The 224,964-nt window shown below is 69.0% G+C and carries 201 protein-coding genes, 7 tRNA genes, 1 other RNA gene and 2 pseudogenes (2 of these 211 only partly in view); 99 read left to right on the top strand and 112 right to left on the bottom strand.

All coding sequences use genetic code 11. The features are described from left to right. The 4 genes from BM070_RS01930 to BM070_RS01915 all read left to right on the top strand — a co-directional run. Positions 1–1,277 carry the 3' portion of a RelA/SpoT family protein gene (locus BM070_RS01930; protein ID WP_092937035.1) on the top strand. The gene continues 982 nt to the left of window position 1, outside the view, so only the last 1,277 of its 2,259 coding nucleotides appear in the window; its start codon lies beyond the left edge, outside the window; its stop codon occupies positions 1,275–1,277. Positions 1,278–1,345: 68 nt separating this feature from the next. Beyond that, positions 1,346–1,422 (top strand) — tRNA-Val (locus BM070_RS01925). Positions 1,423–1,760: 338 nt separating this feature from the next. Further along, positions 1,761–2,069, top strand: coding sequence for a hypothetical protein (locus BM070_RS01920; protein ID WP_092937033.1), 309 nt, complete (start codon positions 1,761–1,763; stop codon positions 2,067–2,069). 396 nt (positions 2,070–2,465) lie between these two features. Continuing rightward, entirely contained in the window at positions 2,466–2,735 is a 270-nt protein-coding gene (locus BM070_RS01915) for a hypothetical protein (RefSeq protein WP_092937031.1), read from the top strand. A 72-nt stretch (positions 2,736–2,807) separates the two neighbouring features. On the opposite strand, the gene BM070_RS01910 is transcribed toward BM070_RS01915, so the two are convergent. Next, positions 2,808–3,866 carry a patatin-like phospholipase family protein gene (locus tag BM070_RS01910; RefSeq protein ID WP_092937029.1) on the bottom strand — a complete coding sequence of 353 codons (1,059 nt, stop codon included), beginning with the start codon at positions 3,864–3,866 and terminating at the stop codon, positions 2,808–2,810. Between the two features lie 149 nt (positions 3,867–4,015). After that, a complete protein-coding gene (locus BM070_RS01905) occupies positions 4,016–5,110 on the bottom strand; it encodes a tartrate dehydrogenase (protein ID WP_092937027.1) in 1,095 nt (364 codons plus the stop codon). A gap of 124 nt (positions 5,111–5,234) precedes the next feature. Between BM070_RS01905 and BM070_RS01900 the strand changes: the two genes are divergently transcribed. Continuing rightward, positions 5,235–6,179, top strand: a complete 945-nt coding sequence (locus tag BM070_RS01900) for a LysR substrate-binding domain-containing protein (RefSeq protein ID WP_245785066.1) — start codon at positions 5,235–5,237, stop codon at positions 6,177–6,179. A 90-nt stretch (positions 6,180–6,269) separates the two neighbouring features. Here BM070_RS01900 and BM070_RS01895 read toward each other — a convergent pair whose 3' ends face one another. Together BM070_RS01895 and rpsU are read right to left on the bottom strand one after the other, a co-directional pair. Further along, entirely contained in the window at positions 6,270–6,716 is a 447-nt protein-coding gene (locus BM070_RS01895; protein WP_092937023.1) for a GatB/YqeY domain-containing protein, read from the bottom strand. A 188-nt stretch (positions 6,717–6,904) separates the two neighbouring features. After that, positions 6,905–7,117 carry a 30S ribosomal protein S21 gene (rpsU, locus tag BM070_RS01890; protein WP_007833691.1) on the bottom strand — a complete coding sequence of 71 codons (213 nt, stop codon included), beginning with the start codon at positions 7,115–7,117 and terminating at the stop codon, positions 6,905–6,907. 346 nt (positions 7,118–7,463) lie between these two features. Here rpsU and BM070_RS01885 point away from each other — a divergent pair, with 346 nt between their 5' ends. Then, the gene (locus BM070_RS01885) at positions 7,464–10,691 is read left to right on the top strand and encodes an EAL domain-containing protein (RefSeq protein ID WP_092937021.1); all 3,228 of its coding nucleotides are present in this window, start codon (positions 7,464–7,466) and stop codon (positions 10,689–10,691) included. Between the two features lie 58 nt (positions 10,692–10,749). Here the strand turns inward: BM070_RS01885 and BM070_RS01880 are convergent, their stop codons facing one another. Continuing rightward, complete coding sequence (locus BM070_RS01880) at positions 10,750–12,009, bottom strand: BaiN/RdsA family NAD(P)/FAD-dependent oxidoreductase (protein WP_092937019.1); 1,260 nt, start codon at positions 12,007–12,009, stop codon at positions 10,750–10,752. Positions 12,010–12,113: 104 nt separating this feature from the next. Here BM070_RS01880 and BM070_RS01875 point away from each other — a divergent pair, with 104 nt between their 5' ends. Beyond that, a complete protein-coding gene (locus tag BM070_RS01875) occupies positions 12,114–12,617 on the top strand; it encodes an acyl-CoA thioesterase (protein ID WP_092937017.1) in 504 nt (167 codons plus the stop codon). 38 nt (positions 12,618–12,655) lie between these two features. On the opposite strand, the gene BM070_RS01870 is transcribed toward BM070_RS01875, so the two are convergent. The 6 genes and pseudogenes from BM070_RS01870 to BM070_RS01845 form a co-directional block, all read right to left on the bottom strand. Then, complete coding sequence (locus BM070_RS01870) at positions 12,656–13,363, bottom strand: type IV pili methyl-accepting chemotaxis transducer N-terminal domain-containing protein (protein ID WP_092937015.1); 708 nt, start codon at positions 13,361–13,363, stop codon at positions 12,656–12,658. A gap of 81 nt (positions 13,364–13,444) precedes the next feature. After that, positions 13,445–14,293, bottom strand: a complete 849-nt coding sequence (cobA, locus tag BM070_RS01865) for a uroporphyrinogen-III C-methyltransferase (protein ID WP_092937013.1) — start codon at positions 14,291–14,293, stop codon at positions 13,445–13,447. Further along, entirely contained in the window at positions 14,290–15,213 is a 924-nt protein-coding gene (gene ybiB, locus BM070_RS01860) for a DNA-binding protein YbiB (RefSeq protein WP_092937011.1), read from the bottom strand. The genes cobA and ybiB overlap by 4 nt, the downstream gene beginning before the upstream one ends. A gap of 158 nt (positions 15,214–15,371) precedes the next feature. After that, positions 15,372–18,233 (bottom strand): nitrate reductase, encoded by a 2,862-nt coding sequence (locus tag BM070_RS01855; RefSeq protein WP_092937009.1) that lies wholly within the window; start codon positions 18,231–18,233, stop codon positions 15,372–15,374. Positions 18,234–18,366: 133 nt separating this feature from the next. Next, positions 18,367–19,611, bottom strand: a pseudogene (locus tag BM070_RS01850) (NAD(P)/FAD-dependent oxidoreductase); the annotation flags it as partial. 416 nt (positions 19,612–20,027) lie between these two features. Beyond that, a complete protein-coding gene (locus tag BM070_RS01845) occupies positions 20,028–20,405 on the bottom strand; it encodes an Hsp20/alpha crystallin family protein (protein ID WP_092937005.1) in 378 nt (125 codons plus the stop codon). A gap of 246 nt (positions 20,406–20,651) precedes the next feature. On the opposite strand from BM070_RS01845, the gene BM070_RS01840 reads away from it, so the two are divergent. From BM070_RS01840 to BM070_RS01830, 3 genes are all read left to right on the top strand, one after another. Beyond that, positions 20,652–21,602 carry a DUF2242 domain-containing protein gene (locus BM070_RS01840; protein ID WP_245785065.1) on the top strand — a complete coding sequence of 317 codons (951 nt, stop codon included), beginning with the start codon at positions 20,652–20,654 and terminating at the stop codon, positions 21,600–21,602. Positions 21,603–21,708: 106 nt separating this feature from the next. Then, positions 21,709–22,992, top strand: coding sequence for a branched-chain amino acid ABC transporter substrate-binding protein (locus BM070_RS01835; protein WP_092937001.1), 1,284 nt, complete (start codon positions 21,709–21,711; stop codon positions 22,990–22,992). A gap of 198 nt (positions 22,993–23,190) precedes the next feature. Continuing rightward, positions 23,191–25,308, top strand: coding sequence for an esterase-like activity of phytase family protein (locus BM070_RS01830; RefSeq protein ID WP_092936999.1), 2,118 nt, complete (start codon positions 23,191–23,193; stop codon positions 25,306–25,308). 92 nt (positions 25,309–25,400) lie between these two features. Here BM070_RS01830 and mltB read toward each other — a convergent pair whose 3' ends face one another. The 4 genes from mltB to BM070_RS01810 all read right to left on the bottom strand — a co-directional run bounded on the left by mltB (position 25,401) and on the right by BM070_RS01810 (position 30,647). Beyond that, positions 25,401–26,528 (bottom strand): lytic murein transglycosylase B, encoded by a 1,128-nt coding sequence (gene mltB, locus BM070_RS01825; protein WP_092936997.1) that lies wholly within the window; start codon positions 26,526–26,528, stop codon positions 25,401–25,403. A gap of 28 nt (positions 26,529–26,556) precedes the next feature. Beyond that, complete coding sequence (locus BM070_RS01820; RefSeq protein WP_092936995.1) at positions 26,557–28,605, bottom strand: transglutaminase TgpA family protein; 2,049 nt, start codon at positions 28,603–28,605, stop codon at positions 26,557–26,559. A gap of 97 nt (positions 28,606–28,702) precedes the next feature. Further along, on the bottom strand, positions 28,703–29,716 hold the full coding sequence (locus tag BM070_RS01815) for a DUF58 domain-containing protein (protein WP_434803156.1): 1,014 nt from the start codon (positions 29,714–29,716) through the stop codon (positions 28,703–28,705). 10 nt (positions 29,717–29,726) lie between these two features. Next, the gene (locus tag BM070_RS01810; protein WP_092936991.1) at positions 29,727–30,647 is read right to left on the bottom strand and encodes an AAA family ATPase; all 921 of its coding nucleotides are present in this window, start codon (positions 30,645–30,647) and stop codon (positions 29,727–29,729) included. A gap of 36 nt (positions 30,648–30,683) precedes the next feature. Here BM070_RS01810 and BM070_RS01805 point away from each other — a divergent pair, with 36 nt between their 5' ends. The 7 genes from BM070_RS01805 to BM070_RS01775 all read left to right on the top strand — a co-directional run bounded on the left by BM070_RS01805 (position 30,684) and on the right by BM070_RS01775 (position 38,616). Next, positions 30,684–31,643 carry a histone deacetylase family protein gene (locus BM070_RS01805; RefSeq protein ID WP_092936989.1) on the top strand — a complete coding sequence of 320 codons (960 nt, stop codon included), beginning with the start codon at positions 30,684–30,686 and terminating at the stop codon, positions 31,641–31,643. 59 nt (positions 31,644–31,702) lie between these two features. Continuing rightward, on the top strand, positions 31,703–32,509 hold the full coding sequence (locus BM070_RS01800) for an enoyl-CoA hydratase (RefSeq protein ID WP_092936987.1): 807 nt from the start codon (positions 31,703–31,705) through the stop codon (positions 32,507–32,509). Further along, complete coding sequence (locus BM070_RS01795) at positions 32,491–33,783, top strand: mechanosensitive ion channel family protein (protein WP_092936985.1); 1,293 nt, start codon at positions 32,491–32,493, stop codon at positions 33,781–33,783. Before BM070_RS01800 ends, BM070_RS01795 begins: the two co-directional genes overlap by 19 nt. Positions 33,784–33,945: 162 nt before the next feature. Continuing rightward, complete coding sequence (locus tag BM070_RS01790; protein ID WP_092936983.1) at positions 33,946–34,695, top strand: electron transfer flavoprotein subunit beta/FixA family protein; 750 nt, start codon at positions 33,946–33,948, stop codon at positions 34,693–34,695. Positions 34,696–34,723: 28 nt separating this feature from the next. Continuing rightward, the gene (locus tag BM070_RS01785; protein WP_092936981.1) at positions 34,724–35,656 is read left to right on the top strand and encodes an electron transfer flavoprotein subunit alpha/FixB family protein; all 933 of its coding nucleotides are present in this window, start codon (positions 34,724–34,726) and stop codon (positions 35,654–35,656) included. A gap of 74 nt (positions 35,657–35,730) precedes the next feature. Further along, positions 35,731–37,521, top strand: a complete 1,791-nt coding sequence (locus BM070_RS01780) for an acyl-CoA dehydrogenase (RefSeq protein WP_092936979.1) — start codon at positions 35,731–35,733, stop codon at positions 37,519–37,521. A gap of 138 nt (positions 37,522–37,659) precedes the next feature. Next, positions 37,660–38,616, top strand: coding sequence for an NAD(P)H-dependent flavin oxidoreductase (locus BM070_RS01775; protein ID WP_092936977.1), 957 nt, complete (start codon positions 37,660–37,662; stop codon positions 38,614–38,616). Positions 38,617–38,718: 102 nt separating this feature from the next. On the opposite strand, the gene rnk is transcribed toward BM070_RS01775, so the two are convergent. Next, positions 38,719–39,138: a nucleoside diphosphate kinase regulator gene (gene rnk, locus BM070_RS01770; protein ID WP_092936975.1), complete on the bottom strand. Its 420-nt coding sequence runs from the start codon at positions 39,136–39,138 to the stop codon at positions 38,719–38,721. A 206-nt stretch (positions 39,139–39,344) separates the two neighbouring features. On the opposite strand from rnk, the gene BM070_RS01765 reads away from it, so the two are divergent. Together BM070_RS01765 and BM070_RS01760 are read left to right on the top strand one after the other, a co-directional pair. Beyond that, a complete protein-coding gene (locus tag BM070_RS01765) occupies positions 39,345–40,460 on the top strand; it encodes a PA0069 family radical SAM protein (RefSeq protein WP_092936973.1) in 1,116 nt (371 codons plus the stop codon). 464 nt (positions 40,461–40,924) lie between these two features. Beyond that, positions 40,925–42,136 (top strand): amidohydrolase, encoded by a 1,212-nt coding sequence (locus BM070_RS01760; RefSeq protein WP_092936971.1) that lies wholly within the window; start codon positions 40,925–40,927, stop codon positions 42,134–42,136. Between the two features lie 146 nt (positions 42,137–42,282). Here BM070_RS01760 and BM070_RS01755 read toward each other — a convergent pair whose 3' ends face one another. The 5 genes from BM070_RS01755 to BM070_RS01735 all read right to left on the bottom strand — a co-directional run bounded on the left by BM070_RS01755 (position 42,283) and on the right by BM070_RS01735 (position 47,269). Continuing rightward, positions 42,283–42,927, bottom strand: coding sequence for a hypothetical protein (locus tag BM070_RS01755; protein WP_092936969.1), 645 nt, complete (start codon positions 42,925–42,927; stop codon positions 42,283–42,285). Between the two features lie 254 nt (positions 42,928–43,181). Beyond that, positions 43,182–43,676: an Lrp/AsnC family transcriptional regulator gene (locus BM070_RS01750; RefSeq protein WP_092937303.1), complete on the bottom strand. Its 495-nt coding sequence runs from the start codon at positions 43,674–43,676 to the stop codon at positions 43,182–43,184. 68 nt (positions 43,677–43,744) lie between these two features. Beyond that, positions 43,745–45,145, bottom strand: a complete 1,401-nt coding sequence (locus tag BM070_RS01745) for an aspartate aminotransferase family protein (protein ID WP_092937301.1) — start codon at positions 45,143–45,145, stop codon at positions 43,745–43,747. 239 nt (positions 45,146–45,384) lie between these two features. Then, positions 45,385–46,320: a 2-hydroxyacid dehydrogenase gene (locus BM070_RS01740; RefSeq protein WP_092936967.1), complete on the bottom strand. Its 936-nt coding sequence runs from the start codon at positions 46,318–46,320 to the stop codon at positions 45,385–45,387. Positions 46,321–46,366: 46 nt separating this feature from the next. Beyond that, entirely contained in the window at positions 46,367–47,269 is a 903-nt protein-coding gene (locus tag BM070_RS01735) for a GNAT family N-acetyltransferase (RefSeq protein WP_092936965.1), read from the bottom strand. Between the two features lie 37 nt (positions 47,270–47,306). On the opposite strand from BM070_RS01735, the gene BM070_RS23985 reads away from it, so the two are divergent. The 9 genes from BM070_RS23985 (at position 47,307) to BM070_RS01695 (ending at position 57,871) form a co-directional block, all read left to right on the top strand. Beyond that, on the top strand, positions 47,307–47,840 hold the full coding sequence (locus BM070_RS23985; RefSeq protein ID WP_139222754.1) for a hypothetical protein: 534 nt from the start codon (positions 47,307–47,309) through the stop codon (positions 47,838–47,840). 56 nt (positions 47,841–47,896) lie between these two features. After that, on the top strand, positions 47,897–48,562 hold the full coding sequence (locus BM070_RS01730; RefSeq protein ID WP_092936963.1) for a haloacid dehalogenase type II: 666 nt from the start codon (positions 47,897–47,899) through the stop codon (positions 48,560–48,562). Between the two features lie 61 nt (positions 48,563–48,623). Next, complete coding sequence (locus BM070_RS01725) at positions 48,624–49,913, top strand: NAD(P)/FAD-dependent oxidoreductase (RefSeq protein WP_092936961.1); 1,290 nt, start codon at positions 48,624–48,626, stop codon at positions 49,911–49,913. Between the two features lie 88 nt (positions 49,914–50,001). Then, on the top strand, positions 50,002–51,615 hold the full coding sequence (locus BM070_RS01720) for an ABC transporter substrate-binding protein (protein WP_092936959.1): 1,614 nt from the start codon (positions 50,002–50,004) through the stop codon (positions 51,613–51,615). Between the two features lie 58 nt (positions 51,616–51,673). Then, positions 51,674–52,630 (top strand): ABC transporter permease, encoded by a 957-nt coding sequence (locus BM070_RS01715; protein ID WP_092936957.1) that lies wholly within the window; start codon positions 51,674–51,676, stop codon positions 52,628–52,630. Positions 52,631–52,646: 16 nt separating this feature from the next. Continuing rightward, entirely contained in the window at positions 52,647–53,549 is a 903-nt protein-coding gene (locus BM070_RS01710; protein ID WP_092936955.1) for an ABC transporter permease, read from the top strand. A gap of 2 nt (positions 53,550–53,551) precedes the next feature. Beyond that, positions 53,552–55,180 (top strand): ABC transporter ATP-binding protein, encoded by a 1,629-nt coding sequence (locus BM070_RS01705; RefSeq protein ID WP_092936953.1) that lies wholly within the window; start codon positions 53,552–53,554, stop codon positions 55,178–55,180. 26 nt (positions 55,181–55,206) lie between these two features. Then, positions 55,207–56,295 (top strand): tartrate dehydrogenase, encoded by a 1,089-nt coding sequence (locus BM070_RS01700; RefSeq protein ID WP_092936951.1) that lies wholly within the window; start codon positions 55,207–55,209, stop codon positions 56,293–56,295. A gap of 103 nt (positions 56,296–56,398) precedes the next feature. Then, the gene (locus tag BM070_RS01695; RefSeq protein ID WP_092936949.1) at positions 56,399–57,871 is read left to right on the top strand and encodes an NAD-dependent succinate-semialdehyde dehydrogenase; all 1,473 of its coding nucleotides are present in this window, start codon (positions 56,399–56,401) and stop codon (positions 57,869–57,871) included. A 201-nt stretch (positions 57,872–58,072) separates the two neighbouring features. Here BM070_RS01695 and BM070_RS01690 read toward each other — a convergent pair whose 3' ends face one another. Beyond that, on the bottom strand, positions 58,073–58,555 hold the full coding sequence (locus BM070_RS01690; RefSeq protein WP_092936947.1) for a DUF2938 domain-containing protein: 483 nt from the start codon (positions 58,553–58,555) through the stop codon (positions 58,073–58,075). 82 nt (positions 58,556–58,637) lie between these two features. On the opposite strand from BM070_RS01690, the gene BM070_RS01685 reads away from it, so the two are divergent. Further along, positions 58,638–59,081, top strand: coding sequence for a helix-turn-helix domain-containing protein (locus BM070_RS01685; RefSeq protein WP_092936945.1), 444 nt, complete (start codon positions 58,638–58,640; stop codon positions 59,079–59,081). Between the two features lie 71 nt (positions 59,082–59,152). Here the strand turns inward: BM070_RS01685 and BM070_RS01680 are convergent, their stop codons facing one another. The 8 genes from BM070_RS01680 to BM070_RS01645 form a co-directional block, all read right to left on the bottom strand. Continuing rightward, positions 59,153–60,886 (bottom strand): phosphoethanolamine transferase, encoded by a 1,734-nt coding sequence (locus tag BM070_RS01680; RefSeq protein ID WP_092936943.1) that lies wholly within the window; start codon positions 60,884–60,886, stop codon positions 59,153–59,155. A gap of 262 nt (positions 60,887–61,148) precedes the next feature. Further along, positions 61,149–62,516 (bottom strand): response regulator c-di-GMP phosphodiesterase, NosR family, encoded by a 1,368-nt coding sequence (gene nosR / locus BM070_RS01675; protein ID WP_092937299.1) that lies wholly within the window; start codon positions 62,514–62,516, stop codon positions 61,149–61,151. A gap of 81 nt (positions 62,517–62,597) precedes the next feature. Continuing rightward, complete coding sequence (locus BM070_RS01670) at positions 62,598–63,560, bottom strand: ATP-binding protein (protein WP_217648923.1); 963 nt, start codon at positions 63,558–63,560, stop codon at positions 62,598–62,600. Further along, complete coding sequence (locus BM070_RS24995; RefSeq protein WP_092936939.1) at positions 63,557–64,435, bottom strand: HDOD domain-containing protein; 879 nt, start codon at positions 64,433–64,435, stop codon at positions 63,557–63,559. Before BM070_RS24995 ends, BM070_RS01670 begins: the two co-directional genes overlap by 4 nt. Beyond that, complete coding sequence (locus tag BM070_RS01660) at positions 64,432–64,662, bottom strand: hypothetical protein (protein WP_092936937.1); 231 nt, start codon at positions 64,660–64,662, stop codon at positions 64,432–64,434. The genes BM070_RS24995 and BM070_RS01660 overlap by 4 nt, the downstream gene beginning before the upstream one ends. A 58-nt stretch (positions 64,663–64,720) precedes the next feature. Next, complete coding sequence (locus BM070_RS01655; RefSeq protein WP_175518388.1) at positions 64,721–67,747, bottom strand: EAL domain-containing protein; 3,027 nt, start codon at positions 67,745–67,747, stop codon at positions 64,721–64,723. Between the two features lie 361 nt (positions 67,748–68,108). Beyond that, complete coding sequence (fghA, locus tag BM070_RS01650) at positions 68,109–68,987, bottom strand: S-formylglutathione hydrolase (RefSeq protein WP_092936933.1); 879 nt, start codon at positions 68,985–68,987, stop codon at positions 68,109–68,111. 28 nt (positions 68,988–69,015) lie between these two features. Beyond that, positions 69,016–70,125, bottom strand: a complete 1,110-nt coding sequence (locus BM070_RS01645) for an S-(hydroxymethyl)glutathione dehydrogenase/class III alcohol dehydrogenase (RefSeq protein ID WP_092936931.1) — start codon at positions 70,123–70,125, stop codon at positions 69,016–69,018. 211 nt (positions 70,126–70,336) lie between these two features. On the opposite strand from BM070_RS01645, the gene BM070_RS01640 reads away from it, so the two are divergent. Then, positions 70,337–71,347: a GlxA family transcriptional regulator gene (locus BM070_RS01640; RefSeq protein ID WP_092936929.1), complete on the top strand. Its 1,011-nt coding sequence runs from the start codon at positions 70,337–70,339 to the stop codon at positions 71,345–71,347. A gap of 147 nt (positions 71,348–71,494) precedes the next feature. Here BM070_RS01640 and BM070_RS01635 read toward each other — a convergent pair whose 3' ends face one another. From BM070_RS01635 to BM070_RS01605, 7 genes are all read right to left on the bottom strand, one after another. Next, on the bottom strand, positions 71,495–72,805 hold the full coding sequence (locus BM070_RS01635; RefSeq protein ID WP_092936927.1) for a citrate synthase: 1,311 nt from the start codon (positions 72,803–72,805) through the stop codon (positions 71,495–71,497). Between the two features lie 18 nt (positions 72,806–72,823). Then, a complete protein-coding gene (locus BM070_RS01630; RefSeq protein WP_092936925.1) occupies positions 72,824–73,120 on the bottom strand; it encodes an FAD assembly factor SdhE in 297 nt (98 codons plus the stop codon). Positions 73,121–73,130: 10 nt separating this feature from the next. After that, positions 73,131–73,832, bottom strand: a complete 702-nt coding sequence (locus tag BM070_RS01625; RefSeq protein WP_092936923.1) for a succinate dehydrogenase iron-sulfur subunit — start codon at positions 73,830–73,832, stop codon at positions 73,131–73,133. A gap of 29 nt (positions 73,833–73,861) precedes the next feature. Continuing rightward, on the bottom strand, positions 73,862–75,667 hold the full coding sequence (gene sdhA, locus BM070_RS01620; RefSeq protein WP_092936921.1) for a succinate dehydrogenase flavoprotein subunit: 1,806 nt from the start codon (positions 75,665–75,667) through the stop codon (positions 73,862–73,864). Positions 75,668–75,699: 32 nt separating this feature from the next. Next, positions 75,700–76,065, bottom strand: coding sequence for a succinate dehydrogenase, hydrophobic membrane anchor protein (sdhD, locus tag BM070_RS01615; protein WP_092936920.1), 366 nt, complete (start codon positions 76,063–76,065; stop codon positions 75,700–75,702). Positions 76,066–76,119: 54 nt separating this feature from the next. Then, the gene (sdhC, locus tag BM070_RS01610; RefSeq protein WP_092936918.1) at positions 76,120–76,554 is read right to left on the bottom strand and encodes a succinate dehydrogenase, cytochrome b556 subunit; all 435 of its coding nucleotides are present in this window, start codon (positions 76,552–76,554) and stop codon (positions 76,120–76,122) included. 165 nt (positions 76,555–76,719) lie between these two features. Further along, entirely contained in the window at positions 76,720–77,511 is a 792-nt protein-coding gene (locus tag BM070_RS01605; protein WP_092936916.1) for a GntR family transcriptional regulator, read from the bottom strand. A gap of 214 nt (positions 77,512–77,725) precedes the next feature. Here BM070_RS01605 and BM070_RS01600 point away from each other — a divergent pair, with 214 nt between their 5' ends. The 8 genes from BM070_RS01600 to BM070_RS01565 all read left to right on the top strand — a co-directional run bounded on the left by BM070_RS01600 (position 77,726) and on the right by BM070_RS01565 (position 86,746). Further along, entirely contained in the window at positions 77,726–78,712 is a 987-nt protein-coding gene (locus BM070_RS01600) for a malate dehydrogenase (protein ID WP_092936914.1), read from the top strand. A 25-nt stretch (positions 78,713–78,737) separates the two neighbouring features. Beyond that, complete coding sequence (gene tam / locus BM070_RS01595; RefSeq protein ID WP_092936912.1) at positions 78,738–79,520, top strand: trans-aconitate 2-methyltransferase; 783 nt, start codon at positions 78,738–78,740, stop codon at positions 79,518–79,520. Further along, on the top strand, positions 79,517–80,551 hold the full coding sequence (locus tag BM070_RS01590; RefSeq protein ID WP_092936910.1) for an HpcH/HpaI aldolase/citrate lyase family protein: 1,035 nt from the start codon (positions 79,517–79,519) through the stop codon (positions 80,549–80,551). The genes tam and BM070_RS01590 overlap by 4 nt, the downstream gene beginning before the upstream one ends. Positions 80,552–80,617: 66 nt before the next feature. Continuing rightward, on the top strand, positions 80,618–81,283 hold the full coding sequence (locus BM070_RS01585; RefSeq protein ID WP_092936908.1) for a hypothetical protein: 666 nt from the start codon (positions 80,618–80,620) through the stop codon (positions 81,281–81,283). Positions 81,284–81,370: 87 nt separating this feature from the next. Continuing rightward, positions 81,371–83,962: a bifunctional aconitate hydratase 2/2-methylisocitrate dehydratase gene (acnB, locus tag BM070_RS01580; RefSeq protein ID WP_092936906.1), complete on the top strand. Its 2,592-nt coding sequence runs from the start codon at positions 81,371–81,373 to the stop codon at positions 83,960–83,962. 207 nt (positions 83,963–84,169) lie between these two features. Beyond that, positions 84,170–85,159, top strand: a complete 990-nt coding sequence (locus BM070_RS01575; RefSeq protein ID WP_092936904.1) for a putative transporter — start codon at positions 84,170–84,172, stop codon at positions 85,157–85,159. Positions 85,160–85,307: 148 nt separating this feature from the next. Beyond that, positions 85,308–86,417: a hypothetical protein gene (locus BM070_RS01570; protein WP_139222753.1), complete on the top strand. Its 1,110-nt coding sequence runs from the start codon at positions 85,308–85,310 to the stop codon at positions 86,415–86,417. 29 nt (positions 86,418–86,446) lie between these two features. Next, a complete protein-coding gene (locus tag BM070_RS01565; RefSeq protein WP_092936900.1) occupies positions 86,447–86,746 on the top strand; it encodes a PAAR domain-containing protein in 300 nt (99 codons plus the stop codon). Positions 86,747–87,177: 431 nt separating this feature from the next. On the opposite strand, the gene BM070_RS01555 is transcribed toward BM070_RS01565, so the two are convergent. From BM070_RS01555 to cyoA, 7 genes are all read right to left on the bottom strand, one after another. Then, positions 87,178–87,723, bottom strand: a complete 546-nt coding sequence (locus BM070_RS01555) for a response regulator transcription factor (RefSeq protein WP_092936898.1) — start codon at positions 87,721–87,723, stop codon at positions 87,178–87,180. Beyond that, positions 87,710–89,074 (bottom strand): ATP-binding protein, encoded by a 1,365-nt coding sequence (locus tag BM070_RS01550; RefSeq protein WP_092936896.1) that lies wholly within the window; start codon positions 89,072–89,074, stop codon positions 87,710–87,712. The genes BM070_RS01555 and BM070_RS01550 overlap by 14 nt, the downstream gene beginning before the upstream one ends. Next, a complete protein-coding gene (locus BM070_RS01545; protein ID WP_092936894.1) occupies positions 89,055–89,825 on the bottom strand; it encodes an SURF1 family protein in 771 nt (256 codons plus the stop codon). Before BM070_RS01545 ends, BM070_RS01550 begins: the two co-directional genes overlap by 20 nt. A gap of 62 nt (positions 89,826–89,887) precedes the next feature. After that, positions 89,888–90,322, bottom strand: coding sequence for a cytochrome o ubiquinol oxidase subunit IV (gene cyoD, locus BM070_RS01540; RefSeq protein ID WP_092936892.1), 435 nt, complete (start codon positions 90,320–90,322; stop codon positions 89,888–89,890). 2 nt (positions 90,323–90,324) lie between these two features. Further along, on the bottom strand, positions 90,325–90,957 hold the full coding sequence (cyoC, locus tag BM070_RS01535) for a cytochrome o ubiquinol oxidase subunit III (RefSeq protein WP_092936890.1): 633 nt from the start codon (positions 90,955–90,957) through the stop codon (positions 90,325–90,327). Beyond that, positions 90,950–92,953, bottom strand: a complete 2,004-nt coding sequence (gene cyoB, locus BM070_RS01530; RefSeq protein ID WP_092936888.1) for a cytochrome o ubiquinol oxidase subunit I — start codon at positions 92,951–92,953, stop codon at positions 90,950–90,952. Before cyoB ends, cyoC begins: the two co-directional genes overlap by 8 nt. Before the next feature lie 54 nt (positions 92,954–93,007). Then, positions 93,008–94,078 carry a ubiquinol oxidase subunit II gene (gene cyoA / locus BM070_RS01525; RefSeq protein WP_092936886.1) on the bottom strand — a complete coding sequence of 357 codons (1,071 nt, stop codon included), beginning with the start codon at positions 94,076–94,078 and terminating at the stop codon, positions 93,008–93,010. A 281-nt stretch (positions 94,079–94,359) separates the two neighbouring features. Between cyoA and BM070_RS01520 the strand changes: the two genes are divergently transcribed. Beyond that, entirely contained in the window at positions 94,360–95,697 is a 1,338-nt protein-coding gene (locus BM070_RS01520; protein WP_092936884.1) for an MFS transporter, read from the top strand. Positions 95,698–95,820: 123 nt separating this feature from the next. Here BM070_RS01520 and acpA read toward each other — a convergent pair whose 3' ends face one another. Further along, on the bottom strand, positions 95,821–97,464 hold the full coding sequence (acpA, locus tag BM070_RS01515; RefSeq protein ID WP_092936882.1) for an acid phosphatase: 1,644 nt from the start codon (positions 97,462–97,464) through the stop codon (positions 95,821–95,823). A gap of 156 nt (positions 97,465–97,620) precedes the next feature. Between acpA and BM070_RS01510 the strand changes: the two genes are divergently transcribed. Continuing rightward, positions 97,621–99,048 carry a cytochrome-c peroxidase gene (locus BM070_RS01510; RefSeq protein ID WP_092936880.1) on the top strand — a complete coding sequence of 476 codons (1,428 nt, stop codon included), beginning with the start codon at positions 97,621–97,623 and terminating at the stop codon, positions 99,046–99,048. Between the two features lie 160 nt (positions 99,049–99,208). On the opposite strand, the gene tolA is transcribed toward BM070_RS01510, so the two are convergent. The 10 genes from tolA to BM070_RS01460 form a co-directional block, all read right to left on the bottom strand. Further along, on the bottom strand, positions 99,209–100,261 hold the full coding sequence (gene tolA, locus BM070_RS01505) for a cell envelope integrity protein TolA (protein WP_092936878.1): 1,053 nt from the start codon (positions 100,259–100,261) through the stop codon (positions 99,209–99,211). A gap of 94 nt (positions 100,262–100,355) precedes the next feature. Further along, positions 100,356–100,781: a biopolymer transporter ExbD gene (locus tag BM070_RS01500; RefSeq protein WP_092936876.1), complete on the bottom strand. Its 426-nt coding sequence runs from the start codon at positions 100,779–100,781 to the stop codon at positions 100,356–100,358. Between the two features lie 16 nt (positions 100,782–100,797). Continuing rightward, positions 100,798–101,499 carry a protein TolQ gene (gene tolQ / locus BM070_RS01495; RefSeq protein WP_092936874.1) on the bottom strand — a complete coding sequence of 234 codons (702 nt, stop codon included), beginning with the start codon at positions 101,497–101,499 and terminating at the stop codon, positions 100,798–100,800. Continuing rightward, positions 101,496–101,918 carry a tol-pal system-associated acyl-CoA thioesterase gene (ybgC, locus tag BM070_RS01490; RefSeq protein ID WP_092936872.1) on the bottom strand — a complete coding sequence of 141 codons (423 nt, stop codon included), beginning with the start codon at positions 101,916–101,918 and terminating at the stop codon, positions 101,496–101,498. The genes tolQ and ybgC overlap by 4 nt, the downstream gene beginning before the upstream one ends. 35 nt (positions 101,919–101,953) lie before the next feature. Next, positions 101,954–103,138: a pyridoxal phosphate-dependent aminotransferase gene (locus BM070_RS01485; protein ID WP_092936870.1), complete on the bottom strand. Its 1,185-nt coding sequence runs from the start codon at positions 103,136–103,138 to the stop codon at positions 101,954–101,956. 85 nt (positions 103,139–103,223) lie between these two features. Further along, positions 103,224–103,760 (bottom strand): transcription antitermination factor NusB, encoded by a 537-nt coding sequence (gene nusB / locus BM070_RS01480; protein WP_092936868.1) that lies wholly within the window; start codon positions 103,758–103,760, stop codon positions 103,224–103,226. After that, entirely contained in the window at positions 103,757–104,221 is a 465-nt protein-coding gene (ribH, locus tag BM070_RS01475) for a 6,7-dimethyl-8-ribityllumazine synthase (protein ID WP_092936866.1), read from the bottom strand. The genes nusB and ribH overlap by 4 nt, the downstream gene beginning before the upstream one ends. 5 nt (positions 104,222–104,226) lie before the next feature. Next, a complete protein-coding gene (ribBA, locus tag BM070_RS01470) occupies positions 104,227–105,348 on the bottom strand; it encodes a bifunctional 3,4-dihydroxy-2-butanone-4-phosphate synthase/GTP cyclohydrolase II (protein WP_092936864.1) in 1,122 nt (373 codons plus the stop codon). Positions 105,349–105,548: 200 nt separating this feature from the next. Then, positions 105,549–105,836 (bottom strand): 2Fe-2S iron-sulfur cluster-binding protein, encoded by a 288-nt coding sequence (locus BM070_RS01465; protein ID WP_092936862.1) that lies wholly within the window; start codon positions 105,834–105,836, stop codon positions 105,549–105,551. A 1,286-nt stretch (positions 105,837–107,122) separates the two neighbouring features. Then, a complete protein-coding gene (locus tag BM070_RS01460; RefSeq protein ID WP_175518387.1) occupies positions 107,123–108,178 on the bottom strand; it encodes a GGDEF domain-containing protein in 1,056 nt (351 codons plus the stop codon). A 325-nt stretch (positions 108,179–108,503) separates the two neighbouring features. On the opposite strand from BM070_RS01460, the gene gshA reads away from it, so the two are divergent. Continuing rightward, positions 108,504–110,039 (top strand): glutamate--cysteine ligase, encoded by a 1,536-nt coding sequence (gene gshA, locus BM070_RS01455; protein WP_092936858.1) that lies wholly within the window; start codon positions 108,504–108,506, stop codon positions 110,037–110,039. Between the two features lie 151 nt (positions 110,040–110,190). Next, complete coding sequence (locus BM070_RS01450) at positions 110,191–112,407, top strand: FUSC family protein (RefSeq protein ID WP_092937297.1); 2,217 nt, start codon at positions 110,191–110,193, stop codon at positions 112,405–112,407. Positions 112,408–112,571: 164 nt separating this feature from the next. Here the strand turns inward: BM070_RS01450 and BM070_RS01445 are convergent, their stop codons facing one another. The 3 genes from BM070_RS01445 to BM070_RS01435 form a co-directional block, all read right to left on the bottom strand. Continuing rightward, entirely contained in the window at positions 112,572–113,849 is a 1,278-nt protein-coding gene (locus BM070_RS01445) for a GAF domain-containing sensor histidine kinase (RefSeq protein ID WP_092936856.1), read from the bottom strand. Between the two features lie 72 nt (positions 113,850–113,921). Next, positions 113,922–114,251 carry an oxidoreductase-like domain-containing protein gene (locus tag BM070_RS25355; RefSeq protein ID WP_092937296.1) on the bottom strand — a complete coding sequence of 110 codons (330 nt, stop codon included), beginning with the start codon at positions 114,249–114,251 and terminating at the stop codon, positions 113,922–113,924. A gap of 20 nt (positions 114,252–114,271) precedes the next feature. Continuing rightward, positions 114,272–114,517 carry a hypothetical protein gene (locus BM070_RS01435; RefSeq protein WP_092936854.1) on the bottom strand — a complete coding sequence of 82 codons (246 nt, stop codon included), beginning with the start codon at positions 114,515–114,517 and terminating at the stop codon, positions 114,272–114,274. Positions 114,518–114,605: 88 nt separating this feature from the next. On the opposite strand from BM070_RS01435, the gene ylqF reads away from it, so the two are divergent. Beyond that, the gene (ylqF, locus tag BM070_RS01430) at positions 114,606–115,526 is read left to right on the top strand and encodes a ribosome biogenesis GTPase YlqF (protein WP_092936852.1); all 921 of its coding nucleotides are present in this window, start codon (positions 114,606–114,608) and stop codon (positions 115,524–115,526) included. A gap of 86 nt (positions 115,527–115,612) precedes the next feature. Here the strand turns inward: ylqF and BM070_RS01425 are convergent, their stop codons facing one another. From BM070_RS01425 to BM070_RS01410, 4 genes are all read right to left on the bottom strand, one after another. Continuing rightward, positions 115,613–117,568 (bottom strand): hypothetical protein, encoded by a 1,956-nt coding sequence (locus BM070_RS01425; protein WP_139222752.1) that lies wholly within the window; start codon positions 117,566–117,568, stop codon positions 115,613–115,615. Positions 117,569–117,739: 171 nt separating this feature from the next. Continuing rightward, positions 117,740–118,249 carry a hypothetical protein gene (locus BM070_RS25315; RefSeq protein WP_353615599.1) on the bottom strand — a complete coding sequence of 170 codons (510 nt, stop codon included), beginning with the start codon at positions 118,247–118,249 and terminating at the stop codon, positions 117,740–117,742. A gap of 153 nt (positions 118,250–118,402) precedes the next feature. Further along, the gene (locus tag BM070_RS01415) at positions 118,403–119,647 is read right to left on the bottom strand and encodes an MFS transporter (RefSeq protein ID WP_092936848.1); all 1,245 of its coding nucleotides are present in this window, start codon (positions 119,645–119,647) and stop codon (positions 118,403–118,405) included. 50 nt (positions 119,648–119,697) lie between these two features. Continuing rightward, a complete protein-coding gene (locus BM070_RS01410; protein ID WP_092936846.1) occupies positions 119,698–120,153 on the bottom strand; it encodes a RidA family protein in 456 nt (151 codons plus the stop codon). A 143-nt stretch (positions 120,154–120,296) separates the two neighbouring features. Between BM070_RS01410 and soxR the strand changes: the two are divergent. After that, a pseudogene (soxR, locus tag BM070_RS01405) lies at positions 120,297–120,755 on the top strand (redox-sensitive transcriptional activator SoxR); the annotation flags it as partial. 214 nt (positions 120,756–120,969) lie between these two features. Here the strand turns inward: soxR and BM070_RS01400 are convergent. Beyond that, positions 120,970–121,836: a pseudouridine synthase gene (locus tag BM070_RS01400; RefSeq protein WP_434803155.1), complete on the bottom strand. Its 867-nt coding sequence runs from the start codon at positions 121,834–121,836 to the stop codon at positions 120,970–120,972. Between the two features lie 145 nt (positions 121,837–121,981). Here BM070_RS01400 and BM070_RS01395 point away from each other — a divergent pair, with 145 nt between their 5' ends. The 3 genes from BM070_RS01395 to BM070_RS01385 all read left to right on the top strand — a co-directional run bounded on the left by BM070_RS01395 (position 121,982) and on the right by BM070_RS01385 (position 125,823). After that, on the top strand, positions 121,982–122,818 hold the full coding sequence (locus BM070_RS01395; RefSeq protein ID WP_092936840.1) for a GNAT family N-acetyltransferase: 837 nt from the start codon (positions 121,982–121,984) through the stop codon (positions 122,816–122,818). A 324-nt stretch (positions 122,819–123,142) separates the two neighbouring features. Next, entirely contained in the window at positions 123,143–125,362 is a 2,220-nt protein-coding gene (ppk1, locus tag BM070_RS01390) for a polyphosphate kinase 1 (protein WP_092936838.1), read from the top strand. Next, on the top strand, positions 125,359–125,823 hold the full coding sequence (locus BM070_RS01385; protein WP_175518397.1) for a SixA phosphatase family protein: 465 nt from the start codon (positions 125,359–125,361) through the stop codon (positions 125,821–125,823). Before ppk1 ends, BM070_RS01385 begins: the two co-directional genes overlap by 4 nt. A gap of 102 nt (positions 125,824–125,925) precedes the next feature. Here the strand turns inward: BM070_RS01385 and BM070_RS01380 are convergent, their stop codons facing one another. Next, positions 125,926–126,486 (bottom strand): hypothetical protein, encoded by a 561-nt coding sequence (locus tag BM070_RS01380; protein WP_092936834.1) that lies wholly within the window; start codon positions 126,484–126,486, stop codon positions 125,926–125,928. 64 nt (positions 126,487–126,550) lie between these two features. After that, positions 126,551–128,032 carry a Ppx/GppA phosphatase family protein gene (locus BM070_RS01375; protein WP_092936832.1) on the bottom strand — a complete coding sequence of 494 codons (1,482 nt, stop codon included), beginning with the start codon at positions 128,030–128,032 and terminating at the stop codon, positions 126,551–126,553. A gap of 382 nt (positions 128,033–128,414) precedes the next feature. On the opposite strand from BM070_RS01375, the gene pstS reads away from it, so the two are divergent. The 7 genes from pstS to phoR all read left to right on the top strand — a co-directional run bounded on the left by pstS (position 128,415) and on the right by phoR (position 135,273). Next, positions 128,415–129,455 carry a phosphate ABC transporter substrate-binding protein PstS gene (pstS, locus tag BM070_RS01370; protein WP_092936830.1) on the top strand — a complete coding sequence of 347 codons (1,041 nt, stop codon included), beginning with the start codon at positions 128,415–128,417 and terminating at the stop codon, positions 129,453–129,455. Positions 129,456–129,576: 121 nt separating this feature from the next. Then, the gene (gene pstC, locus BM070_RS01365) at positions 129,577–130,548 is read left to right on the top strand and encodes a phosphate ABC transporter permease PstC (protein WP_175518386.1); all 972 of its coding nucleotides are present in this window, start codon (positions 129,577–129,579) and stop codon (positions 130,546–130,548) included. A gap of 2 nt (positions 130,549–130,550) precedes the next feature. Then, positions 130,551–131,435, top strand: a complete 885-nt coding sequence (pstA, locus tag BM070_RS01360; RefSeq protein ID WP_092937294.1) for a phosphate ABC transporter permease PstA — start codon at positions 130,551–130,553, stop codon at positions 131,433–131,435. A 27-nt stretch (positions 131,436–131,462) separates the two neighbouring features. Beyond that, positions 131,463–132,245 carry a phosphate ABC transporter ATP-binding protein PstB gene (gene pstB / locus BM070_RS01355; RefSeq protein WP_092936826.1) on the top strand — a complete coding sequence of 261 codons (783 nt, stop codon included), beginning with the start codon at positions 131,463–131,465 and terminating at the stop codon, positions 132,243–132,245. Between the two features lie 82 nt (positions 132,246–132,327). Next, positions 132,328–133,029, top strand: coding sequence for a phosphate signaling complex protein PhoU (gene phoU, locus BM070_RS01350; protein WP_092937292.1), 702 nt, complete (start codon positions 132,328–132,330; stop codon positions 133,027–133,029). A gap of 16 nt (positions 133,030–133,045) precedes the next feature. Then, positions 133,046–133,753: a phosphate regulon transcriptional regulator PhoB gene (gene phoB / locus BM070_RS01345; RefSeq protein ID WP_092936824.1), complete on the top strand. Its 708-nt coding sequence runs from the start codon at positions 133,046–133,048 to the stop codon at positions 133,751–133,753. Positions 133,754–133,902: 149 nt separating this feature from the next. After that, entirely contained in the window at positions 133,903–135,273 is a 1,371-nt protein-coding gene (gene phoR / locus BM070_RS01340; RefSeq protein ID WP_092936822.1) for a phosphate regulon sensor histidine kinase PhoR, read from the top strand. Positions 135,274–135,435: 162 nt separating this feature from the next. On the opposite strand, the gene BM070_RS01335 is transcribed toward phoR, so the two are convergent. The 5 genes from BM070_RS01335 to trxA form a co-directional block, all read right to left on the bottom strand. Beyond that, a complete protein-coding gene (locus BM070_RS01335; protein ID WP_092936820.1) occupies positions 135,436–136,785 on the bottom strand; it encodes an MATE family efflux transporter in 1,350 nt (449 codons plus the stop codon). Positions 136,786–136,799: 14 nt separating this feature from the next. Continuing rightward, positions 136,800–138,497, bottom strand: coding sequence for a hypothetical protein (locus BM070_RS01330; protein ID WP_092936818.1), 1,698 nt, complete (start codon positions 138,495–138,497; stop codon positions 136,800–136,802). Positions 138,498–138,704: 207 nt separating this feature from the next. Then, complete coding sequence (locus tag BM070_RS01325) at positions 138,705–138,965, bottom strand: type B 50S ribosomal protein L31 (RefSeq protein ID WP_092936816.1); 261 nt, start codon at positions 138,963–138,965, stop codon at positions 138,705–138,707. Positions 138,966–139,085: 120 nt separating this feature from the next. After that, positions 139,086–140,348 carry a transcription termination factor Rho gene (gene rho / locus BM070_RS01320; RefSeq protein ID WP_092936814.1) on the bottom strand — a complete coding sequence of 421 codons (1,263 nt, stop codon included), beginning with the start codon at positions 140,346–140,348 and terminating at the stop codon, positions 139,086–139,088. Between the two features lie 265 nt (positions 140,349–140,613). After that, complete coding sequence (gene trxA / locus BM070_RS01315; protein ID WP_092936812.1) at positions 140,614–140,946, bottom strand: thioredoxin TrxA; 333 nt, start codon at positions 140,944–140,946, stop codon at positions 140,614–140,616. 109 nt (positions 140,947–141,055) lie between these two features. Between trxA and BM070_RS01310 the strand changes: the two genes are divergently transcribed. From BM070_RS01310 to BM070_RS01295, 4 genes are all read left to right on the top strand, one after another. Next, on the top strand, positions 141,056–143,617 hold the full coding sequence (locus tag BM070_RS01310; RefSeq protein WP_092936810.1) for a PD-(D/E)XK nuclease family protein: 2,562 nt from the start codon (positions 141,056–141,058) through the stop codon (positions 143,615–143,617). Next, the gene (locus BM070_RS01305; RefSeq protein WP_092936808.1) at positions 143,614–147,057 is read left to right on the top strand and encodes a UvrD-helicase domain-containing protein; all 3,444 of its coding nucleotides are present in this window, start codon (positions 143,614–143,616) and stop codon (positions 147,055–147,057) included. Before BM070_RS01310 ends, BM070_RS01305 begins: the two co-directional genes overlap by 4 nt. 89 nt (positions 147,058–147,146) lie before the next feature. Then, positions 147,147–148,580, top strand: coding sequence for a TIGR03862 family flavoprotein (locus BM070_RS01300; protein ID WP_092936806.1), 1,434 nt, complete (start codon positions 147,147–147,149; stop codon positions 148,578–148,580). A gap of 112 nt (positions 148,581–148,692) precedes the next feature. After that, the gene (locus tag BM070_RS01295; protein ID WP_092936804.1) at positions 148,693–149,604 is read left to right on the top strand and encodes a GGDEF domain-containing protein; all 912 of its coding nucleotides are present in this window, start codon (positions 148,693–148,695) and stop codon (positions 149,602–149,604) included. A gap of 148 nt (positions 149,605–149,752) precedes the next feature. Here BM070_RS01295 and ffs read toward each other — a convergent pair. Together ffs and BM070_RS01285 are read right to left on the bottom strand one after the other, a co-directional pair. Further along, positions 149,753–149,849, bottom strand: an RNA gene (gene ffs, locus BM070_RS01290) — signal recognition particle sRNA small type. An 84-nt stretch (positions 149,850–149,933) separates the two neighbouring features. After that, positions 149,934–151,508, bottom strand: a complete 1,575-nt coding sequence (locus tag BM070_RS01285; RefSeq protein WP_245785064.1) for a methyl-accepting chemotaxis protein — start codon at positions 151,506–151,508, stop codon at positions 149,934–149,936. A gap of 120 nt (positions 151,509–151,628) precedes the next feature. Here BM070_RS01285 and dnaX point away from each other — a divergent pair, with 120 nt between their 5' ends. The 6 genes from dnaX to BM070_RS01255 all read left to right on the top strand — a co-directional run bounded on the left by dnaX (position 151,629) and on the right by BM070_RS01255 (position 157,091). After that, positions 151,629–153,656, top strand: a complete 2,028-nt coding sequence (gene dnaX / locus BM070_RS01280) for a DNA polymerase III subunit gamma/tau (protein WP_092936802.1) — start codon at positions 151,629–151,631, stop codon at positions 153,654–153,656. A gap of 152 nt (positions 153,657–153,808) precedes the next feature. Further along, positions 153,809–154,141, top strand: a complete 333-nt coding sequence (locus BM070_RS01275) for a YbaB/EbfC family nucleoid-associated protein (protein WP_092936800.1) — start codon at positions 153,809–153,811, stop codon at positions 154,139–154,141. Positions 154,142–154,369: 228 nt separating this feature from the next. Beyond that, positions 154,370–154,960: a recombination mediator RecR gene (gene recR / locus BM070_RS01270; RefSeq protein WP_092936798.1), complete on the top strand. Its 591-nt coding sequence runs from the start codon at positions 154,370–154,372 to the stop codon at positions 154,958–154,960. 97 nt (positions 154,961–155,057) lie between these two features. Further along, complete coding sequence (locus tag BM070_RS01265; RefSeq protein WP_092936796.1) at positions 155,058–155,465, top strand: MAPEG family protein; 408 nt, start codon at positions 155,058–155,060, stop codon at positions 155,463–155,465. A 206-nt stretch (positions 155,466–155,671) separates the two neighbouring features. Then, on the top strand, positions 155,672–156,784 hold the full coding sequence (locus BM070_RS01260) for an ABC transporter substrate-binding protein (RefSeq protein ID WP_092936794.1): 1,113 nt from the start codon (positions 155,672–155,674) through the stop codon (positions 156,782–156,784). A 154-nt stretch (positions 156,785–156,938) separates the two neighbouring features. Further along, positions 156,939–157,091, top strand: coding sequence for a DUF3096 domain-containing protein (locus tag BM070_RS01255; protein WP_092936792.1), 153 nt, complete (start codon positions 156,939–156,941; stop codon positions 157,089–157,091). Positions 157,092–157,124: 33 nt separating this feature from the next. Here BM070_RS01255 and BM070_RS01250 read toward each other — a convergent pair whose 3' ends face one another. Both BM070_RS01250 and gloB read right to left on the bottom strand, forming a co-directional pair. Further along, the gene (locus tag BM070_RS01250; RefSeq protein WP_092936790.1) at positions 157,125–158,702 is read right to left on the bottom strand and encodes a transglycosylase SLT domain-containing protein; all 1,578 of its coding nucleotides are present in this window, start codon (positions 158,700–158,702) and stop codon (positions 157,125–157,127) included. Further along, positions 158,699–159,511, bottom strand: a complete 813-nt coding sequence (gene gloB, locus BM070_RS01245) for a hydroxyacylglutathione hydrolase (protein ID WP_092936788.1) — start codon at positions 159,509–159,511, stop codon at positions 158,699–158,701. Before gloB ends, BM070_RS01250 begins: the two co-directional genes overlap by 4 nt. On the opposite strand from gloB, the gene BM070_RS01240 reads away from it, so the two are divergent. Both BM070_RS01240 and rnhA read left to right on the top strand, forming a co-directional pair. After that, positions 159,510–160,292, top strand: a complete 783-nt coding sequence (locus BM070_RS01240; protein WP_092936786.1) for a class I SAM-dependent methyltransferase — start codon at positions 159,510–159,512, stop codon at positions 160,290–160,292. The two genes, gloB and BM070_RS01240, sit on opposite strands and share 2 nt — an antisense overlap. Positions 160,293–160,390: 98 nt before the next feature. Then, the gene (rnhA, locus tag BM070_RS01235) at positions 160,391–160,837 is read left to right on the top strand and encodes a ribonuclease HI (RefSeq protein ID WP_092936784.1); all 447 of its coding nucleotides are present in this window, start codon (positions 160,391–160,393) and stop codon (positions 160,835–160,837) included. A gap of 29 nt (positions 160,838–160,866) precedes the next feature. Here rnhA and BM070_RS01230 read toward each other — a convergent pair whose 3' ends face one another. The 5 genes from BM070_RS01230 to BM070_RS01210 form a co-directional block, all read right to left on the bottom strand. After that, positions 160,867–161,199: a thioredoxin family protein gene (locus tag BM070_RS01230; protein ID WP_092936782.1), complete on the bottom strand. Its 333-nt coding sequence runs from the start codon at positions 161,197–161,199 to the stop codon at positions 160,867–160,869. Positions 161,200–161,270: 71 nt separating this feature from the next. Continuing rightward, entirely contained in the window at positions 161,271–162,560 is a 1,290-nt protein-coding gene (gene moeA / locus BM070_RS01225) for a molybdopterin molybdotransferase MoeA (RefSeq protein WP_092936780.1), read from the bottom strand. A gap of 32 nt (positions 162,561–162,592) precedes the next feature. Continuing rightward, on the bottom strand, positions 162,593–163,222 hold the full coding sequence (gene mobA / locus BM070_RS01220; RefSeq protein WP_092936778.1) for a molybdenum cofactor guanylyltransferase MobA: 630 nt from the start codon (positions 163,220–163,222) through the stop codon (positions 162,593–162,595). 100 nt (positions 163,223–163,322) lie between these two features. Continuing rightward, entirely contained in the window at positions 163,323–164,471 is a 1,149-nt protein-coding gene (gene moaA / locus BM070_RS01215; RefSeq protein WP_092936776.1) for a GTP 3',8-cyclase MoaA, read from the bottom strand. A 111-nt stretch (positions 164,472–164,582) separates the two neighbouring features. After that, positions 164,583–165,353, bottom strand: coding sequence for an SDR family oxidoreductase (locus BM070_RS01210; protein WP_092936774.1), 771 nt, complete (start codon positions 165,351–165,353; stop codon positions 164,583–164,585). A 302-nt stretch (positions 165,354–165,655) separates the two neighbouring features. Between BM070_RS01210 and BM070_RS01205 the strand changes: the two genes are divergently transcribed. Together BM070_RS01205 and BM070_RS01200 are read left to right on the top strand one after the other, a co-directional pair. Further along, a complete protein-coding gene (locus BM070_RS01205; RefSeq protein WP_092936772.1) occupies positions 165,656–166,291 on the top strand; it encodes a superoxide dismutase in 636 nt (211 codons plus the stop codon). 66 nt (positions 166,292–166,357) lie between these two features. Continuing rightward, a complete protein-coding gene (locus tag BM070_RS01200) occupies positions 166,358–167,266 on the top strand; it encodes a ZIP family metal transporter (RefSeq protein WP_092936770.1) in 909 nt (302 codons plus the stop codon). Between the two features lie 126 nt (positions 167,267–167,392). Here the strand turns inward: BM070_RS01200 and BM070_RS01195 are convergent, their stop codons facing one another. Beyond that, positions 167,393–168,826, bottom strand: coding sequence for an aldehyde dehydrogenase family protein (locus BM070_RS01195; protein ID WP_092937288.1), 1,434 nt, complete (start codon positions 168,824–168,826; stop codon positions 167,393–167,395). Positions 168,827–168,873: 47 nt separating this feature from the next. On the opposite strand from BM070_RS01195, the gene BM070_RS01190 reads away from it, so the two are divergent. From BM070_RS01190 to BM070_RS01180, 3 genes are all read left to right on the top strand, one after another. Continuing rightward, on the top strand, positions 168,874–170,313 hold the full coding sequence (locus BM070_RS01190) for a hypothetical protein (protein WP_092936768.1): 1,440 nt from the start codon (positions 168,874–168,876) through the stop codon (positions 170,311–170,313). A gap of 137 nt (positions 170,314–170,450) precedes the next feature. Beyond that, positions 170,451–170,987 (top strand): inorganic diphosphatase, encoded by a 537-nt coding sequence (ppa, locus tag BM070_RS01185; RefSeq protein WP_092936766.1) that lies wholly within the window; start codon positions 170,451–170,453, stop codon positions 170,985–170,987. 171 nt (positions 170,988–171,158) lie between these two features. After that, the gene (locus BM070_RS01180) at positions 171,159–171,668 is read left to right on the top strand and encodes a chemotaxis protein CheW (RefSeq protein WP_092936764.1); all 510 of its coding nucleotides are present in this window, start codon (positions 171,159–171,161) and stop codon (positions 171,666–171,668) included. 149 nt (positions 171,669–171,817) lie between these two features. On the opposite strand, the gene BM070_RS01175 is transcribed toward BM070_RS01180, so the two are convergent. From BM070_RS01175 to BM070_RS01165, 3 genes are all read right to left on the bottom strand, one after another. Further along, entirely contained in the window at positions 171,818–173,089 is a 1,272-nt protein-coding gene (locus BM070_RS01175) for a GNAT family N-acetyltransferase (protein WP_245785063.1), read from the bottom strand. Positions 173,090–173,207: 118 nt separating this feature from the next. Beyond that, positions 173,208–174,230 (bottom strand): Bug family tripartite tricarboxylate transporter substrate binding protein, encoded by a 1,023-nt coding sequence (locus tag BM070_RS01170; RefSeq protein ID WP_092936762.1) that lies wholly within the window; start codon positions 174,228–174,230, stop codon positions 173,208–173,210. Between the two features lie 91 nt (positions 174,231–174,321). Next, positions 174,322–175,518 (bottom strand): CaiB/BaiF CoA transferase family protein, encoded by a 1,197-nt coding sequence (locus BM070_RS01165; protein ID WP_092936760.1) that lies wholly within the window; start codon positions 175,516–175,518, stop codon positions 174,322–174,324. Between the two features lie 123 nt (positions 175,519–175,641). On the opposite strand from BM070_RS01165, the gene BM070_RS01160 reads away from it, so the two are divergent. The 4 genes from BM070_RS01160 to BM070_RS01145 all read left to right on the top strand — a co-directional run bounded on the left by BM070_RS01160 (position 175,642) and on the right by BM070_RS01145 (position 179,308). Next, positions 175,642–176,592, top strand: coding sequence for a LysR family transcriptional regulator (locus BM070_RS01160; protein ID WP_092936758.1), 951 nt, complete (start codon positions 175,642–175,644; stop codon positions 176,590–176,592). After that, complete coding sequence (locus BM070_RS01155) at positions 176,589–177,164, top strand: flavin reductase family protein (protein ID WP_092936756.1); 576 nt, start codon at positions 176,589–176,591, stop codon at positions 177,162–177,164. Before BM070_RS01160 ends, BM070_RS01155 begins: the two co-directional genes overlap by 4 nt. 61 nt (positions 177,165–177,225) lie before the next feature. Beyond that, positions 177,226–178,878 (top strand): NAD+ synthase, encoded by a 1,653-nt coding sequence (locus BM070_RS01150; RefSeq protein WP_092936754.1) that lies wholly within the window; start codon positions 177,226–177,228, stop codon positions 178,876–178,878. 91 nt (positions 178,879–178,969) lie between these two features. Beyond that, entirely contained in the window at positions 178,970–179,308 is a 339-nt protein-coding gene (locus BM070_RS01145) for a P-II family nitrogen regulator (RefSeq protein ID WP_092936752.1), read from the top strand. A 70-nt stretch (positions 179,309–179,378) separates the two neighbouring features. On the opposite strand, the gene BM070_RS01140 is transcribed toward BM070_RS01145, so the two are convergent. The 6 genes from BM070_RS01140 to BM070_RS01115 form a co-directional block, all read right to left on the bottom strand. Further along, complete coding sequence (locus BM070_RS01140; protein ID WP_092936750.1) at positions 179,379–179,981, bottom strand: LOG family protein; 603 nt, start codon at positions 179,979–179,981, stop codon at positions 179,379–179,381. Next, complete coding sequence (locus tag BM070_RS01135; RefSeq protein ID WP_092936748.1) at positions 179,974–180,375, bottom strand: diacylglycerol kinase; 402 nt, start codon at positions 180,373–180,375, stop codon at positions 179,974–179,976. The genes BM070_RS01140 and BM070_RS01135 overlap by 8 nt, the downstream gene beginning before the upstream one ends. A gap of 122 nt (positions 180,376–180,497) precedes the next feature. Continuing rightward, positions 180,498–181,067, bottom strand: coding sequence for an RDD family protein (locus BM070_RS01130; RefSeq protein WP_092936746.1), 570 nt, complete (start codon positions 181,065–181,067; stop codon positions 180,498–180,500). Positions 181,068–181,139: 72 nt separating this feature from the next. After that, positions 181,140–182,024 carry a DUF3106 domain-containing protein gene (locus tag BM070_RS01125; protein ID WP_092936744.1) on the bottom strand — a complete coding sequence of 295 codons (885 nt, stop codon included), beginning with the start codon at positions 182,022–182,024 and terminating at the stop codon, positions 181,140–181,142. A gap of 19 nt (positions 182,025–182,043) precedes the next feature. Next, a complete protein-coding gene (locus tag BM070_RS01120; protein WP_092936742.1) occupies positions 182,044–182,499 on the bottom strand; it encodes a DUF3619 family protein in 456 nt (151 codons plus the stop codon). Continuing rightward, entirely contained in the window at positions 182,496–183,065 is a 570-nt protein-coding gene (locus BM070_RS01115; protein WP_092936740.1) for an RNA polymerase sigma factor, read from the bottom strand. The genes BM070_RS01120 and BM070_RS01115 overlap by 4 nt, the downstream gene beginning before the upstream one ends. Positions 183,066–183,355: 290 nt before the next feature. Here BM070_RS01115 and BM070_RS01110 point away from each other — a divergent pair, with 290 nt between their 5' ends. From BM070_RS01110 to pbpG, 6 genes are all read left to right on the top strand, one after another. Further along, positions 183,356–185,137: an acetolactate synthase 3 catalytic subunit gene (locus BM070_RS01110; RefSeq protein ID WP_092936738.1), complete on the top strand. Its 1,782-nt coding sequence runs from the start codon at positions 183,356–183,358 to the stop codon at positions 185,135–185,137. A gap of 150 nt (positions 185,138–185,287) precedes the next feature. Beyond that, positions 185,288–185,779, top strand: a complete 492-nt coding sequence (ilvN, locus tag BM070_RS01105; protein WP_011805034.1) for an acetolactate synthase small subunit — start codon at positions 185,288–185,290, stop codon at positions 185,777–185,779. Positions 185,780–185,843: 64 nt separating this feature from the next. After that, positions 185,844–186,860 carry a ketol-acid reductoisomerase gene (ilvC, locus tag BM070_RS01100; protein WP_092936736.1) on the top strand — a complete coding sequence of 339 codons (1,017 nt, stop codon included), beginning with the start codon at positions 185,844–185,846 and terminating at the stop codon, positions 186,858–186,860. Between the two features lie 208 nt (positions 186,861–187,068). Continuing rightward, positions 187,069–187,905 carry a CDP-diacylglycerol--serine O-phosphatidyltransferase gene (pssA, locus tag BM070_RS01095; RefSeq protein WP_092936734.1) on the top strand — a complete coding sequence of 279 codons (837 nt, stop codon included), beginning with the start codon at positions 187,069–187,071 and terminating at the stop codon, positions 187,903–187,905. Between the two features lie 174 nt (positions 187,906–188,079). Beyond that, positions 188,080–189,618 (top strand): 2-isopropylmalate synthase, encoded by a 1,539-nt coding sequence (locus BM070_RS01090; protein ID WP_092936733.1) that lies wholly within the window; start codon positions 188,080–188,082, stop codon positions 189,616–189,618. 117 nt (positions 189,619–189,735) lie between these two features. Next, positions 189,736–190,839 carry a D-alanyl-D-alanine endopeptidase gene (gene pbpG, locus BM070_RS01085; RefSeq protein WP_092936731.1) on the top strand — a complete coding sequence of 368 codons (1,104 nt, stop codon included), beginning with the start codon at positions 189,736–189,738 and terminating at the stop codon, positions 190,837–190,839. Positions 190,840–190,969: 130 nt separating this feature from the next. Here pbpG and BM070_RS01080 read toward each other — a convergent pair whose 3' ends face one another. From BM070_RS01080 to BM070_RS01055, 6 genes are all read right to left on the bottom strand, one after another. Continuing rightward, positions 190,970–191,782, bottom strand: coding sequence for an IclR family transcriptional regulator (locus BM070_RS01080; protein ID WP_092936729.1), 813 nt, complete (start codon positions 191,780–191,782; stop codon positions 190,970–190,972). Positions 191,783–191,901: 119 nt separating this feature from the next. Continuing rightward, positions 191,902–192,654, bottom strand: coding sequence for an arginyltransferase (locus BM070_RS01075; protein WP_092936727.1), 753 nt, complete (start codon positions 192,652–192,654; stop codon positions 191,902–191,904). After that, positions 192,651–193,403: a leucyl/phenylalanyl-tRNA--protein transferase gene (aat, locus tag BM070_RS01070; RefSeq protein WP_092936725.1), complete on the bottom strand. Its 753-nt coding sequence runs from the start codon at positions 193,401–193,403 to the stop codon at positions 192,651–192,653. Before aat ends, BM070_RS01075 begins: the two co-directional genes overlap by 4 nt. A 55-nt stretch (positions 193,404–193,458) precedes the next feature. Then, positions 193,459–194,487, bottom strand: coding sequence for an HD-GYP domain-containing protein (locus tag BM070_RS01065; RefSeq protein WP_092936723.1), 1,029 nt, complete (start codon positions 194,485–194,487; stop codon positions 193,459–193,461). Positions 194,488–194,494: 7 nt separating this feature from the next. Next, on the bottom strand, positions 194,495–195,166 hold the full coding sequence (locus tag BM070_RS01060; protein ID WP_092936721.1) for a retropepsin-like aspartic protease family protein: 672 nt from the start codon (positions 195,164–195,166) through the stop codon (positions 194,495–194,497). 21 nt (positions 195,167–195,187) lie between these two features. After that, entirely contained in the window at positions 195,188–195,673 is a 486-nt protein-coding gene (locus BM070_RS01055) for a YajQ family cyclic di-GMP-binding protein (protein ID WP_092936719.1), read from the bottom strand. 65 nt (positions 195,674–195,738) lie between these two features. Here BM070_RS01055 and murB point away from each other — a divergent pair, with 65 nt between their 5' ends. Next, positions 195,739–196,812, top strand: coding sequence for a UDP-N-acetylmuramate dehydrogenase (gene murB, locus BM070_RS01050; protein ID WP_092936717.1), 1,074 nt, complete (start codon positions 195,739–195,741; stop codon positions 196,810–196,812). Positions 196,813–196,964: 152 nt separating this feature from the next. Here murB and argG read toward each other — a convergent pair whose 3' ends face one another. The 4 genes from argG to BM070_RS01030 form a co-directional block, all read right to left on the bottom strand. Continuing rightward, a complete protein-coding gene (gene argG / locus BM070_RS01045; RefSeq protein WP_092936715.1) occupies positions 196,965–198,308 on the bottom strand; it encodes an argininosuccinate synthase in 1,344 nt (447 codons plus the stop codon). A 33-nt stretch (positions 198,309–198,341) separates the two neighbouring features. Then, the gene (ppnP, locus tag BM070_RS01040) at positions 198,342–198,659 is read right to left on the bottom strand and encodes a pyrimidine/purine nucleoside phosphorylase (protein WP_092936713.1); all 318 of its coding nucleotides are present in this window, start codon (positions 198,657–198,659) and stop codon (positions 198,342–198,344) included. Between the two features lie 141 nt (positions 198,660–198,800). Further along, positions 198,801–199,421, bottom strand: coding sequence for a glycine zipper 2TM domain-containing protein (locus tag BM070_RS01035; protein ID WP_092937284.1), 621 nt, complete (start codon positions 199,419–199,421; stop codon positions 198,801–198,803). Between the two features lie 154 nt (positions 199,422–199,575). Beyond that, the gene (locus tag BM070_RS01030) at positions 199,576–199,962 is read right to left on the bottom strand and encodes an ArsC family reductase (protein WP_092937282.1); all 387 of its coding nucleotides are present in this window, start codon (positions 199,960–199,962) and stop codon (positions 199,576–199,578) included. Positions 199,963–200,009: 47 nt separating this feature from the next. On the opposite strand from BM070_RS01030, the gene folC reads away from it, so the two are divergent. The 12 genes from folC to BM070_RS00970 all read left to right on the top strand — a co-directional run bounded on the left by folC (position 200,010) and on the right by BM070_RS00970 (position 207,856). Further along, positions 200,010–201,332, top strand: a complete 1,323-nt coding sequence (folC, locus tag BM070_RS01025; RefSeq protein WP_092936711.1) for a bifunctional tetrahydrofolate synthase/dihydrofolate synthase — start codon at positions 200,010–200,012, stop codon at positions 201,330–201,332. Between the two features lie 14 nt (positions 201,333–201,346). Next, positions 201,347–202,276: an SPOR domain-containing protein gene (locus tag BM070_RS01020; RefSeq protein ID WP_092936709.1), complete on the top strand. Its 930-nt coding sequence runs from the start codon at positions 201,347–201,349 to the stop codon at positions 202,274–202,276. A 4-nt stretch (positions 202,277–202,280) separates the two neighbouring features. Continuing rightward, positions 202,281–202,802 (top strand): CvpA family protein, encoded by a 522-nt coding sequence (locus BM070_RS01015; protein ID WP_092936707.1) that lies wholly within the window; start codon positions 202,281–202,283, stop codon positions 202,800–202,802. 76 nt (positions 202,803–202,878) lie between these two features. Continuing rightward, the gene (purF, locus tag BM070_RS01010; protein WP_092936705.1) at positions 202,879–204,387 is read left to right on the top strand and encodes an amidophosphoribosyltransferase; all 1,509 of its coding nucleotides are present in this window, start codon (positions 202,879–202,881) and stop codon (positions 204,385–204,387) included. An 88-nt stretch (positions 204,388–204,475) separates the two neighbouring features. After that, on the top strand, positions 204,476–205,696 hold the full coding sequence (locus BM070_RS01005) for an O-succinylhomoserine sulfhydrylase (RefSeq protein WP_092936703.1): 1,221 nt from the start codon (positions 204,476–204,478) through the stop codon (positions 205,694–205,696). Further along, positions 205,693–207,111: a glutamate--tRNA ligase gene (gltX, locus tag BM070_RS01000; protein WP_092936701.1), complete on the top strand. Its 1,419-nt coding sequence runs from the start codon at positions 205,693–205,695 to the stop codon at positions 207,109–207,111. The genes BM070_RS01005 and gltX overlap by 4 nt, the downstream gene beginning before the upstream one ends. Before the next feature lie 74 nt (positions 207,112–207,185). Next, positions 207,186–207,261, top strand: a tRNA-Ala gene (locus BM070_RS00995). A gap of 37 nt (positions 207,262–207,298) precedes the next feature. Then, positions 207,299–207,374, top strand: a tRNA-Glu gene (locus BM070_RS00990). Between the two features lie 53 nt (positions 207,375–207,427). Next, positions 207,428–207,504: transfer RNA gene (locus tag BM070_RS00985), tRNA-Asp, on the top strand. Positions 207,505–207,537: 33 nt separating this feature from the next. Continuing rightward, positions 207,538–207,613 (top strand) — tRNA-Ala (locus BM070_RS00980). Between the two features lie 37 nt (positions 207,614–207,650). Further along, positions 207,651–207,726, top strand: a tRNA-Glu gene (locus BM070_RS00975). 53 nt (positions 207,727–207,779) lie between these two features. Continuing rightward, positions 207,780–207,856, top strand: a tRNA-Asp gene (locus BM070_RS00970). 236 nt (positions 207,857–208,092) lie between these two features. Here BM070_RS00970 and BM070_RS00965 read toward each other — a convergent pair. The 3 genes from BM070_RS00965 to BM070_RS00955 all read right to left on the bottom strand — a co-directional run bounded on the left by BM070_RS00965 (position 208,093) and on the right by BM070_RS00955 (position 210,918). After that, positions 208,093–208,851, bottom strand: a complete 759-nt coding sequence (locus BM070_RS00965; protein ID WP_092936699.1) for a 3-hydroxyacyl-CoA dehydrogenase — start codon at positions 208,849–208,851, stop codon at positions 208,093–208,095. A 131-nt stretch (positions 208,852–208,982) separates the two neighbouring features. Next, on the bottom strand, positions 208,983–210,032 hold the full coding sequence (locus BM070_RS00960; protein WP_092936697.1) for an extracellular solute-binding protein: 1,050 nt from the start codon (positions 210,030–210,032) through the stop codon (positions 208,983–208,985). Between the two features lie 325 nt (positions 210,033–210,357). Continuing rightward, complete coding sequence (locus BM070_RS00955; protein ID WP_092936695.1) at positions 210,358–210,918, bottom strand: phasin family protein; 561 nt, start codon at positions 210,916–210,918, stop codon at positions 210,358–210,360. Positions 210,919–211,164: 246 nt separating this feature from the next. On the opposite strand from BM070_RS00955, the gene BM070_RS00950 reads away from it, so the two are divergent. The 5 genes from BM070_RS00950 (at position 211,165) to BM070_RS00930 (ending at position 217,116) form a co-directional block, all read left to right on the top strand. Next, positions 211,165–211,647 (top strand): acyl-CoA thioesterase, encoded by a 483-nt coding sequence (locus BM070_RS00950; RefSeq protein WP_092937280.1) that lies wholly within the window; start codon positions 211,165–211,167, stop codon positions 211,645–211,647. 140 nt (positions 211,648–211,787) lie between these two features. Then, complete coding sequence (pncB, locus tag BM070_RS00945; protein WP_092936693.1) at positions 211,788–213,008, top strand: nicotinate phosphoribosyltransferase; 1,221 nt, start codon at positions 211,788–211,790, stop codon at positions 213,006–213,008. A gap of 121 nt (positions 213,009–213,129) precedes the next feature. After that, complete coding sequence (locus BM070_RS00940) at positions 213,130–214,116, top strand: 2-hydroxyacid dehydrogenase (protein WP_092936691.1); 987 nt, start codon at positions 213,130–213,132, stop codon at positions 214,114–214,116. 77 nt (positions 214,117–214,193) lie between these two features. Further along, entirely contained in the window at positions 214,194–215,921 is a 1,728-nt protein-coding gene (locus BM070_RS00935; RefSeq protein WP_092936689.1) for a DNA recombination protein RmuC, read from the top strand. A gap of 1 nt (position 215,922) precedes the next feature. Next, entirely contained in the window at positions 215,923–217,116 is a 1,194-nt protein-coding gene (locus BM070_RS00930) for an MFS transporter (RefSeq protein WP_092936687.1), read from the top strand. A 9-nt stretch (positions 217,117–217,125) separates the two neighbouring features. Here BM070_RS00930 and BM070_RS00925 read toward each other — a convergent pair whose 3' ends face one another. The 10 genes from BM070_RS00925 to BM070_RS00880 all read right to left on the bottom strand — a co-directional run. Continuing rightward, the gene (locus BM070_RS00925; RefSeq protein WP_092936685.1) at positions 217,126–217,515 is read right to left on the bottom strand and encodes a RidA family protein; all 390 of its coding nucleotides are present in this window, start codon (positions 217,513–217,515) and stop codon (positions 217,126–217,128) included. Positions 217,516–217,531: 16 nt separating this feature from the next. Further along, positions 217,532–218,395, bottom strand: a complete 864-nt coding sequence (locus BM070_RS00920) for an LOG family protein (protein ID WP_092936683.1) — start codon at positions 218,393–218,395, stop codon at positions 217,532–217,534. 99 nt (positions 218,396–218,494) lie between these two features. Further along, positions 218,495–218,884: a fluoride efflux transporter CrcB gene (gene crcB / locus BM070_RS00915; protein ID WP_092936681.1), complete on the bottom strand. Its 390-nt coding sequence runs from the start codon at positions 218,882–218,884 to the stop codon at positions 218,495–218,497. Between the two features lie 36 nt (positions 218,885–218,920). Beyond that, positions 218,921–220,768, bottom strand: coding sequence for a M14 family metallopeptidase (locus tag BM070_RS00910; RefSeq protein WP_092936679.1), 1,848 nt, complete (start codon positions 220,766–220,768; stop codon positions 218,921–218,923). Positions 220,769–220,860: 92 nt separating this feature from the next. Further along, complete coding sequence (mnhG, locus tag BM070_RS00905) at positions 220,861–221,232, bottom strand: monovalent cation/H(+) antiporter subunit G (RefSeq protein ID WP_092936677.1); 372 nt, start codon at positions 221,230–221,232, stop codon at positions 220,861–220,863. Then, on the bottom strand, positions 221,229–221,510 hold the full coding sequence (locus BM070_RS00900; protein WP_092936675.1) for a K+/H+ antiporter subunit F: 282 nt from the start codon (positions 221,508–221,510) through the stop codon (positions 221,229–221,231). The genes mnhG and BM070_RS00900 overlap by 4 nt, the downstream gene beginning before the upstream one ends. Beyond that, complete coding sequence (locus BM070_RS00895) at positions 221,507–222,004, bottom strand: Na+/H+ antiporter subunit E (protein ID WP_434803154.1); 498 nt, start codon at positions 222,002–222,004, stop codon at positions 221,507–221,509. Before BM070_RS00895 ends, BM070_RS00900 begins: the two co-directional genes overlap by 4 nt. Continuing rightward, a complete protein-coding gene (locus BM070_RS00890; RefSeq protein ID WP_092936673.1) occupies positions 222,001–223,740 on the bottom strand; it encodes a monovalent cation/H+ antiporter subunit D in 1,740 nt (579 codons plus the stop codon). Before BM070_RS00890 ends, BM070_RS00895 begins: the two co-directional genes overlap by 4 nt. Continuing rightward, entirely contained in the window at positions 223,737–224,102 is a 366-nt protein-coding gene (locus BM070_RS00885) for a Na+/H+ antiporter subunit C (RefSeq protein WP_092936671.1), read from the bottom strand. Before BM070_RS00885 ends, BM070_RS00890 begins: the two co-directional genes overlap by 4 nt. Beyond that, on the bottom strand, positions 224,102–224,964 hold the 3' end of the coding sequence (locus tag BM070_RS00880) for a monovalent cation/H+ antiporter subunit A (RefSeq protein WP_092936669.1). 2,113 nt of this gene lie beyond the right edge of the window; 863 of the gene's 2,976 nt are visible here — the last part of the coding sequence; its start codon lies off the right edge, out of view; its stop codon occupies positions 224,102–224,104. Before BM070_RS00880 ends, BM070_RS00885 begins: the two co-directional genes overlap by 1 nt.

The raw sequence follows: 224,964 nt of genomic DNA, 5'->3' as shown, positions 1-224,964 counted from the left end.
AGCCCAACGGCTACCAGTCGCTGCACACCGTGGTGCGCGACGATGCCGGCAAGCCCATCGAGATCCAGATCCGCACCCAGGCCATGCACGACCATGCCGAGCACGGCGTGGCGGCGCACTGGGCCTACAAGGAGGCCGGCACCAAGGGCTATGCGGGCGTCACGGCCAGCGGCGAATACGACGCCAAGATCGCCGTGCTGCGGCAACTGCTGGCCTGGGAGCGCGACCTGGTCGGCTCCGCCAGCCACAGCGGCCTCTTCGAGGACCGCATCTACGTGCTGACGCCCGGCGCGGCGGTGGTCGAACTGCCCCAGGGCGCCACGCCCGTGGACTTCGCCTATGCCGTCCACACCAGCCTGGGCCACCGCTGCCGCGGCGCGCGCGTGGACGGCGCCATGGTGCCGCTCAACACCGCGCTGCAGAACGGCCAGACGGTGGAGATCACCACCGTGAAGGAGGGGCGCCCCTCGCGCGACTGGCTCAATGCCGAACTGGGCTACCTCACCAGCCACCGTGCGCGGGCCAAGGTGCGTGCCTGGTTCAACGCCCAGGCCACGCACGAGACCGTGGCACGCGGCCGCGAGGCCGTCGAAAAGCTGCTGCAGCGCGAAGGCCGTACGGCCATGAAGCTGGACGACCTGGCCGTGCAACTGGGCTTCAAGACGGCCGATGCGCTCTTCGAGGTGGTCGGCAAGGACGAGTTCTCGCTGCGCAGCATCGAAACCCTGCTGCGCCCGCCGCCCGAGCCCGTCCTGCAGCCCGACGACTTCCTGCCCATCAAGAAGGCGCGCGGCGCCGACGCCAGCGGCAAGGGCGGCGTGCTGGTGGTCGGCATCGACTCGCTCATGACGCAGCTTGCCAAGTGCTGCAAGCCCGCGCCGCCCGATGCCATCCGCGGATTCGTCACGCGCGGCAAGGGCGTGAGCGTGCATCGCGCCGACTGCCGCAACTTCCGCGAGATGGCCGCGCGCAACGGCGAGCGCGTCATCGAGGTGGAGTGGGGCCGGCCCAAGGCGTCGTCGGCCGCGCCGGCCGCAGGCGCTGCCGTCTATCCGGTGGACGTATCGGTGGAAGCCTCCGACCGCCAGGGCCTGCTGCGCGACATTTCCGACGTCTTCGCCCGCGAGAAGACCAACGTCATCGGCGTGCAGACGCAGTCCGTCAAGGGCACGGCCTGGATGACCTTCACCGTGGAGGTCGCCGATTCGGGCCGCCTCGGCAAGGTGCTGGGCATCGTCGCCACCGTGCCCGGCGTGCGCTCGGCGCGGCGGCGTTGAAGCGAAAAAATGCAATTCTTTCGGCGGGCCGATTTTTACTGCTATACTCTCGCTTCTCGAATACACACAGGCGCGTAGCTCAGCTGGTTAGAGCACCACCTTGACATGGTGGGGGTCGTTGGTTCGAGTCCAATCGCGCCTACCAACTAACCATTGGTACCCAAAGCCCTCTAGATCGACGATCTAGGGGGCTTTTTCTTTGTGCGTGCCGCGCAATGCGGTGTGCGCCCCGCCAGCCGTACATGGGCTGTCCGTGGCAAGTCTTCTTTTTCCCCTTCCATCCATCTGTGCTCGCTTGCGGCCTTGTTGCTGCGTGGCCGAGTCGTGCCTGATCCGCATCCCCGAATCGGTTGCGCCGTGCCGCATCTTCTGAGCAGGGGTGGTGCGGTTCGCGGACGTGCGTGCTTGGGCACACGCGCAACACCTCTTGTGCAGGGTGATGAAAATACTGTAAATTTAAACAGTATTCATCAGGAGCCCATCATGGAAATGACGATCACCGAATCTCCCTACCGCATCATGCTGTGCGATGTTCCTTCGAGCTTGCCGGGCGAGGCAAGGCTTGCCGCAGAGCGGCGCTATGCCCGTGAGCTGGAGCGGGCCCTGGGCGGGCCGTACGAAGTGGTGGCGGCTTGCGAGGTGATCGCGTCGCTGGACGGAGCGGACATGATTTCCGAGGTCGATCAGGCCGTGGCCTTTCGCTGGCAGAAGGCCTCTTCCACGGCGCGCGAACGGGCGCTGTCGCATATCGGCGATGCCGAAGAGGCGTATTTCGACGTCCGGCTGAATTGACCGGCGGACGGCCTGAGGGGCTCTTGCCTTGATGGCTTGCCGCATCGCACCTACTGGGCGATGAATGGGCTTCACGCCCATGGCGCCTCGCCAAAAAAGAGACCCGCCACCAGGGCGGGTCAACTTGCGAGCTTCGCAAGGGAGGGAGGTGTCGAGGGGCGTCGACGAGATCGAGTGTGAGCATGCCTGCGGTGGCCTGCCGTAGGACGGAAGGCCGCTGCGGCAGAGGACGGCGTAGCCGCCTCTGGCCCCTTCCGGACGCTGTGGCAGTGCATGGCGCCAGCAAAGGAAGGCGTCTGACACGCCTCTGCCCGGCAGGCGTATAACTTTGCACACGTGACTTGAAAAATGTTGCGAACCTTACGGGAGTCTCCTATGCGCCATCTCTCAGACACCATGGTCCCGGCCGACGCGGCCAGCAGGCGCGGCACTGCCGCCGATGGCATGGGGGATGTCCGGGTCTTCTGGATCGCAGCAGCCATCGCCGTGGTGGCGGTGGTGGCCGTCGTGGCGTTCAAGCTGGAAGGCCGGGAACTGCGCAGTGCCCTGTTTTCGAGCTTCCCGGTACTGGCGCAGCAGACCGTCGCCTCTTCGGCTCCTGGCACGGGTAGGCATGAAATCGCCCTGCGGACCGATTCGAAGCCGATGGGCGGCGTGGCCCGTTGATCCGGCCCTTGCCGTCAGGCAAGGCCGGCCCGGATGGGTGTTCCGCTGGCGGGGCTGCCTGCGGTTGGCCCGTCAGGGTTTGTAGCCGGCAGGCGGTGTGCAGGTGTCTTCCATCCCGGCCATTTCGGCCAGCTTTCTGATCCGCGAGCGGTTTTCCAGGCAGGTGCGATATTGCGCTTCCGCAGCCTGCTGTTGCGCCAGGCGTGCCGCCTGGGCCCGCTCTGCCTGCAGCTGGGCCACCCGTGCCCGAATGCGCGGCATGGCGGCGAGCGCGGCCTTTTCCCCTTCCAGGATGGCGCTGGATCGCTGGCTGAAGTCCGCCGCGCCGATGTCCAGCACCTCCGGGCGGATGACGACGTCGGCCCGTGACAGTTCCGCCTGCCCCAGCTTCTGTCCCATGATGGCGATCGACTGGCCCACCGTGCCCAGCAGGTCGCCTGGCGCCTTGCCGCGCGCCTTGCTGGAGATGTCCACGGCGATGACGATGTCTGCCCCCAGCTGTCGCGCCGCATCCACCGGCACGGGGCTGACGACGCCGCCATCCACGAAGTGGTATTTGCCGATGGTCACCGGCTGGAAGACGCCCGGGATGCTGCTGGAGGCGCGCACGGCCTGCCCGGTGTTGCCGCGTGCGAAGACGGTGCGCTCGCCGTCTTCCAGCCGCGTGGCGACGGCCACGAAGGGCTTGGAAAGCTTTTCCAGCGGGACGTTGTGGACCTGCGCGTTCACGTAGTCTTCCAGCTTCTGGCCCTGCAGCAGGCCGCCCGAAGACAGCTGCAGGTCACGGATCTGGGATTCGTCCAGCGCCACGGCCTTTTCCTGCATCTCGAAAGGGCTCATGCCGCTGGCGTAGAGCGCGCCCACCACGCTGCCTGCACTCGTGCCCGCGACCACGGAGGGCGCGAAGCCATTGGCTTCCAGCATCTTGATGACGCCGATGTGCGCGAAGCCCTTGGCGGCGCCGCCGCCCAGGGCGATGCCGATCTTGACGGGTGGGACGCCGCCGGCCGCCGTCTGCGTGGGGGTGGCTGCGATGGCGTCGGAGCGCTGGGTGGGTGTGGTGCTGCTGCAGGCGGCCAGTGCCGCCAGGCTCAGGAAGGCAAAGGGGCGCAACAAGGCGGTCAGGCGCATGCCGTCAATCCTGCTCTCGTGGAAGAAAACGCAGGAGTGTAGCGAGCGGGCCCAAGGCATGCGCCGCAGGTGTCTTTGCGGTGATTTGCCACCGCCCCTGGCAAGGTCGGCTGCGCTGCGGCAGCCTCACTTGCCGTGTGGATGGCGCTTTAGCCGGCTGCCACGGCCTGCGCGATGGCCTCGCCGACCTGAGTGGTGCTGGCCGTGCCGCCCAAGTCCGGCGTGCGCGGCCCGCTTTTGATCACCTCCTCGATCGCCGCCACGATGGCGTCGTGCGCCTGGCGCCCCGCGCCCTGGCCCTGCGTGAGGAAGTCCAGCATCAGCGCGCCCGACCAGATCATGGCGATCGGGTTGGCGATGTTCTGGCCGTAGATGTCCGGCGCCGAGCCGTGCACGGGCTCGAACAGGCTCGGGAAGCTGCGCTCGGGGTTGAGGTTGGCCGACGGTGCCAGGCCGATGGTGCCGGTGGTCGCCGGCCCCAGGTCCGAGAGGATGTCGCCGAAGAGGTTGGTGGCGGCCACCACGTCGAAGCGCCCGGGCTGCAGCACGAAGCGGGCGGTGAGGATGTCGATGTGCTGCTTGTCCAGCGTCACCTCGGGGTAGTCCTGGGCGACGGCGTCGGCGCGCTGGTCCCACCAGGGCATGCTGATGGCGATGCCGTTGCTCTTGGTGGCGAGGGTCACGTGCTTCTTGGCGCGGCTCTGGGCCAGGTCGAAGGCGAACTTCAGCAGGCGTTCTGCGCCCTTGCGGGAATAGACCGATTCCTGGATCACGATCTCGCGGTCGGTGCCCTCGTACATGATGCCGCCGAGCGAGGTGTATTCGCCTTCGGTGTTCTCGCGCACGACGAAGTAGTCGATGTCGCCGGGCTTGCGGCCCGCCAGCGGGCAGGGCACGCCTTCGAAGAGGCGCACGGGGCGCAGGTTGATGTACTGGTCGAACTCGCGGCGGAACTTCAGCAGCGAGCCCCAGAGCGAGACGTGGTCGGGCACGGTGGCCGGCCAGCCCACGGCGCCGAAGTAGATCGCATCGAAGCCCTTGAGCTGGGCCTTCCAGTCGTCCGGCATCATCTGGCCGTGCGCGGCGTAGTAGTCGCAGCTCGCCCATTCGAACTCGGTGACCTGCAGGTCGATGCCGAAGCGCTGGGCCGCTGCGCGCAGCACGCGCAGGCCTTCGGGCATGACTTCCTTGCCGATGCCGTCGCCGGCGAGAACTGCGATGCGGGTGGTGATGGGTGCTTGCATGGTGGTGTCTCCAATGACGTGGGGCCGGCGGCGCCTGAATGCGGAAACCGACGGCATGGCTGCATTGTTGTGCTGCGCCCGGATTCATACAATGGCCTTCCTGTGGTCTCATTGTTCACACATCGTGCATAAATTTCCTGCGACCGACGACCTGCGCGTCTTCACCGTGGTGGCGCGCAAATCCAGCTTCGCCGATGCGGCGGTGGAACTGGGCGTGTCTCCGGCCTATGTGAGCAAGCGCATCCGGCTGCTGGAGGAAGACCTCGCCGTCAAGCTGCTGCACCGCACCACGCGCCGCGTGGCGGTGACGGAGGAGGGCGAGCGGGTCTTCCACTGGGCGCAGCGCATCCTGGACGACGTGGACCAGCTGATGCAGGAAGTGGCCGTCACGCGCCGCGAGCCGCGCGGCCTGCTGCGGGTGAGCTGCAGCTTCGGCTTCGGCCGGCGCGTGCTGGCGCCGGCGCTCTCCAGCCTGGTGGAGCGGCATCCGGCGCTGCAGGTGCGCCTGGAGGTGTTCGACCGGCTGGTGGATGTGGCGGGCGAAGGCTTCGATCTGGACGTGCGGGTGGGGGACGAGATCGCGCCCCACCTCATCGCGCGGCGGCTGGGCAGCAACCACCGCGTGCTCTGCGCCGCGCCCGCCTATCTGGCGCGCCAGGGCGTGCCGCGCACGGTGGCGGATCTGTCCGCCCACGATTGCCTGGTCATCAAGGAGCGCGACCGCCCGTTCGGCGTGTGGCGGCTGCGCAGCGGCTCGGTGGAGCACACGGTCAAGGTCCGCGGCCCCTTGTCGGCCAATAACGGCGAGATGGCCGTGCAGTGGGCGGAGGACGGGCGCGGCATCGTGCTGCGCTCGCTGTGGGATGTGGGCGACGAGCTGGAGTCGGGCCGGCTGGTGCGCGTGCTGCCCGAGTGGCAGCAGGAGGCCAACATCTGGGCAGTCTATCCGACGCGGCTGGACCGTTCCGCCAAGGTGCGGGTGTGCGTGGAGTTCCTGGAGGAATACGTCGCCCAGGCCGTGCGCGGAGGCGGCGGCCGGCCTGATGCCGGCGATCGCGCCCCGGCGTAGCTGCCAAGAAAAATGCCGGCACTCCGGGGATGGAGTGCCGGCATTCGGCATTCGGCATCAGGCGGGCCCGGCGCTGCGGGGCCTGGTCGATCAGCCGGCCAGCGCGGCCTTCACGGCGGCGGACACCTGGCCCATGTCGGCCTTGCCTGCCAGCTGCGTCTTGACCGCGCCCATGACCTTGCCCATGTCGCCAGGGCCCGAGGCGCCCAGCTCGGCCACGATGGCCTTGACGGCGGCGGCCACTTCGTCGGCCGACATGCGTTCGGGCAGGTAGGCCTGCAGCACGGTCATTTCGGACTTTTCCTTGTCGGCCAGGTCCTGGCGGCCCGCGCCTTCGAAGGCCGCGATGGAGTCCTTGCGCTGCTTGATGAGCTTGTCCACGATGGCGACGATGGCCGCGTCGTCGAGCGTCACGCGCTCATCGACTTCCTTTTGCTTCATGGCGGCCTGCAGCAGGCGGATGGTGCCCAGGCGCTCGGAGTCCTTGGCGCGCATCGCGGTCTTCATGTCTTCGGTGATCTGGTCCTTGAGGCTCATAGGGATGCTTTCTGTCGGTTGGAGGCGGTGGACAGGGTTTGCCCAAAGGCTTTCGGTGTGGGCGCAAGGTCTTGCGCACGGCGGCGGCGCCAGCGCGCCGGAAAGCGTTTGGGCAAACCCGATAAACGAAAAAACCCGCGCTTGGCGTCCCTAGCGCGGGTTTTCGGCGGTGAGGCCGGCTGTCTGGATCAGTACAGCTTCTTGGGCAGCTGCATGCTGCGCACGCGCTTGTAGTGGCGCTTGACGGCGGCAGCCTTCTTGCGCTTGCGCTCTGCGGTGGGCTTTTCGTAGAACTCGCGGGCGCGCAGGTCGGTCAGCAGGCCCAGTTTTTCGATGGTGCGCTTGAAGCGGCGCAGCGCCACGTCGAAGGGTTCGTTCTCTTTAACGCGAATGGTGGTCATTAGCTCAATTTTTCCAAAATGTGCCGGCAGAGGGTTTCCAGGAGATCGGGCCTGAAAGCCGTACGCGGCGAAAATTCCCCGTCTATAACTAGTATTGGCCGACGGGGTTTGCCAGCAAAGCCGGAGATTATAGCGGGCTTGCGGTATCGGCGGGGCGCAGTCTGCTCCGACAGGGGCCGGGATCGCTTTCGGGCAGGCCGGGAGGTGCCTCCCGGGCGCGCCGGGCTTGGCTCTTGCTTCGCTCTTTCGGCATCGCATGCAGCGTATCGCCCGCCTGGGGCTTGGCTATGCATTCCGCTCGTTCCACGGGCCGCTTCACGGCGTTCCCCACCGGGGTTTCCACCACATGTCCATCGTGCAAAGAGTTTCCCGCTGGCTGGGCCGGCTCAGCGTGGGCCGCAAGCTCATGCTCATCTACCTGCTCGATCTGACGGCGGTGATCTACGTGTCGGGCATCCTGATCCACGAGAAATTCCTGGCCATCGACTTCGCACGCAAGGAGATCGTGGGCACGGCCTATGCCTCGGTGGTGCGCGATGCGCTGCTGGATGCCTTTCTCCATGAAGACGGCGGCCCGCCGACCCTGGTGGTGGACCGCCTGCAGCGCGTGCGCGCGCAGTACGACGCCCAGCTCAAGACCACGGACAGCGCGCAGCGCTTCGAGGCGCTGCTGCGCCCGGCCGAAGGCACTGCGGCGCCCGCTGCATCCCGCGAAGCCGGGCGGGCCCGCCTGCTGAGCGAGGGCCGCGAGCTGATGACCACCGTGGGCAACCAGTCCAACCTCATCCTCGACCCCGACCTGGACAGCTACTACGTGATGTCGCTCATCCTGCTGCGCTTTCCGGAGCTGCTGCAGGTCACGCACGACATCGCCGGCTTCATGGGCCAGCCCGCGCGGCCGGGCGTTTCCTCCGCGCATCGCTCGGGGGAGCTGCTCACGCTCGCGGGCCGGCTGGACGCGGTGATGGCCGGCATCGATTCGGACTACAACCAGGCCTTCATCGCCGGCTCGCCCGCCCTGCGCTCGGCGCTGGCCCAGCAGCGGCAGGCGCTGGCGGCGGCGGGCGCCGACTTCCAGGCGATGCTGCAAGCCATCGCGCAGGGCGACACGCACGCGGCCCAGGCCGAGCTGCCCGACCGCCAGCGCGCGCTGCTGAGCAATCTGCAGGTGGCCTGGGAGCAGGGCACGCTGCAGCTCGACGGCCTGCTGCACACGCGCGTGGACGACCTCTTCGCCCGCATGTGGCTGCACATGGGCACGGCCCTGCTGCTGCTGGGCTGCATCCTGAGCGTGGTCACGCTGGTGGCGCGGCAGATCGCCAAGCCGCTGCAGCAACTCTCCCGCGTGGCCGACGAGGTGCGCCAGACCGGCGACCACAGCCTGCGCGCGCACTGGAACAGCAGCGACGAGATCGGCCGCCTGGTGACGGCCTTCAACAGCATGCTGGCGCAGCTGGACCGCGAGCGCCTGCTGCAGCAGGAGCTGGCCGCCAGCGCCCGCGCCGCCGAGGCGCAGCGCGAGCTGGTGGAGGCCTTCCCGATCCCGATGGTGGTCACCTCGGTGCCCGAGCACGAGGTGCTGCATGCCAACGAGCCGGCCACGCCCTGGCTCAACGGCACGGTGCGCGATCCCTGGCACCGGGGCCTGGATCCCAGCGTGCGCGCACGGTTCTTCCAGCGCCTGGCGGACCAGGGCGTGGTCGATGAGTTCGAGGTGCGCTGGAAGGGCAGCGCCGAGCCGCTCTGGGCCGTGCTCTCGGCGCGCCGGCTGCAGTTCCAGGGGCGCGAGGCCATGCTCACCGCCTTCACGCCGATCAACGTGCTGAAGCTGATGGAGCAGCGGCTGGAGCTCTGGGCCAAGGTGTTCGAGGCCTCTTCGGAGGGCATCATCATCATGTCGGCCGACCAGCGCATCCTGAGCGTGAACCGCGCCTTCTGCCGCAGCACGCACCACGACTTCTACGAGCTGCTCGGCGAAAGCCTGGACTTCCTGCTGGAGGACGCGGGCGATCCGCCCCTGGGCGCCGTCATCGCCCGCACGCTGCAGGACAAGGAATCCTGGCAGGGCGAGGTGCGGCTACGCCGCCGCTCGGGCGACACCTATCCGGCCTGGCTGATGGTGTCGGCCGTGCGCGAGGGCGGCAAGGGCGGGGCGGTCACCAACCACATCGGCATCGCCCTGGACATCACCGACCGCAAGCGCAACGAGGAGCGCATCCAGTTCCTCGCCCACCACGACGTGCTGACCGAGCTGCCCAACCGCTCGCTCTGCGTGCAGCGGCTGCAGGCCGCGCTGGCGCAGGCCAGCGTCAACGGGGAACGGGTGGGGGTGCTGTTCATCGACCTCGACCGCTTCAAGGCCATCAACGACACGCTGGGCCACCACATCGGCGACGGGCTGCTGCGCTCGGTGGCGGCACGGCTGATGCAGGCCACGCGCCATTGCGACACGGTGAGCCGGCTGGGTGGCGACGAATTCGTCATCATCATGCGGGACGTGGACGGCCCGGCCGACGTGCTGCAGGCGGTGGAGCGCCGGCTGATCCCGCTGATCCGCCAGAGCCATATGGTCGAAGGCCACGAGCTCAACGTGTCATGCAGCGTGGGCATCGCCGTCTTTCCGGGCGACGGCGGCGATCTGGACGAGCTCATGCGCCGCGCCGACGCGGCCATGTACGAGGCCAAGACCGCCGGCCGCGACATGGCGCGCCTCTATTCGCTGGAGACCGACCAGCGCGTGCAGGCCCGGCAGGCCATGGAGCAGTCTCTGCGGCGCGCGCTGGAGCGCCGGGAGTTCGCGCTGCACTACCAGCCGCGCATGTCCGCCCGCACCTGCCAGCCCACGGGCCTGGAGGCGCTGCTGCGCTGGCGCCATCCGTCGCTGGGCGAGGTGCTGCCGGGCGAGTTCATTCCCATCGCCGAAGAGGCCGGGCTCATCCGGGCCATCGGCGCCTGGGTGCTGGACCAGGCCTGCGCGCAGTGGGCGCTCTGGCTCGCGGCGGAAGCCGGCGGCGGGCTCGCGGGCCTGCCGGTGTCGGTGAACCTCTCGGCTGCGCAGCTGGCCGATCCGCAGCTGGTGCCCGACATCGCCGCGCTGCTGTCGCGCCACGGCATGCCGGCCAGCTGCCTGGAGCTGGAAATCACCGAATCGCAGCTGATGGACAACGCCGGCATGGCGCAGGGGCAGCTCGCGGCGCTCAAGCAGCTGGGCGTGCAGCTGGCCATCGACGATTTCGGCACCGGCTATTCGAGCCTGGCCTACCTCAAGCGCTTCGCGATCGACAAGCTGAAGGTGGACAAGTCCTTCATCCGCGACATGCTCTCGAGCCCGGCCGACATGGCGATCACGCGCGCCATCATCGGCCTGGGCCACACGCTCGGGCTGCAGGTGGTGGCCGAGGGCGTGGAGGACGCGGCCACGCTGCGCATGCTGGAGTCGCTGGCCTGCGACGAGGTGCAGGGCTATCTCTTCAGCCGCGCGCTGCCGCCCGAGGCGCTGCAGCGGTGGGTCGCGGAGGCGGCCGCCAGGCCGCCGCACCTGGCCTTTTCAGAGGAGGCGGCCGAGGAAGCCTGATGGCACGCCGGGCCACGGCGGCGGGCGCGCGCCCCAGGCCGGTGGCTTGGGCTTGGGCTCAGGCCGGCGGCAGCGCCTGCGCGCAGGCATGGGCGCTGGCCCAGGCCCACTGGAAGTTGTAGCCGCCCAGCCAGCCGGTGATGTCCACTACCTCGCCGATGAAATACAGGCCCGGCTGCGCGGTGGCTTCCATGGTCTGCTGCGACAGCGCGCGCGTGTCGATGCCGCCCAGCGTGACTTCGGCCTTCTTGTAGCCCTCGGTGCCGGTAGGCGTCAGCTCCCAGCGCGCCAGCTGTTCGGCCAGCCGTGCCAGCGCCTTGTCGGAGGCTTCGTTGATGGGGCGCTGCCAGTCGGGGCTCTGCTGCGCCCAGGCGTCGGCCAGGCGGCTGGGCACGTGGCCGGCCAGTTCGTTGGCGATGAGCTTCTTCGAGCGGGCCTTGCCCTGGGACAGGGCCCCGGCCAGGTCCGCGCCCGGCGCCAGGTCGATGGCCAGCGGCGTGCCCGGCTGCCAGTAGCTGGAGATCTGCAGCACCGCCGGGCCCGAGAGGCCGCGGTGGGTGAAGAGCAGGTCTTCGAGGAAGGCGGTGCGGGCCTTCTTCGTGCCGGTCGAGATTTCCACCGGCAGCGCCAGGCCGGCCAATTGCGCATAGGGCGCCCAGGCGTCGCCATCGAAGGTGAGCGGCACCAGGCCCGGGCGGCGCTCCACCAGCGGGATGCCGAACTGCTGCGCCAGCCGGTAGCCGAAGTCGGTCGCGCCGATCTTGGGGATCGACAGCCCGCCCGTGGCGATGACCAGGCTGCGCGCCGTCACCGGGCCGCGATCGGTATCGATGTGATAGCAGGGTGCGCTGGTCCCGTCTGGGCTGTTGGCCGAAAACGCCACTTTTCTGACGCCGCAGGGCTGCCAGCGCTCGACCTGGCCGGCCGCGCATTCGGCCAGCAGCATCTGGATCAGGTCTTCGGCCGAGCGGTCGGCGAAGAGCTGGCCCTTGTGCTTCTCGTGATAGGCGATGCCGTGGCGCTCGACCAGGGCGATGAAGTCCGCCGGCGTGTAGCGCGACAGCGCCGAGCGCGCGAACTGCGGGTTCTGGCCCACGAAGTGCCGGTGCGGCGCACGCACGTCCAGGTCGCGGTTGGTGAAGTTGCAGCGCCCGCCGCCCGAGATGCGGATCTTCTCGGCCACCTTCTCGGCATGGTCGATCAGCAGCACCTTCAGGCCACGCTGGCCGGCCTGCGCAGCGCAGAAGAGGCCCGCCGCGCCAGCGCCCAGGATGACGGCGTCGTATCGGGGGGCGGCGGTTTTCTGGGGGTCGGACATGATGCGGCGCAGCCGGGGAAGCCGCGAAAAAAGAATGGGCGCGAGTGTAGCGAAGCTGCATCAGTGCAGGCGCAGCCGTCATGTGCTGCTCCTAAAATCGATGCATGACCTCCCAGCTCCCCGCACACCAGCTCAGCATGACCGTGCTGATGTCCCCCGACATGGCCAACTTCTCGGGCAACGTGCACGGCGGCGCCGTGCTCAAGCAGCTCGATCAGGTGGCCTATGCCTGCGCGGCGCGCTATTCGGGCCGCTATGCGGTCACGCTGAGCGTGGACCAGGTCACCTTCCTGCAGCCCATCCACGTGGGCGAGCTGGTCACCTTCCTGGCCAGCGTGAACTACACCGGCACCTCGTCGATGGAGATCGGCGTGAAGGTGGTGGCCGAAGACATCCGCACCCAGGTCGTGCGCCACGTCAACAGCTGCTTCTTCACCATGGTCGCGGTGGACGAGGAGCGCAAGCCCACGGCCGTGCCGCCGCTCTCGCCTTCCACGCCCGACGAACGCCGCCGCTGGGAAGCCGCCCTGCTGCGCAAGAGCCTGCGCAAGGAACTGGCCGAGCGTTTCGCGCAGATCCAGCGCGAAGCGGCGCTGGCGCACGGCTGAGCGGGGCGATCCGGGGCAGCGCCCCTTTCCAACACATTTCAGGCGGCCTTGCGGCCGCGCCCGGCGAGCGAGACGGCCTGCAGTGACAGCCGGTCGATCTCCGCCGTGATGCCCGAAAGCACATTCGCCACGACGGCGAATTCGCGCCCGTGCGATGCGGCGCGGGCGGCCATCACTTGCGCGTTGAAGCTCACCACCTTGGCCTCGCGGGCGACGGTCTGGATGGAACTGACGATGCCGGTCAGCTCGTTCATCATGGCTTCGGACTGCCGGCGCTGGATCTGGTCGAAGACGGTGGTGGCGGCGTCGAGCGCCTTGAGCACGGCATCGGTCGTGCCCACCAGCGTGGCCAGCGCGTCGGCGGCGCGGGCGCTGGCCTGGTCGGCCAGGTCGAGCACGTTGCGCGCCTGGCGCGCGAAGGCGTCGATGGCTGCGCCCACGCCCTGGGGGCCGTGGTAGATGGCCTGCACCTCGCGGGCCGAGGCGGCGTCCAGCTGCCGGGGCGTCTGCACCAGGCGGGCCTGGCTGGTTTCGAACAGCTCCAGAGTCTGCCGCGCGGCGCGCGCCTGCTCGGCCTGCCCCTGCACGGCCAGCACGGTCTGCAGCACGATGCGCTGCGACAGCATGCGCTGGCGCCCCGCGATGTTCATCAGGGAGACGTTGCCTGCATCCTTGCCGGCATCGCCGGCGGGGCCGGTACGCACCGCCGGCGGGTGCATTGCGAGGGCGGGGAGGGCGGCGGCCATGGCGGTGCGGGCGGTGGGGGTGGAGGGGCTGGGCGGTTTTCTTCGCGGTGCGTCGCTGGGGTCTTGCGGATCGGCCTTGGATCAGCCGGCGTGCCGCAGCGGGGGCGGCGGCGCGATGGTGGTGCCGTCGGTGGCGGAGGCCAGCCCCTGCGTGGCGGCGGCCACGCCGCTCACCACGTCGCCGATGACGATCACCGAGGGGCTGCCGAGCTGCTCGCGCTCGATGGTGGCGTGCAGCTCGCCCAGCGTGGTGAGCGCATGCCGCTGGCAGGGCAGGCTGACGTGCTGGATGACGACCACGGGCGTGCTGGCGGGCAGGCCGGTGAGCAGCTCGTCCTGGATGTGCTGGGCGCTGCTCACGCCCATGTAGATGACCAGGGTGAGCTTGGCTGCGCGGGCGGTGGCGGCCAGCTGGCGCCAGTCGGTGCCGGCGTCGCCGGGCTTGGCGTGGCCGGTCACGAAGATCACGCCGTGGGCATGCTCGCGGTGGGTGAGGGGCGTGCCCAGCAGCGTCATGCCGGCCAGGCCCGCGGTGATGCCGTTGATGACCGTCACCTCGATGCCGGCGGCGCGCAGGTGTTCGACCTCTTCGCCGCCGCGGCCGAAGATGAACGGATCGCCGCCCTTCAGGCGCACCACGTTCTCGCCCTCGTTCACGGCCATGACCATGAGTTTTTCGATGAAGGCCTGCGGCGTGCTCTTGCAGCCGCCGCGCTTGCCCACGTGGACGATGCGCGCCGTGGGCGCGGCGTGCGCGATGACTTCGTCGCTCACCAGGTCATCGACCAGCAGCACGCTGGCCGCCTGGATGGCCTTGAGCGCCTTGAGCGTGAGCAGTTCGGGATCGCCCGGGCCGGCGCCCACCAGCGTGCAGGTGCCGCGCAGGGCGGTGCCGCCTTGGGTGTGGAACGTGGGGGTGGGGCGGGTCATGGACGGGTCTCCGTGGTGATTGTGGTGCTCAGACGCAAGATGTGTTCCACCTGCCGTGCCAGCGCAGGCGGCACCGGCAGTTCGCCCGCCAGCACGCGGCGGGTGTAGCCGGCGGTGGTCTGCACGTCGATCTCTGCGGGCAGGCCGGATACCTCGCTGGCGGTGCCGGGCTGCTGCTCTTCCAGCAGCTGGTGGGCGCCGGCCACGAAGGCGTCGTAGCGGGGCGTGCGGCGCGGGTCGGCCGCCACTTCGCCTTCCAGCCCGCGCGAAAGCAGGGCATGCATGCCCATGCTGGCGAAGGTGGTGCAGAGCATGTCGAAGTATTCGGGATGGGTGTAGCTGGTGACCACCAGGGCCGGGCCGGCGCAGGGGTTCATCAGCTTGGCCACGCTGTGGCCGGGGTTGCGCAGGCCGATCACCTCGCGCGCGGCCAGCAGGCGGGCCAGGCCCGGGTGCAGGCGGTCGGTGCGCAGATGGGCGACGCGGCCGTTCGCGATCTTCTCGGGCGCTTCGAGCGCTGGAATGCCCAGGGCTTCGAGCACGTCGGAGGCCAGGATGCGGCGCGCCTCGGTACGCATGCCGTGCAGCAGCACCGGCAGGCCTTCGCGGGCCAGCAGCAGCGCCAGCAGGGGCGTGAGCACCGGCAGCTTGCGCGCGCCGTTGTAGCTGGGCAGCACGATGAGCGGCGCGTCGCCGGCCGGCACCAGGGCCATGCGGGCGTGCACCGCGTCGAGAAAGCCGCACATCTCCTCGCTGGTCTCGCCCTTGATGCGCATGGCGATGCAGAAGGCGCCGACCTCCAGGTCGGTCACCTGGCCGTCGAGCACCTGGCCGAAGAGGTCGGCGGCCTGTGCGCGGTCGATGGCCTTGGCGCCGCGCGCGCCGCGGCCGATTTCCTTGATGTACTGGCTGATGCCCATGGCGGCTTGGCTGGAAAGAGAGAAGAAGAGAGGAAAGGTGCGGAACGGGGTGCGAAGAACGCGGCAGGGCCGGGCAGCGGGTGCGCCCGGCGAACCCGCGATTGTCCCGCAGGTCAGATAACCAGCCGTTATATGGTGCCGAGAAAATCCGCCGCCGCTCACGCCGGCTGCAGCCCCCGTTCCGTGGTGGGCGCGGCAGCCGCCGTGGCGCGCACCATGCGCTTGAGTTCGGGCACGCAGGAGCCGCACTGCGTGCCGCAGCGCAGCGCGCCCTGCAGCTGCGCGAGGCGGTCCGCATCGCTGCCGTGGCAGGCGGCCAGCTGCGTGGCGATGGCCGCGTCGGTCACGTTCAGGCACACGCACACCGGCTTGCCGCGCGACTGCACGGCCACGGGCGGCGTGGCACTGGGCACCAGCAGCAGGCGGCCGTAGGCCTGGGCGGGCAGCTCTTCCTGCAGCACGGTGCGCAGCCAGGCGCCCGAGCGCGTGTCGCCGCCCAGCAGCACGGCCTGCAGGGTGGCGCTGCCGTCCGCCGCGCGCGCCAGCCGGGCGCTGCGGTGCTGGCCGCGGCGCCGGTCCTGGTAGCGCACGGTGTCGGGCGCATCCAGGCACAGCAGGCGCTCGATGCGTGCGAGCAGATCGCCTTCGGGCGCCTCGTAGGCCGCGCCGCGCAGCAGCACGCCGGTGCGCGGGCGGGCGCCCTCGGCCGCGGCGGATGCGAAGGGCACGCAGCTCGCGAAGGGCAGTTCGCGCATCAGCGCGGCCAGCTGGCTGCGTGCCGCCAGGGCGTCGCCTTCGGGCAGCCAGGCCAGGGCCAGCAGGTTCCAGGGCAGCTCGGCCTTGAGCACCTTGACGGCGGCGTGCTTGAGTTCCGGCTGCTTGGAGCTGGGGCAGTAGGCCGAGGTGGTGAGCGCGTTCACGCCCGCCAGCGGCTGGCCGGTGGACGATCGCCCGCCGAGGTATTCGCTGCCCCAGTGCATGGCCATGAAGACCTGCTGCCGCGCCAGCGTGGCGTCGGGCTGCACCGGCACCACGATGGAGCCGCGCTTGGAGGTGACGTGGACCAGCTCGCCGCCCGCCAGGCCCTGCTGCGCCATGTCGTCAGGGTGCATCTGCAGGCTGGGTTCGGCCACGTGGCCGAACAGGCGCCCCAGCGTGCCGGTGCGGCTCATGCCATGCCACTGGTCGCGCAGGCGGCCGGTGGTCAGGCTGAAGGGCCAGCGCGAGACGGGCGGCTCGGCCAGCGGCTGCCAGGCGTGGGCGGCGAAGCGGGCGCGGCCGTCGGGCGTGGGGAAGACGCCGTTTTCGTAGAGCCGTGCCCGGCCGGCGGTGGCGCCTTCGGGCATCGGCCACTGCTGGGGGCCGCGTTCCTGCAGCAGGCGCCACGAGAGGCCGGTGATGTCCAGGTCGCGCCCGCGGGTGCTTTCGCGGTGCTCGTTCCAGATGGCTTCGGCGCCCGCGTCGGCATCGTGCGTGGAATAGGGAAAGAGGCTGGGCGCGCCCGGGCGCAGCCGCGCTTCGAGGCGGCGCGCGAACTGCACGGCGGCCTGCCAGTCGTGGCGGGCCTGGCCGGGCGCGGCCACGGCGGGGCGCACGCGGGAGATGCGGCGCTCGCTGTTGGTGACGGTGCCGGTCTTCTCGCCCCAGGTGGTGGCGGGCAGCAGCAGGTCGGCGAAATCGCAGGTGGCGGTGGTGGCGAAGGCTTCCTGCACCACGACGAACTCGGCGCGCTCCAATGCGCGGCGCACGGTGGCCTGGTCGGGCATGCTCTGGGCCGGGTTGGTGCAGGCGATCCAGAGGGCGCGGATCTCGCCGTCGGCGGCGGCCTGGAACATCTCCACCGCCGTCTTGCCGGGCCGGGCGGGCACGTCGGCCACGCCCCAGTGCGCGGCGACTTCGGCGCGGTGCTGGGCGTTGCCCAGATCGCGGTGGGCCGAGAGCAGGTTGGCCAGGCCGCCCACCTCGCGCCCGCCCATGGCGTTGGGCTGGCCGGTGAGCGAGAACGGCCCCGCGCCCGCCCGGCCGATCTGCCCGCAGGCCAGGTGCAGGTTGATGAGTGCGGCGTTCTTGGCCGTGCCGTGGCTGCTCTGGTTCAGGCCCTGGCAGTAGAGGCTGAGCGTGGGCCGGCGCTCGGCGTGCTTGTTGCCGTCCGCCCCGGCGAACCAGCGCGCCGCGGTGACGATGTCTTCCGCCTTCAGTCCGCAGACCTGGGCGGCGCGCGCGGGCGTGCAGTGCAGCACCAGCGGCAGCAGGCTCTCGAAGCCGCGTGTGTGGCGCGCGATGTAGTCGCAGTCCACCCAGCCTTCGCGCAGCATCACGTGCAGCATGGCGTTGAACAGCATCACGTCGGTGCCGGGCAGCAGTGGCAGGAACAGGTCGGCCGAGCCCGCGGTGTCGGTGCGGCGCGGGTCGGCCACGATCATCTTCATGCCGGGGTGGGCGGCGCGGGCGGCCTCGATGCGGCGGAACAGGATGGGGTGTGCCCAGGCCGCGTTGCTGCCCACGATGAAGAGGCACTGCGCATGGTCCACGTCGTCGTAGCAGGCGGGCGGCGCATCGGCGCCCAGCGTGGCCTTGTAGCCGGCCACGGCGCTGCTCATGCACAGGCGGGAGTTGGTGTCGATGTTGTTGGTGCCGATCAGGCCCTTGGCGAGCTTGTTGAAGACGTAGTAGTCCTCGGTCAGCAGCTGGCCCGAGACGTAGAAGCCCACCGCGTCGGGGCCGTGCCGGGCGATCACGTCGTCGAAGGCCTGGGCGGCGGTGTCCAGCGCCGCGTCCCAGCCCAGGGCCTGCAGCGGGCCGCCGCGTTCGCGGCGCTGCAGGGGTTCGAGCAGGCGCGTCTGCAGCGTGACCGCGTTGGTGGCGGTGAGGTGCAGCGTCGAGCCCTTGGTGCAGAGCCGGCCGTAGTTGGCCGGATGGTCCGGGTCGCCGCGCACGCCGGTGATGGCCTGGCCGTCGGTTTCGATGAGGACGCCGCAGCCGACGCCGCAGTAGGGGCAGGTGGAACGGGTGGCTTGCATGGGGCGAGGTCGTTGGGTTTCAGGGGTTCTGGGGCTGTAGCGCAGGTTGGGAGCGCGCCTGCAGCTATTGTTTCGATAGCGTTCCGGTGGCTGTGGGCGAGGTGGCGGGTGGCGCGGCCTCTTCGGCCGGCGGCTCGCCGAACATCAGCAAGTCGCGGATCTCCGTCACCGTCATGCCCGCGCGCAGCAGGCGCCAGTACCAGTTGCCGTCGGCCGTGTCGCCGTAGAGGCAGGCGCCCACCAGCCGGTCGTCCTTGAGCACCAGCTTCTTGTAGATGCCGCCGGCCGGGTCGCTCATCACGATCTCTTCCGTGCCTTCGCCGCCCTGGAAGTCGCCCGCGCTGAAGAGGTCGATGCCGGTCACCTTGAGCTTGGTGGAGACCAGCGAGCCCTGGTAGCGCCCGATGCCGTGCTGCGCCAGATGGTTGGCCAGCACCCGGCCCTGCTCGAAGAGCGGCGCCACCAGCCCGTAGGCGATGCCGCGGTGCGCGGCGCACTCGCCCACGGCGTAGATGCGCGGGTCGGTCACGGTCTGCAGGGTGTCGCTCACCACGATGCCCCGGTTCACATGCAGGCGCATCTGCTCGGCCAGCCGGGTGTTGGGGCGGATGCCCACGGCCATCACCACCAGCTGGGCGGGGATCTCGCTGCCGTCCTGGAAGCGCACGGCGCGCACGCGGCCGGCCGTGCCCGTGCCTTCGCCGGCATCGGCATCGGCATCGCCCAGCAGCGCCGCGGTCTGTGCCTTGAGCCGGAAATGCAGGCCGCGCTGCTCCAGCGCCCGCTGCAGCAGGCCGGCGGCGGTGGCGTCGAGCTGGCGCTCCAGCAGCCAGTCGCCCACATGCACCACGGTCACGTCCATGCCGCGCTTCATGAGGCCGTTGGCCGCCTCCAGGCCCAGCAGGCCGCCGCCGATCACCACCGCCTGCCGGTAGCGGGCGGCGGCGTCGATCATGGCCTGGGTGTCGGCGATGTCGCGGTACGCCAGCACGCCTTCCAGGCCGTGGCCGGGCACCGGCAGCATGAAGGGGTTGGAGCCGGTGGCGAGGATCAGCCGGTCATAGGGCGTGCTCACCGTCTCGCCGGCCGCGTTGGTGGCATGCACCACGCGGCGCACGCGGTCCACCTCGGTCACGGTGCAGCCGGCATGCAGGGCGATGCCGTGCTGCGCATACCAGTCCCAGTCGTTGAGGATGATCTCGTCCAGCGTCTGCTCGCCCGCCAGCACGGGCGAGAGCAGGATGCGGTTGTAGTTCGGGTGCGGCTCGGCGCCGAAGACGGTGATGTCGTAGAGGCCGGGCGCGATCTTCAGCAGCTCTTCGAGCGTGCGCACGCCGGCCATGCCGTTGCCCACCATCACCAGCCGGGGTTTGTCCATCGTCGCCACTCCAGGTCAGGGCGGCGCAGTGCGCACGCCGAACACCAAAAAGAAAAGGCGCCCACACGGAGCGCCCGGCCTCTTCAATGGCCCGACACCCGTGGGGACGCCTTCGTCCTGGCCGGCAGCGCTTTCCGTCGTTGGAGCGGCCGGCTATGCGGGGCTTCAAGCAATGGCTGTGCCAGTACGGCGATGGATTCGTGCCTGGAATGGCCTGCAGCGCTGGTTGTTCCTGGGTGGGCAGCTATCTTTTGCATAGCGTTGGCGCGCGTGCCGGCCGCCGGGGGTGGGCGGCGGGTGGTGGACGGCGCGGGCGGTGCACCAGCGCAGTGCACCGCCTGGGCATGGCGCATGGCCTGCGCGGCCACGAAAAAAGGTGGCCGAAGCCACCTTTCTCGGGGAATGCCCGCAGGCGCTCAGGCAATGGTCAGCTGCTGGGCGCGGCTCACGGGCACCACCTTGGCCAGCACCAGCGTGAGCACGCCGTTTTCCAGCTTGGCGGAGCTGCCGGCTGCGTCGATCTCGTCGGCCAGTTCCCAGGCGCGCTGCACCTGGCGCGGGGCGCCCTCCACGCTGGCCAGGCGCACCTGATGGCCTTCGATGGTGATGGAGAGCTGCTCGCGCGAGAGGCCCGGCACGTCGAGCTGCAGGGTCACGGTCTTGTCGTCCTGCGAGACCTGGGTGCCCGGCTGCTGGGGCGCGGCCAGGGTGCTCTGCAGGAAGCGCTGCAGCGACAGATCGGCGGCACGGGGCGATTGGAACGAAGCGCGGCGGATGACGGGGGTGAAAAGCATGTTGACTCCAGTTGGTTGGGTTTGGCGGAGCTTGGGTGTTCTTGGCATCTTTTGCCTGAACTTGCCTTCCGCTTGGATCGAACATGCGACCGTGTTTTTGCATTTCAAGAGCCTTTTTTTCAGCCCTCGCCACCAGCACCCTGGCCGTGGGTTGAACCCCGCATGGCCGCGGGACTCTGAGAGCCTGTTGACGCAGTGGTGACCTGCGCGTCGGCACAATGCTCGATTCGACTGGAACCCATGCCCATGAACCTCACGCTTCGTCCCCGTCACGCCCTGTCCATCGGCGGCACGGCCCTGGCCGCCCTCGTCTGCACGGTGCTGGCGGGCTGTACCACGGTGTCCGATTCGATGCCCGGCCTGGCCGGCGCAGCCCGGTTCGATCCGGACGATTTCGAGAGCATCAACGTCCACACCCGCCACATCAACGCGCCCAAGGCCCAGGTCTGCGAGGCGGCCCGGCGCGCGCTGCTGAGCCAGGGCTACCTGGTGAACACCGCCACCGATGACATGGTGGCGGGGCGCAAGTATTTCCAGCCCTCCACCGACATCCACTACGAAGTGGAGATGCGCGTGGTCTGCGCCCCGGAGGGGGCGGACGGCAAGCACACGGCGGCCTTCGCCAGCGCGCTGCAGGACCGCTACGTCATCAAGAAGATCAACAACTCCGCCTCGCTGGGCGTGGGCGCGCTGGGCTCGCTGTCGCTGCCCGTGTCCGCATCGGACGACACCCTCGTCAAGGTGGGCAGCGAGACGGTGACCGACAAGCGCTTCTACGAGCGTTTCTTCGAGCTGTTCGGCCGCTTCGTGCAGCCCCCGGCCGCGCCCGCGCCGGAAAGCGCCACGCCCATGCTGGTCAAGCCCCAGTCGCAGATCGAGGAACGGGCCCTGCCGGCGGCCCAGCCCGTGCAGCCCGCCGTACAGCCGGCCGTTCGACCCGGCACGCCCGCAGGCCCGACCGGGGCCGCCGAGCCTGCAGCGGCGCCGGCGGCTTCTGCCTCGGCCGCGGCTGCCGCGCCGGCCGCCCAAGGCGCTGCGGGCTCGGCAGCCAACGCCAGCGCGGCCAGTGCTGCCAGCGCGGACAGCACCGCCGACCTGCCGCTGCCCGCCCTGGCCGACGCCACCTTGCGGGCCGATTTCTCCGCATCCGGCGATGACGCCGCCGCGGTGTCGGCCAGCGGCGCGGCACGCCCCTGACCCCGCGCGGCTACACTGCGCCGCTTTTTCACGGGCCGGCGCCCCGCATCACCGCATGCGCGGGCGGCGGCCTTTTCCGTTCCTTGCCGTATCCGGTGTGCCTTCCATGACTCTTTTCTCGCGTCGCCGTGCCTGCCAGGCCGGCGCCCTCGCCGCGCTCTCGGCCGCCGCAGGGGGCCTGGCCCGAGCCGCCCAGCCCGCTGCCGCGCCCATTCCGCTCGCGCTGATCGAAAGCCTCTCGGGCCCCTTCGCCAATACCGGCGAGGCGGTCTTCCGCAACGTGCTCTGGGCCACGGAGCGCGTGAACGCGCGCGGCGGCGTGCCGCTGCCCGGCGGCGCCCGGCCGCTGGCGGTGAACCGCTACGACAGCAAAGGCCAGAACGAGGAGGCGCTTTCGGCGCTGCGCTCGGCCATCGACGACGGGGCCCGCTTCGTGATGCAGGGCAACTCCTCGGCCACCGCGGCGGTGCTGATCGAGGCCATCAACAAGCACAACGAACGCGATCCGTCGCGGCGCGTGGTGTTTCTCAACTACTCGGCGGTGGACCCCATCCTCACCAACGAGAAATGCAGCTTCTGGCATTTCCGCTTCGACGCGCATGCCGATATGCGCATGGCCGCGCTGATGGAGGTGGTGCGTGACGACCGCTCCCTCACCCGCGCCTACCTGATCGGGCAGGACTACAGCTTCGGCCAGGCCGTGCTGCGCGAGGCGAAGCGCCAGCTCGCCGCGCAGCGCCCCGACGTGGCCGTGGCCGGCCAAGAGCTGCACCCCGTGGGCCGCGTGAAGGACTTCGCGCCCTACGCCGTGAAGATCAAGGCCAGCGGCGCGCAGGCCGTCATCACCGGCAACTGGGGCAACGACCTGACCCTGCTGGTCAAGGCCGCGCGCGAGGTGGGCTACGACGGCATGTTCTACACCTTCTACGGCAACGCCCTGGGCGCGCCCGCCGCGCTGGGCGATGCCGGCGTGGGCAAGGTGGTGGCCGTGGCCGACTGGCTGCCCAATCTGCCCACCGCGCAGAGCGAGGCCTTCTACCGCGCTTTCCGCCAGCGCTTTCCCAAGCCCGCCGACGACTACGTCCACATGCGCATGCAGCTCATGGTCGAGGCGCTGGCCCAGTCCATGGCCCGCGCCGGCAGCACCGATGCGCTGGCTGTGGCGCGGCAGCTCGAAACCGCCCAGGTGCAGCTGGCGGGCCAGTCCGGCCACATGCGCGCGGGCGACCACCAGTTCCAGCAGCCGCTGGTGGTGGGCGTGATGGACCGCCTGGGCGCGCCGGGCGTGAAGTTCGACGTCGAAGGCTCGGGCTACGGCTTTCGCGTGGTGCGGCAGATCGCGGCCGACAAGGCCGAGCAGCCGTTCACCTGCCGCATGCAGCGGCCCTGAGGCCGCCGGCGGCCAGCGCAGGGCCGGGGCGGGAATGCGGAGGAATCCGGGAGAAGTGAAAGCGTCATCACGCTGACACGAAGGTGTTTTGCAATCGTCACGCCCGGACGGATAGCCGGGCGCTACGGCCGGCGCAGCCTGCGGGCGGCCTTTGGCACTCCTTTCGGCATCCCTCCCCCTTCACTCTGCGGCATTCCCATGGCACGACCCCTTCCCCTTTTCAAGCCCACCCTCGTCGCGCTGGCCCTGGCCGGCGCGTTCTCCCTGGCCGGTTGCGGTGGGGGCGATGGCGATTCGAGCGCCTCGGCGGCCACGCCGCCCGCCGGCAATGGCGGCAGCGGCGGCGGTGGTGGCTCGGGCGGCTCGGGCGGTGGCTCGGCCACCGTGCGCATGAACGGCACCTTCCTCGATTCGGCCGTCGAAGGCCTGGCCTACCGCGCGGCCAGCGGCTCGGGCACCACCGATGCCCAGGGCCAGTTCAGCTGCGTGCAGGGCGAGACGGTGGCGTTCTCGCTGGGCGGCGTGGCGCTGGGCCAGGCCGCCTGCGGCAGCGTTCTCACGCCGCTGGATCTGGCGGGCACGGCCGACAGCACCGATGCCAAGGTCGTCAACCGCCTGCAATTGCTGCAGAGCCTGGACGAGGACGGCGACCCCGCCAATGGCATCCGCATCACCGCGGCCTCGGCGCAGGCGCTGGCCGGCAAGTCCATCGACCTGGCGCAGGCCGGCGATGCCTTCGGCTCGGCGCTGGCCGCGCTGCTGCCCGCAGCCAACGATGCCCGGGGCCTGCCCTACAACCTGCGCGACACCAGCGGCACGGCCCGCCAGCTGGCGCGCGAGCATTTCGAGAACACCCTGGCCACGGCGCTGGCCAAGCCCATCACCAGCACCGTGGCCGACGGCGTGGCCGGCGCCGTGCAATACACCAAGTACGTGGTGCAGGCCGATGCGAGGTTCTTCGTGCCCTACGAAGGCGACAACGCGGCCGTCAAGCGCGATTTTCCGCAGGGCTTCTACCCGGCAGCCGGCTCGGGCCTGGCCTTCAAGGGCCGCGCGGCCGATGGCTCGCTGCAGTTCTACGGCGTGACCGACCGCGGCCCCAACGGCGACGGCCCCACCGCGCCCACCCCGGCCGACACCACGAAGACCGGCGCCAGCAAGGTCTTCCCGGCGCCGAGCTTCGTGCCCTCGCTGGGCCTCTTCAGCGTGGGCAAGGGCGGAGCCGTGCTGCAGTCGCTCACGCCGCTGTCGGTGAGCGACACGGTCAAGGCCAGCGGCCGGCCGCTGCAAAGCGGCGTGGGCGCCACCATGGAAACCCCGCTGACCGACAGGCTGGTCTATGACGCCGCCAAGGCCGGCTTCGACGCCAACGGCATCGACCCCGAATCGGTGGTGGTGGACGAGGCGCGCAAGGCGCTCTGGATCTCCGACGAATACGGCCCCTTCATCGCGAAGGTGGACCCGGCCACCGGCCGCATCCTGAAGAAGTACCAGCCCGGCACGGGTGCGGCCGACCTGCCGCTGGTGCTCTCCAAGCGCCGCGCCAACCGGGGAATGGAAGGCCTCACCCTGGACAAGAGCAGCGGCGTGCTGCACGGCTTTTTGCAAAGCCCCATCGACGACGGCAAGGCCACGCTGGCGGCCACCGGCAAGAGCGAGAAGGTGCAGAACTACGCCCGCTTCCTGCGCTGGGTGGCGTTCGATCCGGCCACGGAAACGAGCCGGCTCTACGCCCTGCCGGTGGATGCGGCCCTCTACAAGGACGGCAAGACCGGCAACGCCAAGATGGGCGATCTGGCCTGGCTGGGCGGCAGCCGCTTCATGGCGGTGGAGCAGGGCGCCGGGCCCGACGGCAAGGTCTTCAACTGGCTGGTGCTGATCGAGATCCCCACCAACGCCACCGACATCACCGCCTGGGGCAGCGACCTGGAAAAGAGCAGCATGTCCGGCAAGGCCGTCAACGGCGCCGACTTCTCCACCGTCGTCACCCTGCGCAAGACCCGGCTGCTGGATCTGAACGCCGCCGGCTGGGTCGCCGAGAAGGCCGAGGGCCTGGCGGTGGTGGACGCCAACACCGTGGCGCTGATGAACGACAACGACTTCGGCCTGCGCTCCATCCTGGTGGATGCCAACGGCAAGGAAGTGGCCGGCAGCCTGGAAGACTGCACCGTGAACGCCCAGGGCCAGATCGTCGCGGGCTGCCCCGCCGGCACGGCCGGTGCGCGCGTGGCGCCGGGCGTGGCCAGCGAGCGCCCGGTGCGCCTCTGGCTCATCAAGTTCCCGCAGGCGCTGACCAGCTACAAGATGCCGCAGTAAGCGCTGCGCTGTGCGCGCTCAGGGCGCTCCCTTGGGCCCTGCCTTCCTTGCCCGGAAGGCGGGGCCTTTTCACATCGTAGGGCGATGGCGCGCTAGCGGGCGCGCGCCGCCGCCACCTCGCGCCCCAGCGTGTCCACGGCCAGGGCGTAGTAGCTCGACCAGTTGTAGCGCGTGATGGCGTAGAAGTTCTCGGTGCCGGCGATGTAGGTGGGCACGTCGCCGCCGTTCTGCAGCTCCACCAGCGCCAGGGGGCCGGCGTGCGCGGCGCCCGCGCCCAGGGGCTGGGCGCCGAGTTCGGCCATGCGTGCGGCGCTGAAGGTGGGCAGGATGTCGGGCGCCAGCAGCTCGGGCAACTGCAGCCGTTCGGCGTCGAATCGCACGTCGAACCACACCGGCATGCCGGTCTTCCAGCCGTGGCCCTTGAAGTAGTTGGCGACCGAGCCGATCGCGTCCGCCGGGCTGTTCCAGAGGTCGATGCGGCCGTCGCCGTCGTAGTCCACCGCATAGCGCACCCAGCTCGAAGGCATGAACTGGCCCAGGCCCATGGCGCCCGCGTAGCTGCCGCGCGGCGTGAGCGGGTCGGTGCCGGTGCGGTCCATGAGGCTCAGGAACTGTTCCAGCTCGCCGCGGAAGAAGGCCCTGCGTTCGGCGGCGCGCGGGTGGGCGTCGGGGAAGTCGAACGACAGCGTGGCGAGCGCGTCGATCACGCGGAAGCTGCCCATCTGCTGGCCGTAGATGGTCTCCACACCGATGATGCCGACGATGATTTCGGCCGGCACGCCGTATTCGCGCTCGGCGCGGGCCAGGGTCTCGGCGTTCTCCTGCCAGAAGCGCAGCCCGGCGCGGATGCGCACCGGCTCGACGAAGCGGCCGCGGTAGGCGCGCCAGTTCTTGGCCGTCTTGCCCGCGGCCGGCGGCAGCATGAGGCGCGGCACCTGCGGCAGCAGCCGGGCCTGGCCGATGGCCTGGCGCACCCATTCGCGGTCCAGGTTGCGGCGGGCGGCGATGTCGTCGGCGAGAGCCATGGCGTCGGCCCGGTCGGCGTAGAACACGGGGGCGGGCTGGGCCTTGGCTGCGGCTGCGGAGGCGGCCGTCTTTTTCTTCTTCGGCGTGGATTGCGGGTGATTCTGGGCTGCAGCGCTGATGGAGAGCGCGCAGGCTGCTATGAAAAGCGTAGCGATACGGGAGGATCGGGAAAGTCGGGCGAAGTCGGCGGTCATTGAGCGGGCGCGGGTTCGGCGGTTTCGGTCAGCGCGAGGTGGGTGGCCGGGCGGCAGGCCAGCGCAGGCCGCGCAGGCGGCGCTGCAGGTCGGCCAGCGTCTCGGCGGGATAGGCGGCGTAGCGGGCATTTTCCATGCGCAGCAGCCAGTCGGCGCAGTCGTCGGCCGCGGGGCCGAAGTGCGCGCGGGCGCGCTCGGCCAGGGCCCGGGGCGGCAGGTGGGCGGGCAGGGGCAGGCCGGCGCGGGCCAGGCGGTGGCGGGCGCGCTCCAGCAGGCGCAGCCAGGGGTCGTGCCGGCGGCGGCGCCAGCCGGCCCAGGCCGCGCCGCCCAGCGCCGCGGCGGCCATCAGGCCGGCCAGCAGGCGGCCCAGGTCCTGCCAGTCGGGCGAGCGCACGCCCAGGGCGCGCAGCAGGTCGAACTGGCGGTCCTGCGTGTAGTTGAGCACCCACTGGTTCCAGCGGGTGTTGACGGCGTCCCAGGCGGCGCGCAGGGTCTGCACCATGCTGGGGGCGATCACCGCGTCCATGGCGTTGCCGAACACGCCGCGCGGCGCCTGCAGCCGCTGCAGCGCGCCGATGCGCCCGGGCGAGACGGCGCCCGTCGGGTCCACGCGCACCCAGCCGGTGCCGGCCTGCCAGACCTCGGCCCAGGCATGGGCGTCGCTCTGGCGCACCGTCCAGGCGTCGTCGAAGCCGTTGAACTCGCCCCCCTGGTAGCCGGTGACGATGCGCGCCGGCACGTCCAGCGCCCGCATCAGCACGACGAAGGCCGAGGCGATGTGCTCGCAGAAGCCCGCCTTCACGTCGAACCAGAAGGCGTCGGCCGTGTGCTCGCCATAGACGCCCGGCTCCAGCGTGTAGGTGTAGCCGCCGGTGCGCAGGCGGTCGAGCACGGCCTGAACATAGGCCGGCGTGCCGCCTGCCGACAGGGCCGGGTCGGCGCGCATCTGGGCGGCCAGGGCCAGCGTGCGCGGGTTCAGGCCCGGCGGCAGCTGCAGGTAGGGCTGCAGCTGGCGGGTGCGCTGCAGCGGGCCGTGGCTGAAGCGCAGATGGCTTTCGGCGCGGTAGCGCAGCACCTCGGCGATGGGGCGGCTGGCCTGCCAGCTGAGATCGGGCGACATGAGGGCGCGCATGCCGGCGGGCAGCTCGGGCGGCTGCTGGGTGGCGTCCAGCGCCAGCAGCCAGCGGCGGCGGTGGGGTTCGATTAGGGCTTCGTAGCGCACGGCATCGCCCTGTACCTGCAGCTGGGCGGGCGCGGGCGGCGGGTCCAGCGTGCCGCCGGAGGAGGGCGCGCCCAGGGCCCGCCAGTGGCGCCCGTCGAACACGCTGAGCACCGGGCCGCGGAAGTAGAGCTGGTTCTGCGGCGGCGGCCGGCCGCCGGGCGTGTCGAAGCGCACGCGCAGCGCCACGCCCTCGTCCAGCGCCAGGCGGGTGACCTGGCCGATCTCCATGTCGTCGGAGAGGCCGCTGCGCCCGCGCGCCTCGTCGGCCGGCATGCCCCAGAGCGGCGCCATGCGCGGGAAGAGCAGGAAGAGCGCCAGCATCACCGGCGCGCCCAGCAGCATGAGCCGCGCCGCCATGCGCAGCGACAGCGCCAGCGGCGGCCGGCCCACCGGCAGGTGCGCGTTGACCAGCGCCGTGAGCAGGCCCAGCAGCGCGACCAGCATGGCCGCCGCCGTGGCGAGCGACTGCGTGACGAAGAAACAGCTGAGCAGCGTGAAGAAGCCCAGGAAGAAGACCACCATGGCGTCGCGCCGCGCGCGCAGCTCCAGCGTCTTGAGCGCGAGCAGCACCACGATGAGCGTCACGCCCGCCTCGCGCCCGACGATGGTGCGGAAGGTGGCCAGCGTGAGCCCCACGGCCAGCACCAGCAGCGCGCCCGTCAGCCAGCGCCCGGGCAGGGGCCGGCCCTGCCAGGTGAGCGTGCCGCGCCAGAGCAGGACGGCGGCGGCGAAGGCGCTGGTCCAGCCGGGCAGGTAGGGCACCTGCGGCGCGATCACCCAGGCGATGACGGCCAGCAGGAACAGCGTGTCCCGCGCATCGCGGGGCAGGCTGGCCAGGGTCCGGCGCAGGTTCACGGGTGGCCTCCCGGGTGCAGATTGCTATCGAAAAGATAGCTGCATGCGCTCGATCTGCAAGGGCTGCGGGCGGAAAAGGCCATGGGGTAGGGCGTTTTCATGACAGCGCCAGCGCCTCCAGGCAGCGGTGGCGGTGGGCGGCGCCGGTGTCGGGCGCGATCTCCACGCCGGGCAGCCGCAGGCCGTATTCCACGCCCAGGCGGTCGGCCTGGATGACCCAGGCCGCCAGGCGCGAGAGGCGCCCCTCCGGGTCGGCCAGGCTGGTGAGGGCGGGGTCGAGCCACAACGCCTGGCGCTGGGCCTGCTGTGCGTCGCGGCTCACCAGGCCGTCGGTGCCGGCGGCCAGCGCCTGGGCGGCCTTCTTCCAGACCACCAGCTTGAGCGGGTCGCCGCGCCGGTAGGCCCGCACGCCGTCGAATTCGCCGATGCCCTGGGCCGGCGCGCTGCCGGCGCCGCCGGCCTGGGGCTCGCCCGCGGGCAGCGGCGGCGGGGGCAGCTCCGGCTGCGGATAGACCAGCAGCTGCGCGGCGGGCCGCCAGATCGTCCAGACGCGGAAGGCGCCCAGCGGAAAGCGCGTTTCCGCCGTGAGCGCGGGCACCTCGTGCAGGCCGCGCCGATGCGGCTGGAAGGCCACCTGCACGGTGGCGCTGCCCGCGCCGGGCACGTCGGTCCACACCCATTGCCCGCTGCCGTGCAGGGCCAGCGCGATGCCGTGGCGCGGCGCCGTGCGGGTGCTGGAGAGCTGCACCTGCAGCGTGGCGCCGCCGCCCAGGAACTGCGGCTCCGGCGGGCTCAGGCGCAGCGACAGCCCGCGCAGCGTGCCGTGGCCCACATGCATGCCCGCGACCGCGCTGCCGGCCAGCAGGAAGGTGAGCAGATAGCCCAGGTTGAGCTGGAAGTTGATGGACGCCACCAGCAGCACCAGCAGCGTGGCGGCCAGCATCCAGCCCGCGCCGGTGGGCAGGATATAGACGTTGCGCTGCGTGAGCTCGGCCGTGTCGCTGCGCGGCAGGCGCGAAAGCCACCAGCGCTGCCAGCGGCGCCTGGCGGGCGCCAGCAGGCCGGGGCGATGGCCCGGCGTGGGGGCGGCGGGCTGGGCGGGTTCGCTCACGCCGGCGCTTTCAGGGCAGCGGCACGGCCTGGGCCATGGCGCGCACCTGCTCGGCCGCGCCCCGGCCGGCATCGCCCACGGGGACGAGGCGGTGGGCGATGGTCTGCGGCAGCACGGCCTGCACGTCGTCGGGCGCCACGTAGTCGCGCCCGGCGATCAGCGCCTGCGCCTTGGCCGCGCGGATCAGCGCGATGCCGGCGCGCGGCGAGAGGCCCTGCAGGAACCAGCGGCCAGAGCGGGTGGCGGCGATCAGGTCCTGCACGTAGTTCAGCAGCGGCTCGGCCGCGTGCACGGCCAGCACCTGGCGCTGCAGCCCGGCCAGTTCGTCCTGCGAGAGGAGCGGCAGCAGCGAATCGACCAGGTCGCGCCGGTCGCTGCCCGCCAGCAGCAGGCGTTCGGCGGCGCGGTCGGGGTAGCCGATGGAGATGCGCATGAGGAAGCGGTCCAGCTGCGACTCGGGCAGCGCGAAGGTGCCCAGCTGGTCGTGCGGGTTCTGCGTGGCGATCACGAAGAAGGGGTGGGGCAGGGAGCGCGTTTCGCCTTCCACCGAGACCTGCTTTTCCTCCATGGCTTCGAGCAGCGCGCTCTGCGTCTTGGGGCTGGCGCGGTTGATCTCGTCGGCCAGCAGCACTTGCGCGAAGACCGGGCCCGGGTGGAACACGAAGGACTCGCGGCCGCGCTCATAGACCGACACGCCCGTGAGGTCGCTGGGCATCAGGTCGGCGGTGAACTGCACGCGCGAGAACTGCAGCCCGAAGGTGCGCGCCAGGGCATGCGCCAGGGTGGTCTTGCCCACGCCGGGCACGTCCTCGATCAGCAGATGCCCACCCGCCAGCAGGCAGGCCACGCAGTCCTGGACCTGCGCCTTTTTGCCCACAATCACCGTGTTAAGCTGGTTCAAAAGCGACTGGATCTTGGGCTGTGCATGCATGGCCGGACGTTATCCGAAAAAGTTTGGGGACAGGCAATGACTGTGAGCAAGACGGGCTATTTCACCCACCGCGACTGCTGGAAGCACGAGATGGGTGCGGGCCATCCGGAATGCCCGGCGCGGCTCGACGCGATCGAGGACCGTCTGCTCGTCACCGGCGTGGCCGACGCGCTGGAGCGCTTCGAGGCGCCGCAGGCATCGCTGGCCGACATCGAGCTGGCGCACGACCGCATGTACGTGGCCTCGCTGCGCGGCATGACCGACCGGCTCGTCGAAGAGCTGCAGGCCGGCGGCCCGGCCCATGCGCAGATCGACCCCGACACCTCCATCAACGCCCACACCTGGAACGCCTCGCTGCGCGCCGCCGGCGCGGCCCTGGCCGCCACCGACGCGGTGATGGCCGGCGAGATCGAGAACGCCTTCTGCAGCGTGCGCCCGCCGGGCCACCATGCCACGCGCAACAAGGCCATGGGCTTTTGCTTCTTCAACAACGTGGCCGTGGCCGCGCGCTATGCGCTGGAGCGCTACAAGCTGCACCGCGTGGCGGTGGTGGACTTCGACGTGCACCACGGCAACGGCACCGAAGACATCCTCTCGGGCGACCCGCGCGCGCTCATGGTCAGCATCTTCCAGCACCCGTTCTACCCGTTCAGCGGCGACGCCGACCCGGCGCCCAACATGCTCAACGTGCCGGTGGCAGCCTATACCAAGGGCATGGACGTGCGCGAGATCGTCGAGATGCTCTGGATCCCGCGCCTGGAGGCCTTCAAGCCCGAGATGATCTTTGTCTCCGCCGGCTTCGACGCCCACCGCGAGGACGACATGGGCCAGCTCGGCCTCACCGAGCAGGACTACACCTGGATCACCCAGCGCATCAAGGACGTGGCGCGGCGCTTCAGCAAGGGCCGCATCGTCTCGTGCCTGGAAGGCGGCTACATGATGGACCCGCTGGCGCGCAGCGTCGAAGCGCACATCCGCGTGCTCGCCGATCTCTGACCCCTCTTTCTCTCCCGCGGCCGGCCGTGCGCGGACGCGGGGCTTTCCCTCCGCCTGCCATGACCGCCACCCCGCAAGACCCCACCCGCGCCCCGCTGCGCACCGAACGCGACGCCCGCGGCGTCGTCACCCTGACCCTGGCCGACCCCGCCCGCTTCAACGCGCTGGGCGAGCCGATGCTCGCCGCGCTGCAGCAGGCGCTGGACGACGTGGCGCGCGACGAGGGCGCCCGCGTGGTGGTGCTGGCCGCCGAAGGCAAGGCCTTCTGCGCGGGCCACGACCTGAAGGCGATGGCGCAGCGGCCCGAGCAGGCCTACTACCAGAAGCTCTTCGCGCAGTGCAGCCGCGTGATGCTCGCCATCCAGCGCCTGCCGGTGCCGGTCATCGCGCGCGTGCAGGGCATCGCCACCGCGGCGGGCTGCCAGCTGGTGGCGCAGTGCGATCTGGCGGTGGCGAGCAGCGCGGCGCGCTTTGCCACCAGCGGCATCCACTACGGCCTCTTCTGCGCCACGCCCAGCGTGCCGCTGGTGCGCAACCTGCCCGCCAAGCAGGCCATGGAGATGCTGCTGACGGGCGACTTCATCGATGCCGAAACGGCCCGTGCCCAGGGCCTGGTCAACCGCGTGGCGGCGCCCGAGGCGCTCGATGCCGAGGTCGAATCGCTCGTCGCCGCCATCCTGCAAAAGCCCCGCGCCGCCATCGCCATCGGCAAGGCCGTGGTCTATCAGCAGCGCGAGCTGGGCGTGGACGCCGCCTACCAGCTGGCCGGCCAGGCCATGGCCCTGAACATGATGGACGAGGCCGCCCAGGAAGGCGCCCGCGCCTTCGCCGAAAAGCGCTCGCCCGCATGGAAGGCGCAGCCGTGAGCGAGCTGTTCGACCGCCTGCTGCGCGACTTCAACCACTCCAGCACCTGGCTGGAACTGGCCGTGCTGGCCTCCTGCCTGGCCGTGGCCTTCGGCGTCAGCCGCGCCGTGGGGCGCAACCAGCCGCCCGACTCGGTCTGGTTCGGCCGCCGCACCTTCGACGGGCTGATGTTCCCGCTGCTGGCGCTGGCCCTGGTCTATGCCGGCCGCGCGGGCGTGGAGCACTACCAGCCGGTCTTCGTGCTGCGCGTGGCGGTGCCGGTGCTGAGTTCGCTGGTGCTGATCCGCTTCTTCGCCCGCGTGCTGGCCACGGCCTTTCCGCGCTCGCCCGCCATGCGGCTGGTCGAACGCATGATCTCGTGGCTGGCCTGGGGCGTGGCGGTGCTCTGGATCGTCGGGCTGCTGCCCATCGTGCGCGAGGAGCTGGCCGGCATCGGTATCAGCTTCGGCAAGACGCAGACCAATCTGCTGATGCTGCTGCAGGGCGTGCTCTCGGCCGCGGCGGTGATGGTGATCGCGCTCTGGGTGTCGTCCACCTTCGAGCGGCGCGTGCTCAGCAACGCGGTGGCCGATCTGTCGATGCGCAAGGTGGCCGTGAATGCCACGCGCGCGCTGCTGCTGCTCATCGGCATGCTGTTCGCGCTCTCGGCCGTGGGAGTGGACCTGACGGCGCTCTCGGTGCTGGGCGGCGCGGTGGGTGTGGGCCTGGGCTTCGGGTTGCAGAAGCTGGCCTCCAACTACGTGAGCGGCTTCGTCATCCTGCTGGAGCGCTCGCTGCGCATCGGCGACAACGTGCGCGTCGATGGCTTCGAGGGCCGCATCACCGACATCAAGACCCGCTACACGCTGATCCGCGCGGGCAACGGGCGCGAATCCATCGTGCCCAACGAAACCCTCATCACCCAGCGGGTGGAGAACCTCTCGGATGCCGACCGCAAGTTCAACATCACCACCAACATCACCGTGGGCTACGACAGCGAGTTGGCCCAGGTGCAGCAGATCCTGTGCGCGGCAGCGGCCGCCCAGCCGCGCGTGCTGAAGGACCCGGTGCCGGTGGCCTACCTGGTCAACTTCGCGCCGGACGGGCTGGAATTCAGCCTCAACTTCTGGGTGAGCGACCCTTCCGCCGGCACGGTCAACCTGCGCTCGGCCATCAACATCGCCATCCTCGACGGGCTGCGCGCGGCCGGCATCGACATCCCCTATCCGCAGCGCGTGGTGCAGATCCGGCCGGCCGCGCAGCCCGCGCCCCCTGAGCCGCAGGCGACACCTTGAGCGTGCGGATGCGGGGCTATAATCCAGAAAAAGCACGATCGTTCTTTTTTGTCCCCAAGCCCTGGAGGGCCGCGCTGGTCGGCCCGGGCGAGAGCCCGGACATAGAATGAATCCGGTTTACGTAACGTCAATTCAACCAGCAAGAATGAAGGAGCCGCAGCAATGAAGGTTTTGGTCCCGGTCAAGCGTGTGGTGGACTACAACGTGAAGGTCCGCGTGAAGTCGGATGGCACGGGTGTGGACATCGCCAACGTGAAGATGAGCATGAACCCCTTCGACGAAATCGCGGTGGAAGAAGCCGTGCGGCTGAAGGAAAAGGGCGTGGTGACCGAGGTCATCGCCGTGAGTTGCGGCGACGCCAAGTGCCAGGAAACCCTGCGCACGGCCATGGCCATCGGCGCCGACCGGGGCATCCTGGTCGAGACCACGCAGGAGCTGCAGCCCCTGGCCGTCGCCAAGCTGCTCAAGGCCCTGGTGGACAAGGAACAGCCCCAGCTGATCATCCTGGGCAAGCAGGCCATCGACGACGACTCCAACCAGACCGGCCAGATGCTCGCCGCGCTGGCGGGCCTGCCGCAAGCCACCTTCGCCTCCAAGGTCGAGGTGAGCGGCGATGCGGTGAACGTCACCCGTGAAGTCGATGGCGGCCTGGAAACCCTGGCCCTCACGCTGCCGGCCGTGATCACCACCGACCTGCGCCTGAACGAGCCGCGCTACGTCACGCTGCCCAACATCATGAAGGCCAAGAAGAAGCCGCTCGACACCGTCAAGCCCGAAGACCTGGGCGTCGATGTCACGCCGCGCCTGAAGACGCTCAAGGTCTCCGAGCCGCCCAAGCGCGGCGCAGGCATCAAGGTGCCCGACGTGGCCACCCTGGTGGACAAGCTCAAGAACGAAGCCAAGGTCATCTGAAGAACAACCAGCGCAGGAGAACACGAACATGACCGCACTCGTCATCGCTGAACACGACAACGCCAGCATCAAGCCCGCCACGCTCAACACCGTGACCGCAGCCGCAGCCTGCGGCGGCGACGTCCACGTCCTCGTGGCCGGCCAGGGCGCCGATGCCGCCGCACAGGCCGCCGCACAGATCGCCGGCGTTTCCAAGGTGATCCAGGCCGACGGCGAAAGCCTCAAGGACGGCCTGGCCGAGAACGTGGCCGCCCAGGTGCTGGCCATCGCCGGCAACTACAGCCACATCCTCTTTCCCGCCACCGCCGGCGGCAAGAACGCCGCGCCGCGCGTGGCCGCCCAGCTCGACGTCGCCCAGATCAGCGACATCACCAAGGTGGACAGCCCCGACACCTTCGAGCGCCCCATCTACGCCGGCAACGCCATCGCCACCGTGCAGAGCGTGGACAGCGTGAAGGTCATCACCGTGCGCACCACCGGCTTCGACGCCGCTGCCGCCACGGGTGGCTCGGCCGCCGTCGAGAAGGTCGCAGCCGCGGCCGATTCCGGCAAGAGCCGCTTCGTCGGCCGCGAAGTCACCAAGAGCGACCGCCCCGAGCTCACCGCCGCCAAGATCATCGTCTCGGGCGGCCGGGCCCTCGGCAGCGCCGAGAAGTTCAACGAGGTGATGACCCCCCTGGCCGACAAGCTGGGCGCGGCCATCGGCGCGAGCCGTGCTGCCGTCGATGCGGGCTACGCCCCCAACGACCTGCAGGTGGGCCAGACCGGCAAGATCGTGGCGCCGCAGCTCTACGTCGCCGCCGGCATCTCGGGCGCCATCCAGCATCTGGCCGGCATGAAGGATTCCAAGGTGATCGTGGCGATCAACAAGGACCCCGAAGCGCCGATCTTCAGCGTGGCCGACTACGGCCTGGAGGCCGACCTGTTCACGGCCGTCCCAGAGCTCGTCAAGGCTCTTTGACTTCCAGCCAGCGCTGACCAAGGCATCGTTCGCGATGCCTTTTTTTCGACAATTTTTGCCCGGAGACAAGAACCATGAGCTACGTCGCCCCCGTGAAGGACATGCTTTTCGCCATCGAACACCTGGCCGGCATCGCCCAGGTCGCCCAGCTGCCCGGCTTCGAGGAAGCCGGCCTGGACACCGCGCAGGCGGTGCTCGATGAATGCGCCAAGTTCACCGAAGGCGTGGTGGCGCCGCTCAACGTGGAGGGCGACCGCAACCCGTCCAGCTTCAAGGACGGCCGCGTCACGACCACGCCCGGCTTCAAGGACGCCTTCCGCCAGTACGCCGAAGGCGGCTGGCAGGGCCTGCAGCACCCGGTGGACTTCGGCGGCCAGGGCCTGCCCAAGACCATCGGCGCGGCCTGCAGCGAGATGCTCAACAGCGCCAACATGAGCTTCGCGCTGTGCCCGCTCTTGACCGACGGCGCCATCGAGGCGCTGCTGACCGCCGGCAGCGACGAGCTCAAGGCCACGTATCTGGAAAAGCTGGTCACGGGCGAATGGACCGGCACCATGAACCTGACCGAGCCCCAGGCCGGCAGCGACCTGGCCCTGGTCCGCACCAAGGCCGAGCCGCAGGGTGACGGCAGCTACAAGGTCTTCGGCACCAAGATCTTCATCACCTATGGCGAGCACGACATGGCCGCCAACATCGTCCACCTGGTGCTGGCCCGCGTGGCCGGCGCGCCGGAGGGCGTCAAGGGCATCAGCCTGTTCGTGGTGCCCAAGTTCCTGGTGAATGCCGACGGCTCCCTGGGCGAGCGCAACGACGTGCATTGCGTCTCCATCGAACACAAGCTGGGCATCAAGGCCTCGCCCACGGCGGTGCTGCAGTTCGGCGACCATGGCGGCGCGGTGGGCTATCTGGTGGGCGAGGAGAACCGCGGCCTCGAATACATGTTCATCATGATGAACGCCGCGCGCTACGCGGTGGGCCTGCAGGGCATCGCCGTATCCGAGCGCGCCTACCAGAAGGCCGTGCAATACGCCCGCGACCGCGTGCAGAGCCGCCCGGTGGACGGCAGCCTGCCCGGCAGCGCGCCCATCATCCACCACCCCGACGTGCGCCGCATGCTCATGACCATGCGCGCCGTGACCGAGGGCTGCCGCGCCATGGCGGCCACGGCCGCTGCCGCCTACGACGCATCGCACCACCATGCCGATGCGGACGTGCGCCAGGCCAACGCCGCGTTCTACGAATTCATGGTGCCGCTGGTCAAGGGCTACAGCACCGAGATGAGCCTGGAAGTGACCAGCCTGGGCGTGCAGGTGCACGGCGGCATGGGCTTCATCGAGGAGACCGGCGCTGCGCAGCACTACCGCGACGCGAAGATCCTGACCATCTACGAAGGCACCACCGCCATCCAGGCCAACGACCTGGTGGGCCGCAAGACGGCACGCGATGGCGGCCGCACGGCCCGAGCCATCGCCGCGCAGATCGAGAAGACCGAGGCCGAACTCGCCGCCAGCGGCACGGCCGACGCCCAGGCCGTGGCCCGCCGCCTGAAGACTGCGCGCGAAGCCTTCCTGCAGGTGGTGGACTTCGTCGTGGCCCACGCCAAGACCGACCCCAACGCAGTCTTCGCGGGCAGCGTGCCCTACCTGATGCTGGCCGGCAACCTGATGGCCGGCTGGCAGCTGGGCCGGGCGCTGCTGGCGGCCCAGGCGCTGCTGCCGCAGGGCCGCGACGAAGCCTTCCTGCGCGCCAAGATCGCCACCGCGCGCTTCTATGCCGACCACCTGCTGGTGCGCACCGGCGCGCAGCGCGACGCCATCGTCGAAGGCGCGGCCAGCGTGACCGCACTGGCGCTGGAAGCGTTCTGATGGAGCACATCGCCCTCAGCGGCCGCGCCACGGCCTGTGCCGTTGGCTATGCCTGACGGGTTGCTATTAAAATAATAGCTGTAAGCGCAGGCTGGATAAGCGCTACAGCCGCTTTTTATTCATAGAAGGAGACTCCCCATGTCCCGCCTGCCGCCCGTGCTGCAAAAGCTCTCGCTGCCCGTCATCGGGTCGCCGCTGTTCATCATCAGCAATCCCCAGCTCGTCATCGCCCAGTGCAAGGCCGGCATCGTCGGCTCCATGCCTGCGCTCAACGCCCGCCCGGCCGAGCTGCTGGACGAATGGCTGGCCGAGATCACCGAGGCCCTGGCCGCGCACGACCGCGCCCACCCCGAAAGCCCCGCCGCGCCCTTCGCCATCAACCAGATCGTGCACAAGAGCAACGACCGGCTGGAGCACGACATGCAGGTCTGCGCCAAGTACAAGGTGCCGATCGTCATCACGTCCCTGGGCGCGCGCGAGGACGTCAACCAGGCCGTGCACGGCTGGGGCGGCGTGGTGCTGCACGACATCATCAACAACAAGTTCGCCCACAAGGCCATCGAGAAGGGCGCCGACGGCCTGATCGCCGTGGCGGCGGGCGCGGGCGGCCATGCGGGCGTGAAGAGCCCGTTCGCGCTGATCCAGGAGATCCGGCAATGGTTCGACGGCCCGCTGGCGCTGTCGGGCTCCATCGCCTCGGGCGGCGCCATCCTGGCCGCGCAGGCCATGGGCGCCGACTTCGCCTACATCGGCTCGGCCTTCATCGCCACGCACGAGGCGCGCGCGCAGGAGGCCTACAAGCAGGCCATCGTCGATGGCACCTCCGACGACATCGTCTACAGCAACCTCTTCACCGGCGTGCACGGCAACTACCTCGCGCCCTCGATCCGTGCCGCTGGCCTGGACCCGGAGCACCTGCCCGAATCCGACCCGAGCAAGATGAACTTCGGCGGCGACGCCAAGAAGGCCTGGAAGGACATCTGGGGCTGCGGCCAGGGCATCGGCGCCATCGACCGCATCAGCGGCGCGGGCGAACTGGTCGAGAAGCTGCGCCGCGAATACCAGGCCGCGCGCGAGCGGCTGGCGCTGGGCTGAGCGCCGATCGCGGTTCCAACCACAGCTGATCCCTGAAACCGCCGCCGTAGCCTTGCGCTACCGCGGCGGTTTTTTCATGCCGCCGCTCGGCGACCCGGCCGCTCAGCGGTGCAGATCGCCCGCGCGCTCGGGCTGATAGACGATCTGCTGCACCTGCACGGTCATCGGCTGGCCGCCCGGGCCGGGCCAGCTGAGTTCGTCGCCCACCGAGAGGCCCAGCAGCGCGCTGCCCACGGGCGCGAAGATCGAGACGCGGTCCGCGCTGCCGTCGATGTCGCGCGGATAGACCAGGCTCAGGCAGAAGGTCTTGCCGGTCTCGCGGATCGAGAACTCCACCGTCGAATTCATGGTCACCACGTCGGGCGGCATGTCGGCCGGGGCCAGCACCTCGGCGCGGTCCAGCTCGGCCTGCAGCGCGGCCTTGCCGGCGAAGGCGCTGGCCGGAATGCCGGCCATCAGGGCCTCGATACGGTCCACGTCCAGCGACGAAAGGGTGATGGAGGGCGAGCGTGCAAGAGCCATGGTGAAGTCCTCGGTGAAGGCGGAAGAAAAAAACGGAAAGAAGTGCGGGAGGGAAGTCCTCGTGCGGCGAAAGGGCGGGACTGTAGCCCAGGGGCTCCGGCGCCGCTGCGCATTCCGCACCCGGGTGCCGGGGTAATCACAGCGGCCGGCACGCAAAGCCGCGCTCACTACAATGGCTGTATGTTTGAACAGTATCGACCGCAGCCATGAACGACGAGGTCCGCATCCCGGTTGCGGCCCTCAAGGGCCGCGGCATCGCTGCGCAGACGGCCCACCGCTTCATGCGCGACGAGCGCGGCGCGTTCGACGACGGCTGGGGCACGCTCGAATCGGGCGCGGCCGAGCCCGCGCAGCCGCCGGCCACCGAGGTGATCTGGGAGACGGCGCGCAGCGCGCTCACCCGCAACGATTCGCCCGACATCTTCTTCGAGCAGGCGGTGAACCCCTACCGCGGATGCGAGCACGGCTGCGTCTATTGCTACGCCCGGCCCACGCACAGCTACCTCAACCTGTCGCCGGGGATCGACTTCGAGACGCGCATCATCGCCAAGCGCAACATCGCCGAGGTGCTGCGCGCCGAACTCGCGCGGCCCTCGCACGTGCCCACGGCCGTGAACATCGGCTCGGCCACCGACTGCTACCAGCCGGTGGAGCGCGAACTGCGCCTGACGCGCGCGCTGATCGAGGTGATGGCCGAGACGCGGCATCCGTTCTCGCTCATCACCAAGTCCAGCGGCGTGGAGCGCGACCTGGACCTGCTCGCGCCCCTGGCCCGCGACCGGCTGGCCGCCGCCTACGTCACCATCACCACGCTCGACGGCGCCCTGGCGCGCGTGCTGGAGCCGCGCGCCGCTGCCCCCCACCGCCGGCTGCGCACTATCCGCGCGCTGGCCGAGGCCGGCGTGCCGGTGGGCGTGAGCGTGGCGCCGCAGATCCCGTTCCTCACCGAAGACATGGAGCAGGTGCTCGAAGCCGCGCGCGAGGCCGGCGCCACCTCGGCCTTCTACACCGTCGTGCGCCTGCCCTGGGAGCTGAACCCGCTCATGCGCGACTGGCTGGCACTGCACTACCCGCAGCGCGCCGCCCGCGTGATGGCCCGCATCCAGGACCTGCACGGCCTGGACGAGGCCGCCCGCAGCGCCGGCAAGGCCTACCAGAGCGACCACGCCACGCGCATGAAGGGCACGGGCCTCTGGGCCGATCTGCTGCGCCAGCGCTTCCACACGGCCTGCCGCCGCCTGGGCCTGAACCGCGAGCGCACGGTGCTGGATGCCTCGCAGTTCCGCCATGCGCTGGCGCGGGGGCAGGGCACCTTGTTCTGAGAACGTGTTTACGATCTCGCAGGGGATCGCGTTGGAGCGCAATCGGGATGAGTGGATGCCTCGGATGCGCCGCATGGACTCGTGTCCATGCAAGCAGCCGGGGCGTTCAATCGCCCGATTTCGCTCCAACCCGAAGGGCAGCTACGTCGGCGGGCGTTCTGCGGCGTTGCGACGCTTGTGGATAGCGGGGCTATCCACTGCGCACCGCGCCTTGCATCCCATCCCGCCCACACCGCTGCGCGACCCCTGGGAGATCGTAAACACGTTCTGACCAGTCCTGGGCCCGGCGCTGCCCCACAAACTCCGGCGCCTGCGGGCCAAAACGCAATTCGCTGCCGTGGCGTGCCCCGTGTTCGGCAGGCCGCGATGCCGTGCCGTTCTATGCTCGGGCGACAAGCCTTTTCTGCGCTCTGCAGCCCTTGCGGCTGCGGGCCTCGACCCCCGTATTCAGGAACCCTTCACCCATGTCCGCCGCCATATCCGAGCTGCCCACCGCGGTCCAGCCGATCGCCGCCCCCGTTGCCGACCTGCTGCCCGACCTGATCGCGCTGCGCCGCGACCTGCATGCCCACCCCGAGCTGGCCTATGAAGAAAAGCGCACGGCCGGCATCGTCGCGCAGTCGCTGCGGCTGCTGGGGCTGCAGGTGCACGAAGGCATCGGCGGCACGGGCGTGGTCGGCACGCTGCGCTGCGGCAGCGGCCCGCGCAGCGTGGGCCTGCGCGCCGACATGGACGCGCTGCCCATGGTGGAGCTGGGCCGGCAGGCGCACGCCAGCCGCAACCCGGGCCGGCACCACGGCTGCGGGCACGACGGCCACACCAGCATGCTGATCGGCGCGGCGCGCCAGATGGCGCGGCTGCGCGACTTCGACGGCACGGTGCATTTCATCTTCCAGCCCGCCGAGGAAGGCAAGGGCGGCGCGCGGCGCATGATCGAAGATGGCCTCTTCGAGCGCTTTCCGTGCGACAGCGTATATGCGCTGCACAACTGGCCCGATCTTCCGCTGGGCCAGGCCCAGACGCGCCCCGGCCCCATCATGGCGGCGGCGGACCGCTTCGACATCGCCGTGCGCGGGCGCGGCGGCCATGCGGCCCAGCCGCAGCACACGCCCGATGCCATCCTGGCCGCGAGCCAGCTGGTGACGCAGCTCAACACCATCGTCGCGCGGCGCATCGATCCGGGCGAATCGGCCGTGCTGTCGGTCACGCGCATCGAAGGCGGGCAGAGCCACAACGTGCTGCCGGCCGAGGTGCAGATCACCGGCACGGTGCGCAGCTTCGACGCCGCCTCGCAGGACCGCATCGAGGCCGCGCTGCGTGCGGCGGCGGCCGGCGTGGCGCTGGCCAGCGGCACCGAGATCGAGGTGAACTACCTGCGCTACTACCCGGCCACCGTCAACACGCCGGCCGAGGCCGCGCTGGCGGTGGAGGCCGCGCGCGCCGTCGGCATCGCGGCCGACATGGCGCCGCGCCCGGCCTTCACCTCGGAAGACTTCGCCTTCATGCTGCAGCAGAAACCCGGCGCCTACCTGTGGCTGGGCCAGGGCCGTGCCGACCCGGGCCCGGACGGCGAACGCGCGCTGCACCACCCCTGCTACGACTTCAACGACGATGCGCTGCCGCTGGGCGTGCGCTGGTTCTGCGAGGTGGCGGCGCGGGCGCTGGCGCGGCCTTGATCGCTGCCGCCATGTTTGTGGCGGGTAGGCGTTTAATTGGGGGGTATTGAAAGAAAAATAGCTGCAGCGCGCATGGAGCAAGCGCCTGCAGCTATCGTTTCAGGAGCGGATTCGCGTTGCCGATCCGCCCCGGGGGTCTTCGCCTGTCAGCCCAGGCGGTAATGCCCGCGCGCGCCTTCCACCAGCACGCCGGCCTTCAGCAGCCGCTTGACGGCCACGCCGATGGAGCCGAGCGGAATGTCCGCGCCGCGCGCCATGGCGGCATGGGTCATCTCGGTCCAGCCTTCGCTCTTCAGGGTGCGCTGCAGATAGTCCAGCACCTTGGAATCATTGCCGCTCAGGCGCGGTGCGGCAGACGAGCGGCGTGCGCGCCCGGCAGGGGCCGGCGCGGCGCGGGGGCGCTTGACCTCCGCGTCCTGCGCAACAGCGTTGTCCTGGCCTGCCTGCGCGGCGCGGGTGGCTGCGGAATCGGCGGCCGCGCGGGCCTTGCGGGCTGCAGGGGCGCTGAGCGCCAGCGCGGCCAGCACCTGGGTTTCGGGCGCCTGCATCGCGGCGGCGGAGCCGTAGAGGGAGCGCAGCTGCTCGTCCATGGCCTGCAGTTCCTGCGAGAGGCGGGCCACGGTGCGCAGCTGGGCGTAGGCGCGGTCCGCGTCGGTGCTGAACGGGGCGCTGGCCACGGTGTGGACCACGCCTTCGGCCTGCGACTGGACTTCCTGCGCGACGGCGCGCTGGGCGGCATAGAGCGCTTCACCGGCGCGCTGCAGCAAGGAGAGGGTGGTGCGGTTCAACATGGTGGGGATGAGAGGTCTCGGGTGGATCGGCCGTGCCCGGGAGCGGCACCCTTGCGGCGCGATCTGCGTCGCGCCGCGTGCAGCGGCCCGACGGGCCGTTGCAGCGCAGCGCCGCTATCCGTGCGCTTCGCAAGAATGTCTCCCCCAAGTCCTGAGGCGCTGGGGAAAAACGCCAAGTATGCGCCAAGTTGTTCAACAACTTACATCAAACTTACTCATTGGGCGCATTCTGTGCGCCCGGCCCCGCCCCGCCTTCAGCGCTGGTGCGGGAACAGCCGCTCGATGGGGCAGTGCGTCTTGATGAACGGCGACTTGATGACGATGTAGCTGAAGTACTTGGCGATGCCCACGTTGCGCTCCAGCAGGTCTTCGATCACCTCCTGGTAGTGGTTCACGCCCCGCGTGATGAAGCGCAGCAGGTAGTCGTAGCCGCCGCTCACCAGGTGGCATTCGAGCACCTCGTCCACCTCGCGCATCGCGGATTCGAAGCGCGCGAAGTCTTCGCGGCGATGGTCCGAGAGCGTGACTTCGGTGAACACGGTGAGCGTGTCGCCCAGCTTCTCCAGCCGCAGATGGGCGCCATAGCCCGCGATGTAGCCGGCCTGCTCGAGCCGCTTCACGCGGATCAGGCAGGGGCTGGGCGAGAGGCCCACCGCATCGGCCAGATCGACGTTGGTCATGCGGCCGTTCTTCTGCAGCTGCGCGAGGATGCGCAGGTCCAGGCGGTCGATCTTGAAGGCTTCGTTCATCATGTGGGCGCGGCGGGAGTGTCAGGGTAGGGCGCCGATTGTCGTTCGGCGCGGGTCCTTTGGGGAGCTCAGGCGAGGGCGGCGCGCACGTCGGCTTCGGCGAGCACGTCGTCCAGGGTCTTCTTCAGGCGGGCGAACAGCTGGGCGAACTCGTCCTCGGTGTAGGTGAGGGCGGGCGCGAAGCCCAGGATGTTGTCGCCGAAGGCCCGGAACACCAGGCCGTTGCGGTAGCTGGCGGCGGCGATGCGGTCGGGCAGGCCCAGGGCGGCGTCGAAGCCGCGCTTGCTGGCCTTGTCGCTCACCAGCTCCAGCGCGCCCAGCAGGCCCCGGTGGCGCGAATGGCCCACCAGCGGGTGGCTGAGCAGGCCGTCCAGGCCGGCGGCGAAGCTCGCCGCGCCGCGCTGGCCGTTGGCGAGGATGCCGCCTTCTTCGTAGAGGCGCAGCACTTCGAGCGCCACGGCGGCGCTGACCGGGTGGGCGGAATAGGTGGCGCCATGGCCGATGGGCGCGCCGGCCGGGGCGCCGTCGGCGATGGCGGCATAGATGGCGTCGGAGAGCATGGTCGCGCCCATGGGCACGTAGCCGGCCGTCAGGCCCTTGGCCATGGTCATGATGTCGGGCGACACGCCTTCGGCCTCGCAGGCGAACATCGGGCCCGTGCGGCCGAAGCCGGTGATGACTTCATCGACCACCAGCAGGATGCCCAGGTCGCGCGTGGCTTCGCGCATGGCCTTGAGCCAGCCCACGGGCGGCACGATCACGCCGCCGGAGCCCTGGATGGGTTCGCAGAAGAAGGCGGCCACGTTCTCAGCGCCCAGCTCGGCCACCTTGGCGCGCAGCGCCGCGACCGAGGCGGCGATGATGGCCGCGTCGTCCTTCGGATCGGCCGAGCGGTAGGGGTTGGGCGAGGGGATGTAGTGCTGCGTCTTCAGCGGCAGGTCGAAGCCGCGGTGGAAGGCGGGCAGGGCGGTGAGGCCGGCGCCGGTCGAGGAAGAGCCGTGGTAGCCGCGCTCCAGCGAGATGCAGTGCTTCTTGGCCGGCTTGCCGATGGCGTTGTAGTACTGGACGATGAAGCGCGTGGCGGCATCGACGGACTCGGAGCCGCCCAGCGTCAGATAGACGTGGTTGAGCGATTCGGGCGTGATCTGCACCAGCTTCTCGGCCAGGCGGATGGCCGGCTCGCTGCTGAAGTGGAAGTAGCCGGTGGCGTAGGGCAGGCGGCGCATCTGCTCGGCGGCGGCCTGCACCACGCTTTCCTGGCCGTAGCCCACGTTCACGCACCACAGGCCCGCGAAGGCGTCCAGCAGCTCGTTGCCGCGGGCATCGGTCAGCCAGGCGCCACGGCCCGACTGCAGCACGGTGGGGCCGCGGCGCTCGTGCGTGCGCCAGGAAGAGACCGGGTGGATCAGGTGGGCGCGGTCCAGTGCGTCGAGCGAGGCGAGTTCGGGAAGGTCGGAGTGCAGGTTCATGGCGTTCATGGCGTGGGCGTTGCGGTGGCGTTGGCGAAACGGTCGGGGAATGCCTGCAAGGTTAGAACCGCTGCCCCGCGCCCGGGTGCTGCTTTGCGCGGCTGCAGCGCATCAGGCTGCGGTTGTTCGGGCGCTGGCAGCAGATCATGCGGCGGGCCTTTTCTGCGGCTTCTGCGCGGCTTTTCCAGGGCTTTCGCGGGTCCTGGAATGGCTGCATGGGGCTGCGCCAGCGCGGCGGTTCAATAGCCCCGCGCGCGGTCCACCAGGCCCGTCATGGGCTGGCCGGCGGCGAAGCGGCGCAGGTTGCCGATCACGGCTTCGGCCGCGCTCACGGGCTGCGTCATGCTGGCGATGTGCGGCGTGAGCTGGATGCGCGGGTGGCTCCAGAAAGGGTGGCCGGCGGGCAGCGGCTCGGGCTCGGTCACGTCCAGCATGGCCTCTGACAGACGGCCCTCGTCGAGCGCGGCCAGCAGGTCGGCATCGACCAGCTGCGGCCCACGGCCCACGTGCACCAGCGCGGCGCCTGCGGGCAGCTGCGCGAAGAGCCGCGCATCGAGAAAGCTGCGCGTGGCGTCGGTGAGCGGCAGCAGGCAGATGAGGATGTCGGTGCGCGCCAGGAAGGCGGGCAGCTCGTCGGCGCCGGCGAAGCACTGCACGCCGTCCACCGCGTGGCGCGAGCGGCTCCAGCCCGCGCAGTCGAAGCCCAGCGAGGTGAGCGAGCCCAGCACGGCCTGGCCGAGCGAGCCCAGGCCCAGCACGCCCACGCGGCGCTCGCGCGCCATCTTCACGGGCAGCGGCTTCCATTCGGCGGCCTGCTGCTGGCGGCGGTAGGCGGGGCGGTCGCGGTGCAGATCGAGCACGGCATGCGTCACGTACTCGACCATGCCCTGCACGATGCCGGGCTCCACCATGCGCACCACGGGCAGCGCGGGCGGCAGCGCCGACATGTCGAACTGGTCCACGCCCGCGCCCGAAGAGAACAGCACCTGCAGCTGCGGAAAGCGCGTGGCGATGTCGTCCGGCGGCGTCCACGCGGCCAGGAAGCGCACGCCGGCCGGGTCGTCGCCCATGTCGGGCCAGATGCGGAAGTCGATCTCGGGCGCCTGCTGGCGGAAGACCTCGGCCCAGATGCGGCCACGCACGGGATCGGACTTGTAGAGGAAGGTGGTGGTCATCGCGGGGCGGATCGGAGCGGGCGGGGCGGAGAGGTCGGAAGGCCGTTCAGCCGACGGCCTGCGTGACGATGGCGAAGAGGCGCGGCTCGCCCGCGTCGGGCACCTGCAGCGGCGTGCCGCGAACCATGGTGGTGGGCGCATCCACGCGCAGCAGGCCGATGCTTTCCAGCCATTCGGCCAGGCCGCTGTCCCAGTCGATGTCGATGCGCGTGAAGCGGCCGGCGTTCATGCCGGCCAGATGCGCGATGAGGGCCTTGGCGCTTTCGGCATCGGGTGCGACCACCGGGCCGATGGCGTGGCCGCGGCCGAAGCGGCGCAGCATGGCGAAGCCGCGCTGCTCGCCGTCGTGGTCCAGCACCACGCAGGCATCGGAGGTGGAGAGCAGGTCGTCGATCAGCGCGTCGCGCGGCATGCCGCGGGCTTCGGCATCCAGGCGGCGCAGCGCGGCGGCCTCGTTCAGGCCTGCGGGGCGCAGGCGGCAGCCGGCCGGCAGCGCGATGAGCGGCGTGGGCAGCGCCACGCCCTGGTGCTGGCGCAGCTCTCCGGTGCGCACGAAGCCCAGCCGTTCATAGAGGCCCCGGCCCTCGGCCGTGGCGTGCAGCAGCACGGTGTGGTCTTCCAGGCCGTCCAGCAGCGCCGACATCAGGCGGTGGCCCACGCGGCGGCCCTGGCAGGCGGGCGTGACGATCACCAGGCCGATGGTGGCGTGGCTGCGGCCCCAGCGCCAGCGCTGCGCGGTGGCGATCACTTGGCCGTCGCGCTCCGCGATCACGCCCTCGGCGTGCGCGAACATCTGTTCCCAGTCGGCCAGGCGGTGGGGCCAGCGCAGCTCGGCCGACAAGGCATGCGTGGCCTCCAGATCGGCGGCGGTCATGGGGCGCAGCACCACGCCGTCATCGTCGGCATTGGGCCGCGTGCTGGGATGGACTTTGGAAGCGGTGGAAAGCATGTAAGGCAACCTTTTGACAATCGGCGGTGCGGGCATCTTGGACGACATCGCCGCCAGGCACCAGCGCGAATTGGGGTTTGCCCGCAAATTGCAAGCATCGGCTGTGCGGCCCGCCGGTTTTGCAATTCGCTGCGGCGCCGGTGCGGGTTACGGGCACAAATGCTGGGTGTTACTGCCTAGCATCAATCACCTTCTCTTGAACGTGCCGCTACCGTGCGGCGCGCCGTATTCCGTGCCCGCTTCCCAGCTCTTCCATGCCATCGTTTCGCGTGCTGCCTGCGCGTGCCGCGCCGTGCGCCGCGCAGGTGCGTGCGGCGTTCGCGCAGCGATGCGCAGCAGCGTCTGCCGCGATGGCAGCGCGGGTGTCCATGCATCAAAAGTGTGCCTCGCCACCGTGATCCAGCGCCGTATGGGTGCACTGCCGCACGGCGGCGGTGCACGCCGCATGGCATGCCGCCGCGGCCCACGCAAACCGCAGCTTCGCGTGCCGCAGGGCCTCATTTCCCAATGCCGCCCGCGAACCCGCGTGCTTCAATTCCTTCGCAATGAATCCGTCGCAGAAGCCGTCTAAGGCGCTTGCGAACCGCCCCGGTCGGTGACCGGTAGAACCCTGAGGATCCGAGAATCATGACCTTCCGTCCCAAGTACGTGACCTTCGACTGCTACGGCACGCTCACCCGCTTTCGCATGGGCGAGCTGACGCGCGAACTCTTCGCCGATCGCATTCCTGCCGATCGCATGGAGCAGTTCATCGCCGACTTCACGGCCTATCGTTTCGACGAAGTGCTGGGCGCCTGGCAGCCCTACGAAGTGGTGCTGAAGAACGCCGTGCGCCGCCTGTGCAAGAAGTGGAAGATCCAGTACTTCGACACCGACGGCCAGACCTACTACGACGCCGTGCCCACCTGGGACCCGCATGCCGACGTGCCCGCAGGCCTCGCCAAGGTCGCCAAGGAGATCCCGCTGGTCATCCTGTCGAACGCCGACGACAGCCAGATCCAGAAGAACGTCGCCATGCTCGGCGCGCCCTTCCACCGCGTCTATACCGCCCAGCAGGCCCAGGCCTACAAGCCGCGCCTGAAGGCTTTCGAATACATGCTGGACTCGCTGGGCTGCAACCCCGAAGATCTGCTGCACGTCTCCTCCAGCCTGCGCTACGACCTGATGTCCGCCGACGACATCGGCATCAAGAACAAGGTGTTCGTCAACCGCGGCCACGGCCCGGGCAACCCGGCCTACAACTACGTCGAGATCAACGACATCGGCGGCCTGCCGGGCGTCGTCGGCCTCTGATCCAAAAGGCGCGCGCCGCGCTGCCTCCGCCCCACTTTCCCTCCACGCTTTGCCCCCTTCTATGAAGCTCGACTCCTACTGGAACGATTCGGTGCCCCACCTCGGGCTGGCACATCACGAACTGCCTGCGCAGGTCGATGTGGCCATCGTCGGCGGTGGCTTCACCGGCCTGTCGGCCGCCCTGGCGCTGGCCCGGCGCGGCGCCAGCGTCGTGGTGCTGGAAGCGGGCGACGGCGTGGCGCCGGAAGCCTCGGGCCGCAACGGCGGGCACGTCAACAACGGCTTGGCGGTGGACTATGCCGACGTGGCCGCCCGCGTGGGCGTGGAGCAGGCGCGTGCCTGGTACCACGCCTACGACGATGCGGTGGACAGCGTCGAGCGCATCGTGCGCAGCGAGGCCATCGACTGCGACTTCCTGCGCCACGGCAAGCTCAAGCTGGCCACGCGCCCGCAGCACATGGACGCCCTGCGCCGCAGCGCCGAGCGCCTGGTGGCCGACGGCGTGGATACCGACGTGGAGATCCTCGAAGCCGGCCGCGTGCGCAGCGAGGTGCAGAGCGAGCGCTTCCACGGCGGCCTGCTCTACCGCCGCAGCGCGCAGATGCACATGGGCCGCTTCGCCCAGGGGCTGGCGCTGGCCGCGCAGCGGCAGGGCGCGCAGATCCACACCGGCACCTGCGTGGACCGCATCGAGCGCGTGCGCGGCCAGGAGCATGTGCTGCACACCGCGCGCGGCAACGTGCGCGCCAAGCAGGTGCTGCTGGCCACGGGCGCGTCGCGCCACGGCGGCTACGGCACCTTCGGCTGGCTGCGCCGCCGCATCGTGCCCATCGGCAGCTTCATCGTGGTGACCGAGCCGCTGGGCGCGGAGCGCGCACAGGCGCTGCTCGCGGCGCGGCGCACCTACACCACCATCGCCAACATCCACCACTACTTCCGGCTCACGGCCGACCACCGGCTGGTGTTCGGCGGGCGCGCGCGCTTCGCCATCTCCAGCCCGCAGTCCGATGCGGCGAGCGGCGAGATCCTGCGCGCCGGGCTGGCCGAGACCTTCCCGCAGCTCGGGCCCGTGCGGCTCGACTATTGCTGGGGCGGCCTGGTGGATGTGACGCAGGACCGCCTGCCGCATGCCGGCGAGCGCGACGGCCTTTTCTATTCCATGGGCTACAGCGGCCACGGCACGCAGATGTCGGTCCACATGGGCGAGTGCATGGCCGCCGTGATGGCCGGCGATGCCGACGCCAACCCCTGGCGCAGCCGCCAGTGGCCCGCCATTCCCGGCCATTTCGGCCCGCCGTGGTTCCTGCCGGCGGTGGGCCTGTATTTCAGGCTCAAGGACCGGCTGGCCTGAAAGCTGCAGCCACCGTTTTCCGAGATTCCCGCGTTCCATTCCCTTTTCCGTTCCCCGATTTCCCTTCAGGCCTACCAGGAGCATCACCATGAGCGACAACCAGTTCCAGAACATCGTCGGTCCGCGCGAGAGCATTCGCGTGATGGAAACCCTGCGCCGCGGCGCCTCGCGCCGCGACGTGCTCGCCATGCTGATGGCCGGTGGCATGCAGGCCACGCTGGCCGGCAGCCTGGCGGGCATGGCCGTCACGGCCCATGCGCAGACGCCCCGCCGCGGCGGCCGCATCCGCGTGGCAGCCGCCACCTCGGCCGCATCGGACACGCTGGACCCGGCCAAGCAGTCCAACCAGAACGACTACGTGCGCTGCAACATGGTCTATAACGGCCTGACCACGCTGGACGGCAGCCTCACGCCCCAGCCCGCGCTGGCCGAATCGTTCGCCACCGCCGACGCCAAGACCTGGGTCTTCACGCTGCGCAAGGGCGTCACCTTCCATGACGGCAAGGCCCTGACCCCCGGCGACGTGGTGTTCTCGCTGATGCGCCACAAGGAGCCGGCCACCGCCTCCAAGGCCAAGGCCCTGGCCGAGCAGATCGAGAGCGTGAAGGCCACCGGCCCGAACGAAGTGACCGTGGTGCTGACCACGCCCAACGCCGACCTGCCCGTGATCCTGGGCACCTTCCACTTCGTCATCGCCAAGGAAGGCACGACCGACTTCAGCACCGGCATCGGCACCGGCCCCTACAAGCTCAAGGAATTCAAGCCCGGCGTGCGGACCGTGGTGGTGCGCAACGACAACTACTGGAAGCCCGGCCGCCCCTACCTGGACGAGATCGAGTTCGTGGGCATCGCCGACGAAAGCGCCCGCGTCAACGCGCTGCTCTCGGGCGGCATGGACCTGGTCGCCTCGGTCAACCCGCGCGCCGTGGCCCGCATCAAGTCCACGCCCGGCTACACCATCTTCACCACCCAGTCGGGCCAGTATTCCGACCTGATCATGCGCCGCGACATGGGCCCGGGCGCCAGCCCCGACTTCGCGCTGGCGATGAAGTACCTGTTCGACCGCGAGCAGATGAAAAAGAGCATCGCGCTCGACTACGCCGTGCTGGCCAACGACCAGCCGATCGACCCGACCAACCGCTTCTACTTCAAGGGCCTGCCGCAGCGCGCGTTCGACCTGGACAAGGCCAAGTTCCACCTGCAGAAGTCCGGTGTGACGGGCAAGGTGCCGGTGGTCACGTCGCCCGCGGCCATGTATTCCACCGAGATCGCGCTGCTGCTGCAGCAGTCCGGCCAGCGCATCGGCCTGGACCTGGACGTCAAGCGCATGCCCGCCGACGGCTACTGGTCCAACCACTGGCTCAACAGCCCCGTGGGCTTCGGCAACGTCAACCCGCGCCCCAGCGCCGACGCGCTGTTCACGCAGTTCTTCAAGTCCGACGCGGCCTGGAACGAATCGCGCTGGAAGAACCCGCAGTTCGACCAGCTGCTGATCGCGGCCCGTGCCGAGACCGACGTGGCCAAGCGCCGCCAGATGTACGCCGACATGCAGACCATGGTGCACAACGACGCAGGCATCGGCATCCCGCTGTTCCTCGCCAGCACCGACGGCCACTCGACCAAGCTCAAGGGCCTCTCGCCCATCCCGCTGGGCGGCCTGATGGGCTACTCGTTCGCCGAGAACGTCTGGCTCGACGCTTGACGCGCCGCCGTCTCCCGAGCCCTTACTGCCACCGATACGCACTGGAAGCCGCTGCGCCATGAACCGTGTGATTCTCAAATTGTTGGTCCAGCGGATCTTGCTGGCGCTGCTGTCGCTGCTGGCCGTGTCGGTCATCGTCTTCTCGATCACCGCCGTGCTGCCGGGCGACGCCGCGCAGGAACAGCTGGGGCAGGACGCCACGCCCGAATCCCTGGCCGCGCTGCGCGCGCAGATGGGTCTGGACGTGCCCGCCCCGATGCGCTACTTGCACTGGCTGGGCGGCATCGTGCGCGGCGACCTGGGCCAGTCGGTGACCACGCAGATGCCCGTGGGCGATCTCGTGGCCAGCCGGCTGCCCAATTCGCTGCTGCTGGCCGCGGTCACGGCGCTCTTTTCGGTGCCCATCGCGCTCACGCTGGGCATCGCCTCGGCGGTGTGGCGCGGCTCGTGGTTCGACCGCTTCGTGTCGTCGGCGGCGGTGGCAGTGGTGTCGGTGCCTGAATTCCTCGTCGCCACGCTGGCGGTGCTGGTGTTCGCGGTCAAGCTGCGCTGGCTGCCCGCGCTCTCCTACGTCAACGACATCGAATCCATCGGCCAGATGCTGCGCGCCTTCGCCATGCCGGTGCTCAGCCTGTGCTGCGTGATCGTGGCGCAGATGATGCGCATGACCCGCGCGGCGGTGAGCGACCAGCTGGACGCGCCCTACATCGAGATGGTGCGCCTCAAGGGCGCATCGCCCCTGCGCATGGTGATGGCGCACGCGCTGCCCAACGCCATCGGGCCCATCGCCAACGCGGTGGCGCTGTCGCTGTCGTACCTGCTGGGCGGCGTGATCATCATCGAGACCATCTTCAACTACCCCGGCATCGCCAAGCTCATGGTCGATGGCGTGACGCAGCGCGACATGCCGCTGGTGCAGACCTGCGCCATGATCTTCTGCGCGGGCTATCTCATCCTCGTGACGCTGGCGGACGTGTGCGGCATCGTCGCCAACCCGCGCCTGCGCCACCGCTGAACCAAGGGCCACGCTCATGGAATCCCTGACCCCCATCTCCACCCCAACCGCAGGCGCCGCGGCCGGCGCGCCGCTGGTGCGCCGCCGCAGCCCGCTGCGCTGGCTCTCGGGCTTCGGCATCACCGGCCTGATCGCCCTCGTCGTGCTGATCTTCTGGCTGCTGGCCGCGGCCTTCGGCCCGGCGCTGCTGGGCAGCACGCTGGACGCCAGCGGCGGCTCCGAGGTGTTCGCGCCCATCGGCGCGGCCCACTGGCTGGGCACCGACTACCTGGGCCGCGACATGCTGGTGCGCGTGATCGACGGCGCGCGCTACACCGTGGGCGTGGCGCTGCTGGCCACGCTGCTGGCCAGCGGCACGGGCACCACGCTGGCGCTCTTCGCGGCGGCCGTGGGCGGCAAGCTGGACGCGGTGCTCAGCCGCGTGCTCGACACGCTCACCGCCATCCCCAGCAAGATGTTCGCGCTGATCCTGGTGGCGGGCTTCGGCTCCTCGGTGACCGTGCTGGTGCTCACCGCCGCGGTGATCTACGTGCCCGGCGCCTTCCGCATCGCCCGCTCGCTGGCGGTGAACATCAACGCGCTGGACTACGTGACCGTGGCCCGCACGCGCGGCGAGGGCACGCCCTACATCATGCTGCGCGAGATCCTGCCCAACATCATCGGGCCGATGCTCTCCGACCTGGGCCTGCGCTTCGTCTACGTGGTGCTGCTGCTGGCGGGCCTGAGCTTCCTGGGCCTGGGCATCCAGCCGCCGGCGGCGGACTGGGGCTCGCTGGTGCGCGAGAACATCGGCGCGCTGCCCGATGCCGGCGCCGCCGTCATCGCACCGGCCCTGGCCATCGCGAGCCTGACCATCGCGGTCAATCTCGTCATCGACAACCTGCCGGGCCGTGCGGCCCGCGAACGCGGAGGGCGTTGAACATGGGTGCTTCCGTCGTCGTCAAAGACCTGTGCATCACCGCAGGCGACCAGACCCTGGTCGATGCGCTGAGCTTTTCCATCCAGCCCGGCGAAGTGCTGGCGCTCATCGGTGAATCGGGCTCCGGCAAGACCACCACCGCGCTCGCGCTGATGGGCTACGCCCGCAGCGGCTGCGCCATCTCGGGCGGCAGCGTGCGCATCGGCGATGTCGATGTGCTGCACCTCTCGCCCGCCCAGCAGCGTGCGCTGCGCGGGCGCACCGTGGCCTACATCGCGCAGAGCGCGGCCGCCTCGTTCAACCCCTCGCGCACGATCATGGACCAGGTGGTCGAGCCCACCAGCATCCACGGCACCATGTCCCGCGCCGCGGCCGAGGCCAAGGCCGTGGAGCTGTTCCGCGAACTCGCGCTGCCCAACCCGGAAACCATCGGCGAGCGCTACCCGCACCAGGTCTCGGGCGGGCAGCTGCAGCGGCTGATGGCGGCCATGGCGCTCATCACCGACCCGGACCTGGTGATCCTCGACGAGCCCACCACCGCGCTGGACGTGACCACGCAGATCGAAGTGCTGCGTGCCTTCCGCCGCGTGGTGCGCGAACGCCGCGCCACCGCCGTCTATGTGAGCCACGACCTGGCCGTGGTGGCGCAGATGGCCGACCACATCCTGGTGCTGCGCGGCGGCAAGCTGCAGGAGATCAACCCCACCGGCCGCATCCTGGCCGAGCCCGAGCACGACTACACCCGCCTGCTGCTGGCCGCCGCCCGGCCCGCGCCGCGCGCGGCCGAGCACTGCCGGGGCGAGGGCGAGCTGCTCCTGGACGTGCGCGAACTCTCGGCCGGCTACGGCCCGGTCGATGCGAACGGCCGGCCCGCGGCGCTGATCCTGGAAGACATCAACTTCAAGCTCTACCGCGGCCAGGCCATCGGCGTGATCGGCGAATCGGGCTCGGGCAAGACCACGCTGGCGCGCGCCATCGCGGGTCTCATCAAGCCCTGCCAGGGCACCATGCTGTTCGCCAATTCCGAGCTGCGGCCCGAGCTGCGCGAGCGCAGCAAGGAAGAGCTGCGCCGCATCCAGATCGTGTTCCAGATGGCCGACACGGCGCTCAACCCGTCGCAGACCATCGAACGCATCCTGGCGCGGCCGCTGCAGTTCTACAAGGGCCTCAAGGGCGAGGCGCTGCAGCGCCGCATCCGCGAGCTGCTCGACCTGGTCAAGCTGCCGCACGCCGTGGCCGGGCGCCTGCCCGGCGGCCTCTCGGGCGGGCAGAAACAGCGCGTGAACCTGGCGCGCGCGCTGGCGGCCGACCCCGACCTGATCCTGTGCGACGAGGTGACCTCCGCGCTGGACACCGTGGTGGGCGCGGCCGTGCTCGACCTGATGGCCGAGCTGCGGCGAGAGCTGGGCGTTTCCTACCTCTTCATCAGCCACGACCTGCACACCGTGCGTTCGGTCTGCGACGAGATCGTGGTGATGCAGCACGGCCGCAAGCTGGCCCAGGTGGCGCGCGCCGACTACGACCGCGGCCCGCACCATCCGTACTACGAGCTGCTCGCGCGCTCGGTGCCCGAACTGCGCCAGGGCTGGCTGGAAGAGCGCGACAGCGCTGCGGCCCCCATAGCGGCCTGACCTCCTCATCCCTTTAAGGAACCTCCATGAATCCCATCTTCCGTATCGCAGTCATCGCCGGCGACGGCATCGGCAAGGAGGTCATGCCCGAAGGGATGCGCGTGATCCAGGCCGCCGCCGAACGCTTCGGCTTCGAGCTGGAATGCCACACCATCGAATGGGCGAGCTGCGACTACTACGCCGCGCACGGCCAGATGATGCCGGACGACTGGAAGGCCCAGCTCAAGGGCTTCGATGCGATCTACTTCGGCGCCGTGGGCTGGCCGGCCACCGTGCCCGACCACGTCTCGCTCTGGGGCTCGCTGCTGAAGTTCCGCCGCGAGTTCGACCAGTACATCAACCTGCGCCCCGTGCGCCTCTTCGAAGGCGTGCCCTGCCCGCTGGCAGGCCGCAAGCCCGGCGACATCGACTACTTCGTCGTGCGCGAGAACACCGAAGGCGAATACACGTCGCTGGGCGGCATCATGTACGAGGGCACCGACCGCGAGATCGTGATCCAGGAATCGGTCTATTCGCGCAAGGGCGCCGAGCGGCTGCTGAAGTTCGCCTTCGACCTGGCCCAGAGCCGCGCCAGGAAGCACGTGACCCTCGCCACCAAGAGCAACGGCATCGCCATCAGCATGCCCTGGTGGGACCAGCGCGCCGACGCCGTCGCACAGGACTACCCCGAGGTGACGCTGGACAAGCAGCACATCGACATCCTCACCGCGCGCTTCGTGCTGCAGCCCGGGCGCTTCGACGTGGTGGCCGCCACCAACCTCTTCGGCGACATCCTCTCGGACCTGGGGCCGGCGACCACCGGCACCATCGGCCTGGCACCGTCGGCCAACCTCAACCCCGAGCGCACGTTCCCCAGCCTGTTCGAACCGGTGCACGGCTCGGCGCCGGACATCTACGGCAAGAACATCGCCAACCCGATCGCCATGATCTGGTCGGGGGCGCTGATGCTGGACTTCCTCACGCAGGGCCAGGGCGCGGGGCGCCAGGCGCACGACGCCATCGTGGCGGCGATCGAGGAGGTGATCAAGAGCGGGCCGCGCACGCCGGATCTGGGCGGCACGGCCAATACCACCCAGGTCGGCGAGGCCATCGCGGCCCTGGTCGCGGCGGCCTGAGCCACCGGCCCCATCTGGCCCATCTGCCCAGATTGCTATGTTTTCTATAGCTGATGGCGCTTGAAATACAAGCGCTGTCAGCCCTTTTCACTTGAGAAGCACCATGTCCCTGACCCTCACCCGCACCGATCTGATTCGTAGCGCCAACTTCATCGCCGGCCAGTGGCAGCCCGGCCCCGCCGGCGCACTGCTGCCCGTGACCAACCCGGCCACCGGCGCCGTCATCACCCACGTGCCGGACTCCGGCGCGGCCGAAGCCCGTGCCGCGCTCGACGCCGCCCACGCCGCCTTCCCCAGCTGGCGCCAGGTGCCCGCCAAGCAGCGCGCGGCCATCATCAAGCGCTGGAACGACCTGGTCGTGGCCCACACCGAAGACCTGGGCCGGCTGATCTCCATGGAGCAGGGCAAGCCCCTGGCCGAAGGCAAGGGCGAAGTCGCCTATGCCGCCAGCTACATCGAATGGTTCGGCGAAGAAGCCACGCGCATGAACGGCGAGATCATTCCCGCGCCCGTGCCGGGCCGCCGCATGTTCGCGCTCAAGGAACCCGTGGGCGTGGTCGCCGCCATCACGCCGTGGAACTTCCCCGCCGCCATGATCGCCCGCAAGATCGCCCCGGCCCTGGCCGCCGGCTGCACGGTGGTCTGCAAGCCCGCCGAAGACACGCCGCTCACGTCGCTCGCCCTGGTGCTGCTGGCCCATGAGGCGGGCGTGCCCGCCGGCGTGCTGAACATCGTCACCGCCTCGCGCCAGAAGACGCCCGAAGTCGCCGACGTGTGGCTGGACGACGGCCGCGTGCGCAAGATCACCTTCACCGGCTCCACGCCCGTGGGCAAGCACCTGGCGCAGCGCTCGGCCGCCACGCTCAAGAAGCTCTCGCTGGAGCTGGGCGGCAACGCACCCTTCATCGTGTTCGACGATGCCGACGTGGACGCCGCCGTCGATGGCTTCATGGCCGCCAAGTTCCGCAACGGCGGCCAGACCTGCGTGAGCCCGAACCGCGTGTTCGTGCACGCCTCGGTGTACGACGCCTTCGCCACCAAGCTGGCGGCCCGCGTGAGCGCGCTGAAGGTGGGCCCCGCCAGCGACCCGGCCTCGCAGATCGGCCCCATGATCAACGACCGCGCCGTCGAGAAGATCGAGCGCCACATCAACGACGCAGTCGCCAAGGGCGCCAAGGTGCTGGCCGGCGGCAAGCGCCTGACCGAGCTGGGCCCGAACTACTACGCCCCCACGGTGCTGGCCGGCGCCAATGCCGAGATGGCCTGCGCCTGCGAAGAGACCTTCGGCCCCGTGGCACCGCTCACCGTGTTCAACGACGAGGCCGAGGTGATCGCCGCGGCCAACGACACGCCCTTCGGCCTCGCCGCCTACTTCTACAGCCAGAACGTGCGCCGCATCTGGCGCGTGGCGGGCCTGCTGGAAACCGGCATCGTCGGCATCAACGAAGGCGCGCTGGCCGCCGAAGCCGCACCCTTCGGCGGCGTGAAGGAATCGGGCTACGGCCGCGAGGGCTCGACCCACGGCCTGGACGACTACCTGCACACCAAGTACCTCTGCCAGGGCCAGCTGGACTGAGCTGAGGGTTTGATTGAACCGGGCCTCGGCTCGGGCTATGAAGCCTGCCCGCTGCCGGGTTCGCTCGGGCCCATGGCCGTGGCAGGAAGGCTTGGTGGGCTGGCAGCTTCAGGCTGCAGTGCCTGGGGCATGGCGCCGTCCGAGCGGTCCGGGCCCTTGTCGGTGCCGGTGCCGGGCTGGCCGCCCTCATCGTCAGGCGCCCTACATCGCGACCAGTTCGCCCGAAAGATAGAGCCCCGTTCCGAAGACCGCATGCGTCATCAGGCTGCGCAGGCGGTTCCTCCACGGCGTGGGCGTCTTCGACGCCGCGAACCCTGCGCCCAACGCGGGCTGCATGACGCACATCGGCACGAGGACGGTCGCCAGGCCCACTGCCACTGCAGGCCCCCAGGTCGGGGCGTGCAGCCAGCCCCAGCCCTGCACGGCCACCAGCAGCGCCGCGAAAGCGATGCCGGTGGCGTAGTGAACCGCCCAGCCCAGCGGCCGTTCGCCCGCTACCGGCGCCGCTTTGCCGATGCCCGCATGCGCGAACCTGCCCTGGCGCATATGCCCCACCCAGCGCCCGACCAGGGCGTAGTCGAGCGTGGGCACGCCCAGGCGCCTGAGGGCCAGCGACCACACATCCATGACGGCGGTGGCGCCGATCCCGATCAGCACCACTTTTGCCACATCCATCCATGCCATACCTACTCCTTTGCGATGGTCTTCACCGAATGGCCGAAGGCATGGTAGAAGTTGAAGTCAACTTCAAGTCAAGGGGTCGCCGATGGATATTTCCGAAGTCGCCAGGCGCAGCGGCGTGCCAGCTTCCACCCTGCGGTTCTACGAGAAGAAGGGGCTCATCGCGGCCACCCGTGCGGCCGGTGGCCGGCGGCACTTCGCGCCAGACGTGCTCGATCAGCTCGCGCTGATCGCCCTGGGCCAGGCCGGGAGCCTCTCGCTGGACGAAATCCAAGCCATGCTCTCGCCCGGTGGTGCCGTGCAGGTGGATCGCGCGCTGCTCTCGGCGAAGGCCGACGCAATCGACGCGACCATAAAGCGTCTCCGCGCGATGAGCCAGGGGCTGCGCCATGCCGCTGCATGCCCCGCGCCGAGCCATGCGCAATGCCCGACATTCCAGCGGCTGCTCAAGGTGGCGGCCGCAGGACGGATGAAGCCCGCCGCGGCAGTGCCGAAGGTGTCCGGGCGCCGTTCGCAAGCCCTGAGTTGAGCTGGCGGCCATTCCGAATCAAGGCACACAAGGCGCCAGGGCCTCGGGTGCGCTGCATGCCGTTCGGGTCGCTATCCCTTGGCCTGCGGCGCCTTGCCTTCGCAGCCGTTGAACAGGTCGAGCTGGGGCTTGTACACCCCCGTCTGCACATCCAGCAGGCCCAGCACCGAGTGGAAATAGTTGTCGTGCGTGATGTGCTTGTCGCCCATGGCCGAGCGCATGCAGGCCGTGGTCAGGCCGCGGCGCTGCTCCATGGCGGGCGAGACCCAGGTGATCCAGGCCACGTGCTTTTGCACGTCGGGCGCGATGGAGTAGGGCATGCCGTGCAGGTAGATGTTGTTCTCGCCCAGCGATTCGCCGTGGTCGGCCACGTAGATCATCGAGGTCTGCGCGGTGTCGGCATGCGACTGCAGCCAGCGGATGGTTTCGTTCAGGAAGTAGTCGGTTTCCACGATGCTGTTGTCGTAGGCGTTCCAGAGTTCTTCCTTGCTGCATTCCTGCAGGTTGACCGACTTGCATTCGGGCTGGAACGGCTTGCGGTCCGGCGCGGAGCGGCGGAAATACGCGGGGCCGTGGCTGCCGATCTGGTGCAGCACCACCACCGTGCCGCGGGCGCGCTGTTCGGCGGGCAGGGCGGCGATGCGCTTGTCCAGGTCCTTGAGCATCACCATGTCCAGGCATTCGCCGTCGGGGCACAGGCCCGGCACGTTGGCGGACGACGTGTTGGTCTCGCCGATGCGGTCGCACACGCCCTTGCAGCCGCCCTGGTTGTCCACCCACAGCACGGCCAGGCCCGCATGGTGCAGCACGTCGATCAGGCTTTCGTAGCGGCCCTTGCGCGATTCGTAGGCTTCCTTGCCCAGGTGCGAATACATGCACGGCACCGAGGTGGCGGTGCTGGTGCCGCAGGACCAGGCATCGCGGGCCGTCACCAGGTCGTCGCGTGCGGACAGCAGCGGCGTGGTGGGCCGGCCGTAGCCGTTGAGCGCGAAGTTGCCGCTGCGGCCCGTCTCGCCCAGCACCAGCACCAGCAGCGGCGGCTTGGCCTGCGCGGTGTAGCTCGCGCCCAGGCGGGCGTCGGCGCCCACGGGCTGCAGCGGGCCGCGGTCCTGCCGGAAGGGCTGGGCCGCCAGGTTGCCCACGGCGTAGAAGCTGTTGAGCGGGTTGATCATGTAGCGCAGCTGCGTGTGGTTGCGCATGGTGGAGGCGAAGGGCTGGAACACCCACAGCAGCATCAGCGCGGCCACCGCCGTGCTGCCCACGATCAGCAGCACCTGGTGCAGGGCCAGGCGCAGCCACGAGAGCCGCGTGACCCGCTGGCGCAGCAGCCACCAGATGGCGGGCACCGACAGCGCCGCCACGGTGATGGGCAGGCGCGGCGTGAAGAGGCTGGTGGCTTCGCGCGCGTCGGTCTGCAGCACGTTGGCCAGCATGCTGGCGTCGATCACGATGCCGTAGGCCAGCATGAAGTAGGCCCCGAAGGCCGCTGCCAGCACCGCGAAGATCAGCACCGGCTTGACGGCGCGGCCCCAGGCCAGCAGGGCCAGCACGGCGGCGGTGCCGGCGGCCACGATGACCATGAAGGCGGCCAGGAAGCCCGCGCGCTGCAGGCTCATGCCGCCCGGCAGGTCGATCACGGCGCGCCACAGGGGCAGGTTGCAGGCCGTGGCCAGCCACAGGCTGATCAGCACGATCAGGCGGGCGGGGTGGACGGTGGGGGAGGAGGCTGCAGGAGCTGCATTGCCGTTGCGCGACGAAGCGGGCACGGCCGATTGCAGCGCGAGAAAAGGCGGTATCAGGCGCATGGGGCGCGATTGTCGTGCCGGGCGCTTAACTCTGCATTAAGAATCTTTTGACTTTTTGTGAGCGAGTGGGCCATGGGCCTGCTGCCTCTTTCCAGAAATCAGGCCTGATGTGCCGCCAGCGCTTGATATGCCTTGGTGTTTTGCTATCAAATGAATAGCTTTTTGCCCGCGGATGCAGGGCCCGCGCGCCGCCCTGCAGCCCATGGCGCCGGCACCGCCGCCAGGGCCCTCGGGAGGGCGCGGGGACGGCAGCCGCAGGCGCTCATTCGGGGGGCATCCGGATGTCGAGCGTCAGGTGCAGGCCCTCGGTCTTTCCGTACCGGCGGATGCGGCCGATCATGTCGGCCGACAGCACGTGGCCGGCCGAGAGCAGCAGCACGCCTTCCTTGGACAGCAGATCCTTGCCCAGGGTCATGCCGGGTATCAGGTCGTCGGGGGCGATGGGCTCCAGGCGCACGGGCTTGGGCTTTTCCTCCAGGGTGACGTGCAGGAAGACGTCCAGCACCTCGGGGTCGAACTGGGTGCCGCGCCCGCGCTGCAGCAGGGTGCGGGCTTCGGCCTCGGTCAGCGCCGCGCCGCTCAGGTGCCCGTGCGTGAGGTCATCATAGGTGTCCACCACGGCCAGGATGCGCGCGCCCAGCTCGATGTCCGCGCCCTTGAGCTGTTCCGGAAAGCCGGTGCCGTCGAAGCGCTCGTGGTGCGAGCGGATCAGCGCCGCCACGGCCTGGTGGTCGTCCAGCGCCATGAACGACTGGGCGCCCAGCAGGGGGTGGCGCTGGTAGAGCGCCATGTCCTGCGCTGAGAGCTTGGCCACGGGCGTGCTCAGGATGCTGTCGGGCAGGGCCATGAAGCCCACGTCGTGCAGCAGGCTGGCCACGAACACGTCCTGCACGGAATCTTCGGGCATGCCCATGGCGGTGGCCACCTTGCGCGCCAGGTGGGCGCAGCGCTTGCCGTGCCCGGCCAGCACGCCGCTGCGCAGCTCCATGAGGTTGGAGAAGATCTTGATGCTGGTGAGGTAGTTGCGCCGCAGCCGTTCGTTGGCCTCACGCAGCTCCGTGGTGCGCTCCTGCACGCGCAGCTCCAGCCCGGTGTTGAGGCTGCGCAGCTCCTCGTTCTGCGACTGGGTCAGCGCCTGCAGCGCGTCGCGCTCGCGCTCCAGCAGGCGGCGCTCGGCGGCCTGGCGCACCGTGAGGCGCAGCTCGTTCTCTTCCCAGGGCTTGTGGATGTAGCGGTAGATCTGCCCTTCGTTGATGGCCGCGATGGTGGCCTTCATGTCGGCATAGCCGGTGAGCAGGATGCGCGAGGTGGCCGGCCAGCGCGCCCGCACCCGTGCGAGCAACTCGGCCCCGTCCATGCCGGGCATGCGCATGTCGCTCACCACCACGTCCACCGGGTGCTGCTCCAGCAGTTCCAGCGCTTCGGCGCCGCTGCCGGCCTGCAGCACCTTGCAGTCTTCGGAGCGCAGCACGCGCTTGAGGGCCGAGAGGATGCTCGGTTCGTCATCGACGCACAGCACCGTCCAGGCTGCGCCGGGGGGCGGGGCGGCCGCGGTCGCTGCAGGTACGGAGGCTTCCGAATCGGGCTGGCCCGCTTGCGGTGCGGCGGGGGGGAGTGTGGTCGTGTCCATGGCGGTTGCGCGGGGTTCGGTGGTGTCTCGGGTGCTGGCGCTGGCGGCGGTGATGGTCCGTTCGCTGCCGCAGGGCTGCACTCAATGGGTTTCGGCTTGCGGCGACGGGGCGTGATGGATGGGGATGGTGACCCGGAACCGCGTGCCCACGCCCAGCTCGCTGCTCACCTCCATGCGCCCCCCGTGCTTTTGCACGATGCCGTAGGACAGCGACAGGCCCAGCCCCGTGCCCTTGCCCACCGGCTTGGTGGTGAAGAAGGGGTCGAAGATGCGCTGCAGGTTCTCGGGCGCGATGCCGGCGCCGGTGTCGGCCACTTCCACCCAGACGTTGGCGCCCTCCACCCCGGTGCTGATGGTGATGGTGCCGCGCTCGGCCGTGATGGCGTGCGCGGCGTTGACCAGCAGGTTCATGAAGACCTGGTTCATCTCCGAGGGCAGGCACTGCACCTCGGGCAGGGGGCCGTAGTGCTTGACCACGTCGGCCTTGTACTTGATCTCGTTGTTGACGATGTTGAGCGTGGAGTCGATGCCCGCGTGCAGGTCCACGCCCTCCCATTCCTGGCGGGCGTCCACGCGGGAGAAGTCCTTGAGGTCCTGCACGATCTTGCGCACCCGCTGGATGCCGTCGCGGGATTCGCCCATCAGGTTCGGGATGTCTTCCTTGAGGTACTTGATGTCCAGCTCGGCCTTGAGCTGGCGGATGCGCGCCAGCGCGTTGCCTTCGCCGATATGGGCCTCGGCCTCCTCGTAGGCGTCCAGCATCTGGAAGAGGTCGTCCAGGTATTGCTCCAGCGTGCCGAAGTTCGAGAAGATGAAGCCGATGGGGTTGTTGATCTCGTGCGCCACGCCGGCGGCCAGCTGCCCGATGGAGGCCAGCTTTTCCGACTGGATGAGCTTGCTCTGCGCATCCGAGAGCTTGCTGTTGAGCTCCTTGAGGTCGTTGTTGGCCTTGAGCAGATCGCCCGCGATGGAGCGGATCTGCTCGTCCGACATTTCCGCCAGCTTCGCGGCATGGACCGGCGTGGAAAGGGCGAGGGATGTCATGTCGTCGTCTCCTTCGAGAGGCTGAGCAGGGACTGCAGTTCGTTGAATTCGCTCTCTATGCGGGCGAACAGGGCCGGCAGGTCGCCCTCGCGCAGGTTCAGCCGGTCCCAGGCCATGGGGTCCACGTCGGGCACGGCCTCGGTGGCGGCGCCGGCCACGTCCAGCGCGTGGGTGATGGCGTCGGCGGCGTGGACCACGTCGATCAGCGACACCGGGCCGGCCGGCGGCGGGCGGTGGTGGCCGGCGATCGCTTCCACGATGTCGCTGCCGAAGCGCCAGTGGCGGCACACCCATTCGCCGAGTTCCGTGTGCTCTATGCCCAGCAGCAGGTACTCGGCTTCGCGGTGCGATAGATCGTTCTGCTCGGCCCAGGCGATGGCCTGGGCCGCTTCCTCGGGGTAGTGGCTATCGACCACCAGGCGGCCTACGTCGTGCAGCAGGCCGGCGGTGAAGGCCGCTGCGCTGTCCAGCCCCGCCAGCAGGGCCAGATGGCGCGATGCGACGGCGCAGCCGATGGAGTGGCGCCAGAGCGCATCCATGTGCAGCGACTGGCCGTGGAGCTTGTCGAAGTGCATGGTGAGCGCCGCCGCGATCACCAGGCCGCCGAGCTGGCGCAGGCCCAGGATGTTGATCGCATCACGCACCGAGCCGATGCGCCCCGAGAGGCCGTAGAGCGGCGAATTGGCCAGCTGCAGCACCTTGACGGACAGGGCCTGGTCCAGCCGCAGGGTGTTGGAGATGACCTCGATCGGCACTTCCTGCTGCCGCAGCAGCTGCATCAGTTCCTGCACCACGGTGGGCAGGGACGGCAGCGAGCGGATGTCGCGGGCCAGAGCTTCGCGGTCCAGCGCGAGGGGGGCGGGAATGCTGGTCATGGAAGCGGTACCTCCCGATAGATGAACAGCGCCTTCTTCAGCACGTGGGGATGCTGCAGGCTGCGGCGGAAGAGGTAGTGCAGGCGCTGGGCGCGGGCCTGCACGGCCGCCGCATCGCCGGTGTCGGCTGCGGGCGGTGGTGCGTCGGCGGCGGTGATCGCTTCCACGGCTGCCTCACGGCCGCTGCCGGGATGCTCCGGCGGGAGGGGGAGGATGGTGGTGTTCATGGCCCGTGTCCTTGTCTGCGCGGTGAGGCGGCGTGGTGCTGGCGGGGTGCGCAGGTGTTCATCCCCGCTCCGCCGCCGGGTTTGCGGATGCGGGCGGAGCGGCGGCGGGGAGTGCGGGGGCGGCGGAGGCCGGGCCCTCCGCTCGGTGCGGTGGGCGGTGGCGCTGCGTCAGCACCACCAGCAGCCCGCGTGGCGCGGCGTCGCCCAGGGCGCGCACCTTCATGCTCCAGTGCGCGCCCTGCCAGTGCAGGGGCGGGGCCTTCGCATCGGGCAGGCCGGCGGGCAGGCCTGCGTCCGGCAGGGGAATGTCTTGCTGCAGCACCGCCGCCGCGGCCTCTCCCAGCAGCGGGGTGGCGAGGCCCAGGGTGCGCTGCGCTTCCTGGTTGGCCAGCACGATGGTGCCGTCCGGGTCGATGCCCAGCAGGGGCACGGGCAGCTGTTCCACCATGTCGCGCACCGCGTCGGCGCGGGCGCTTTCCTGGTCGATCTGCTGCTGCTGCGAGCCCAGCACCCGTTCCAGCCGTTCGTTGGCGGCCGCCAGGGCTTCGCTGGCGGTGATCACTTCGGAGGCCAGGCGCTTGTTCTCGTCGGCCATCTCCTTGTGGGCGAAGGCTTCCTGCACATGCACCAGCAGGCGCTCGTCGTCCCAGGGCTTGGTCAGGAAGCGGTAGATGGCGCCTTCGTTCACCGCATCGGTGATGGATTGCAGCTCGGTGTAGCCGGACAGCACCATGCGCACGGTGTCGGGGTACAGCTCTTTGGCCCGGCGCAGGAACTCCACCCCCGTCATGCCCGGCATGCGCTGGTCGGACAGCACCACGTCCACCTCGTATTCGGCCATGCGCTGCAGCCCTTCGGCCCCGCTGCCGGCGGTGGCGATGCGGTAGCCCTCGCGCCGGAAGAGGCGGCGCAGGGCCGAGACGATGTTGGGCTCGTCGTCCACCAGCAGCAGCGTGCGCTCGCGCCGGCGGGTGAGGAGGTTCTCGGGCAGGCGCACCTTGCCGGCCAGCATCTGCGCCAGGCCCTGGGCGTCCACGGGCTCGGCCAGCACGGGGCCCTGCATGCGGTCGCAGCCGTTGGCGATCAGCAGCGTGAGCTGGCCGGTGGTTTCCACGCCGTCGGCCAGCACCTTCATCTGCAGGCTGTGCGCCATGTTGATGATGGCGCGGGTGAGCGAGACATCGCCCGTGGCCGCGGTCACGTCGGGCACGCAGGAGCGATGGACCTTGATCACGTCCACCGGCAGGCTGCGCAGCAGGCCCAGGTTGGTGAAGCCGGCGCCGAAGTCGCCCAGCGAGATCTCCAGGCCCAGGCCGCGCAGCTGGGTCAGCGTGCGCAGCAGGGCGGGCGAGGCGTTGATGAGCGCCTGTTCGCTGATCTCGACGCTCAGCGCCTGGGGCGCCAGCCCGTTGCTGGAGAGAGACCTGCGCAGCTTGTCCACCACGTCGGGCTGCTGCAGCTCCAGCAGCGAGACGCGCAGCGACAGCCGGGGCACGCGCACGCCGGCCTGTTCCCAGGCGCGCAGCTGGCGGCAGGCGGCGTCGCGCTTCCAGTCGCCCAGCATCACGATCAGGCCGGTCTGCATGGCCACGGGCGTGAATTCGCTGTTGGGCACTTCGCCGAGTTCCTGGCTGTGCCAGCGCAGCACGAGCTGCATGCCCGCGATGTCGCCGGTGGTCAGATCGGCCTGCAGCTGGTAGCTGAGCGTCAGCTCGTTGCGCTCCACCGCATGGCGCAGGCCCGATTCGATGGCCAGCCTGCGCAGGGCCATGGTGCGCGTCGCGGGGGTGTACACGGCCACCTGCTCGCCGCTGGCATCGATGCCCATGCGCGCGGTCTGCGCGGCCTCCAGCAGGCCGCCGGCATCGCCCGCGTCTTCCGGAAAGCGGGCCACTCCCACGCGCGCGCCCGGCACGATCTCGACCGAGCCCAGGCGCTCGGCCTTGGACAGGGCCTGCACCACCTCGCGGGCCTGCCGGAACCCCTGAGGGTCGGGCTGGCTGTTGTCCGGGCTGAGCAAAATGGCGAACTCGCCCCCGTCCAGCCGGGCCACGGCGTCCCCCGGCCCGGCCAGGCTGCACAGGCGTGCCGCCACGGCCATGGCCATGGCGTCGCCCGCGCCGTAGCCCATGGCCTGCTTGAGCTGCTCGACCTGATCGATCTGGATGGACAGCAGCAGGAAGGGCTGGGGGTCCCACTTGGCGCTGTGCACGGCGGCATCGATGCGGTCCAGCAGCTGGGTGCGGTTGGCGAGCCCGGTCACCTCGTCATGGTTGGCCAGCTCCTGGATGCGCTGCTCGGCCTCGCGCTGGGCGGTGATGTCCTGGATGATGAGGTAGCCGTGGCGGCGGCCCGAGGGGTCCGTTTCCACCATGCCGCGCTGCAGCACCTCGAGCCGCGTGCCGTCGGCGCGCACCAGCCGGTGCTGGAATTCGAAGGGCTCATCGGGCAGGGCCCCGCGCCAGATGGAGGCCGCGTAGCCCCGCTCCTTGGCGGGCAGCCAGCGCAGCAGGCGCCAGCTGGGCCGGGCATCGGGATGGAAGGGCTGGCCGAGCAGGGCGTGCAGGCCCTTCGAAAGCACGGCCTTGCCACCATCCAGATCGAGCTCCGCGGAGCCGCTGCGCCCCATGGTTTCGGTCTGCTCCAGCATGCGGGCGCGCCATTGCGACGAGAACGCGATCTGCGCCCGCTGCGGGTCGTCCACCAGGGTGATGAGTTCGGCGCGCTCGCCCAGGGCGGGGAGCTGCCGGGAATAGGCCCGGCCGTTGAAGACCGCGCCGCCGGAGTCGGTGCTGCTCACATGCCGCTGGCTGCGGCCGATGCCCTGCAGCTGCGGCCACAGCGCCGGCCATTGCTGCTGCAGCCAGCTGGCGGGGCGCTCCGCATCGTCGGCGCCGGCGCCCAGCAGTTCTGCGAAGCGCGCGTTGATGAGCTGAGGGGCGCCGCCCACCATCAGGCACAGGCCCATCGGGGTCGCATCGAAGATCTGCCGCTTCAGGATGTCCACCTCGGCTGGGGACAGCATGGCGGCAGGCGCTCCTGGAGCCGTGGAGGTGCTGGTCGGCGCGGAGGGGATCGGTGTCATGCGTTCCTTTCCGGGGCATCCTGCCTGGAGCGAAGGGGCGGGGCGCTTGGGCGCTCCGCTGGTCTCCATTATGGGGATCGGGTTCCGTCATGCAAACATATTTATCATTTAATTTATTTAAATTGATATGTTTGATTTTAGAGGGACCGATGGAAGCCGGTCATGGACCGAGCTTCCGTCTCCACCGTAGCGCAATGGGCTCCCGGCCGCATCGGTTAAGACACCAACCTGCGGCGCATGTGATGGAGCGATCAACCGCTGGCCCCGAGCGTTCGTTCTGGCGAGCCGTTGGGCCGCCGCCATGAAAAAAGGGCTGCACCCATCATCGGTGCAGCCCTTGTGCAGGGGAAGGCTGTTGCAGTCAGCCTGCCAGGCCCAGCTGCCGCGCATGGTGGCGCAGGTGGTCTTCCATGAAGCTCTGGATGAAATAGTAGCCGTGGTCGTAGCCCGCCTGCCGGCGCAGCGTGAGCGGCTGGCCGATGGCGGCGCAGGCCGCCTCGAACAGGTGCGGGTGCAGCTGCTCGGCCAGGAATTTGTCGTCCAGGCCCTGGTCGATCAGGATGCCGGCCGGGTAGGGTGCGATAGGCTGGTTCTCCATCAGCACGGTGGCGTCATGCTCGCCCCAGGCCGTGCGGTCCGAGCCCAGGTAGCCGGTGAAGGCCTTTTCGCCCCAGGGGCAGCGCGTGGGCGCGCAGATGGGCGCGAAGGCCGAGAGCGAGCGGAACATGCCCGGGTGCCGCAGCGCCAGCGTGAGCGCGCCGTGCCCGCCCATCGAATGGCCGAAGAGGCCCAGGCGCTGCAGGTCGATGGGCTGGTGCTGCCCGAGCAGGGGCAGCAGCTCGGCCGTGAGGTAGCTTTCCATGCGCCAGTGGGTGCGCCAGGGCTGCTGCGTCGCGTCGAGATAGAAGCCCGCGCCGATGCCGAAGTCCCAGCTGGCGGTGGCGCCTTCCAGCGCCTCCACCGCTGCGCCGCGCGGGCTGGTGTCGGGCGCGATGAGCGCCACGCCCAGTTCGGCCGCGAGCCGCTGCGCGCCGGCCTTGACCGTGAAGGTCTCTTCGTTGCAGGTCAGGCCCGCCAGGTAGAGCAGGGCGGGCACGGGGCCTTGCCCGGCCTGCGGCGGCAGGTAGAGGGCGAGCTTCATCGGCAGGCCGATCTCGCGCGAGTCATGCTGCAGAAAAAGCTGCCGGCCGCCGAAGCTGGCGTGGCTGGAGAGCGTCTGGAAAGGCGCGGTGCTGGTCATGGCGGGTTCCGTGCGGGTGCGCGTCGGCTCAGTAATGCACCACCGAGCGGATCGACTTGCCTTCGTGCATCAGGTCGAAGGCTTCGTTGATTTCCGGCAGCGGCATGGTGTGCGTGACGAAGGGCTCCAGCTGGATGCGGCCGGCCATGGCGTCTTCGACCATGCCGGGCAGCTCGCTGCGGCCCTTGACGCCGCCGAAGGCCGTGCCCAGCCACTTGCGGCCGGTGACCAGCTGGAAGGGGCGGGTGGAGATTTCCTGGCCCGCGCCCGCCACGCCGATGATGACCGACTGGCCCCAGCCGCGGTGCGCGCATTCGAGCGCGGCGCGCATCACGTTGACGTTGCCGATGCACTCGAAGCTGTGGTCCACGCCCCAGGTGGTCATCTCCACGATCACCTGCTGGATGGGCTTGTCGTGGTCCTTGGGGTTGACGCAGTCGGTGGCGCCGAAGGTGCGCGCCAGGTCGAACTTGGAGGGGTTGGTGTCCACCGCGATGATGCGGCCGGCCTTGGCCAGCTTGGCGCCCTGGATCACCGCCAGGCCGATGCCGCCCAGGCCGAACACGGCGACCGTGTCGCCTTCCTGGACCTTGGCGGTGTTCTTGACCGCGCCCAGGCCGGTCGTCACGCCGCAGCCCAGCAGGCAGACCTGCTCGGGGTTGGCGTCGGGGCTGATCTTGGCGAGCGAGACCTCGGCCACCACGGTGTATTCGCTGAAGGTGGAGCAGCCCATGTAGTGGTAGATGGGCTGGCCGTTGTACGAAAAGCGCGTGGTGCCGTCGGGCATCACGCCCTTGCCCTGAGTGGCGCGCACGGACACGCAGAGGTTGGTCTTGCCGCTCTTGCAGAAGAGGCACTCGCCGCATTCGGCGGTGTAGAGCGGAATGACGTGGTCGCCGGGCTTGACGCTGGTGACGCCTTCGCCCACTTCCACCACGATGCCGGCGCCTTCATGGCCCAGCACCACGGGGAAGAGGCCTTCCGGGTCATCGCCCGACAGCGTGAAGGCGTCGGTGTGGCACACGCCGGTGTGGGTGATGCGGATCAGCACTTCGCCCTTCTGCGGCGGGGCGACGTCGATTTCCACGATCTGCAGGGGTTCTCCGGCCTTGAAGGCCACGGCGGCTTTGGATTTCATGGGGGTGTGTTCTTTCACGAAAAGGGGTGGGCGGGGCCGTAGAAGGCGCGTCAGGCCTGCACTGTAGGCCATGGCGGCGCGGGGCGGCGGGGTCATGTCCGCCGCCCCTGCCGTTATGTCCGAATCTGAGGGGTGATGGCTGCGCCGGACGTGCCGCCCGTGCCCGAACCCCTATAGTGCCGCCTTTTCCGGCTTTCCTTTTCCCTGCTCCATGGACCATCACCACGACAGCGCCCACCGCGTCGATCTCGTCATCTATCCCGGTTTCAAGGCGCTGGAGGCCATCGGCCCCATGTCGGTGTTCGACTATGCCAACGTCCACCTGCGCCGGCATGGCCGGCCCGATGGCTACGAGGTGCGCGTGGTCGCGGCCCAGGCCGGCCCCGTGCCGTCCGACACGCTGATGTCGCTGACCGCCACGCGCACCCTGTCCGAGGTGGAGCAGGACGGCACGGGCTGCACCGTGCTGCTGGTCGGCTCGCGCCACATCGAGCAGGTGCTGGCCGCCTCGCCCGATCTGGTGGCCTGGACGGCGCGGGTCGCGCCCCGGGTGGCACGCCTGATCGCGCTGTGCTCGGGCAGCTTCTTCCTGGCGGCGGCGGGGCTGCTCGATGGCCGGCGCGCCGCCACCCACTGGGGCGTGGCGGGCCTGCTGCGCCAGCGCTACCCGGCCATCGACGTGGATCCGGACGCGATCTACGTGCGCGACGGCGCGCTCTGGACATCGGCTGGCGTCACGGCCGGCATCGACCTGGCCCTGGCGGTGGTGGAAGAGGACTTCGGCCATGAGCTGGCGCTGGAGGTGGCGCGCGATCTGGTCATGTACCTCAAGCGCCCGGGCGGGCAGTCGCAGTTCAGCGTCCAGCTGGCCAGCCAGGCCACGGGGCACCGCGACATCCAGGCCGTGCAGAACTGGGTGCTGGAGCATCTGCACGAGCCCATGCCGCTCGCCGCGCTGGCCGGGCGCGCGGCGATGAGCGAGCGCCACTTCCGCCGCGTGTTCGTGCAGGAAACCGGGCAGACGCCCACGGCCTTCGTGGAATCGGCCCGGCTGGAGGGCGCCCGCCGCCTGCTGGAGTCGCATGCCGGCCTGCCGCTCAAGACCGTGGCCGCGCGCGTGGGCATGGGCTCGGAGCAGGCGCTGCGGCATCTCTTCGTGCGGCACCTGGGCATCACGCCGCAGGCCTACCGCGAGCGCTTCGGCGGGCCTGTGCGGCGCTGAGGGGCATCGCCCAAGGGCGGGGCGCGGTAGCGGCTCCCGTGCAGCCCGCTTTCGGCTAGGGCTCGCGGCAAGAAAAAAGCCCGCAGGCGGGGCCTGCGGGCTTTGTAGGGTCTGCGGACCCCGGCGCGTGTGCGCCGGGTGTGCCGATCAGCGCTTGGCCAGGGGCTGCACGTCGCGGCGCTCGGAGCCCACGAACAGCTGGCGGGGACGGCCGATCTTGTACTCGGGGTCGCCGATCATTTCGTTGAGCTGGGCGATCCAGCCCACGGTCCGTGCCAGGGCGAAGATGCCGGTGAACAGGTTCACCGGGATGCCGATGGCGCGCTGCACGATGCCGGAGTAGAAGTCCACGTTCGGGTACAGCTTGCGCGACACGAAGTATTCGTCTTCCAGGGCGATCTTTTCCAGTTCCTTGGCCAGCTTGAACAGCGGGTCGTTTTCCAGGCCCAGCTCGGCCAGCACTTCGTTGCAGGTTTCCTGCATGAGCTTGGCGCGGGGGTCGTAGTTCTTGTACACGCGGTGACCGAAGCCCATCAGCTTGACGCCGGAGTTCTTGTCCTTGACCTGCTTGATGAACTCGCCGATCTTTTCCACGCCGCCCTGGGCCTGGATGTCGTGCAGCATGTTCAGGGCCGCTTCGTTGGCGCCGCCGTGGGCGGGGCCCCAGAGGCAGGCCACGCCGGCCGCGATGGCCGCGAACGGGTTGGTGCCCGACGAGCCGCACAGGCGCACCGTGGAGGTGGAGGCGTTCTGCTCGTGGTCTGCGTGCAGGATGAAGATGCGGTCCAGCGCGCGTTCGAGCACGGGGTTGACCTTGTACTCTTCGCAGGGCGTGCCGAACATCATGCGCAGGAAGTTGCCGGCATAGCTCAGGTTGTTCTGCGGGTACATGTAGGGCTGGCCCACGCCGTACTTGTAGGCCATGGCGACCAGCGTCGGCATCTTGGCGATCAGGCGGATGGCCGAGATCTCGCGATGCTGCGGATTGTTGATGTCCGTGCTGTCGTGATAGAAGGCCGACAGGGCACCCACCAGGCCGGTCAGCACGGCCATGGGGTGGGCATCGCGGCGGAAGCCGCGCAGGAAGAACTGCATCTGTTCGTTGACCATCGTGTGCTGAGTCACGCTGTCATTGAACTGCTGCTTCTGCGTGGCGTCAGGCAGTTCGCCGTTCAGCAGCAGGTAGCAGGTTTCCAGGTAGTCGCAGTTGGTGGCCAGTTGCTCGATGGGGTAGCCGCGGTACAGCAGCTCGCCCTTGTCGCCATCGATGTAGGTGATGGACGACTGGCACGATGCCGTCGAAAGGAAACCGGGGTCATACGTGAACATGCCCGTCTGCGCGTACAGCTTGCGGATGTCCACGACGTCGGGGCCGATGCTGCCCTGGTACACCGGGAGCTCCACGCTGGGGCTCCCATTGCTGAACGATAGCGTTGCCTTGTTGTCTGCCAGTTTCATTTCAGGTTCCTTCTGTTGTTAGCCCGCAAGCGCAGGAGGGGGTGCCGACACCCGGGGGCGCAGCTGTTCAAGCACGGTCTTGATGTTCGGCGTGTCCAGTTCGCCTGACAGTTCCTTGCGCCGCAGCAGCAGGTCCAGCAGGTCGTTGTCGGGCAGATCCATCAAGGTCGTGAGACCTTGCGCCTGGCTGGCAGTCAGGCGCGAGCCGTAGGTGACGAAGAACTGTTCGATGAACAGATCGTTCTCCACCAGACCGCGGCGGCAGCGCCACTTGAGCTTGGCTGCCTCGCGTTCATCCAGCAATTCTTCGGACATCTCAGGACGATCAGATGGCGCGACGCACCATCAGTTCCTTGATCTTGCCGATGGCCTTCGTGGGGTTCAGGCCCTTGGGGCAGACGTCCACGCAGTTCATGATCGTGTGGCAACGGAAGAGACGGTAGGGGTCTTCCAGGTTGTCCAGGCGCTCGCCCGTGGCTTCGTCGCGGCTGTCGGCGATGAAGCGGTAGGCCTGCAGCAGGCCGGCGGGGCCCACGAACTTGTCGGGGTTCCACCAGAAGCTGGGGCAGCTGGTCGAGCAGCTGGCGCACAGGATGCACTCGTAGAGGCCGTTGAGCTCGTCACGTTCCTCGGGCGACTGCAGGCGCTCCTTCTCGGGCGTCAGGCCTTCGGTGATCAGGTAGGGCTTGATCGAGTGGTACTGCTTGAAGAACTGCGTCATGTCCACGATCAGGTCGCGGATCACCGGCAGGCCGGGCAGCGGCTTGAGCACGATGGTGCCCTTGAGCGTGTTCATGTTCGTGAGGCACGCCAGGCCGTTCTTGCCGTTGATGTTCATCGCGTCCGAGCCGCAGACGCCTTCGCGGCAGGAGCGGCGGAAGGAGATGGACGGGTCCTGCGCCTTGAGCTTGACCAGGGCGTCCAGCAGCATGCGTTCGTGGCCGTCGAGTTCGATCTCCACGGTCTGCATGTAGGGCTTGGCGTCCTTGTCCGGGTCGTAGCGGTAGATTTGAAAGGTGCGCTTCATGGTGTTGTTCTCTCGTGGGACTGCGGGTCTTAGAACGTGCGGACCTTGGGAGGCACGCTGTCCACCGTCAGGGGCTTGAGGTTGACCGGCTTGTAGGTCAGGCTGTTGTCAGCGCTGTGCCACAGCGTGTGCTTCATCCATTCCTTGTCGTTGCGGCCCAGCGGGAACTCGGCGTGATCGGCCGGGTGCTCGTAGTCATAGACCGTGTGCGCGCCGCGGCATTCCTTGCGGGCAGCGGCCGACGTCATCGTGGCCTGGGCCACTTCGATGAGGTTGTCCACTTCCAGCGCTTCCATGCGGGCGGTGTTCCAGACCTTGGACTTGTCCTTGAGCGAGACGCTGCCCACGCGGTCGCGGATCGCGTTGATCTTGACCACGCCTTCGTCCATGCTGGCCTGCGTGCGGAACACGCCTGCGTGCTGTTGCATGCCGGAGCGGATGTCGTTGGCGATGTTCTGGGCGTACTCGCCGCCGGTGGATTCCTGCAGCTGGTTCAGGCGCGTCAGCGTGCGTTCGGCTCCGTCTGCCGGCAGCGGCTTGCGCTCGCCCGAGCCCTTGACGAATTCGACGATGTGCTTGCCGGCGGACTTGCCGAACACCAGCAGGTCCAGCAGCGAGTTGGTGCCCAGGCGGTTGGCGCCGTGCACCGAGACGCAGGAGCATTCGCCCACCGCGTAGAGGCCGTTCACCACCTGGTTCTGCACGCCGTCATGCACGACCACCTGGCCGTTGATGTTGGTCGGGATGCCGCCCATCTGGTAGTGGATGGTGGGCACCACGGGGATCGGTTCCTTGGTGATGTCCACGTTGGCGAAGTTGTGGCCGATCTCTTCCACCGAAGGCAGGCGCTTGCGGATGGTGTCGGCACCCAGGTGGTCCAGCTTCATCAGGATGTAGTCCTTGTTGGGACCGCAGCCGCGACCTTCCTTGATTTCCTGGTCCATCGAGCGCGAGACGAAGTCGCGCGGTGCCAGATCCTTCAGCGTGGGCGCGTAGCGCTCCATGAAGCGTTCGCCGTTGCTGTTGAGCAGGATGGCGCCTTCGCCGCGGCAGCCTTCGGTCAGCAGCACGCCCGCGCCGGCCACGCCGGTGGGGTGGAACTGCCAGAACTCCATGTCCTGCAGCGGGATGCCGGCGCGAGCCGCCATGCCCAGGCCGTCACCGGTGTTGATGAAGGCGTTGGTCGAAGCCGCGAAGATGCGGCCTGCGCCACCCGTGGCCAGCAGCACGGCCTTGGCCTGCAGCTGGTAGAGCTCGCCGGTTTCGAGTTCGAGGGCGGTCACGCCCACGACGTCGCCCTGGCTGTTGCGGATCAGGTCCAGCGCCATCCACTCGACGAAGAAGTTCGTCTTGGACTTGACGTTCTGCTGGTAGAGCGTGTGCAGCATGGCGTGGCCGGTACGGTCGGCCGCGGCGCAGGCGCGCTGCACGGGCTTTTCGCCGTAGTTGGCCGTGTGGCCGCCGAAGGGGCGCTGGTAGATCGTACCGTCGGGGTTGCGGTCGAACGGCATGCCGAAGTGTTCCAGCTCGATCACGACGTTGGGCGCTTCGCGGCACATGAACTCGATGGCGTCCTGGTCACCCAGCCAGTCGGAGCCCTTGATGGTGTCGTAGAAGTGGTAGTGCCAGTTGTCCTCGCTCATGTTGCCGAGCGAGGCCGACACGCCGCCCTGCGCCGCCACGGTGTGCGAGCGGGTGGGGAAGACCTTGGAGAGCGAGGCCACGTTCAGGCCCGCGCGCGAGAGTTCCAGCGCGGCACGCATGCCGGAGCCGCCCGCGCCGACGATGACGACGTCGAAGCTGCGGGTGGTGATGTTCGCTTTGGTGTAGCTCATTGTTGTTTGCCTTCAGTCGCGGGGTATTGCTGTCACAGACGCCAGAGGACCTGGATCCCCCATCCGGCGCAGCCGATCAGCCAGAAGATGCTGGCCGCTTGCAGTGCGAGGCGCAGGCCGACGGGCTTGACGTAGTCCATCCAGATGTCGCGCACGCCGACCCAGGCATGCCATGCCAGGGCGACGATGACGGCCAGCGTGAGCACCTTCATCCATTGAGCGGAGAAGATGCTGGCCCAGCGGTCGTAGCCGATGGGGCCGGAGGTGAAGATGACCTGCACCAGCAGGACGATGGTGAACAGAGCCATCAGGCAGGCCGTCACGCGCTGGCTGAGCCAGTCGCGCATGCCGTAGTGGGCACCGACCACGGTGCGCTTGGAGCCGTAATTCACGGACATGGTGTGTTTTCCTTCAATCGTGTGTGGGGGGCTGATGCGTGGCGCTCGGCCGGATCAGTACAGGCCGAAGAGCTTGGCGCCGAGGATGACCGTCAGGCCGGTGCCCAGAGCCAGGGTGACGACGGCGGTGGTCTTGCCGGTCTGCTTGTTGACGGCCGAGTGGCTCACGTCCATCCAGAGGTGGCGCAGGCCCGCGATGAAGTGGTGCAGATAGGCCCAGAGCAGCGCCAGCGTGAGCAGCTTGACCAGCCAGCCCGGCACGAAGCCGATGCCTGCCGTGAAGGCGGAGGTGAAGCGTGCGAACGAGATCTCGGAGGACACCGAGGTGTCGAACATCCAGAGCACGAAGGGCAGCAGCACGAACATGATGGCGCCGCTGATGCGGTGCAGGATCGACACGATGCCGGCGGGAGGCAGGCGGTAGGTCGGCAGGTCCTTCAGTGCGTTGATGTTGCGGAATTCGGGCCGTTTCTTGGCAAGCTCGGTCATGGCAGGTGGGCTTTCGTGGGTGTAACTGCGTTGTAATTGCGCATCGCAAACAACTCAAAATTCTATTGCAATGCAACAAGAGGTCCAGTCCGTGGGACTGCGTATTTTCCGGCGTGCTGCGTTGCCGAAGACGCCAGCGTGGTCTTTCGTGTCTGCGCGCGGCGTTCAGTTCAGGTCGTTGCGATAGTGATGGGTGTCGGTTCGATACAGGCCTCGGCGTAACTCCATGGGAACATCGTTATAGGTGTAAGCGAGTCGCTCCACGCTGAGCAGCGGCGTGGTAGGGCTCACGTCCAGCGCCCGTGCCTGGGCTTCGTCAGGCAGCACGGCGCGAATCTTCTCTTGCGCGCGCACCATGCGCACGCCGAATTCGATCTCGAACATCGCGTAGGTGGGGCCCTGGTAGTCCGCCAGCTGCTCTGCCGTCAGCCCCTTGAATGCATGTCCCGGCAGCCAGATGTCTTCGAGGATGGTGGGCACGCCCTTGAAGGCCAGGATACGGCGCGCGAGGATCACTGGATCACCCGTTCGCAGGGTGAGCGCGCGGGCCACTTCGGCGCTGGCACGCAGGCGCCGGCATTCGAGGATGTTGCGCTGCGCCGGGCCTTCCGCGCTGGCGTCGCCCACTTCGGGCTGCAGCTTGAGGAAACGGTATTGCACATGGCGTTCGGCATGCGTCGCGACGAAGGTGCCCTTGCCCTGGCGGCGGGTGACCAGGTTCTCGGCCGCCAGCTCGTCGATGGCCTTGCGCACCGTGCCCTGGCTCACGCGAAAGCGCGCGGCCAGATCCATTTCGCTGGGGATGGCTTCGCCCGGCTTCCATTCGCCGTGCTGCAGGCTGTGCAGGATCAGGCCCTTGATCTGCTGGTAGAGCGGGCTGAAGGCCGGGGTCGGCGCAGCCGCGGCGCCCTGGGGGAGGGCGCCGCCGTCGGTGGCGGCTGAGGGCGGGGTGGACATGTCGATGCGTGCAACGGCACTCGCCGCCGGGCCTCTCTGAGGCGCGGCGATGCCGGGGCGGATCATATCTTATATAAGACATAAGACAAATTGACCCTGTGCCGAAATCGGCAGTACACTCCAAAGCTGTTCTGCAGGGCACGGGCTGCTGGTGACTGGCGCTGGTGCTACCTTGCACCGACACCTGTTTCTTCATTCTTTTTGGAGTTTTCACATGAGCAAGAAGCCCGTCCGTGTCGCCGTTACCGGCGCAGCCGGCCAAATCGGTTACGCCCTGCTGTTCCGCATCGCCTCCGGCGAAATGCTCGGCAAGGACCAGCCCGTCATCCTGCAGCTGCTGGAAATTCCGGACGAGAAGGCCCAGAAGGCGCTCAAGGGCGTGATGATGGAGCTCGAAGACTGCGCCTTCCCGCTGCTGGCCGGCATGGAAGCCCACAGCGATCCGATGACCGCCTTCAAGGACACCGACTACGCCCTGCTGGTCGGCGCCCGTCCCCGTGGCCCCGGCATGGAACGTGCCGACCTGCTGGCCGCCAACGCACAGATCTTCACGGCCCAGGGCAAGGCCCTGAACGCCGTCGCCTCGCGCAACGTGAAGGTGCTGGTGGTCGGCAACCCCGCCAACACCAACGCCTACATCGCCATGAAGTCGGCTCCGGACCTGCCGTCCAAGAACTTCACCGCCATGCTGCGCCTGGACCACAACCGCGCCGCCAGCCAGATCGCTGCCAAGACCGGCGGCAAGGTCGGCGAGATCGAGAAGCTGACGGTGTGGGGCAACCACTCGCCCACGATGTACGCCGACTACCGCTTCGCCTCCATCGGCGGCAAGAGCGTCAAGGACGCCATCAACGACCAGGTCTGGAACGCCGACGTGTTCCTGCCCACGGTGGGCAAGCGCGGCGCCGCCATCATCGACGCCCGCGGCTCCTCGTCCGCCGCCTCGGCCGCCAACGCCGCCATCGACCACATGCGCGACTGGGCCCTGGGCTCCAACGGCAAGTGGGTCACCATGGGCGTGCCGTCCAAGGGTGAATACGGCATCCCCGAAGGCATCGTCTTCGGCTTCCCGGTGATCACCGAAAACGGCGAATACAAGATCGTCGAAGGGCTGGAAATCGACGCGTTCTCGCAAGAGCGCATCAACAAGACGCTGGCCGAGCTGCAAGGCGAGCAAGACGGCGTCAAGCACCTGCTGTAATCGCAGGGCGAAGAAGGGGCTGCGCGTGCTCGACTGGAATCCAGCGCTCTATCGTCGTTTCGAGGACGAGCGCACGCGCCCCGCTCAGGAACTGCTGGCCCGCGTTCCGCATCCCGCCCCACGCCATGTGGTGGACCTGGGCTGCGGACCCGGCAATTCCACCGAACTGCTGGTGCAGCGCTACCCTCAGGCGCAGGTCACCGGCATCGACAATTCCCAGGCCATGATCGAAAGCGCCCGCGAGCGCCTTCCTCAGGTGGCCTTCGCCCTGGGCGACATCGCCCGCTGGGAGCCGGAGCCAGGCGCCGCTCCCGATCTCATCTACGCCAACGCCTCCCTGCAGTGGGTGGGCGGGCACGAACAACTCATTCCCCGGCTCTTCGCCAGCCTCGCCCCCGGTGGCGTGCTGGCCATCCAGATGCCGGACAACCGGCAGGAGCCCACCCATCGCCTGATGCGCGAGGTGGCGGCCGACCCCCGCTGGAGCAGTGCGATCGGCAACCCCGACGCCGTGCGCACCGAACTGCTGGGCATCGGCGGCTATTACGACCTGCTGGCGCCCCTGGCGGCGCAGATCGACGTGTGGCACACGGTGTACCAGCACGTCATGCCTTCGGCCGCGGCCATCGTCGAATGGGTGCGCGCCACGGGGCTCAAGCCCTTCATCGACCCCCTGGCCGAGCCGCAGCGCTCGGCCTTCCTCGCCGAATACGAGCAGCGCGTGGAGTCGGCGTACGCGGTGCGTGCCGACGGCCGGCGGCTGCTGGCCTTTCCGCGCCTCTTCATCGTGGCGCAGCGTCCCGCATGACCTTGGCTGCCAACGCAAACTCCGCCCCGACCTTCGTCCATCCGGCGCAGGCCCTGCTCGGCGCACAGGCCGGGGCCGTGGTGCTGCCGGTCTGCGACCACTACAGCGGCGTCGAGGCCCGCATGCGCAAGAGCCTGGCCTTGCAGTCCGAGATGGCTGCCGAATTCGGCCACTGCGTGTTCGACGTCACCCTGGACTGCGAAGACGGCGCTCCAGTGGGCCAGGAGCGCGCCCATTCCGAACTGGTCTCCGCCCTGGCGCGTGATGCGGCCCCCGGCGCGCGCGTCGCGGCCCGGGTGCATACCGTGGACCACCCGGCGTTCGCCGACGACATGGCCATCATCGCGGGCGAGGCCGGCCACCGCCTCTGCCACATCATGATTCCGAAGGTGGAGTCGGTGGACGACGTGCTGCAGGCCGAGCGCGCCTTGCAGGCCGCCGGTGCCGCGCACCTGCCGCTGCATGTGCTCATCGAATCGCCCGCCGCCGTGCAGCGCGCCTTCGAGATCGCCGCGCACCCGCGCGTGCAGAGCCTGAGCTTCGGGCTCATGGATTTCGTTTCCGCCCATGGCGGCGCCATTCCCGCTGCCGGCATGAGCGTGGCGGGCCAGTTCTCGCACCCGCTGGTCGTGCGAGCCAAGCTGGAGATCGCCGCGGCCTGCCATGCCCATGGCAAGGTGCCGTCCCATTGCGTGGTGACCGAATTCAGCGATGCCGCCGCACTGGAGGCCGCTGCCGGCCGGGCTGCGCGAGAATTCGGTTTCACCCGCATGTGGAGCATCCACCCGGGTCAGATCCGGGCCATTCTTTCGGCGTTTTCGCCGCCAGAGGGCGAGATCGCGCAGGCGGCCCGGATCATTTCTGCCGCCTTGCAGGCTGACTGGGCTCCGGTCAGCGTGGAGGGCGTGTTGCACGATCGCGCCAGCTACCGCTATTTCTGGCAGGTGCTGACGCGTGCTCACCAGACTGGCCGAGCGCTGCCCGAGACGGCGCAGGCCTGGTTCACCGATGCGGCCCCGCCGTCGTCCTGATCCTCATCGGCAGGGGCGCCCTTTTTTTTCTGTACCGAACCGTTCCCGAGTAGGAGCTAGATTCCCATGAAGTCCTTGATCGCCTCTGCACTGATGGTGCTGGCACCCGCGCTTGCGCTGGCGCAAACGTCCGATGCCGCAAAGCCGGCTGCCAAGCCTGCCGCCAAACAGGCAGCGTCCAAGACCGCGGCCAAGCACAAGGACGCCGCCGTGTCCAAGAAGTCGGCCGCCGCCAAGGCCCCGGCCAAGGGGCATTCGACCCACGTCGCCAAGGCCACCAGCAGCCGCACCCAGCTCAAGAGCGCCACCAACCAGGTCGCCAGCGGCCTGATGGCGGCCGAGGCGGCGCTGTCGCCCGCCGAACTGGCCATCGCCGACCGCGTCTATACCGGCCATATCTCCTGCGAACTGGGTGCCTACGTGAACCTGCAGCGTGACCCGGCCTCGCCCGGCCGCTTCAACCTCGAAGGCAAGGGCTACAAGTACCGCATGACCCCGGTCGCCACCAGCACCGGCGCCGTGCGCCTGGAAGACCAGGCCGGCGGCGCCGTCTGGCTGCAGATCGCCAACAAGTCGATGCTGATGAACCAGAAGGCCGGCCAGCGCCTGGCCGACGACTGCATGAGCCCCGAGCAGCAGGTGGTCGCCCAGAACCTCAAGAGCCACCCGCAGGCCAGCCTGCTGGACACGCCGGCGCCCGCTGCCACCGAGCAGTCCCCGGCGGCCAAGTAACGGCAGGCGGCGCCGGCAGGCACTTGCCGGCAGCCGCTTGCGGCCCCACTTGAAATCAGAAACCTACTAGTCCCACTGGAGAAGAAAATGTTGAAAGCCTATCGTGACCATGCGGCCGAACGTGCCGCACTGGGCATCCCGCCGCTGCCGCTCGACGCCAAGCAGGTGGCCGAGCTGATCGAGCTGATCAAGAACCCGCCGGCCGGCGAGGAGGCTTTCCTCATCGAACTGCTGACCCATCGCGTGCCCCCGGGCGTGGACGATGCCGCCAAGGTCAAGGCCAGCTTCCTGGCCGCCGTCGCGCACGGCGACCTGAAGGTGGGCCTGATCTCCAAGGCCCAGGCCACCGAACTGCTGGGCACCATGGTGGGCGGCTACAACGTCCACCCGCTGATCGAGCTGCTGGACGACGCCGAAGTGGCGGGCGTGGCCGCCGAAGCGCTGAAGAAGACGCTGCTGATGTTCGACTTCTTCAACGACGTGGCCGACAAGGCCAAGGCCGGCAACGCCAAGGCCAAGGAAGTCATGCAGTCGTGGGCCGATGCCGAGTGGTTCACCACCCGCCCCGAAGTCGAGAAGAAGATCACCGTCACCGTCTTCAAGGTGCCCGGCGAGACCAACACCGACGACCTCTCGCCCGCACCCGACGCCTGGAGCCGCCCGGACATCCCGCTGCACTACCTGGCCATGCTGAAGAACACCCGTCCCGACGCGGCCTTCAAACCCGAGGAAGACGGCAAGCGCGGCCCGATGCAGTTCATCGAAGACCTGAAGAAGAAGGGCCACCTCGTGGCCTACGTGGGCGACGTGGTCGGCACGGGCTCTTCGCGCAAGTCGGCCACCAACAGCGTGATCTGGGCCACGGGCGCCGACATTCCCTACGTGCCGAACAAGCGTTTCGGCGGCGTGACGCTGGGCGGCAAGATCGCCCCCATCTTCTTCAACACGCAGGAAGACTCCGGCTCGCTGCCGATCGAAGTCGATGTCTCCAAGCTGGAGATGGGCGATGTGATCGACGTGCTGCCCTATGAAGGCAAGCTGGTGCGCAACGGCGAGACCGTGGGCGAGTTCCAGCTCAAGAGCGACGTGCTGCTGGACGAAGTGCGCGCCGGCGGCCGTATCAACCTGATCATCGGCCGCTCGCTGACCGCCAAGGCACGCGAGTTCCTGGGCCTGCCGGCCTCCACCACCTTCCGCCTGCCGCAGGCGCCTGCCGAAACGAAGGCTGGCTTCACCCTGGCACAGAAGATGGTCGGCCGCGCCGTGGGTCTGCCGGAAGGCCAGGGCGTGCGCCCCGGTACCTACTGCGAACCCAAGATGACCACCGTGGGCAGCCAGGACACCACCGGCCCCATGACCCGTGACGAGCTGAAGGACCTGGCCTGCCTGGGCTTCTCCGCCGACATGGTGATGCAGTCGTTCTGCCACACGGCCGCCTATCCGAAGCCCGTGGACGTGAAGACGCACCGCGAGCTGCCGGCCTTCATCAGCAACCGCGGCGGCGTGGCCCTGCGCCCCGGCGACGGCGTGATCCACAGCTGGCTGAACCGCCTGCTGCTGCCCGACACCGTCGGCACCGGCGGCGACTCGCACACGCGCTTCCCGATCGGCATCTCGTTCCCCGCGGGCTCCGGCCTCGTGGCCTTCGGCGCCGCCACCGGCGTGATGCCGCTGGACATGCCCGAATCGGTGCTGGTGCGCTTCAAGGGCGAACTGCAGCCCGGCGTGACGCTGCGCGACCTCGTGCACGCCATTCCGCTGTACGCCATCAAGGCGGGCCTGCTGACGGTGGCCAAGGCCGGCAAGAAGAACATCTTCTCCGGCAAGATCCTGGAAATCGAAGGGCTGCCCGACCTGAAGGTGGAACAAGCCTTTGAACTGTCGGACGCTTCCGCCGAGCGCTCGGCCGCCGGCTGCACGATCAAGCTCAACCCCGAGCCGATCAAGGAATACCTCACCAGCAACGTCGTGCTGATGAAGAACATGATCGCCGAAGGCTATGCCGACGCCCGCACGCTCAAGCGCCGCATCGAGAAGGTCGAAGCCTGGCTGGCCAACCCCGAGCTGCTCGAAGCCGACAAGGACGCCGAATACGCTGCCGTGATCGAGATCGACCTGGCCGACATCACCGAGCCCATCGTCTGCTGCCCGAACGATCCGGACGACGCCAAGTTCCTCTCGGAAGTGGCCGGCACCAAGATCGACGAAGCCTTCATCGGCTCGTGCATGACCAACATCGGCCACTTCCGCGCAGCCGCCAAGCTGCTGGGCGGCCAGCGTGACATCCCCGTCAAGCTGTGGGTCGCGCCGCCAACCAAGATGGACCAGAACGAGCTGATCAAGGAAGGCCACTACGCTGCCTTCGGCACGGCCGGTGCCCGCACCGAAATGCCGGGCTGCTCGCTGTGCATGGGCAACCAGGCGCAGGTGCGCGAAGGCGCGACGGTGATCTCCACCTCCACCCGCAACTTCCCGAACCGCCTGGGCAAGAACACCAACGTGTTCCTGGGCTCGGCCGAGCTGGCCGCCATCGCCTCGCGCATCGGCAAGCTGCCCACCAAGGAGGAATACCTCAAGGAAATGGGCGTGATCGATGCCGACAAGGCCAGCGTCTATCGCTACATGAACTTCGACCAGATCGAGGAATACGCGGACGCCGCCAAGTCGGTGGCCGCCTGACGCCGCGGGCCCGGCCGGGCCCGTGCGCTGCAAGGCGCCGCAACGCGATGCCCCGGGGGAGCGATCCCCCGGGGCATTTCTTTTGCCCGTTCCCTCCGCTTTTTTTCCAATGATCTGCCGGCCGCGGCCCGCGCAGCGGTGCGCGTGCGGAACATTTCCCGCCTGCCCGGCATCCGACTCAGCAGAATCACGATAACGAGCCTCCCCATGTTCAAGTCCTTCTTTCTGTCCCGCCGCTGGTGGGCATGGTCCATTGCAGGCACGGTGCTCATCCTGCTGGCCACTTGGTATCGCGTCGAGCTCGACGTGCAGATCAACGACTGGTTTGGCAGCTTCTACGACCTGATCCAGAAATCGCTGGGCCAGCCCGGCAGCATCACGGCGGGGCAGTTCTGGGGGCAGCTCTCGACCTTCACGCGCATCGCCATGATCTATGTGACGACGGCGGTGCTGGTGGACTTCTTCAGCAAGCACTACATCTTCCGCTGGCGCCAGGCCATGAACGAGCACTACATGGCCGTCTGGCAGCGGCTGCGCCATATCGAAGGCGCGGCGCAGCGGGTGCAGGAGGACACCATGCGCTTCGCCAGCACCATGGAGGGCCTGGGCCTGACCTTCCTGCGCAGCCTGATGACGCTGGGGGCCTTTCTGCCGGTGCTGTGGATGCTCTCGGACAAGGTGACCGCGCTGCCGGTGCTCGGCGCCGTGCCGCATTCGCTGGTCTGGGTGGCGCTGCTGTGGTCGCTCGGCGGCACGCTGCTGCTGGCGGTGGTGGGCGTGAAGCTGCCGGGCCTGGAGTTCCAGAACCAGCGCGTGGAAGCCGCCTACCGGAAGGAACTGGTGCTGGGCGAGGACGACCCCGCGCGCGCCTCGCCGCCCACCGCCGCCGCGCTGTTCGCGCACGTGCGGCGCAACTACTTCCGGCTGTTCTTCAACTATCTGTACTTCGATGTGGTGAAGTGGTCGTACCTGCAGGTGAGCGTGCTGGTGCCGCTGGTGGCCCTGGGCCCCACGCTGATCGCGGGCGTCATCACGCTGGGCGTGATGCAGCAGATCTCGCGGGCCTTCGACAAGGTGATGGATTCCTTCCAGTTCCTGGTGCAGAACTGGAGCACGGTGGTGGAGCAGATCTCCATCTACAAGCGGCTGGCCGCTTTCGAACGGCAGATGCTGGCCGAGGACCCGATCGTCGCTTGATGGGGTGGGGCGCCCGGTGGCAGGGGCGGCGCCGATGCGGCGATGACGGCGGCGAGAAGCTGCTGTGCCGGTGCATCGAAGAGTAGAGTGGCGGGCCATTCAGCGGCGCTGCCGCTGCTCTTCACTCCGCACGCCCGCTGCCACCGCCATGACCCTTGCTTCCCCGGCTTCGCCATCCCCGGACCCGCTGCCACCCCCTGACCTGGCCAGCTCCCCGCTCCCGCAGGTGCTGGTGTACTGCAATGGCGACTTGCTGCCGCAGGACATTCCGCTGCAGTCGCTGTGGGTGGAATCCACGCGTGGCGCCGCCTCGGGCGCGCGGCTGGAACTGCTGGACAGCGTGCTGGCCGACGACCGCGCCGCACGGCCGCCCAGCCCGCTCGCGCTGGGCGCCAGTGTCCGCATCGATCTGGGTGGTGAGCAGGCCGCGGCCACGGTCTTCGAGGGCCGGGTGGTGGGGCAGCGCCTGGCCGTGCCGCTTGACGGCTCTGCACGCCTGTTCATCGAGTGCCGCCAGCCGGTGGCGTCTGAGGCCGGAGCAGAGGTGGCAGACGCGGCCCCGACCCCACCCGCGCTGGAATTGCGCTGCGGCGTGAATCTGATCGATTTCGAGGGCTGGATCGGTGAAGCTGCGGTGGATGCTGGTGCGGGCCTGCAGCCGGCTTCCACGCAGGCCGGAGGGCGTGCCACATGCGAGGGCAGCGCTGCGGCCACCGTGGGTGCCTGGATCGCTTTTGCGGGCCTGGGCGCGCCCTTCGATGGCCCGCAACGGCTCGACGGCGTTCGGCATGTGGTCAGGCAGGGCCGCTGGATCACGGAATGCGCTTTCGGAGAGCCCCGGCCGGCCGCAGTGCCTTGGCCTGCCACGCGCCCGCTGGCCATGCCGGGCGGCCACCGCATCGCTTTCGATGACGGGGGCAACACCCTTCGCATCACCACGCCCGCCGGCCACACCGCCGTGCTCAGCGATGAGGATCACGCGATCCGGCTACAGGATGCGAGCGGCAACCGGGTGGAACTCACGCGGGCCGGCCTGCAGCTTTTCAGCCCGAACGACATCACACTGTCGGCGCATGGCGATATCCGGCTCGATGCCGTCGGCGCACTGGTGATCAAGTCGGCGGCGGACGTGAAGCTGCAGGGCTTGAACGTGGCCTGCGAAGCCGTCGTCGGTTTCGCAGGCAAAGGTTCGGCCACGGCGGAGCTGTCGGCCTCGGGCCAGACCGTCGTCAAGGGCGCGATGGTCATGATCAACTGACCGGACCGAATGCACACGAGGAGCGCGAAATGCCGCCTGCCGCACGCCTGACCGACCTGCATGTCTGCCCCCTGCAGACGCCGGGAATGCCGCCCATCCCGCATGTGGGCGGGCCCATCATCGGCCCGGGCGTGCCGAATGTGCTGATCGGCCGGCTGCCGGCAGCTGTGATGGGCGACGCCTGTGTCTGTGTGGGGCTGCCTGACACCATCGTCAAGGGTTCGTCCACGGTGCTGATCGGCGGCAAGCCCGCGGCTCGCATGGGGGACACCTGCGCGCATGGCGGCAGCGTGGTGCTGGGTTGCTTCACGGTGCTGATCGGCGGGTAGGCGCGCGCCGTGCACCGCACGCAAGGCCGCGTATCGCCGGCAGGGCAGGGTGGGTGGCCGGAAACAAGGCGAAATCGCCCTGCAGCCTGCTTTCCATCAGGGTAGGTTGCTATGCTTTTCGAAGCAATTCCCGGCTGGCCGGCGAGGCGGGCCTTAAGAACGTGTTTACGATCTCCCTGGGGTCGCGCAGCTACGTCGGCGGGATGGGATGCAAGGCGCGGTGCGCAGTGGATAGCACGGCTATCCACAAGCGCCGCAACGCCGCAGACCGCCCGCCGACGTAGCTGCCCTCCGGGTTGGAGCGAAATCGGGCGATTGAACGCCCCGGCTGCTTGCATGGACATGAGTCCATGCGGCGCATCCGAAGCATCCACTCATCCCGATTGCGCTCCAACGCGATCCCCTGCGAGATCGTAAACACGTTCTAAGGCTCAGTTGACCTGCCGCTTTTCCAGCTTGCGCGTCAGCGTGCGCCGGTGCATGCCCAGCCGGCGCGCGGCTTCGGAGATGTTGAAGTCGGTCTCGGCCAGCACTTCGTGGATGCGTTCCCATTCCAGCGTCTTGATGGAGCTGGAGCGGTTCGTCAGCTCCACCTCGGTATTGCCTTCGGTGAGGCCGAAGGCGGCCTCGATGTCGTCGGTGTTGGAGGGCTTGGCCAGGTAGTGGCAGGCGCCCAGCTTCACGGCCTCCACGGCCGTGGCGATGCTGGCGAAGCCGGTCAGCACGACGATGAGCATGTCCTCGTCATGGGCGTGGAGCTTCTGCACGCAGGCCAGGCCCGAGGCCTCGCCCTTGAGCTTCAGGTCCACCACGGCATAGCCCGGGCGGTGGTGCGCCAGCACTTCGTCGAGGCCGCTCAGGCTGTCGGCCTGCAGCACGCGGTAGCCGCGCCGTTCGAACGAGCGGGCGAGGGTGCGTGCGAAGGCGTCGTCGTCTTCGACGATGAGCAGCAGGCGGTCGGGATCAGTGGCGTCCATGGTGTGCGGGGGCTCCGGGGTCGGGCAGCGAGATGGCGGCGAGAGGCAGCTGGATGACGACTTCGGCGCCGCGCTCCGGGGCGGGCAGATTGCGCGCCACGAGGCTGCCGCCCAGGGTGCGTGCGACCGTCATCGCCAGGAACAGGCCCAGGCCGCCGCCCGGCCGTCCCTTGGTGGACTGGTAGGGCTTGCCCAGGTGCGCCAGGATCGTGGGGTCGAAACCGGGGCCCGCGTCGGTGACGGTGATGCGCAGCTGGTCGGCCAGCCGGTCCACCGTCAGATCCACGCGGTGGGGCGAGGCGTCCCGGGCATTGTCCAGCACATTGAAAACCATTTGCTCCAGCGTGGTGTCGGCCACCATGGCGGCGTCGGCGCCGAAGCGATTGTCGTAGCGGAAGTCGTCCACCGAGCGGGTGGCGCGCCAGTCGTGGGCCAGCCGGTCGGCGAACTGGCGCACGGTGGTCTGGGCCGATTCCTCGCCGCGGGTCTCGCCCGCCGACAGCAGTATGCCGCTGACGATGCCCTTGCAGCGCTTGACCTGGGCCTGCATCTCGGCGACCTCGTCGCGCAGCGCCGGATGGGCGTTGATGGCCCGGTCGTGCTTCCAGTCGCCCAGGATGACGGCCATGGTGGACAGCGGCGTGCCCAGCTCGTGCGCGGCACCCGATGCCAGCAGGCCCATGCGGACGATGTGTTCCTCTTCGGTGGCGCGCTGGCGGGCGGCGGCCAGGCGCGCGTCGCGCTGGCGCAGGTTGCGCCCGATGCGGGTGATGAAGATCACCACCAGGATGGCGTTGAGCAGAAAGCACACCAGCAGGCCCTGGGTGTAGAGGCTGGGCGCGCCCTGGTGCAGGTCGGGCACCGGGGGCAGGGGCAGGTGGTGGCGCGAGAGGGCGGTGAAGCAGAGCGCGGTGATGAGCACCATGGACCAGATGTAGCCGCCGCGCAGCAGCACGGCGCCCACGGCGATCTGCAGCAGGTAGAGAAAGACGAAGGGGTTGGCGGTGCCACCGCTCAGGTAGAGCTGCACGGTGAGCACGGCCACGTCGATCAGCAGGGCCAGGAAGAGCTCGACGTGCTGCACCCGCAGGCCGGTGCGCCAGCGCAGCAGGCTGACCACGTTGAAGAGCGTGAGGCAGCCGACGACGAGCAGCATCTCCTGGACCGGCACGGCCAGCGCCAGCGTGTAGTGGGCCACTTCGATGGTGAAGACCTGCCCGATCACCGCCAGCCAGCGCAGCTGGATCAATTGCTGGAGGTTCTTGAGCCCGGCGGCGGTGTTGGCCGCCTGGGCCTTGCGGGCGGCGGGGGCGGGCGGGGCCGCGGGCTTCTCAGTCGGAGTCGTCGTCATGCAGGGTGGATGGGGCGGATGCGGCGCGGGAACGGCGCTCGTATCGTGCCACATACACCAGGGCGCCCAGCGTCATCAGGGCGAGGCCGTACCAGGTCAGGGCATAGACCAGGTGGCTGTTGGGAAAGCGGATGGTCGTCAGGCCGGCGCGGGGGCCATCGGTGGCCTGCTGCTGCGCACCCGGCAGGCCCGCGTCGATGAAGAAAGGCGCGGCGCGGTCCAGCCCTTGCGTGGCGGCGATGGCGGCGACATCGCGCGAATACCAGCGCTGGGCGGCCGGGTCGTTGTGGCGCAGAAAGCCGCCTCGGGGCTCGGTCATGCGCAGCAGGCCCTGCACCTGCACGGTGTCGGCAGCCGCTTGCGAGCCGGCCGCGGCACCGTCGGCCTGCGGTGCGGGCTGCCAGCGCGCGCGCTGGTCGGCGGGGATGAAGCCGCGATTGACCAGCACCTGGGTGCCGTCGGCCTGCTGCAGGGGCGTGACGACCCAGAAGCCCGCGCCCAGGTCGGTCACGGCCTGCGTGAGCACCGTCTTGCCCGCCAGCCAGTGGCCGGTGGCGCGCACGGGCAGGTATTCGTAGCCGGCCGCATCCACGCGGGGCCAGTCCGCCGGCGGGGGCAGGGCCACCGGAGCGGAATGCACGCGCTGGTCCACGCGCTCGATGAGGGCCAGCTTCCAGGCGCGGCGCTGCACTTGCCAGGTGCCCAGCGCGATGAAGCCCAAAAACAAAGCGATGCCCACCAGGATGAGCATCGCTTTTGCGAGGGGTGAGCGCCGGCCGCTGGGGCCGGCGCTGGAGCGGGGGGCTCCGTCCGTCAAGGCGTCACGGCCGACGGCGCGGCGGTGGCAGGAGCCATGCCCGGCATGGCGTGGTCGGGCATCATGTTCGTGTTCATGTGGAACATGACCCACAGCGTGCCGGTGATGGCGATGGCCACGAACACCACGGTGAAGATCGTGGCCAGCATGGTCCAGCCGCCTTGCACCTTGCCGTTCATGTGCAGGAAGCACACCATGTGCACCAGGATCTGCACCACGGCGAAGCCGCCCAGCACCAGGATGGCGGTGTTGCGGTCGGCGATCACCTTGGCCATGACCAGCCAGAAGGGGATGGCCGTGAGGATGATCGACAGCACGAAGCCGGTCATGTAGCCCGAGAAGCTGCTGTGCGGCTCGTTGGCGTCGTGGTGGTGATCGTCATGCCCGTGGCCGCCATGGGCCTGAGCGTGCGTTGCGTGTTGTGCGCTCATGTTTACAGCACTCCCATCAGATACACGAAGGTGAAGACGCCGATCCAGACGACGTCCAAGAAGTGCCAGAACATCGACAGGCACATCAGGCGGCGGTTGTTCTCGGGGATCAGGCCGTGCTTGCCGATCTGGACCATCAGCACCACCAGCCAGATCAGGCCGAAGGTGACGTGCAGGCCGTGGGTGCCCACCAGCGTGAAGAACGCGGACAGGAAGGCGCTGCGCTGCGGGCCGGCGCCTTCATGGATCAGGTGGTGGAACTCATAGAGTTCCAGGCCCAGGAAGCACAGGCCGAACAGGCCCGTGACGGCCAGCCACAGCAGCGTGCCCTTCACGTCGTTCAGCTGCTTGCGCAGCATGGCGAAGCCGAAGGTGATGGACGAGGCCAGCAGGAAGGCCGTGTTGATGGCCACCAGCTTCAGGTCGAACAGCTCGCCGCCGGTCGGGCCTGCGGCATAGCTGCGGCCGAGGACGCCGTAGGTGGCGAACAGGGCCGCGAAGATGAGGCAGTCGCTCATCAGGTAGAGCCAGAAGCCCAGCGCGGTGCCGTTTTCTGGATGGGGCTCGTGCGCGGGGTGGTATTCGCGTGCGGCCAGGGCGCCTGCGGCGCCTGCTTGGTAACGGATATCAGACATGGCGGGCCAGTTGGAGTGTGCGGGCTTCTTCGGTCGAGACGACTTCTTCCGAGGGGATGTAGAAGTCGCGCTTGTAGTTGAAGGTGTGGATGATCGCTGCCAGCACCACTGCCGCGAACGACAGGCCGGCCAGCAGCCACATGTGCCAGATCAGCGCGAAGCCGAGCACCAGCGACAGGGCCGAGATCACCGCACCCGAACCCGTGTTGGCGGGCATGTGGATGGGCTGGAAGCCGGCGAGCGGACGCTTGTAGCCGTGCTTCTTCATGTCCCACCAGGCATCGATCTCATGCACCACGGGGGTGAAGGCGAAGTTGTAGTTGGGCGGGGGCGAGGACGTGGCCCACTCCAGGGTGCGTGCATCCCACGGGTCGCCGGTCCAGTCGCGCAGTTCTTCGCGCTTGAGGTAGCTCACCAGCAGCTGGATCAGGAAGCAGGCGATGCCGCCGGCGATCATCGCGGCGCCGCAGGCGGCGACGATGAAGTAGGGCTGCAGCGAGACGTCTTCGAAGTGGTTGGCACGGCGGGTCACGCCCATCAGGCCCAGGACGTACAGCGGGCCGAAGGCCACCCAGAAGCCCACCACCCACAGCCAGAAGGAGCGCAGGCCCCAGGTGCGGTCCAGCTTGTAGCCGAAGGCCTTGGGGAACCAGTAGTTGATGCCGGCGAACAGGCCGAACAGCACGCCGCCGATGATCACGTTGTGGAAGTGGGCGATCAGGAACAGGCTGTTGTGCAGCACGAAGTCTGCCGGGGGCACGGCCAGCAGCACGCCGGTCATGCCGCCGATGGCGAAGGTGACCATGAAGGCCACGGTCCACATCATGGGCAGCTCGAAGCGGATGCGGCCCTTGTACATGGTGAAAAGCCAGTTGAAGATCTTCGCGCCCGTGGGGATCGAGATGATCATCGTCGTGATGCCGAAGAAGGTGTTCACGCTGGCGCCGGAGCCCATGGTGAAGAAGTGGTGCAGCCACACCAGGTACGACAGGATGGTGATCACCACCGTGGCATAGACCATGGAGGTGTAGCCGAACAGGCGCTTCTTGCAGAACGTGGCGACCACTTCGGAGAAGATGCCGAAGCAGGGCAGGATCAGGATGTAGACCTCAGGGTGGCCCCAGATCCAGATCAGGTTCACGTACAGCATGGAGTTTCCGCCCAGGTCGTTCGTGAAGAAGTTGGTGCCGACGTAGCGGTCCAGCGACATCAGCACCAGGGCTGCGGTCAGCACGGGGAACGAGGCCACGATCAGGGCGTTGGTGCACAGAGCGGTCCAGGTGAAGATGGGCATCTTCATCAGGTTCATGCCGGGCGCGCGCATCTTGACGATGGTGACGATCAGGTTGATACCCGAAAGCGTCGTGCCCACCCCCGCGATCTGCAAGGCCCAGATGTAGTAGTCGAGACCCACCCCCGGGTTCTGCGCCCCCAGGTTGGAGAGCGCCAGCCAGCCCGACGTGGAGAACTCGCCCAGGAACAGCGACATCATCACGAGCACGGCGCCGGCCGTGGTCATCCAGAAGCTGAAGTTGTTCAGGAAGGGGAAGGACACGTCGCGCGCACCGATCTGCAGCGGCACGAGGTAGTTCATCAGCCCGGTGACCAGCGGCATCGCCACGAAGAAGATCATGATCACGCCGTGGGCGGTGAAGATCTGGTCGTAGTGGTGCGGGGGCAGATAGCCCATGTTGTCACCGAAGGAGATGGCCTGCTGCAGGCGCATCATCACCGCGTCGGCGAAGCCGCGCAGCAGCATGACCAGGCCGAGGATCATGTACATGATCCCGATCTTCTTGTGGTCGATGCTGCAGATCCAGTCGTGCCACAGAGGGCCCCACAGGCGGAATTTGGTGATCAGGGCCAAGACGGCCAAGCCACCCAGCGCCACGGCGATGAAGGTCCACAGCACGATGGGCTCGTGCGCCATCGGTACGGAGTCCCAGCTGAGCCGGCCTAGGGCCCAATGGGACACAGCAGCGGTTTGTTCAGACATATCGAGTCTCTTTGATGCGGGCACGGCCTGTACGCAGGCGCGGGCCCTACGGATTTATTGTGGGGAAACGAGGGAGCGGGCGGCGGCGATGTCTGCCGAATTCGCGGTCGGCACGCCGAGCGATGCGACCACCTGGGCCGCGTTGTCCACCGTGCAGACGTCTTGCGGCAGGTTCAGGCCGGAGGCCTTCAGATAGGCGGCGCCGCCGTTCTCGTCGATCGCCATCATGTGGTGCATGCACATTTTGCCTTCTTCGACGCAGCGGTTGAGCACCTTGTCGTAGAGGCCGGCTTCGACCGAGCCGAAGTACTCGACGGGGTTGCGCTCGCTGGGCTTGGCCAGTGCCAGGTAGGACGTGCGGTCCAGCGGCTTGCCGGCGGTCTTGGCCTGGGCCACCCACTGGTTGAAGTCGGCGTCGCTCAGGCCGCGGAACTTGAACGTCATGCCGGAGAAGCCGGCGCCGCTGTAGTGCGAAGCCAGGCCGTGGTAGGTGCCGGCCTTGTTGATGACGGCGTTCAGCTCGGTCTGCATGCCGGGCATGGCGTAGATCATGCCGGCCAGGTCAGGCACGTAGAACGCGTTCATCGTCGAGGTGGAGGTCAGCTTGAACAGGATGGGGCGGTCCACCGGGGCGGCCACTTCGTTCACGGTGGCGATGCCTTGCTCGGGGTAGAAGAACAGCCACTTCCAGTCCATGGCCACCACCTGCACCTCCAGCGGGCGCACGTTGGCGGGCAGGGGGCGGCTGGCGTCCACGCGGTCGAGCGGGCGATACGGGTCCAGTTTGTGGGTGCCGATCCAGGTCACGGCGCCCAGGGCGATGATGATCAGCAGCGGCACGGTCCAGATCACCAGCTCCAGCGTGGTGGAGTGGTGCCACTCGGGGTCGTACTCGGCCTCGGTGTTGGTCTGGCGGTACTTCCAGGCGAAGAACAGCGTGAGGGCGATCACCGGCACGATGATGATGAGCATCAGCAGGGTCGCGGTGATGACCAACTGGCCCTGCTGTGCGGCGACGTCGCCGGCCGGGTTGAGCACGACGGCCTTCTGGCAGCCGGCCAGGAGGGCCGTCAGCAGGGGCGCGGCAAGCCACGCGGGCCTGCGGAGTTGCTTGAGTTTATGCATGCTGGAAGACGCAACAAAGGCGCACTTAGGTAGAAACGCGGGTTACTAGACTGCTCGGAATGTAATACCTGCAGGGGATTTGTCGATTGGACATTTTGTCCACGGTCAAGCATTTGTCAGGATGCCGCACCAGAAAGGTGCGCTCAGGCCCTTGACGCGCGCAGAACGCGCCCCTGCAGACGCGTAGGGTAACTCCCACCCCGCTATGGGGAAAAGTCGCCTTGTGAGGGGGGGGTGTTGGGCGTAGAACCTCAGACATCAGTGTCAACAGGAGGTTTCCAATGAGTGGACTCGCAGCAACTGCCGCGCTGCCGGCAGATGAATACAACGATTCGGGGTCACTCGCTCGCGCGGATACCCATGAGGACGTCACCCCCAGCGAGATCGCCGTCGGCGTGATCATCGGCCGGTCGTCCGAATATTTCGACTTCTTCGTCTTCGGAATTGCCTGCGTGCTGGTCTTCCCGTCCTTCCTGTTCCCGTTCATGTCGCGGCTGGATGGCACACTGATGGCCTTCGCCGTCTTCGCGCTGGCCTTCATCGCGCGGCCCATCGGCACGGCCATCTCCATGGCCATCCAGCGCCGCTGGGGCCGGGGCACCAAGCTCACCATCTCGCTCTTCCTGCTGGGGGCCAGCACGGCGGGCATGGCCTTCCTGCCCAGCTTCAACTCCGTCGGCACCACGGCCATCGTGGCGCTGGTGGTGTTGCGCATCAGCCAGGGGCTGGCCCTGGGCGGCACCTGGGACGGCCTGCCGTCGCTGCTGGCCATGTCGGCACCCGAAGGGCGTCGCGGCTGGTATGCCATGGTGGGGCAGGTGGGCGCGCCCGTCGGGTTCATCCTGGCGGCCGGCCTCTTCGCCTATCTCTACAGCCGGCTGAGCGTGGCCGAGTTCCTGGAGTGGGGCTGGCGCTTCCCGTTCTTCGTCGCCTTCGCCATCAACGTGGTCGCCCTGTTCGCCCGGCTGCGCCTGGTGGTGGGCCAGTCCTACGCCGACCTGATGCAGCAGCGTGAGCTGGCCCCGGTCAGCGTGACCCGCCTGATGCGCGAAGAAGGCAGCAACGTGATCCTGGGCGCTTTCGCGGCTCTCGCCAGCTTCGCGCTCTTCCACGTCGTGACGGTGTTCCCGCTGTCGTGGATCTCGATGTTCTCCGAACAGTCCATCACCCATGTGCTGTGCGTGCAGATCGTCGGCGCGTTCTTCGCCGCGGGCGCCGTGGTGCTTTCCGGCTGGCTTGCCGACCGGTTCGGCCGCCGCAACACGCTGGGCGCCATGGCGGTGCTGATCGGTGTGTTCAGTCTGCTGACGCCGCTGCTGCTCAACGGCGGCATTCTGGGCAACAACGTCTTCATCATCGTGGGCTTCATCCTTCTGGGGCTGTCCTACGGCCAGGCCTCCGGCACGGTCACGGCCAATTTCTCGCCCGGCTATCGCTACACCGGCGCGGCCCTCTCTGCCGACCTGGCCTGGCTCTTCGGGGCCGCCTTTGCCCCGCTGGTGGCGCTGGGCCTGTCGGCCAAGTTCGGTCTCGTGGCCGTGAGCGTCTATCTGCTGTCGGGCGTCGTCTGCACGCTGCTGGCACTGCGCATCAACCGCGTGATCGAGCGGCGCGAATGAGCTGATGCGCTGGCGCTGCGGCGCTGCGCCCCATGAAAAAAGAGGCCCGCTGTCGCGGGCCTCTTTGTTCTTGAGGCAGAGCCGTTCTGGGCGGCTCGCCGTATCTCAATGCATGCCGGGCAATCAGGGCATGAGCTGGACCAGGTCCAGCGCCTGCGTCAGGTCGCCCATGGGCTTGCCGCCGTTCTTGACCAGTGCGGCATCGCGCTGCGCCACGCCGGGCAGGGTGTCGAGGCCCCAGCGGCGCGTGATGAAGCGCAGGATGGAGGCGGTGTCGTACTGGGTGTGGTCCACCACGCCATGCTTGGCCCAGGGCGAGACGATCAGCGCGGGGATGCGCGTGCCAGGGCCCCAGAGGTCGCCCTTGGGAACGGCCTTGTGGTCCCAGAAGCCGCCGTTCTCGTCGTAGGTCACGACGATCAGCATGTTCTTCCACTGGGGGCTGGCCTGCAGTTGCGCGATCACGTTGGCGATGTGCGCGTCGCCGTCGGCCACGTTGGCGTAGCCGGCGTGCTGGTTGAGGTTGCCCTGGGGCTTGTAGAAGCTCACCGCCGGCAGCTTGCCGGCGGCGGCGTCCTGCAGGAACTGCGCGTCGAAGTCCTTCAGGTGCTTGGCGCGGTAGGCGGCGGTGCTGGCCTGGGTGGGGTCGAACTTGGCGTAGTAGTTGAACGGCTGGTGGTGGAACTGGAAGTTCGGTGCGGGCCGGCCGAAGGCGCGGTCGGTGGTGGCCGATGCCAGCGTGGCATTGAAGCCGCCGGCGTACCAGGCCCAGTCCACGTTCTTCTTGTCCAGCAGGTCGGCGATGGTGGTGGCCGTCTGCGGCGGCAGCGTGGTGGCCTTGGTGGGGTCCGCCGTCAGGTTGCTCGCACGGGGGGCCGGGGCGTTGGCGCTGGGCTGATAGGCCGGCTGCATGGTGTTGATCGCGTAGAACTTGCCGTCGCCGGCGTAGTTCTTGGGCGCGATGTTGTTGCTGTTCACGAACACCGGCGGGCCGGAGATGGCGGACGCCGGGGAGTTGGCCGCCACGGTCAGGCGCGGCAGGAAGTTGCCCGATGCATCCTGATCCACTGCGGAGATCGAGCCCTTGGCCACCGAGGTGTCGGCGTTCGGATATTCCGGCGCGCAGGCGCACACCAGGTACTGGTGGTTCAGGAAGGAGCCGCCGAAGGCGCCCATGAAGAAGTTGTCGGCCAGCACGTATTTCTGGGCCAGCTTCCACAGCTGCATGTTGCTGCCGTCGTAGTAGCCCATGGTGAGGCCACCCGAATCGGCCCAGGCGGCGAACTTGTCGTTGCGGCCGCCGTTGATCTGCATCTGGTTCTCGAAGAAGCGGTGGTAGAGGTCGCGCGTGATCACGTTCTGGCCGACCTGCACGCCCGTCGTCTGGAAGCCCGATGCGGCGTCGATCTGGAAGGGGCGGTTGTCCTGGTTGGCGGTGCTGCCTTCAGGCACGGTGACCGACTGGCCCGAGGCGGTCACGCCGCCCCAGACCTTGGGCAGCTTGGCGAGCACGGTGCCGGCCGCGTCGCGGTCCACCTGCGGCAGGTAGCTGCCCGACGAGCTGGGGTTCACGCCGGGGACGCCGTCGGCTCCGGGGTAGAGGCCGTAGAGGTTGTCGAAGCCGCGGTTTTCCGCGTAGATCACCACGACGTTCTGGATGCGTTGCTGCAGCAGGCTGTCGTAGGAAGGGTTGTCGCCGCCGCCGCAGGCCGTGAGCAGGGCAGCGGCCGCAGCGGCCAGTGGGAGGATCCGAAAGGAGGGTTTCATGGTGTAGCGCTGTTGTGGATGGTTATATGCGGGGCGCATTGTGGGGATGCACCCATGTCCGGCGCATGACAGAACCGTGTCATCAAGCGGACATGGCGCGGATGCATGCTGGCGCGCCGCGTTTTCCGGCGTTCCCTTTCCTTTTCCGCTGCTCCCATGTCCTTGCTTGTGCGCCTGCCCCCGGTTCTTCGACGTTTTCAGCGGGGCCGGCGGCTGGCCGGCCTTGTGGCCGGGGCGGGCCTGCTCGCGGGCCTCGCGTGGCTGGGGCACGGGGCGCCGAGCGCCAGGGCCGCGACGGCTGGTACCAAGGCGGCTGCGGCTGCGTCTGCGGCGCCGCCCGATGCCAACCGGCTGCAGATGGCGGCGCAGCCGGACTTCGCGCGCATGCAGGCCGTGGGGCAAGTGATGTTCTTCGACAAGGCGCTGTCGGCATCGGGCCGCGTCTCCTGCGCGAGCTGCCACGACCCGGCCCATGCGTTCGGCCCGCCCAACGGGCTGTCGGTGCAGCCCGGCGGTGCTGATGGCGCGGCTCTGGGCGTGAGGGCCGTGCCGTCGCTGCGCTACCAGCAGAACGTGCCGCCCTTCACCATGCACCGCTTCGACGACGACTTCGACGAAAGCGTGGACCAGGGGCCTTCGGGCGGCCACACCTGGGACGGACGCGCGAGCACGCTGCACGAGCAGGCCGCCATTCCGCTGCTGGCACGCCACGAGATGGCCAACGCCAGCCCTGCGGACGTGGTCGCCAAGCTGCGCCGCGCACCCTACGCCGCGCAGTTCCGTGCCACCTTCGGCGCCGATGCGCTCGACGACGATGCGCGGGGCTTCCAGTGGGCCACGCTGGCGCTGGAGATGTTCCAGCAGGATGCTGCCCGCTTCTACCCCTACAGCAGCCGCTACGACGACTACCTGCGCGGCAAGGGCAAGCTGTCGGAGCGCGAGCTGCGCGGCCTGGCGCTCTTCAACGACGCGAAGAAGGGCAACTGCGCTTCGTGCCACCTGAGCGAGGTCAGCCCCAACAACGGCTCCTTCCCGGCCTTCTCGGATTTCGGCCACATCGCGCTGGGCGTGCCGCGCAACCGTGCGCTGCCGGCCAACCGTGATCCGTCATTCCACGACCTGGGCACCTGCGCCATCTTGGCCCGCAGCGTGGATGCCGAGGAGCGCGCGTCGCTCTGCGGCGCGTTCCGCACGCCCAGCCTGCGCAACGTGGCTGTGCGGCAGGTGTTCTTTCACAACGGGGTCTTCCATGATCTGGCGGAGGTGATCCGCTTCTACGTCACGCGCGACAGCGACCCGCAGCGCTGGTATCCGTACCCGACCCGCGCCAAGGGGCCGCACAGGCGCTATGACGATCTGCCTGCCGCCTACGCGGGCAACGTCAACAAGGAGGCGCCGTTCGACCTCAAGCCCGGCGAGGCGCCGCGTTTGACGGAGACCGAGATCGGCGACATGGTGGCTTTCCTGCGCACGCTGACCGACAAGGACGCGTTGCCTGCCGCGGAGGCCGTGGAGAAGGCGGCGGCACGCCAGCCAGGCGTGGTGCGAACCGGGGCAAAGGCCTCCGCGTCTGCCGTGCACTGAAACCGAAAGCGTGCGGCGGAGCGCGGCTTGCAGGGGGCTTGGCCCAAGCCGGTGAAGCCATGACCGCCGAGCGCCGCAGAGTGGCGCGGTAAGTGGCGGTCAGCGCGGTGCGGCTGCCATGCCGGCCGGCATCCGCAAACCGCTCCGGTACTGTCCGTTCCTATTCCTTGGGCTGGAAGCCCAGCACCAGCGATGACGGCACGCGGCCATCCACATCGCGCGGCAGCGTGTCGGTCTTCTGCAAGGCGCGGATGACGGCGTCGTCCCAGGCCTTGTTCCCACTGGGATGGGTGATGCGCGTACCGACGATGGTGCCGTCCGGGGCGACGCGCACTTCGACCTCGGTGCGCGGGTTGCCTGAAATGGTGTCGGGATAGACGATGTTCGGCCGCACCTTGGCCGCCACCTTGCCGCCATAGCTGCCGGACGGGCCCGAGCTGCGCAGCGCGCTGCCGTTGGCGGTTTCGCCGCCGGTGGCGCCGGCCAGGCTTTGCATGCGGCGCATCTGGTCGTCACGGAAGGCGGCTGCGCGCTTAGCGTCGGCGTCGGCCTTCTTCTGCGCCTCGGCCTTCTTCTGGGCGTCCGCCTTTTTCTGGGCCTCGACCTGCTTCTGCGCTTCGGCCTGCTGCTGTTGCTGCTTCTTCTTGTCCTGTTCGGCCTTTTCGCGGCGTTCCTGCTCGCGCTCGGCGCGGTCCTTCTCGGCCTTGTCACGCAGGGCCTTTTCCTTGGCCTGCTGTTCCTTCTGCTTTTGCAGGCGCTCCTGCTTCTCCTGCTCCAGCTGTGCCTGGCGCTCGCGTTCGCGCTTGTCGCGCTCGGCTTGCTGCTGGCGTTCCTTCTTGGCCTGCTCCAGGCGGCGCTTCTCTCGCTCGATGGCGATGTCGGCTTCGCGCGTGTCCGGCTCTGCCACCCGTGGCGGGGGCGGCGGAGGAGGGGCGGGCGGCGGTGGTGGGGGCAGCGGTGCCGGCTCCGGCTGGGGGGCTGGCGTGGGGGCCGGGGGCGGCTCGGGCGCGACTTCGCGGGGCGCGGCCTGCTGCGGCACGGCCGACCACAGCTCGGCCTCGACGGCGGGCTGGTCGGCGCTGGTCTTCCAGTTCACGCCCCAGGTCAGCGCCGCGATCAGCGCGGCATGCGCCAGTACGGCCAAGGCCACGGCGCGCATGCGTCCGGGCGGACGGGGCGGGGCAAACTGGTCGCGATCGTCGTGGGCGTACATGCGGGAATCGTCGGAGGGAAAAGGGGCCGCGTGGGAAAGGGGCGGGGTGCGGTGCTGGCCGGGCGGTAGCGCGCGGCGGCGGATGCGAAGGGCCTCAGCCCCCCGTCTTCACGGACAGGCCCACGCGCTGGACCCCCGCCTTCTGCAGTGCATCCATGGCTTTCACCACGGACTCATAGGGCACCGTCTTTTCGGCCGTGATCACCACGGCGCTGCCCTCGGCCTGGCCCGACTGCCAGCGCTTGGCGGCATCGCCGATCTCGCGCTGCGTGAGCGTGCGGGTGATGTCCTGCGTCTTGAACTGCAGCTGGCCGTCCTTGCCGACCAGGATCTGCGCCACGGCGGGCGGCTGCTTGGATGCCTTGCCCACGGTGGGCACGTCGATCATGCCGGGCGTGAGCATGGGAGCGGTCACCATGAAGATGATGAGCAACACCAGCATCACGTCGATGAAGGGCACCATGTTGATTTCGTTCATCGACCGGCGGCGGCTGCCGCTGCGCGAGGCCATTGCGGGCATGCGTGCCTCCTTGCGGTCAGTGGCCCGAGGCCGAACCGGGCTGGGCGCCCAGGTTGCGCTGCAGGATGTTGGAGAACTCTTCGATGAAGGTTTCCTGGTGGATGGCCACGCGGTCGATGTCGCGGGCGAAGCGGTTGTAGGCGATCACGGCCGGAATGGCGGCGAAGAGGCCGATGGCCGTGGCCACCAGCGCTTCGGCGATGCCGGGCGCCACGTTGGCCAGCGTGACCTGCTCCATGCCCGCGAAGCCGGTGAAGGCATGCATGATCCCCCAGACGGTGCCGAAGAGGCCCACATAGGGCGACACCGATGCCACGGAGCCCAGGAAGGACAGGCTCGATTCGATCACGTCCATCTCGCGCTGGAAGCTCGCGCGCATGGCGCGGCGGGCGCCGTCGAGCAGCGTGCCGGGGTCGCTGATGCGGCGCTCGCGCAGCTTCTGGTATTCGCGCATGCCGCTGGCGAAGATGCGTTCCATGGGGCCGGCGTTCTTGGCGTTCTGCGCGGCGCCGGAGTAGAGGTCGTTGAGGCTGGTGCCGGACCAGAACTCGCGCTCGAACTCTTCGTTGAGCGAGCGCACCCGCTTCAGGGCGAACAGCTTGCGGAAGATGGCGGCCCAGCTGGAGATCGACACACCGATCAGCAGCAGCATGACCAGCTGCACGACCCAACTGGCGTTGAGCACCAAACTGACGATGGACATGTCTTGGGAATTCATGGTCTTGTGAGAGTTGCGAGAAGGTGGCCGGGAATGCGTGCGGGGCGCAGCGTATCGGCTTGCACCCAGCCGATACGGACCGTGCCTTCACACAGCAGCACCGGCCCGGATTCGGTCGTTTGCTCTGTTTTCAGGAGCGCTTGCTGGCGTATTGTCAGGCATGCCCGTCCGCTTTCCTGGACGGCGGCCGTAACAATCAGTTCATCGTCCAGGCGGGCGGGCCTGAGGTAGCGCAGCTGCGCGTCGGATACGACAAACATGCCGCCCGCGAGTTCCCGAAGCGACTGCTGGCCGACGCCCAGCGAGCGCAGCCATTCGGTGCGGGCACGCTCGAAGAACTTCAGGTAGTTGGCATAGAACACGATGCCGCCGGCATCGGTGTCCTCCCAGTAGATCCGCACGGGCCATTCGAATGCCATCGTCTGCTGCCTCGGGATAGGGGGCGGCGAGCCCGTCAGCCGATGGCCGCCTGCAGGCGACGCACGGCCTCCTGCAGCTGCGGCATCGAGTTGGCCGTGGAAAAGCGCACGAAGCGCGCCGTGTCGGCGCTGCCGAAGTCGCGCCCCGGCGTGATGGCGAGGTGGGCCTCGCGCATCAGCGCGAAGCTGAAGTCCCAGCTGCCCTGCACGCCCAGGCGCTCGGCGGCCCGGGTGCAGTCGGCCCAGGCGTAGAAGGCGCCGTCGGGCAGGGCGGGCACATCGAGCCCCAGGGACTGCAGCGCGGGTACGAAGAAGTCGCGCCGGGCCTTGAATTCGGCGCGGCGGCGTTCGTATTCGGCCAGGCTCTCGGCCTCGAAGCAGGCCAGGGCCGCATGCTGCGCGATGGTCGAGGCGCAGATGAAGAGGTTCTGCGCGAGCCGCTCCACCACCGGCACCATGGCCTCGGGCACGACCATCCAGCCCAGGCGCCAGCCGGTCATGTTGAAGTACTTGCTGAAGCTGTTGATGCTGATGACGTCGTCATCGATGGCGAGCGCGGTCTGGCCGAAGGCCTCGTCGTACGACAGCCCCAGGTAGATCTCATCGACCAGCGTCACGCCGCCGCGCGCCTGCACCACGCCGTGGATGCGGCGCAATTCCTCGGGCGCGATCGACGTGCCCGTGGGGTTGGAGGGCGAGGCCAGCAGCACGCCGCGCGTCTTGGGGCCCCAGGCGGCCTCGACCTTGGCGGCGCTGAGCTGGAAGCGCTCTTCGGCCGTGGTGGGCAGGAGCACCGCCCGGCCTTCCGCTGCGCTCACGAAGTGACGGTTGCAGGGATAGCTCGGGTCGGGCATCAGCACTTCGTCGCCGGTTTCGATCAGCGCGAGGCAGGCCAGCTGCAGCGCGGCCGACGCACCGGCGGTGACGACGATGCGGCGCGCCGGCACCTGCACGCCGAAACGCTGGGCGTACCAGCCGCTGATGCGCTCGCGCAGGGCGTCCAGGCCCAGGGCATTGGTGTATTGCGTGGCGCCGGCCCGCATGGCGCGGTCGGCGGCTTCCTGCACCAGGGGCGGCGCGGTGAAGTCGGGCTCGCCGATGTTCAGGAAGATCATCGGGTCGCGGCTGCCGGCCACGTCGCGTGCCAGGGCCTGGGCGGCCTTGGCCACCTCCATCACGTAGAAGGGTTCGATGCGTTCGGCGCGGGAGGAGAACTTCATGGGTCGATTGACTTTGCGGCGTGCGGCGGGCGGTCGGGCAGGCGTGGATGGCCGGGGCCGCTCGCGCGGCCCGGCCATGGCGGGATCAGGCCGGCGTGCCGGCGTCCTGGCCCTTGTCGGAGGCCACTTCCGCCGCGCGCAGCTGTGGCGCCAGGCCGTTGAGCACGCCGTTGACGTACTTGTGGCCGTCCGTGCCGCCGAATTCCTTGGCCAGCTCGATGCACTCGTTGATGACCACGCGCCAGGGCACGTCCATGCAGTGCTGGAATTCGAACACGCCGATCCACATGGCGGCATGCTCGATGGGAGAGATCTCGGCCATCTTGCGGTCGAGCTTGGGGGCGATCAGCGCATCCAGGTCGTCCGCCGTGCGGATGCAGCCGTGCAGGAGCGCGTCGTAGTGCGCCGCGTCGGCCTTGTGGAAGCCGGCCAGGTCGCGCGTGAAGTTGTCGATGGCGGTGGCGTCGTTGCGGCCCACCAGGAACTGGTAGAGCGCCTGCAGCGCGAATTCGCGCGCGCGGCTGCGGCCCGACTTGGAGGCGGCCTTGCGGGCGCCCGTGCTGGTGGTGCCGGTGCGCGGCTGGCGCGGCGGGCGCTTGTCGCCGTGGGTGGATTCGCTCAAGACAGTTCCTCCAGCAGGTTCGCCATTTCCACGGCGACCTGCGCCGCATCCTGGCCCTTTTCGGTCTGGCGGGCGATGGCCTGTTCCATGTTCTCGGTCGTGATGATGGCGTTGGCCACCGGCACGTGATAGTCGAGCGAGACGCGCGTGACGCCGGCGCCGGACTCGTTGGAGACCAGCTCGAAGTGGTAGGTCTCGCCGCGGATGATGCAGCCCAGCGCGATCAGCGCGTCGTATTCGTCGCGTTCGGCCATGGCCTGCAGGGCCACCGGCACTTCCAGCGCGCCGGGCACCAGCACGTGGTGGATGTGCTTTTCCTGCACGCCCAGGGCGATCAGCTCGGCGCGGCAGGCTGCCGCGAGGCTGTTGGTGATGCTCTCGTTGAAGCGGGCCTGCACGATGCCGATGTGCAGTTTCTTGCCATCGAGCTTGTCCGCTGTTCCTTTGTCTGCGCCAAACATGTTCTTTATTCCTTGGGGATGTATCCGGTGATCTCGAGGCCGTAGCCGGCCACGCTGGGCATGCGGCGGGGCTGGCCCATCAGCTGCATGCGGCTGACGCCGCAGTCGCGCAGGATCTGCGCGCCGATGCCGTAGGTGCGCAGGTCCATGCGGCCGCGCTCGGGCGCGTGGGCCGACTGGGCCCGGCCCTCGAACTGCGCGAGCAGCTGGTCGCCCGACTCGCCGCAGTTCAGCAGCACGGCCACGCCGTAGCCCTTGCTGCTGATGTATTGCAGGCTGGTGTCCAGGCCCCAGGAGTGCATGGCGCGGTTGACTTCCAGCGCGTCCAGCACCGAGAGGGGCTCATGCACGCGCACGGGCACGTCGTCGCTGTCCTTCCATTCCCCCTTGACCAGCGCCAGATGCACCGACTGGCTGGGGCCGTCGCGGAAGGCGTGGGCGGTGAATTCGCCCCAGGCCGTCTGCAGCGTGCGCGTGCCGACCTTCTGCACCAGGGATTCGTTGCGGCTGCGGTATTCGATCAGGTCGGCGATGGTGCCGATCTTCAGGCCGTGCTCGGCGGCGAACACCTGCAGGTCGGGCAGGCGGGCCATGGTGCCGTCGTCCTTCATCACCTCGCAGATCACGGCCGTGGGGCTGCAGCCGGCCATGGCGGCCAGGTCGCAGCCGGCTTCGGTGTGGCCGGCGCGCATCAGCACGCCGCCGTCCACCGCCTGCAGCGGGAAGATGTGGCCCGGCTGGACCAGGTCGGCCGCCACGGCGTTCGGGGCGACGGCGGCCTGCACGGTGCGGGCGCGGTCGGCGGCCGAGATGCCGGTGGTCACGCCTTCGGCCGCCTCGATGGACGCGGTGAAGGCCGTGCCCATCTTGGTGCCGTTGCGGGGCACCATGGGCGGCAGGTTCAGCCGCTCGCAGCGCTCGCGGGTCAGGGTCAGGCAGATCAGGCCACGGCCGTAGCGGGCCATGAAGTTGATGGCTTCGGGCGTGACGTGGTCGGCCGCGAGCACCAGGTCGCCTTCGTTTTCACGGTCTTCCTCATCCACCAGGATCACGATGCGCCCGGCGCGCATGTCGGCCACGATGTCTTCGACGGGCGAGATCGCCACGGGGGATGGGGAGGTGCTCATGACTGGGGCTTTCGGGGGTTGGGCCACCCGGCCGGGCACGGCGCGTGTTCCCGACGGGCGGATGGCCGGAGCCTGCGAGGCTGCCACCCGAAGAACAAGTGCCGCGGCCAAGGGCCGTGCGTAGGGGAGCGCCGTGCTCCCTCTGGAGGGGGCGATTCTAGTTCAGCGCGGCCCGGCCCGGGACGCGCCGCCCGCCGCGGTCAGATGCCCGGTGCTTCGAGCCGCACGTCGCTGAGCGGATAGGCCACGCAGGGCAGCACGCAGCCCTCGGCCCGTTCTTCGCGCGACAGGCCCGGCCATTCGATGCGGTACTGCACCTCGCCTTCGGCCAGCATGCCGATGCAGGTGCGGCAGGTTCCGTTGCGGCAGGACGAGGGCCAGTCGATGCCGCCTTGCTCCAGCGACTGCAGCAGGGGCTGTTCGGGCCAGGCATCGCATTGCGTGCCGTCGTCGCCGACGCGGGCGATGAAGAAGGGTGCGGTGGACATGGAGGATGGGCGAAGAAAGGATGTGAGTGGAAAACGGTGCTGGCGCTTGATCCGCCAGGGTCGAATGCTATGCAATTTGCAGCGATCGCCTGCCATGGCGCTGCCATCGTCTTGCGTGGCACGTCTGCCTAAATTTTGAGCGATGCAGGCATTTCCCTTCAAAATCAATGGCTTGCGGCGGCCATACAAGGCTTGTTCAGGGTTATCCACATGATTGTCCAGCGCGAGCAGGGATAAGTGGCTGCGCGGCTGCCCTTTTTTTGAGCAATGGGTGCTGTTCCCTTGTAAATCAAGGACTTGCGGCGGCCGTACAGGCCTTGTCCACGGTTGTCCACATGATTGTCCAGCGCAGAGAGGGATAACCAGGGGGGGGATGGAGGGGCGCCGCTGCCTCGGTTTCTCCCCGCATGGCATCGCCCGGCTCGGGGTTGGATGCTATGCAACTTGTAGCGGGTCGCCCGCCATGGCGTGACCGTCGCAAAGCACCGCACGCCTGCCTAAATTTCAAGCAATGCAGTCAATTTCCTGAAAAATCAATGACTTGCGACGGTCATACAAGGCTTGTTCAGGGTTATGCACATGATTGTCCAGCGCGGACAGGGATAAGTGGATATCTGGGTGCCTGTTTTTTGGGCAATGGGTGGGGTTTCCTTTGAAATCAAGGACTTATGGCCGTCGTACAGGCCTTGTCCACGGTTATCCACATGATTGTTCAGCGCAGAGAGGGATAACCGGGGAGGTGAGCGGTCATCGCCGCCTGGTTCTTTCCCGGCAGGGCATCGCCCAGTTCAAGGCCGGATGCTATGCAATTTGTAGCGGTCGCCTGCCGTGGCATGGCCGCCGCGACGCGTCACCAGTTCGCCTAAATTTTAAGCAGAACAGGCAATTCCCTGGAAAATCAATGACTTGCGACGGCCATACAAGGCTTGTTCAGGGTTATCCACACGATTGTCCAGCGCGGACAGGGATAAGTGTGGGTGCGCGGGCTGCCCATTTTTTAGTCAACGGGTGGGGCTTCCTTGTAAATCAAGGACTTACGGCGGTCGTACAGGCCTTGTCCACGCTTATCCACATGATTGTCCATCGCCGTGAGGGATAACCGGGGGGATGAGGGACCACTTTTGCCTCATTTTTCGGCATTGCGTCCACAAGCCTTGTAAATCAATGACTTGGAACTGTCATGCAGCATTTTTTCAGGGTTATCCACACCATTATCCAGTGATCCTAGGGATAACCCTGGGCTGCGGCTGGAGGGCATGGGTACCGGCGGTGGACGGGGCGGGGCTCTAGGCTTGGCCTTGCCAGCGGTTCTTGCCGGAGCGCTTGGCGCGGTAGAGCTGCTGGTCGGCGCGCTGGACGAGGTCGCTCAGATGATCGCCGTCGCGCAGTCGCGCCAAGCCGGCGCTCACCGTGATGCGCGGGCCGCGCACGGCTGCTTCGGCCAGCAGGGGCACCAGGCCGTCCATGAAGGCGTGTGCGGCGCTGGCCTCCAGGTCGGCGAGCAGGATGCCGAATTCCTCTCCGCCCAGGCGGCCGCAGGGGTGCGGCCCGCAATGCGTGCGGATGGCCGCCGCGGTCTCCTGCAGGGCGAGATCGCCCGCGCCGTGGCCCAGCGTGTCGTTGATCCGCTTGAAATCGTCGATGTCGAGCAGTGCGAAGTACAGGGGCGGCCGGGCGCCGCCCTCCGGGCCTTTGGCACGTTGGTGGATCTCCGATTCGACGATCTGCAGGAAGGACCGGCGGTTGTGCAATTCGGTCAGCACATCGAAGTCGGCCAGCCGTTCGAGGCGCACGGTGAGCAGCAGGTTCTTGCGCAGTGCCCCGTCGCTCGCCAGGCACACGGCCGATGCCAGCGCCATGCCCGCGAGGATCAGCAGGGCCACCAGCGGCTGCTGTTCATGCACGCCGCTGCTGACGGTGCCGCCGTTGGTCAATATCGCCCAGCACACGAGGTTGAAGACCAGATGGTTCCAGAAGTGCGTGAAGAACACGGCGGTGGTGAAGGTGATCAGCATCGCCAGCGGAATCAGCCAGAAGCCCGGGTTGGGGACTTTGTCCGTCAGGAGCCGATAGGCCAGGGCGATGCCCAGGCCATGCAGCAGGCCGCTGTAGTTGAATTGGCGAGGATTGCCCCGGATGGCCATGACGAGCGCCGCAAGCAGGCTCAGGCTCAGCGCGCCTATCAGCCAGAACAGGTCCGGGCGCATCGGCAGGTTCACATGGCGGGCCAGAGCGACCGCTATCGCCAGCAGGCCCATGCTGGCCAGCTGAATCCGCACCGCACCTGGGCGCAACTGGACACTGCGCAACTCGTCCACCCTCCGCCGCTCGGGCGCTGTCATGGGGTGCTTTCTTTCGCGGGCAGTGAGAGGCATGGGCGGTCGTTCTTCTGGGAAAGCTGGGTGGCAAGTGCGCGGCTGCCATCGGCCATAGTGTGCTGCCGTATCGCACGCATTCCATGAGGTGGAAAAAATTTAACCGTTGTGCGCGCGTTCTTGCAGTGTGCGCGTGGGGCGCGGGTGCGTAGCCCTGCATGCCACGGGGGCTTCGTCGCCCTGCGGCCAAAGTGCCCCGCTGGCCGGCCAAGGCTCCCGCCAGCGTCGCCACGCGGGAGGCGGCGCCGTGCTAAGTTCCGCCTCCACAAGAGATGGACCTGCGGATAAATACATGACAAAACTACACGAGCGCATCGGCGCGCAACCCTCGGAACGCCTGGCAGGTATCCGCCGGGGCGTGGAAAAAGAGGGCTTGCGCGTGTTGCCCTCCGGTGCCCTGGCGCTCACGCCTCATCCCGAAGCCCTGGGGGCCGCGCTGACCCACCCCCTGATCACCACCGATTTCAGCGAATCGCAGCTCGAACTCATCACCGGCGCGCACCGCAGCGCCCAGGCCACGCTGGACGAACTGGTCGAAGTCCATCAGTTCACCTACCGCGCGCTGGCGCAGCAGCCGGGCGGCGGGGAGATGATGTGGGTCTCCAGCATGCCCTGCGGCCTGCCCACCGACGAGACCATTCCCCTGGGGCGCTACGGCTCGTCCAACATCGGCCGGGCCAAGAGCGTCTATCGCATGGGCCTGGGCCACCGCTATGGCCGGCGCATGCAGACCATCTCGGGCATCCACTACAACTGGTCGCTGCCCGGCGTGACGAGCGAGGAATACTTCGCGCTGATCCGCAACTTCCGCCGCAGCGCCTTCGTGCTGCTGTATCTCTTCGGCGCCTCGCCGGCGCTGTGCCCCTGCTTCGTCGCGGGGCGCGAGCACAGCCTGCAGCCGCTGGGCGATGGCCGCAATGCACTGCACCTGCCGCATGCCACCTCGCTGCGCATGGGGCGCCTGGGCTACCAGAGCGACGCCCAGGCCACGCTGGCCGTGAGCTACAACGGCCTCAAGGGCTATGCCGATTCGCTGCACGACGCGCTGACGCGGCCCTATCCGGCCTACGAGGCCGTGGGCGTGATGAACCTCGGCGGCGAATACAACCAGCTGGGCACCAGCCTGCTGCAGATCGAGAACGAGTTCTACGGCACCATCCGGCCCAAGCGCACCGTGCGCACGGGCGAGCGCCCGCTGCATGCCCTGCGCGAGCGCGGCGTGGAATACGTCGAGGTGCGGCTGATGGACCTGGACCCGTTCGAGCCGGTGGGCATCAACGCGCAGACCATGCGCCTGCTGGACGTCTTCCTGCTGCACTGCCTGCTCTCTGACAGCCCGCCCGACACGCCGGCCGAGATCGCCGAGCTCAAGCACAACCAGCACCTGGCCGCCGAGCGCGGCCGCGAGCCCGGCCTGCAGCTCATGCGAGCCGGCCGCAGCGTGGCCCTGACCGACTGGGCCGCCGAGCTACTCGCCGAGTGCGCGCCCATCGCCCAGGCCCTGGATGCCGCCCAGCACACCGATGCCCACGCCCAGGCCCTGGCCGCGGCGCAGGCGCTGGTGGCAGCACCCGGGCAGACGCCCTCGGCCCGCGTGCTGCAGGTGCTCGCCGAGCGCCATGCCGGCAACTTCACGGCCTTCGCGCTGGAGCGCTCGGCCGCAGCGCGCGACCACCTGCTCGCGCAGCCCTGGTCGGCCGAGCAGCAGCAGCGCCATGCCGGCCACGTGGCGCAGTCGCTCGCCGAGCAGAAGGCCATCGAGGCCGCCGACACGCTGCCCTTCGAAGCCTGGCGCCAGCAATACATGTCCGTCGAGCAGCTAGGCTGAAGGCCTTGCCGAGCGGCAGCCGCCGGCCGGGCACCGGCGTGGCGCCCTCCGGTGCAGCCCGGTTGCCGGACGGTGGCGGCCATTCCACACTGTGATCGTGAAAATCTTCCAGACCCAGAACGCTTCCCTGTCCCGCCGCCTGCGCCCCGCCATGCGCGGGGCCCTGAGCCACTACGTCGCCAACGGGCTGTCAGTGGCGCTGGGGCTGATGCTGATCTCGGCGGGCGTCCATGTCTTCGTCGGTGCGGCGGCGGCATCGGCCGCTTCGGTGGGGGTGATCGTCACCTCGCCGCCGGACCTGCCGGGCCCGCGCCGCGGCAAGTTCTGGCAGATGCTGCCGGCACCGCTGCTGGGCCTGCCGCTCTTTTTCGGCGTGCAGCTGCTGCAGGACGATCCGGTCGCCCTGGGCCTGCTGATCGTGCTGGCGGCCTTCGTGTCCTTCCTGGCCATGGCCTGGGGCAAGCGGGGCGTGCCGGTCGCCATCGCGATGATCTTCTCGGCCGTCTTCAGTATGGCCGTGCCCACGCACGAGGGCCGCAACGCCCTGGATGCGGCCTTGCGCACCACCGCGTTCTTCGGGCTGGGCTCCAGCCTTTACGTGGTCTATTCGGTGCTGGCGCATCTGGCGCTCAATGGCCGCTACCGCGTGCAATTGCTGGCCGACACGCTGCTGGCCCTGGCCGCGCTCATGCGCGTGCAGGCGCGGCATTTCGGCAGCGGCACGCATGCAGGGCCGGGCGATGCGGCTCCGGCCGCAGGCGAGCCCGACCAGGAGCAGGTGCTCATCGGCGACCTGCTGGCCCGCCACGCGGCGCTGGCCGACCAGCTGCAGTCCACCCGCGACGTGGTGCTGGAATCGCCCCGCACGCCGCGCCGCCAGCGGCTGGCCGGCATGCTGCTGCTGGTGCTGGAGATGCGCGACCACCTGCTGGCCTGCGAGCTCGATCTGGACACGCTGCAGTCCCAGCCCGGCCATGCCCACGGCCTGCGCCAGATCCAGGCCGTGCTGCGCGAGATGGCGGCCGACATCGCCCAGCTGGCCGATGCCCTGCTGCTGGGACGCATGCCCCCGCCCATGACCGACCGCCGCGCGCGGCTGGCGCAGCTGCGCTGGTCTCCCGGCGACGCCCAGGACCCGGCGGCCGCCTTCGCGCCCTGGACCGGGCCCGGCCCCTCGCCGCAGCTGCTGGCGCGCGCGCTGGCCGACCGCATGGGGCATGTCAACGACGAGGCCCTGCGCCTGGTGGCGCTGGCGCGCGGCGAGGCCGAACCCAACCTGGCCGTGGTACGTGCCAGCTGGCAGATGTTCGTCAGCCCGACCACGTGGTCGCTGTCGCCGTTCTTCTCGCTCTGGCGCTGGGACGCGCCGCCGCTGCGCCATGCGCTGCGCGCCGCGCTGGCCATGGGCGCCGGCTACACCGTGTCGCAGGCGCTGCCCTGGGGCACGCACCCTTACTGGATCCTGCTGACCATCGTGGTGGTGCTGCGCGGCAGCCTGGCGCAGACCCTGGAGCGGCGCAATGCGCGGGTGGCCGGCACGCTGCTGGGCTGCGTGCTGGCGCTGTCGGTGCTCTCCGTCCACCTGTCGCCGCTCGCGCTGATCGCCGTGCTCACGCTGGCGCAGGCCGTGGCGCATGCCTTCGCCGTGCGCCGCTACCTCGTCACGGCCGTGGCCGCCACCGTGCTGGGGCTGGTGCAGTCGCACATGCTGAACGTGGGGGTGAGTCCGTCCTTCGCGCTGTTCGAGCGGCTGGCCGACACCTTGATCGGCACCGGCATCGCCTGGGCCTGCAGCTATGTGCTGCCGTCCTGGGAGCGGGGGCAGATCCCGGCCCTGGTGACGCGCACCGTGGTCGCGCAGGCCCGCCATGCGCGGCTGGCGCTGGGCCTGGGCCAGCTGCAGGCCGTGGACAACTCGCCCGAGCTGGACTGGCGGCTGGCGCGGCGCGAGGCCTATGACAGCCTCTCCGCCCTGGTGCAGGCGACCCAGCGCTCGATCAAGGAGCCGCGCGCCGTGCGCCCGCCGATCGAGCGGCTGCAGCGGCTGCAGGCCCATTGCTACCAGCTGCTGGCCCAGCTGACCGCCGTCAAATCCATGCTGCTGCTGCGGCGGGGCCGCCTGAACGCGGCGCTCATCGCCGGCCCGCTGGCGCAGGCTGCGGACCGCATCGACGCCACCTTGCTGGGCGCCGCAGCGCCCGCGCCGGACCCCGCACAAATCAGCCCGGAAGCCGCCCCTGGCCCCGAGCCCTTGCCCGACCCGTTCGAGAACGACCTGAACCCCTGGCTGCTGCGCCGGCTGGACCTGGCCCTGCTGCTGGCCGGCCAGCTGCGCCGCGAGGCCGACCAGGTGCGGCAGCAGCCCTAGAGCTGCGGCTCACAAGACCCTGCTGGCGACCCGTGCTGCCTGCGACGCGGCACCTCGCCGGAGCCGCTTCGCTGGTGTCTGTGGCTGCTCGTGGCGGCCGTGCATTCCAGAGGCCATAGGCGAGAGGCGATGGCCGGTGCGGCCATTCAACGCCGCCCCTGGCTTCACTCGCAGGGCAGCGTGACGGTGACCGAAGTGCCCGCGCCTTCGCGGCTTTCGATGCGCACATAGCCCTGGTTGGCCTCGACCAGGGATTTGACGATGGCCAGGCCCAGGCCCACGCCGTCGTTGCGCGCGCGGGCCGCATCGCTCTGCCAGCCAGCGTTGAAGGCCTGCGCCACCTCCTGCGGATTCATGCCGACGCCGTTGTCGCTGACCACGATATCGACCATGCCGTGCCCGCCGGTGCGCGTGCCGCTCACGCTCACCACGCTGCCTTCCGGCGAGTACTTGAGCGAATTGCCGATGAGGTTGCCCAGCACGCGCACGAGTTGCCCGTAGTCCACGCGCACCACGGCATCGGGAAGCGCCTGCAGCTGCAGCGTGATGCGGCTCTTTTCGGCCAGGGGCGCCATCATGTGGACGGCGTCTCGCGTGAGCGTCTCCAGCGGGATCGGCTGCATCGCGGGCGCGGCCTCGCTGGGCTTGAGCAGGCCATCGACCATGGTGGCCATCACGTCGATGGCGGCCTGCATGCGCTGCAGGGTGGGTTGCTGCTGCTGGGCCGCCGCGCCGCTGCGCTGCAGCAGCCGCGTGCTCAGCTGCAGCACCTGCAGCGGCGTGCGCAGGTCATGCGCCACCACGGCCAGCACCTGCTCGCGCGCCAGGGCCTGGCTGCGCGCGCTCTCCGCGGCGCGCTGCGCGGCCGTGAGCGCGGCGCGCAGGTCCAGCTCGCGCGCGGCGGAAACGGCCAGCTGGCGGATGGTCTCGAGCTCGTCGGCCGTCCAGGCGCGGGGCTTGACGTCGATCACGCAGAAGCTGCCGATGTTCTGGCCTTCTGACTTGAGCGGCACGCCCACGTAGGCGCGCACGCCCAGGCGCTGCACCGTCGGCACGCTGGCCCAGATCGGCGTGGCGTGCGTGTCCTCGATCACCAGCGCATCGCTGCGGTCGAGCGTGAAATGGCAGAAGGTGAGGCCTTCCATCTGCCGGACCTGCGCCAGCCCGTCGGGGAAGCCGCACTGGCTTTTGTAGAAGTCCCGATGTTCATCGACGATGGAGATGAAGCAGGCCGCGGCATGGAGCAGCCGGGCCGCGGTGGCGGTCAGCCCGTCGAAGCCGGCCTCGGCGGACGAGTCGAGCAGGCCGGTGGCGCGCACGGCCATCAGCCGCTGGGGGCTGAGCTGGATAGCACGCGCCTGGCCCAGCGTGTCGGCGGTGTGCGCAGCCGCTGCAACGCCAGGGGCTGCCGGTTGGGATGAACGAGCCTCAGGAATCAGCATAGAGGGACTGGATGGATGAGGCGGGGCGATGGTGGAGAAGATGGGGTGTGAATGAGGGGGCAGGCTATGGGCTTACACCGGCGCGGCTCGGGGCGGTGCAGCGCCTTCGGGCGGCTGCGGACGGATGGCAGCGCCGGGTTCAGGCTGCGGCGCGGCCAGCAGGTCTTCGGCGTCTTCGCACCACCACTCGGCTGCGGCGTAGAAGCCATCCCACACGCAGCCGTTGCAGCCACGGCCGCAGCAGGTGGTGGGCTCCGGCGGAGGTTCGCGCAGCGCGAGGCCGCGGCCGGCCAGGTGCTGGCGCAGCAGCGCGAAGCGGCCGCGCGTGCGCGAGAGCGTGTCGCCCGATGGCACCGCTCCGGCGTGCGGGGCGGCGGGTGCGGCCGTGGGGGGCGGCGCCATGGGCATAGGGGGTACCGGTATCAATAGCGCCGGCGGCCGCCGTAGCGCCGCAGGGCGTAGCGCACGAGGAAGGCGATGCCCAGCACCAGGGCGAACCAGCCCACCAGATAGGCCTGGCGCATCATGTCGCCCACGCTGGACGACTTGGCCACGTAGGGCGCCAGCAGCACGATGAGCCCGATGAGCGCGCAGGTCACCCCCTTGAACAGCAATTCGGCTTCGGCCTTCTTGCTGGGGCGGTGGACGGGAGGCGAGGGCAGGGGCATGAGGGGCAATCGGTTCGTGGGGGAAAGGCCAGGCCGCGATTATCCTTGTCGCCCCGACAAGCTCCCCAGAACGCGAAAGAAAAAGCCCATGGCCATCCAGTGGTTCCCCGGTCACATGCACTCCACCCGCAAGGCGATCGCCGAGCGCATCAAGGACATCGACGTGGTGATCGAGCTGCTGGACGCGCGCCTGCCCGGCTCCAGCGCCAACCCGCTGCTGGCCGAGCTGACGGGCCACAAGCCCTCGGTGAAAGTGCTCAACAAGCAGGACGTGGCCGACCCGGCCCGCACGCCGCTCTGGCTGGACTGGTACAACGCCCGCGCCGAAACCCGCGCCATCGGGCTCGATGCCTCCGAGCCCGCGCCCGCGCGCCGGCTGATCGAGGCCTGCCACCAGCTCGCGCCCCAGCGCGGCGGCATGGCCAAGCCCATGCGGGTGCTGATCTGCGGCATTCCGAACGTGGGCAAGTCCACACTCATCAACACGCTGAGCGACAAGCGCCAGGCCAAGACCGGCGACGAGGCCGGCATCACCAAGCTGGAGCAGCGCATCACGCTGGCCGACGACTTCTACCTGTGGGACACGCCCGGCATGCTCTGGCCGCGCATCACCATCGAGGAAAGCGGCTACAAGCTCGCCGCCAGCGGCGCCGTGGGCCGCAATGCCTACGACGAGGAAGAGGTGGCGCTGGAGCTGCTCGCCTACCTCAAGCGGCACTACGCGGGCCTGCTGGAGGCGCGCTACCGCCTGGGCCTGAGCGACGAAGCCATCGCCGCCCTGCACGACGAGGAACTGCTGGAAGCCATCGCCCGCAAGCGCGGCGCGGTGATGTCCGGCGGGCGGGTCAACCTGCAAAAGGGGGCCGAACTGGTGATGACCGACCTGCGCAGCGCGGTGCTGGGCCGCGTGACGCTGGAGACGCCGGCCGAGTTCGAGGTATGGCGCGCCGCCGCCGAGGTGAAGGAAGCCGAGCGGGCCGCGAAGAAGGCGGCGCGCAAGGGGCGCTGAGAGGCGCTGCCGGCTAGCGCCATGGCTCCCGGCCGCAGGCCCGGGCAGGCGCGCTGCGGCCCGCATGGCGGAGCGGCTTTTTTCGGTCACCACCGGATTCCCGCCTCCGACTCGCCGTTCCAGAACAGCCAGCGCACCGCTTCCACATAGCGCGAATCGCCTTCCGCGAACGGATCGGGGCCGCCGGATTTGCGCAGCACGGCCAGCTCGCCCCCGGCGGTGCCGGCCACCACGGTGCGCCCGTCGGGCGACACGGCCAGCCCGGTGACTGCCGTGGTGGACACGCGGTGCTGCCAGAGCGGCCGGCCGGCCGCTTCGTCTCGCGCCTGCAGCATGCCGTGCGCGTCGCCGGACACCATCCATCCGGGGCCGCAGGCCTGCACCGGACCATCTGCGCCATCTTCCGTGGCGGCGGCCATCGCCTCGGCGGCCTCGATCTGCGCGGGCGACAGCGGCACGCGGCGGGCCGTGCCTTGCAGATCGAACCCCATCCACTGGAGATCCGCCGTGCCGGCAGCTGCCGCCACACCGGCGGCGATGAGCCCGCCCGCGCCCGGCAGCCACACCACCGGCCCTACGCGCCGGCCGCGCGTGGCGGCCTGCTCCGCATAGCAGCCGGGCGCATAGGCGAAGCGCCGGTGAAAGCTGGCGGCCATGTCGCCATCGCCATCGCCTGCGGTGCCGATCATGCGGGCCAGGGCCAGCACCCGCTCCGCATGCAGCGCGCGCGGGTCTGCGCCTGCCGGCAGGCCGCGGCGCTGCCGTGCGGCCCGGGCGCGGCCTGCCGTCTGCCAGGCGTGCGACAGGGCCAGCCAGGGGGCGTGGGGCGGCGCCGGGGCGAGGTGGGCCTCTTCTTCCTCGGGTGATGGAAGAGGATGGTCGTGCGCCAGCCATTGCAGGGCGTGGGACCATGGGGCTGCATCGGCATCGGCATCGGCATCGGCATCGGCATTCGGCTCGCGGCCCAGGCCGTCGTCGCCAGTGCCGGGCGCATGGGTGCGCTGCAGATGCGTCTCGGCCTGGGCCAGCAGCTGCAGCAGGTGTTCGGTGTGATCGACCGCCTCGGGCGGCAGGGGCTCGCGGGCATCGGTCCAGCGCTGGGCGTAGGTGATGCGCAGCCTGGCGTCCGAGCCGGCGTGCGTCGGCTCGCGGCCGGCTGCGACCTCCAGCTGATAGCAGGCGACGGATTCCTCGTGGTCGCCATCGTCGCTGTCGCCCGCATTCGCCGGATCGCCGCCGCTGGCCGTGCCTGCGGAGGTGCGCCAGCCCAGGCGCAAGGCCGCGCCTTCCTGCGGGCCCAGGCGCCGCAGGCCGGGCGCGGCGGGGGGCTGGGGCGGGCGGGTGCCGATCCAGAGCGGCCCTTGCCACTGGCCCTGCAGCGCCGCCCAGCGCCCGCCCTTTGCCTGCTGCGCGAAGCGGGGCAGCAGGGCCAGCAGCTCGATGCGCTCGGCCGTCCATTCGGAGATCAGCCGATCGCGCAGCGGATAGCGCAGCTGCCGCTGGGCCAGCGCCTTGCGCCAGTAGCCGAGCAGGCCCTGCCAGGCCTGCTGGCAGGCGGCGAGGGCGGCAGATTCGTCGCCGTCGGTACCGGGGCCCTCGGGCAGCGGGCGCCAGTGGGCGTCGCCGCCCGTGTCTGCGCCATGGCGGCGGTAGAGCTGGGTGAAGCCGCCCCGGGCCGCGGGCCGGCGCAGCAGCCAGCCGCTGGCGTGGGCGGCCACGGCGCGTAGCACGCTGGCATGGGTGGGCGGCGGCGCGTCGGCGACCCAGAAATCCCACTGCTGCCAGACGGTGAGGAAGAGGCCGTCGTGGTAGGTGTCGCCGTCCTCGTCCACGTGGGTGCGGGTCAGCAGGAAGTCGGTGTCGCCGAACCAGCCTTGCGCCTTGTGCTGGCTCTTGTCGGGCAGGGCGGCGCGCAGCAGCTGGTGCAGGCTGGCCGCGTCGAGCGGGGTGCCGTCGGCGGGCAGCGCGGGCAGGCCGGGCAGCGGGCTGCGCGGGGGCGCGTCGGCCACGGGTGTTGAGGGGGGCGTGAGAGGGGTGTTCATGCAGCGGGCATCACTGTGCCATGGGCTGCGCGTGGGCGGGGCGGCTGCAGGGCGGCGCGGGTGCCGCCCGATGTGACGGCGGGGCCACGAAGGCCCCGCAGGTGAGGGGAGGGCGCACGGGGCGATGGGGCCGGCGGCGCTCACTCCTTCGCTCGCTGGGGTCGCTGAGGGTCAGGCCGCCCGGTCACGCGGTTGCGCGTCGGCCGCATCGCCGCCATTGGCCTCGGCGGCTTCGGCGTAGTCGTGCTCGACGGCATGGCCGTCCTGCGAGGTTTCCGGGTCGGGCACGGGCTGGCTGCCGTCAGCGCTTGCCGCCGACTGCTGTTGCTGCTGCTGCGCTTGCGGCTGTGCCTGTGCCTGGGCTTGCTGTTCAGCCGGGGCGGCCGGGGCCGCATCGCTCGCGGAGGCTTCGGCCTGCGGCGGCTCGGGCGCTTCCGGTGCCTCGACAGGCTCGCCTTCGACCTGGATCTTGCCTTCGCGGGCAAAGCGGTCGAACTCGTCGCGCGGCATGGCGGCCACGCCTGCGGCGTTGTTGTCGGCCGTCCAGCTCAGCGTGACGCTGTCGTGCGAGTGGACCAGCTCGACCGGGCCCTGCGGGATGGGCATCGGCATGCCGTCGCCTTCGCGGTAGGTGACTTCGCCCTGGATCGTGCCTTGTTGGGTGGGATGGGATGTGCTCATGTGCGTCCTCCTTGAGTGGATGGGCGCCGGGGGGCGCTGTGGTGACGCCATTACACCGGGGCGGGCGCGGCGCGCGTGTCGGACAACGCGCGATCCGGCAGTGCAGATTGAGGCCGAATGGCTGTCACGCGCGCGCTCCGCCTGGGCCGGCAGCTATGCTTTCGATAGTGACTGCGCCGCAGCCGCTGCGGCGGCAGGCTGCGCCCGTGCAAGCCGGCTGTCGTGCCAGCAGGCGACGCCGTTGCACAGGGCGATGACGGCGCCGGCGGCACAGGTGGCCGGCCAGCCGCCGTGCTGCCAGGCCAGCGAGCCGATGGCCGAGCCGGCCGCCGCGCCCGTGAAGTAGCCGGTCATGTACACCGCGTTCAGGCGCGAGCGGGCATCGGGCGCCAGCGCATAGATCACGTTCTGGTTGCTGATGTGCACGCCCTGCAGCGCCAGGTCGATCAGCAGCATGCCGGCCAGGAACCACAGGATGCTGCCGCCGCCCAGCCAGAGCGGCAGCCAGCTCACCAGCACCAGCAGCACCGACACGCGCGTGGTCCACTGCTCGTAGCCCTTGTCGGCCATGCGGCCGGCCACGTTGGCCATCAGCGCGCCGGCCACGCCGGCCAGCCCGATCAGGCCGATCTGCGCATCGCCCAGGCCGTGCGCGGGGCCGCCCAGCATCAGCGCCATGGTGGAGAACAGCGCGCTCACCGAGGCGAACGAGAGCCCGCCCAGCAGCGCCCGGCTGCGCAGGCGCGGGTGGCGTGCGGCCAGCGTGCCCAGCGAGCGCAGCACCTGCAGGTAGCCCGGCGCATTGCGCGGGCGCGTGAGCGGCGGCAGCACGAACCAGAGCGCCAGCGCCACCAGCAGCGTGGCCACGCCCGCCACGCGATAGACGAGGTTCCAGCCGCCCAGGCCCGACAGCAGCCCGGCCACGCTGCGGGCGGCCAGGATGCCGATCAGCAGCCCGCTCATCACCAGGCCCACGGCGCGCCCGCCGCGCCCGGGCGCGGCCAGCGTGGCGGCCAGCGGCACCAGCACCTGCGCGGCCACGGAGAAGAGCCCCGTCATGACGGTGCCCACGGCCAGCAGCCAGAAGCTGCCCGCGAAGCCGCTGAGGAAAAGGCCGGCGGAGGCCAGCACCATCAGCGAGACGATGAGCCGGCGCCGCTCCAGCTTGTCGCCCAGCGGCACGAGCAGCAGCAGCCCGCAGGCGTACGACACCTGCGCGAGCGTCACGGTGAGCGCGGCGGTGGAATCGCTCACCCGCAGGTGCTGCGCGATGGAGTGCAGCAGCGGCTGGTTGTAGTAGTTGGCACCGGCGCAAAGGCCGCAGGCCAATGCCATCAGCAGCAGCACGGGTGTGGTGAGCGGGGCGGGCCCCGCGGTGGGTGTGGCTTGGTTGGTCATGGGGCAGGCGGAGTTGAGGCGTTGTCGAGAGCGGGCCGGGGGCACGCGGCTCAGCGCGCGTCTTCGGGCGGCAGGTAGGCCGTGGCGTCGATTTCGAAGAGCATGCCATCGAGCGCGAGACGGGGCACGGGAATCAGCGTGCAGGCCGGCGTGGGCGCATCGCCCCAGAGCGCGCGCAGGGCCTGCGAGAAGGCCTGCAGCCGCGCCTGGGAATGGTCCACCACCAGCGCGGTGAGGCGTGCCACATCGGCCGGGCGGGCGCCCGCCGCTTGCAGGGCGGTGGCCAGATTGGCCAGGGCCTGCCGCACCTGGGCGTCGAAGCCGTCGGCCAGCCGGCCCTCGGCATCCTCACCGCCCTGGCCGGCGATGTGGACGATGCGCGCTGGCAGGCGGGCGACGGCGACATGCGAATAGCCGTTGGGGCGCGGGTCGTAGAGGCCGGCGGGGTTGTGGAAGGAGAGCGTGGACAGAGGGCGCTGTGCTGCGGGGGCGGAGGGGGAATGCATGGCCTTAGTATCGAACCTCAAGTTGGCTTGAGGTCAACGGCTTTTGGTGCCGCAGTGGCCGTTGCTGCCCAGCGCGGTTCCCGGGGTTCCTGGTCGCTGCCCGGTGGTCGTCGCCAGGCTCCGTACTTTCCTGCTTTTCCATCATGTCTTCAGTTCCTTCGAGAAAGAAAACCGCAGAGCCCGAGCTGTCCGTGGGCGAGGTTGCCGCGCGCAGCGGCCTGGCCGTGTCGGCGCTGCATTACTACGAATCCCAGGGGCTGATCGCCAGCCTGCGCACCGCCGGCAACCAGCGGCGCTATCCGCGCTCCGTGCTGCGGCGCGTGGCGGTGATCAAGGTGGCGCAGCGCATGGGCGTGCCGCTGGCCGAGATCGCGCAGGCCCTGCAGGCGCTGCCTGCCAGCCGCACGCCCACGGCGGCGGACTGGCGCCGCATGTCGGCGCAATGGCGCGAGGGGCTGCAGGAACGCATCCGCCTGCTCACGCAGCTGCGCGACCAGCTCGACGGCTGCATCGGCTGCGGCTGCCTGTCGCTCAAGGAATGCCCTCTGCGCAACGCGCAGGATGTGCTGGCAGGCGCCGGGCCCGGGCCGCATTTCGATCCGGCCACGGTGCCCGAGCGGGCGAAGCCCAGGCCCGGGGCACCATCCCGCCGCAGGTCGCGGGTTGTGGCAGAGAGCGGCTCGGAGCCGGCCGTGGTTCACCCGGCCTGGATCTGGCCGAAGACCTAGCCAGGTAGCGGATCATTTCGGCCGAAATGGCCTCCAGCCCTTGTGGATAAAGCGCATATAGCTATCAAAAGAATAGCTTTTGACCCATTCAGGCGGCGTGGTTCGCCGCATCGCCGCCGGGCTGCAGCGCTTCATCTGCCGGCGCACTGGCCTGCATGAAGGTCCAGGGCCACTGCGCGAACAGCGTCTGCCAGTCCTGCAGGTCCGGCACTTCCGTTGGCGGGCGGGCGGCGTCCTGCGGCGCGCCGGGCCAGGGCAGGCCGCTGTCCAGCACCAGCGTTTCGCCGGTGACCGGATGCGGCACCTGCAGCCGCCAGGCGTGCAGCCAGAGCCGCTGCCCGCCCAGCCGCTCGGCCCACCAGCGGTTGAGCGGGCCCTTGCCGTGCGTGGCGTCGCCCAGGATGGGGTGGGCGATGTGCTTGAGGTGCCGGCGGATCTGGTGGCGCCGGCCCGTGGTGGGCTCGGCATGCACCAGGCTCGCGCGGGTGGTGGCGAAGCGCGGGTCGGCGGACTCGGGCAGTTCCAGCCGCGCCAGGCAGCGCAGCCAGGTGTGGGCGCTCTGCACGGGCGCATCGGGCGGCGCGTCGTCGGGGCGAAGGGCGTGATCGACCTGCACCTGCGCGGGCGCCCAGCCGCGCACCAGCGCCAGATAGTGCTTGCGCACGGCATGGTGCTCGAAGGCCTGCGACAGCGCCCGCGCCGCGGCCGGGTGCAGCGCCATCACCAGCACGCCGCAGGTGCCCTTGTCCAGCCGGTGCACCGGATACACGTGCTGGCCGAGCTGGTCGCGCAGCGTCTGCATGACGAAGCGGGTCTCGCCCGCGTCCAGCCCGGTGCGATGCACGAGCCAGCCGGCCGGCTTGTGGACGGCGACGAAGTGTTCGTCGCGCCGGAGGATGGTGAGCGCGGGCATGCGGGAGAGGATGGGGCGGGGAGGGCGCCGATTGTCTGTCATGTTCTGTTCATCCGACGGACACCGACATGTCATGCCGGGCCGGCACATTGCGGTTCAGCGGCAGCTGCGACAGGCCCCCGGACGGGTGCGGCAGGCGGTTTGCCGTACGGCGCAGCTTCTTGCGTTCCTACCTCAGGAGAACCGAATGAACGAATTGCCCACGCCCACCATGGCGCTCAGCCCAGCCACTCTGCCTCGGGGGTCGCTTCACCGCCCTGGCAGCGAAGTGGGCGTGGGCGGGGCTGCGCAGGCGCGCGGCGGGATTGCGGTGGCGTGGGCGCGCCATCTAGACGAAGTGCGCGAGGCGCAGCGCCTGCGCTTTTCCGTCTTCGCATCCGAAATGGGCGCTCGGCTGAATACGCCGCTGCCACAGCACGACGTGGACCTGTTCGATGACTATTGTGAGCATCTGCTGGTCCGCGATGCAGACACGCAACAGGTGATTGGCACCTACCGCGTGCTGACGCCGGCACAGGCCCGGCGCGTGGGCGGCACCTACAGCGACACTGAGTTCGACCTGACCCGCCTGCGCACGCTGCGCTCGCGCATGGTCGAGCTGGGCCGCAGCTGCGTCCACCCCGAGCATCGCCACGGCGGCGTGATCCTGGCCCTCTGGGGCGCGCTCGCCGACTTCATGGTGCGCAACCAGCTCGACACCATGATCGGCTGCGCCAGCATCCCCATGCTGCACAACGGCGTGGTCGGCGGCGACGCGGCGGCCAGCATCTGGCAGCAGCTGCGCCAGACCCACATGGCGCCCATCGAATACCACGTGCTGCCGCGCCTGGCCCTGCCGGTCGAGCAGCTCGACGGCTCGCTGGACATCGAGCCCCCCGCGCTCATCAAGGGCTATCTGCGCCTGGGTGCCCGCGTGCTGGGCGCACCGGCCTGGGACCCGGACTTCAACACCGCCGACCTGCCCATGCTCATGCGGCTGGCCGACCTGCCGAGCAAGTACCGCAAGCATTTCCTCGGCGCCTGAGGCGACGGTTTTCGCCGCACGTGCAGCGAACGCTGCCGGACCTTTCCGGCAGCGCGCGCGGGCCTGCGCGGGCAGGCATTGCGCCGCCGGCGCGCGGGCGCGCACGCGGCCCCGTGGCATGGGTTTTGCGGCCCTGTGCTTGATGGGCGCCTGCGCGATATCGTCCTTTTTTACCGCTCGCGAGCGGTGCTTCATGACGTTTTCGTGTCGCTGTCATCAAGCTGTAACCCAAACGTCTCATACTGTTAACCGTCCGTGATTCCCGAACTGCCTGACATGCCTCTTCCCTCTTCTGCCAGTTTGTCCCGGCCCACACCCATCACGATGGAGCCCGACGAATCCGGCAGCCCGACGGCCGATGCAGCGGCCACTGCGGCCCCGTCGCCCATCGCTCCCGTCGCCTCTGCGGCGGATGTTCCCGACGAACCCGTCCCCGCTCCCGCACCAGCGCCGGAGCCCGCACCCGTAGCGCCCCCGGTGCTGGAACTGCTGGACCGCGACCACTCCATCCTCGCCTTCAACCGCCGCGTGTTCGACTGGGCCTGCCGCACCGACGTGCCGCTGCTGGAACGCCTGCGCTATCTCTGCATCGTCTCCTCCAACCTCGACGAGTTCTTCGAAGTGCGCGCGGCCGCGCACCTCACCGCCGCCTGCAGCGGCGAGACCAAGGGCCCGTACAGCGTCGATTCGTTCGAGGCGCTGGCGGCCGATGCCCACGATCTGGTCGCCAAGCAATACGCGCTCTACAACGACTCGCTCGTGCCCGCCTTCGCCAAGGTCGGCATCCGCCTGGTGTCGCACGGCGAGCGCAACGGCGCGCAGCGCCGCTGGGTGCGCGACTACTTCATGCGCGACGTGCGGCCGCTGCTCATCCCGGTGGGGCTGGACCCGGCCCACCCGTTCCCGCAGGTGGCCAACAAGTCGCTGAACTTCATCGTGCGCCTGCGCGGCGACGATGCCTTCGGCCGCGAGAACGAGATCGCCATCGTCAAGGTGCCGCGCATCCTGCCGCGCATGCTGCGGCTGCCGCAGGAAGTGGCGCCCACCGGCGTGCAGTGCGTGAGCCTGTCGAGCATCATCCGCACCCATCTGGCCGACCTGTTCCCGGGCCGCGAGGTGTCCGAGTTCTCGCAGTTCCGCGTCACCCGCCACTCCGATCTGGCGGTGGACGAGGACGACGTGCGCAACCTGCGCACCGCGCTGCGCCAGGGCCTGCAGCACCGCCATTACGGCCAGGCCGTGCGGCTCGAAGTCTCGGCCGGCTGCTCGCGCTTTCTCTCCGACTTCCTGCAGTCGCAGTTCGGCCTGCCCGCCGCCGCGCTCTACCGCGTGCACGGGCCCGTGAACCTGGTGCGGCTCTCGCAGCTGGTCGATCTGGTCAACGATCCCTCGCTCATGTTCCCGCCATGGCGCTCGGCCTGGCCGGCGCAGCTGCCGCAGGGCGTCTCCATCCTGTCGCAGATGCGCAAGCGCGACGTGCTGATCCACCAGCCGTTCGAGAGCTTCGACGGTGTGCTCGCGTTCCTGCGCGAGGCCGTCAACGACCCGGACGTGCTGGTCATCAAGCAGACCATCTATCGCACGGGTTCCGACTCCGAGATGATGGACCTGCTGCGCGAGGCCGTGCGCCGGGGCAAGGAAGTGATGGCCGTGGTCGAGCTCAAGGCCCGCTTCGACGAAGAGGCCAACATCAACTGGGCCGAGGCGCTGGAATCCATCGGCGCGCAGGTGGTCTATGGCGTGGTCGGCCTCAAGACCCACGCCAAGATGATGCTGGTGACGCGCCGCGAAGGCCGCAACCTGCGGCGCTACGGCCACCTCTCCACCGGCAACTACAACCGGCGCACCGCGCGCCTGTACACCGACCTGAGCTACCTCACGGCCGACCCGCAGATCACCGCCGACATGGATGCGGTGTTCGACCACCTGGCCAGCCAGAACCCGCTGCCCAAGCTCAAGCGGCTGGTGATGGCGCCGTTCCATCTGCAGCGCTCCATGATCGCCTGCATCGACGCCGTGGGCGCCGCCGCAGCCCGCGGGGAAGACGCCCGCATCGTCGCCAAGATGAACGCGCTCACCGACGATGCGCTGATCCAGGCACTGGTGCGCGCCGGCCAGAGTGGCGCGCGCATCGACCTCATCGTGCGCGGCGCCTGCATGCTGCCTGCCCAGGTGCCCGGCGTGACGGACAACATCCGCGTGCGCTCGGTCATCGGACGCTTCCTGGAGCACACGCGCGTGTTCTATTTCCGCGGCGGCGCGAAGGAAGAGCTCTATCTCTCCAGCGCCGACTGGATGAACCGCAACATGCTGCGCCGCGTGGAACTGGCCTGGCCCGTGACCGATGCCAAGCTGCGCCAGCGCATCATCGACGAGTGCCTGGTGGCCTACCTGCACGACGACCGCGACGCCTGGACCCTGCAGCCCGACGGACGCTACCAGCGCGCTCCGCGTCCCCTGGACGGCCGCGGCGCGCAGATGGCGCTCACCCTGCGCTACGGCCCGCAGGTCGTGGCCACCGCCGGCCGCAACGGAACGCCCTGATGGATCTCATCCTGTGGCGCCACGCCGAGGCCGAAGAGGCGGCCGATGGGGGCGACGACCTGGAGCGCGCGCTGACGAGCCGGGGCGAGAAGCAGGCGGCCCGCATGGCCGGCTGGCTCGACCGGCAGCTGCCGGAAGGCCTGCGCGTGCTCGCCAGCCCGGCCAAGCGGACCGAGCAGACCGCCCGCGCACTGGGCCGCAAATACAAGCTGCGCGCCGAGCTGCTGCCCGGCGGTTCACCTGCGGAGTTGCTGGAACTGGTGCAGTGGCCCCGGTCGCGTGGTGCGGTGCTGGTGGTGGGCCATCAGCCCATGCTGGGGCAGGTCGTGGCCCATCTGCTGGCGCTGCAGGCCAGCGACTGCGCGATCCGCAAGGGGGCCGTGTGGTGGCTGCGCCATCGCCAGCGGCTGGAAACGGAAGAAACCGTGCTGATGGCGGTGCAGTCGCCGGAGTTTCTGTAGGCCGCTCGCAGAGCGCCTGTGCCTCCCAACGGCTGGGAGGGGCAGGGCACCCAGCCGGGTGCCCTGTGCAGGCCCGGACGCAGGGCCTGCAGGGTTTGGCAATTACTTGCGTGCGGCCTTGGCGCGCTTGGCGGCCGGGGCGGCTTCGGCAGCAGCCTTGTCGTCGGCCTTCGGGCGGCCGGTCTTGATGGAGGGAACGGCCTGCAGGGCTTGCAGCAGGGCAGCATCCGAGAGGCCGGAGAGCAGCTTCAGGCCGGCGCGCAGCAGCTCGCTCTTCTTGGCCGTCTGCGACAGCTTGCCGCTGCGCTGTTTCAGGCTTTCGATGACGGCGTACTCGTCCTTCGGGATCGTGAAGCTGTCGCGCACCATCTTGGGCTTCTTCGTCTTGGCCGCCTTTTCTGCGGCGGGTGCCGGCGCGGCGGCGGCCTTGGCCTTCACGGCGGTGCCGCGCTTGGCGGGCGCTGCCTTCTTGGCAGGGGCTGCGACGACCGCAGCCACGGCGGCGGCCACGGGCTTGACGGCGGCCTTGGCCGGCTTCGCTGCGGGCTTGGCGGGGCTGGCCTTGACGGCTGCGGGCGCCGGTGCGGCGGCGGCCGTGACTTCGGCGGCCGGGGCCGGTGCGGGAGCGGTGGTGGAAACGGAGTCGTTCGAAATGGTGGTCATGGAAGCAGTGTTGCAGAAAACGATGTAAACAGTTTATACCGTTTACATCGGTCTGCTACCGTTCTCAGCCCAGTTCGGCGACGAACTCCCAAGGCGTCTTCTGCCAGGCGATGGCTTCGTCGCGCAGCAGGTGGGCCGACTGCGGATAGCTCGCGGCCCAGCCGGGGCGCGAGCGCACCACGCAGCGGTTGCTCTCCAGATGCAGGGTCAGGCCTTCGATGTCCGGATCGCGGCGCGCATGGCACAGGCCCACGGCCACCCGGAAGCACATCAGCTGCAGCGCGAAGGAGGCATCGTCCAGATCGGCTTCGAGCTTGCGCACCTTGCCGCGATGGCCCAGCACCAGCAGGCCGAGGCGGTAGAGCTCCGACATGGCGAAGCCGGCGGCGTCGGTGTGTTCGAGGATGTAGGCCCCGTGCCGGTGGTAGTCGGTATGCGAGATGCGGCAGCCCACTTCGTGCAGGTGCGCGGCCCAGTCGAGCTCGCGCACTTCCTTGTCGCTGCCCGCGGGTGCGGCGGCGTCGAAGAGGCGGGTGGCCACGCGGGCGACGCGTTCGGCGTGGGAGGTGTCCACGCTGAAGCGCTGCATCAGCCCTCGCACGGTGGAAGAGCGCAGGTCCGTCGCCGGCTGTTCGCGGTCGAGCAGGTCGTAGAGGGCGCCCTGGCGCAGCGCGCCCTGCGCCACGTGCATCTGCTCGATGCCCAGCAGGTCGAACACCGCGCGCAGCACGCTGATGCCGCCGCCGATGACGGCGCGCCGGTCTTCCTTCAGCCCTTCCATGCGGATGCGGTCGGCGCTGCGCGCCTGCAGCAGCTGGGCCAGCAGCCAGTCCAGGCCCTGGCGGGTGATGAGGCCGGGCGTGTTGCCGGGCACCGTGGCGAGGATCTCGCCGATGGCGCCGGCCGTTCCCGAGGAGCCATAGGCCACGTCCCACGCGTCGCGCCGGTACACGCCGAGCGCTTCGTCGAGCACGGCCTTGGCGGCGATCTCGGCCATCATGAAGGCCTGTGCGGTGAACTGCCCTTCCGGGAAGTACCGGGTGGACCAGGCGACGCTGCCCACGCGGAAGGAGGCGACGGCGGAGGGCGTGAACTGCTGGCCGAGGATCAGCTCGGTCGAGCGGCCGCCGATGTCCACCACCAGGCGGCGTTCGTCGGACTGCGGCAGCAGATGCGCCACGCCCTGGTAGATGAGGCGCGCTTCCTCCGGGCCGGAGATCACGTCGATGGCGTGGCCCAGGATCTCGTTGCCGCGCTGGATGAAGACGTCACGGTTGCGCGCCTCGCGCAGGGTCTGCGTGGCGACCACGCGCACATGGGCCGGGGCGAAGTTGGCAAGCCGCTCGGCGAAGCGCGCGAGGCAGTCCCAGCCGCGCTGCATGGCGGCCGGGGAGAGGTTCCGATTCTCGTCCAGTCCGTTGCCTTGGCGCACCGTCTCCTTCAGGTATTCCACCCGTTGGATGTGGCCGTGCTCGAAGCGGCCGATTTCGAGGCGAAAGCTGTTGGATCCCAAATCCACAGCCGCGAGCAATGTTCCGTCTTGCATGGGTAGGCGCAGAGCGCTGTTTCTTTTGTCGGGCCAGCATAGCACCAGCTCCGGGCTGTTCCGGGCGGCGTCCGCCTTCCTGCGCGCGGGCGGCCTGCCGGTGGTGACGACGCTCATCGTTGCTGACCCTTGCTGCGGTGGAGTGGGGGAGGTGGCCTTGGGCCGGGCATGGCGAGAGGGAGGGGCGCAGGTTGCGGAAAAGGGGGCTTTCACACAACTGCCATGCCCGAAGACTAAGCAGCTAACACGACAGCTTTATGACGGTTCCGTGTCATCTTCCAGGGGGGGCTCCCTCTGTGACGAGGGCTTTGTTTGTCATCCTTGTGTCACAAAGCAGCCATAGAGTCGCGGCATTGATTTTTCCAACCCAAGAGGTCTCTTCATGAAACTGTCTGCGATTCGTGTCCTGGTTGCTGGTGTCGTGGCGGCTGGCGCCTTCTCTGGCGCCTACGCCCAGCAGGAAGCCACCGGCGCCGGTGCCAGCTTTCCGGCTCCCCTGTATTCCAAGTGGGCCGCTGACTACAACAAGGCCACGGGCGTGAAGATCAACTACCAGTCCGTCGGTTCCGGCGCCGGCCTGCGTCAGATCGAGGCGAAGACGGTGGACTTCGGCGCTTCCGACGCTCCCGTCAAGGACGAAGACCTGGTCAAGAAGGGCCTGGTGCAGTTCCCCACCGTGATCGGCGGCGTGGTGCCCGTGGTCAACATCAAGGGCATCCAGCCCGGCCAGATCAAGCTGACCGGCCAGGTCCTGGGCGACATCTACCTGGGCAAGATCACCCACTGGAACGATCCGGCCATCAAGGCGCTGAACGCCGGCGTGAACCTGCCCGACGCAGCCATCGCCCCCGTGCGCCGCGCCGACGGCTCGGGCACCAGCTTCATCTTCACGAACTACCTGAGCAAGGTGAACGCCGAGTGGAAGAGCAAGGTCGGCGAAGGCACGGCCGTGAACTGGCCCACCGGTGCGGGTGGCAAGGGCAACGAAGGCGTCGCCGCCTTCGTCGGCCGCCTGCCCAACTCGATCGGCTACGTCGAGTACGCCTACGTCAAGCAGAACAAGCTGACCTACGTGCAGCTGCAGAACGCCGATGGCGCCTTCGTCTCTCCTGACGACGACGCCTTCAAGGCCGCTGCCGCCGGCGCCGACTGGGCCAAGAGCTTCTACCAGATCCTGACGAACCAGCCCGGCAAGGCCTCCTGGCCCATCACCGGCGCCACCTTCATCGTGATGCAGAAGGTGCAGGACAAGCCTGCCCAGGCCACCACCTCGCTGAAGTTCTTCGAGTGGGCCTACCAGCACGGCGACAAGACGGCGATCGACCTGGACTACGTGCCCATGCCCGACACCGTCAAGAGCGTGATCATGAAGTCCTGGGGTGAGATCAAGGACACTTCCGGCAAGCCGGTCTCGCTGAAGTAAATCCCGAATGCAAAGGGCCCGCTTCGGCGGGCCTTCTTTGTCCTATCCCACACAACAAGGCCCAGACGTGTCCACTACGATGCCTGTCCAACAGACGACGTCCCGGGAGGGGGTGTCCGGTATGTCACGGACGACTCCTCCATCCCGCTCCCCCCTGATCTCCGGCGTGCTGGCCGACCGTATCTTCGGTCTGCTGGCGCGCGGCGCTGCGTTGCTGACGCTCGCCCTCCTGCTCGGCATCCTCGCCTCGCTGGTGGTGGGCGCCTGGCCCGCCATCGAGAAGTACGGCCTGGGCTTTCTGACGAGCAGCGTCTGGGACCCGGTGCAGGAGGAATACGGCGGCCTGGTCATGATCTACGGCACGCTGGCCACGTCCTTCATCGCCTTGCTGATCGCCGTGCCGGTCAGCTTCGGCATCGCGCTCTTCCTGACGGAGCTGTCCCCGGCCTGGCTCAAGCGCCCGCTGGGCACGGCCATTGAACTGCTGGCGGCGGTGCCTTCCATCGTCTATGGCATGTGGGGCCTGATGGTGTTCGGCCCCATCCTGGCCACCTACGTGCAGCAGCCGCTGCAGTCGCTCCTCTCGGGCGTGCCCTACCTGGGCGCGTTCGTGTCGGGCCCCCCGGTCGGCATCGGCATCCTGTCGGCCGGCATCATCCTGGCCATCATGATCATCCCGTTCATCGCGGCGGTGATGCGCGACGTGTTCGAAGTCACGCCCGCGCTGCTCAAGGAATCGGCCTACGGCCTGGGCTCCACCACCTGGGAAGTGGTGTGGAAGGTCGTTCTGCCCTACACCAAGACCGGCGTGCTGGGCGGCGTCATGCTCGGCCTGGGCCGTGCACTGGGCGAGACCATGGCCGTCACCTTCGTGATCGGCAACATGAACCAGCTCAACTCACTCTCGATCTTCGAGGCGGCCAACAGCATCACGTCGGCGCTGGCCAACGAATTCGCCGAAGCCGGCGAAGGCCTGCACCAGGCATCGCTGATCTATCTGGGCCTGGTGCTGTTCTTCATCACCTTCGTCGTGCTGGCCCTGTCCAAGGTGCTGCTGTCGCGCCTGAAGAAGAGTGAAGGAGCACGGTCGTGAACATGAGCACCACTTCGCAACAACTCATCTCCGCAGCCGAGCTGCAGAAGGTGCGCCAGGGCCGCTACAACACCCGCAAGCGCCTGAACCAGATCGCCCTCACGCTGTCGCTCGTCGCGATGGTGTTCGGCGTGTTCTGGCTGGTCTGGATCCTCTGGGAGACCGTGCGCCTGGGCCTGGGCGGCATGAGCATCGCCCTGTTCACGCAGATGACGCCTCCGCCCAACGAGATCGGCGGCATCTCCAACGCCATCTTCGGCTCGTTCGTGATGGTGCTGCTGGCGACCTTCGTGGGCACGCCCATCGGCATCATGGCGGGCGTCTATCTGGCGGAATACGAAACGCAAAGCTGGCTCGCGTCGGCCACCCGCTTCGTCAACGACATCCTGCTGTCGGCGCCCAGCATCGTGATCGGCCTGTTCGTCTATACGGTGGTCGTGGCGCAGTTCAAGAGCTTCTCGGCCTACGCCGGCATCCTGGCGCTCGCGCTCATCGTGATCCCCGTGGTGATCCGCACCACCGAGAACATGCTGACGCTCGTGCCCTCCAGCCTGCGCGAGGCCGCCTACGCCCTGGGCACGCCCAAGTGGAAGGTCATCATCATGGTGACGCTGCGCGCCGCCCGTGCCGGCGTGATCACCGGCGTGCTGCTGGCCGTGGCCCGCATCGCCGGCGAAACCGCGCCGCTGCTCTTCACCGCGCTGAACAACCAGTTCTGGAATGCCGACCTGTCCAAGCCCATGGCCAGCCTGCCCGTGACGATCTTCAAGTTCGCCATGAGCCCCTACGAGAACTGGCAACAGCTGGCCTGGGCCGGCGTGTTCCTGATCACCGTCGCGGTCCTCGGCCTCAACATCCTGGCCCGTGTGCTGACGCGCCAAAAATAAAGCAGCCCATTTCAGGGAAAAGACATCATGCCTCTCCAAAAAAATGCTCCGCCCGTCGCGTCCAAGATCACGGTGCGTGACCTGAACTTCTACTACGGCAAGTTCCACGCCCTCAAGGGCATCAACCTCGACATCCCCGAGAACAAGGTCACGGCCTTCATCGGCCCGTCGGGCTGCGGCAAGTCCACGCTGCTGCGCACCTTCAACCGCATGTTCGAGCTCTATCCCGAGCAGCGCGCCGAAGGCCAGATCGTGCTGGACGGCGAGAACCTGCTGACCAGCAAGCAGGACGTGGCCCTGATCCGTGCCAAGGTCGGCATGGTGTTCCAGAAGCCCACGCCGTTCCCGATGTCCATCTACGACAACATCGCCTTCGGCGTGAAGCTGTTCGAGAGCCTGAACGCCACCGACATGGACGACCGCGTGGAATGGGCGCTGCGCAAGGCGGCGCTGTGGAACGAAGTCAAGGACAAGCTGGGCCAGAGCGGCTCGGGCCTGTCCGGCGGCCAGCAGCAGCGTCTGTGCATCGCCCGCGGCATCGCCATCAAGCCCGAAGTGCTGCTGCTCGACGAGCCGTGCTCCGCGCTGGACCCGATCTCCACCGCCAAGGTCGAAGAGCTGATCGCCGAGCTGAAGAACGACTACACCGTGGTCATCGTGACCCACAACATGCAGCAGGCCGCACGCTGCAGCGACTACACCGCCTACATGTACCTGGGCGACCTGGTGGAGTTCGGCGAGACGGAACAGATGTTCTTCAAGCCGCAGCGCAAGGAAACCGAGGACTACATCACCGGCCGTTTCGGCTGAAGAACATGCGGCCGGCCGTGCGCGGCCGTGCCGCTCCCCTTTCCATGTGCCGGCCCGCCAGGGCCTGGCAGGAGGCAATGCCATGACAGAAAAACACCTCTCTTCCCAGTTCGACAGCGAACTCAACAACATCTCCGCACGCGTGATGGAACTGGGCGGCCTCGTCGAGTCCCAGATCCGCCAGGCCGTCTATGCGCTGTCGCAGTTCAGCGTGGAATCCGCCTCGCAGGTCGAATCCATCGAGGTCCGCGTGAACGCCCTGGAGGTCGAGATCGACCATGAGCTCTCCTCCATCATCGCCCGCCGCCAGCCCACGGCACGCGACCTGCGCCTGCTGATCGCCTTCTCCAAGGCCACGGCCAACCTGGAGCGCATGGGCGACGAAGCCACCAAGATGGCGCGCATGGTCAAGTCCATCATCGAGAGCGGCGCCGCCCGCTCCCTGCCCACGACCGACCTGCGCGTGGCCGCCGATCTGGCCTCGGGCCTGCTGCGCAAGGCGCTGGACGCCTTCGCCCGGCTGGACACCAAGGCGGCGGTCGCCATCCTCAAGGAAGACGACCTGATCGACCAGGAGTTCGACGGCTTCGTGCGCAAGCTCATCACCTACATGATGGAAGACCCGCGTACCATTTCCGCCAGCCTGGACCTGCTGTTCCTGGCCAAGGCCATCGAGCGCATCGGCGACCATTCCAAGAACGTGGCGGAACTGATCATCTATCTCGTCAAGGGCAAGGACGTGCGCCACACCACGCTCGACGAGATCGAATCGACCGTGCTGTGAAAGCCTGAGGCATCGCATGAAGAAACTACCCCGGGTGTTGATCGTGGAAGATGAGTCGGCGATCGCCGAGCTCATCGCCGTGAACCTGCGCCACAACGGCTTCTCGCCCATCTGGGCGGAAGATGGCGAATCGGCCCAGCGCGAGCTCGACGCCGTGCTGCCCGACGTCATCCTGCTGGACTGGATGCTCCCCGGCCAGAGCGGCCTGCAGCTGGCCCGCAAATGGCGCGCCGACAGCCGCACCAAGCCCATCCCCATCCTGATGCTGACCGCGCGCGGCGACGAGCCCGACAAGGTCGCCGGGCTGGATGCCGGCGCGGACGACTACATCACCAAGCCCTTTTCCACGCAGGAGCTGCTGGCCCGCATCCGCGCGGTGCTGCGCCGCCGTGCGCCGGAGCAGGCCGGCGAGAGCGTGACCATCGCCGAGCTGGTGCTGGATGCGGCCACCTACCGCGTGACCTACCAGGGCCAGCCGATCAAGGTCGGGCCGACCGAGTTCAAGCTGCTGCACTACCTCATGACGCACTCCGAGCGCGTCCACAGCCGTGCGCAGCTGCTCGACAAGGTGTGGGGCGACCATGTCTTCATCGAGGAACGAACGGTGGACGTGCATGTCAAACGCCTGCGCGAAGCGCTGGGCGCCGCGGGCGCGATGGTGGAGACCGTGCGCGGCGCGGGCTACCGGCTGACCGCGCAGCCCCAGCGGCTGATGCGCGCCTGAGGCCGCTGCTGCCGGGCCGCCTGCGGCGGTGCAGCGTGGCCCGGGCCTGCGCCTGAAAGGCATTTCGGCAGCCCCTCGCGGGGCTGCGCCGTTTGAGCCGCTCCGCCTGCACGTTTCGTCTTTTTCATCATTCGCCCCATAGTCCCGCCATGCTTTCGAGATTCGTCCTATTTCTGCTGTGCCAACTCTCGGGGGCTGGCCTGGGCTGGTGGCAGGGGGGGGAACTGGGGGCGCTGTTCGGCGCCGCCATCGCGGCCTGGATCTGTTTCGCCTGGGACTGGTGGCGCAGCATCCAGGTGCTGGCCTGGCTGCGCAATGGCGAACTCGATCGCGCCCCGAGGCTGCGCGGCAGCTGGGGCGAGGTCGCCGATCGCGCGCGCCGCGTGCTGCGCCTGCGCGACCAGCAGATCCAGAGCAGCGAGCGCCGCACCGCCGAGATCCTGGAGGCGCTGCAGGCGTCGCCCAACGGCGTGGTGCTGCTGGATGCGCAGGGCCGCATCGAGTGGTGCAACCAGACCGCCGCCTCGCACCTGGGCTTCGACGTCGATCGCGACATGCTGCAGACCATCGGCAACCTGGTGCGCGACCCCGACTTCACGGCCTACTACGCGGGCCACGACTTCTCGCACGGCGTGGCCCTGCAGGGCCGCGAGAGCACGGCCTCGCGGCCGGTGCGCATCTCGGTGCATCTGCACCCCTACGGCGACGGGCGCAAGCTGCTGCTCTCGCGCGACGTGACGGCGCTGGAGCAGGCCGAAGCCATGCGGCGCGACTTCGTGGCCAACGTGTCGCACGAGATCCGCACGCCGCTCACGGTGCTGACCGGCTTCGTCGAGACGCTGCAGACGCTGCGCCTCTCGGAAGACGAGCGCGAGCGCTATCTGGGCATGATGGCCCAGCAGGCCGCCCGCATGCAGAGCGTGGTGCAGGACCTCCTGACCCTCTCGCGCCTGGAGGGCAGCCCCTTGCCCGGCATGCACGACTGGATGCCCATGGAGGCGCTGCTGCGCCGCTGCGAGGATGAGGGCCGGGCGCTGTCGTCGGTGCTGGGCAGCGGCCAGTCGCGCGAACACGCCATCACCTTCCCCGACGCGCAGCAGCTGCGCGAGGCCGGAATGATCGCCGGCTCGGCCGTGGAGCTGCAGAGCGCTCTGTCGAATCTGGTCAACAACGCCGTGCGCTACACGCCCCTGGGCGGCAGCATCCGCGTGACCTGGGAGCGGCTCAGCGACGGGCGCGGCTGCTTCGCGGTGACCGACACCGGGCCGGGCATCGAGGCCAAGCACATTCCCCGCCTCACCGAACGCTTCTATCGCGTGGACCGCAGCCGCTCGCGCGAGACCGGCGGCACCGGGCTGGGTCTGGCCATCGTCAAGCACGTGGTGCAGCGCCATGGCGCGGCATTGAACATCTCCAGCGTCCTCGGCAAGGGCTCGGTCTTTTCCGTGACCTTTCCCGCCAGCCGCCTGCAGCCCGTCGCACGCGCCGAGGTGGCGCCGCCGATGGATATGGCGGCCTGAGGGGCGGGGCGCCGCGCATCGCGGCTGGGTTGCGGGCGCGGCCGCTGCGCTCTGATCCCCGTCCGGTGTCCAGGCTCGTTGGCGCGGCGGTCGCCTTGAGGGTGGGCTGAGTCTTTTGCCTTCGCCTTCGCCTTGGCCTTCGGTCTCAGGCGAGGAGCGCGGTCAAGCAGCCCGTGACGGGCGCAATGCTCTCCACAGCATGCCGGCGAAGGCCAGCGCCGTGACGCCCAGCGCCATCGCGCTGGCGGCCCAGAAGGGCGCGGGCGTGTCGCCATACGGGCCCCAGCCGGCCAGGCCGTGGTAGGCCAGCAGGTAGCCGCAGGCCATCCCGCCGCCCCAGAGCAGCAGGCAGTAGATCACCAGCGGCGCGATGGTGATGTGGTAGCTGCGCAGCACGAAGATGCAGAGCGTCTGCAGCGCGTCCGCGAGGTGGTAGGCGGCCACCAGCGGCAGGATCGCCGCGGCCAGCGCGACGATCTGCAGGTTGTTCGAATAGAGGCCCGCAATGGCCTCTCTTGCTATGAACAATGTAGCTGCCAGCGCAATCCCCATCAGGGCTGCGAGCCTGAAACCCATCCAGGCGATGCTGCGCGCCCGGGCTTCGTCGCCCGCGCCGCGCCAGAAGCTCACGCGCGCGCTGGTGGCGATGGCGAGCGACAGCGGCACCATGTAGAACACGGCGCCCAGGTTGGAGGCGATCTGGTGGGCCGCGGACGACAGCGTGCCCTGGCGCGCGACGAAGAGCGCCACCAGCGAGAACGAGGTCACCTCCACCAGTATCGACAGGCCCGCCGGAACGCCCAGCCGCGCGAACCGCGCCAGCTGCGCGAGATCGGGTCTTTCCATCGGCCGCCACAGCGCCAGCGGGGCGTACATGGAGCGCGTGCGCAGCATCCAGACGCCCACGGCCAGCAGCGCGTAGTTCACCACCAGCGTCGCCCAGGCGCAGCCCGCGGCGCCCTGTGCCGGCAGCCCGAAGGCGCCGAAGGCGAAGCCGATGGAAAGCGGCACCTTCAGTGCCAGCGAGCCCACCTGCAGCCAGGTGACCAGCTGGGGCTTGCCCAGGGCCTGGTTCAGCGTGCTGTAGATGCGGAACAGCAGCGCGGGCGGCAGCCCGAAGGCCAGGATGCGCAGATAGGTCTCGACCTGGCCGCGCAGCGCCTCGGGCACCTGCGTCCAGCGCAGCAGGGCGCCCGGTGCCAGCAGCGCGGCCATGCCCAGCGCGGTCACGATCAGCCACAGATAGAGCGCCTGGCGCACGCTCACGCCGATGGCGGAAGACATGTGCGCGCCGCGCTGCTCGGCCCAGACCGGCAGCAGGGCCTGCAGCACGCCCATGAGCGCCACATAGACGCTGATGAACACGGCCGAGCCGATCGACAGCGCGGCGAGCGCGCCTTCGGAGTGGCGGCCGGCGACGATGGTGTCGGTCACGCCGAAGGCCATGACCGCCAGCTGGCCGGCCAGCACGGTGCCGGCGTGGCGCAAGACCGTGGTGCGTTCGGAAGGCATCGGTGCTGCGGTCCTCAGCGCCGGGCCGTGATGCGATGCAGAACGACGAGGCTGTCGTTCTTGTCTGTGGGCCGCATGATGGTCGCGATCTCTTTCCACTCGCGTGCGGGCAGCACCGAGGAGAAGTGCGGCACGGCGCCCGCGTCGGCCACCAGCCAGTCGCAGTCGGCGCTGTGCTGGCCCGAGGCCGGCGTGAGCCCGGCGTGGTAGATCAGGGCGGCCAGCTGGGCGCGGCCCATGCCGTAGGTGGCCACGCAGCCGGGCTTGTCGCCCACGGTGGCGCGCACGGCCTCCATCTGCAGGCGGTAGCTGCGCGCGTGGTCCAGCAGCGGCAGCCAGAGCGTCATCAGCAGCAGCCAGCCCAGCGCCGCACCGCTGGCGGGCAGCACCAGGCTCTTCCAGATGGCGGTGCGGTTGCGCGCCGCGCGCCACCACACCAGCGCGCACCAGGCCAGCGTGGCGGCCAGGGCGGTGGCGAAGGCCACGGGCGAGAACGAGGCCACGAAGCCGGGTGCCAGCCGGGCGATGTTCTGCGCCGGCTTGGCGGGCACGCCGGTCTGCACCGACAGCCAGATCACCCAGATGGCGATGGCCGACACGCTGAAGAAGAGCAGGGTGAACCAGTCGATGAGCGCCGCGATGCTGCGCCGCAGCGTGGGTAGCGCGAAGGCTGCCAGCGCCGCGAGAGCGGGCAGGCCCAGCAGCAGTGCCCGGTCGGCGGGGCGCGTGGTGAGCGTGGCACCCAGGGCCACGCCCAGGAACCAGAGGGGCAGCAGCAGGTGCCGATGGGGCTGGCGGCTCACGATCTGCCGGCGCCAGCGCCACAGCGTCCAGAGCGTGAGCGGCCAGGCGGGCCAGGAGAACCACAGCAGCAGGCGCGCGAGGCTGCTCCACTCCTTGGCTTCCTTCGCTTCGACGATGCGCCAGCGCCAGAGATCGAGTTCCCAGCCCAGCAGTGCCGAGGCCAGCGTGATGGCCGCCAGCGCAGCCGCCCAGGGCCAGCGGCGCCGGGGCGAATCGGAGGCGCTGAACAGCACCAGCAGCGCGCCGCCGCTGCCCAGCAGCACGGCCAGGGCCGGCGCCCCGCTGAGCACCAGGCCGCCCAGCCCGGCCACGGCCGCGGCCATGGGCAGCACCGTGCGCAGCGGCAGGGCCGCCGCGGCATAGAAGAGCAGGGCGGTGCAGGCCAGCTGGGTGAGGTAGCTGGTGATTTCGTGCGACAGCTGGGCCAGGCCCAGGCAGGCGATGAGCGCCAGCAGGCCCGCGTCGGCCATGGCGCGCGCATAGGCGGCCGGGCTGGCTTCGCCGCCGAAGGCGAAGGCCACTGGCTGCGCGCCCGGGCTGCGCGCGAGGTAATAGACGCTGTACCAGGTGGCGGCCAGCGTGAGCGCCAGCAGCGCGGCGAAGGGCAGCCGCGCGCCGAGTTCGGGCGAGAGCCAGGGCGATGTCCACTGGATGGCCCAGGCCCCGAGCCAGTAGGGCAGCAGGCCGTCGGTGTCGGGCGGCAGCCCCGCCATCAGCGGGTCCAGCCACGACGTGTGGCCCAGCGCCAGCTCGCGCATGTAGCCGAAGGCCGTCACGTCGGCGCTCTTCCACGGATCGCGGCCGATGAAGCCCGGCACCACATAGGCAAGGCACAGCAGCAGCAGCGCCCAGCGCGGCAGGGTGCGTGCGGCGCTGTGGGGCACGATGGCGGGGGTGGGCTGGATCACGCGAAAGTTGTCCGGTGCAAGGTGGGTGGCGCCAATCGGCGGGGCGGTCTCGGCGCAATGGGCCGGCCTGGCGATCGCCGCCGGCAAGCATCGAGTCGAGAGCTGCCGCGCGCGGGTGGCACGCAGCCTTCAGGAAGGAAAAAAGGCAGCGCGGCGAACCGGGCTGCCTTCTCGAAGCGGCGGGAAGAGGCTCCCGGGCTTGCGGGCTTACTTCGCAGCGGCCGTGGTCTTGCCGAAGCGGTTGCGGAAGCGCTCCACGCGGCCACCCATGTTGTCCACCGACTTTTGCGTGCCGGTGTAGAAGGGGTGCGATTCAGAGGAGGTATCCAGCTTGAACAGGGGATATTCCTTGCCTTCGAAGGTGTCGGTTTCCTTCGTGTTCACGCACGAACGGGTCACGAACTTGAAGCCGTTGGACAGGTCCACGAACAGCACTTCGCGGTAGTTGGGGTGAATGCCTTCTTTCATGATCTTCCTTTTCGAATCAGATGCGGGAGCCGCGCCGGCCAGTCCGGCGTACTTTCCGCAAGAAAAAGCCCGCCATTATCGCACGGCGGGCCCGGTTGGCAAGATGAGGTGTGCGGGCGGTCAGCCGCCGCGGCGCATGGCCTCGAAGAAGTCGGTGTTGGTCTTGGTCTCGCGCATCTTCTTGATCATGAGTTCCATGGACTCGATCTCGTCCATGTTGTACATGAACTGGCGCAGGATGCGGGTCTTCTGCAGGATCTCGGGCGCAAGCAGCAGCTCTTCGCGGCGCGTGCCGCTCTTGTTGAGCTCGATGGCCGGGAACACGCGCTTTTCGTAGAGGCGGCGGCTCAGGTGGACTTCGCAGTTGCCCGTGCCCTTGAACTCTTCGAAGATCACTTCGTCCATGCGGCTGCCGGTGTCCACCAGCGCCGTGGCGATGATGGTCAGCGAGCCGCCTTCCTCGACCTTGCGGGCCGCGCCGAAGAAGCGCTTGGGGCGCTGCAGCGCGGCGGCATCCACACCGCCCGACAGCACCTTGCCCGACGAGGGCACGACGTTGTTGTAGGCGCGGGCCAGGCGGGTGATGGAGTCCAGCAGGATCACCACGTCCTTCTTGAGCTCGACCAGGCGCTTGGCGCGCTCGATCACCATCTCGGCCACGTGGACGTGGCGGGCGGCGGGCTCGTCGAAGGTGGAGGCGATGATTTCGCCCTTGACCGAGCGCTGCATCTCGGTCACTTCTTCAGGGCGCTCGTCCACCAGCAGCACCATCAGGTGCACGTCGGGGTTGTTGGCCGTGATGGCGTGGGCGATGTGCTGCATCATCACCGTCTTGCCGCTCTTGGGCGGTGCGACGACCAGCGCGCGCTGGCCGCGGCCGATGGGGGCCACGATGTCGATGATGCGGCCGGTGATGTTCTCGTCGCCCTTGATGTCGCGCTCGAGCTTCATCTGCTCCTTGGGGAACAGCGGGGTCAGGTTCTCGAACATGACCTTGTGCTTGTTCTGCTCGGGCGGGCCGCCGTTGACGGCGTCGAGCTTGGTCAGCGCGAAGTAGCGTTCGCCGTCCTTGGGCGTGCGCACTTCGCCTTCGATCATGTCGCCGGTGTGCAGGTTGAAGCGGCGCACCTGGCTGGGCGAGATGTAGATGTCGTCCGTGCTGGCGGTGTAGCTGGTGTCGGGGCTGCGCAGGAAACCGAAGCCGTCGGGCAGGATCTCCAGCACGCCGTCGGCGAACACCTGTTCGCCGGCCTTGGCGCGCTTCTTGATGATGGCGAACATCAGCTCCTGCTTGCGCATGCGGCCGGTGTTTTCGATCTCAAGCTCTTCGGCCTGCTTGAGGACTTCAGACACGTGCAGTGCCTTGAGTTCGTTTAAGTGCATGGGGAGACTCCCTGGCGGAGTGGGATGTGGGTCAGAGCAGAGGGGAGGAGGCTGGGAGCGCCGTAGAGGCCGTCGTGCGGGCCGGGCGAGCCTGGGATCTGAAACCAGACGCCTATGCGGTGCGCGCTGGTGATCGCTTCGGATTATGACAGGAAAAGATTCGGGATCGCCACCGCGAGGGCGGTGGGCGGCGCAAGCAGCGTGAATGAGCCGTGGCGCCGGGGTTCGCCGCCCGTGCGGGCCGGGCGGCGAAAGGGGGAGAGGATCAGGCCAGGCTCTGGTCGATGAAAGCCGACAGCTGGGCCTTGCTCATGGCGCCGACCTTCTGGGCGGCCAGTTCGCCGTTCTTGAACAGCATCAGCGTGGGGATGCCGCGGATGCCGAACTTGGCGGGGATCTCGCGGTTCTCGTCCACGTTCATCTTGGCGATGGTCAGCTTGCCTTGGTAGGTGGCCGCCAGCTCGTCCAGCACGGGGGCGATCATCTTGCAGGGGCCGCACCATTCGGCCCAGTAATCCACCAGCACCGGACCGGACGCCTTCAGCACGTCGGCTTCGAAACTGGTGTCGGAGATGTGTTTGATGAGTTCGCTTGCCATGGCGCAATCCTTGTGTATGCAGATATTGGTGGGCGGGTACGGATAAAGTCCGTTCATTGTGACAGAAACCGATTCCCCGCACCCCGTTACGCCAAGCGGCTCGGCCGCTATGACAGTCATAGCGAAAAACGATGGCCTGGAGCGCTCCTGGGCCGCCGTGCTGGACCGCGTTAGAGCCCACGCCGAGGCCCGCGGCGCTCACATGGCCGCTACCGTCGTGCTCGTGCCCTACGCCCAGCTCATGGCCGAGGGCCGGCGCCTCTGGGCGCGGCATTTTCCCGACGGCTTCTCGCCCCGCTTCGAGACCACCCGCAACTGGGCCCGCCAGCTGGGCCAGCCGCAGATCGAGGGCAGCGAATTCACGGGCGACGTGGCGCGCGATGCCGTCAATGCGCGCGACCTGCTCGAACGCGCGGGCCTCGCCGCCCAGCGCGAGGTGCTGGCCGGCCCGCTGCTGGAGATGGCCGCGCAGCTCTTCGCCGCCATGGCCGCCGTGCCGCCCGCGCAGCGCGAGGACTGGGCGCAGTCCGCCCGCGCGCTGCTGCCCGCCGGCGGCGACGGCGGCGCCCTGCGGCTCGAAGCCGCTGCGGCGCGCATCGCGCTGGAATGGGTGCTGGCCTCGCAGCCGCCCTGCGACGTGCTGTTCGTGCCTGCCGTGCGCGAAGGCACCGAGGCACTCGTCGTGCTGCAGGGCTACCAGCCCGACGCGCTGGCCCAGGCGCTGCTGGCACAGTGGGGCGATGCCGCGCTCTGCATCGACCTGCCCGGCGCGCTGGGCCAGAGCGCCCCGCACCTGGCCGCGCTGCACGCCGCAACCGACGCCGAAGACGAAGCCCAGCGCGCCGCCGCCTGCGTGCTGCGCCACCTCGACAGCGGCCGCGTGCCCGTGGCCCTGGCGGCCAACGACCGGGCGCTCACGCGGCGCATCAGCGCGCTGCTGGACGGCGCGGGCGTGGCCGTGCACGACGAGAACGGCTGGACGCTCTCCACCACCCGCGCCGCCGCCCAGGCCATGGCCGCGCTGCGCGCCTGCGCATGGGACGCCACGGCCGACGCCGTGCTCGACTGGCTCAAGCAGTCGCCCGCCGCACCCGCGCCGGCCCTGCGCGCGCTGGAGAAATGGCTGCGCCGCGCCGGCCCGCGCCAGTGGAGCGCAGCGGGCGCCATCGACGCCAGCCGCGACCCGGCCCTGGCCGGCGCTGTCGATCTGGTCGCCCAGGTGCAGGCCTGGCGCGAGCCGCTGCGCGCCGCCCGCCCGCTGGCCGCCTGGATCGCCGCGCTGCGCGGCCTGCTGCAGGCCTGCGGCCTGTGGCCGGGCCTCGTGGCCGACCCGGCCGGTGCCGTCCTGATCGCCCAGCTGCGGCTGGACGAGGGCCTGGACGCCGACCTGCAGGCCCTGGCCGGCGCCGGCCGGCGCATGTCGCTCACCGACTTCACCCGCTGGGTCAACGAAGTGCTGGAAGCCGGCCGCTACCGCCCCGATTACCTGGCCCAGGCGCCCGTGGTGGTGATGCCGCTGCCGCAGCTGCTGGGCCGGCCGTTCTGTGCGCTGGTGCTGCCCGGCTGCGACGAAAAGCGCCTGCAGGCCGCGCCCGAGCCGCCCGGCGCCTGGACCCAGGCCCAGCGCGAGGGCCTGGGCCTGCCCGGGCGTGCCGCTCTGGAGGTCGCCCAGCGCGCCGCCTGGCAGGGCGCGCTGGGCACGCCCTTCGTCGATGTGCTCTGGCGCACCGGCGACGAGGGCGGCGAGCCGCTGCTGGCCAGCCCCCTGGTGCTGGCGCTGGAGCTGGACCACCGCGCCCAGCCCGGCGGCGACTGCCGCGCCGAGCGCACCGTGCCCGCCGCGCCCACCGCCAGGCCCCTGCCCAGCGGCGAGCGCCTGCCGGTGCGCAAGCTCTCGTCCACCGCGTATTCCGACCTGCGCCACTGCCCGTACCGCTTCTTCGCGCTGCGCCAGCTGCAGCTGCAGGAGGCCGACGAGCTGGGCGCCGAGGTGGACAAGCGCGACTTCGGCACCTGGCTGCACGCCGTGTTGCAGCAGTTCCACGAAGCGCTGCACGAAGCGCCCACGAGCGAGCCGGCAGCCCGCCGGGCGCTGATGGACGCCGCCGCCGAGCAGGTCACCCGCGAGCAGCGGCTGACCGAGGCCGGCGAATTCCTGCCCTTCGCCTCCGGCTGGCCCGCGTTGCGCGACGGCTACCTGCAATGGCTGGCGGGGCATGAGGCCCAGGGCGCGAGCTTCCGCCAGGCCGAGGTCGCCGCCACCCAGCCGCTGGGCGCCCTGGAGCTGGTGGGCCTGCTGGACCGCATCGACGCGGTGCACCCGCCCGGCGGCGGCGAGCCGACGACGCTGGTGATCGACTACAAGACCGAGAACGACGCCGTCACCCGCCGCCGCGTGAACGCCGGCACCGAAGACACGCAGCTGGCCTTCTACGCCGCGCTGCTGGGCGACGACACTCTGCGCGCGGCTTACGTCAACGTGGGCGAGCGCGGTGAGACGCGCACCCACGAGCAGGAAGATGTGGTGGCGCTGCGGGACCAGCTGGTCGAAGGCATCCTGCACGACTTCACGCGCATCGCCGAAGGCGCGCCCATGCCCGCGCTGGGCGAGGGCGCGGTGTGCGACTGGTGCGCCGCACGCGGCCTGTGCCGCAAGGATTTCTGGACATGACGGAGCAACGCGTGCAAGCCGCCTATGAACACAACGGCCGGCCCGTGTCGCGGGAGGCCTTCTATGCCATCGCCTGCGATCCGCAGCGCAGCGTGGCCGTGGAAGCCTGCGCGGGCGCGGGCAAGACCTGGATGCTGGTCTCGCGCATGCTGCGCGCGCTGCTGGACGGCTGCGCGCCGCACGAGATCCTGGCCATCACCTTCACCAAGAAGGCGGCCGGCGAGATGCGCCAGCGGCTGCAGGAATGGCTGGAGGCGTTCTCCGCCGCGCCGCTGCCCGATCTGGAGCGCGAGCTGATCGCACGCGGAATCGGCCCGGAGCGCGCACGGGAACAGGGCCTGCTGCTACAAAAACTGTATCGGCAGATGCTCGAATCGGGCCGGCCGGTGCAGATCCGCACCTTCCACAGCTGGTTCGCCGCGCTGCTGGGCACGGCGCCGCTGGCGGTGCTGGAGGCCCAGGGCCTGCCCGCGCATTTCGAGCTGCTGGAAGACGACGCCCAGGCCGTGCGCGAGGTCTGGCGCCCCTTCCTGCAGGCCGTGGCGCAGGACGCCGGCCTGCGCGCCGACTACGACGCCTGCATCGCCGCCCACGGCCGCTCGCAGACCCACAAGGCGCTGGCCAGCGCGCTGGACAAGCGCGTCGAATTCACCCTGGCCGACGAGTCCGGCGTGATCGACGCCTCGGTGCCGTCCTTCGCCGCCCACTGCCCCGAATTCGCCGGCCTGCCCACGCCCGCCCATGCGCTGGCGGGCGAGGCCGCCCAGTTGCGCTGGCAGGGCTGGGCGCGGGCGCTGGGCACCGAGGCCAACAAGACGCCGCAGAAGGCCGCCGACGCGGTGATCGACGCCTGGAACTGCACTGACCTGGACGAGCGGCTGGACCGCCTGCGCCGCGCCTTCTTCGTCGCCAAGGAAGACCGCCTCGGCAAGAACCTCGAGAAATTCCCCGCCGCCCAGGCCGCCGAGCCCGAGCTGCAGCGCCTCTTGCTGGCGCGCCGCCAGCACCAGGCCTGGCTGCACCAGCAGCGCATGGCGCGGCTGGCACGCTGCCTCATCGCCAGCTTCTCCGCGCTCAAGCGCGAACGTGGCTGGGTGGACATGAACGACGTGGAGCGCACCGCGCTGGTGATGCTGTCCGACGACGTGCTGAGCGGCTGGGTGCAGGAGCGCCTGGACACCCGCGTGCGCCACCTGCTGGTCGATGAATTCCAGGACACCAACCCGCTGCAATGGCAGGCGCTGCATGCCTGGCTGTCGGGCTATGCCGGCTCGGGCGGCGGGCAGGCCGCGCCCAGCGTGTTCATCGTGGGCGACCCCAAGCAGAGCATCTACCGCTTCCGCCGCGCCGAGCCGCAGGTGTTCCTGGCCGCGCAGGCCTTCGTGCGCGAGGCGCTGGGCGGCGACCAGCTCAGCTGCGACCACACGCGCCGCAATGCCCAGGGCGTGATCGCCGCCGTCAACGCCGCCATGCAGGCCGCGCAGGCGGCCGGCGAGTACGCGGGCTTTCGCGACCACACCACCGAATCGGCGGACCCGGGCAGCCTGCTCAGCCTGCCGCCCGTCACCGGCGACAGCGAGGGCGATGCCGATGGGGAGGAAGAGGGTGCCCCTGCCGCCGACCCGATGGCCTGGCGCGACAGCCTGACCCAGCCGCGCCACGAGGCCGAGGAAACCCTGCGCATGCGCGAAAGCGCCCAGGCCGCGCGCTGGGTGGCCGCGCGCATCGCCGCCGGCGTGCCGCCGCGCGAGATCATGGTGCTGGCCCGCAAGCGCGACCGGCTGGGCGCGCTGCAGGACGCGCTGCGCGATCTGCACATCCCCTGCGTGCAGCCCGAAAAGGCCGATCTGGGCGAGGCGCCCGAGGTGCAGGACGTGGTGGCGCTGCTCGATGCGCTGGTCTCGCCCGGGCACGACCTCTCGCTGGCCCGCGCCCTGCGCTCGCCGCTCTTCGGCCTGCCCGACGAGGCCCTGGTGGAGCTGGCCGTGCTGCGCCGCCAGCCCGAGCATGCCGCCTGCAGCTGGTTCGATCTGCTGCAAAAAGAGGAGCTGCTGCCGCCCGTACTGCAAGGGCTGGGGCCGGTTTTGGCCCAATACCGCGGCTGGGTCGATACGCTGCCGCCGCACGATGCGCTGCATGCCATCTATGCCCAGGGCGACGTGCTGGCGCGCTTCGCCGCCGCCGCGCCCGCCACCCAGCGGCCGGCCGTGCTGGCCAACCTGCGCGCGCTGCAGGCGGTGTCGCTGCAGGTCGAGGGCGGGCGCTATCTCACGCCCTATGCCTTCGTGCGTGCCCTCAAGCGCCCGGGCCTGCGCGCGCCGGGCCGGGTCGATGCGCAGGCCGTGCGGCTTTTGACCATCCACGGCGCCAAGGGCCTGGAGGCGCACAGCGTGCTGCTGCTGGACACCGACGCCCGCGGCCAGAAGGCCGAGACCATGGGCGCGCTGGTGGACTGGCCCGGCGAGGCGCCCGTGCCGCGCCGCTTCGTCTTCATGGCCAGCGAAACCAGCCCGCCGCCCAGCGCCGAAGACGTGCTGGCGGCCGAGCGCGCCGAGCGCCAGCGCGAAGAGCTCAACACCCTCTACGTCGCCATGACGCGGGCCAAGCACTGCCTGGCACTCTCCTGCGTGCAGGCGCGCCAGGCCGCGACCGGCAGCTGGTGGAACCGCCTCGTGCCGCTGCTCACGCCGGCCGAACTGCCGCCCGAGCCGTCATCCGACGACGCCGTCATCAACGGCGATGCGGAGGCCGGCGACACCGTGACCCTGGCCGAACTGCCCGCCATCGCCATCGCCGTGCCCGCCCGGCCCGAGCTGGCCGCGCTGCAGCGCGCGCAGGCCGAGGCCTCCACCCCCGCCAGCCGGCAGGGCGAGGCCATGCACCAGCTGCTGGAGCAGGCCGGCCTGCCCGGCGCGCCGCTGGGCGATCTGCGCAGCGCCGGCTGGGCCGCAGGCCGCATCGCCCAGCTGGTGCGCGACTTCGAGCTGACGGCCGATGCCGCCGCCGCCGCTGCGGCGATGGCCCGGCGCATCCTGGCGGGTGAGGGCGCCTGGGCCTGGGACGCCGCGCAGATCGACCGCGCCCTGAACGAGGCGCCGCTGGTCCACCAGGGCCAGAATCTGCGGCTGGACCGGCTGGTGCGCCGCCGCGCCACGGCACAATCGCCGGCCCGCTGGTGGGTACTCGATTACAAGAGCGCCCCCGAGCCCGAAAGGCAGCCGCAGCTGATGGCGCAATTGCGCCTCTACCGCGCCGCCGTGCAGGCGCAGGTGGGGGCGGAGCCGGTCTCGGCCGCCTTCCTGGCGGGCGATGGCCGGCTGGTGGTGGTCGATGGCGACGTGGCGGCCCCGCCCGCGCCGCCGCCGCCATCGGCTCCGCCCGCGCCCGTACCGGCCAGCCGCAAGGCGGGCCCGGACACGCGCCAGCAGACGCTTTTCTGACGACCTTCCCTGGCGCGCTGCGGCCTCGATGCTTTTCCGCTGCAGCCGCCCCTTCGATACCGACCCCTTTTCTTTCCCACAGGCCCGGCATGACCGCTTCCGAATCCGCTCCCGACACCGCCTCCCTCGCACCCGCCTCCCGCCCCCAGCGCATCGATTGCGAGGTGGCCGTGATCGGCGGCGGCCCGGCGGGCCTGATGGCCGCCGAAGCGCTGGCCCGCGCCGGCCACGCCGTGCATGTGTTCGACGCCATGCCCTCCGTGGGCCGCAAGCTGCTGCTGGCCGGCAAGGGCGGGCTGAACCTCACGCATTCCGAGGCCTTCGAGCCCTTCGTGTCGCGCTATGGCCAGCGCCAGCCCGCGCTGGCGCCGCTGCTGCAGCGCTTCGGCGCGCAGCAGGTGTGCGAATGGGCGGGCGAGCTGGGCGTGCAGACCTTCGTCGGCACCTCCGGCCGCGTGTTCCCGGTGGACATGAAGGCCGCGCCCCTGCTGCGCGCCTGGCTGCACCGCCTGCGCGGGCAGGGCGTGCGCCTGCACATGCGCCACCGCTGGCTCGGCTGGGCGGGCGATGAGGCCGGTGCAACGGCCACCGAGGGTGCGGCCCCCGCGCTGCGCTTCGCGGCGCCGGGCGGCGAGGTGTGCGTGCAGGCCCGCGCCGTGGTGCTGGCGCTGGGCGGCGGCAGCTGGGCGCGGCTGGGCTCCGATGGCGCCTGGGTGCCGCTCTTGGCGGAGCGCGGCGTGGACGTGGCGCCGCTGCGCCCGGCCAACTGCGGCTTCGACGTGCCGCGCCTGACCGAGCCCGGCGGCCCGGTGGGCGAGACGCGGCGCGACTTCCTGCGCCAGCTGCTGGGCAGCCAGCCGCAGCCCGCCACCGGCTGGACGCCGTTCTTCGCCGAACGCTTCGCGGGCCAGCCCTTCAAGTCGGTGGCGATCGCCTTCACCGACAGCCAGGGCCGGCACTTCGAGCGGCGCGGCGAGTTCGTGGCCACGGCCACGGGCGTGGAAGGCAGCCTGATCTACGCCGTCTCGCACCTGCTGCGCGACGAGATCGCCGCCCACGGCCACGCCACGTTCGCGCTCGACCTGCTGCCCGACCACTCGCCCGAGCGCGTGCTGGTCGAAGTGCGCCACCCGCGCGGCTCGCGCAGCCTGGGCAGCCATCTGAAGAGCCGGCTGGGGCTGGACGGCATCAAGAGCGCCATCCTCTACGAACAGCTGGGCAAGGACGGCGTGAACGACCCCGTGGCGCTGGCCCATGCCATCAAGGCCCTGCCCATCACCGTGGTCGCCCCGCGCCCGCTGGACGAGGCCATCAGCACCGCCGGCGGCGTGCCCTTCGAGGCGCTGGACGCGGGCCTGATGCTCCAGGCGCTGCCGGGCGTCTTCTGCGCGGGCGAGATGCTGGACTGGGAGGCGCCCACGGGCGGCTACCTGCTCACGGCCTGCTGGGCCAGCGGCCTCGCGGCGGGCGAGGGCGCGGCCCGTTGGCTCGCGCTGAAGCCTTTTGCGAACGGTCGTTTGTAACAAGCCCTAACATACCCCCATACAACGTATTAATTAATCGGGCGAGAGGCAACGATGGGGCACGCCAGCCAGCTCATGGATCTGGCGGGTGGGCCCTGTTGGGGGAGTGGCGATGCACAACACGATGGTTTTCGATTTTCTGGATGTCATTCCGATGCCGGTGCTGGTTTCCGAAATGGCCGGCAACGCGCATTCCGCCCATCGCCCGCGTTTCGTGAATACGGCCTTTCTCGAACAGATCGGCTACGGGCTCGACGAAATTCCGGACATCGAGAGCTGGTTCAGGCTCGCCTACCCCGATCCCGAGATCCGGAAGGCGGTGGAGAACGACTGGTTCCTGGCCATCGACCGGAGCCTGGCGCAAGGCCGGCGTATCGCGGAAAGCAGCGCGCCCATCCAGTGCAAGAACGGCCAGAAGCGCTGGTTCATCATCACCGCGCAGGTGCGTTCGGAGAGCCTTCCGAACATGCACATCGTGACGTTCCGGGACATCCACGACCTGAAGATGCTCTCGGACAAGAACCACCGGCTGTCGCAGACCGACCAGCTGACGGGGGTGTTCAACCGGCGGGCCGGCCAGCAGCTGCTCGAATCGGAAATGGCGCGCTCGCACCGCAGCGGGCTGCCTTTCTCCGTTGTCATGTGCGACGTGGACCACTTCAAGTTCGTCAACGACCAGTGGGGGCATGCGTGCGGCGATCAGGTGCTGTGCCGGGTGGCGCAGACCTTGCGGAGCACCTGCCGCAACATCGATGCCGTGGTGCGCTGGGGGGGCGACGAGTTCCTGGTGATCCTGCCGGCCACTGCGCTGAAGGATTCCCGGATCGTGGCCGACCGGCTGCGGCAGTCGGTGCAGTCCCTGGAATGCCGCTGGGAAGCCGCCACGGTATCGCCGACCTTGAGCCTGGGGTGCGCGGCCAGCCAGCCGGGCCTGTCCCTCGCCGAGCTGATGAAGGCCGCCGACGAATCGCTCTATGCCGCCAAGCTGCAGGGGCGCAATGCGGTGGGCGTCGCGTCTGAATGAGGGCCCGGCTGGCGCGCTAAGTCGCCCGCTGCGGCGATGGGGCAGCGGCCTGAGGCCGGAAGGCGAGGGGGCTTGGGGGGATTGCAGGTCGAAAGCGCAAGGCCGGGCCGCTGAACGTGCCCGCACCGAAAGACCTGCAAAAGAAGAAGTTGACGAGCCTTACCCCCGGCACTGGCTCCACAGTTAGGGCTGCTTGGTTCCCCACCTGACCCGTTTGGCTACTTCACCATGCGGGGAGGCCCGTCAGCGGCGATTGTAGCCACTGCGCGGGGCCGCTTCGGCGAGAAAGGCCACACGGCGTGCCGGGCGAGCCTCTTTTTGCCGTGTTTTCACCGCTGCGTCACGCGGAAAACGCCCACCAGCTCTTCCAGCCGGGCGGCCTGGTTGCGCAGCGATTCGGCGGCCGAGGCCGCTTCCTCCACCAGCGCGGCGTTCTGCTGCGTGGCCTGGTCCATGTGGGTGACGGCCAGGTTCACCTGGTCGATGCCGGCAGCCTGTTCCTGGTTGGCCGAGGCGATGCCCTGGATCAGGTGCGTCACCTTCTGCACGCTGTCCACCACCTCGTTCATCGTCGCGCCGGCCTGGTCCACGAGGCGGGAGCTTTCGCCCACCTGCTGCACCGAGGTGTCGATCAGCTGCTTGATCTCCTTGGCGGCCGAGGCCGAACGCTGCGCCAGCGCGCGCACCTCGCTCGCCACCACGGCGAAGCCGCGGCCCTGCTCGCCCGCACGGGCGGCCTCCACGGCGGCGTTGAGGGCCAGGATGTTGGTCTGGAAGGCGATGCCGTCGATCACGCCGATGATGTCCACGATGCGGCGGGAGGAGTCGTTCACCGCGCCCATGGTGCTCACCAGCTGGCCGACCATCGTGCCGCCGCGCTGGGCCACCGCGGAGGTGGAGCCCGCCAGATCCGCCGCATGGCGCGCGTTGTCGGCGTTCTGCCGCACGGTGCTGGTGAGCTGCTCCATCGAGGCGGCCGTCTGCTGCAGGGCGCTCGCCTGCTGCTCGGTGCGGTTGGAGAGGTCGTTGTTGCCCGCGGCGATCTCGGCCGATGCGGTGGTGATGGACTGGGTGCTGGCGCGCACCTCGCTCACGATGTGGGCGATGCTCCCGCGCATGCGCTCCAGCCCGTGCAGCAGGCTGGACTGGTCGCCCGGCCGCAGCACCACCGGCATGGAGAGATCGCCCTGCGCCATGGCCTCGCTCATGCGGTTGGCGTAGCGCGGCTCGCCGCCCAGCTCGCGCAGCAGCCCGCGTGCGATGAGCGTGCCCACGGCCAGCAGCAGCGCGCCCAGCACCAGCGCGCCCAGGCCGAAGCGCAGGACGCGCGCATTGACCGTGGCGGCGACCGTGTCCACATAGACGCCCGAGCCGATCACCCAGCCCCAGGGCGCGAAGCCCTTGACGTAGGAGATCTTCTGCACCGGCTCGGTGGCCCCGGGCTTGGGCCAGAGGTAGGGCACGAAGCCCGCGCCGTTTTGCCGCACCATGTCCACGAAGGCGACGAAGAGGTGCTTGCCGGTCGGGTCCTGGTTGGCCGAGAGGTTCTTGCCCTCCAGCTCCGGGCGGATCGGATGCATGAGCATGACCGGCGCCATGTCGTTGATCCACAGGTATTCGTTGCCGCTGTAGCGCATCACGCGCAGCGCGTCCTTGGCCATCTGCTGGGCCTGCGTCTCGGTCAGCTTGCCCGGGCCGACCTGCGCCTGGTAGCTGGCCACCAGGCTGTAGGCCGTCTCGACCACCTGCCGCACGCTGGCCTGCCGCTCGTCCATGATGAGCCGCTTCTCGGATGCCAGCAGCACCGTGGTGATGAGCGCGATGCCCAGCAAGGCGCAGGCGATGAGCAGCCCCAGGCGCCGGCCGATGCTCATGCGGTTGAGCCAGCTGTCTGCTTGCTTCATGGATTTCCCCTTTGTTGATGCGGGCCTCTGCCCGGCTCCAGCCGGGCCGCCCATGGATGTGAGCATGGTAGTGGCCGGCCCTGCAGTGCGGCGCTTCTCGGCCCCCGTAGAATCCCGCAGATGTCCTACCTCGTGCTCGCCCGCAAATACCGCCCCAAGACCTTCTCCGAAATGGTCGGGCAGGAGCACGTGGTGCAGGCGCTCTCCAATGCGCTCACGCAGCAGCGGCTGCACCATGCCTATCTGTTCACGGGAACGCGCGGCGTGGGCAAGACCACCGTCTCGCGCATCCTGGCCAAGTCGCTCAACTGCCAGGGCCCGGACGGGCAGGGCGGCATCACCGCCACGCCCTGCGGCGTCTGCCAGGCCTGCCGCGACATCGACAGCGGCCGCTTCGTCGATTACACCGAGCTGGACGCCGCCTCCAACCGGGGCGTGGACGAGGTCCAGGGCCTGCTGGAGCAGGCCGTGTACAAGCCCGTGCAGGGCCGCTTCAAGGTCTTCATGATCGACGAAGTGCACATGCTCACCAACACCGCCTTCAACGCCATGCTGAAGACGCTGGAGGAGCCGCCCGAATACCTCAAGTTCGTGCTCGCCACGACCGACCCGCAGAAGGTGCCCGTCACGGTGCTCAGCCGCTGCCTGCAGTTCAACCTGCGGCCCATGGCACCCGAGACGGTGCTCGACCACCTGACCCGCGTGCTGGAGCAGGAAAACGTGCCCGCCGACCCGCAGGCGCTGCGCCTGCTCTCGCGCGCGGCGCGCGGCTCCATGCGCGATGCGCTCTCGCTCACCGACCAGGCCATCGCCTTCGGCAGCGGCCAGCTGCAGGAAGCCGGCGTGCGCCAGATGCTGGGCAGCGTGGACCGCAGCTATGTCTTTGGCCTCATCGACGCGCTGGCGCAGGGCGACGGCCGCACGGTGGTGGAAACCGCGGATGCGCTGCGCCTCAACGGCCTCTCGGCCGCCTCCACGCTGGAGGAGATGAGCACGGTGCTGCAGCGCATGGCGGTGATACAGGCCGTGCCCCAGCGCGCCGCCGAGGCCGCCGCCGACGGCAGCGACCCGGAAGCCGCCGAAATCGCCCGCCTGGCCGGCCTGATGCCTGCCGACGAAACGCAGCTGCTCTACAGCATCTGCCTGCACGGCCGCACCGAACTGGGCCTGGCGCCCGACGAATACGCCGCGCTCACCATGGCGCTGCTGCGGCTGCTGGCGTTCAAGCCGGCCCACTCCGCCGCCGCCGAAACCGGCTCGCCGGAAAAAAAAACTCTGAAGCCGGCTGATCCGGCCCCTGCGAGGGCTGCGGCGGGCTCCGCTCCGCCCGTGCGCCCCGCAGCACCTGCGGCGGCCGAGCCTCCGGTGGCGCGCGAGCCGGCCCCGGTGGCCGCAGCGGCGCCGCCGCTGCGCTCCAGCCCGGCTCCGGCTCCGGCTCCGGCCCCGGCGCCGCAACCTGCCGAAGCGGCCGCCGAGCCGCCCGAGGCCGACGTCGCGGTGCTGCCCGAAGCCGGTGCCGACGACGGCCCGGCGCCCGGCCATCCCGCCGCCTTCTCGGAAGTCGAGTACGAATCCGCACCCGTCCAGCTGCCCGTGCGCTCGCCCGAGGACTTTCGGCAGAATCGGCCCGCAGCCCGCCAGCAGCGCGGGCATGATGCTCCTGAATTCGTAGCAATCCCGGTGCGCGAGGCGCCCGAGCCCGGTGCCCGCCTGCAGCCGCTGCCAGCTGGCGGCCCGCGGGCTGCGTCGGCGCGCTACACCCGTACCGACGAGGGCGATGTCTGGTATGCCACCGTGCAGCAACTGGTGGCGGCCGAAGCCATCACCGCGCTGGTGCGCGAACTGGCCCTGCAGTCGCAGCTGGTGGCGCGCGATGCGGGCCACTGGCTGCTGCGCGTCGAGCGTGAATCGCTCAACCAGCCCACCGCCCGCGAACGCCTGCGTGCCGCGCTCGAAGCCCACGGCCACGCCACGCAGATCAGCGTGGAGCTGGGCGTGGTGATCGACAGCCCGGCGCGGCGCAATGCGCATGCGGCGGCCGAGCGCCAGCGCGTGGCGCAGGAAATCGTCGAGAACGACCCCTATGTGCAGACGCTGATGCGCGACTTCGGGGCGAAAATCGTGCCCGGCAGCATCAAGCCCGTCTGACGGGGCGGGCCCGGGCGGGCGCTCGCGGACGGCAAGGCACTGCACGCCATTCATTTCCCGGCTCCTGCCTTCCACTGCGCCGCTCCGCCCCCATTTCATCCATCCATCCGTTCGATTCATTCGATCCATTTCATAAGCAAAGGACACCTTTCATGTTCAACAAGGGACAACTCGCCGGCCTGATGAAGCAAGCCCAGGCCATGCAGGACAACCTGAAGAAGGCGCAGGACGAACTGGCCCACATCGAGGTCGAAGGCGAATCGGGTGCCGGCCTCGTCAAGGTGCTGATGACCTGCAAGCACGACGTCAAGCGCGTGACCATCGACCCCAGCCTGCTGGCCGACGACAAGGACATGCTCGAAGACCTGGTCGCCGCCGCCTTCAACGCGGCCGTGCGCAAGGCCGAGGAGACCTCGCAGGAGAAGATGGGCAAGCTGACGGCGGGCATGCCAGGCCTCCCCGGCGGCATGAAGTTCCCCTTTTGACGGGGGCTACTGCGCGGGCGATCTGCGTCGTTGGGCGGTGCTCGCGATCCTCACGTACATGCAGTACGTTCCGGTCGCTGCGCTCCGTCCGCCTCGCAGCTGATCCCGCTCGCTACGCCCTTTGCGCTGTCGTGAGCGTCGTTGGGCGGTGCCCGGAATCCTCACGTACCGCTCCAGTTCTTGCGCCATGCTGATGCGCTGCTCCAACGCCCGATTTCCAGGAGTTTGATGACCGATACGAGTTCTCTTGACGCCCTGATCCAGGCGCTGCGGCGCCTGCCCGGGGTGGGCGTGAAATCGGCGCAGCGCATGGCCTTCCATCTGCTGCAGCACGACCGTGCGGGCGCCGAGGCGCTGTCGCGGGCCTTGCACGAGGCGGCGCGGTCGGTGCGGCATTGCGAGCGCTGCCACACCTTCACCGAGGCGGCGGTGTGCGAGGTCTGCCTGAACCCGGAGCGTGACGCCACCCGCCTGGCCGTGGTGGAAACGCCGGCCGACCAGGCCGCGCTGGAGCGCACCGGGGCCTTCCGGGGGCTCTACTTCGTGCTGATGGGGCGGCTTTCGCCGCTCGATGGCGTGGGGCCGAACGACATCGGCTTCAAGCAGCTGCTGGAGCGCGCGAGCGACGGCGTGGTGCAGGAGGTGATCCTGGCGACCAGCTTCACGGCCGAGGGCGAGGCCACGGCCTATGCCATCAGCGAGACGCTCAAGAGCCGGGGCGTGCACGTCACGCGCCTGGCGCGGGGCGTGCCGGTGGGCAGCGAGCTGGAATACGTCGATCTCGGCACCATCGCGCATGCGCTGTCGGATCGGCGCTGACCGGCCTTCTGGCTTCGTATTGCTATTAAAATAGTAGCTGGTTGCCCTGTATTTCAGGGCGCTGGCGGCTGAAAACATTGGAAAGCGCAGGTGTGCCATGAACACGACGATGCATGTGGCCCGGTTCACCGCCGCCTACTGGTGCGTGCTGATCGCCGCGCTGCTGCCCATGGCGTGCGCGCTGCTGGCCAAGCGCGGCGCGTTCCGCCGCGGCGACAACGCCGATCCCCGGAGCTGGCTCGATCGCCAGACCGGCTGGCGGGCCCGTGCCAACGCCGCTCAGGCCAACAGCTTCGAGGCGCTGCCTTTCTTCATCGGCGCGGTGGTCATCGCCCACCAGCTGGGGGCGCCGCAGACGCCGCTGGACATGCTGGCCCTGGCCTTCGTGCTGCTGCGCATCGGCTTCATCGCCCTCTATGTGGGCGGCATGCCGACGGCGCGCAGCCTGGTGTGGTCCGCAGGCCTGCTGGTCAACATCGCCATTCTGTTTCTCGGTTATCGCTGACAGCAGCGCGCTGGGGCGTGCAGGCATCCGCCGCAGCGGGCCATGACGGCCGGGGTGCTGCGGCGTGCGGCTTTGCCGCCACGGGCCGGGGGCGGTAATAACCCCGGTAAGTACAAGTCCCTGATCGCGCCGCGTGCCTGCTTCAGGCACACTCCATTTCCCATGTTGCACTGCAGCATGGCCGTTTTTCGCAGTTCATCCATTCCATGTCATTACCGCACCTGACCAGGCGCCAATGGGGCGCTCACGCTGCTTCGGCCACCGCGACCGCCTGGGTCGCGGTGCCGATGGCCGGGCGCGCGCAGCCGCTCTCGGGCGGCGGCGAGCGCATTCGCGTGGCGGTGGGGGGCTGCAAGACGCTGTATTACCTGCCGTTGGTCATCGCCGATGCGCTGGGCTTCTTCCGCGCCGAGGGGCTGGACGTCAAGCTGCAGGACTATGCCGGCGGCTCGCTCGCGCTGCAGGCGCTGCAGGCGGGCGAGGCCGATGTCTGCTGCGGCGCCTACAGCCACGTGCTGCAGGCTGCCATCGAAACCAGCGGCACCAGTTCGCAGCAGGCGTCGCCGCGCGCGCTGGCATCGGCGGCGCCTGCGGCGCCCCTGCGCAGCCTGGTCGTGCTGGGCCGTGCCCCGCAACTGGCGCTGGGCGCTTCGACGCGCACCTGGCCCTGGCGCAGCGTGACCCGCTTCAATGGCATGCGCGTGGGGGTGTCGGCGCCGGGCTCGGCGACGCAGTTCCTCGCCAGCCTGTGGCTGGGGCTGGCGGGTGCGCCGCTCAATGAGGTCCGCTTCGTGGGCGTGGGCTCCGGCATGGGGGCCGTCACGGCGCTGCGGCAGGGGGCCGTGCATGCGCTCTGCCATGCCGACCCGTTCATGACATTGCTGGAGCAGCGCGGCGAGGTGCGCCTGCTGTGCGACACGCGCACGCTCAAGGGCTCGTCCGACCTCTTCACCGGCCCCATGCCCTCGGCCTGCCTCTATGGGCCCACGGCGTTCACCACGCAGCGGCCCGCGCAGGCCCAGGCCCTGGTCCACGCGCTGGTGCATGCCCTCAAGTGGCTGCAGACCGCGTCACCCACCGACCTGGTGCGCGCGCTGCCCCCCGGCTACATGATGGGCGACCGGGGCGCCTACCTGGCGGCCTTCCAGCGCAGCCGCGAAACCCTGTCGCCCGACGGGCTGATGCCCGACGACGGCCCCGCCACGGCGCTGCGGGCCCTGGCGCGGCTGCGGCCGGAGTTCGATGCGTCCCGCGTGGATCTGGCGCGCACCTTCACCGACGCCTACGCGCGCAAGGCCAAGCTCAAGTACGCGCTCTGAGTGGGGGGGAGTGCCTCGGCGCCGAGGCGCGGCAGCGGTGAAGCCGGGGCGATGCAAGGGTGCGGCTAAAGTCACGCATGGAGTGCCCGGGCGCTGCAGCGCAGCCCTGCGGCTTTCTTCCATTCGAGACTGCTTCACCCCTTCAAGGTTCACCATGACGCTTCATTTCAGCATCGGTCCCCTCGTGTCCCTGATCGCCGGCATCCTGATTCTGGCGATGCCCCGGCTGCTCAACGTGATCGTCGCGCTCTACCTGATCGTGATGGGCATCCTGGGGCTGGTGGGCATGCACAACCTGCGCTTCTGACGGGCCGAGCCGGCCCGCCAGGCGCGGAGCCGGTCAGCGCTTCTTCTTCTGCACCTTCGACGGCGTGCCGCCCTTGCGGCTGGTGGACGACGACGAGGTGTGGTGCTTGGCCGGCGCGCGCGCGCTGGCGGCGGGCGTGGCCTTGCCTCGGGCGGCGGTCTGCTTCACGTCGGCGGAGGGCACCCGGGCGACCACGGCCGAGTTGAGCCGCACCGGCAGGTACATCACGACGGACTCGCCGTTCTTGAAGCTCGCGTTCTTCTTCACGTCGTTCCAGTCGGCGACGTTGTCCACGCTGACCCTGTAGCGCCGAGCGATGCTGGCGACGGTTTCGCGCTTGCCGGCGCGCACGGTGGTGCGGCGGGTGACGATCTCGGGCGTGAACGCCAGCTGGCCGTTGTCGGCGATCTGGCTGGAGACGTCTTCCACCGTGGTCGTCGCGCGCGGCACCATCAGGGCCGAGCCGGCCTTGATCAGCATGCGCGGCGGAATGCCGTTGACCGCGCGCAGGTCGGCTTCGGACATGCCCACGCGCTGGGCTGCGGCGGCGGGGCTGAGGTTGGTGGGCGCGGTCCAGACCGTCCAGCTGGCGTACTGGCCTTCGGAATGCGCTTCGAGGTTCTTGCGGAAGACCTTGGCGTTGTCCCAGGGCAGCAGGATCTTGGGCGTGCCGGCTGCGAAGATCACCGGCTTGTGCAGCGAGGGGTTCAGCGCGCGGAAGTCCGATTCGCGGATGCCTGCCAGGCTGGCGACCAGCGACACGTCGATGTCGTGGGTGATGTCCACCACCTGGAAGAAGGGGTGGTTCTCGATCAGCGGCAGTTCGGTGTGGAACTCATCGGGATGGGCGACGATGTTCTTCACGGCCTGCAGCTTTGGCACGTAGAGGCGCGTCTCGGCCGGCATGTTCAGGTCGGTATAGCTCGTGCCCAGGCCGGCCTTCTGGTTGCGCGCGATGGCGCGGCTCACGTTGCCTTCGCCCCAGTTGTAGGCGGCGAGGGCCAGATGCCAGTCGCCGAACATGCCGTAGAGCTTCTGCAGGTAGTCGAGCGCGGCCTTGGTGGAGGCCAGCACGTCGCGGCGGTCGTCGCGGAATGCGTTCTGCTTGAGGTCGAAATAGGTGCCGGTGGCGGGCATGAACTGCCACATGCCGGCGGCCTTGGCGCTGGAGACGGCCTGCGGGTTGAAGGCGCTCTCGATGTAGGGCAGCAGGGCCAGCTCGGTCGGCATGCCGCGGCGCTCCAGCTCTTCGACGATGTGGAAGAGGTACTTGCTCGAACGCTCCGTCATGCGCTGCATGTAGTCAGGGCGGGAGGCATACCACTGCTCGCGCTCGGTCACCAGATCGTTCTGCAGATCCGGCATGGCGAAGCCGCGGCGGATGCGGTCCCAGAGGTCGGCAGGGGCGGAGAGCGTCGCCACTTCTCGGCTGGAGGCCTTGGCGGCGGTGATGGGGCGCAGGGGCCCCGAAGGTATCTGAGCGGTGGTGCTGGCAGCGACGCTGCCGTCCTTGTTGCCCGCAGCGGCGGCCGTGTGGGTGGTGGTGCCGGTGGAGGCGCAGCCGGTCAGCCACACCAGGCTGGCGACAGCCAGGATTTTCAGGATCTTCATCGGAACTCGTTTTTCCATTGGCGCAGCGCTGCCAGCACCTGGACGGCATCGCCGGGATCGACGCTGGCGTCGAAACCGCATGCCGCCTGGGCCACGGCCGCTTCGCGGGTGCGCAGGAAGGGGTTGATGTTGCGCTCGGTCGCCAGGCGCGAAGGCAGCGTGGGCCGGCCTTGCGCGCGCAGGGATTCGCACTCGGAGAGGTAATGGAGCAGGGCCTGGTTACCCGGTTCCACGGCCTGCGCGAAACGCAGGTTCGAAAGTGTGTATTCGTGGGCGCAGCAGACCAGCGTGTCGCCGGGCAGGGCGGCCAGGGTGTCCAGCGAGGCCTGCATCTGCGCGGGCGTGCCTTCGAAGAGCCGCCCGCAGCCGCCGGAAAAGAGCGTGTCGCCGCAGAACAGCACGGGCGAGGCGGCCTCCACCGGGCCGGTCGCTCCGGCGGCGCCGGGCACGGCGGGGCAGTAGTAGGCGATGTGGCCGCTGGTGTGGCCCGGCACGTCGAACACCTCGAAGCGCAGGCCGTTCAGCACCGTGGCCGCATCGCCCTGGGCCATGCGGGCGACGGGCTCGGGCACTGCTTCGTGCGCGGGGCCGTGCACCACGGCGCCGGTGGCTTCGCGCAATTCACGTACGCCGCCCGTGTGATCTGCATGGTGGTGCGTGACTAGAATCGTCTGCAATCGCAGTCCGGTGCGGCGCAGGGCTTCGATGACGGGCGCTGCGTCACCCGGGTCCACAACGACCGCATCCTGCGCGTCGTGCAGCATCCAGATGTAGTTGTCGGCGAAGGCGGGCAGCGGCAGCAAGTTCATGAGCGACGAAATTATAAGTTTGCACCGTTGGTTCGACTCCCCCCCCGGCCGTTACCTGCTGGCGTGGGAGCAAGAGCAGCATGATGAATTGGTCGCCGACCTGTTCGGCTACCACGCGGTGCAGCTGGGCATGTCGGGCCTGGAAGGCCTGCGCACCAACCGCATGCCGCACCGCTGGCTGGCCCTGGGCGAGGCGGAATCGCGTCTCGAGCCCGAGCCTGGAGCACCCGCGCAGCGCGCCCATCTGCTGGCCGATCCCGTGGCGCTGCCGTTCGAGCCGGCCAGCATCGACCTGGTGCTGCTGCCCCATGCACTGGAGCTCAGCGTCGATCCGCATGCCGCACTGCGCGAGGTGGAACGGGTGCTGGTGCCCGAAGGGCGGGTCGTCATCAGCGGCCTCAATCCGTGGAGCCTCTGGGGCTTGCGCCAGCGCCGAGCGCGACTCTACCAGCGCTTCGGCGGCGGTGGTGATCTTTACTTGCCCGACGTGGGCGAATTCATCGGCCCGGGGCGCGTGCGCGACTGGCTGCGGCTGCTGAACTTCGAGGTGGATACGTTCAGCTTCGGCTGTTACCGCCCTGCGGTGCGGCAGGACCGCTGGCTGGAGCGTTTCGACTGGATGGACGGCCTGGGCGCGCGCTGGTGGCCCATACTCGGGGCCGCCTACACGGTGGTGGCGATCAAGCGGGTGCATGGCATGCGCCTGCTCGCCGCGCCCTGGCGCCATGCGGCCAGCAAGGCCGCAGCGCCCGTGCCGGTGGCGCAGCGCCGCCGGCGCTGAAGCCGGCCGCTTCCGTTCTTTCCGCAGCCGGGCAGGGCCCGAGGCCGCTGGTTTGCCTGTTGGCTGCTTTCTTTCCCGAATCCGATGGAGTGTGTTGTTTGAATCAGGTGGTGATCTATACCGATGGGGCGTGCAAGGGCAACCCCGGGCCCGGTGGCTGGGGCGTCGTGCTGCGCTCGGGCGCGCTGGAAAAGGAACTGTTCGGCGGTGAGCTGGACACGACCAACAACCGCATGGAACTGCTGGCGGTGATCGAGGCGCTGGCGGCGCTCAAGAAGCCCTGCGCGGTGACGCTGTTCCTCGACAGCCAGTACGTGCGCAAGGGCATCACCGAATGGGTGCAGGGCTGGAAGAAAAAGGGCTGGCGCACCGCGTCGGGCCAGCCGGTGAAGAACGTGGAGCTGTGGAAGCGCCTGGACGATCTGGTGGCCACGTCAGGCCATGTCATCGACTGGCGCTGGGTCAAGGGCCATGCGGGCGACCCCGGCAACGAGCGGGCCGACGCGCTGGCCAACAAGGGCGTGGACAAGGCGCTGGGGCGCTGATCCTCGAGCGCCCGGCCTGAGCGCCGGCTTCAGGCCGCGGCCGTGATGCTCTGCAGCGCCTCGTGGATGCTCTGCGCATCCTGCGGGCGCACCAGCCGGGCCACTTCCTGGCCGTCGCGCAGGAAGACCAGCGTGGGCCAGAGCTTGACGCGAAAGCTCCGGCCCAGGGGCTGGCCGGGGCCGTCTTCCACCTTGAGATGCGCGACCTCGCCGCGGTCCTCCAGCGCCTGCTGGATGAGCGGCTGCGCGCGCTGGCAGTGGCCGCACCAGGGCGTGCCGAATTCCAGCACGGTGGCGCCGCTGGTCTGGTCCACGGTGTCGCGGGTGGGCGGTTGCACGAGATGGCGTTCGGCGAAAGGCATGCGTTTCTCCTCTCCTGAGGGCGTGGGGTGGCAGACCCTGCTTCATAAATGGCCCGGGCGGGCCGGCGGTGTCAGACGGCGCCGTCGAACATCATCACATCCACCGTGTCGCCGGCCGCGACGTGGCCCTGGCCGTGGTGCAGCACGATAAGCCCGTTGGCCTGCACCATGGAGCTGAGCACGCCCGAGCCCTGGTTGCCGGTGGTGCGCACCTGCAGCGTGCCGCCCGGCGCGGTGGAGACCCAGCCGCGCTGGTATTCGGTGCGGCCGGCCTTCTTGCGGATGGGTTCGGTGCTGACGGCACGCAGCAGCGGCTGCGCGCCGGCGCTGCTGCCCATCATGCGCAGCAGGGCGGGGCGCACGAAGGCGAGGAAGGTCACCATCACCGCCACCGGGTTGCCGGGCAGGCCGAAGAGCACGGCGCCGTTCGCCCCGGGCGCTGCCGCGGCGAGGCGCCCCACGGCCATGGGTCGGCCGGGGCGCATGGCGATGCGCCAGAAGGCCACGTCGCCCAGTTGCTTCATCATGGCGCGGGTGTGGTCGGCCTCGCCCACGCTCACGCCGCCGCTGGTGATGACGGCGTCGGCGCGTGCGCCGGCCTCGCGGAACGCGGCCTCCAGCTGCGCGGGCTGGTCGGGCACCACGCCCAGGTCGATCACTTCCACGCCCAGCCGCGTGAGCAGGCCGAAGACGGTGTAGCGGTTGCTGTCGTACACGGCGCCTTCGCGGGGCGGCTCGCCCAGGCTCAGGATCTCGTCGCCGGTGGAGAAATAGGCCACGCGCAGGCGGCGGAACACGGTGGCGCGGGCCAGGCCCAGGCTGGCCACCAGGCCCAGCGCGGCGGGCGTGAAGACGCTGCCCTGCGCCAGCGCCACGCGGCCTTCCATCAGGTCTTCGCCCATCAGGCGGCGGTTGTCGCCGGCGCGCAGCACGTCGGCGGCGATGCGGATGCGGCCATCGCCATCGGCGGTGGTGAATTCCTGCGGCACCACGGTGTCGAGCCCGGCGGGCATGACGGCGCCGGTCATGATCTTCACGCACTCGCCGGGCGCGACGGTGCCGGCCCAGGCCTTGCCTGCCAGGGCCGTGCCCACGCAGCGCAGCGCCAGCGGCTCGCCGGCGCGCAGCTGCGCGCCGTCGAAGGCATAGCCGTCCATGGCGGAGTTGTCGTGCGGCGGCACGCTCAGGGGCGAGACGATGTCCTGCGCCAGCACGCGGCCGAGCGCCTCGAAGATGCCGACCTGCTCCGTCTCGGCGACGGGCTGCACCAGCCGTTCGAGAAAGTCCTGCACGCCGGCGGCGCTGAGCGCCTGCGGGTCGTAGCCCTGCAGTTCGGCGGCGATCTGGGCGAGGGTTTTCATGGCGGCGGGCGGATGGGTGAGGGCCCGGGCGTTCACGCGGCGGACTCCAGCGCGCGCAGCTCCTCGGGCGTGTTGGCGTTGCGGAAGGCGAGCGGGTCGTCGTCCGGCTGGTCGAAGGGCACGATGGCGCAGGCGTGCTGCGCGGTCCAGCGGTCGATCTTGCGGCCACCGGCCTGGGTGAACTGCACCAGGCTTTCTAGCAGCGACACGCGCAGCAGGCAGAACACCGGCTGCGGCCGCAGCACGGTGGCGCCGGTGGCGGCGTCGGTCTCGGGCGCGGCGGCCATGGCGATGTCGGCGTCCTGCGCCTGGGCGGCGGCGGCCAGGCGCGCGGCCAGGTCGTAGGGGAAGAGGGGGGTGTCGCAGGGCACGGTCAGCAGCCAGCCGGTTTCGCAGCGCTCCAGCCCGGTCAGGAAGCCGGCCAGCGGCCCGGCGTAGTCGGCCAGCCCGTCGGGCCAGACCGGCGTGCCGAAGGCCTCGTAGGCCGCCAGGTTGCGGTTGGCGTTGACCAGCGTGTGGCCCACCTGCAGCTGCAGGCGCATGAGGGCGTGCAGCGCCAGCGGCAGGCCGCGGAAGTTCTGCAGGCCCTTGTCCACGCCGCCCATGCGGCTGCCGCGTCCGCCGGCGAGGACCAGGCCGGTGATGTCTTCTGGGTCGATCATGAGGAGGGGCTCGTTCGGTTCGTCGCTGTCTGAAAGAGAGAGGGGGCGCAGGGGCCGGGCGCCTGTTGTCTGTTGCGGTGCTGCTGTGCTGCCGTGTGCTTCAGCCGCCGATGTAGCTCATCTCCACGCGGCGCCGGCCCGTGCCGGCGGTGGGGGCGTCGGGCGGCAGCTGGCTGCGCAGTTCGGAATAGCGGTCGCTGCGCTGCTGCCAGATGGGGGCGATGGCGGCGGCGATGGCCTCGTCGCTGGCGCCGCCGCGCAGCAGGCTGCGCAGGTCCCAGCCCTGGGTGGCGAAGAGGCAGAGGTAGAGCTGGCCTTCGGTGGACAGGCGCGCGCGGTTGCATTCGCGGCAGAAGGCCTGGGTCACGCTGCTGATGACGCCGACCTCGCCCAGCGCCGCATCGTGGCGGCCCAGCGCGTCGGCATAGCCCCAGCGGGCCGCGGTTTCGCCGGGGGCGCTGGCTTCGAGCGGCACCAGGGGCAGCTGCTCCTGCAGCCGGGCGATCAGCGTGGCCGAGGGCAGCACCTCGTCCATGCGCCAGCCGTTGGTGGCGCCCACGTCCATGTATTCGATGAAGCGCAGCGTGACGCCCGTGCCGCGGAAGTGCCGGGCCATGGGCAGCACCTCGTGGTCGTTGGTGCCGCGCTTGACCACCATGTTGACCTTGATGCGGTCGAAGCCCGCGGCCTGCGCGGCATCGATGCCGGCCAGCACGTCGGCGACGGGGAAGTCCACGTCGTTCATGCGGCGGAAGACGGCGTCGTCCAGGCTGTCGAGGCTCACCGTGAGGCGGTCCAGGCCCGCTTCCTTGAGCGCCCGGGCCTTGCGCGCCAGCAGCGAGCCGTTGGTGGTCAGCGTGAGGTCGGGCGCGCGGCCCTCGGGCGTGCGCAGCGTGGCGAGCTGCTCCACCAGCCGTTCCAGGTTCTTGCGCAGCAGCGGCTCGCCGCCCGTGAGCCGGATCTTGCCCACGCCGTGCGCGACGAACTGGCGCGCCAGGCGCGTGATCTCCTCGAAGCTCAGCAGCGCCGAATGGGGCAGGTAGGCGTAGTCCTTGTCGAACACTTCCTTGGACATGCAGTAGCCGCAGCGGAAGTTGCAGCGATCGGTCACGCTGATGCGCAAATCGCGCAAGGGGCGGCCCAGCGCGTCGGCCAGCCGGCCCGTGGGCAGGCCGGCCGCGCCCGCGGGCACGGTGGGCGCGCGCATCGCAAGGCGCTGGTCCACGAGGGGAATGACACGTTCAGCCATGCGGCCGATTCTGCCGCATGGGGGCTGCCCGCTGGGCGTGGCGGGCTTTGTCGCGAGGGGGCGATCCGGGAGGGCGGAATTCCCGGTTTTCCGGCGCGATGCCGGGGCTGCTCAGACGCAGCGCGCGCCGTCCACTTCGATGCAGGTGCCGCTGATGAAGGCTGCCTCGTCGCTCGCCAGGTAGAGCGCTGCGTTGGCCACGTCGAGCGCGGTGGAGAAGCGGCCCAGCGGAATGCTGGCGAGAAAGCGGGCGCGGGCCGCGTCGTCCACCGGGCCGCCCGCGAATTCGGCCGCCAGGCCCGTGTCGGGGTTGAACACCGGGTTGATGCAGTTCACGCGGATGTTGTCCGGCCCCAGCTCGGCCGCCATCGACTTGCTGGTGGTGATGACCGCGCCCTTCGATCCGTTGTACCAGGTCAGTCCGGGCCGGGGCCGCAGGCCGGCCGTGGAGGCGATGTTGATGAAGCTGCCGCCGCTGCCGCCCGGGTTGGCGCGCATGGCCGGCACGGCGTGGATGGCCGAGAGGTAGAGGCTCTTGACGTTCACCGCATAGACCTTGTCGAAGTCCGTCTCGCTCACCTCCAGCATGGGGCGGTTGCGGTGCGTCCAGCCGGCGTTGTTGACCACCACGTCCAGCCGGCCGTGCAGGCGCAGGGCGACTGCGACCAGGGCGCGCACGTCATCCGAGCGCGTCACGTCGCCCTGCACGAAGGCGGCTTCACCGCCCGCGGCCTGGATGGCCTCGGCCACGCGCTGGCCCGCCTCGGCGTTCAGGTCGTTGACGACGACCCGTGCGCCTTCGGCCGCGAGGCGGCGGGCGATGCCTTCGCCGATGCCGCTGCCGGCGCCGGTGACGAGAACGGATTTATGGGCGAGGCGCATGGGGTCTCCTGTGTGCGGGGATGGTGATTGCTATGCTTTTCGTAGCTTATGGCGCAGGCGGAATGAGGGCTGCGGGCCGATTCCATCCTGCGCGGCGGCGTTCTGGGCGCCAGCCCACTATAGCCAGCGTGGGCTTTTCTGGCATTGACTGGCTTTATTGATAATAATTATCATTTGCAAATATGATGGGGCGAAACGCAGGGCGCCGCGCTTTCTCCGGAGCCCGCGTTCCGCGCCGCTGCGGCGCCCCCGCCGGGGCGTTCGCGCTTCGTTCGTTTCCCTGTTCCAGAAAGTCCTTTGCCATGCCCTACACGCTGCCCGCACTGCCTTATGCCTACGACGCGCTCGAACCCCATATCGACGCCAAGACCATGGAGATCCACCACAGCAAGCACCACCAGACCTATGTGAACAACCTGAACGCGGCGCTGGAAGGCACGCCCCATGCGGGCCAGAGCGTGGAGGCGCTGGTCGCCGCCATCGGCCAGCTGCCCGAATCGCTGCAGACGGCGGTGCGCAACAACGGCGGCGGCCATGCCAACCACAGCCTGTTCTGGACGGTGATGTCGCCCCGGGGCGGCGGCCAGCCCGCGGGCGAGCTGGCCCGCGCCATCGACGCCGACCTGGGCGGCTTCGATGCGTTCAAGGAGGCCTTCACCAAGGCCGCGCTCACGCGCTTCGGCAGCGGCTGGGCCTGGCTGGTGGTCACGCCGCAGGGCCGGCTGGCGGTGGAGAGCACGGGCAACCAGGACAGCCCGCTCATGCCCGGCATCGCCTCGGGCCACACGCCCATCCTGGGGCTGGATGTGTGGGAGCACGCCTACTACCTCCAGTACCAGAATCGGCGCCCCGACTACATCGCCGCCTTCTATAACGTGGTGGACTGGGCCGAGGTGGCGCGGCGCCACGCCCAGGCCCTGGCCGCAGCGCGCGGCTGAAGGGCTCCGCGAACGCTGCCTGCCCGCTCTTCCGATCCCGCCATGCCCCCTGCCGGAGCCCGCCCCATGACCCCTGACGACGCGACCTCGCCCCGCCATGCCGGCCCCATCCGCTGGCCCGCCCGCCGGTGGCTGGGCGTTGCCATCGCCGTGCTGGGGCTGGTCGCGCTCACGCTGCAGTTCTCGGCCTATCTGCAGGCCAACGAGCATGTGGCGCAGGCCTGGCAGGGCGGGCTGGTCGCGGCGCTGGCGACGGCGCTGGGCACGGTGCCGGTGATGTTCTCGCAGCGGCTCTCCGACAAGGTGCAGGACACGCTCTTCGGCTTCGGCGCCGGGGTGATGCTGGCGGCCAGCTCGTTCTCGCTGATCCTGCCCGGGCTGGAGGCGGCCCGGTCGTCGGGCGCCGGCCCCTGGGCGGCGGGCGGCACCATCGGCGCGGCCATCCTGCTGGGCGCGCTGGCGCTGCTGGTGATGGAGCGGCTGCTGCCGCACGAGCATTTCATCAAGGGCGCCGAAGGCCAGCCCGCGCGCACGCTGCAGCGCACCTGGCTCTTCGTCTTCGCCATCGCGCTGCACAACCTGCCCGAGGGGCTGGCCATCGGCGTGGCCTATGCGGGCTCGGGCAGCGTGGGCGGCAGTACGCTCACGGCGGGCATCGCCATCCAGGACGTGCCCGAGGGGCTGGTCGTCGCCGTCGCGCTGCTCGCGGCCGGCTACCGGCGGACGGTGGCGGTGGGGCTGGGCATGGCCTCGGGGCTGGTCGAGCCCATCGGGGCGGTGCTGGGCGCGGCGGTGGTCAGCGCATCGGCCATGCTGCTGCCCTGGGGGCTGGGCTTCGCGGCGGGGGCGATGCTGTTCGTCATCAGCCACGAGATCATTCCCGAATCGCACCGCAAGGGCCATGAGGCCTGGGCGACCGGCGGGCTGATGATCGGCTTCGTCACCATGATGCTGCTGGATACGGCGCTGGGCTGAGCCGGTCCGCCGCTCCGCAGGGCGGGGTGGCGCCAGGATCGGCATCGAAAACGCCTGCAGCCCAGGCCAGACAAGCGCCAGCAGCTATCGAAAGCGTAGCGAGTGGTGCTTGTGAGTGGTGCTTGTTCAACCGTGCCGTATCGCTACCGTCTTGAGCGTGGTGAAGCCGTAGAGCGCCTCGAAGCCCTTCTCGCGCCCGTGGCCGCTCGACCGCACGCCGCCGAAGGGCAGCTCCACACCGCCGCCCGCGCCGTAGTTGTTGATGAACACCTGCCCGGCACGGATGCGCCGCGCCATGCGCAGCTGGCGGGCGCCGTCCCGCGTCCACACGCCGGCCACCAGGCCGAAGGCCGTGCCGTTGGCCAGTTGCACGGCTTCGTCCTCGCCCTCGAAGGGCAGGGCGGCGAGCACCGGGCCGAAGACCTCTTCCTGCGCCAGCCGGTGGCCGGGCGGCACGTCGCGCAGCAGGGTGGGGGCCTGGTAGAAGCCGGTCTCCGGCGCCAGGTCCACCACCGTGCCCTGGGCCACCATCGGAATGCCGGCGACCTGTGCGTCGGAGAGAAAGTCCCACACGCGCTGCTGCTGGCTCTGGCGGATGAGCGGGCCCAGGTCCAGGTCCATGGCGGCGGGGCCCACGCGCAGCGCCTCGAAGGCCCTGCCCAGGCGCTCCAGCAGCGGCTCGTAGATGGCCCGCTCGATCAGCACGCGCGAGCCGGCCGAGCAGGTCTGCCCGGCGTTCTGCACGATGGCGTTCACCACGGCCGGCACGACGGCGTCCAGGTCGGCATCGGCGAAGACGATCTGCGGGCTCTTGCCGCCCAGCTCCAGCGTCACGGGGCAGTGCCGCTCGGCCGCGATCTGCTGGATCAGCGTGCCCACGCCGGGGCTGCCGGTGAAGCTGATGTGGTCGATGCCCGGATGCCGCGCCAGCGCATCGCCCGCCTCATGGCCGTAGCCGGTCACGATGTTGAGCGCGCCCGCCGGAAAGCCTACTTCGGCCGCGAGCTGCGCCACGCGCAGCAGCGAGAGGCAGGCGTCTTCGGCGGGCTTGACCACGCAGGCATTGCCTGCCGCCAGCGCCGCGCCCACGCTGCGCCCGAAGATCTGCATGGGGTAGTTCCAGGGCACGATGTGGCCGGTCACGCCGTGCGGCTCGCGCCAGGTGAGCACGCTCGTGCCTTCCACGTAGGGAATGGTCTCGCCGTGCAGCTTGTCGCAGGCGCCGGCATAGAACTCGAAGTAGCGCGCCAGCGCCAGCGCGTCGGCGCGGGCCTGGCGCGTGGGCTTGCCGCAGTCGCGCTGCTCGATGGCCGTGAGCTCGCTGGCGTTCTCGGCCACCGCGTGGGAGAGGCGCATCAGCAGCCGGCCGCGCTCCGCGGGCGCCAGCTTGTGCCAGACGGCGTCGTAGCACTGGCGCGCGGCGTGCACGGCGGCATCGATGTCTTCCGGCGTGCCGCGCTGGATCTCGTCGTACTGCGCCCCGTCGGACGGGTCGATGACCGCGATGGTGCGGCCCGAAGACGAGGGCACGGGGGCGTTGGCGATGGAGTGGAACTGCATGGTGGCCATTGTGGCGGGGCTGGCGGCCCTGACACAATCAATGCACCATGCCAAAGCCCGACATCTTCCTGCGTGCCCCCTGGTGGCTGGCTGCGGCCAGCGCCGTGCTGCTGGCCGGCTGCGCCGCCACCCAGACCCCGCTGCAGCCGCCTGCGCCCGTGCCGCACGATGGCCCCGCCGTGCCCGCATGGCACGCGCCGGCCTTCGACCCCGCCGCCGAGCCCGCGCCCGTGGCCACGGCCTGCCCCTCCGAGGTGCCCCGCACGGCCCGCTGCTTTGGCGGCCGCGACTCCGCCGGCGCTTATTACTACATCGCCGTGCCCCAGGATTGGCAGGGAACCCTGGTGCTGCACGATCACGGTGGGCCCGAGCTGGGCGCGCCCAAGGCCGAGCGCACGGTGGACGACCTGAACCGCTGGGCGGTGATGGTGCGCGCGGGCTACGCCTGGGCCGGCTCCACCTACCACCAGGGCGGGGTGGCGGTGCGCGATGCCGCGGCAGATTCCGAACGGCTGCGCCGCATCTTCAGCCAGTACATCGCCGTGCCGCGCATCACCGTGCTGCACGGCCAGTCCTGGGGCGCCAGCGTGGCCGCACGCCAGGCGGAGCTTTTCACCGAGCAGACCGTGGGCCGCCGGCCCTACGACGCCGTGCTGCTGACCAGCGGCGTGCTGGGCGGCGGATCGCATTCCTACGACGTGCGCACCGATCTGCGCGCCGTCTATCAGTACCTCTGCCACAACCACCCGCGGCCCACCGAGCCGGCCTATGCGCTCAACCTGGGCCTGCCGGCGGGCGTGCACATGTCGCGTGCCGACCTGAAGGCGCGCGCCGACGAGTGCCTGGGCCTGGACCGGCCGGCCGCGCAGCGCACGCCCGCGCAGCAGGGCCGCGTCGAGACGCTGGAGCGGGTGCTGCGCATTCCGGCCAGCGCCATCCTGCCGCACCTCTATTGGGGCACCTTCCACTTCCAGGACATCAGCAGCCACCGCACCGGCGGTGCCAGCCCTTTCGGCAACATCGGCGCGGTCTATGGCGGCTCGGCCGACGACGCGGCGCTCAATGCCGGCGTGCCGCGCCTCGCGGCCGACCCCGTGGCCTACGCGCGCTTCGCGGCAGACACCGACCCCACGGGCCACATCCCCGCGCCGGTGCCGGTCTTGAGCGTGAAATGGATCAGCGACCCGACGGCCTTCGCCGAACTGGACGCGCAGTTCCGCTCCACCATGGACCGCGCAGGCAGCGGCGGCCGGCTGGTGCAGACCTTCACCCGCCAGGGCACGCACAGCTACATCAGCGATCCGACCTACGTGGCCCTGATGGGCGCGCTGCTGGACTGGTCCAGCAAGGGCGACAAGCCCACGCCCGAGGGCGTGGCCGCGCGCTGCCGCTCGGCCGAAGCGCGCTTCGGCGCCGGCTGCACCTTCGAGCCGGCCTATGTGCCCGCGCCGCTCGCCACCCGCGTGCCCGAGCGCCAGCGGCCCTGAGCCTCGGCCGATTGCCGGGCCCGGTCGCCTAGAATCCGGGCCACCCGGCTCTGCCGGGCCGCTCGGGAAGGCGCACGCGCGCCGCCGGGGGCCTGGCGCAGCCGCCGCCGTTTTCACCCATCACTACGCGAGATCGCATGTCCCTGAACAACGTCAAACCCGGTAAGAACCTGCCCGAAAACTTCAACGTCGTGATCGAGATCCCGATGGAATCGGACCCGATCAAGTACGAAGTGGACAAGGAATCCGGCGCCATCTTCGTGGACCGCTTCATGACCGCGGCCATGCACTACCCCACCAACTACGGCTACGTGCCGCAAACCCTGTCCGGCGACGGCGACCCGGTGGACGTGCTCGTGATGACGCCCTACCGCCTGCCCCCGGGCGTGGTCATTCCCTGCCGCGCGCTGGGCATCCTGAAGATGGAAGACGAGTCCGGCGTGGACGGCAAGGTGCTGGCCGTGCCCACCGCCAAGATCCTGAAGGCCTACGCCAAGATCCAGTCGCTGGACGACGTGGAGCCGATCAAGCTCAAGGCCATCTCGCACTTCTTCGAGCACTACAAGGACCTGGAAGAAGGCAAGTGGGTCAAGGTGCTGGGCTGGGACGGCATCGAAGCCGCCCACAAGGAGATCACGGACGGCGTGGCCGCCTACCAGAAGACCCTGGGCTGAGCCCCATACTGCTGGCCTTGCCGTACAACCCGCTGGTGACAGGCCAGCGGGTTTTTTTATTGCACTGCGCAATCCAGGTTTTTCAGTTATGTCACCGGGTGTAACAGAAAATGATATGCTGACGGACCTGGGGCGTATTGCGCGCCTGCCCATCTGAAGGATTTGCCTGCCATGTCGTCGTTCAATCTCTCCCAGCGCTCCGCTGCCGGTGCTGCTGCTGTCAACGCACCCGCCGAGTTCCTGACCTTCCGCCTGGGTCAGGAGGAGTACGGAATCGACATCCTGCGCGTGCAGGAAATCCGCTCCTACGAACAGCCCACGCGCATGGCCCATGCGCCCGAGTTCATCAAGGGCGTGATCGACCTGCGCGGCGTGATCGTGCCCATCGTCGATCTGCGTGTGAAGCTGCACTGTCCCCAGGCCGACTACACCGACTTCACCGTCGTCATCATCCTGAACGTGGGTGGCACGGTGATCGGCGCCGTGGTGGATGCGGTGGCCGACGTGGTGGCGCTGGCGGAAGAAAGCATCAAGCCCGCGCCCCAGTTCGAGAGCCAGATCGACGCCGCCTTCGTGCGCGGCATCGCCACCGTGGGCGAACGCATGCTGATCGTGGTGGACATCGAATCCCTGCTCAGTGGCTCCGAAATGGGCCTCGTGCGTTCCGTCGCCACGGCCTGAGCGGGCCCGGCGGTTCGGCGGCGCTCTCCGCAGCGCGCCGCGGCTGCAGATGCACGTCGCCACTGGAAGGCGCTCCATCGCGGAGCGCCTTTTTGCTTTTGGGGGCCAGGTCAGCGCGAAGGCCGCCTGGCGGCCTGCGCTGGCAAGCCTCAGCCGGGCTCGCGCCGGAACGGGCTGCGCGCCTGCAGGTGCTCCAGATAGTTCGAGACCCCTTCGCCTTCGCGCTCCAGAAAACGGTCCACCGCCTCGGCGAAGGCCGGATGGGCCAGCCAGTGGGCGCTGCTGGTCTGCACCGGCAGCAGGGCGCGCGCCATCTTGTGCTCGCCCTGCGCGCCGCCCTCGAAGCGCTGCACGCCGTGCGCGATGCACCAGGCGATGGGCTGGTAGTAGCAGGCCTCGAAATGCAGGCAGTCCACGCGTTCGATCGCGCCCCAGTAGCGGCCGAAGGCCACCTCTGCGCCCGCTGACGGCGAGCCTTCGGCATTCGCCGCGCCCGGCCCCACGCCGATCAGGCTGCAGGCGATCGGGGTGCCCTCGCGCTCGGCGATGAACAGCACCCAGGCCTCGGGCATGTCGCGCTCCATGCGGTGGAAGAAGTCGCGCGTGAGGTAGGGCGGGTTGCCGTGTTCCAGGTAGGTGCGCTCGTAGCAGCGGTAGAAGAAATCCCAGTCGGCCGAAGCGATGTCCGCGCCCCGCGCCCAGCGGAAGCCGACGCCGGCCTCGGCCACGCGCCGCCGTTCCTGGCGGATCTTCTTGCGCTTGTCCTGCGAGAGGGAGGCGAGGAAATCGTCGAAGTCGCGGAACGGCCTGCCGGGCGCATCGGCTGCCCCTGGGGCATCGGCGGGAGCGCTATTCTTCCAGTGGAACTGCACCGTGTGGCGCAGCATCAGGCCCGCCGCCTGCGCGGCCTGCAGGTCTTCCTGCGCGCCGAAGAGCAAGTGCAGCGACGAAAGCTCCGACTCCTCGCACCAGGCCAGCACGCCCTGCAGCAGCGCCAGCCGGTCCGGCGCGCTGCGCGCGAGCAGGCGGGCGCCGGGCACGGGCGTGAAGGGCACGGCCACGACGGCCTTGGGGTAGTACTCCAGGCCGTGGCGCGCATAGGCGTCGGCCCAGGCCCAGTCGAAGACGTATTCGCCGTAGGAGTGCGGCTTGGCGTAGAGCGCACAGGCGGCGCGCAGTTCGCCGTCCAGCCAGAGCGTGAAGACAACGGGCGTCCAGCCGGTGGCGGGCGTGGCGCTGCCGCTGTCGTGCAGGGCGGCCAGATAGGCGTGGCGCAAGAAGGGCGTGGGGTGGGGCTGCGCGGCCAGCAGGGCGTCCCACGCGGCGGCATCGACCTGCGCCGGGTCGGCGTCGATGCGCAGGGTGTAGTCCGGCCCGGCAGGGGCGGGCCGGGCGGGAGCGGTGATGGGTCGGTGTGGCAAGAGCGGCGGCTTTCTTCTGGGGGCTTCGGGCCGCCCGATGGTGCCACCAGATCGAAGACACCGCGCGTCGCCCGACCTTGAACACGGTCCCGGCGCGCGGGGCCGTCCGCCGCAGGCGTCAGCCGACCGCGCTGATGTTCTTGTCCTTGGCGATCCGGGTCCAGCGCGCGCGGTCGGCCAGCAGCCGCTTGCGCATCGCGTCGGCGGGCTGGTAGCTGGCGATGGCGCCGACCTGCAGTAGCTTGTCCTTCACTTCCTGGTCGTTGGTGAGGATGTCCTTGAGCTCGCGGTTCAGGCGCGTGATGACCGGCGCCGGCGTGCCCAGCGGGGCGATGAGGCCGCCCCAGGAGTCGAAGTCGAAACCGGGGAAGCCTTGTTCGGCGACGGTCTTGACGCCGGGCAGCATCTGCCGGCCGCGCGGCGAGCTGAGGGCGATGGCGCGCAGCTTGCCCGCACGGATGTGCGGCAGTGCGGCCACGAGGTCCGCGAACATCACGCCCAGCTGGCCGCCCAGCAGGTCGGTGACGGCAGGCGCGCTGCCGCGGTAGGGCACGTGCAGCATGTCGAAGCCGCCCAGGTCCTTGAGCTGCTCCATGGCCAGATGGCCGAAGCTGCCGGTGCCGGAGCTGGTGTAGTTCAGCGGCGGCTTGGCGGTCTTGGCCTTGGCGATCAGCGCCTGCAGCGAATCGACGCCGGGCAGCACTTCGGGATTGACCACGATGCCCATCACCAGGTCATAGACGGTTGCCACGCAGAGGAAATCCTTCTCCACGTCGTAGGCGTTGTTGTTGTACATGAGCGGCGCCAGCAGCGCCGGCATGCCGAACATCGAGAGCGTGTTGCCGTCGGGCGCCGACTTGATGAACGAGGCCGTGCCGATGGAGCCCGATGCGCCGGGCCGGTTGTCCACCACGATGGTGGTGCCCAGGCGTTCGCCCAGCTTCTGGGCCGTGATGCGCGCGACCGTGTCGGTGGGGCCGCCGGCCGGGAAGGCGACGACCATCTTGATGACCTTGCCGGGCCAGGCGGTATCGGCGGCGAGGGCGTGCAGGCTGGTGCCGGCCAGGGCGGATGCGGCGCCGGCCTGCAGCAGCTGGCGGCGGCTCAGGCCGTGGGCGGATGAAAGAGGGGGGCGGTGCATGGTTTGTCTCCTGTCGTGTGGTGGGTGGGGCGCTCTTCTCGGCGTTCGGTGATGGTGGCCTGTCGGCGGCCGGGCCGGTGGGCTCCGGCGATCAGGGCCTGGGTGCTGCGGCGGCGTTCTCCAGGCCCTGCAGTTCGCGCAGGATCTCGTCGGTGTGCTCGCCCAGGTGCGGGGGCTGCCTGCGCACGGGCAGGCGCTGGCCGTCCATCATGTAAGGGGGCGCCAGCACGGACTGGGGGCCGCTTTCGGTGTCTTCGTAGCGGTGCAGCAGGCCGGCCGCGCCCGTGCGTTCGGAGGTCAGCGCCTCGTGCATGCCCAGCACTTCGCCGCAGGGAATCTGGGCCTTTTCCAGCCTGGCCAGCAGCTCGCGCCGGCTGAAGGCCTGCAGGGCCTGGCGGACCAGGGGCAGCAGTTCGGCCCGGTGGGCCGATCGCGCGGTGTTGGTGGAAAAGCGCTCGTCGTAGGCCCATTCGGGCTGGCCCAGCACGTCGCGGCACAGGCGCACGAACTGGCCGTTGTTGCCGACGGTCATCACGATGGGGCCATCTGCGGCGTCGAACACGCCGTAGGGCACGATGGCCGGGTGCGCGTTGCCGAACTTGGGCGGATCGCTCGCGCGCAGCAGCGCTTCCATGCCGTAGTAGGAGGTGATCATCACCCCGCAGTCGTAGAGCGCCATCTGCACGTGGCGGCCGCGGCCAGTGCGCTGCCGCTCGTAGAGCGCGGCCAGGATCGCCTGGCCTGCGTACATGCCGGTGAACATGTCCACGGCGGCCACGCCGAACTTCAGCGGCCCCTGGCCCTCTTCGCCGTTCATGGCCATGATGCCGGCCTCGCCCTGCACCACCAGGTCGTAGCCGGGGCGCTGGGCTTCGGCCGTGGTGCGCGCATAGCCCGAGATGGAGCAATACACCAGGCGCGGGTTGGCTGCGGACAGCTCCGCATAGCCCAGGCCGAGGCGGTCGGCGCCGCCGGGCTTGAAGTTCTCGATCACCACGTCGGACTGCGCTGCCAGCCGGCAGGCGACCGCCAGGCCTGCCTCGCCCTGCAGGTCGAGCGTGATGGAGCGCTTGTTGCGGTTGGCGCTGTTGAAGTAGCTGGTGTTGCGTGTTCCGATGCGTACGCCCCAGTCGCGCGTGTCGTCGCCGCGCTCCGGGTGTTCGACCTTGATGACGTCGGCGCCGAGGTCGGCCAGGGCCATGGCGCACATGGGTCCGGCCAGCACGCGCGAGAGGTCCAGCACGCGAAGGCCGGCGAGGGGGAGGGGGGCGGAGGCTCCGGGGTTCATCGATGAGGCGGTGTGGGGCGGTGGATGGGCCTGCGGCGCAGGCATGCCGCCCATTATTCGTAGCCGTTTGAAAATTTACAATCGGCCGAATTTTGTGATGATTGCGCTCATCGGGAGTTAACAATGGATGTGCAAGGACTGAGCCTGCTGGTGGACATCATCGAAGCCGGCAACCTGAGCCGCGCCGCGGCGGCGCTGGGCACCAGCCGGGCCAACGTCAGCCAGCGGCTCAACCGCTTCGAGCGGCAGCTGGGCGTGCAGCTGCTGCGCCGCACCACGCGCGAGCTGGTGCCGACCGAGATCGGCCTCAAGCTCTACCAGCATGGCCTGGCCATGCGGCACGAGGCCAAGGCGGCCGACGAGGCCGTCAGCGGCCTCGGCCGCGGGCTGCAGGGCTCGGTGCGCCTGGGCGTGCCCAGCGGCTACGGGCAGCTGCGCATGTCCGGCTGGCTGAATGAATTCATGCACTTGCATCCCGACATCGCGCTGCACGTCATCTTCAACAACGACATCGAAGAGCTGGTCAAGGGCGCCGTCGATTTCGCGGTGCGGGTGATGGCCGAGCCGCCGCCGCAGCTGGTGGCGCACCGCCTGGGTCCGGTGAGCTACGTGGCCTGCGCCACCGCCGGATTCCTCGATCAGCACGGCCGGCCGACGACGCTGGATGCGCTCAAGCAGCTGCCGCTGATCGCGTCATCCCAGACCAGCGAGCGCCTGCGCACGGCCGGCATCTCGGGCCCCAACCAGCGCATGCCGCCGATCCGCTTCAGGCTGGTGTCGGCCAACTTCCATTGCCTGCTGGGCGCCGTATCGCAGGGGCTGGGCATCGGGCTCATGCCCGACTACATGGTGCAGGCCGCGATCGATGGCGGCGTGCTCCAGCCCTTGCCGCTGGAGCCGGGCACGCTGGACTTCCTGGCGACCGGCAAATTCCTGCTGCACGTGCCCGACCGCTACCAGACCCTGGCGGTGCAGACGTTGATCGGCTTTCTCATCGAGAAGGAGAAGGCGCAGGAGGGGCAAGCCGGAGCGCACCAGCGCCGCCGCCGGCGCGCCGCGACAATCGCGCCATGACCTATCGCAGACCCGTTCCCCTCGACCGCGCCACGCGCCTGCTCAACCACGGCCCCACGGTGCTGGTCAGCGCCGCCCACGGCGGGCGCTCCAACGTCATGGCCGCGGCCTGGAACATGGCGCTCGACTTCATGCCGCCCAAGGCGGCGGTGGTGATCGACAAGGCGACCTTCACGCGCGGCCTGATCGAATCGTCCGGCTACTTCGCGCTCAGCGTGCCCTGCAGTGCGCAGGCGGCGCTGACCACGGCCATCGGCGGCGTGAGCGGCAAGGACGTGGACAAGGCCGCCACCCTGGCGGGCCTGGCCTGGATCGACGAGCCCGAAAGCCCCGCGCCGCTGGTGGAGGGCTGCGTGGCCTGGCTGGCCTGCCGGCTGCTGCCCGAGCCGCACATCCAGCAGACCTACGACCTCTTCCTGGGCGAGATCGTGGGCGCCTGGGCCGACGAGCGCGTGTATTCGGCCGGCCGTTGGCATTTCGAGGGGCACGACGCGCTGCGCACGCTGCACCACGTGGCGGGCGGCCACTACCTGCTGCCGGGCGATTCGGTCGAGGGCGGCGCCGCCGACTGAGCCGGACCCGGATGACATAATGAGCCGAGTTCTTATTCGCGCTCCGCTTCCTTCTCCACGTATGCCATTCGCCATCAGCATCGCCCAGTTCAACTTCATCGTGGGCGATCTGCCGGGCAACGCCCAGAAGATCATCCAGGCCGCGCGCGATGCGCATGCCGCCGGCGCCCGCCTGCTGCTGACGCCCGAGCTGGCCCTGTGCGGCTATGCGGCCGAAGACCTGTTCCTGCGGCCGGCCTTCCTCGCCGCCTGCGATGCGGCCCTGGCCGAGGTGGTGCAGGCATCGGCCGCGCTGGAGGGCCTGGCCATCGTCGTCGGCCATCCCTGCAGCCTGCCCGACGACCCGGCCGGGCGCTGCGCCAACGTCGCCAGCGTGGTGCGCGCGGGCCGCGTCGAGCAGACCTACGTCAAGCAGGAGCTGCCCAACTACCGCGTGTTCGACGAACGTCGCTATTTCACGCCCGGTACCGGCACCTGCGTGTTCGAGGTCGAAGGCGTGCGCGTGGGCCTGCTGATCTGCGAAGACGCCTGGTTCAGCGGCCCGGCACGGCGCGCGGCCGATGCGGGTGCGCAGCTGCTGGTCAGCATCAATGCCTCGCCCTTCCATACCGGCAAGAGCGCCGACCGCGAGCAGATCATGCGCGACCGGGTGACCGAAACCGGCCTGCCCCTGGTCTATGCCCATCTGGTGGGTGGGCAGGACGAGGTGGTGTTCGAGGGCCGCTCCTTCGGCCTGAATGCCGACGGCTTCATCGCCTTCCGTGCCCCGGGTTTCGAGGAAAAACTGCTCTCCGTGCAGGTGGAATCTGCGCAGGGTGCTATTGAATTGAGAGCGGATGTGGCCCCCGTGCCCTCGCTGGAGGCCGATCTCTGGTCCGCCCTGGTGCTGGGCGTGCGCGACTACGTGGGCAAGAACGGCTTTCCCGGCGCCTTGCTGGGCCTGTCGGGCGGCATCGACTCGGCCCTGGTGCTGGCCATCGCGGTCGATGCCCTGGGCGCGGACAAGGTGCGCGCCGTGATGATGCCTTCGCCCTACACGGCCGACATCAGCTGGATCGATGCGCGCGACATGGCCGAGCGCCTGGGCGTGCGCTACGACGAGATCTCCATCGCCCCGCAGTTCGAGGCCTTCAAGGCCGCGCTCGCCAGCGAATTCGCCGGCCTGCCCGAAGACGCCACCGAAGAGAACCTGCAGGCGCGCATCCGCGGCACGCTGCTGATGGCGCTGTCGAACAAGTTCGGCTCCGTCGTGCTCACCACCGGCAACAAGAGCGAGATGGCGACCGGCTACTGCACGCTGTACGGCGACATGGCCGGCGGCTTCGCGGTCATCAAGGACGTGGTCAAGACCCAGGTCTTCGCCCTGGCGCGCTGGCGCAATGCCAACGATCCGTTCGGCACGGGCGCCAGCCCCATCCCCGAGCGCATCATCACGCGCCCGCCCAGCGCCGAGCTGCGCCCGGACCAGAAGGACCAGGACAGCCTGCCGCCCTATGAGGTGCTCGACGCCATCGTCGCCCGCTACATGGAGAACGACGAGCCCATCGAGGCCATCATCGACGCGGGCTACGACCGCGCCGACGTGGAGCGCGTCACCCGCCTCATCAAGCTCAACGAATACAAGCGCCGCCAGGCGCCGGTGGGCATCCGCGTCACGCGCCGCAGCTTCGGCAAGGACTGGCGCTACCCCATCACCAGCCGTTTCCGCGCCTGACGCGGCCGGCCTGCCTGCCTGATCACTCATCCCCAGGGCTCGCGCAGCATCGCAAGGCGCGGCCTGTCTTTTCACTTCCAGGAGACCCGCCATGAAAATGATCACCGCCGTCATCAAGCCCTTCAAGCTCGAAGAGGTCCGCGAAGCGCTGGCCGATTGCGGCGTCACCGGCCTGACCGTGACCGAGGTGAAGGGCTTCGGCCGCCAGAAGGGCCACACCGAGCTCTACCGCGGCGCCGAGTACGTGGTGGACTTCCTGCCCAAGGTGAAGGTCGAGGTGGTGGTGCGCACCGAAGACGTGGAGCGCTGCGTGGACGCCATCGTGGGCGCGGCGCGCACCGGCAAGATCGGCGACGGCAAGATCTTCGTGACGGCCGTGGAGCGCGTGGTGCGCATCCGCACGGGCGACCTGGACGAAGCCGCCGTCTGAGGCCGGGCATCCATCGGCGAACGGGGCGGGCGCCGCAGGGCTGCCTGCCGCCGCCGCGCTACGCCCGAAGTCAGATCACTTCGCGCAGCGGAACCTCGTCCATGTTGCTGCCCGCTTCCTGCACCAGCGTGCGCAGCAGCGCATCCACCTCGGTATGGGTGGAGAGCAAGCCCATCTGCCAGTCGCTCATCAGGCCGCTCTGCACGCTGGTGTGCAGAAAGGCCAGCAGGCCGTCGTAGTAGCCATCGACGTTGAGCAGGCCCAGGGGCTTGTCGTGGTAGCCCAGCTGCCGCCAGGTCCAGACCTCGAACAGTTCCTCGAAGGTGCCGATGCCGCCGGGCAGCGCGACGAAGGCATCGCAGCGCTCTGCCATCATGGCCTTGCGCTCGTGCATGTTCTTCACGATGTGCAGCTCGTCGCACTGCTGGTTGGCCAGTTCCTTGTCCACCAGCGCCTGGGGGATCACGCCCAGCACGCGGCCGCCGGCCAGGCGGGTGGCCTCGGCCACGGTGCCCATCAGGCCGCTGCGGCCGCCGCCATAGACCAGCTGGCCGCCGCGCTCGCCGATCCAGCGGCCGACGGCCGTGGCGGCTTGCGCGAAGCGCGGGTTGTCGCCCGGGCGCGAGCCCAGATAGACGCAGATCGAGAAAGCGGGTTCGGCGGTATCAGCCATGGATGAAAAACCTCTGGTACAGGGCTGCGGCCCAGACGCCCGAGCACAGCAGCAGACTCAACAGCACTGCCGCGCTGCCCAGGTCCTTGGCGCGCTTGGACAGCGAATGCAGTTCGGGGCCCACGCGGTCGATGGCCGATTCCACCGCCGAATTGAGCAGCTCGGTGATCAGCACCAGCACGACGACGCCGACCAGCAGCGCCACCTCGACCCAGTTGCCGCCCACCCACCATGCCAGCGGCAGCAGCACGCAGGACAGGGCGATCTCGGTGCGGAAGGCTTTCTCGGTCCAGCCCGCGCGCAGGCCTTGCAGCGAGTAGCCGGTGGCGTGCCATACGCGGCGCAAGCCGGTGCGGGCTTTGTGGGGGTGGGGTGTATGGGGCAAAGAGGACATGGGCGCAGGAAAGCTATTTTGTCGCAGGAAGGCGCGCTCGGGATGACGGCTGGGGCCGTCGCCGGCGCCAAGGGGCGCGACGCGCGGTCGGCGGAACGTGGCGGGGGCCTGGCTCCGGGCACTCAGCGCCGCGGCGGGCGCGGCAGCTGGAAATGCACCAGGCGCGTGCCGGCCAGGGCGTCGTGCCAGAACTGCCGCTCCGGATGGAAGCGGCTGAGCAGGGCCCAGACGGCCACCCAGCCCAGCACGATGACGGCGGATTCGCCCGCCGGCAGCTGGAACGGGGCGATGGCCGCCAGCGGCGGCAAGAACCATAGCCAGCTGAGCGCATAGCGGGCGAGCGCCCGCCGCTGGCTGATGGCGCGGCCATCCTTGCCCACGATGCGGATATGCCAGGTCTTCATGGCCAGCGTCTGCCCCTTGGCCCAGAACCAGGTGAAGTAGATGCCGAACACCACGAAGAGGAAGGCCTGCAGCGCATGCCGGTTGTCCAGGGCGTTGCGGGTCTGGCTCAGCGTGCCGAAGAGGTAGCCCGCGATGAAGACGATGCCGAACATCAGCATGCCTTCGTAGAGCCAGCAGGCCATGCGGCGCCACAGGGGCGGGGCGCCGAGGAAGGCGGCGGCGTCAGGGTGCGGGGCCGCCGCCGGCTCGGTGGCGGCGGGGAGGCGGGAGATCGGGGAGGCGGGCATGCGGCGGATGGGCGGCGGGTCGGATCGGCGGAGACGTCAGGGCGATGCGACACGCGGGAAGCGGCGCAGCGCCTATTGTGGCGCGTGCAGCGGCGTGAGATCGCGCGCCAGGGGCTCTGCCTGTGATGCCGCGGGGGCAGCAGCCGCGCCGCCGGGCGGCAACGGGGTCACGACGGCGGCAGCCGGCATGCTCACCGGCGCCGTTTCCACGCCCACCCCGCTGGCGGAGGCAGGCATCATGGGCCAGGCCGTGGGCACCGGCAGGGCCTGCAGTGTGTGGGTCTCGTTGATGCGCGGGATCTTGGGCAGATTGGGCGCGCTGGCCGACTTCGCGGCGGCGGCGGTGGCCGCCGGCACCTTGGCCAGCTTGCGTGCTGCGCTGGGCCGCAGGGCGGTGGCGGCGCCGGCCGGCTTGGGCGCGGCGTGCGCTGCGAGCCGGTGCTTTTCTTCCGCGCTCAAGGCCTGATAGGCCTCCCACTTGGCGCGCTTGTTGTCCGCCGTCATGCGGGAGGTGGCGGCGTAGTTGAACCGGGCCTGGTTGCGCTGCTGGATGCTGAGGTTGGCCCATTCGGTCATGCGCTCGACCATCTTGCGGCGCTCTTCGTGGGGGAGCGACCTGAAGCTGGCGGCGAGGTTCAGCCAGTGCCGCTTCTGCGCCTCGCTCAGCACGGGCCAGCGCTCGTTCAGCGGCGCCAGCGCTTCCTGCTGGGCGGTGGTCAGATCGTCCCAGGCCGGGCCGCCGGTTTCGGCGGGCTCAGGCATCCGCACGGGGCGCACGGTGGAACTGCGGGCGGCATGCGGCTGCGGCGACAGGGCCTGGGCGGGAATCGCCGTGCCGGGCGCCATGCGCACCTGCGTCACCGCACGCCATCCGCCCCAACTCAGTGCGCCCAGCAACGCAAAAGCCAGCACGGCGGCTGGCAGGATGCGGGGGGCGTCGGTCAGGCTGGGTGGCATGCAGTGGTGTCGTGCAGATTCAGCGGCTCTCGTTGGCCGTCTTGAGGTATTGGAGGAAGCCCGGGTCGGCATAGGCCTGCGGGGGCAGATCGTCGGTCAGCAGGGCGGTATCGACTTCGGTGATCTCCGAGGAACTGGATTCGTCCTGCGTGACGTTGATGAACACCAAGCCGACCAGCAGGGCCGTGAGCGGCACGGCCGACACCAGCGCGCGCCACCAGTTGCCGCCTTCGCCGCCCCAGCCCATCGTGGCGACGCCATTGCCGGCGGCCACCACGGCGGGCGCGGTGGCCGTCTGCCGCACGGGGACGGCGACCGGCTTGCGGCGCTTGTCCAGCGCCTGCATGCGCGCGGCGCGCAGGCGCTCGGAGATGTCGTAGGGCAGGGCGCTCGCGCCTTCCGTCAGGCGCGCGGCAACGCGGCGCGCATAGCGGTCGGCGAAGAGTTCGGCAGAGACGGAAGGTGGGCGGTTCATAGTTCGATTCCTTTGGCCTTGAGCACCTTGGCCAGGGTCTGGACTGCACGGAAGCAGTGCGTTTTCACGCTGCCTTCGGAGCAGCCCATGGCGGCTGCGGTTTCTGCAACATCCATTTCCTCCCAGTAACGCATCAGGAAGGCTTCCCGTTGACGGGGCGGCAGTTCCTGGATCTCGGCCTCGATGTCGCGGAACACCTGCGCGCGGCGCGCCAGGTCTTCGGCGCTCTGCGCGGTTTCGCCGTCCTCGGGGCCGGCATAGGCTTCCAGCAGGTCGAAATCGCCGCCGTCGTCGTCGGGGCCCTCGAAGTCGCTCATGCTGGAGAAAAGCGCATTGCGCGTCTTCTGCCGGCGGAACCAGTCGAGCGTGCAGTTCGAGAGGATGCGCTGGAACAGCATGGGCAGCTCGCCGGGCGGCTTGTCCCCATAGTGCTCTGCCAGCTTGAGCATGCTGTCCTGGACGATGTCCAGAGCGGCTTCCTCGTTGCGCACGTGGTAGAGCGAGCGCTTGAACGCTCGCTTTTCAACGCCTTTGAGGAAGTCTGACAGTTCTCGTTCGGTGGCCAAGAGTCGAAGAGCCCGCGTGGGGCGGGCAAAAGGGCGGGGCGGGCCGCATGTGCAGCAGGCCAGCCGAAGCCCGCGATTATGGCACCGGCCGTTTATTTTTCCGACATGCGGACTACCCCAGGGCCGGCGGTGACATAATCCGCGTCGCAAGTCAAAAGGCAAACGGGTCCCGGTCCGGCGCAGCAATCATCTCGCCCATGGCCGCGGCCTCAAGTTCTGAGGCGGCTTCACAAGAGCCGGTCCGAGGGGCACCCAAGGTTTTTCGTCAGAGAAATTCGCAAAGGTTGATCATGGAAATCTCCAAGGCCGAAATCGCATCGGCAACGGCCGCCGCACAAGGCGCCGCCGGCTCCCAGGACCTCATGGGCGCCGAAATCCTCATCAAATCCCTGCAGGCCGAGAACGTCCAATACATCTGGGGCTATCCCGGTGGCGCCGTTCTGTACATCTACGACGCGCTCTACAAGCAGGACACCATTCAGCACGTGCTGGTGCGCCACGAACAGGCCGCCGTGCATGCCGCCGACGGCTATGCCCGCGCCACCGGCGAAGTGGGCGTGGCCCTCGTCACCTCCGGCCCGGGCCTGACCAATGCGGTCACCGGCATCGCCACGGCGTACATGGATTCGATCCCCATGGTGATCATCTCCGGCCAGGTGCCCACTGCCGCGATCGGCCTGGACGCCTTCCAGGAATGCGACACCGTCGGCATCACGCGCCCCATCGTCAAGCACAACTTCCTGGTCAAGGACGCACGCGATCTCGCCTCCACGCTGAAGAAGGCTTTCCACATCGCCCGCACCGGCCGTCCCGGCCCCGTGGTGGTCGATATCCCGAAGGACGTGTCCTTCAAGAAGGTGCCCTACAGCGGCTACCCGCAGTCGGTGGAAATGCGCTCGTACAACCCGGTGCGCAAGGGCCACGGCGGCCAGATCCGCAAGGCGCTGCAGCTGCTGCTGACCGCCAAGCGCCCCTACATCTACACCGGCGGCGGCGTGCTGCTGGGCAATGCCACCAACGAGCTGCGCACGCTGGTGGACATGCTGGGCTATCCGGTCACCAACACGCTGATGGGCCTGGGCGCCTATCCGGCCAGCGACCGCAAGTTCCTGGGCATGCTGGGCATGCACGGCACGATCGAGGCCAACAACGCCATGCAGCACTGCGACGTGCTGCTGGCCGTGGGCGCGCGCTTCGACGACCGCGTGATCGGCAACGTGAAGCACTTCGCGCAGAACGACCGCAAGATCATCCACGTGGACATCGACCCGTCGTCCATCTCCAAGCGCGTGAAGGTCGATATCCCGATCGTCGGCGATGTGAAGGACGTGCTGACCGAGCTGATCTCCATGATCCGCGAGACCACGACCCGCCCCGATGCCGGCGCGCTGGCCGCGTGGTGGGACCAGATCGAAGGCTGGCGCAAGCGCGACTGCCTGAAGTACGACCGCGGCAACCAGGAAGTCATCAAGCCGCAGTTCGTGGTCGAGACGCTCTGGAACATGACCAAGGACGCCGATGCCTACATCACGTCCGACGTGGGCCAGCACCAGATGTGGGCCGCGCAGTACTACCGCTTCGACGAGCCGCGCCGCTGGATCAACTCAGGCGGCCTGGGCACCATGGGCGTCGGCATTCCCTACGCCATGGGCATCAAGCTGGCCAAGCCCCAGTCGGAAGTGTTCTGCATCACGGGCGAAGGCTCGGTGCAGATGAACATCCAGGAACTGGCTACCTGCCGCCAGTACGACACGCCCATCGTCATCTGCGCGCTGAACAACCGCTTCCTGGGCATGGTGCGCCAGTGGCAGGAGATCGAATACTCCGGCCGCTACAGCCACAGCTACATGGATTCGCTGCCCGACTTCGTGAAGCTGGCCGAGGCCTATGGCCACGTCGGCATGCTGATCGAGCGCCCCGAGGACGTGGAGCCCGCGCTGCGCGAGGCCCGCCGCCTGAAGGACCGCACCGTGTTCATCGACTTCCGCACCGACCCCACCGAGAACGTGTTCCCGATGGTGCAGGCCGGCAAGGGCATCACCGAAATGCTGCTGGGATCGGAAGATCTCTGAGGCGAATCGGTCTGCAGCGCTTGTCCATCAAGCGCTATCAGCTATCGAATAGATAGCAAAATCACTTCGAAGAATCGACGAATCTATTGCCTGCCAAGCCCGACGCTTACCGGCGCCGGGGGAGGGCAGCAAAAAGAGGAATCTGCATCCATGAAACACATCATCGCCGTCCTGCTGGAAAACGAACCCGGTGCGCTGTCGCGCGTCGTCGGCCTCTTTTCCGCGCGGGGCTACAACATCGAATCGCTGACCGTGGCGCCCACCGAGGACGCATCGCTGTCGCGCATGACCATCCAGACCCATGGCTCGGAAGACGTGATCGAGCAGATCACCAAGCACCTGAACCGCCTGATCGAGGTGGTGAAGGTGGTCGATCTGACCGAAGGCGCCTACACCGAGCGCGAGCTGATGATGGTAAAGGTGCGCGCCGTCGGCAAGGAGCGCGAGGAGATGAAGCGCATGGCCGACATCTTCCGCGGCCGCATCATCGACGTGACCGAGAAGAGCTACACCATCGAGCTGACGGGCGACCAGTCCAAGAACGATGCCTTCCTGCAGGCCATTGACCGCACGGCCATCCTGGAGACGGTGCGTACCGGCGCCAGCGGCATCGGCCGGGGCGAGCGCATCCTGCGCGTGTGAGCCGCGCCAGATTTCCTTCCTTTTTCAATTTCCCCCTGACAACGCATATCAACCGGAGCGACCCATGAAAGTTTTCTACGACAAAGACACCGACCTGAGCCTCATCAAGGGCAAGACCGTGGCCATCATCGGCTACGGCTCGCAAGGCCATGCCCATGCACAGAACCTGAACGACAGCGGCGTGAAGGTGGTGGTCGGCCTGCGCAAGGGCGGCGCCTCGTGGGACAAGGTCGGCAAGGCCGGCCTGACGGTGATGGAAGTCAACGACGCAGTGAAGGCCGCCGACGTGGTCATGATCCTGCTGCCGGACGAAGACATCGCTGCCGTCTACAAGAACAACGTCGAGCCCAACATCAAGCAAGGCGCATCGCTGGCCTTCGCCCACGGCTTCAACGTGCACTACAACCAGGTCGTGCCCCGCGCCGATCTGGACGTGTGGATGGTCGCCCCCAAGGCCCCCGGCCACACCGTGCGCAACACCTACACCCAGGGTGGCGGCGTGCCCCACCTGGTGGCCGTGCACCAGGACAAGTCCGGCAAGGCCCGTGACCTGGCCCTGAGCTACGCTGCAGCCAACGGCGGCGGCAAGGCCGGCATCATCGAGACCTCGTTCAAGGAAGAGACCGAGACCGACCTGTTCGGCGAACAGGCCGTGCTGTGCGGCGGCGCCGTCGAGCTGATCAAGATGGGCTACGAAACCCTGGTCGAAGCCGGCTACGCGCCTGAAATGGCCTACTTCGAGTGCCTGCACGAGCTCAAGCTCATCGTCGATCTGATCTACGAAGGCGGCATCGCCAACATGAACTACTCGATCTCGAACAACGCCGAGTTCGGCGAGTACGTGACCGGCCCCGAAGTGATCAACGAGCAGTCGCGCGCCGCCATGCGCAAAGCCCTCAAGCGCATCCAGAACGGCGACTACGCCAAGATGTTCATCCAGGAAGGCCGCCTGAACTACCCGAGCATGACGGCCCGCCGCCGCAACACCGCCGACCACAGCATCGAAGTGGTGGGTGGCAAGCTGCGCGCCATGATGCCCTGGATCGCCAAGAACAAGCTGGTGGACCAGACGCGCAACTGATCGCGTCTCCACCTGCCGGCGCCCCCGGGCGCCGCGACTTCGAAGGCCACCGCTTGCGGTGGCCTTTTTCATGGGCGCACGGGTTCGGGGCCCGGCCGAGCCCGCCACAAGCCCTACACTGCGCACTTCGCGCGCTGGCAGTCGGTGCCGATGAGTATGATTTTGATAGCGCCATGCCCAGGTCCGGCATGCGCTGGAGGCCAATTTGATGCATAAAGAAAATGAGGGTGCGCGCTCGGCGGACGTGCTGGTGCGCCGGCGGCGCAAGGGCATCTACATCCTGCCGAACCTCTTCACCCTGGCCGCGCTGTTCGGCGGCTTCTACGCCATCGTGATGGCGATGGACGGCCGCTTCGACATGGCGGCCGTCGGCATCTTCTGCGCCATGGTGCTCGACAGCCTCGACGGCCGCGTCGCGCGCATGACCAACACCCAGAGCGCGTTCGGCGAGCAGATGGACTCGCTCTCCGACATGGTGTCCTTCGGCGCGGCACCTGCGCTCATCGCCTACGAATGGTCGCTGCGCGGCCTGGGGCGCTGGGGCTGGATCGCTGCCTTCGTCTATTGCGCCTGCGCTGCGCTGCGGCTGGCGCGCTTCAACGTCAACACCGGCGTGGTGGACAAGCGCTACTTCCAGGGCCTGCCATCGCCTGCGGCGGCGGCGCTGGTGGCCGGCTTCATCTGGCTGATGACGGCCATCGGCGTGCAGCCCGGCGTCGACGACGCCTGGCTCAGCTGGACGCAGATCACCTGGATCACCTTCGGCTTCACGCTGTATGCCGGCCTCACCATGGTGACCAACGTGCCGTTCTACAGCTTCAAGGACATCCAGATGAAGCGCAGCGTGCCGTTCGCCGCCATCGTGCTCATCGCGCTGGTGATCGCCGTCATCAACATCCATCCGCCGACCGTGCTCTTCAGCGTGTTCGTGCTGTATGGCCTCTCGGGCTACGGCGTCTATGCCTGGCGCAAGGCCAAGGGGCAGCACAGCAGCGTCATCAGCATCTCCACCGACGAGCCGGACGAGCGCGGCCTGCACAAGTAAATAGCCGCCATCCGTTGTGCTACATTGCCCGGCTATGCCGCCGGGCGCCCGAGCGCAAAACCCCAAGGCCCGCCTGCCCCCGCAGCGGGCCTTTTGTCTGTGCGACGAGCCCAGTCGCAGTGGCACATCGCAGTGCCGCCCCGGCGAGCGGAACCCCACCAGAGGAGCAAAAGAATGGCTGACAAACTGATCATTTTCGACACCACCTTGCGCGATGGCGAGCAGTCGCCCGGCGCATCGATGACGCGCGACGAGAAGCTGCGCATCGCCCGCCAGCTTGAGCGGCTCAAGGTGGACGTGATCGAAGCCGGCTTCGCCGCCAGCTCCAACGGTGACTTCGAGGCCGTGCAGTCCATTGCCCAGGCCATCAAGGATTCGACCGTCTGCTCGCTCTCGCGCGCCAACGACCGCGACATCAGCCGCGCGGCCGAGGCCCTCAAGGACGCCAACAGCGCCCGCATCCACACCTTCATCGCCACCAGCCCGCTGCACATGGAAAAGAAGCTCCGCATGACGCCGGAGCAGGTGCTGGAGCAGGCCAAGCAGTCGGTGCGCTTCGCGCGCAACCTGGTGGGCGACATCGAATTCAGCCCGGAAGACGGCTACCGCAGCGAGATGGACTTCCTCTGCCGCGTGCTGGAGGCCGTGATCGCCGAGGGCGCCACCACCATCAACGTGCCCGACACCGTGGGCTACGCCGTGCCCGAGCTCTACGGCAACTTCATCAAGACGCTGCGCGAACGCATTCCCAACAGCGACAAGGCGATCTGGTCCGTGCATTGCCACAACGACCTGGGCATGGCCGTGGCCAACTCGCTGGCCGGCGTGCAGATCGGCGGCGCGCGCCAGGTGGAGTGCACCATCAACGGCCTGGGCGAGCGTGCCGGCAACTGCTCGCTCGAAGAGGTGGTGATGGCCGTCAAGACGCGCCGCGACTACTTCAACCTCGAACTCGGCATCGACACCCAGCACATCGTGGCGGCCAGCCGCATGGTCAGCCAGACCACCGGCTTCGTCGTGCAGCCCAACAAGGCCGTGGTCGGCGCCAACGCCTTCGCCCACGCCTCCGGCATCCACCAGGACGGCGTGCTCAAGGCCCGCGACACCTACGAGATCATGCGCGCCGAAGACGTGGGCTGGTCGGCCAACAAGATCGTTCTGGGCAAGCTCAGCGGCCGCAACGCCTTCAAGCAGCGCCTGCAGGAGCTGGGTGTGCAGCTGGAGAGCGAGGGCGAGATCAATGCCGCCTTCTCTAAGTTCAAGGAACTGGCCGACCGCAAGAGCGAGATCTTCGACGAGGACATCCTGGCGCTGGTCAGCGACGAGAGCGTCACGGCCGAGCGCGAGACCTATGGCTTCGTGTCGCTGTCCCAGCACAGCGAGACCGGCGAACGCCCGCAGGCGAACATCGTCTTCACGGTCGAGGGCCGCGAGGTGCGCGCCACCTCCGAAGGCAACGGCCCGGTGGACGCATCGCTCAAGGCCATCGAGACGCAGGTCCAGAGCGGCGCTGAGATGGTGCTCTATTCGGTGAACGCCATCAGCGGCTCCACCGAGAGCCAGGGCGAGGTCACGGTGCGCCTGCAAAGCAGCGGCCGGGTGGTGAACGGGGTTGGTTCGGACCCGGACATCATCGTCGCGTCAGCCAAGGCCTACCTCAGCGCGTTGAACAAGTTACAAAGTAAAGCCGAGCGGGTTGCAGCCCAAGGCTGATCCGCAAATTTATAATTTCAGGCAGTTTCTAAAAGAGTCGCGCAAGGCCTTGATCTTGCGCGACTTTTTTTGATTTCGTACACTGATACACAATTTTTTCCCGCTTGGAGCACTCTGATGCATGCACGCCCCGGCATCGCCGCCCGTTTCGCCCACGCCCTGGCCTTCCTCGCTCTCAGCGTCGCGCTCGTCTCTCCCGGTGCCCACGCGGCCGAGCGCAAGAAGGTCGTGGTGAAGAAACATGCCACTTCGGCGACGGCCAAGCGTGCGGTGGCGAGCTCCTCCACCAAGGTGTCGCGCAAGACCGTGACGCGTGTCAAGGCGACGCGCGTCGTCTCGCGCAGCGCTGCCTCCCCGGTGCGCGCCGCGGCCTTCGTGCCTGAACGCCAGTCCTTCGGCCAGCAGGCCGGCCTGCACCAGGTGACCGATCCGCTCGACCTGAAGTCCAGCGTGGCCCTGGTGGTGGACCAGGACACGAACGAAGTGCTGCTCAGCAAGAACGACCACGCCGTGCTGCCGATCGCCTCGATCACCAAGCTGATGACCGGCCTGCTGATCTCCCAGGCCCGCCTGCCGATGGACGAACCCATCACCATCACGCAGGAAGACGTGGACATGGAGAAGTTCAGCAGCTCGCGCCTGCGTGTGGGCACCACGCTCACGCGCGGCGAACTGCTGCACCTGGCGCTGATGTCCAGCGAGAACCGTGCCGCCCACGCCCTGGGCCGCACCTACCCCGGTGGCCTGAACGCCTTCGTGGCTCAGATGAACCTCAAGGCCAAGCTGCTGGGCATGACCGAAACCCACTACGTGGAGCCCACCGGCCTGTCGAGCCACAACCAGTCCAGCGCACGCGATCTGGCGACGCTGGTGAACGTGGCCCACGGCGATCCGCTGCTGCGTGAACTGACCACGTCGCCCAGCTACGCCGTCGAAGTCGGCCACCGCACCCTGCAGTTCAACACCACCAACCGCCTGGTGAAGAACCCCAACTGGGACATCGGCCTGCAGAAGACCGGCTACATCTCCGAAGCCGGCCGCTGCCTGGTGATGCAGACCAAGATCGCCGGCCGCAAGCTGATCATGGTGTTCCTCGATTCCGCAGGCAAGTTCAGCCGCCTGGGCGATGCCGAGCGGGTGCGCAACTGGGTGGAATCGCTGCCGGCGCTGGGCAGCGAGAAGAGCTTTCACGCCGGCGTTTCGACGCCTTCGATGAAGTAAATCCCGTTGAGTGATTCACGCGGCAGGCCTTCTGCCGCAGCCGCCCGGGGCCTGGGCGGCACATCAAGGGAGCTCTGCGCCCTTTTTGCAGAAGGGGCGCCAGCAGAAGCTCGCCATCTTCCTGGTCTGGCTATTCAGCGATCGCTTGCGTGAGCGCCGTGCGCCGGCCGTTCACGTATCCCAGGGCCTGGGAGATCGCATCCGCCGTGGATTGCAGCTTGGGCAGCCAGCCCTCGTCCAGCCGATCGGCCGGAGCCGAGATCGAGAGACCCGCCACCAGCTGGCCCTGGTCGTCGAAGATGCCCGCGGCCATGCAGCGCACACCCAGTTCCAGTTCTTCATTGTCCCGGGCGATGCCGTACTGGCGCGCCTTGCCGAGTTCGCGCTCCAGGATCGGCAATTGCGTGATGCTGTTGCGCGTGTGGCCGGCGAGGCCCGTGCGGGTGGCATAGGAGCGCACGCGCTGCGGATCGTCGGCCGCGAGGAAGAGCTTGCCGGTCGATGTGAGGTGCAGGGGCGCGCGGCCCCCGATGGCGCGCACGACCTGCATGCCGGAGCGTTCGCTGTAGGCGCGCTCGATATAGACGATCTCGTCGCCCTGGCGCATGCTGAGGTTGACCGGCTGCTGGATCAGCTTGTGCAGCTGGCGCATGGGCGCGAGCGAGGCATCGCGCACGCTGAGCCGCGCCTTGACCAGGTTGCCCAGTTCCAGAAGCCGCATGCCCAGGCGGTAGCTGCCCGATTCGGGGCGGTCCACGAAGCGGCCGATGGTCAGGTCGTTCAGGATGCGGTGCGCGGTGGAGGGATGCAGCCCCGTCTTCTCGCTGATCTCCTTGAGCGAGATCGCCTCTTCGCGCGAAGCGAGCACGTCGATCAGGGTGAACATCCGCTCCAGCACCTGCACGCTGGGCTTGGACTGAACGTCGGAAGGATTTTTTTTCATGGGCGTAGCGAAGGCTGCAGGCAGCCTTTCATTTTATGAAATGAAATCCGTGTGCCGGCGCCGCTAGTGGAAAGTGCACTTTTGCCTGGCTTGCGTCGCTGCGCTGAGCGGTGGCGCGGTCAGCGGGGGTGTGCGGGCCCCGCCTGCCAGACGTCCTTCACGCGGACCTCGTTCGGCTGGTACTGCGCCTTGTAGTTCATCTTCGGGCTGGCTTCGATCCAGTAGCCCAGGTACACGTAGGGCAGGTGCAAGCTGCGTGCCTGCTCGATCTGCCAGAGCACGTTGAAGGTGCCGTAGCTGGCGCGAGCCTCGGGCTCGTAGAAGGTATAGACCGCCGAGAGGCCGTCGCCCAGCACGTCGAGGATGGAGACCATCTTGAGCGCGCCGGGCGTGCCGTCGGCGCCTTCGGGCTCGCGGAATTCGACCAGGCGCGAGTTCACCCGGCTTTGCAGCAGGAACTGCGTGTACTGGTCGATGCTGTCGTGGTCCATGCCGCCGCCGGCATGGCGGGTGTTCTGGTAGCGCAGGTACAGCGCGTAGTGCTCGGGCTCGTAGCCCAGCCGCAGCACGCGCGCCTGCAGATGGCGGTGCCGCTGCCAGGCGCGGCGCTGGCTGCGATCGGGCTGGAAGCGGTCGGCCAGCACCCGCAGCGGCGTGCAGGCCTGGCAGCCGTCGCAGTAGGGGCGGTACGTGAACATGCCGCTGCGGCGGAAGCCCCGGGCGACGAGGTCGGTATAGACGTCGTTCTGGATCAGATGGCTGGGCGTGGCGACCTGCGAGCGCGCCTGCCGGTCGGGCAGGTAGCTGCACGGGTAGGGGGCGGTCGCGTAGAACTGCAGGGTCTGCAGCGGAAGGTCGTTGAGTTGCGTCATGCCAAGGGCGTGTCGGGCAGAAGCTCGCTCCAGTATAGGGGCTGGAAAGCCCATTGCATGGGGGGCTCCTGCCGTGCGCGCCCGACGTGGTCGATGAACGCGCTGCGGGGGATCTCGCGGGCTCCCAGCGAGGCCAGGTGCCGCGTGTTCTGCTGGCAGTCGATCCGCTCGGCGCCCTGGGCGCGGCACAGCGCCACCAGGGCCGAGAGCGCGATCTTCGAGGCATCGGTGGCATGCGCGAACATCGATTCGCCGAACACGGCCCGGCCGAAGGCGACGCAATAGAGGCCGCCGGCCAGCCGGCCGTCCATCCAGGTCTCCACGCTGTGGGCGTGGCCGGCCTCATGCAGCGCTTCGTAGGCGCGCACCATCTCGGGAAGGATCCAGGTGCCCGACTGCCCGTCGCGTGGCGTGAGCGCGCAGGCATGGATCACGGCGCTGAAGTCGCGGTCCACGCAAACCTCATGGACCGGTGTGGTGCGAAAGCGCTGCAGCGTCTTGCGCAGCGAGCGGTGCAGCCTGAACTCCGCCACGTGCAGCACCATGCGGGGATCGGGGCTCCACCAGAGCGTGGGCTGGCCTGCGCTGTACCAGGGAAAGATGCCCTGCTGGTAGGCAGCGCTCAGGTGCGGCACATCCAGCAGGCCGCCCGCGGCCAGCAGGCCCGGTGCCGGCGAGCGGTGGTCCCACGCGCTGGCGGCTGCGGGGAAGGGGTCTTCGGGCTCCAGCCACGGCAGGGTGGGCTTCATGGCGTGCCGACCGCGGGGCCCAGGAGGTTCGAGGTGGGGTGCGCCGCGCAGGCCTTCATGCGCCCAGCCCGTGGCCGCGCCGTGCGGCGTAGAGGCCGAGCCGCACCATCGTGCGGTGATTGAGCTCCAGCGGCACGGCCGAGCGCGCCAGGGCCGACTGGATGCGCGGCTTGCCGGTGCCCGTATGGTGCAGCGCGGGCCGCGCCAGCTGCCCGCCTTGCCGGTCGAGCAGGCTGGCGACCAGCGGATACATGGGCCGGTCGCCGTGCCGCAGCACGACGGCGGTGTCGCCGTTGTCCAGGCGCACGAAGGTGCCCGGCGGGCACAGGCCGACCCGGCGCACCAGGGCGAAGCCGACCTCGTCGTTCTGGTCCACGGCGTCCTGGCTGACGATGGCGCGCACCGAGTCCGTGGAGCTGCGGCCGATGCGCGACTTGCGTGGGCTGATCATGGCCGCGTAGCGGTCGATGGTGGCCAGGATGCGGCAGAGCCTGCCTTCGGCACCCAGCAGGCGCAAAGGGGCGGCCCGCGTCTCGCTGTCGGCGCCTGCGGCATGGTGCTGGCCCACGACCTCCAGCCAGACCTCGTCGCGGATGCCCAGCTCTTCCAGCAATTCCATGCCCAGGCGCGGGTGTGCGTCGATCACGCGCTGCTGCGCGGCCGTGGGGCGCTCGCGCTGGTGGGCCAGTTCGTCCTGCAGCGCCGTCATGCCGATGTTCATGGTGAAGGCGGCCCGCACCAGGCTGTCGCGCTCGACGGAGGGCAGCTTCAGTTCCTGGGCCATGATGTGGCAGAGCGTGCCGCACACCAGCGCGTGCGAGGCGCTGTAGCCCACCGTGGAGGTGGCGGCCAGTTGGAACATCAGGTAGAGCGCGGCGTCGGTGTCGTGCGCGACCAGGTCCTGCAGCCAGCGGTCGCACTGGCGCAGCTTGGCGGGGAAGTCCTCGGCCAGCCGCGGGTGCAGCAGCAGCCAGGAGAGGGCCGTTTCCAGATCGGACCAGAGGCCGAGCAGGTCTTCGTATTCGTTCTCGTCGTGCGCGCCGGAACCCGGCTGCGCGAGGGGCGTGTGCGTGTTCGCGGGCATGGGGCCTTCAGCGGCGCTTTTCCAGCACCATCTCGTCGTTGGCCCGCGTCATGTGGAAGGCCGACAGGAAGCTGTTGCCCAGCAGCACGTAGGGCATGGCCTGGGGGACGACCACGGCGTCCACGGCGCGCACGTCCACATCGCCCGCGCGCACCACGTCCAGCGTGATCCGCCAGCCCTGGGTCGTGCCGTTGGCGGTGTTCATCATCACCGGCTTGCCGCTGCGAAAGGGTAGGCCCAGCCGCTCCGCATCGGGCTGGCCGATGGCGACCGCCGTGGCGCCCGTGTCCACCATGTAGCGCATGGCGCGGCCGTTGATGGCGCCGTCGCCCGTGAAATGCCCCCGGCCGTCGGAGCGCAGCACGATGCGCTGGCCCTCGGAGCCCGAGCGGACGCTGACCGGCGATGCGCCCAGGGCCACCGTGTGGCGCTGGCCGGCCACCTCCACCACGGCATCGTCACGGCCGACCGACACCACCTTCACGCCCCGGTAGGTCTCGCCCGGCGCGACGCTGCGCGGCTGCGTGCCATCGACCACCAGCAGGGCGCGGTTGCCGAGAATGCCGCTCAGGGCCACCGCCTGGGCGCCTGCCGCCAGGGGCAGGGCGGCCAGGCAGCCAGCGATGGCCCAGGGCCAGGCAGCCTGCCGGCGGCGGATCGAGGGGCGGGGCGTCGGCATGGGGCGGGTGGGGCCGTGGCGTCAGTCGCGGAAGTTGTCGAACGACAGCGGGATGTCGGTCACTTCCTTGCGCAGCAGGGCCATGGCGGCCTGCAGGTCGTCGCGCTTGGCGCCGGTGATGCGCACTTTCTCTTCCTGGATGGCGGCCTGCAGCTTGAGCTTGCTTTCCTTGATGAGCTTCTGGATCTTCTTGGCCAGTTCGCTCTCGATGCCGTTGCGCACCTTGACCACTTGCTTGACCTTGTCGCCGCCGATCTTCTGGGGCTTTTCCATGTCGAGGAAGCGCACATCGACGCTGCGCTTGGTGAGCTTGTTGCGCAGGATGTCCTCGACCTGCTGCAGCTGGAATTCGGCATCGCCGAACAGCGTGATTTCCTTGTCCTTGATCTCGATGGCGGCGGACGTGCCCTTGAAGTCGAAGCGGGTGCCGATCTCTTTGGCCGTGTTTTCCACGGCGTTCTTCACTTCAACAAGGTTGGCTTCACAGACGGTATCAAAAGAAGGCATGGCATCACTCTCGGCAAACGGGGGGAACCCTGCCCCGCAGCGGGGCGGGTGCGACAATCCGGCCGATGTTAGTCGAGAAAAACGCCCCTCTTCAGTCCTGCAATACCTTCGGCATCGTCGCGCGTGCCCAGACGCTGGTGCGTGCGCGATCGGTGCAGGACGTGCAGGCGCTGCTGGCCGACCCGGAACTGGGCGGCCAGCCGGTCTTCGTGCTGGGCGGAGGCAGCAACATCGTGCTCACGGGCGACGTCAAGCCCGTGGTGCTGAAGATGGAGATCAAGGGCCTGCGCCTGGCGGCCGAAACCGACCGGCACTGGATCGTGGAGGCCGGCGCCGGCGAGGTCTGGCACGAGGCCGTGGCCTGGACCCTGGCCCACGGCTATCCGGGCCTGGAGAACCTGGCGATGATCCCCGGCACCGTGGGCGCCTCGCCCGTGCAGAACATCGGCGCCTATGGCGTAGAGCTGCAGGACCGCTTCCATTCGCTGGACGCCATCGACCTGGCCACCGGCCAGGCCTTCTCGCTCGACGCCGGGCAGTGCGCCTTCGGCTACCGCGATTCGGTGTTCAAGCACGCGCCTCAGGCGGCGGGCGCGGAGGGCGGCCTGCCGCGCGGCATGGGGCTGGCGGGGCGTGCCGTCATCACCCACGTGCGCTTCCTGCTCGCCAAGGCCTGGAAGCCCGAGCTGGGCTACCTGGACCTGGAGCGCAAGCGCGTCGAAGCCGGCGTGGACATGCCCACGCCGCAGCAGGTGTTCGACTGGGTCTGCGAGGTGCGCCGCGCCAAGCTGCCCGATCCGGCCGTGGTGGGCAATGCGGGCAGCTTCTTCAAGAACCCCACCGTCACGGCGGACCAATGCGCCGACATCATCGCCCGCGAGCCGCGCATCGTTCACTACCCCATGCCCGACGGCAGCATCAAGCTGGCGGCGGGCTGGCTGATCGATGCCTGCGGCTGGAAGGGCAAGAGCGTGGGCAAGGCCGGCGTCTATGAGAAGCAGGCCCTGGTGCTGGTCAACCGCGGCCGCGGCGCCGACAGCGTGACCGGCGGCGAGGTGATGACCCTGGCCCGCGCCATCCAGACCAGCGTCTATGAGCGCTTCGGCATCCGGCTGGAGCCCGAGCCGGTGGTCGTCTGACCGCCCGGCCGCGCCAACACAGGCCGGGAAAAACAAAAGCCGCACCGCCCGAAGGCGATGCGGCTTTTTTTCATATGCTCTGCTTTTGATAGCTGCTGGCGCTTGCTGGGCAAGCGCCAGCGGGCTATTCGGGGCAGATTGCGGCGCTTGGCTTACTTCTTGTCGCTGTCGTCGCCCAGCTGCGCCAGCGCGGCATTGCCGCCCAGCGACAGCAGGCCGGACTGGGCGTAGATGCCCAGCTTGGCGCGCGTGTCCACGATGTCCAGGTTGCGCATGGTCAGCTGGCCGATGCGGTCGGCCGGGCTGAACGGCGCGTCTTCCACCTTTTCCATCGACAGGCGCTCGGGCGCGTAGGTCAGGTTGGGGGACTCGGTGTTCAGGATGGAGTAGTCGTTGCCGCGGCGCAGCTCCAGCGTCACCGTGCCGGTGATGGCGCGGGCCACCCAGCGCTGGGCGGTCTCGCGCAGCATGATGGCCTGCGGGTCGAACCAGCGGCCCTGGTAGAGCAGGCGGCCGAGCTTGAGGCCGTTCATGCGGTACTGCTCGATCGTGTCCTCGTTGTGGATGCCGGTCACCAGGCGCTCGTAGGCGATGTGCAGCAGCGCGAGGCCGGGGGCTTCGTAGATGCCGCGGCTCTTGGCCTCGATGATGCGGTTCTCGATCTGGTCGCTCATGCCCAGGCCGTGGCGGCCACCGATGCGGTTGGCTTCCAGGATCAGCGCCACGGGGTCGCTGAATTCGACGCCGTTCAGGGCCACGGGTTGGCCTTCCTCGAAGCGCACCGAGACCTCTTCGGCCTTGACTTGCACGTCGTCCTTCCAGAACGCCACGCCCATGATGGGGTTCACGATGCGGATGCCGCTGGACAGCAGTTCCAGGTCCTTGGCTTCGTGCGTCGCGCCCAGCATGTTGCTGTCGGTGCTGTAGGCCTTCTCGGCGCTCATCTTGTAGCCGAAGCCTTCCTTGGTCATGAAGGCCGACATCTCGGCACGGCCGCCCAGCTCGTCGATGAACAGCTGGTCGAGCCAGGGCTTGTAGATCTTGAGCGACGGGTTGGTCAGCAGGCCGTAGCGGTAGAAGCGCTCGATGTCGTTGCCCTTGAAGGTCGAGCCGTCGCCCCAGATGTGGACGTCGTCTTCCTTCATGGCGGCCACCAGCATGGTGCCCGTGACGGCACGGCCCAGCGGCGTGGTGTTGAAGTAGGTGATGCCGGCGGTGCTGATGTGGAAGGCGCCGGCCTGCAGGGCGGCGATGCCTTCATGGGCCAGCTGCGTGCGGCAGTCGATCAGGCGGGCCTGCTCGGCGCCGTATTCCATGGCCTTGCGGGGAATGGCGTCGTAGTCGGGCTCATCGGGCTGGCCCAGGTTGGCGGTGTAGGCGTAGGGCAGGGCGCCCTTGTTCTTCATCCAGCGCAGGGCCGCGCTGGTGTCGAGGCCGCCGGAGAAGGCGATGCCGACCTTCTGGCCGGCGGGGAGGTTCTGGAGGATGGTGGCCATGGAGCGATGGTGCTTTCGTTCTGTCTGTCCGGATCAGCCGAAGTGGCAGATGTAGTGGTATGCCTCGGTCACGCGGATCTCGAACTTCGAGTTGCCGGGCACGCTGAATTTCTCGCCCTCGCCGGACTTCACCCAGGTGTCGGTGCCGTCCAGCTTGTATTCGCAGGCGCCGCCCACGCATTCCATGATTTCCGGTGCGCCCGTGTTGAAGGTGAGGGTGGCGGGCAGGATCACGCCGACCGATTTCTTCGTGCCGTCGGGGAAAGTGACGCCGTGGCTCACGCACTTGCCGTCGAAGTACACGTTGGCTCGGGTGGTGACGGACACGCCGTCGATCTTTTCGGTGGTCATGGATGCGGGAATGAGGGATGGGAAACCGCAGATTTTAGGCATGCCCCACCGGCCGTCGGACCTGCGTGCCGGCCGGGCATGAAAAAAGGAGCCCGAAAGCTCCTTTTTCTTCAGCGGGCCGCGCCCTCGGGCGGCGCCATCTCAGCGCCAGTACGGGTCGGGCCGGTAGGGGCGGCCGTAGCCGTCGCGGTAGTCGATCACCGTGGCCGGCGGCGGCACGATGTAGGCCACCGGGCCAGGGCGGGTCGTCACCACCACGCCGGGCTGCTCGTAGCCGCCTTGCGGGTAGCTGGTCATGCCCTGCACGGCAGGCTGCACGTTGAGCGGAATCCAGGCGCCCGGGTCGTTCTGCGTACGGGTGCTGTACTGGCGGCCCGCGTATTCATAGACCACGTTGTAGCCCACAGCGCGGTTCTCGTAGTAGTTCTGCGAATAGCAGCGCTGCACGTTCTGGTAGCCGCCGCGCGTGCCTTCCACGTTGTTGCCCAGCACTGCGCCGCCGATCAGGCCCAGCGCCGTGGCGGCTGCGCGCCCGCCTCCGTGGCCCACGGCATTGCCCACGGCGCCGCCGGCGATGGCGCCCAGCAGCGCGCCGGCACCGCTGGGCTGCTGTTCGGTATAGACGGCATCATTGCTGCACACCTGGCGCGGAATGGCGACCTGCTCGGTGATCGGCGTGGCCGACAGGACGCGGCCCATTTCCTGGGCGCTGGCACCTGCGGCCACGGCGGCAAGTGCGGTCAGGACGATGATCTTTTTCATGATGAAAAGCTCCTTGAGGTCGGTGTACAACGCACCAGACACATGAAAAGTTTAGGCGGGCACCTCATAGTCCAGACGCGTGCAGGGTAAAACTGCGTAAAGTTCTGTGCGCGAAGGCTTCGGCTTGCGGAGGGTGGCGCCGTACTCGCCGCGCTCAGGCGTTGGAGGCCCGGGCCGCGCGTTCGTTCCAGGCGGCGGCGTCGAACCCGACCGAAACCTCGCGGTCCGGCTGGCCGGCCCATTCGACCACCGGCCGCTTGATGACCGAGGGCAGGTTTTCCATGAGCGCGCTGGCGCTGGCGGCATCCCTCACCGCGGCCTGCTGCGCGGCATCGAGCTTGCGCCAGGTCGTTCCCTGGCGGTTCACCAGCTTTTCCCAGCCGACGGCGCCGATCCAGCCCTGCAGGCGGTCGGCGGGCACGCCCTGTTTCTTGAAGTCGTGGAACTGGTGTTCCAGGCCGTTGTCGGCCAGCCAGCGGCGGGCTTTCTTGACGGTGTCGCAGTTGGGGATGCCGTAGAGGGTGATAGCGGGGGTACTCATGGCCCCGATCATCGGGCATGCGCCGGTCGGCGACAATCGGAGGCTGTATGAGCACTGCACCCCTCACCCTCGAAGACTGGCTCGCCCACTGCGAGCGCCTGCACCCCAAGAACATCGACATGGGGCTCGACCGCGTGCGCGAGGTGGCCGTGCGCATGGGCCTGCGTTTCGACTGCCCGGTGATCACCGTGGCGGGCACGAACGGCAAGGGCTCCACCTGCGCCATGCTGGAGGCCGTGGCCCTCCAGGCCGGCTTCCGTCCGGGCGTCTATACCTCGCCGCATCTGGTGCATTTCGAGGAGCGCTGCCGCATCCATGGCGACATCGTCGCCGCGGCCGACCTCGTGCCGCATTTCGAGGCCGTGGAGCGCGCCCGCACCGAAGGCGGCGAGGTATCGCTCACCTATTTCGAATTCACGACGCTCGCCATCCTGCGGCTGATGAGCCAGGCGCGCCTGGACGTCGCCATCCTCGAGGTGGGTCTGGGCGGCCGGCTCGACGCGACCAACGTGATCGATGCCGACTGCGCCGTCATCACCAGCATCGACATCGACCACGTCGAATTCCTGGGGCCCGACCGCGAATCCATCGGCCGCGAGAAGGCCGGCATCATGCGTGCCGGCCGCCCGGTGGTGGTGAGCGACCCCATGGCGCCGCAGAGCGTGATCGACCATGCCCAGGCCATCGGGGCGGATCTCTGGCGCTTCGGGCACGACTTCAATTTCTCGGGCGACAAGCAGCAGTGGTCTTGGGCCGGCCGCGGCCGGCGCTATGCCGGGCTGGCCTATCCCGCCCTGCGCGGCGCCAACCAGCTGGTGAACGCCAGCGGCGCACTGGCTGCGCTGGAGGCGTTGCGCGACCGCCTGCCGATCACCGCGCAGGCCGTGCGCACCGGCCTGGCCATGGTCGAGCTGCCCGGCCGCTTCCAGATCGTGCCGGGGCAGCCCACGCTGGTGCTGGACGTGGCCCACAACCCGCACTCGGTGGCGGCGCTGACGGCCAACCTGGACGCCATGGGCTTTTTCCCCACCACCCATGCGGTGTTCGGCGCCATGGCGGACAAGGACCTGGCCCCCATGCTGGCCAAGATCGCCCCACTCATCGATCGCTGGTATTTCACCGACCTGCCCACGCCCCGCGCCGAAACGGCGGCGGGCCTGCAGCAGAAGTGGAATGCGCTGCAGATGGTGGCCGGAGGCCGCCGCCCGGTCCAGACCAGCCTGCACGAAAGTCCCGAGCAGGCCCTGCAGGCGGCGGTGGAGGCTGCGGACCCCACTGATAGAATTGTGGTCTTTGGCTCGTTCTACACCGTCGGCGGCGTCCTCCAGGACGGAACGCCGCGTCTGCACGCCAAGCATCTCGGCGCATAACGGGTCCGCACTCCATGGCATTTTTCAAGTTTCGCTGGCCTGGTCAGAAGGCGCAGGACGAGGGCGCCAAGCCCGCTCGGCGGTCGCGCAACGCACACGCCGAGAGCATCGACGCGCTGCGGCGGCGTGCCCGCCACCGCCTGATCGGCGCTGCCGTCCTGGTGCTGCTCGGCATCATCGGCTTTCCCATGCTCTTCGACACGCAGCCGCGTCCGGTGGCGGTCGATATCCCGATCGAGATTCCCGATCGCAACAAGGCTGCGCCCCTGGTCGTGCCCGACGCGGCGAAGGCCCCGGCGGCCGTGGCCGAGGCCAAGCCCAAGTCGTCCGCCCAGGCGTCCGGCGCAGTCTCCGGCAGCGATGCCGCGGGCCTGGATGCGGGCGAGGAAATCGTCCCCCCGCGTGCCGAGTCCAAGCCGGCACCGGCGCCGGCACCGGCGCCTGTTGCGGTGCCCGCCCCAGCCGTGGTGGCGCGCGCCGAGGCTCCGGCGCGCAGCCGTCCGGAACCCAAGGTGGAAAAGACCGAAACCCGGAGCGAGCCCAAGGCCGAGACGCGGCACGAATCGCGCACCGAATCCAAGCCCGTGGCCGCCGCGCCCGAGCCTGCCCGCCAGCAGTCCCGCAGCGACGACGCTGCCCGTGCCCGCGCGCTGCTCGAAGGCCGGCCGACCGCCTCGGCTGCGCCGGCGGCCACCGCCTCCAAGTCGGATGAGGACGGCCGTTTCATCGTGCAGGTGGGCGCCTTCGCCGATGCCGACAAGGCCCGCGAGGTGCGCAATAAGCTGGAACATGCCGGGGTCAAGACCTATACCCAGGCGGTGGATACCAAGGACGGCAAGCGCACGCGGGTGCGTGCGGGGCCTTTTGCCAGCCGGGCCGAAGCCGACAAGGCCGTCGGGCGCATCAAGGCCCTGGGCTTGTCCGCCTCCGTATTGACGCTGTAGTTCGATGGACGCTTCAGCGCTGGATGCAGGGTGGCACCTTGCCGCGCTGGACTGGGTGTTCCTGGCGCTCGTGCTGGGCTCCCTGCTGGTGGGGGCCTGGCGCGGCCTGGTGTTCGAACTGATCTCGCTGGCGGGCTGGGCCGCTGCCTTCGTGGTGGCGCAGTGGCTGGCCAGCGATGTGGGTGCCTGGCTGCCCATGGGCGATACGCAGGGCCCTTTTCGCCATGCGGCGGGGTTCGTGCTGGTTTTTGTGGGGGCGCTGTTTTTTTTCGGCTTCGTGGCCTGGTTGAGCAAGAAGCTGGTCGAGGCCGTGGGGCTGAGGCCGACCGACCGGGTGCTGGGCGCGCTGTTCGGCGCGTTGCGCGGGGCGCTGCTGCTGCTGGCGCTGGCGCTCGTCGCCAGCTGGACGCCGCTGCACGAAGCGCCCTGGTGGAAAACGTCGGTGGCGGCCCCCATGTTGCACAAGGCACTGGTCCAGCTCAAGCCGGCGGTGCCCGAGGAGTTTGCAAGGCATATGCCTTCGTGATGCGCCGGCCGCGGTCTTCTGCGGCGGGCGGGTCTTCTTTCGGCGGGATGGTCCCGCCTATCAATGGAACGCGAATATGTGTGGAATCGTCGGCGTAGTGAGTGCTGCTCCCGTCAACCAGCTGATTTATGACGCCTTGCTGCTGCTGCAGCACCGGGGGCAGGATGCCGCGGGCATCGTCACCCAGGAAGGGCGCAAGTTCTTCATGCACAAGGCCAAGGGCATGGTGCGTGACGTCTTCCGCACGCGCAACATGCGCGCGCTGCCCGGCTCGGTCGGCCTGGGCCAGGTGCGCTATCCCACGGCGGGCAATGCCTACAGCGAGGAAGAGGCGCAGCCCTTCTACGTGAACGCGCCCTTCGGCATCGTGATGGTGCACAACGGCAACCTGACCAACGCCCAGGCGCTGCGTGCGGAGCTGTTCTCCACCGACCACCGCCACACGAACACCGAGAGCGACTCCGAAGTGCTGCTCAACGTGTTCGCGCACGAGCTCGAGCGCGCATCGCGCGGCGTGCCGCTGCAGGTCGAAGACGTGTTCTCGGCCGTGAGCGCGGTCCACAAGCGCGTCAAGGGCTCCTACGCCGTGATCGCCCTGATCGCCGGCCACGGCCTGCTGGCCTTCCGCGATCCGCACGGCATCCGCCCGCTGTGCATGGGCCGCAGCGCCGACGGCACGGTGATGGTGGGCAGCGAATCGGTGGCGCTGGAAGGCACCAGCCATGTGTTCGAGCGCGACGTGCAGCCCGGCGAAGCCGTGTTCATCACGCAGGACGGCACGGTGCATGCGCGCCAGTGCGCCGCAGCGCCCCAGCTCAACCCCTGCATCTTCGAGTTCGTCTATCTGGCCCGGCCTGATTCGGTGCTGGACGGCATCTCCGTCTATCAGGCCCGCCTGAACCTGGGCGAATCGCTGGCCAAGCGCGTGATCTCCACCGTGCCGCCGAGCGAGATCGACGTGGTCATCCCCATCCCCGAATCCAGCCGCCCCAGCGCGACGCAGCTGGCGCATCTGCTGGGCATTCCGTATCGCGAAGGCTTCGTGAAGAACCGCTACGTGGGCCGCACATTCATCATGCCGGGGCAGGGCGTGCGCAAGAAGTCGGTGCGCCAGAAGCTCAATGTCATCGGCAGCGAATTCAAGGGCCGCAACGTGCTGCTGGTGGACGATTCCATCGTGCGCGGCACGACCTCGCGCGAGATCGTGCAGATGGCGCGCGATGCCGGTGCCCGCAAGGTGTACCTGGCCAGCGCCGCGCCGCCGGTGCGCTACCCCAACGTCTATGGCATCGACATGCCCACCAGCAGCGAACTCGTGGCCCACGGCCGCACGGTCGAGGAAGTGCGCGAATCCATCGGCTGCGACGCGCTGATCTACCAGGACGTCGATGCCATGAAGCGCGCCGTGGGCTCGCTCAACAGCCACATCGAAGGCTTCGATGCCTCGTGCTTTGACGGGGTCTATGTGACGGGCGACATCACCGCGAAAGAGATCGCCGAGCTGAACGAAGGCCGCGTCGGCGTGGAAGAGCCGCAGGAGGAAGATACTTCCCGCCTCGCGCTGCCGAACGCGCAGAACGCCTGAGGGCGCTCCAAGCCTCGTGACGGGCGGCGGGCTGTAGCGGTCCGCCGCCGTGCTTTTTTCTCATCACCTTCTTTTTCGAGCCTGAGCCATGATCGACCGATCCGTCTTGCCCCCGGGCCTGCACCCCGATACGCTGGCCGTGCGTGAAGCCATTCCGCGCAGCGCCTATGGCGAGCACTCCGAGGCGCTCTACCTGAGCAGCAGCTTCGTGCAGCCCGACGCCGCCACCGCCGCGCGGCGCTTTGCCAACGAAGAGCCCGGCTACACCTACACCCGCACCTCGAACCCCACGGTGACCAGCTTCGAGCGCCGCCTGGCCGCCATGGAGGGCACCGAGTCCGCCGTGGCCACGGCCTCCGGCATGTCGGCGATCCTGCTCATGTGCATGTCCCTGCTGAAGACGGGCGACCATGTGGTGTGCTCGCAGTCGATGTTCGGCTCGACCATCCGGCTGATCGGCGGCGAACTGTCGCGCTTCGGCGTGCAGGCCAGCTTCGTGCCGCAGACCGATGCGGCCGCCTGGAAGGCCGCCCTGCGGCCCGAGACGCGGCTGATGTTTGCCGAAACACCGACCAACCCGCTGACCGATCTGTGCGACATCCAGGCGCTCGCCGCCATCGCCAAGGAAGCGGGCGTGCTCCTGGCGGTCGATAACTGCTTCGCATCGCCCGCGCTGCAGCAGCCGGCCCGGCTGGGTGCCGATCTGGTCGTCCATTCCGGCACCAAGTTCCTCGATGGTCAAGGCCGCGTGATGGCCGGCGCCGTGTGCGGCTCCAAGGAACTGATCGAAGGCAAGCTGGCGCCGCTGATCCGCAGTGCCGGCATGAACCTTTCGCCCTTCAACGCATGGGTGGTGCTGAAGGGACTCGAAACGCTTTCGCTGCGCGTGAAGGCGCAGAGCGCCAATGCCCTGCAGCTCGCGACCTGGCTCGAAGCGCATCCTCGCGTGGCGCGTGTCTATTACCCCGGTCTCGCCTCGCATCCCCAGCACGAACTGGCCATGCGCCAGCAGTCGGGTCTGGGTGGCGCGGTGCTGTCCTTCGACGTGAAGACGGCGGCCACTCCGGAGGCGGCGCGTGCCGGTGCCTTCCATGTGATCGACAGCACGCGCGTGTGCAGCATCACCGCCAACCTGGGCGACACCAAGACCACCATCACCCACCCGGCCAGCACCTCGCACGGGCGCCTGTCCGAAGAGCAGCGCGCCACGGCCGGCATCGGCCAGGGCCTGATCCGCGTGGCGGTCGGCCTCGAACACATCGACGACCTCAAGGCAGACCTCGCCCGCGGCCTCGATACCCTGCAATGAACGAATTTCCAGACATGTCCCAGCGCATCCGTACCCGCTTCGCTCCCTCGCCCACCGGCTTCATCCACCTCGGCAACATCCGCTCCGCGCTCTATCCCTGGGCCTTCGCCCGCGCGACGGGCGGCGACTTCATCCTGCGGATCGAAGACACCGACGTGGAGCGTTCCAGCCAGGCGGCCGTGGACGTGATCCTGGAAGGCATGGCCTGGCTGGGCATGCAGCCCGACGAGGGCCCGTTCTATCAAATGCAGCGCATGGACCGCTACAAGGAAGTGCTGGCGCAGATGCAGGCCGACGGCCTGGTCTATCCCTGCTACATGAGCATGGAAGAGCTGGACGCCCTGCGCGAGCGCCAGATGCAGGCCAAGCAGAAGCCGCGCTACGACGGCACCTGGCGGCCCGAGCCCGGCAAGGTGCTGCCGCCCGTGCCGGAAGGCGTGAAGCCGGTGCTGCGCTTCCGCAATCCGACGGAAGGCTCCGTCGTCTGGGAAGACAAGGTCAAGGGCCGCATCGAGATCAGCAACGACGAACTCGACGATCTGGTCATCGCGCGGCCCGACGGCACGCCCACGTACAACTTCTGCGTGGTGGTCGATGACGTGGACATGGCCATCACGCACGTCATCCGTGGCGACGACCATGTGAACAACACGCCGCGCCAGATCAATATCTTCCGCGCCCTCGGCAAGGAGCCGCCGGTCTACGCTCACCTGCCCACCGTGCTCAACGAGCAGGGCGAGAAGATGAGCAAGCGCAACGGCGCCAAGGCCGTCACGCAGTACCGCGACGAGGGCTATCTGCCCGAGGCCATGATCAACTACCTGGCGCGTCTGGGCTGGAGCCATGGCGACGACGAGATCTTCAGCCGCGAGCAGTTCCTGCAGTGGTTCAACCTCGACCACCTGGGCCGCAGCGCCGCGCAGTTCGACGAGGCCAAGCTGCGCTGGGTCAACGCCCAGCACCTGAAGGCCATGTCCGACGACGCCCTGGCCGCGCTGATCGCGCCCTTGCTGCAGCAGCGCGGAGTGGCTGCCGATGCGCTGGCCGATGGCCGTCTGCCGCGCATCTGCGCACTCTTCAAGGATCGTTGCGACACGACCCTGGCGCTCGCGCAATGGGCATCGGTGTTCTATGCCGACGTAACGCCCGATGCCGAGGAGAAGGCCAAGCACGTGACCGAGGCCATCTGGCCGGCCATCGAATCCCTGCGCGCGGCCCTGGCGACCTGCGATTGGGACAAGGCTGCGATCGCCGCTGCCTTCAAGGCCGTGCTGGCCGAACACGGCCTGAAGATGCCCCAACTGGCGATGCCGGTGCGGGTGCTGACGGTGGGCACGGCCCATACGCCGTCGGTGGATGCCGTGCTGGAATTGCTGGGTCGCGAAAAAATTGCAGCAAGATTGCGAAAGGCTTAAAAACCTGTCTATAATTCAAGGCTTAGCAGATGACGACAAGCAATTCACTGAATTGCAAGTCTGAGTCAGTTAGTGGGGGTATAGCTCAGCTGGGAGAGCGCTTGCATGGCATGCAAGAGGTCATCGGTTCGATCCCGTTTACCTCCACCACTGAAATTTGTTAGAGAACGGTTAGTTCCCAGGTTTTGACCCTATCGTCTAGAGGCCTAGGACATCACCCTTTCACGGTGAGTACCGGGGTTCGAATCCCCGTAGGGTCGCCAAGTTTGTAGCACTTGGCTTGGAGCATAAGCACCAAGCGAAAAGCTGCCTGCCAGGAGTGGTAGTTCAGTTGGTTAGAATACCGGCCTGTCACGCCGGGGGTCGCGGGTTCGAGTCCCGTCCACTCCGCCAGTTCAATCTTCTTGGCTTAAGTCAGGAAGCAGTGGGGGTATAGCTCAGCTGGGAGAGCGCTTGCATGGCATGCAAGAGGTCATCGGTTCGATCCCGTTTACCTCCACCACTGAAATTTGTTAGAGAACGGTTAGCTCCCAGGTTTTGACCCTATCGTCTAGAGGCCTAGGACATCACCCTTTCACGGTGAGTACCGGGGTTCGAATCCCCGTAGGGTCGCCAAGTTTGTAGCACTTGGCTTGGAGCATAAGCACCAAGCGAAAAGCTGCCTGCCAGGAGTGGTAGTTCAGTTGGTTAGAATACCGGCCTGTCACGCCGGGGGTCGCGGGTTCGAGTCCCGTCCACTCCGCCAAAATAAAAAGGTTTGCCGCTATGAAAATAGCTGCAAACCTTTTTTCTTTGGTGCTCCAGATTCACGGCCATGCTCCGTGGATTGTGCCTGGTGCCTGGCGTGCGGTGTGTTGAGCGCTATGTCTGCCGCTAGATCGCAGGTTGGGGGCTGGTGGTGCCTTGCTTTTGAAGACTCGGCCCGACCTGCAGCCACCCGGCACCTGGCAGAGGCGGCTGCTTTTCCCCCCCCCCCCAACTTCAGCGCGGAGCCAGCCGGATGGCGCCATCCAGGCGGATCACTTCGCCGTTGAGCATGTCGTTCTCGAAGATGTGGCGTGCCAGCTTGGCGTAGTCCTGCGGCGTGCCGAGGCGGCTGGGGAAGGGCACGCCGGCGGCGAGCGCGTCCTGGACTTCTTTCGGCATGCCGAACAGCATGGGCGTGCCGAAGATGCCCGGGGCGATCGTCATGTTGCGGATGCCGGTTCGTGCGAGATCGCGTGCGATCGGCAGTGTCATGCCGACGATGCCGCCTTTTGATGCCGAATAGGCCGCCTGGCCGATCTGTCCGTCATAGGCCGCCACGCTGGCCGTGGAGATCAGCACGCCGCGCTCGCCCGTGGCTTCGGGTTCGTTGCGGCTCATGGCCTCGGCCGCCAGGCGGATCATGTTGAAGCTGCCGATCAGGTTCACCGAGATGGTCTTGCTGAAGCTGGCGAGGGCGTGCGCGCCGTTCTTGCCCACGGTCTTTTCCGCAGGGGCCACGCCGGCGCAGTTCACCAGGCCCATGAACTTGCCCAGCGATACGGCCTTGTCCACCGCGGCTTGCGCGTCGGCTTCCTGGCTGACGTCGCATCGCACGAAGCTGCCGCCGATCTCCTGGGCCACGGCCTCGCCCTTGTCGGCCTGCATGTCGGCGATGACGACGGTGCCGCCTGCTGCGGCCAGCATGCGCGCCGTGCCTTCGCCCAGGCCGGACGCGCCGCCGGTCACGATGAATACCTTGCCCTGGATGTCCATGTGTCGTCTCCTTGTTACGTTAACGTAAACGTCAATTATGTCCCAAGGTGCCGGCTACGGTGGGTTTCTGCGCAGGCACGAAAAAAAGCCCGGCAAGCCGGGCGTGGGGTCGGGCAGGGCAGGGCGGCCGCTCAGCGGAAACCGACCCGGTCCAGCATCTGCTGCACCTTGGTGGTGTTGGCGCCGACGGCGCTGATCGGAATGGTTTCGCTCTTGAACGGCTTGCCTTCCGTCATGGCCTGGAGGGCGGGGTTGGCCGGGTCCACGCCCTTGGCGGCAGGCCATTCGTTGTTGCCGTTAGCGAAGTAGTTCTGCGCCTGCGGGCTGGCCAGGTATTCCAGGAACTTGATGGCATTGGCCTCATGCTTGGTGTGGCGTGCCACGGCGCCGCCGGCGATGTTCAGGTGGGTGCCCCAGGATTGCTGGTTGGGGAACACCACGCCGACTTTGCTGGCGATGGCAGCGTCTTCAGGCTTGTCGGAGCGCAGGATGCGGGCCAGGTAGTAGCTGTTGGTGACTGCGATCTCGCATTCGCCGGAGGCGACGGCCTTGATCTGGTCGGTGTCGCCGCCCTTGGGTGCGCGGGCCAGGTTGGCGACCACGCCCTTGAGCCAGGCTTCCGTCTTCTGTTCGCCCATGTGTTCCATCACGGCGCCGAAGAGGCTCAGGTTGTAGGGGTGCGAGCCGGAGCGGATGCAGACCTTGCCCTTGTTCTTGGGATCGGCCAGCTCTTCGTAGGTGTCCACGTCTTCCTTGTGGACCTTGGCCTTGTTGTAGACGATGACCCGCGCCCGGGTGGACAGGCCGAACCAGGGGATGCCGCCGTTCGCGTCAGGCTTGGCGCGCAGGTTGGCGGGGATCGCATCTTCCAGCACCTTCGACTTGATCGGCAGGAAGAGGCCGTCGGCCTCGCCGCGATAGAGACGGGCTGCATCCACCAGCAGGATCACGTCGGCCGGGGATGAGGCGCCTTCGGCCTTCAGGCGGGCCACGATGCCGGCGTCGTCGGCATCGACGCGGTTGACCTTGATGCCGGTAGCCTTGGTGAAGCCGGAATAGAGCGCTTCGTCTGTCGCGTAGTGGCGGGCGGAATAGAGGTTGACGACCTGCTCCTGCGCAGCGGTGGCTCCGGCCGCCGCCATCAGGCACAAGGTGAGAATCGATTTCGCGACAGTCTGCATGGCAAGGTTCTTTCGGGGATGAAGCATGGAACGCCGTGCATGATAGTTTGAACGCGAATGCTTCTTAACAATGACTTGGGCCTGGCAAGGTATTGATCTGGATCAACGGATCAACGCCGCTGTGCGCCAGAGGCCCTGGTGCCGCCATCGCATGCACGAAAAAAAGCCCGACAGTTGAGGTGTCGGGCTTTCAAGGGACCCCTGAAGCAGTCTTCCGCGGGGTCCAAGGAGACAACCGTGTGGCCGGCGCGCGCGGCGTGCGTGCATTCGGCGACAACTGTTGCGGCGCGCCGCTGCCGGGGCAGCAGGGCGCCGGATGGATCGATCAGCGCTTGCGCGGCACGGCGTTGGCCGTGGCGGTCTTGGCAGCGTTGGTCGCGGTGTTGGCGACTGCGCTGAAGTTGGCTTCGGCCACGTCGCTGGCGTGCTTCACGGCCTTTTGCACGGATTCGTAGGCGGTGTTGGCGGCGGAGACGGCGCTCTTGAACACGGCCACGCCGGTTTCGGTGCCGGCCGGTGCGTTGCGTGCAGCGGTGTCCACCAGGTTGCTGAAGTTGCGTTGCACTTCGCTGGCCTGGGCTTCGAAGGTCTTGCCGATTTCGGTGCTGGTGCCCGAAGCGATGTCGTACAGGTGGCGGCTGTAGGCGGCGGTCTTTTCAGCCAGGGGCTGGAACAGGCTGGCTTGCAGGGCCAGCAGCTCTTGCGCGTCCTTGGCGCTCAGCATGGCCTGGGTGTGGCTGGCGGCTTCCGACAGGGCAGCGCGCGAAGCGGTCACGTTGAGTTCGACCAGCTTTTCGACGCCTTCAAAGGCCTTGTTCGTCAAGCCGAACAGGGTTTCCAGGTTGGCTTTGTGCGAGGCCAGCAGTTGTTCGGGGGTGAGGGACATGACGTATCTCCTGATAGGGTGCTGTGAAAGCGGGTTGGAAGAACTCATCTGCGGCAACCTGACTGTTCATGTTGCAGTGCAGCATGGACCAAATTCTAGAGACTTCGCACAGAGCTGCAAGCCTTTTTGTTGCAGTGCAGCAATTTTAGAGAGCGCACTCCATTTGTGCATGCGCAGCCATCTGTCGCACGCCTGTCGCCCAGCTGTCTGCGCCATGCCGGGCAACAGTCGAAAATGTTGGGCACCATGCCTCAGACAGATGACTCGCACAGTAGTGCCTTGCCACGCCCCGTTCCGCAGCCCCGCTCGGCCTACGCCGTCTTCCGGCCCATCGGCACACGCTGGATGGACAACGATGCCTACGGCCATGTCAACAACGTCGTCTATTACAGCTGGTTCGACACGGCGGTGAACGCCTATCTGATCGAACAGGGCGCGCTGGACATCCACCACGGCGGCACCATCGGGCTGGTGATCGAGACCCAGTGCAACTACTTCGAGCCGCTGGCGTTTCCGCAGACCGTGGAGGCGGGCATCCGCGTGGCGCGCATCGGCACGAGCAGCGTGCGCTACGAGGTCGGCCTTTTCGCGCAAGGCTCGCCGATGACGGCGGCCTGCGGCCACTTCGTGCATGTCTATGTCGATCGGGAGCACCGCCGCCCCTGCGCACTGCCGCCAGCGCTGCAGGCGGCGCTGCAGCCGCTGCGGGCGGGGGCGCCGCGGGCGTGATGGCGAAGGCGATATGCGCGCCAAGCGGTGAGGGGTGACCTCTGCGCCGTAAGGCCGCTGCCTTGGTGCCACAATGGCATGCGAGACAAGCGCCGCCCGGCGCGCCAGCCTGATCCGCGGAATCCGCCCGCGGCGTTCACATGATCATCACCAGCCTGCTCGACACCGACCTGTACAAGTTCACCATGATGCAGGTCGTGCTGCACCAGTTCCCCGGGGCGCAGGTCGAATACCGCTTCAAGTGCCGCAACCAGGGCGTGTCCCTGGCGCCCTATGCCAACGAGATCCGCGACGAGATCCGGTCGCTGTGCAGCCTGCATTTCCAGGATGCCGAACTGGCCTATCTGCGGTCGCTGCGGTTCATCAAGAGCGACTTCGTGGACTTCCTCGCGCTCTTCAAGCTCAACGAGAAGTACATCACCATCACGCCGCAGCCTTCGGGCGAGCTGGACATCTCCATCCAGGGGCCGTGGCTGCACACCATCCTGTTCGAGATCCCGGTGCTGGCGATCGTCAACGAGGTCTATTTCCGCAACACGCAGAAGGTGCCCGATTTCCCGCAGGGCCGCCGCCGGCTGGACACGAAGATCGCGCAGCTGCAGGGCGAGGGCCTGTCCGACCTGAAGATCGCCGACTACGGCACGCGCCGCCGCTTCAGCCGCTCCTGGCACGAAGAGGTGCTGCGCGTGCTGTGCGCGCGCCTGGGCACGGCCGAGCGCAAGCCCGACGGCCGCACGGCGCCCGGCCAGTTCGCCGGCACGAGCAACGTGCTCTATGCGATGAAGCTGGGCCTTACGCCGCTGGGCACCATGGCGCATGAGTACCTGCAGGCCTGCCAGGCCCTGGGCCCGCGCCTGCGCGACAGCCAGATCTTCGGCTTCGAGATGTGGGCGCGCGAATACCGGGGCGACCTGGGCATCGCGCTCTCCGACGTCTATGGCATGACGGCCTTCCTGCGCGACTTCGACCTGTACTTCTGCAAGCTCTTCGACGGCGCCCGGCACGACAGCGGCGACCCCTTCGCCTGGGGCGAACGCCTGCTGGACCACTACCGCAAGAACCGTGTCGATCCGCTGACCAAGACGCTGATCTTCAGCGACGCGCTCACCGTGCCGCGCACCATCGAGCTCTACCGCCAGTTCCAGGGCCGCTGCCAGCTGGCCTTCGGCATCGGCACCAACCTGACCAACGACCTGGGCGACCCGCCCGCGCACGTGCCGCTGCAGATCGTCATCAAGATGACGCGCTGCAACGGCCAGCCGGTGGCCAAGCTCTCGGATACGCCCGGCAAGGGCATGTGCGACGACGAGAAATACCTGGCCTATCTGCGGCAGGTGTTCGAGATTCCTTCCGCGGCCTGAGCGCAGCGCCGCTGCCTTTGCCGGCGGCGCCTGCCCCGGCTGCGTGCCGCTTGAGCGCCCAAGGCCGCACGCTGCGGCCGGGCTGATTTTTTCCCTCTTCTTTCCAAGGATGACTCCCGCCATGTCCAAGCCCCGCATCCTCATCGCCCGCAACATCTTTCCCGAAGTGGTGGAGCGCCTGTCGCAGCACTTCGAGGTCGAGGCCAATCCGGACGACGTGATCTGGTCCCCCGCCGAGCTGGCCCAGCGCCTGGCGGACAAGGACGGCGTGCTCACCACCGGCAGCCAGCGCGTGGATGCGGCCCTGCTCGCCGCCGTGCCCCGGCTGAAGATCGCCGCCAACATGGCCGTGGGCTACAACAACTTCGACGTGGACGCCATGACCGCCGCCGGCGTGCAGGGCACCAACACGCCCGACGTGCTGACCGAGACCACGGCCGACTTCGGCTTCGCCCTGCTGATGGCCACGGCCCGCCGCGTGACCGAGAGCGAACACTACCTGCGCGCCGGCCAGTGGACCCGCTGGAGCTACGACCTGTTCGCCGGCAGCGACATCCACGGCAGCACGCTGGGCATCCTGGGCATGGGGCGCATCGGCCAGGGCATCGCCCGCCGGGGCGCGCACGGCTTCGGCATGAACGTGATCTACCACAATCGCTCGCGCCTGAGCCCGGAGCTGGAAGCCGAGTGCAAGGCCCGCTACGTCGGCAAGGAAGAGCTGCTGCGCACGGCCGACCACCTGATGCTGGTGCTGCCCTACACACCGCAGTCGCACCACACCATCGGCGCGGCGGAGCTGGCGCAGATGAAGCCCACGGCCAACCTCATCAACATCGCGCGCGGCGGCATCGTCGATGACGCGGCGCTGGCCCAGGCCCTGAAGGAGCGGCGTATCGCCGCCGCCGGGCTGGACGTGTTCGAGGGCGAGCCCGAGGTGAATCCCGCGCTGCTGGAAGTGCCCAACGTGGTGCTGACCCCGCATATCGCCAGCGCCACCGTGCCCACGCGGCTGGCCATGGCCAACCTGGCGGCGGACAACCTGATCGCCTTCTTCGACGGGCGCGGGCCGCTCACGCCGGTGAACACGCCGGCCGGGCGGGGCAGCTGACGGTTTTTTAAATGAAATCAGCTGCCAGCCCTTATTCATAAAGGGCTGGCAGCTATCTTTTTTGTAGTTATTGAGACATGACCTTCGAGATGATTCTTGCCCTGGCGCTGCTGCTGCTCATCGCCGCGCTGGTGTGCGCCGTGCTGCTGCGCCGCCCGCGCGTGGACCTGCCGCCCGAATGGCTGGAGCGGCTGCAGGCGCTGGAGCGCGGCGTGCAGGCCACGCAGCTGTCGGTGGCCAAGAACGACGGCGCGCTGGACGCCATGGGCCAGCAGCTGCGCGGCTTCACGCAGCTCACGCAGGGCACGCTGGAGAGCCTGCGCGGCGCGATCGATGAACGCCTGGCGCAGGCCGTGGCCGAATCGCGCACCGGCCGCGCCGAGCTGCTGGCCGCCTTCGGCGCCTTCGAGGCCAAGCTGGAGCAGCGCCTGGCCCAGGGCCAGTCCGAAGCCGCCGTGGCGCGCAAGGAGCTGTCGGAAACGCTCGCCGCCTTCCGCACCGAACTCACGCAGACCGCGCAGCAGCTGGCCTCCGACAGCGCCCGCTCGCGCGAGGCCATGGCCGAGAGCACCCAGCTCTTCGAGCAGCGCATCCAGGAGCGCTTCGAGGCGCTGACCGCCGCCACGCGCGGCACGCTCGATTCGCTCAAGGGCGACATCCACACGCAGCTGGGCACCGTGTCCGCCGCGCTGAAGGACCAGCTGGAGGCCAATGGCCAGCAGATCCGCAACCAGTTCGCGGTGCTGCAGGACGCTGTCTCGCAGCAGCTGGGCGCCATGGCCCAGGGCAGCCAGCACAACGCCGAGGCGCTGCGCGGCGCGCTCAACGAGCGGCTGGCCGCCATCCAGGCCGACAACACGGCCAAGCTCGAGGAGATGCGCCGCACGGTGGATGAAAAGCTGCACGCCACGCTGGAGCAGCGCCTGGGCGAATCCTTCAAGCTCGTCAGCGACCGGCTGGAGCAGGTGCACAAGGGCCTGGGCGAGATGCAGACCCTGGCCGGCAGCGTGGGCGACCTCAAGCGCGTGATGACCAACGTGAAGACGCGCGGCACCTGGGGCGAAATGCAGCTGGGCGCCATCATCGAGAACGTGCTCACGCCCGACCAGTTCGCGCGCAACGTCAAGGCCGTGCCGGGCAGCGACGAGCTGGTCGAATTCGCCATCCGCCTGCCGGGCCGCCAGGACGAAAAACCCGTCTGGCTGCCCATCGACTCCAAGTACCCGGTCGAGCAGTACCAGCGCCTGCTGGACGCGCAGGACGCGGCGGACAAGGCCGCCATCGCCTCGGCCGGCAATGCCTTCGAGACCTCCATCAAGCTCGAAGCCAGGAAGATCTTCAGCAAATACGTCTCGCCGCCGCACACCACCGACTTCGCCGTGCTCTACCTGCCCACCGAAGGCCTCTTCGCCGAGGTGATCCGCCGCCCCGGCCTGGTGGAGGCGGTGCAGAACGACTGCCGCGTGATGATCACCGGCCCGGCCAACCTGGCGGCCATGCTCAGCAGCCTGCAGATGGGCTTCAAGACGCTGGCGATCGAGAAGCGCTCGTCGGAGGTCTGGGGCGTGCTGGGTTCGGTCAAGACCGAGTTCGCCAAGTTCGGCGAGATCGTCGATTCGGCCAAGAAGTCCATCGACGCGGCCGCCAAGAAGTTCGACGACGTGGGCGTGCGCACCCGCGCCATCCAGCGCAAGCTGCGCGACGTGCAGGAGCTGCCCGCGCCCACCGCATCGACGGCGGCGGGCACCGCGCTGCCGGGCGCGGCGGCGCAGACGGGCCTGTCGCTGGAGGACGAGGGCGAGTGACGTGAACTGGGCGCTCGCGCGGCTGATCCTGGGGCAGATCTGCATCCATGCCAGCATGGCCGGCATGCGCCTGGCCGCGCCGCTGCTTGCGCTGCGCGAGGGCTATAGCGCGATGGCCGTGGGCCTGCTGCTGGCGCTCTTCGCGCTCACCCAGGTCTTTCTGGCGCTGCCCGCCGGCCGCTATGCCGACCGGCGCGGGCTCAAGCGGCCCGTGGGTTGGTCGGTGGCGGTGGCCGCCACGGGCGCTGGGCTGGCCTTCGTGTTCCCGGTGTACCCGGTGCTGTGCCTGGCGGCGCTGATGACGGGCGGTGCCTCGGGCGCGGCGCTGATCGCGCTGCAGCGCCATGTGGGCCGCGCCGCGCACGACGCCACGCAGCTGCGCCGCGTGTTCAGCTGGCTGGCCATCGGCCCGGCGGCATCGAACTTCCTGGGGCCCTTCTTCGCGGGCCTCTTGATCGACCATGCGGGCGCGCTGGTGGGGGAGGGTGCGGGCAGCACGGCGGGCTACCGCGCCGCCTTCGCCATGCTGGCGGCGCTGCCGCTGGCTACCTGGTTCTGGGTGCGCGCCACGGTGGAGCTGCCGCCGGTCGAGGCCGCTCCCACCGACGGGCCGCGCCCCCGCGCCTGGGATCTGCTGGCCGAGCCGCGCTTTCGGCGCCTGCTGCTGGTGAACTGGCTGCTCTCGTCGTGCTGGGACGTGCACACCTTCGTCGTGCCGCTGCTGGGTCACGAGCGCGGGCTGTCGGCCTCGGTGATCGGCACCATCCTGGGCGGCTTCGCCATCGCGGCGGCGCTGGTGCGCATGCTGATGCCGCTGCTGGCCTCGCGCCTGAGCGAGGCGGTGGTGGTGACGGGCGCGATGGTGGTCTCCGCGCTGCTCTTCGGCATCTATCCGCTGCTGCCCACGGCGCTGTCGCTGGGCATCTGCTCGGTGCTGCTGGGTTTTTCGCTCGGTTCGGTGCAGCCCATGATCATGAGCATGCTGCACCAGATCACGCCGCACCACCGCCATGGCGAGGCGCTGGGCCTGCGGCTGATGACCATCAACGCATCCAGCGTGCTGATGCCGGTGCTGTTCGGCACGGCCGGCGCGCTGATCGGCGTGGGCGGGCTCTTCTGGGTGGTGGGCGCCACGGTGGGCGCGGGCGCGCGGATGGCCTGGCGCATGGAGGCCGCCGGGCCGGCCACGCCCTGAGCGGGCCGCTCAGCCCTGCTGCCTCATCGCGGTGACTTCGATCTCGATCTTCATGCGCGGATCGAGCAGCCGGGCCGAGATCATCATCGCGGCCGGACGCACCGCGCCGAAGTACTTCTGCAGCACCGGCCAGCAGGCCTCGAAGTCTTCGCCGTCGGGCAGCACATAGGTCACCCGCACCACGTCGGCCAGGCTGGAGCCGGCCTGGCGCAATGCGTGGTCGATGTTCTTCAGGCACTGCTCCGCCTGGGCCGCGACGCCGTCTTCGATGGTCATCGTGGCGTAGTCGAAGCCCGTGGTGCCGGAGACGAAGACGAACGGCCCCTGCGCGACGGCGCGCGAGTAGCCGATCCGCTCTTCGAAGACGGAGCCGGAACCGATGAGCTGGCGTTGTTGCATGCTCCGTGGCCCCGGGTCAGATCGCGTAGAAGGCCTTGATGACGTCCCAGGCTTGCTGGGGCTCATCGACGTAGTGGAAGAGCTTCAGATCGGCTTCGGAGATGGTGCCTTGCTCCACCAGCGCATCGAAGTTGACCAGCTTCTTCCAGAACTCGGAGCCGAACAGCACGATGGGCACGGCCTTGGCCTTGCCGGTCTGCACCAGGGTCAGCACCTCGAACAGCTCGTCCAGCGTGCCGAAGCCGCCGGGGAAGGCCACCAGGGCCTTGGCGCGCATCATGAAGTGCATCTTGCGCAGCGCGAAGTAGTGGAACTTGTAGCTGAGCGACGGCGAGATGAAGCGGTTGCCGCTTTGCTCGTGCGGCAGCGCGATGTTCAGGCCCACGTTCAGCGCGCCCACTTCGTGCGCGCCGCGGTTGGCCGCTTCCATGATGCCGGGGCCGCCGCCGGTGCAGATGTAGAGGCGCTCGGCCGGGGGCTGGGCCTCGCTGTGCTCGGCCACGATGCGCGCGAACTGGCGGGCCAGGTCGTAGTAGCGGGCGTTCTTCACGGCCAGCTGGGCGCGGGCGATGCGGGCCGCGTCGCCGCTGGCTTCGGCGGCCTGCAGCTGCTCTGCGGCTTCTTCGGGCGAGAGAAAGCGCGCGCTGCCATAGACCACCACCGTGTTCTCGATGCCTTGCGCGGTCTGGCCCAGGTCGGGCTTGAGCATTTCCAGCTGGAAGCGGATGCCGCGCGTTTCCCGCCGCAGCAGGAACTCGGGATCCGCGAACGCGAGCCGGTAGGCGTCGGCGTGCAGCGGGTTGCCGTTGATGGCGTGGTTCTGCAGCTCGGCCCAGGCATTGGCCAGGCGGCTGTCGTTCAGGTCGTTGGTGGCTTCCATGGCGAAACGGGAAAAGTGATGAGGGGGCAAATCCGGCAATAGCGCCCGCGTTCTGTGCGCGGGCAGCTACGGAAGTGATAGTAACGCTGCCAGGGCGGGTCAGCCGCGCAGTGCGGGCCAGAGCAGCGCGACGGTCTGCAGGCCCACCCAGGTCATCAGCAGGGAGCCGCAGACGTGGACCAGCGCGGTGCCGCCGGCCAGCAGCCAGCGCTCCTGCATCAGCATGCCCACCACCTCGGCCGAGAAGCTGGAGAAGGTGGTGAGCCCGCCCAGAAAGCCAGTGACGATGGCCAGGCGCCAGGCCGGGTCGAGTTGCGGCAATTGCTGGAACACGCCCACGCACACGCCGATCAGGTAGCCGCCGATGAGGTTGGCCGCCAGCGTGCCCCAGGGGATCAGCGAACTGCCGGTGCTGAGCCACAGGCCCAGCTGCCAGCGCAGCAGCGCGCCCAGGCTGGCGCCGATGGAAATGGAAAGAACGGCAAGCATGGCGGGCAATGCTAGCGGCCTTCCCTCGCGGCCGCTTCAGGGCTTGCCGTCTGCGGCAATGCGTTGCCAGGCGGCCACGGCGGCCAGCGTGGCGTGCATCTGCACGGTGTGCGCGAAGTGGAAGGCCTCGCCATGCACGGTTTCGTCGGGGAATTCGGTGATCAGCGTGACGGCGGCGTCGCGCGGGTTCTCGGTGATGGTGTAGGCGAAGCCGTGCAGCGTCTCGAACGGGATGGGGCCGGCATGCCGCTCGTAGAGCGCCATCTGGCGGGCGTTGAATTCGGCCAGGCCCGGCACCTCGCGCAGCGCGGCGGCCACGGCCTGCAGCAGCGCCCGCGCCTGCGCGCCGTGGCCCGCATGGTGCCGCAGGATCAGGAAGAAGCCCTTGGGCAGCATCCAGGGCTCGAAGCCGCGCGGCACGTAGCCGGTGAGCGGCCGCGTCCATTCGTGCGCCGGGTAGCCGTGCAGGTTGATGTGCAGGCCGGCGCCGGAGAGCGCCAGCGCCTCTTCGCGCGCGGCACGCTCGTATAGCGGCAGTGGCGGGGTGCGGTGTTCGATGTCGTCGCCCAGGGCGCTGTAGCGCGCCGCATGGTGCATGTGGTGCGGGTGCTGCGCGCCCAGCTCGCGGTGCAGGGCGTAGCCGTCGGGATTCTCCAGCGCGATCAGCGCGAAGTGCGCGCCCGGCTGGCCCTGCAGCGCCTGGGCGGCGCGCAGCGCGCCGACCACGCCCGAGGTCTCGTTCGCATGCTGGCCGGCGCTGATGAGCACGGGCGCGCCGCTGCCCGGCTGGTAGAGGCCCTGCACGGTGCGGCCCTGGCGCGAGGTGGCGCCCAGGCGCTGCACGCCGGGCCGGGCGAGCGCATCCAGCACCTGCGCGATGCGGCCCGGCGCGATGGCCTGCCGCAGCGCATGCAGGGGCTGGCCGGGCGCATCGGCCTCGGCCCAGGCGGCGGCGTCCTGCGCTGCCACGTCGAAGCGCTGCAGCGCGATGCGCAGGCGTGGCAGGGCACCGGCCGCCAGCGGGCGCACGTCGGGCACCACCTGGCCGGGCTGCAGGTGGCGGTCGCCCGTCGGCCGGCCGGAGTGCTGCTGGAACCATTCGAGCAGCGAGAAGTAGAGGTCTTCGTGCAGCGCCTCGTGCGTGCTCACGCGCTCGTCGCCCACGGGCAGGGCGTACTCCAGGCCGGGCGTGTCGATGCGGATCTGCAGGCGCTCGAAGTAGGGCTCCTGCCGGCCCCAGGGCTGCGTCTGCACGCTGTGCAGGGCCAGGCCGAAGAGCTGTTCGTAGTCGGTGGCCTGGGGCGCGTCCAGCCGGTCGGCGGTGCCGGGCGCGCTGCCCACGCGCAGCCAGCCGGTGGGCGAGAGCTGCGGCTGGCCGATGGCGTCGGTGTGGCGGCGGTTGGGCGCGAAGACGCGGGCGCGGTGCAGGCTGCCGTCGTGAAACGTGGCTTCGACCTCGTAATGCAGCGCAGCCAGGTCATCGGCGGATGCGGCGGCCAAGGGCTCGAACCGCAGGGCCCCTTCGGGCAGCAGGCCGGCGAGCGGGTAGGCCTCCAGCAGAAAGCGCCGCCCGGAGGCCGGTGCCGCGCTGGGGTAGCGCACCACGGCCTGTGCGATCTGCGCGATGTCCAGCGCTTCCAGGAAGTGGTGTAGCAGCGGCTTGTAGGCGCTGTGCAAGCGCGCCTGCACGCCGGCCCGGGCCAGGGCCTCTTCGGCGGCGCGGCGCGCGGCGGCGTCTTCGAACAGCCAGCCCTGCACATGCGTGCCGGCCCACGCGGGCTGGCTGAAGCGCTCCACCCAGGCGGCCAGCGTGCGCGGCACGGTGGCGTCGATCAGCAGCCGGTCTTCGGCGGGGCGTTCGGTGGGGGTGGGGCTGCTGGCCATGGATCAGGCTCCGATATGCGCACTGCGCCCGTGCTGCCTGCGCAGTGTGCTATGTTTTTTGAAGCGGTGCGGGGCTGGGTGTGCGCGTGGTGTCAGGAGTCGCGCTCGTCGCTGTGCACGATGCGGCTCAGGCTGCCCGGCACGTCCTTGCCGGCGCGGCGGGCGCGGAAGAGCGCGGCGCGCATCAGGAAGATGTTGGTCACCGGCACGGTGATGGCGATGAAGAGCGCGATCAGCAGCGCGTGGATGGCGAGGCCCCCGCTCTGCAGCGAGAAATACAGGATGGTGCCGTGCATGATGCACCAGCAGCCCATGGTGGCGATGACGGACGGGGCGTGGACGCGCTCGAAATACGTCTTCAGCCGCAACAGGCCCAGCGAGCCCAGCAGCGCGATCAGCGAGCCCGCCAGCACCAGCACGGCGATGGCGATCTCGGCCCAGAGCGGCAGCGTGCTTTCGGTCATTCGATCACCTCGCCGCGCAGCAGGAACTTGGCCATGGCCGTGGAGCTGGCGAAGCCCAGCAGGGCGATCAGCAGCGCCGCCTCGAAATAGTTGGTACTGCCGTAATAGATGCCCAGCACCAGCATGATCAGCATGCCGTTGAGATAGGTGCAGTCCAGCGCCAGCACGCGGTCTTGCGCCGAGGGGCCGCGCAGCACGCGGATCAGGCAGCAGGCCATGGCCAGCGCCAGGATGAAGAGGGCGATGGGCAGGGCCCACGAGAGCACCGGGCTGGTCATTCGAAGATCTCCATCAGCGGGCGTTCGTAGCGCTGTTTGATGTGGTCGATGAGCTCCTGCGGATCGCCCACCTCCAGCGCGTGCAGCAGCAGTACCGAGCGGTCCAGCGACAGCTCGGCCCACGAGGTGCCGGGCGTGATGCAGACGATCACCGCCAGCACGGCCAGCGCGTTGGGGTCGCGCAGGTCCAGCGGAATGTGCACGAAGCAGGACGGGTGGCGGCGCAGCGACGGAAAGGCCAGGAAGCGCAGCACCGCCCAGTTGGACGCGGCGGTGTCCGCCACCACGGTGGCCGCCAGCCGCAGCACCGTGCCGGGCCTGCGCACCCGCACCGGCAGCGGCCTCAGCCCGCGGGTCAGCACCGGAATGACGACGGCCACCAGCGTGGCCAGCACCAGCTGCCCGGCGCCGAGCGAGCCATTGAGCAGCAGCCAGGTGGCGAAGAGCGCCACCGACAGCAGCGGGGCGGGGAAGATGCGGCGCAGCAGGCTCATGGCGTGCCTCCGGAAATGCCCAGCACGGCGGCGGTATCCGCCGGGGCGCCGGCCGCGACCGGGCCGGGCACGGGGCGCGCGGACATCACGGCGCGCACATAGGTCGATGGGTCGTGCAGCACGTTGGCCGTGGCCTGCATGTAGCGCATCACGCTCTCGGCACGCACGGTGAGCAGCACGCAGGCGGCCAGCAGCACGGCGATGGGCAGGCCCTCGGCCACGCGCAGCTGCGGCGTGGGCCGGTCGTGGCTGGCCCAGAAGTGGCGGATGCCGGCGCGTGTGAGCGCGATCAGCGCCATCAGCCCGGTGGCGATCAGCAGGGCCACCAGCGTCCAGCCCGGCAGGCCCGGCTGGTTGCCGGCCGAAGAACCCAGGCCCAGCGGATTGAGCAGCGCGGTCAGCATGGCGAACTTGCCGACGAAGCCCGAGAGCGGCGGCAGCCCGGCGATGACCAGCGTGCAGGTGAGGAAGGCCAGGCCCAGGAAGGCTGCGGCAGCGGGGATGGCGCGGCCGATGAGCGCGACCTCGTCCTCGTCCAGGTTGATGCCGGTGGTGGGCATCAGCTGGGCGTTGAGGAAGGGCGCGTCGCCGTCGGTCTCGTACGGCGCGAGCGAGGCGCCGTCGTTGCGCCAGCGGTCGATCAGGTCGGCCAGCAGGAAGAGGGCGCTCACGGCCAGCGTGGAGCTGGGCAGGTAGTAGAGCAGCCCGGCGGTGAGCACGTTCTGCCCGAACCCGGCCGCCGCCAGCAGCGTGCCGGAGGAGAGGATGGCCGCATACCCCGCCAGATTGGCGAGCCGCTGCGAGCCCAGCATGCCGATGGCCGCGAACGCCATGGTGACCATGCCGGCGCCGATGAGCCAGAGGCTGCCGAAGAGGGCCGAGGCCCCGGCCTCGCTGCTGAACATCAGCGTCCAGAGGCGCAGCAGGGTATAGACGCCGACCTTGGTCATGAGCGCAAAGAGCGCGCCCACCGGCGCCGTCGCCGCGCTGTAGGCCGGCACCAGCCAGAAGTTGAGCGGCCAGACGGCGGCCTTGATGAGGAAGGCCGTGGCCAGGATGCCCGCCGCCGCATGCAGCAGGCCCCGGTCGGCCGCCGCCACCTGCGGAATGCTGCGCGCCAGATCGGCCATGTTCAGCGTGCCGGTGATGCCGTAGAGCATCGAGGCGCCGATGAGGAACAGCGACGAGGCCGCGAGGTTGATGGCGATGTAGTGCAGGCCCGACTGGATGCGCGTGCGGCCCGAGCCGTGCAGCACCAGCCCGTAGGAGGCGGCGAGCATGATCTCGAAGAACACGAACAGGTTGAACAGGTCGGCCGTGAGGAAGGCGCCCGCCAGCCCCATCAGCTGGAACTGGAACAGCGGGTGGTAGTGCACGCCCGCCCGGTGCCAGCGCGATGCGGCGAAGACGATGGAGCACAGCGCGATGCCGCTGGTCAGCACCAGCATCAGGGCCGAGAGGCGGTCCAGCACCAGCACGATGCCGAAGGGCGCGGGCCAGTTGCCGGGCAGATAGACGCCCATCGACGCGGGGGCGCCGGCCTTGTGCGTCCACTGCATGAGGGCGATGGCGATGATCAGGCCCAGCAGCGTGGAGGCCATGTTCACGCCGAGCTTGAGCCGCTGGCGCTCCTCGCGCAGCAGCAGCATCAGCGCGCCCGTGAGCAGCGGCAGCATGATGGGCGCCAGCATCAGGTGCGGCATCAGCGAGGAGACGAAGGATGCCCAGGCGGTCATGGCATCTCCTGCAGGTCTTTGGCGCGGTCGCCGTCCACGTGGTCGGTGCCGGAGATGCCGCGCGAGGCCAGCAGCACGACCAGGAAGAGCGCCGTCATGGCGAAGCCGATGACGATGGCCGTGAGCACCAGGGCCTGGGGCATGGGGTCGGCGTAGTGCTGCAGATCCTGCGGCACGCCGGCGATCAGCACCGGCTCCTTGTCAACGGCCAGGCCCAGCCGGCCCATGCTGAAGATGAACAGGTTGACCGCGTACGACAGCAGCGACAGGCCCATGATGACCTGGAAGGTCCGTGGGCGCAGCAGCAGCCAGACGCCCGAGCCGGTGAGCACGCCGATGGCGATGGCGAGAACGATTTCCATCAGCGGCCTCCTGCGGTGAGTGGGTTGGGTGCGGGTTCCGTGGCCGGGGCTTCAGCGCCTCCGGCGGCTTCGGCGGCCTCTTCCATCAGGCGCGCGTGGTAGCGGTGGCCGCGCACGGATTGGTGGGCGATGGCCGTGAGCATCAGCAGCGTGGAGCCGACGACGATGGCGAACACGCCGATGTCGAAGAAGAGCGCGCTGGCGACGTGGATCTCGCCGATCACCGGCAGCGTGAAGTGCGCCGTGTGGCTGGTGAGGAAGGGGTAGCCCAGCACCACCGCGCCCGCCCCGGTGGCCAGCGCGAAGAGCAGGCCCACGCCGATCCAGCGGCGCGGGTAGAGCGGCAGGTGCGCCTCCACCCATTCGGTGCCCGAGATGATGTACTGCAGCAGCAGCGCCACCGACAGCACCAGCCCGGCCACGAAGCCGCCGCCCGGCTGGTTGTGGCCGCGCATGAAGAGGTAGAACGACACCAGCAGCGCGAAGGGCAGCAGCAGCCGCACCAGCACGGCGGGCACCATCAGGTAGCCGATGGCGGTGTCGGAGGCGTTGCGCGGGTTCAGCAGGTCGGTCTGCAGGTCGGCCGGCAGCAGGCGCTGCTGCTCGGGCAGGTCCATGGTTTCGCGCGCGGGGCGGAAGCGGCGCAGCAGCGCATACACGGTGAGCGCGACGATGCCCAGCACCACGATCTCGCCGAAGGTGTCGAAGCCGCGGAAGTCCACCAGCACCACGTTGACCACGTTGGTGCCGCCGCCTTCGGTCAGCGCGCGTTCGAGGAAGAAGGTCGAGGTGCTGTCGGCGAACGGCCGGCTCATCATGGCGAACGCCAGCCAGGCCATGCCGCCGCCGGCCGCCAGGGCGA

Source organism: Paracidovorax wautersii, assembly GCF_900113035.1.
Lineage (GTDB): Bacteria > Pseudomonadota > Gammaproteobacteria > Burkholderiales > Burkholderiaceae_C > Paracidovorax > Paracidovorax wautersii.
The sequence above is the reverse complement of the archived record's forward strand: the minus strand, read 5'-3'. Positions and strand labels throughout refer to the sequence as shown.

Coding starts and splice junctions, on each gene's coding strand:
- BM070_RS01400 (WP_434803155.1), bottom strand. CDS start 121,836: ATGACAGACAATCGGCGCCCTCCCCGCCCCATCCTCTCCCGCATGCCC.
- gloB (WP_092936788.1), bottom strand. CDS start 159,511: ATGAACTTGCTGCCGCTGCCCGCCTTCGCCGACAACTACATCTGGATG.
- BM070_RS01305 (WP_092936808.1), top strand. CDS start 143,614: ATGACGGAGCAACGCGTGCAAGCCGCCTATGAACACAACGGCCGGCCC.
- rnk (WP_092936975.1), bottom strand. CDS start 39,138: ATGGCTCTTGCACGCTCGCCCTCCATCACCCTTTCGTCGCTGGACGTG.
- BM070_RS01265 (WP_092936796.1), top strand. CDS start 155,058: ATGAACACGACGATGCATGTGGCCCGGTTCACCGCCGCCTACTGGTGC.
- BM070_RS01570 (WP_139222753.1), top strand. CDS start 85,308: ATGACCCTTGCTTCCCCGGCTTCGCCATCCCCGGACCCGCTGCCACCC.
- BM070_RS01760 (WP_092936971.1), top strand. CDS start 40,925: ATGTCCGCCGCCATATCCGAGCTGCCCACCGCGGTCCAGCCGATCGCC.
- BM070_RS01555 (WP_092936898.1), bottom strand. CDS start 87,723: ATGGACGCCACTGATCCCGACCGCCTGCTGCTCATCGTCGAAGACGAC.
- moeA (WP_092936780.1), bottom strand. CDS start 162,560: ATGAAAACCCTCGCCCAGATCGCCGCCGAACTGCAGGGCTACGACCCG.
- cyoD (WP_092936892.1), bottom strand. CDS start 90,322: ATGAGCGCACAACACGCAACGCACGCTCAGGCCCATGGCGGCCACGGG.
- phoB (WP_092936824.1), top strand. CDS start 133,046: ATGAAGAAACTACCCCGGGTGTTGATCGTGGAAGATGAGTCGGCGATC.
- ybiB (WP_092937011.1), bottom strand. CDS start 15,213: ATGGGCATCAGCCAGTACATCAAGGAAATCGGCCGCGGCGCGCGCGGC.
- BM070_RS01450 (WP_092937297.1), top strand. CDS start 110,191: ATGCGCGGGGCCCTGAGCCACTACGTCGCCAACGGGCTGTCAGTGGCG.
- nosR (WP_092937299.1), bottom strand. CDS start 62,516: ATGGACACGACCACACTCCCCCCCGCCGCACCGCAAGCGGGCCAGCCC.
- pstA (WP_092937294.1), top strand. CDS start 130,551: ATGAGCACCACTTCGCAACAACTCATCTCCGCAGCCGAGCTGCAGAAG.
- BM070_RS00895 (WP_434803154.1), bottom strand. CDS start 222,004: ATGAGCCTGCTGCGCCGCATCTTCCCCGCCCCGCTGCTGTCGGTGGCG.
- ribBA (WP_092936864.1), bottom strand. CDS start 105,348: ATGAGCACCTCCCCATCCCCCGTGGCGATCTCGCCCGTCGAAGACATC.
- BM070_RS01655 (WP_175518388.1), bottom strand. CDS start 67,747: ATGACACCGATCCCCTCCGCGCCGACCAGCACCTCCACGGCTCCAGGA.
- BM070_RS01375 (WP_092936832.1), bottom strand. CDS start 128,032: ATGCAAGACGGAACATTGCTCGCGGCTGTGGATTTGGGATCCAACAGC.
- BM070_RS01720 (WP_092936959.1), top strand. CDS start 50,002: ATGAGCGACAACCAGTTCCAGAACATCGTCGGTCCGCGCGAGAGCATT.
- BM070_RS01020 (WP_092936709.1), top strand. CDS start 201,347: ATGGCATTTTTCAAGTTTCGCTGGCCTGGTCAGAAGGCGCAGGACGAG.
- BM070_RS01460 (WP_175518387.1), bottom strand. CDS start 108,178: ATGACAGCGCCCGAGCGGCGGAGGGTGGACGAGTTGCGCAGTGTCCAG.
- BM070_RS01380 (WP_092936834.1), bottom strand. CDS start 126,486: ATGACCACCATTTCGAACGACTCCGTTTCCACCACCGCTCCCGCACCG.
- BM070_RS01805 (WP_092936989.1), top strand. CDS start 30,684: ATGACTGTGAGCAAGACGGGCTATTTCACCCACCGCGACTGCTGGAAG.
- BM070_RS01075 (WP_092936727.1), bottom strand. CDS start 192,654: ATGACGCAACTCAACGACCTTCCGCTGCAGACCCTGCAGTTCTACGCG.
- BM070_RS01635 (WP_092936927.1), bottom strand. CDS start 72,805: ATGAAACTGGCAGACAACAAGGCAACGCTATCGTTCAGCAATGGGAGC.
- BM070_RS01445 (WP_092936856.1), bottom strand. CDS start 113,849: ATGCTGATTCCTGAGGCTCGTTCATCCCAACCGGCAGCCCCTGGCGTT.
- BM070_RS01680 (WP_092936943.1), bottom strand. CDS start 60,886: ATGCGCCTGATACCGCCTTTTCTCGCGCTGCAATCGGCCGTGCCCGCT.
- BM070_RS01780 (WP_092936979.1), top strand. CDS start 35,731: ATGAGCTACGTCGCCCCCGTGAAGGACATGCTTTTCGCCATCGAACAC.
- trxA (WP_092936812.1), bottom strand. CDS start 140,946: ATGGCAAGCGAACTCATCAAACACATCTCCGACACCAGTTTCGAAGCC.
- BM070_RS01740 (WP_092936967.1), bottom strand. CDS start 46,320: ATGACCACCACCTTCCTCTACAAGTCCGATCCCGTGCGTGGCCGCATC.
- phoR (WP_092936822.1), top strand. CDS start 133,903: ATGCTTTCGAGATTCGTCCTATTTCTGCTGTGCCAACTCTCGGGGGCT.
- BM070_RS01065 (WP_092936723.1), bottom strand. CDS start 194,487: ATGCCCGCGAACACGCACACGCCCCTCGCGCAGCCGGGTTCCGGCGCG.
- BM070_RS00885 (WP_092936671.1), bottom strand. CDS start 224,102: ATGGAAATCGTTCTCGCCATCGCCATCGGCGTGCTCACCGGCTCGGGC.
- murB (WP_092936717.1), top strand. CDS start 195,739: ATGTTAGTCGAGAAAAACGCCCCTCTTCAGTCCTGCAATACCTTCGGC.
- mltB (WP_092936997.1), bottom strand. CDS start 26,528: ATGACCGCCGACTTCGCCCGACTTTCCCGATCCTCCCGTATCGCTACG.
- BM070_RS01395 (WP_092936840.1), top strand. CDS start 121,982: ATGAACGAATTGCCCACGCCCACCATGGCGCTCAGCCCAGCCACTCTG.
- BM070_RS25355 (WP_092937296.1), bottom strand. CDS start 114,251: ATGGCGCCGCCCCCCACGGCCGCACCCGCCGCCCCGCACGCCGGAGCG.
- BM070_RS01310 (WP_092936810.1), top strand. CDS start 141,056: ATGACAGTCATAGCGAAAAACGATGGCCTGGAGCGCTCCTGGGCCGCC.
- phoU (WP_092937292.1), top strand. CDS start 132,328: ATGACAGAAAAACACCTCTCTTCCCAGTTCGACAGCGAACTCAACAAC.
- BM070_RS01855 (WP_092937009.1), bottom strand. CDS start 18,233: ATGCAAGCCACCCGTTCCACCTGCCCCTACTGCGGCGTCGGCTGCGGC.
- BM070_RS01750 (WP_092937303.1), bottom strand. CDS start 43,676: ATGAACGAAGCCTTCAAGATCGACCGCCTGGACCTGCGCATCCTCGCG.
- BM070_RS01055 (WP_092936719.1), bottom strand. CDS start 195,673: ATGCCTTCTTTTGATACCGTCTGTGAAGCCAACCTTGTTGAAGTGAAG.
- BM070_RS01625 (WP_092936923.1), bottom strand. CDS start 73,832: ATGAAGCGCACCTTTCAAATCTACCGCTACGACCCGGACAAGGACGCC.
- BM070_RS01210 (WP_092936774.1), bottom strand. CDS start 165,353: ATGCGCCTCGCCCATAAATCCGTTCTCGTCACCGGCGCCGGCAGCGGC.
- BM070_RS01795 (WP_092936985.1), top strand. CDS start 32,491: ATGGAAGGCGCAGCCGTGAGCGAGCTGTTCGACCGCCTGCTGCGCGAC.
- BM070_RS01870 (WP_092937015.1), bottom strand. CDS start 13,363: ATGGCCGCCGCCCTCCCCGCCCTCGCAATGCACCCGCCGGCGGTGCGT.
- BM070_RS01920 (WP_092937033.1), top strand. CDS start 1,761: ATGGAAATGACGATCACCGAATCTCCCTACCGCATCATGCTGTGCGAT.
- BM070_RS01520 (WP_092936884.1), top strand. CDS start 94,360: ATGAGTGGACTCGCAGCAACTGCCGCGCTGCCGGCAGATGAATACAAC.
- BM070_RS01180 (WP_092936764.1), top strand. CDS start 171,159: ATGTCGTCGTTCAATCTCTCCCAGCGCTCCGCTGCCGGTGCTGCTGCT.
- BM070_RS01695 (WP_092936949.1), top strand. CDS start 56,399: ATGTCCCTGACCCTCACCCGCACCGATCTGATTCGTAGCGCCAACTTC.
- BM070_RS01500 (WP_092936876.1), bottom strand. CDS start 100,781: ATGCCCGCAATGGCCTCGCGCAGCGGCAGCCGCCGCCGGTCGATGAAC.
- tolQ (WP_092936874.1), bottom strand. CDS start 101,499: ATGAATTCCCAAGACATGTCCATCGTCAGTTTGGTGCTCAACGCCAGT.
- pstB (WP_092936826.1), top strand. CDS start 131,463: ATGCCTCTCCAAAAAAATGCTCCGCCCGTCGCGTCCAAGATCACGGTG.
- rho (WP_092936814.1), bottom strand. CDS start 140,348: ATGCACTTAAACGAACTCAAGGCACTGCACGTGTCTGAAGTCCTCAAG.
- BM070_RS01705 (WP_092936953.1), top strand. CDS start 53,552: ATGGGTGCTTCCGTCGTCGTCAAAGACCTGTGCATCACCGCAGGCGAC.
- BM070_RS01240 (WP_092936786.1), top strand. CDS start 159,510: ATGAGCGACGAAATTATAAGTTTGCACCGTTGGTTCGACTCCCCCCCC.
- BM070_RS01640 (WP_092936929.1), top strand. CDS start 70,337: ATGGACCATCACCACGACAGCGCCCACCGCGTCGATCTCGTCATCTAT.
- BM070_RS00935 (WP_092936689.1), top strand. CDS start 214,194: ATGACCTTCGAGATGATTCTTGCCCTGGCGCTGCTGCTGCTCATCGCC.
- ppnP (WP_092936713.1), bottom strand. CDS start 198,659: ATGACCACCGAAAAGATCGACGGCGTGTCCGTCACCACCCGAGCCAAC.
- BM070_RS01110 (WP_092936738.1), top strand. CDS start 183,356: ATGGAAATCTCCAAGGCCGAAATCGCATCGGCAACGGCCGCCGCACAA.
- BM070_RS01205 (WP_092936772.1), top strand. CDS start 165,656: ATGCCCTACACGCTGCCCGCACTGCCTTATGCCTACGACGCGCTCGAA.
- BM070_RS01590 (WP_092936910.1), top strand. CDS start 79,517: ATGACCTTGGCTGCCAACGCAAACTCCGCCCCGACCTTCGTCCATCCG.
- argG (WP_092936715.1), bottom strand. CDS start 198,308: ATGGCCACCATCCTCCAGAACCTCCCCGCCGGCCAGAAGGTCGGCATC.
- purF (WP_092936705.1), top strand. CDS start 202,879: ATGTGTGGAATCGTCGGCGTAGTGAGTGCTGCTCCCGTCAACCAGCTG.
- BM070_RS01325 (WP_092936816.1), bottom strand. CDS start 138,965: ATGAAAGAAGGCATTCACCCCAACTACCGCGAAGTGCTGTTCGTGGAC.
- sdhC (WP_092936918.1), bottom strand. CDS start 76,554: ATGACCGAGCTTGCCAAGAAACGGCCCGAATTCCGCAACATCAACGCA.
- BM070_RS01810 (WP_092936991.1), bottom strand. CDS start 30,647: ATGCATGCACAGCCCAAGATCCAGTCGCTTTTGAACCAGCTTAACACG.
- BM070_RS01140 (WP_092936750.1), bottom strand. CDS start 179,981: ATGGCTGATACCGCCGAACCCGCTTTCTCGATCTGCGTCTATCTGGGC.
- BM070_RS01670 (WP_217648923.1), bottom strand. CDS start 63,560: ATGACATCCCTCGCCCTTTCCACGCCGGTCCATGCCGCGAAGCTGGCG.
- gltX (WP_092936701.1), top strand. CDS start 205,693: ATGAACGAATTTCCAGACATGTCCCAGCGCATCCGTACCCGCTTCGCT.
- BM070_RS01800 (WP_092936987.1), top strand. CDS start 31,703: ATGACCGCCACCCCGCAAGACCCCACCCGCGCCCCGCTGCGCACCGAA.
- pssA (WP_092936734.1), top strand. CDS start 187,069: ATGCATAAAGAAAATGAGGGTGCGCGCTCGGCGGACGTGCTGGTGCGC.
- BM070_RS00890 (WP_092936673.1), bottom strand. CDS start 223,740: ATGACCGCCTGGGCATCCTTCGTCTCCTCGCTGATGCCGCACCTGATG.
- BM070_RS01755 (WP_092936969.1), bottom strand. CDS start 42,927: ATGTTGAACCGCACCACCCTCTCCTTGCTGCAGCGCGCCGGTGAAGCG.
- BM070_RS01710 (WP_092936955.1), top strand. CDS start 52,647: ATGGAATCCCTGACCCCCATCTCCACCCCAACCGCAGGCGCCGCGGCC.
- acnB (WP_092936906.1), top strand. CDS start 81,371: ATGTTGAAAGCCTATCGTGACCATGCGGCCGAACGTGCCGCACTGGGC.
- ilvC (WP_092936736.1), top strand. CDS start 185,844: ATGAAAGTTTTCTACGACAAAGACACCGACCTGAGCCTCATCAAGGGC.
- mnhG (WP_092936677.1), bottom strand. CDS start 221,232: ATGACCGAAAGCACGCTGCCGCTCTGGGCCGAGATCGCCATCGCCGTG.
- pbpG (WP_092936731.1), top strand. CDS start 189,736: ATGCATGCACGCCCCGGCATCGCCGCCCGTTTCGCCCACGCCCTGGCC.
- BM070_RS01465 (WP_092936862.1), bottom strand. CDS start 105,836: ATGTCCACCGCACCCTTCTTCATCGCCCGCGTCGGCGACGACGGCACG.
- BM070_RS01275 (WP_092936800.1), top strand. CDS start 153,809: ATGTTCAACAAGGGACAACTCGCCGGCCTGATGAAGCAAGCCCAGGCC.
- BM070_RS01120 (WP_092936742.1), bottom strand. CDS start 182,499: ATGAACCGCCCACCTTCCGTCTCTGCCGAACTCTTCGCCGACCGCTAT.
- moaA (WP_092936776.1), bottom strand. CDS start 164,471: ATGGCTGAACGTGTCATTCCCCTCGTGGACCAGCGCCTTGCGATGCGC.
- BM070_RS01875 (WP_092937017.1), top strand. CDS start 12,114: ATGACCTCCCAGCTCCCCGCACACCAGCTCAGCATGACCGTGCTGATG.
- cyoA (WP_092936886.1), bottom strand. CDS start 94,078: ATGCATAAACTCAAGCAACTCCGCAGGCCCGCGTGGCTTGCCGCGCCC.
- BM070_RS01550 (WP_092936896.1), bottom strand. CDS start 89,074: ATGACGACGACTCCGACTGAGAAGCCCGCGGCCCCGCCCGCCCCCGCC.
- BM070_RS01645 (WP_092936931.1), bottom strand. CDS start 70,125: ATGAAATCCAAAGCCGCCGTGGCCTTCAAGGCCGGAGAACCCCTGCAG.
- BM070_RS01090 (WP_092936733.1), top strand. CDS start 188,080: ATGGCTGACAAACTGATCATTTTCGACACCACCTTGCGCGATGGCGAG.
- BM070_RS01840 (WP_245785065.1), top strand. CDS start 20,652: ATGAACCTCACGCTTCGTCCCCGTCACGCCCTGTCCATCGGCGGCACG.
- BM070_RS01250 (WP_092936790.1), bottom strand. CDS start 158,702: ATGAAGATCCTGAAAATCCTGGCTGTCGCCAGCCTGGTGTGGCTGACC.
- BM070_RS01195 (WP_092937288.1), bottom strand. CDS start 168,826: ATGCAGTTCCACTCCATCGCCAACGCCCCCGTGCCCTCGTCTTCGGGC.
- BM070_RS01145 (WP_092936752.1), top strand. CDS start 178,970: ATGAAAATGATCACCGCCGTCATCAAGCCCTTCAAGCTCGAAGAGGTC.
- BM070_RS01260 (WP_092936794.1), top strand. CDS start 155,672: ATGTCATTACCGCACCTGACCAGGCGCCAATGGGGCGCTCACGCTGCT.
- BM070_RS01885 (WP_092937021.1), top strand. CDS start 7,464: ATGTCCATCGTGCAAAGAGTTTCCCGCTGGCTGGGCCGGCTCAGCGTG.
- gshA (WP_092936858.1), top strand. CDS start 108,504: ATGACAAAACTACACGAGCGCATCGGCGCGCAACCCTCGGAACGCCTG.
- BM070_RS01130 (WP_092936746.1), bottom strand. CDS start 181,067: ATGCCCGCCTCCCCGATCTCCCGCCTCCCCGCCGCCACCGAGCCGGCG.
- BM070_RS01425 (WP_139222752.1), bottom strand. CDS start 117,568: ATGAACACCCCTCTCACGCCCCCCTCAACACCCGTGGCCGACGCGCCC.
- ybgC (WP_092936872.1), bottom strand. CDS start 101,918: ATGGCATTCGAATGGCCCGTGCGGATCTACTGGGAGGACACCGATGCC.
- ppk1 (WP_092936838.1), top strand. CDS start 123,143: ATGGAGCCCGACGAATCCGGCAGCCCGACGGCCGATGCAGCGGCCACT.
- BM070_RS01030 (WP_092937282.1), bottom strand. CDS start 199,962: ATGAGTACCCCCGCTATCACCCTCTACGGCATCCCCAACTGCGACACC.
- BM070_RS01255 (WP_092936792.1), top strand. CDS start 156,939: ATGACGCTTCATTTCAGCATCGGTCCCCTCGTGTCCCTGATCGCCGGC.
- BM070_RS01155 (WP_092936756.1), top strand. CDS start 176,589: ATGACCTATCGCAGACCCGTTCCCCTCGACCGCGCCACGCGCCTGCTC.
- BM070_RS01575 (WP_092936904.1), top strand. CDS start 84,170: ATGTTCAAGTCCTTCTTTCTGTCCCGCCGCTGGTGGGCATGGTCCATT.
- BM070_RS01410 (WP_092936846.1), bottom strand. CDS start 120,153: ATGCATTCCCCCTCCGCCCCCGCAGCACAGCGCCCTCTGTCCACGCTC.
- BM070_RS00955 (WP_092936695.1), bottom strand. CDS start 210,918: ATGTCCCTCACCCCCGAACAACTGCTGGCCTCGCACAAAGCCAACCTG.
- rpsU (WP_007833691.1), bottom strand. CDS start 7,117: ATGACCACCATTCGCGTTAAAGAGAACGAACCCTTCGACGTGGCGCTG.
- BM070_RS01725 (WP_092936961.1), top strand. CDS start 48,624: ATGAAGCTCGACTCCTACTGGAACGATTCGGTGCCCCACCTCGGGCTG.
- BM070_RS01060 (WP_092936721.1), bottom strand. CDS start 195,166: ATGCCGACGCCCCGCCCCTCGATCCGCCGCCGGCAGGCTGCCTGGCCC.
- BM070_RS01690 (WP_092936947.1), bottom strand. CDS start 58,555: ATGGCATGGATGGATGTGGCAAAAGTGGTGCTGATCGGGATCGGCGCC.
- BM070_RS01335 (WP_092936820.1), bottom strand. CDS start 136,785: ATGCCTTCCGAACGCACCACGGTCTTGCGCCACGCCGGCACCGTGCTG.
- cobA (WP_092937013.1), bottom strand. CDS start 14,293: ATGACCCGCCCCACCCCCACGTTCCACACCCAAGGCGGCACCGCCCTG.
- BM070_RS01785 (WP_092936981.1), top strand. CDS start 34,724: ATGACCGCACTCGTCATCGCTGAACACGACAACGCCAGCATCAAGCCC.
- BM070_RS01845 (WP_092937005.1), bottom strand. CDS start 20,405: ATGCTTTTCACCCCCGTCATCCGCCGCGCTTCGTTCCAATCGCCCCGT.
- BM070_RS01915 (WP_092937031.1), top strand. CDS start 2,466: ATGGTCCCGGCCGACGCGGCCAGCAGGCGCGGCACTGCCGCCGATGGC.
- BM070_RS01700 (WP_092936951.1), top strand. CDS start 55,207: ATGAATCCCATCTTCCGTATCGCAGTCATCGCCGGCGACGGCATCGGC.
- BM070_RS01905 (WP_092937027.1), bottom strand. CDS start 5,110: ATGCAAGCACCCATCACCACCCGCATCGCAGTTCTCGCCGGCGACGGC.
- fghA (WP_092936933.1), bottom strand. CDS start 68,987: ATGACCAGCACCGCGCCTTTCCAGACGCTCTCCAGCCACGCCAGCTTC.
- BM070_RS01295 (WP_092936804.1), top strand. CDS start 148,693: ATGCACAACACGATGGTTTTCGATTTTCTGGATGTCATTCCGATGCCG.
- BM070_RS01125 (WP_092936744.1), bottom strand. CDS start 182,024: ATGCCACCCAGCCTGACCGACGCCCCCCGCATCCTGCCAGCCGCCGTG.
- tolA (WP_092936878.1), bottom strand. CDS start 100,261: ATGTACGCCCACGACGATCGCGACCAGTTTGCCCCGCCCCGTCCGCCC.
- BM070_RS01880 (WP_092937019.1), bottom strand. CDS start 12,009: ATGTCCGACCCCCAGAAAACCGCCGCCCCCCGATACGACGCCGTCATC.
- BM070_RS01600 (WP_092936914.1), top strand. CDS start 77,726: ATGAGCAAGAAGCCCGTCCGTGTCGCCGTTACCGGCGCAGCCGGCCAA.
- BM070_RS01765 (WP_092936973.1), top strand. CDS start 39,345: ATGAACGACGAGGTCCGCATCCCGGTTGCGGCCCTCAAGGGCCGCGGC.
- BM070_RS01300 (WP_092936806.1), top strand. CDS start 147,147: ATGACCGCTTCCGAATCCGCTCCCGACACCGCCTCCCTCGCACCCGCC.
- pstS (WP_092936830.1), top strand. CDS start 128,415: ATGAAACTGTCTGCGATTCGTGTCCTGGTTGCTGGTGTCGTGGCGGCT.
- BM070_RS00925 (WP_092936685.1), bottom strand. CDS start 217,515: ATGCAACAACGCCAGCTCATCGGTTCCGGCTCCGTCTTCGAAGAGCGG.
- BM070_RS01435 (WP_092936854.1), bottom strand. CDS start 114,517: ATGCCCCTGCCCTCGCCTCCCGTCCACCGCCCCAGCAAGAAGGCCGAA.
- BM070_RS01485 (WP_092936870.1), bottom strand. CDS start 103,138: ATGAAGTTCTCCTCCCGCGCCGAACGCATCGAACCCTTCTACGTGATG.
- BM070_RS01415 (WP_092936848.1), bottom strand. CDS start 119,647: ATGACCAACCAAGCCACACCCACCGCGGGGCCCGCCCCGCTCACCACA.
- BM070_RS01685 (WP_092936945.1), top strand. CDS start 58,638: ATGGATATTTCCGAAGTCGCCAGGCGCAGCGGCGTGCCAGCTTCCACC.
- BM070_RS00960 (WP_092936697.1), bottom strand. CDS start 210,032: ATGCAGACTGTCGCGAAATCGATTCTCACCTTGTGCCTGATGGCGGCG.
- BM070_RS25315 (WP_353615599.1), bottom strand. CDS start 118,249: ATGAGCACATCCCATCCCACCCAACAAGGCACGATCCAGGGCGAAGTC.
- BM070_RS01165 (WP_092936760.1), bottom strand. CDS start 175,518: ATGAACCCCGGAGCCTCCGCCCCCCTCCCCCTCGCCGGCCTTCGCGTG.
- BM070_RS01545 (WP_092936894.1), bottom strand. CDS start 89,825: ATGCTCATCCTGGTGGGCATCGCTTTGTTTTTGGGCTTCATCGCGCTG.
- pncB (WP_092936693.1), top strand. CDS start 211,788: ATGATCATCACCAGCCTGCTCGACACCGACCTGTACAAGTTCACCATG.
- BM070_RS01135 (WP_092936748.1), bottom strand. CDS start 180,375: ATGTCCTCTTTGCCCCATACACCCCACCCCCACAAAGCCCGCACCGGC.
- folC (WP_092936711.1), top strand. CDS start 200,010: ATGAGCACTGCACCCCTCACCCTCGAAGACTGGCTCGCCCACTGCGAG.
- BM070_RS00965 (WP_092936699.1), bottom strand. CDS start 208,851: ATGGACATCCAGGGCAAGGTATTCATCGTGACCGGCGGCGCGTCCGGC.
- BM070_RS01005 (WP_092936703.1), top strand. CDS start 204,476: ATGATCGACCGATCCGTCTTGCCCCCGGGCCTGCACCCCGATACGCTG.
- BM070_RS01585 (WP_092936908.1), top strand. CDS start 80,618: ATGAAGTCCTTGATCGCCTCTGCACTGATGGTGCTGGCACCCGCGCTT.
- BM070_RS01745 (WP_092937301.1), bottom strand. CDS start 45,145: ATGAACCTGCACTCCGACCTTCCCGAACTCGCCTCGCTCGACGCACTG.
- BM070_RS01015 (WP_092936707.1), top strand. CDS start 202,281: ATGGACGCTTCAGCGCTGGATGCAGGGTGGCACCTTGCCGCGCTGGAC.
- BM070_RS01285 (WP_245785064.1), bottom strand. CDS start 151,508: ATGAAGCAAGCAGACAGCTGGCTCAACCGCATGAGCATCGGCCGGCGC.
- BM070_RS00940 (WP_092936691.1), top strand. CDS start 213,130: ATGTCCAAGCCCCGCATCCTCATCGCCCGCAACATCTTTCCCGAAGTG.
- BM070_RS01200 (WP_092936770.1), top strand. CDS start 166,358: ATGACCCCTGACGACGCGACCTCGCCCCGCCATGCCGGCCCCATCCGC.
- sdhA (WP_092936921.1), bottom strand. CDS start 75,667: ATGAGCTACACCAAAGCGAACATCACCACCCGCAGCTTCGACGTCGTC.
- BM070_RS00910 (WP_092936679.1), bottom strand. CDS start 220,768: ATGGCCAGCAGCCCCACCCCCACCGAACGCCCCGCCGAAGACCGGCTG.
- BM070_RS00950 (WP_092937280.1), top strand. CDS start 211,165: ATGCCTCAGACAGATGACTCGCACAGTAGTGCCTTGCCACGCCCCGTT.
- BM070_RS01910 (WP_092937029.1), bottom strand. CDS start 3,866: ATGCGCCTGACCGCCTTGTTGCGCCCCTTTGCCTTCCTGAGCCTGGCG.
- sdhD (WP_092936920.1), bottom strand. CDS start 76,065: ATGTCCGTGAATTACGGCTCCAAGCGCACCGTGGTCGGTGCCCACTAC.
- recR (WP_092936798.1), top strand. CDS start 154,370: ATGACCGATACGAGTTCTCTTGACGCCCTGATCCAGGCGCTGCGGCGC.
- BM070_RS01510 (WP_092936880.1), top strand. CDS start 97,621: ATGTCCTTGCTTGTGCGCCTGCCCCCGGTTCTTCGACGTTTTCAGCGG.
- BM070_RS01190 (WP_092936768.1), top strand. CDS start 168,874: ATGCCAAAGCCCGACATCTTCCTGCGTGCCCCCTGGTGGCTGGCTGCG.
- cyoB (WP_092936888.1), bottom strand. CDS start 92,953: ATGTCTGAACAAACCGCTGCTGTGTCCCATTGGGCCCTAGGCCGGCTC.
- BM070_RS01830 (WP_092936999.1), top strand. CDS start 23,191: ATGGCACGACCCCTTCCCCTTTTCAAGCCCACCCTCGTCGCGCTGGCC.
- acpA (WP_092936882.1), bottom strand. CDS start 97,464: ATGAAACCCTCCTTTCGGATCCTCCCACTGGCCGCTGCGGCCGCTGCC.
- aat (WP_092936725.1), bottom strand. CDS start 193,403: ATGAAGCCCACCCTGCCGTGGCTGGAGCCCGAAGACCCCTTCCCCGCA.
- BM070_RS01150 (WP_092936754.1), top strand. CDS start 177,226: ATGCCATTCGCCATCAGCATCGCCCAGTTCAACTTCATCGTGGGCGAT.
- BM070_RS01735 (WP_092936965.1), bottom strand. CDS start 47,269: ATGCTTTCCACCGCTTCCAAAGTCCATCCCAGCACGCGGCCCAATGCC.
- BM070_RS01230 (WP_092936782.1), bottom strand. CDS start 161,199: ATGCCTTTCGCCGAACGCCATCTCGTGCAACCGCCCACCCGCGACACC.
- BM070_RS01170 (WP_092936762.1), bottom strand. CDS start 174,230: ATGCACCGCCCCCCTCTTTCATCCGCCCACGGCCTGAGCCGCCGCCAG.
- BM070_RS01630 (WP_092936925.1), bottom strand. CDS start 73,120: ATGTCCGAAGAATTGCTGGATGAACGCGAGGCAGCCAAGCTCAAGTGG.
- BM070_RS01895 (WP_092937023.1), bottom strand. CDS start 6,716: ATGAGCCTCAAGGACCAGATCACCGAAGACATGAAGACCGCGATGCGC.
- BM070_RS01035 (WP_092937284.1), bottom strand. CDS start 199,421: ATGAAAAAGATCATCGTCCTGACCGCACTTGCCGCCGTGGCCGCAGGT.
- BM070_RS01565 (WP_092936900.1), top strand. CDS start 86,447: ATGCCGCCTGCCGCACGCCTGACCGACCTGCATGTCTGCCCCCTGCAG.
- cyoC (WP_092936890.1), bottom strand. CDS start 90,957: ATGTCTGATATCCGTTACCAAGCAGGCGCCGCAGGCGCCCTGGCCGCA.
- BM070_RS01160 (WP_092936758.1), top strand. CDS start 175,642: ATGGATGTGCAAGGACTGAGCCTGCTGGTGGACATCATCGAAGCCGGC.
- ilvN (WP_011805034.1), top strand. CDS start 185,288: ATGAAACACATCATCGCCGTCCTGCTGGAAAACGAACCCGGTGCGCTG.
- crcB (WP_092936681.1), bottom strand. CDS start 218,884: ATGCTTGCCGTTCTTTCCATTTCCATCGGCGCCAGCCTGGGCGCGCTG.
- BM070_RS01775 (WP_092936977.1), top strand. CDS start 37,660: ATGTCCCGCCTGCCGCCCGTGCTGCAAAAGCTCTCGCTGCCCGTCATC.
- BM070_RS01660 (WP_092936937.1), bottom strand. CDS start 64,662: ATGAACACCACCATCCTCCCCCTCCCGCCGGAGCATCCCGGCAGCGGC.
- ppa (WP_092936766.1), top strand. CDS start 170,451: ATGTCCCTGAACAACGTCAAACCCGGTAAGAACCTGCCCGAAAACTTC.
- pstC (WP_175518386.1), top strand. CDS start 129,577: ATGTCACGGACGACTCCTCCATCCCGCTCCCCCCTGATCTCCGGCGTG.
- ribH (WP_092936866.1), bottom strand. CDS start 104,221: ATGTTTGGCGCAGACAAAGGAACAGCGGACAAGCTCGATGGCAAGAAA.
- ylqF (WP_092936852.1), top strand. CDS start 114,606: ATGGCCATCCAGTGGTTCCCCGGTCACATGCACTCCACCCGCAAGGCG.
- BM070_RS01790 (WP_092936983.1), top strand. CDS start 33,946: ATGAAGGTTTTGGTCCCGGTCAAGCGTGTGGTGGACTACAACGTGAAG.
- BM070_RS01080 (WP_092936729.1), bottom strand. CDS start 191,782: ATGAAAAAAAATCCTTCCGACGTTCAGTCCAAGCCCAGCGTGCAGGTG.
- mobA (WP_092936778.1), bottom strand. CDS start 163,222: ATGATCGACCCAGAAGACATCACCGGCCTGGTCCTCGCCGGCGGACGC.
- BM070_RS00920 (WP_092936683.1), bottom strand. CDS start 218,395: ATGGAAGCCACCAACGACCTGAACGACAGCCGCCTGGCCAATGCCTGG.
- BM070_RS01715 (WP_092936957.1), top strand. CDS start 51,674: ATGAACCGTGTGATTCTCAAATTGTTGGTCCAGCGGATCTTGCTGGCG.
- BM070_RS00900 (WP_092936675.1), bottom strand. CDS start 221,510: ATGACCAGCCCGGTGCTCTCGTGGGCCCTGCCCATCGCCCTCTTCATC.
- BM070_RS01730 (WP_092936963.1), top strand. CDS start 47,897: ATGACCTTCCGTCCCAAGTACGTGACCTTCGACTGCTACGGCACGCTC.
- BM070_RS01835 (WP_092937001.1), top strand. CDS start 21,709: ATGACTCTTTTCTCGCGTCGCCGTGCCTGCCAGGCCGGCGCCCTCGCC.
- BM070_RS24995 (WP_092936939.1), bottom strand. CDS start 64,435: ATGACCAGCATTCCCGCCCCCCTCGCGCTGGACCGCGAAGCTCTGGCC.
- BM070_RS01605 (WP_092936916.1), bottom strand. CDS start 77,511: ATGTCCACCCCGCCCTCAGCCGCCACCGACGGCGGCGCCCTCCCCCAG.
- dnaX (WP_092936802.1), top strand. CDS start 151,629: ATGTCCTACCTCGTGCTCGCCCGCAAATACCGCCCCAAGACCTTCTCC.